Source organism: Nitrincola tibetensis (assembly GCF_003284585.1).
Classification (GTDB): Bacteria; Pseudomonadota; Gammaproteobacteria; order Pseudomonadales; family Balneatricaceae; genus Nitrincola; species Nitrincola tibetensis.
The window spans coordinates 173,015-403,700 of record NZ_QKRX01000002.1; the positions used below are offsets into that span (position 1 = coordinate 173,015).

204 protein-coding genes and 3 tRNA genes (2 of these 207 cut by a window edge) are annotated in these 230,686 nt (G+C 45.6%); 97 read left to right on the plus strand and 110 right to left on the minus strand.

Going from position 1 to position 230,686, the window contains the following annotated elements; translation table 11 throughout:
- A protein-coding gene (locus DN062_RS02955) for an alpha/beta fold hydrolase (protein ID WP_112157400.1) crosses the window boundary here: on the plus strand, nt 1-295 show its 3' end. 563 nt of this gene lie to the left of the window's left edge; only the last 295 of its 858 coding nucleotides appear in the window; the start codon falls outside the window, past its left edge; it ends in the stop codon at nt 293-295.
- 24 nt (nt 296-319) lie between these two features.
- Here DN062_RS02955 and DN062_RS02960 read toward each other — a convergent pair whose 3' ends face one another.
- Entirely contained in the window at nt 320-1,123 is an 804-nt protein-coding gene (locus DN062_RS02960) for a DNA-binding transcriptional regulator (RefSeq protein ID WP_112157402.1), read from the minus strand.
- 348 nt (nt 1,124-1,471) lie between these two features.
- On the opposite strand from DN062_RS02960, the gene DN062_RS02965 reads away from it, so the two are divergent.
- The 8 genes from DN062_RS02965 (at nt 1,472) to yddG (ending at nt 9,050) form a co-directional block, all read left to right on the plus strand.
- Nucleotides 1,472-3,139 carry a bifunctional 3-(3-hydroxy-phenyl)propionate/3-hydroxycinnamic acid hydroxylase gene (locus DN062_RS02965; RefSeq protein WP_112157403.1) on the plus strand — a complete coding sequence of 556 codons (1,668 nt, stop codon included), beginning with the start codon at nt 1,472-1,474 and terminating at the stop codon, nt 3,137-3,139.
- Complete coding sequence (locus DN062_RS02970; protein ID WP_112157405.1) at nt 3,140-4,090, plus strand: 3-carboxyethylcatechol 2,3-dioxygenase; 951 nt, start codon at nt 3,140-3,142, stop codon at nt 4,088-4,090. It abuts the gene before it with no gap.
- Entirely contained in the window at nt 4,087-4,866 is a 780-nt protein-coding gene (mhpD, locus tag DN062_RS02975) for a 2-keto-4-pentenoate hydratase (RefSeq protein ID WP_112157406.1), read from the plus strand. Before DN062_RS02970 ends, mhpD begins: the two co-directional genes overlap by 4 nt.
- A 42-nt stretch (nt 4,867-4,908) precedes the next feature.
- Nucleotides 4,909-5,844: an acetaldehyde dehydrogenase (acetylating) gene (locus DN062_RS02980; RefSeq protein ID WP_112157408.1), complete on the plus strand. Its 936-nt coding sequence runs from the start codon at nt 4,909-4,911 to the stop codon at nt 5,842-5,844.
- A 12-nt stretch (nt 5,845-5,856) separates the two neighbouring features.
- On the plus strand, nt 5,857-6,885 hold the full coding sequence (dmpG, locus tag DN062_RS02985; RefSeq protein WP_112157409.1) for a 4-hydroxy-2-oxovalerate aldolase: 1,029 nt from the start codon (nt 5,857-5,859) through the stop codon (nt 6,883-6,885).
- 142 nt (nt 6,886-7,027) lie between these two features.
- Complete coding sequence (ppiC, locus tag DN062_RS02990) at nt 7,028-7,309, plus strand: peptidylprolyl isomerase PpiC (protein ID WP_112157411.1); 282 nt, start codon at nt 7,028-7,030, stop codon at nt 7,307-7,309.
- A 62-nt stretch (nt 7,310-7,371) separates the two neighbouring features.
- Nucleotides 7,372-8,118 (plus strand): AraC family transcriptional regulator, encoded by a 747-nt coding sequence (locus DN062_RS02995; protein ID WP_112157413.1) that lies wholly within the window; start codon nt 7,372-7,374, stop codon nt 8,116-8,118.
- Between the two features lie 65 nt (nt 8,119-8,183).
- Nucleotides 8,184-9,050: an aromatic amino acid exporter YddG gene (gene yddG, locus DN062_RS03000; protein ID WP_112157415.1), complete on the plus strand. Its 867-nt coding sequence runs from the start codon at nt 8,184-8,186 to the stop codon at nt 9,048-9,050.
- Nucleotides 9,051-9,202: 152 nt separating this feature from the next.
- Here yddG and ovoA read toward each other — a convergent pair whose 3' ends face one another.
- Nucleotides 9,203-11,320 (minus strand): 5-histidylcysteine sulfoxide synthase, encoded by a 2,118-nt coding sequence (gene ovoA, locus DN062_RS03005; protein ID WP_112157417.1) that lies wholly within the window; start codon nt 11,318-11,320, stop codon nt 9,203-9,205.
- A gap of 205 nt (nt 11,321-11,525) precedes the next feature.
- On the opposite strand from ovoA, the gene DN062_RS03010 reads away from it, so the two are divergent.
- From DN062_RS03010 to DN062_RS03030, 5 genes are all read left to right on the plus strand, one after another.
- Nucleotides 11,526-12,098 carry a sigma-70 family RNA polymerase sigma factor gene (locus DN062_RS03010; protein ID WP_112157418.1) on the plus strand — a complete coding sequence of 191 codons (573 nt, stop codon included), beginning with the start codon at nt 11,526-11,528 and terminating at the stop codon, nt 12,096-12,098.
- Nucleotides 12,098-12,310 (plus strand): zf-HC2 domain-containing protein, encoded by a 213-nt coding sequence (locus tag DN062_RS19165; RefSeq protein WP_112157420.1) that lies wholly within the window; start codon nt 12,098-12,100, stop codon nt 12,308-12,310. The genes DN062_RS03010 and DN062_RS19165 overlap by 1 nt, the downstream gene beginning before the upstream one ends.
- Before the next feature lie 78 nt (nt 12,311-12,388).
- The gene (locus DN062_RS03020; protein ID WP_205126635.1) at nt 12,389-13,795 is read left to right on the plus strand and encodes a sodium:proline symporter; all 1,407 of its coding nucleotides are present in this window, start codon (nt 12,389-12,391) and stop codon (nt 13,793-13,795) included.
- A complete protein-coding gene (locus tag DN062_RS03025) occupies nt 13,779-14,711 on the plus strand; it encodes a metallophosphoesterase family protein (RefSeq protein WP_112157422.1) in 933 nt (310 codons plus the stop codon). Before DN062_RS03020 ends, DN062_RS03025 begins: the two co-directional genes overlap by 17 nt.
- A gap of 73 nt (nt 14,712-14,784) precedes the next feature.
- The gene (locus tag DN062_RS03030) at nt 14,785-16,944 is read left to right on the plus strand and encodes an FAD-dependent oxidoreductase (protein WP_112157423.1); all 2,160 of its coding nucleotides are present in this window, start codon (nt 14,785-14,787) and stop codon (nt 16,942-16,944) included.
- 96 nt (nt 16,945-17,040) lie between these two features.
- Here the strand turns inward: DN062_RS03030 and DN062_RS03035 are convergent, their stop codons facing one another.
- The 9 genes from DN062_RS03035 to DN062_RS03075 all read right to left on the minus strand — a co-directional run bounded on the left by DN062_RS03035 (nt 17,041) and on the right by DN062_RS03075 (nt 26,329).
- Nucleotides 17,041-17,736 carry a DUF3047 domain-containing protein gene (locus tag DN062_RS03035; RefSeq protein WP_112157425.1) on the minus strand — a complete coding sequence of 232 codons (696 nt, stop codon included), beginning with the start codon at nt 17,734-17,736 and terminating at the stop codon, nt 17,041-17,043.
- Nucleotides 17,737-17,933: 197 nt separating this feature from the next.
- A complete protein-coding gene (locus DN062_RS03040; RefSeq protein ID WP_112157426.1) occupies nt 17,934-19,529 on the minus strand; it encodes an isocitrate lyase in 1,596 nt (531 codons plus the stop codon).
- 530 nt (nt 19,530-20,059) lie between these two features.
- On the minus strand, nt 20,060-21,241 hold the full coding sequence (locus DN062_RS03045) for a ribosomal protein uL16 3-hydroxylase (protein ID WP_112157428.1): 1,182 nt from the start codon (nt 21,239-21,241) through the stop codon (nt 20,060-20,062).
- Between the two features lie 21 nt (nt 21,242-21,262).
- Nucleotides 21,263-22,027 carry an RNA methyltransferase gene (locus tag DN062_RS03050; protein ID WP_112157430.1) on the minus strand — a complete coding sequence of 255 codons (765 nt, stop codon included), beginning with the start codon at nt 22,025-22,027 and terminating at the stop codon, nt 21,263-21,265.
- 6 nt (nt 22,028-22,033) lie between these two features.
- Nucleotides 22,034-23,398, minus strand: coding sequence for an adenylosuccinate lyase (gene purB, locus DN062_RS03055; RefSeq protein ID WP_112157431.1), 1,365 nt, complete (start codon nt 23,396-23,398; stop codon nt 22,034-22,036).
- Nucleotides 23,399-23,464: 66 nt separating this feature from the next.
- Entirely contained in the window at nt 23,465-24,163 is a 699-nt protein-coding gene (gene hflD / locus DN062_RS03060) for a high frequency lysogenization protein HflD (RefSeq protein WP_112157433.1), read from the minus strand.
- Nucleotides 24,164-24,165: 2 nt separating this feature from the next.
- Nucleotides 24,166-25,281, minus strand: coding sequence for a tRNA 2-thiouridine(34) synthase MnmA (mnmA, locus tag DN062_RS03065; RefSeq protein ID WP_112157434.1), 1,116 nt, complete (start codon nt 25,279-25,281; stop codon nt 24,166-24,168).
- Nucleotides 25,282-25,325: 44 nt separating this feature from the next.
- Nucleotides 25,326-25,985 (minus strand): pseudouridine synthase, encoded by a 660-nt coding sequence (locus DN062_RS03070; protein ID WP_112157436.1) that lies wholly within the window; start codon nt 25,983-25,985, stop codon nt 25,326-25,328.
- A gap of 131 nt (nt 25,986-26,116) precedes the next feature.
- Nucleotides 26,117-26,329, minus strand: coding sequence for a cold-shock protein (locus DN062_RS03075; protein ID WP_112157438.1), 213 nt, complete (start codon nt 26,327-26,329; stop codon nt 26,117-26,119).
- A 258-nt stretch (nt 26,330-26,587) separates the two neighbouring features.
- Between DN062_RS03075 and clpS the strand changes: the two genes are divergently transcribed.
- Genes clpS through DN062_RS03090 form a run of 3 tightly spaced genes read left to right on the plus strand, consistent with a single transcriptional unit; the run spans nt 26,588 to nt 30,115 of the window.
- The gene (gene clpS / locus DN062_RS03080) at nt 26,588-26,923 is read left to right on the plus strand and encodes an ATP-dependent Clp protease adapter ClpS (RefSeq protein ID WP_476703531.1); all 336 of its coding nucleotides are present in this window, start codon (nt 26,588-26,590) and stop codon (nt 26,921-26,923) included.
- A gap of 13 nt (nt 26,924-26,936) precedes the next feature.
- Complete coding sequence (clpA, locus tag DN062_RS03085) at nt 26,937-29,198, plus strand: ATP-dependent Clp protease ATP-binding subunit ClpA (protein ID WP_112157439.1); 2,262 nt, start codon at nt 26,937-26,939, stop codon at nt 29,196-29,198.
- A gap of 41 nt (nt 29,199-29,239) precedes the next feature.
- The gene (locus DN062_RS03090) at nt 29,240-30,115 is read left to right on the plus strand and encodes a DMT family transporter (RefSeq protein ID WP_112157440.1); all 876 of its coding nucleotides are present in this window, start codon (nt 29,240-29,242) and stop codon (nt 30,113-30,115) included.
- Between the two features lie 59 nt (nt 30,116-30,174).
- Here DN062_RS03090 and DN062_RS03095 read toward each other — a convergent pair whose 3' ends face one another.
- Nucleotides 30,175-30,372: a hypothetical protein gene (locus DN062_RS03095; RefSeq protein ID WP_112157442.1), complete on the minus strand. Its 198-nt coding sequence runs from the start codon at nt 30,370-30,372 to the stop codon at nt 30,175-30,177.
- Between the two features lie 301 nt (nt 30,373-30,673).
- Here DN062_RS03095 and DN062_RS03100 point away from each other — a divergent pair, with 301 nt between their 5' ends.
- The 6 genes from DN062_RS03100 to DN062_RS03125 all read left to right on the plus strand — a co-directional run bounded on the left by DN062_RS03100 (nt 30,674) and on the right by DN062_RS03125 (nt 35,765).
- On the plus strand, nt 30,674-31,192 hold the full coding sequence (locus DN062_RS03100; protein WP_239995673.1) for a retropepsin-like aspartic protease family protein: 519 nt from the start codon (nt 30,674-30,676) through the stop codon (nt 31,190-31,192).
- Between the two features lie 70 nt (nt 31,193-31,262).
- A complete protein-coding gene (locus DN062_RS03105) occupies nt 31,263-31,436 on the plus strand; it encodes a DUF2970 domain-containing protein (RefSeq protein WP_112157444.1) in 174 nt (57 codons plus the stop codon).
- Nucleotides 31,437-31,536: 100 nt separating this feature from the next.
- Nucleotides 31,537-32,682 carry a cytochrome c oxidase subunit II gene (coxB, locus tag DN062_RS03110; protein ID WP_112157446.1) on the plus strand — a complete coding sequence of 382 codons (1,146 nt, stop codon included), beginning with the start codon at nt 31,537-31,539 and terminating at the stop codon, nt 32,680-32,682.
- Nucleotides 32,683-32,787: 105 nt separating this feature from the next.
- Nucleotides 32,788-34,338, plus strand: coding sequence for a cytochrome c oxidase subunit I (gene ctaD, locus DN062_RS03115; RefSeq protein ID WP_420811661.1), 1,551 nt, complete (start codon nt 32,788-32,790; stop codon nt 34,336-34,338).
- A 13-nt stretch (nt 34,339-34,351) separates the two neighbouring features.
- Nucleotides 34,352-34,915 (plus strand): cytochrome c oxidase assembly protein, encoded by a 564-nt coding sequence (locus DN062_RS03120; RefSeq protein ID WP_239995674.1) that lies wholly within the window; start codon nt 34,352-34,354, stop codon nt 34,913-34,915.
- Nucleotides 34,908-35,765, plus strand: a complete 858-nt coding sequence (locus tag DN062_RS03125; protein ID WP_112157450.1) for a cytochrome c oxidase subunit 3 — start codon at nt 34,908-34,910, stop codon at nt 35,763-35,765. The genes DN062_RS03120 and DN062_RS03125 overlap by 8 nt, the downstream gene beginning before the upstream one ends.
- Before the next feature lie 4 nt (nt 35,766-35,769).
- Here DN062_RS03125 and DN062_RS03130 read toward each other — a convergent pair whose 3' ends face one another.
- The gene (locus DN062_RS03130) at nt 35,770-35,958 is read right to left on the minus strand and encodes a DUF2909 family protein (RefSeq protein WP_112157452.1); all 189 of its coding nucleotides are present in this window, start codon (nt 35,956-35,958) and stop codon (nt 35,770-35,772) included.
- Here DN062_RS03130 and DN062_RS03135 point away from each other — a divergent pair.
- The 6 genes from DN062_RS03135 to DN062_RS03160 all read left to right on the plus strand — a co-directional run bounded on the left by DN062_RS03135 (nt 35,957) and on the right by DN062_RS03160 (nt 40,547).
- Complete coding sequence (locus tag DN062_RS03135) at nt 35,957-36,709, plus strand: SURF1 family protein (protein WP_162301240.1); 753 nt, start codon at nt 35,957-35,959, stop codon at nt 36,707-36,709. The genes DN062_RS03130 and DN062_RS03135 overlap by 2 nt on opposite strands.
- Entirely contained in the window at nt 36,706-37,206 is a 501-nt protein-coding gene (locus DN062_RS03140; RefSeq protein ID WP_112157455.1) for a hypothetical protein, read from the plus strand. The genes DN062_RS03135 and DN062_RS03140 overlap by 4 nt, the downstream gene beginning before the upstream one ends.
- An 83-nt stretch (nt 37,207-37,289) precedes the next feature.
- A complete protein-coding gene (locus DN062_RS03145) occupies nt 37,290-38,348 on the plus strand; it encodes a COX15/CtaA family protein (protein ID WP_112157456.1) in 1,059 nt (352 codons plus the stop codon).
- Nucleotides 38,341-39,261, plus strand: a complete 921-nt coding sequence (locus DN062_RS03150) for a heme o synthase (RefSeq protein WP_112157458.1) — start codon at nt 38,341-38,343, stop codon at nt 39,259-39,261. The genes DN062_RS03145 and DN062_RS03150 overlap by 8 nt, the downstream gene beginning before the upstream one ends.
- Before the next feature lie 130 nt (nt 39,262-39,391).
- The gene (locus DN062_RS03155; RefSeq protein WP_112157460.1) at nt 39,392-39,997 is read left to right on the plus strand and encodes a Yip1 family protein; all 606 of its coding nucleotides are present in this window, start codon (nt 39,392-39,394) and stop codon (nt 39,995-39,997) included.
- A 67-nt stretch (nt 39,998-40,064) separates the two neighbouring features.
- Nucleotides 40,065-40,547 (plus strand): TlpA family protein disulfide reductase, encoded by a 483-nt coding sequence (locus DN062_RS03160; protein ID WP_112157461.1) that lies wholly within the window; start codon nt 40,065-40,067, stop codon nt 40,545-40,547.
- On the opposite strand, the gene DN062_RS03165 is transcribed toward DN062_RS03160, so the two are convergent.
- On the minus strand, nt 40,544-40,963 hold the full coding sequence (locus DN062_RS03165) for a hypothetical protein (RefSeq protein ID WP_112157463.1): 420 nt from the start codon (nt 40,961-40,963) through the stop codon (nt 40,544-40,546). The two genes, DN062_RS03160 and DN062_RS03165, sit on opposite strands and share 4 nt — an antisense overlap.
- Before the next feature lie 240 nt (nt 40,964-41,203).
- Entirely contained in the window at nt 41,204-41,770 is a 567-nt protein-coding gene (gene efpL, locus DN062_RS03170; protein ID WP_112157466.1) for an elongation factor P-like protein EfpL, read from the minus strand.
- A 90-nt stretch (nt 41,771-41,860) separates the two neighbouring features.
- On the opposite strand from efpL, the gene DN062_RS03175 reads away from it, so the two are divergent.
- On the plus strand, nt 41,861-43,012 hold the full coding sequence (locus tag DN062_RS03175; RefSeq protein WP_112157468.1) for a pyridoxal phosphate-dependent aminotransferase: 1,152 nt from the start codon (nt 41,861-41,863) through the stop codon (nt 43,010-43,012).
- Nucleotides 43,013-43,021: 9 nt separating this feature from the next.
- Here the strand turns inward: DN062_RS03175 and DN062_RS03180 are convergent, their stop codons facing one another.
- Both DN062_RS03180 and alaC read right to left on the minus strand, forming a co-directional pair.
- The gene (locus DN062_RS03180) at nt 43,022-43,414 is read right to left on the minus strand and encodes a PaaI family thioesterase (protein WP_239995675.1); all 393 of its coding nucleotides are present in this window, start codon (nt 43,412-43,414) and stop codon (nt 43,022-43,024) included.
- A gap of 114 nt (nt 43,415-43,528) precedes the next feature.
- The gene (gene alaC, locus DN062_RS03185; protein ID WP_112157470.1) at nt 43,529-44,743 is read right to left on the minus strand and encodes an alanine transaminase; all 1,215 of its coding nucleotides are present in this window, start codon (nt 44,741-44,743) and stop codon (nt 43,529-43,531) included.
- Between the two features lie 383 nt (nt 44,744-45,126).
- Here alaC and folX point away from each other — a divergent pair, with 383 nt between their 5' ends.
- The 3 genes from folX to folM are packed head-to-tail and all read left to right on the plus strand — an operon-like array spanning nt 45,127 to nt 46,885.
- Entirely contained in the window at nt 45,127-45,492 is a 366-nt protein-coding gene (folX, locus tag DN062_RS03190; protein ID WP_193483868.1) for a dihydroneopterin triphosphate 2'-epimerase, read from the plus strand.
- A 29-nt stretch (nt 45,493-45,521) separates the two neighbouring features.
- Nucleotides 45,522-46,160 (plus strand): GTP cyclohydrolase I FolE, encoded by a 639-nt coding sequence (gene folE, locus DN062_RS03195; RefSeq protein ID WP_036508969.1) that lies wholly within the window; start codon nt 45,522-45,524, stop codon nt 46,158-46,160.
- A gap of 17 nt (nt 46,161-46,177) precedes the next feature.
- On the plus strand, nt 46,178-46,885 hold the full coding sequence (gene folM / locus DN062_RS03200; RefSeq protein ID WP_112157472.1) for a dihydromonapterin reductase: 708 nt from the start codon (nt 46,178-46,180) through the stop codon (nt 46,883-46,885).
- A gap of 3 nt (nt 46,886-46,888) precedes the next feature.
- On the opposite strand, the gene DN062_RS03205 is transcribed toward folM, so the two are convergent.
- From DN062_RS03205 to rimO, 4 genes are all read right to left on the minus strand, one after another.
- The gene (locus DN062_RS03205) at nt 46,889-47,728 is read right to left on the minus strand and encodes an NAD-dependent protein deacetylase (RefSeq protein ID WP_112157473.1); all 840 of its coding nucleotides are present in this window, start codon (nt 47,726-47,728) and stop codon (nt 46,889-46,891) included.
- Between the two features lie 30 nt (nt 47,729-47,758).
- Nucleotides 47,759-48,841 carry a methyl-accepting chemotaxis protein gene (locus DN062_RS03210; RefSeq protein ID WP_112157475.1) on the minus strand — a complete coding sequence of 361 codons (1,083 nt, stop codon included), beginning with the start codon at nt 48,839-48,841 and terminating at the stop codon, nt 47,759-47,761.
- 182 nt (nt 48,842-49,023) lie between these two features.
- On the minus strand, nt 49,024-49,668 hold the full coding sequence (locus DN062_RS03215; RefSeq protein ID WP_112157477.1) for an LON peptidase substrate-binding domain-containing protein: 645 nt from the start codon (nt 49,666-49,668) through the stop codon (nt 49,024-49,026).
- 68 nt (nt 49,669-49,736) lie between these two features.
- The gene (gene rimO, locus DN062_RS03220; protein ID WP_112157479.1) at nt 49,737-51,056 is read right to left on the minus strand and encodes a 30S ribosomal protein S12 methylthiotransferase RimO; all 1,320 of its coding nucleotides are present in this window, start codon (nt 51,054-51,056) and stop codon (nt 49,737-49,739) included.
- A 142-nt stretch (nt 51,057-51,198) separates the two neighbouring features.
- Between rimO and DN062_RS03225 the strand changes: the two genes are divergently transcribed.
- The 3 genes from DN062_RS03225 to DN062_RS03235 all read left to right on the plus strand — a co-directional run bounded on the left by DN062_RS03225 (nt 51,199) and on the right by DN062_RS03235 (nt 53,110).
- On the plus strand, nt 51,199-51,876 hold the full coding sequence (locus tag DN062_RS03225) for a DNA-binding protein (protein WP_112157480.1): 678 nt from the start codon (nt 51,199-51,201) through the stop codon (nt 51,874-51,876).
- Between the two features lie 44 nt (nt 51,877-51,920).
- A complete protein-coding gene (locus DN062_RS03230) occupies nt 51,921-52,364 on the plus strand; it encodes a response regulator (RefSeq protein ID WP_239995676.1) in 444 nt (147 codons plus the stop codon).
- A 71-nt stretch (nt 52,365-52,435) separates the two neighbouring features.
- Nucleotides 52,436-53,110 (plus strand): response regulator, encoded by a 675-nt coding sequence (locus DN062_RS03235; protein ID WP_112157482.1) that lies wholly within the window; start codon nt 52,436-52,438, stop codon nt 53,108-53,110.
- 13 nt (nt 53,111-53,123) lie between these two features.
- Here the strand turns inward: DN062_RS03235 and DN062_RS03240 are convergent, their stop codons facing one another.
- From DN062_RS03240 to DN062_RS03250, 3 genes are read right to left on the minus strand one after another with little or no spacing between them, the layout of a single operon-like run.
- A complete protein-coding gene (locus tag DN062_RS03240; protein WP_205126637.1) occupies nt 53,124-55,277 on the minus strand; it encodes a CHASE2 domain-containing protein in 2,154 nt (717 codons plus the stop codon).
- Between the two features lie 2 nt (nt 55,278-55,279).
- Entirely contained in the window at nt 55,280-56,647 is a 1,368-nt protein-coding gene (locus DN062_RS03245) for a tetratricopeptide repeat protein (RefSeq protein ID WP_112157484.1), read from the minus strand.
- 1 nt (nt 56,648) lies between these two features.
- The gene (locus DN062_RS03250; RefSeq protein ID WP_112157486.1) at nt 56,649-58,088 is read right to left on the minus strand and encodes a FecR family protein; all 1,440 of its coding nucleotides are present in this window, start codon (nt 58,086-58,088) and stop codon (nt 56,649-56,651) included.
- 234 nt (nt 58,089-58,322) lie between these two features.
- Here DN062_RS03250 and DN062_RS03255 point away from each other — a divergent pair, with 234 nt between their 5' ends.
- From DN062_RS03255 to DN062_RS19175, 6 genes are all read left to right on the plus strand, one after another.
- Complete coding sequence (locus DN062_RS03255) at nt 58,323-60,491, plus strand: methyl-accepting chemotaxis protein (protein WP_112157487.1); 2,169 nt, start codon at nt 58,323-58,325, stop codon at nt 60,489-60,491.
- 89 nt (nt 60,492-60,580) lie between these two features.
- Nucleotides 60,581-61,240: a saccharopine dehydrogenase family protein gene (locus DN062_RS03260; protein WP_239995677.1), complete on the plus strand. Its 660-nt coding sequence runs from the start codon at nt 60,581-60,583 to the stop codon at nt 61,238-61,240.
- Between the two features lie 191 nt (nt 61,241-61,431).
- Nucleotides 61,432-61,575: a DUF2269 family protein gene (locus DN062_RS18780; RefSeq protein WP_239995678.1), complete on the plus strand. Its 144-nt coding sequence runs from the start codon at nt 61,432-61,434 to the stop codon at nt 61,573-61,575.
- A complete protein-coding gene (locus DN062_RS19170) occupies nt 61,575-61,742 on the plus strand; it encodes a DUF2269 family protein (protein ID WP_420811662.1) in 168 nt (55 codons plus the stop codon). The genes DN062_RS18780 and DN062_RS19170 overlap by 1 nt, the downstream gene beginning before the upstream one ends.
- A 9-nt stretch (nt 61,743-61,751) precedes the next feature.
- Nucleotides 61,752-61,922, plus strand: coding sequence for a hypothetical protein (locus tag DN062_RS18785; RefSeq protein ID WP_239995679.1), 171 nt, complete (start codon nt 61,752-61,754; stop codon nt 61,920-61,922).
- Nucleotides 61,919-62,086: a DoxX-like family protein gene (locus tag DN062_RS19175; RefSeq protein WP_420811659.1), complete on the plus strand. Its 168-nt coding sequence runs from the start codon at nt 61,919-61,921 to the stop codon at nt 62,084-62,086. The genes DN062_RS18785 and DN062_RS19175 overlap by 4 nt, the downstream gene beginning before the upstream one ends.
- A gap of 449 nt (nt 62,087-62,535) precedes the next feature.
- Here DN062_RS19175 and DN062_RS03275 read toward each other — a convergent pair whose 3' ends face one another.
- The gene (locus DN062_RS03275) at nt 62,536-63,054 is read right to left on the minus strand and encodes a YqhA family protein (RefSeq protein ID WP_112157488.1); all 519 of its coding nucleotides are present in this window, start codon (nt 63,052-63,054) and stop codon (nt 62,536-62,538) included.
- Nucleotides 63,055-63,316: 262 nt separating this feature from the next.
- Between DN062_RS03275 and DN062_RS03280 the strand changes: the two genes are divergently transcribed.
- The gene (locus DN062_RS03280) at nt 63,317-64,096 is read left to right on the plus strand and encodes a carbon-nitrogen hydrolase family protein (protein ID WP_112157490.1); all 780 of its coding nucleotides are present in this window, start codon (nt 63,317-63,319) and stop codon (nt 64,094-64,096) included.
- A 16-nt stretch (nt 64,097-64,112) separates the two neighbouring features.
- Complete coding sequence (locus tag DN062_RS03285) at nt 64,113-65,768, plus strand: flavin monoamine oxidase family protein (RefSeq protein ID WP_112157491.1); 1,656 nt, start codon at nt 64,113-64,115, stop codon at nt 65,766-65,768.
- A gap of 7 nt (nt 65,769-65,775) precedes the next feature.
- Here the strand turns inward: DN062_RS03285 and ggt are convergent, their stop codons facing one another.
- Complete coding sequence (ggt, locus tag DN062_RS03290) at nt 65,776-67,593, minus strand: gamma-glutamyltransferase (protein ID WP_112157493.1); 1,818 nt, start codon at nt 67,591-67,593, stop codon at nt 65,776-65,778.
- A gap of 115 nt (nt 67,594-67,708) precedes the next feature.
- Between ggt and DN062_RS03295 the strand changes: the two genes are divergently transcribed.
- Nucleotides 67,709-67,924, plus strand: coding sequence for a TIGR02450 family Trp-rich protein (locus DN062_RS03295; protein WP_112157495.1), 216 nt, complete (start codon nt 67,709-67,711; stop codon nt 67,922-67,924).
- Between the two features lie 7 nt (nt 67,925-67,931).
- On the opposite strand, the gene DN062_RS03300 is transcribed toward DN062_RS03295, so the two are convergent.
- Entirely contained in the window at nt 67,932-69,908 is a 1,977-nt protein-coding gene (locus tag DN062_RS03300; RefSeq protein ID WP_162301241.1) for a methyl-accepting chemotaxis protein, read from the minus strand.
- Between the two features lie 127 nt (nt 69,909-70,035).
- The gene (locus DN062_RS03305) at nt 70,036-70,653 is read right to left on the minus strand and encodes a DUF1826 domain-containing protein (RefSeq protein ID WP_112157499.1); all 618 of its coding nucleotides are present in this window, start codon (nt 70,651-70,653) and stop codon (nt 70,036-70,038) included.
- Between the two features lie 150 nt (nt 70,654-70,803).
- Here DN062_RS03305 and DN062_RS03310 point away from each other — a divergent pair, with 150 nt between their 5' ends.
- The 3 genes from DN062_RS03310 to DN062_RS03320 all read left to right on the plus strand — a co-directional run bounded on the left by DN062_RS03310 (nt 70,804) and on the right by DN062_RS03320 (nt 73,747).
- On the plus strand, nt 70,804-71,310 hold the full coding sequence (locus DN062_RS03310) for a hypothetical protein (RefSeq protein WP_338039954.1): 507 nt from the start codon (nt 70,804-70,806) through the stop codon (nt 71,308-71,310).
- Between the two features lie 85 nt (nt 71,311-71,395).
- Entirely contained in the window at nt 71,396-72,712 is a 1,317-nt protein-coding gene (locus DN062_RS03315) for an MATE family efflux transporter (protein WP_112157501.1), read from the plus strand.
- Nucleotides 72,713-72,790: 78 nt separating this feature from the next.
- On the plus strand, nt 72,791-73,747 hold the full coding sequence (locus tag DN062_RS03320) for an alpha/beta fold hydrolase (RefSeq protein ID WP_112157502.1): 957 nt from the start codon (nt 72,791-72,793) through the stop codon (nt 73,745-73,747).
- A gap of 15 nt (nt 73,748-73,762) precedes the next feature.
- Here the strand turns inward: DN062_RS03320 and DN062_RS03325 are convergent, their stop codons facing one another.
- From DN062_RS03325 to DN062_RS03335, 3 genes are read right to left on the minus strand one after another with little or no spacing between them, the layout of a single operon-like run.
- Complete coding sequence (locus DN062_RS03325; protein ID WP_112157504.1) at nt 73,763-75,961, minus strand: two-component system response regulator; 2,199 nt, start codon at nt 75,959-75,961, stop codon at nt 73,763-73,765.
- The gene (locus tag DN062_RS03330) at nt 75,958-77,508 is read right to left on the minus strand and encodes a sensor histidine kinase (protein ID WP_112157506.1); all 1,551 of its coding nucleotides are present in this window, start codon (nt 77,506-77,508) and stop codon (nt 75,958-75,960) included. Before DN062_RS03330 ends, DN062_RS03325 begins: the two co-directional genes overlap by 4 nt.
- Nucleotides 77,509-77,529: 21 nt before the next feature.
- On the minus strand, nt 77,530-78,336 hold the full coding sequence (locus DN062_RS03335; protein WP_112157507.1) for a substrate-binding periplasmic protein: 807 nt from the start codon (nt 78,334-78,336) through the stop codon (nt 77,530-77,532).
- 172 nt (nt 78,337-78,508) lie between these two features.
- On the opposite strand from DN062_RS03335, the gene DN062_RS03340 reads away from it, so the two are divergent.
- Nucleotides 78,509-79,828, plus strand: a complete 1,320-nt coding sequence (locus DN062_RS03340) for a DEAD/DEAH box helicase (RefSeq protein ID WP_112157509.1) — start codon at nt 78,509-78,511, stop codon at nt 79,826-79,828.
- A gap of 87 nt (nt 79,829-79,915) precedes the next feature.
- On the plus strand, nt 79,916-81,502 hold the full coding sequence (locus tag DN062_RS03345; RefSeq protein WP_112157510.1) for an ABC-F family ATPase: 1,587 nt from the start codon (nt 79,916-79,918) through the stop codon (nt 81,500-81,502).
- 66 nt (nt 81,503-81,568) lie between these two features.
- Here the strand turns inward: DN062_RS03345 and DN062_RS03350 are convergent, their stop codons facing one another.
- Entirely contained in the window at nt 81,569-82,288 is a 720-nt protein-coding gene (locus DN062_RS03350) for a murein L,D-transpeptidase catalytic domain family protein (protein WP_239995680.1), read from the minus strand.
- A gap of 170 nt (nt 82,289-82,458) precedes the next feature.
- On the opposite strand from DN062_RS03350, the gene DN062_RS03355 reads away from it, so the two are divergent.
- From DN062_RS03355 to DN062_RS03370, 4 genes are all read left to right on the plus strand, one after another.
- On the plus strand, nt 82,459-84,036 hold the full coding sequence (locus DN062_RS03355; protein WP_112157512.1) for a L,D-transpeptidase family protein: 1,578 nt from the start codon (nt 82,459-82,461) through the stop codon (nt 84,034-84,036).
- Nucleotides 84,037-84,175: 139 nt separating this feature from the next.
- A complete protein-coding gene (locus tag DN062_RS03360; RefSeq protein ID WP_112157514.1) occupies nt 84,176-84,781 on the plus strand; it encodes a response regulator in 606 nt (201 codons plus the stop codon).
- A 125-nt stretch (nt 84,782-84,906) separates the two neighbouring features.
- Nucleotides 84,907-85,848 (plus strand): response regulator, encoded by a 942-nt coding sequence (locus DN062_RS03365; RefSeq protein WP_112157516.1) that lies wholly within the window; start codon nt 84,907-84,909, stop codon nt 85,846-85,848.
- Entirely contained in the window at nt 85,845-88,964 is a 3,120-nt protein-coding gene (locus DN062_RS03370; protein ID WP_112157518.1) for an ATP-binding protein, read from the plus strand. Before DN062_RS03365 ends, DN062_RS03370 begins: the two co-directional genes overlap by 4 nt.
- Here DN062_RS03370 and DN062_RS03375 read toward each other — a convergent pair.
- The 6 genes from DN062_RS03375 to DN062_RS03400 form a co-directional block, all read right to left on the minus strand.
- Entirely contained in the window at nt 88,948-90,177 is a 1,230-nt protein-coding gene (locus tag DN062_RS03375) for an EAL and HDOD domain-containing protein (RefSeq protein ID WP_112157520.1), read from the minus strand. The two genes, DN062_RS03370 and DN062_RS03375, sit on opposite strands and share 17 nt — an antisense overlap.
- 120 nt (nt 90,178-90,297) lie before the next feature.
- Entirely contained in the window at nt 90,298-91,197 is a 900-nt protein-coding gene (pbpG, locus tag DN062_RS03380) for a D-alanyl-D-alanine endopeptidase (RefSeq protein ID WP_112157522.1), read from the minus strand.
- 23 nt (nt 91,198-91,220) lie between these two features.
- Nucleotides 91,221-91,451, minus strand: a complete 231-nt coding sequence (locus DN062_RS03385) for a hypothetical protein (RefSeq protein WP_112157524.1) — start codon at nt 91,449-91,451, stop codon at nt 91,221-91,223.
- A 128-nt stretch (nt 91,452-91,579) separates the two neighbouring features.
- Complete coding sequence (locus DN062_RS03390) at nt 91,580-95,173, minus strand: translocation/assembly module TamB domain-containing protein (protein ID WP_112157526.1); 3,594 nt, start codon at nt 95,171-95,173, stop codon at nt 91,580-91,582.
- Nucleotides 95,170-96,825, minus strand: a complete 1,656-nt coding sequence (locus DN062_RS03395; RefSeq protein WP_239995681.1) for an autotransporter assembly complex protein TamA — start codon at nt 96,823-96,825, stop codon at nt 95,170-95,172. Before DN062_RS03395 ends, DN062_RS03390 begins: the two co-directional genes overlap by 4 nt.
- A gap of 237 nt (nt 96,826-97,062) precedes the next feature.
- Complete coding sequence (locus DN062_RS03400) at nt 97,063-98,958, minus strand: propionyl-CoA synthetase (protein WP_112157530.1); 1,896 nt, start codon at nt 98,956-98,958, stop codon at nt 97,063-97,065.
- Between the two features lie 389 nt (nt 98,959-99,347).
- Here DN062_RS03400 and metH point away from each other — a divergent pair, with 389 nt between their 5' ends.
- Nucleotides 99,348-103,055, plus strand: a complete 3,708-nt coding sequence (metH, locus tag DN062_RS03405) for a methionine synthase (protein WP_112157531.1) — start codon at nt 99,348-99,350, stop codon at nt 103,053-103,055.
- Nucleotides 103,056-103,303: 248 nt separating this feature from the next.
- Here the strand turns inward: metH and DN062_RS03410 are convergent, their stop codons facing one another.
- From DN062_RS03410 to DN062_RS03450, 8 genes are all read right to left on the minus strand, one after another.
- Nucleotides 103,304-104,068, minus strand: coding sequence for a phosphoribosyltransferase (locus DN062_RS03410; protein ID WP_112157533.1), 765 nt, complete (start codon nt 104,066-104,068; stop codon nt 103,304-103,306).
- A 131-nt stretch (nt 104,069-104,199) separates the two neighbouring features.
- Nucleotides 104,200-104,715 carry a P-loop NTPase family protein gene (locus DN062_RS03415; RefSeq protein WP_112157535.1) on the minus strand — a complete coding sequence of 172 codons (516 nt, stop codon included), beginning with the start codon at nt 104,713-104,715 and terminating at the stop codon, nt 104,200-104,202.
- Nucleotides 104,716-104,985: 270 nt separating this feature from the next.
- A complete protein-coding gene (locus tag DN062_RS03420; RefSeq protein WP_112157537.1) occupies nt 104,986-105,204 on the minus strand; it encodes a DUF6500 family protein in 219 nt (72 codons plus the stop codon).
- A gap of 130 nt (nt 105,205-105,334) precedes the next feature.
- Entirely contained in the window at nt 105,335-105,649 is a 315-nt protein-coding gene (locus DN062_RS03425) for a helix-turn-helix domain-containing protein (RefSeq protein ID WP_112157539.1), read from the minus strand.
- Entirely contained in the window at nt 105,636-105,797 is a 162-nt protein-coding gene (locus DN062_RS03430; protein ID WP_205126638.1) for a hypothetical protein, read from the minus strand. Before DN062_RS03430 ends, DN062_RS03425 begins: the two co-directional genes overlap by 14 nt.
- A gap of 231 nt (nt 105,798-106,028) precedes the next feature.
- Nucleotides 106,029-106,550, minus strand: coding sequence for a GNAT family N-acetyltransferase (locus tag DN062_RS03435; protein ID WP_112157541.1), 522 nt, complete (start codon nt 106,548-106,550; stop codon nt 106,029-106,031).
- A gap of 89 nt (nt 106,551-106,639) precedes the next feature.
- Nucleotides 106,640-106,789: a VOC family protein gene (locus DN062_RS03440; RefSeq protein WP_112157543.1), complete on the minus strand. Its 150-nt coding sequence runs from the start codon at nt 106,787-106,789 to the stop codon at nt 106,640-106,642.
- A gap of 452 nt (nt 106,790-107,241) precedes the next feature.
- A complete protein-coding gene (locus tag DN062_RS03450; protein ID WP_112157547.1) occupies nt 107,242-108,684 on the minus strand; it encodes an aspartate ammonia-lyase in 1,443 nt (480 codons plus the stop codon).
- A gap of 135 nt (nt 108,685-108,819) precedes the next feature.
- On the opposite strand from DN062_RS03450, the gene DN062_RS03455 reads away from it, so the two are divergent.
- Entirely contained in the window at nt 108,820-109,722 is a 903-nt protein-coding gene (locus tag DN062_RS03455; RefSeq protein ID WP_112157549.1) for a LysR substrate-binding domain-containing protein, read from the plus strand.
- A 66-nt stretch (nt 109,723-109,788) separates the two neighbouring features.
- The gene (locus tag DN062_RS03460; RefSeq protein ID WP_162301242.1) at nt 109,789-110,427 is read left to right on the plus strand and encodes a thiopurine S-methyltransferase; all 639 of its coding nucleotides are present in this window, start codon (nt 109,789-109,791) and stop codon (nt 110,425-110,427) included.
- An 18-nt stretch (nt 110,428-110,445) separates the two neighbouring features.
- On the opposite strand, the gene DN062_RS03465 is transcribed toward DN062_RS03460, so the two are convergent.
- Both DN062_RS03465 and DN062_RS03470 read right to left on the minus strand, forming a co-directional pair.
- Entirely contained in the window at nt 110,446-111,297 is an 852-nt protein-coding gene (locus DN062_RS03465) for a DMT family transporter (protein WP_239995682.1), read from the minus strand.
- A gap of 15 nt (nt 111,298-111,312) precedes the next feature.
- Nucleotides 111,313-114,222, minus strand: a complete 2,910-nt coding sequence (locus DN062_RS03470; protein ID WP_112157555.1) for an insulinase family protein — start codon at nt 114,220-114,222, stop codon at nt 111,313-111,315.
- Between the two features lie 306 nt (nt 114,223-114,528).
- On the opposite strand from DN062_RS03470, the gene DN062_RS03475 reads away from it, so the two are divergent.
- Complete coding sequence (locus DN062_RS03475) at nt 114,529-114,891, plus strand: phasin family protein (RefSeq protein WP_112157557.1); 363 nt, start codon at nt 114,529-114,531, stop codon at nt 114,889-114,891.
- A gap of 23 nt (nt 114,892-114,914) precedes the next feature.
- A complete protein-coding gene (locus tag DN062_RS03480) occupies nt 114,915-115,592 on the plus strand; it encodes a phasin family protein (RefSeq protein ID WP_112157559.1) in 678 nt (225 codons plus the stop codon).
- A 59-nt stretch (nt 115,593-115,651) separates the two neighbouring features.
- Here the strand turns inward: DN062_RS03480 and DN062_RS03485 are convergent, their stop codons facing one another.
- The 5 genes from DN062_RS03485 to DN062_RS03505 all read right to left on the minus strand — a co-directional run bounded on the left by DN062_RS03485 (nt 115,652) and on the right by DN062_RS03505 (nt 123,015).
- Nucleotides 115,652-116,869 (minus strand): UbiH/UbiF/VisC/COQ6 family ubiquinone biosynthesis hydroxylase, encoded by a 1,218-nt coding sequence (locus DN062_RS03485; RefSeq protein WP_112157560.1) that lies wholly within the window; start codon nt 116,867-116,869, stop codon nt 115,652-115,654.
- Between the two features lie 42 nt (nt 116,870-116,911).
- Nucleotides 116,912-118,186 carry a serine--tRNA ligase gene (serS, locus tag DN062_RS03490; protein WP_112157562.1) on the minus strand — a complete coding sequence of 425 codons (1,275 nt, stop codon included), beginning with the start codon at nt 118,184-118,186 and terminating at the stop codon, nt 116,912-116,914.
- 193 nt (nt 118,187-118,379) lie between these two features.
- Nucleotides 118,380-119,735 (minus strand): replication-associated recombination protein A, encoded by a 1,356-nt coding sequence (locus DN062_RS03495; protein WP_112157564.1) that lies wholly within the window; start codon nt 119,733-119,735, stop codon nt 118,380-118,382.
- The gene (gene lolA / locus DN062_RS03500) at nt 119,735-120,370 is read right to left on the minus strand and encodes an outer membrane lipoprotein periplasmic chaperone LolA (protein ID WP_162301243.1); all 636 of its coding nucleotides are present in this window, start codon (nt 120,368-120,370) and stop codon (nt 119,735-119,737) included. The genes DN062_RS03495 and lolA overlap by 1 nt, the downstream gene beginning before the upstream one ends.
- 20 nt (nt 120,371-120,390) lie before the next feature.
- A complete protein-coding gene (locus tag DN062_RS03505) occupies nt 120,391-123,015 on the minus strand; it encodes a DNA translocase FtsK (protein WP_112157568.1) in 2,625 nt (874 codons plus the stop codon).
- A gap of 195 nt (nt 123,016-123,210) precedes the next feature.
- Here DN062_RS03505 and trxB point away from each other — a divergent pair, with 195 nt between their 5' ends.
- The 8 genes from trxB to DN062_RS03545 all read left to right on the plus strand — a co-directional run bounded on the left by trxB (nt 123,211) and on the right by DN062_RS03545 (nt 130,152).
- Nucleotides 123,211-124,158, plus strand: a complete 948-nt coding sequence (gene trxB / locus DN062_RS03510; protein ID WP_112157570.1) for a thioredoxin-disulfide reductase — start codon at nt 123,211-123,213, stop codon at nt 124,156-124,158.
- Nucleotides 124,159-124,188: 30 nt separating this feature from the next.
- Nucleotides 124,189-124,899, plus strand: coding sequence for a leucyl/phenylalanyl-tRNA--protein transferase (gene aat / locus DN062_RS03515; RefSeq protein ID WP_112157572.1), 711 nt, complete (start codon nt 124,189-124,191; stop codon nt 124,897-124,899).
- A 4-nt stretch (nt 124,900-124,903) separates the two neighbouring features.
- Nucleotides 124,904-125,620, plus strand: coding sequence for an arginyltransferase (locus DN062_RS03520; RefSeq protein ID WP_112157574.1), 717 nt, complete (start codon nt 124,904-124,906; stop codon nt 125,618-125,620).
- Between the two features lie 85 nt (nt 125,621-125,705).
- Nucleotides 125,706-125,924: a translation initiation factor IF-1 gene (infA, locus tag DN062_RS03525; protein WP_036509108.1), complete on the plus strand. Its 219-nt coding sequence runs from the start codon at nt 125,706-125,708 to the stop codon at nt 125,922-125,924.
- A gap of 178 nt (nt 125,925-126,102) precedes the next feature.
- Nucleotides 126,103-127,278 (plus strand): MFS transporter, encoded by a 1,176-nt coding sequence (locus tag DN062_RS03530; protein ID WP_112157576.1) that lies wholly within the window; start codon nt 126,103-126,105, stop codon nt 127,276-127,278.
- Between the two features lie 211 nt (nt 127,279-127,489).
- On the plus strand, nt 127,490-128,671 hold the full coding sequence (locus DN062_RS03535; RefSeq protein WP_112157578.1) for an acetyl-CoA C-acyltransferase family protein: 1,182 nt from the start codon (nt 127,490-127,492) through the stop codon (nt 128,669-128,671).
- Between the two features lie 204 nt (nt 128,672-128,875).
- The gene (locus tag DN062_RS03540; protein WP_051514299.1) at nt 128,876-129,193 is read left to right on the plus strand and encodes a DUF7352 domain-containing protein; all 318 of its coding nucleotides are present in this window, start codon (nt 128,876-128,878) and stop codon (nt 129,191-129,193) included.
- 65 nt (nt 129,194-129,258) lie between these two features.
- Nucleotides 129,259-130,152, plus strand: coding sequence for a LysR substrate-binding domain-containing protein (locus DN062_RS03545; RefSeq protein WP_112157580.1), 894 nt, complete (start codon nt 129,259-129,261; stop codon nt 130,150-130,152).
- Between the two features lie 9 nt (nt 130,153-130,161).
- On the opposite strand, the gene DN062_RS03550 is transcribed toward DN062_RS03545, so the two are convergent.
- The 3 genes from DN062_RS03550 to DN062_RS03560 all read right to left on the minus strand — a co-directional run bounded on the left by DN062_RS03550 (nt 130,162) and on the right by DN062_RS03560 (nt 134,326).
- Entirely contained in the window at nt 130,162-130,521 is a 360-nt protein-coding gene (locus DN062_RS03550; protein ID WP_112157582.1) for a cupin domain-containing protein, read from the minus strand.
- Nucleotides 130,522-130,608: 87 nt separating this feature from the next.
- Nucleotides 130,609-131,511 (minus strand): sensor domain-containing diguanylate cyclase, encoded by a 903-nt coding sequence (locus DN062_RS03555; protein ID WP_112157584.1) that lies wholly within the window; start codon nt 131,509-131,511, stop codon nt 130,609-130,611.
- A gap of 214 nt (nt 131,512-131,725) precedes the next feature.
- On the minus strand, nt 131,726-134,326 hold the full coding sequence (locus DN062_RS03560) for a DEAD/DEAH box helicase family protein (RefSeq protein ID WP_112157585.1): 2,601 nt from the start codon (nt 134,324-134,326) through the stop codon (nt 131,726-131,728).
- Nucleotides 134,327-134,379: 53 nt separating this feature from the next.
- On the opposite strand from DN062_RS03560, the gene DN062_RS03565 reads away from it, so the two are divergent.
- Complete coding sequence (locus DN062_RS03565; RefSeq protein WP_205126639.1) at nt 134,380-134,961, plus strand: class I SAM-dependent methyltransferase; 582 nt, start codon at nt 134,380-134,382, stop codon at nt 134,959-134,961.
- Between the two features lie 145 nt (nt 134,962-135,106).
- On the opposite strand, the gene DN062_RS03570 is transcribed toward DN062_RS03565, so the two are convergent.
- From DN062_RS03570 to DN062_RS03670, 21 genes are all read right to left on the minus strand, one after another.
- Nucleotides 135,107-135,658, minus strand: coding sequence for a condensin complex protein MksE (locus tag DN062_RS03570; RefSeq protein ID WP_112157589.1), 552 nt, complete (start codon nt 135,656-135,658; stop codon nt 135,107-135,109).
- The gene (locus DN062_RS03575) at nt 135,648-137,036 is read right to left on the minus strand and encodes a hypothetical protein (RefSeq protein WP_112157591.1); all 1,389 of its coding nucleotides are present in this window, start codon (nt 137,034-137,036) and stop codon (nt 135,648-135,650) included. The genes DN062_RS03570 and DN062_RS03575 overlap by 11 nt, the downstream gene beginning before the upstream one ends.
- On the minus strand, nt 137,033-139,987 hold the full coding sequence (locus DN062_RS03580; protein WP_112157593.1) for a coiled-coil domain-containing protein: 2,955 nt from the start codon (nt 139,985-139,987) through the stop codon (nt 137,033-137,035). Before DN062_RS03580 ends, DN062_RS03575 begins: the two co-directional genes overlap by 4 nt.
- A gap of 11 nt (nt 139,988-139,998) precedes the next feature.
- Nucleotides 139,999-140,856: a hypothetical protein gene (locus DN062_RS03585; protein ID WP_133256739.1), complete on the minus strand. Its 858-nt coding sequence runs from the start codon at nt 140,854-140,856 to the stop codon at nt 139,999-140,001.
- A gap of 20 nt (nt 140,857-140,876) precedes the next feature.
- Nucleotides 140,877-147,116: a DEAD/DEAH box helicase gene (locus DN062_RS03590; protein WP_112157597.1), complete on the minus strand. Its 6,240-nt coding sequence runs from the start codon at nt 147,114-147,116 to the stop codon at nt 140,877-140,879.
- Nucleotides 147,113-150,427, minus strand: a complete 3,315-nt coding sequence (locus tag DN062_RS03595) for an STY4851/ECs_5259 family protein (RefSeq protein WP_112157599.1) — start codon at nt 150,425-150,427, stop codon at nt 147,113-147,115. The genes DN062_RS03590 and DN062_RS03595 overlap by 4 nt, the downstream gene beginning before the upstream one ends.
- Nucleotides 150,428-150,458: 31 nt before the next feature.
- Nucleotides 150,459-152,183, minus strand: a complete 1,725-nt coding sequence (locus DN062_RS03600; RefSeq protein ID WP_112157602.1) for an EH signature domain-containing protein — start codon at nt 152,181-152,183, stop codon at nt 150,459-150,461.
- Nucleotides 152,184-152,185: 2 nt separating this feature from the next.
- The gene (locus DN062_RS03605) at nt 152,186-152,839 is read right to left on the minus strand and encodes an OmpA family protein (RefSeq protein ID WP_112157603.1); all 654 of its coding nucleotides are present in this window, start codon (nt 152,837-152,839) and stop codon (nt 152,186-152,188) included.
- Nucleotides 152,839-155,106 carry a MotA/TolQ/ExbB proton channel family protein gene (locus DN062_RS03610; RefSeq protein WP_112157604.1) on the minus strand — a complete coding sequence of 756 codons (2,268 nt, stop codon included), beginning with the start codon at nt 155,104-155,106 and terminating at the stop codon, nt 152,839-152,841. The genes DN062_RS03605 and DN062_RS03610 overlap by 1 nt, the downstream gene beginning before the upstream one ends.
- The gene (locus tag DN062_RS03615; protein WP_112157606.1) at nt 155,106-155,447 is read right to left on the minus strand and encodes a hypothetical protein; all 342 of its coding nucleotides are present in this window, start codon (nt 155,445-155,447) and stop codon (nt 155,106-155,108) included. The genes DN062_RS03610 and DN062_RS03615 overlap by 1 nt, the downstream gene beginning before the upstream one ends.
- 292 nt (nt 155,448-155,739) lie before the next feature.
- Nucleotides 155,740-156,981 carry a coiled-coil domain-containing protein gene (locus DN062_RS03625; protein WP_112157608.1) on the minus strand — a complete coding sequence of 414 codons (1,242 nt, stop codon included), beginning with the start codon at nt 156,979-156,981 and terminating at the stop codon, nt 155,740-155,742.
- A 16-nt stretch (nt 156,982-156,997) separates the two neighbouring features.
- Complete coding sequence (locus DN062_RS03630) at nt 156,998-158,005, minus strand: helix-turn-helix transcriptional regulator (protein ID WP_112157610.1); 1,008 nt, start codon at nt 158,003-158,005, stop codon at nt 156,998-157,000.
- A 154-nt stretch (nt 158,006-158,159) separates the two neighbouring features.
- Nucleotides 158,160-160,232, minus strand: a complete 2,073-nt coding sequence (locus DN062_RS03635) for an AAA family ATPase (RefSeq protein ID WP_112157612.1) — start codon at nt 160,230-160,232, stop codon at nt 158,160-158,162.
- A 348-nt stretch (nt 160,233-160,580) separates the two neighbouring features.
- Nucleotides 160,581-160,667 (minus strand) — tRNA-Leu (locus DN062_RS03640).
- Nucleotides 160,668-160,694: 27 nt separating this feature from the next.
- Nucleotides 160,695-160,768 (minus strand) — tRNA-Cys (locus DN062_RS03645).
- Between the two features lie 60 nt (nt 160,769-160,828).
- Nucleotides 160,829-160,904: transfer RNA gene (locus DN062_RS03650), tRNA-Gly, on the minus strand.
- 239 nt (nt 160,905-161,143) lie between these two features.
- Nucleotides 161,144-161,692 (minus strand): CDP-diacylglycerol--glycerol-3-phosphate 3-phosphatidyltransferase, encoded by a 549-nt coding sequence (pgsA, locus tag DN062_RS03655; protein ID WP_112157892.1) that lies wholly within the window; start codon nt 161,690-161,692, stop codon nt 161,144-161,146.
- A gap of 21 nt (nt 161,693-161,713) precedes the next feature.
- Entirely contained in the window at nt 161,714-163,552 is a 1,839-nt protein-coding gene (gene uvrC, locus DN062_RS03660) for an excinuclease ABC subunit UvrC (protein WP_112157614.1), read from the minus strand.
- A gap of 3 nt (nt 163,553-163,555) precedes the next feature.
- Nucleotides 163,556-163,894 (minus strand): excinuclease ABC subunit C, encoded by a 339-nt coding sequence (locus DN062_RS03665; protein WP_239995683.1) that lies wholly within the window; start codon nt 163,892-163,894, stop codon nt 163,556-163,558.
- A gap of 118 nt (nt 163,895-164,012) precedes the next feature.
- Nucleotides 164,013-164,159 carry a hypothetical protein gene (locus DN062_RS18645; protein ID WP_164498069.1) on the minus strand — a complete coding sequence of 49 codons (147 nt, stop codon included), beginning with the start codon at nt 164,157-164,159 and terminating at the stop codon, nt 164,013-164,015.
- Nucleotides 164,160-164,253: 94 nt separating this feature from the next.
- Nucleotides 164,254-165,126, minus strand: a complete 873-nt coding sequence (locus DN062_RS03670; RefSeq protein ID WP_112157616.1) for an NAD(P)-dependent oxidoreductase — start codon at nt 165,124-165,126, stop codon at nt 164,254-164,256.
- A gap of 71 nt (nt 165,127-165,197) precedes the next feature.
- Between DN062_RS03670 and DN062_RS03675 the strand changes: the two genes are divergently transcribed.
- Entirely contained in the window at nt 165,198-165,722 is a 525-nt protein-coding gene (locus DN062_RS03675; RefSeq protein ID WP_112157618.1) for a TlpA family protein disulfide reductase, read from the plus strand.
- 23 nt (nt 165,723-165,745) lie between these two features.
- Here the strand turns inward: DN062_RS03675 and mtnN are convergent, their stop codons facing one another.
- Together mtnN and DN062_RS03685 are read right to left on the minus strand one after the other, a co-directional pair.
- Nucleotides 165,746-166,534, minus strand: coding sequence for a 5'-methylthioadenosine/S-adenosylhomocysteine nucleosidase (gene mtnN, locus DN062_RS03680; RefSeq protein WP_112157620.1), 789 nt, complete (start codon nt 166,532-166,534; stop codon nt 165,746-165,748).
- A gap of 94 nt (nt 166,535-166,628) precedes the next feature.
- Entirely contained in the window at nt 166,629-167,384 is a 756-nt protein-coding gene (locus DN062_RS03685; RefSeq protein WP_112157622.1) for a pseudouridine synthase, read from the minus strand.
- A gap of 129 nt (nt 167,385-167,513) precedes the next feature.
- Between DN062_RS03685 and DN062_RS03690 the strand changes: the two genes are divergently transcribed.
- The 6 genes from DN062_RS03690 to DN062_RS03715 all read left to right on the plus strand — a co-directional run bounded on the left by DN062_RS03690 (nt 167,514) and on the right by DN062_RS03715 (nt 170,349).
- The gene (locus tag DN062_RS03690; RefSeq protein WP_036510210.1) at nt 167,514-168,194 is read left to right on the plus strand and encodes a Bax inhibitor-1/YccA family protein; all 681 of its coding nucleotides are present in this window, start codon (nt 167,514-167,516) and stop codon (nt 168,192-168,194) included.
- Between the two features lie 80 nt (nt 168,195-168,274).
- Entirely contained in the window at nt 168,275-168,673 is a 399-nt protein-coding gene (tusD, locus tag DN062_RS03695) for a sulfurtransferase complex subunit TusD (protein ID WP_112157624.1), read from the plus strand.
- Nucleotides 168,670-169,035, plus strand: coding sequence for a sulfurtransferase complex subunit TusC (gene tusC / locus DN062_RS03700; protein ID WP_112157626.1), 366 nt, complete (start codon nt 168,670-168,672; stop codon nt 169,033-169,035). The genes tusD and tusC overlap by 4 nt, the downstream gene beginning before the upstream one ends.
- A gap of 21 nt (nt 169,036-169,056) precedes the next feature.
- Nucleotides 169,057-169,344 carry a sulfurtransferase complex subunit TusB gene (tusB, locus tag DN062_RS03705; protein WP_112157629.1) on the plus strand — a complete coding sequence of 96 codons (288 nt, stop codon included), beginning with the start codon at nt 169,057-169,059 and terminating at the stop codon, nt 169,342-169,344.
- A 2-nt stretch (nt 169,345-169,346) separates the two neighbouring features.
- Entirely contained in the window at nt 169,347-169,670 is a 324-nt protein-coding gene (locus tag DN062_RS03710) for a TusE/DsrC/DsvC family sulfur relay protein (protein ID WP_112157631.1), read from the plus strand.
- Between the two features lie 115 nt (nt 169,671-169,785).
- Entirely contained in the window at nt 169,786-170,349 is a 564-nt protein-coding gene (locus tag DN062_RS03715; protein ID WP_112157633.1) for a chemotaxis protein CheW, read from the plus strand.
- Between the two features lie 54 nt (nt 170,350-170,403).
- On the opposite strand, the gene DN062_RS03720 is transcribed toward DN062_RS03715, so the two are convergent.
- From DN062_RS03720 to DN062_RS03780, 13 genes are all read right to left on the minus strand, one after another.
- Nucleotides 170,404-171,183: a TatD family hydrolase gene (locus DN062_RS03720; protein WP_112157635.1), complete on the minus strand. Its 780-nt coding sequence runs from the start codon at nt 171,181-171,183 to the stop codon at nt 170,404-170,406.
- A 25-nt stretch (nt 171,184-171,208) separates the two neighbouring features.
- The gene (locus DN062_RS03725) at nt 171,209-171,559 is read right to left on the minus strand and encodes a PilZ domain-containing protein (protein ID WP_112157637.1); all 351 of its coding nucleotides are present in this window, start codon (nt 171,557-171,559) and stop codon (nt 171,209-171,211) included.
- 22 nt (nt 171,560-171,581) lie between these two features.
- The gene (locus tag DN062_RS03730; protein ID WP_112157639.1) at nt 171,582-172,577 is read right to left on the minus strand and encodes a DNA polymerase III subunit delta'; all 996 of its coding nucleotides are present in this window, start codon (nt 172,575-172,577) and stop codon (nt 171,582-171,584) included.
- A complete protein-coding gene (gene tmk, locus DN062_RS03735) occupies nt 172,574-173,206 on the minus strand; it encodes a dTMP kinase (RefSeq protein WP_112157641.1) in 633 nt (210 codons plus the stop codon). Before tmk ends, DN062_RS03730 begins: the two co-directional genes overlap by 4 nt.
- Before the next feature lie 5 nt (nt 173,207-173,211).
- Entirely contained in the window at nt 173,212-174,249 is a 1,038-nt protein-coding gene (mltG, locus tag DN062_RS03740; RefSeq protein WP_112157643.1) for an endolytic transglycosylase MltG, read from the minus strand.
- Complete coding sequence (gene pabC, locus DN062_RS03745) at nt 174,243-175,073, minus strand: aminodeoxychorismate lyase (RefSeq protein ID WP_112157645.1); 831 nt, start codon at nt 175,071-175,073, stop codon at nt 174,243-174,245. Before pabC ends, mltG begins: the two co-directional genes overlap by 7 nt.
- Nucleotides 175,074-175,164: 91 nt before the next feature.
- Complete coding sequence (gene fabF, locus DN062_RS03750) at nt 175,165-176,403, minus strand: beta-ketoacyl-ACP synthase II (protein ID WP_112157647.1); 1,239 nt, start codon at nt 176,401-176,403, stop codon at nt 175,165-175,167.
- Nucleotides 176,404-176,498: 95 nt separating this feature from the next.
- On the minus strand, nt 176,499-176,732 hold the full coding sequence (gene acpP, locus DN062_RS03755; RefSeq protein ID WP_010323864.1) for an acyl carrier protein: 234 nt from the start codon (nt 176,730-176,732) through the stop codon (nt 176,499-176,501).
- A gap of 168 nt (nt 176,733-176,900) precedes the next feature.
- Nucleotides 176,901-177,644, minus strand: coding sequence for a 3-oxoacyl-ACP reductase FabG (gene fabG / locus DN062_RS03760; protein ID WP_112157649.1), 744 nt, complete (start codon nt 177,642-177,644; stop codon nt 176,901-176,903).
- Nucleotides 177,645-177,662: 18 nt separating this feature from the next.
- A complete protein-coding gene (gene fabD / locus DN062_RS03765; RefSeq protein ID WP_112157650.1) occupies nt 177,663-178,598 on the minus strand; it encodes an ACP S-malonyltransferase in 936 nt (311 codons plus the stop codon).
- Nucleotides 178,599-178,673: 75 nt separating this feature from the next.
- Nucleotides 178,674-179,702 carry a phosphate acyltransferase PlsX gene (plsX, locus tag DN062_RS03770; RefSeq protein ID WP_239995684.1) on the minus strand — a complete coding sequence of 343 codons (1,029 nt, stop codon included), beginning with the start codon at nt 179,700-179,702 and terminating at the stop codon, nt 178,674-178,676.
- 2 nt (nt 179,703-179,704) lie between these two features.
- Entirely contained in the window at nt 179,705-179,887 is a 183-nt protein-coding gene (rpmF, locus tag DN062_RS03775; RefSeq protein WP_036510167.1) for a 50S ribosomal protein L32, read from the minus strand.
- Between the two features lie 18 nt (nt 179,888-179,905).
- Nucleotides 179,906-180,430, minus strand: coding sequence for a YceD family protein (locus DN062_RS03780; protein WP_112157651.1), 525 nt, complete (start codon nt 180,428-180,430; stop codon nt 179,906-179,908).
- Nucleotides 180,431-180,545: 115 nt separating this feature from the next.
- Between DN062_RS03780 and DN062_RS03785 the strand changes: the two genes are divergently transcribed.
- Nucleotides 180,546-181,127, plus strand: a complete 582-nt coding sequence (locus tag DN062_RS03785) for a Maf family protein (protein WP_112157653.1) — start codon at nt 180,546-180,548, stop codon at nt 181,125-181,127.
- A 49-nt stretch (nt 181,128-181,176) separates the two neighbouring features.
- Here the strand turns inward: DN062_RS03785 and sppA are convergent, their stop codons facing one another.
- From sppA to ydiJ, 7 genes are all read right to left on the minus strand, one after another.
- Complete coding sequence (gene sppA / locus DN062_RS03790; RefSeq protein WP_112157655.1) at nt 181,177-182,247, minus strand: signal peptide peptidase SppA; 1,071 nt, start codon at nt 182,245-182,247, stop codon at nt 181,177-181,179.
- A gap of 12 nt (nt 182,248-182,259) precedes the next feature.
- Nucleotides 182,260-182,931, minus strand: a complete 672-nt coding sequence (locus tag DN062_RS03795) for an HAD-IA family hydrolase (RefSeq protein ID WP_112157657.1) — start codon at nt 182,929-182,931, stop codon at nt 182,260-182,262.
- 22 nt (nt 182,932-182,953) lie between these two features.
- Nucleotides 182,954-183,340 (minus strand): nucleoside diphosphate kinase regulator, encoded by a 387-nt coding sequence (gene rnk / locus DN062_RS03800; RefSeq protein ID WP_112157659.1) that lies wholly within the window; start codon nt 183,338-183,340, stop codon nt 182,954-182,956.
- A 240-nt stretch (nt 183,341-183,580) separates the two neighbouring features.
- Entirely contained in the window at nt 183,581-183,970 is a 390-nt protein-coding gene (locus DN062_RS03805) for a hypothetical protein (protein WP_112157661.1), read from the minus strand.
- Nucleotides 183,971-184,050: 80 nt separating this feature from the next.
- Nucleotides 184,051-184,629, minus strand: a complete 579-nt coding sequence (locus tag DN062_RS03810) for a DNA-J related domain-containing protein (protein ID WP_112157662.1) — start codon at nt 184,627-184,629, stop codon at nt 184,051-184,053.
- Between the two features lie 57 nt (nt 184,630-184,686).
- A complete protein-coding gene (rraA, locus tag DN062_RS03815) occupies nt 184,687-185,172 on the minus strand; it encodes a ribonuclease E activity regulator RraA (protein ID WP_112157664.1) in 486 nt (161 codons plus the stop codon).
- A gap of 63 nt (nt 185,173-185,235) precedes the next feature.
- Entirely contained in the window at nt 185,236-188,286 is a 3,051-nt protein-coding gene (gene ydiJ, locus DN062_RS03820; protein ID WP_112157666.1) for a D-2-hydroxyglutarate dehydrogenase YdiJ, read from the minus strand.
- Between the two features lie 214 nt (nt 188,287-188,500).
- On the opposite strand from ydiJ, the gene DN062_RS03825 reads away from it, so the two are divergent.
- Complete coding sequence (locus DN062_RS03825; protein WP_112157668.1) at nt 188,501-189,622, plus strand: hypothetical protein; 1,122 nt, start codon at nt 188,501-188,503, stop codon at nt 189,620-189,622.
- Between the two features lie 51 nt (nt 189,623-189,673).
- Here DN062_RS03825 and pgm read toward each other — a convergent pair whose 3' ends face one another.
- The 5 genes from pgm to DN062_RS03850 form a co-directional block, all read right to left on the minus strand.
- Complete coding sequence (gene pgm / locus DN062_RS03830; RefSeq protein ID WP_275668099.1) at nt 189,674-191,296, minus strand: phosphoglucomutase (alpha-D-glucose-1,6-bisphosphate-dependent); 1,623 nt, start codon at nt 191,294-191,296, stop codon at nt 189,674-189,676.
- Nucleotides 191,297-191,364: 68 nt separating this feature from the next.
- Complete coding sequence (locus tag DN062_RS03835; RefSeq protein WP_112157672.1) at nt 191,365-193,278, minus strand: methyl-accepting chemotaxis protein; 1,914 nt, start codon at nt 193,276-193,278, stop codon at nt 191,365-191,367.
- A gap of 116 nt (nt 193,279-193,394) precedes the next feature.
- Nucleotides 193,395-196,127 carry an EAL domain-containing protein gene (locus DN062_RS03840; RefSeq protein WP_133256740.1) on the minus strand — a complete coding sequence of 911 codons (2,733 nt, stop codon included), beginning with the start codon at nt 196,125-196,127 and terminating at the stop codon, nt 193,395-193,397.
- 149 nt (nt 196,128-196,276) lie between these two features.
- Nucleotides 196,277-197,728 (minus strand): GntP family permease, encoded by a 1,452-nt coding sequence (locus tag DN062_RS03845; protein WP_112157682.1) that lies wholly within the window; start codon nt 197,726-197,728, stop codon nt 196,277-196,279.
- Nucleotides 197,729-197,731: 3 nt separating this feature from the next.
- Nucleotides 197,732-198,787 (minus strand): patatin-like phospholipase family protein, encoded by a 1,056-nt coding sequence (locus DN062_RS03850; RefSeq protein WP_112157684.1) that lies wholly within the window; start codon nt 198,785-198,787, stop codon nt 197,732-197,734.
- Nucleotides 198,788-198,966: 179 nt separating this feature from the next.
- Between DN062_RS03850 and yiaY the strand changes: the two genes are divergently transcribed.
- The gene (gene yiaY, locus DN062_RS03855) at nt 198,967-200,115 is read left to right on the plus strand and encodes an L-threonine dehydrogenase (protein WP_112157686.1); all 1,149 of its coding nucleotides are present in this window, start codon (nt 198,967-198,969) and stop codon (nt 200,113-200,115) included.
- Between the two features lie 100 nt (nt 200,116-200,215).
- Here the strand turns inward: yiaY and DN062_RS03860 are convergent, their stop codons facing one another.
- The 3 genes from DN062_RS03860 to DN062_RS03870 form a co-directional block, all read right to left on the minus strand.
- Nucleotides 200,216-202,978, minus strand: a complete 2,763-nt coding sequence (locus DN062_RS03860) for an EAL domain-containing protein (RefSeq protein ID WP_162301244.1) — start codon at nt 202,976-202,978, stop codon at nt 200,216-200,218.
- A complete protein-coding gene (locus DN062_RS03865) occupies nt 202,971-205,316 on the minus strand; it encodes a diguanylate cyclase (protein WP_112157689.1) in 2,346 nt (781 codons plus the stop codon). Before DN062_RS03865 ends, DN062_RS03860 begins: the two co-directional genes overlap by 8 nt.
- A gap of 195 nt (nt 205,317-205,511) precedes the next feature.
- Nucleotides 205,512-206,600, minus strand: coding sequence for an alpha/beta hydrolase family protein (locus tag DN062_RS03870; RefSeq protein WP_162301245.1), 1,089 nt, complete (start codon nt 206,598-206,600; stop codon nt 205,512-205,514).
- Between the two features lie 278 nt (nt 206,601-206,878).
- On the opposite strand from DN062_RS03870, the gene DN062_RS03875 reads away from it, so the two are divergent.
- The 16 genes from DN062_RS03875 (at nt 206,879) to DN062_RS03950 (ending at nt 225,950) form a co-directional block, all read left to right on the plus strand.
- Entirely contained in the window at nt 206,879-207,832 is a 954-nt protein-coding gene (locus DN062_RS03875; protein ID WP_205126640.1) for a helix-turn-helix domain-containing protein, read from the plus strand.
- Nucleotides 207,833-207,915: 83 nt separating this feature from the next.
- Nucleotides 207,916-209,277: a V-type ATP synthase subunit B gene (locus DN062_RS03880; protein WP_112157693.1), complete on the plus strand. Its 1,362-nt coding sequence runs from the start codon at nt 207,916-207,918 to the stop codon at nt 209,275-209,277.
- Nucleotides 209,278-209,279: 2 nt separating this feature from the next.
- A complete protein-coding gene (locus DN062_RS03885; RefSeq protein ID WP_112157695.1) occupies nt 209,280-209,882 on the plus strand; it encodes a V-type ATP synthase subunit D in 603 nt (200 codons plus the stop codon).
- Entirely contained in the window at nt 209,879-211,657 is a 1,779-nt protein-coding gene (locus DN062_RS03890) for a V-type ATP synthase subunit I (RefSeq protein ID WP_112157697.1), read from the plus strand. The genes DN062_RS03885 and DN062_RS03890 overlap by 4 nt, the downstream gene beginning before the upstream one ends.
- Nucleotides 211,645-212,091, plus strand: a complete 447-nt coding sequence (locus tag DN062_RS03895) for an ATP synthase subunit C (RefSeq protein WP_112157699.1) — start codon at nt 211,645-211,647, stop codon at nt 212,089-212,091. The genes DN062_RS03890 and DN062_RS03895 overlap by 13 nt, the downstream gene beginning before the upstream one ends.
- Nucleotides 212,092-212,100: 9 nt before the next feature.
- Nucleotides 212,101-212,781, plus strand: a complete 681-nt coding sequence (locus DN062_RS03900) for an ATPase (protein WP_112157702.1) — start codon at nt 212,101-212,103, stop codon at nt 212,779-212,781.
- Complete coding sequence (locus tag DN062_RS03905) at nt 212,781-213,479, plus strand: hypothetical protein (protein ID WP_112157704.1); 699 nt, start codon at nt 212,781-212,783, stop codon at nt 213,477-213,479. Before DN062_RS03900 ends, DN062_RS03905 begins: the two co-directional genes overlap by 1 nt.
- The gene (locus DN062_RS03910) at nt 213,476-215,293 is read left to right on the plus strand and encodes a V-type ATP synthase subunit A (RefSeq protein ID WP_112157705.1); all 1,818 of its coding nucleotides are present in this window, start codon (nt 213,476-213,478) and stop codon (nt 215,291-215,293) included. Before DN062_RS03905 ends, DN062_RS03910 begins: the two co-directional genes overlap by 4 nt.
- Before the next feature lie 141 nt (nt 215,294-215,434).
- On the plus strand, nt 215,435-217,087 hold the full coding sequence (locus DN062_RS03915) for a transporter substrate-binding domain-containing protein (RefSeq protein ID WP_239995685.1): 1,653 nt from the start codon (nt 215,435-215,437) through the stop codon (nt 217,085-217,087).
- Nucleotides 217,088-217,097: 10 nt separating this feature from the next.
- Nucleotides 217,098-218,516 (plus strand): sigma-54-dependent transcriptional regulator, encoded by a 1,419-nt coding sequence (locus tag DN062_RS03920; RefSeq protein WP_112157709.1) that lies wholly within the window; start codon nt 217,098-217,100, stop codon nt 218,514-218,516.
- A gap of 342 nt (nt 218,517-218,858) precedes the next feature.
- Nucleotides 218,859-220,133 carry a dicarboxylate/amino acid:cation symporter gene (locus DN062_RS03925; protein ID WP_112157711.1) on the plus strand — a complete coding sequence of 425 codons (1,275 nt, stop codon included), beginning with the start codon at nt 218,859-218,861 and terminating at the stop codon, nt 220,131-220,133.
- A gap of 114 nt (nt 220,134-220,247) precedes the next feature.
- Nucleotides 220,248-222,128 (plus strand): methyl-accepting chemotaxis protein, encoded by a 1,881-nt coding sequence (locus DN062_RS03930; protein ID WP_112157713.1) that lies wholly within the window; start codon nt 220,248-220,250, stop codon nt 222,126-222,128.
- Nucleotides 222,129-222,335: 207 nt separating this feature from the next.
- Nucleotides 222,336-223,436 carry an ABC transporter substrate-binding protein gene (locus DN062_RS03935; RefSeq protein ID WP_112157715.1) on the plus strand — a complete coding sequence of 367 codons (1,101 nt, stop codon included), beginning with the start codon at nt 222,336-222,338 and terminating at the stop codon, nt 223,434-223,436.
- Entirely contained in the window at nt 223,436-224,461 is a 1,026-nt protein-coding gene (locus DN062_RS03940; protein WP_112157718.1) for a FecCD family ABC transporter permease, read from the plus strand. The genes DN062_RS03935 and DN062_RS03940 overlap by 1 nt, the downstream gene beginning before the upstream one ends.
- A gap of 7 nt (nt 224,462-224,468) precedes the next feature.
- Nucleotides 224,469-225,221 carry an ABC transporter ATP-binding protein gene (locus tag DN062_RS03945; protein ID WP_112157720.1) on the plus strand — a complete coding sequence of 251 codons (753 nt, stop codon included), beginning with the start codon at nt 224,469-224,471 and terminating at the stop codon, nt 225,219-225,221.
- 135 nt (nt 225,222-225,356) lie between these two features.
- Nucleotides 225,357-225,950, plus strand: coding sequence for a LysE family translocator (locus DN062_RS03950; protein WP_112157722.1), 594 nt, complete (start codon nt 225,357-225,359; stop codon nt 225,948-225,950).
- Here DN062_RS03950 and DN062_RS03955 read toward each other — a convergent pair.
- Nucleotides 225,936-226,772: an AraC family transcriptional regulator gene (locus DN062_RS03955; RefSeq protein WP_112157725.1), complete on the minus strand. Its 837-nt coding sequence runs from the start codon at nt 226,770-226,772 to the stop codon at nt 225,936-225,938. The genes DN062_RS03950 and DN062_RS03955 overlap by 15 nt on opposite strands.
- Nucleotides 226,762-227,124, minus strand: a complete 363-nt coding sequence (locus DN062_RS03960; RefSeq protein ID WP_112157727.1) for a DUF1801 domain-containing protein — start codon at nt 227,122-227,124, stop codon at nt 226,762-226,764. The genes DN062_RS03955 and DN062_RS03960 overlap by 11 nt, the downstream gene beginning before the upstream one ends.
- A 437-nt stretch (nt 227,125-227,561) precedes the next feature.
- Here DN062_RS03960 and DN062_RS03970 point away from each other — a divergent pair, with 437 nt between their 5' ends.
- Nucleotides 227,562-227,834, plus strand: coding sequence for a type II toxin-antitoxin system TacA family antitoxin (locus tag DN062_RS03970; RefSeq protein ID WP_112157731.1), 273 nt, complete (start codon nt 227,562-227,564; stop codon nt 227,832-227,834).
- A complete protein-coding gene (locus tag DN062_RS03975; RefSeq protein ID WP_112157733.1) occupies nt 227,831-228,328 on the plus strand; it encodes a GNAT family N-acetyltransferase in 498 nt (165 codons plus the stop codon). Before DN062_RS03970 ends, DN062_RS03975 begins: the two co-directional genes overlap by 4 nt.
- A gap of 462 nt (nt 228,329-228,790) precedes the next feature.
- Here the strand turns inward: DN062_RS03975 and DN062_RS03980 are convergent, their stop codons facing one another.
- Nucleotides 228,791-229,276, minus strand: coding sequence for a hypothetical protein (locus DN062_RS03980; protein WP_112157898.1), 486 nt, complete (start codon nt 229,274-229,276; stop codon nt 228,791-228,793).
- 639 nt (nt 229,277-229,915) lie between these two features.
- Between DN062_RS03980 and fabI the strand changes: the two genes are divergently transcribed.
- Nucleotides 229,916-230,686 carry the 5' portion of an enoyl-ACP reductase FabI gene (gene fabI / locus DN062_RS03985; RefSeq protein ID WP_112157735.1) on the plus strand. Its footprint extends 18 nt past the window's final position, so only the first 771 of its 789 coding nucleotides appear in the window; the start codon lies at nt 229,916-229,918; its stop codon lies off the right edge, out of view.

The following is a 230,686-nucleotide window of genomic DNA, read 5'->3' on the forward strand; positions in this document are numbered from 1 at the left end:
GCTTCGTTTAAACAACATGCTGTCGAATAAGGTGCATTTAGAGAACTTTGTTAAGAGCCTGGAGTTGAACCCTAAGCAGTTTCCTGACTTTGGAGCGGAGTTGACTAAAATCACACAGAAAACGTTGATTTTGTGGGGGCGGAATGATCGGTTTGTGCCAATGGATACCGGGTTGAAATTGCTTGCGCATATTCCAAACTCAGAATTGCACTTGTTTAATCAGTGTGGACACTGGGCGCAATGGGAGCATGCCGAACGCTTTAATTTCTTGGTTCTGAATTTTTTAGAAAACTAAAAAGACAGATACAAACATATTATCTTAGTGTTCATCATCAAGGCTGAGCTCTATTTTATCGACGGTGGCCCGCATTTTGGCTAAATATTTACGGGCCGCTTCTTCGGGTAACATGGCTTTTGCAATGTAGACGAGATTTAAGACGCCAATAACCGTTTGGTTTTTAAAAATGGGCAAGGCGATAGCCGCTATTTTTTGCTCAGCTTCCCATTCAGAGTAATTGCTGCCGTACCCACGTTGGCGAGTTCGATAGATTAACTGAGCAATATATTCCTCGTCACGTGCTAACAGGCCTTGAGCGTCTTGACGGCTGCCTAATAGATCCAGCAAGGCTTGGCGTTCAGCTTCTGGGCAGAATGCAAGATAGGTACGACCTGCAGCCGTATACAAAATGGGCAAACGACGCCCAACCATCGAGCGATGAAAGGATAAACGGCTAAAACGATGTGTGGTCTCACGCACAACCATTGCATCACCGTCCAGGGTGCAAAGATCGGTTGGCCAAATGACCTGTGGCAAGAGATCCGCGAGCAATGGCGCTGCAATGGCGGATATCCATTGTTCATCACGAAACCCCTCACTCAATTCACGCACTTGTATTGTCAGTTGATAACCATCATCTGACAGGCTTCGGCGCACATAGCCTTCATCTTGTAGTGTTTCCAGTAAGCGTCGAACGGTGGTGCGGTGTATGCCGGTTAGTTTGGCGAGCTCTGAGATGCTTGCTCCACCATCAAGCCGATTAAGCGTGTTCAATAGGAGCAATCCTCGTGTGAGGCCACGAACGGTTTTGTATTCAGTTTCTTTAGAGACGGGTTCATGGCTCATGGGTATGTCCTTTTGTCGGTAAAGAGTGTGCACTCAGTGCACAAGAAAGGCCTTTTTGGTTGATGCAATTAAGCATAGCTTTTTATAATCGATGAATAAATGAGCAAGCTAAAAAATATAACATAATATTGAGTTCCTCTTTATTTAAATAAAGATCAATCGATAGGTTATATAAAGATCGATGTAAATTGATGGCTCAATAAAAATCATGAAGAAGCTCTGTTCTTCATATTATTTTGTCTTGAATGCAGTTTTTTGTTCTATTCAATATTCATATCGTTTGAATAGGAATAGAGCGACGTTGCTAAACCATAATAAAACAAACGGTACAACACAATGAGTACAGTTATGTCACAGACAGTATCAACTTCCCTTGATTATTCGGCAGATGTGGTCGTGTTGGGTGCAGGACCTGTGGGTCTGACGATTGCAAATTATTTAGGCCAAGTCGGAATACGTGTATTGGTCATCGAAAAGTTGGATGCGCTAATTGATTATCCGCGTGCAATTGGCATAGACGATGAGGCGCTGCGCACCTTGCAGTCTGTTGGCTTGATCGATAAGGTTTTGCCGCATACGACTCCCTACCACTGGATGCGATTTTTAACCCCCAAAGGGCATTGCTTTGCATCCATAGAACCCAAGACCGATGAGTTTGGTTGGTCTCGGCGTAATGCATTTATTCAACCACAGATTGATAAGGTTTTGTTGGAGGGATTGAAGCGCTTTGAGCAGGTTAACACATTATTCTCACGGGATATGTATCAGTTTGATCAGGATGCTGAAGGGGTCAATCTCTATATGCGCACCGCGGAGGGTACGGAAGAGCGTGTTCGTTGCCGCTATTTGATTGCAGCCGATGGTGGCAATAGCATGGTTCGGAGGACACTTAATATCGCGTTTGACGGTAAAACAGCCCCCAATCAGTGGATAGTGGTGGATATTAAGAATGATCCTCTGGGCACACCGAACATCTATATGTGTTGTGATCCCGTGCGTCCTTACGTGTCGGCTGCTTTACCACAGGGTGTTCGTCGTTTTGAGTTTATGGTGATGCCAGGTGAAACCGAAGAAAGCCTATCTCAGCCTGACAATATGCGTAAATTACTGGCCAAGGTGTTGCCGAACCCCGAAAAAGTTGAACTGATTCGTCAGCGTGTCTATACGCATAATGCACGACTTGCCGCTGAGTTTCGCCGTGGCAAGATTTTGTTGGCAGGTGATGCGGCGCATATTATGCCAGTGTGGCAGGGGCAGGGGTATAACAGTGGAATGCGCGATGCCAGCAATCTTGCCTGGAAAGTTGGAATGGTGGTTAAGGGATTGGCGGGTGAGGCATTGTTGGACACCTATCAGCAGGAGCGTCGTGATCACGCGCGGGCGATGATTGATCTGTCTGTGATGGCAGGGCATGTGTTAGCACCACCAAAGCCTTGGATGGGGAAACTCCGTGATGGTGTGGCTTGGTTATTGAATTATTTACCGCCTATTAAACGTTACTTCTTGGAAATGCGCTTTAAGCCCATGCCCCAGTATGACAAGGGTGTATTGGTGAAGCCTGATATGAAGCTTACCCATAATCCCGTGGGCCGTTTATTTATTCAGCCCAAGATTCGTACTGAGTCGGGTGATGTTTGCTTATTAGATGATGTCATTGGCGCTAAATTTGCCATCATTGCTTGGGGAACCGATCCTACTTGGGGATTAAGCCAACAACAGATCGAATTTTGGAAGCATTTAGGGACAGCGTTTATTCAGGTTGTACCATCTGTACAGATGTTAGCACCCACGACCTTGTCTGATGACGTTATTCGAGTTGGGGATGAACAAGGCCGACTAAAAGACTGGTTTGGTCAATACCCCGCTTCAGTGGTGATTGTTCGCCCAGATCGATTTGTCGCAGGACTCACTCTTCCGCTGACCCTCGAGCACACCTGCTCACGCCTATCCCAAGCCCTCGCGGCTAAGGCTGTGTCGCATCGCGCCAGCGTTGAACCTATAGGGAAGGTGGCGTGAATGAAGACAATGCTGCACTGCATGTCCCACTCGCCGCTGGTGGGGTTTGTTGACCCGTTACCTGAAATCTTGGATGAAGTGAATGGAGTTATTTCAAATGCGAGAAAGGCAGTAAAGGCCTTCGATCCAGATCTCGTTGTGCTCTTTGCGCCGGATCATTACAACGGCTTTTTTTACGATCTGATGCCGTCTTTCTGTATTGGAACAGACGCTTACGCGATTGGTGATTTTGGCACCTTAGCTGGCGATCTAAATGTACCTCAAGCCTTGGCTGAAAGCTTAGCTGCATCGGTTCTTGATTCAGGCGTTGATGTGGCGGTTTCCTACCGCATGCAGTTAGACCATGGTTTTGCTCAGCCACTTGATGAGCTGGTCGGAGGGTTGGATTGTAAACCTGTGATTCCCATTTTTATCAATTCGGTTGCAGTTCCCTTGCCAAGCTTTCAACGTGCCCGATTGTTGGGTGAAGCGGTGGGTCGCTATCTTAAAACACTGGATAAAAAAGTCCTGATCTTAGGCTCGGGTGGCTTGTCGCATCAACCTCCCGTACCAGAATTGGCGACAGCAAATGCGCATATGGTTGATCGTATGAAAGGGTCCGGTCGTCACTTGCCAGACGATGAACGTGAGGCACGCACTCAGCGGGTCATCACAGCGGCACGTCGATTTGTGGAGGACCAAAGCACACTTCACCCCTTGCATCCTGAGTGGGATCAGTCGTTTATGACGCTGTTATCGGAAGGGCGAATGGCCGACCTAGATGCCATGAAGAATGACGAACTATCGGCGCTGGCAGGAAAATCAACCCATGAGGTAAAAGCCTGGGTCAGCGCCTTTGCCGCTCTATCGGTGATGGGAAATTTCAATACAACGAATCGCTACTACCGTCCCATTCCAGAATGGATAGCCGGTTTTGGTTCGTTAACCGCATACACGGAAAAAACGCTATGAATACCTTGTTGGAAAAACTCGCATTAGATCTGCGCAATGCCGAACTGAGTGGGCAGCCTATTTCCCCTTTACGTGATCAATTAGGCGATGTCGATGCTGAGTCGGCCTATCGCATACAACAAATTAATGTCGAGCATGGGTGTCTTCAAGGGCGTCGTGTTGTGGGGCGTAAAGTCGGCTTGACCAATCCATTGGTGCAACAGCAGTTAGGTGTGAATCAACCAGATTTTGGAACTTTATTTGCTGACATGAGTTATGCCGATAACGCAATTATCCCCTTTGATCGCGTAATGCAACCTAAGATTGAAGCCGAGATTGCGCTGATTCTTGATCAGGATTTACCCGAATCTGATACCACTCTAGCGGATTTGATTCGAGCCATCGGTTGGGTGCTGCCAGCCTTGGAAATCGTAGGAAGCCGGATTGATGCCTGGAACATTCAGTTTGTTGATACCGTTGCTGACAATGCATCAAGTGGTTGTTTTGTGCTGGGTGGTCCCGCACGTCGTTTAGATGGATTGGACTTACTGAATGCCAAAATGAATATGACGCGTAATGGTGAGTTGGTGTCCAGCGGTAAAGGGTCTGAATGCTTAGGGCATCCGTTGAATGCCGCCGTCTGGTTGGCTCAAACGCTCAGTCGTTTGGGCACACCCTTGCGTGCAGGCGACATTATTTTAACCGGTGCATTAGGCCCGATGGTGAAGGTAGAGCCCAATGATCGATTTGCGGCGGATATCGAGGGCCTAGGCTCTGTGTCTGTGCGCTTTTCTTAAGCCTTTATATGTTCTGCCATAACCCTTTACTAGGATATCTCCATGAAAAAATTTAAAGCGGCCATTATAGGTTCAGGCAATATTGGCACTGATTTGATGATAAAAATTCTGCGCAATGGTAAGTATATTGAGATGGGAGCCATGGTTGGGATTGACCCTAACTCAGATGGCTTGGCACGTGCGTCGCGCATGGGCGTGGCAACCACACATGAGGGGGTTGAGGGACTCGCTCGCTTACCTGTTTTTTCAGAAATTGATTTTATCTTCGATGCAACCTCAGCCGGTGCGCACTTGAAAAATGAAGTGTTTTTAAGAGGCTTGAAGCCAAACCTGCGTATTATCGATCTGACACCTGCTGCAATTGGCCCCTATTGCATCCCGGTAGTGAACCTGGATCGTCACTTAGAGGATACCAATGTCAATATGGTGACCTGTGGCGGGCAAGCCACGATTCCAATGGTGGCGGCTGTATCTCGCGTTGCAAAGGTTCATTACGCCGAAATCATCGCTTCTATTTCAAGTAAGTCAGCCGGCCCTGGTACGCGCGCGAACATTGATGAGTTCACTGAAACCACTTCAAAAGCGATTGAAGTCGTCGGTGGTGCTGAGAAAGGGAAAGCCATCATCATTCTGAATCCCGCAGAGCCGCCTCTAATGATGCGAGACACCGTAATGGTCTTGTCTGAGGCGGCGGATTTGGCTGAGGTTGAAGCCTCCGTGTTAGACATGGAAAAGGCTGTCCAGAGCTATGTGCCAGGTTATCGGTTAAAGCAGCGTGTACAGTTCGATCGTATTCCTCCCGAGCATCCGGTCAATATTCCGGGTTTAGGCCGCTTTAGTGGTTTAAAAACATCGGTCTTTTTAGAGGTTGAAGGCGCCGCACACTATTTGCCAGCTTATGCGGGTAATCTCGACATCATGACCTCAGCCGCTCTATCGACGGCAGAGCGCATGGCTCAATCATCATTGACGGTTTAAGGAGATTTGACTATGAGCTTTAACCCAGGAAAAAAACTCTACATCTCCGACGTTACCTTACGTGACGGCAGTCATGCCGTGCGTCATCAATATACGATTCAACAGGTACAAACAATTGCGCGTGCGTTGGACAAAGCCCGTGTCGACAGTATTGAGGTGGCGCATGGTGATGGGCTTCAAGGTTCTAGTTTTAACTATGGCTTTGGCGCTCATACCGACCTAGAGTGGATTGAAGCTGTGTCTGAAGTGGTTGAGCATGCTCAGATCGCCACGCTGTTATTACCAGGCATAGGGACGGTTCATGATTTGGAGGCTGCCTACGCAGCGGGTGCTCGTATTGTCCGTGTAGCGACGCACTGCACGGAGGCCGATGTTTCGCGCCAGCATATAGAGCACGCACGTAAACTGGGTATGGATACCGTTGGCTTTTTAATGATGAGCCATATGACGACCCCGCAAGGCTTAGCCGAACAAGCCAAACTGATGGAAAGCTACGGCGCCACCTGTATTTATGTGGTGGATTCGGGTGGTGCGATGGCAATGGGCGATATTCGAGAGCGTTTTCGTGCGTTAAAAGATGTGCTGAACGCGAGTACCTTGACGGGGATTCACGCGCACCACAATCTTTCATTGGGCGTGGCGAACTCAATGGTGGCGGTCGAAGAAGGCTGTGATCGAATAGATGCAAGCCTTGCCGGCATGGGAGCAGGAGCCGGAAATGCACCACTTGAGGTGTTTATTGCGGCTGCAGAGCGTCAAGGATGGGATCATGGGACTGATCTGTACACGTTGATGGATGCAGCAGATGACATTGTACGTCCTCTTCAAGATCGCCCAGTACGTGTGGATCGTGAAACCTTGGCATTGGGCTATGCCGGTGTTTATTCCAGTTTTTTACGTCACTCTGAGATCGTGGCTGAGAAGTATGGTCTTAAAACCGTTGATATTCTGGTTGAACTGGGTAAGCGGCGTATGGTGGGTGGTCAAGAAGATATGATCGTGGATGTTGCATTGGATCTTCTCAAGGCCCAATCCGCTTAATGAGTTGAAATAACCGCTAGGTTTAAACGAAGCGACGCTCAGTCGCTTCGACATCACGTCAGTAAACAGCAAACCAGAATTTCAACGCTTTGATTAAAAAGTCTCAGCCTATAGAATGATCAAAAATTATATAGGTGCAATCATGGCAACAGCAAGTGCGGTCCATATTTTAGTCAAAACGGAAGAAGAGGCAGAGAAATTAAAGGAAAAACTGGCAAAAGGTGCCGATTTTGCCTTATTGGCCAAGAAACACTCTATCTGCCCATCTGGAAAACGCGGTGGCGATTTAGGTGAGTTTCGCAAAGGTCAGATGGTGAAAGCCTTCGATCAAGTGGTGTTTACCAAGCCTCTGTACAAAGTGCATGGGCCTGTAAAAACTCAGTTTGGTTTTCATCTAATCAAAATTCTGTACCGGAACAAGTAGGAAATGCGTCTGTACTCTATTTGCTGCAGATTGGTTGATTGCGTGTCTGAGGCGTTATTGGTGTGAGCATCGAGTTTTCGTCCTTCGACCTACGAACCTATTCAAATGAAGTGGCGAGCCATCAGCACGATTATCATCAATTGGTGTTGCCCGTTGAAGGGTGTTTGTCTTTAAGTATCGAGCAAGCCGAGGGCGATGTGATGGCTTCAAAGGCGGCGATTATTGCGGCAGGGGCCTCTCACGGATTTTTTGCATCAGATCGAAATATGTTTCTGGTGGCCGATGTACCATCATCTTTGGCTCCGCGTTTGGAGTCATTTCCAGCGTTTATCGATTTGGATGAAGCACTGACGCGCTATGTGCGTTTCTTGTCTGCTCAAGTTCAGGCTCAGGCTCAACAAGGTACACCAGATCTACAAAAGCAAATGCTAGGCCTGTTGATACAGTTGCTGCAGGAAAAGGCGGGTGTTCAAGTACAGGTTGATCAACGCGTGGCCGCTGTCAAAGCCTATATCGCGCAAAACTTGGATCAAGCTATAACCCTGCCTCAGCTGGCGGGGGTTGCCCATTTGAGTGTTCGTCAACTGAGCCATGTGTTTACTCAATCTGAAGGATGCTCTCCGCAGCACTACCTCATTGAACAACGAATGCAGCGTGCTCGGGACTTGCTGGAGTCAACGGATTTAAGTGTACAACGTATCTCCGAATCCGTGGGCTATTCAAATTTGGCTGCGTTTAGCGATCGTTTCCGACAATGCATGGGTCGGTCACCCCGTCATTTCCGCCGATTGAGCAAAGAGATACGCTGAATCACGAAAGCGTCGTCTAGGTCTTTTGGTTACAGTCATGTTTTTCAATCGACAGTAGGATCAAGATGGCTTCCTTGCATACAGCAACCTTAATAGGATCTGTTTCAATTCTTCTCTGGGGGACCTTGGCATTGCTCACCCGTATGACGGGCGGCGTGATTCCTGAGTTTCAGTTAATGTCCATGACTTTTGGTATTGCATTTTTATTGATGCTTGCGCGATGGCGCTGGCGTAAACAGTCGGGTGTCGTGTTTATCCGTCAGCCATTGGCAGCTTGGGGATTAGGGGTGGCGGGTTTATTTGGCTACCATTTTGTCTACTTCAAAGCCATGACATTAGCACCCGCCGTTGAAGTAAGCTTATTGGCCTATCTTTGGCCATTGCTGATTGTCTTGTTCAGCGCTTTGTTGCCCGGTGAAAAGATACGAAAAACTCATCTGCTAGGGGCTATATTGGCTTTATTAGGATGTTGGATTTTGGTGGGGCAGAATGCAAGTGGCTTTCAGTCGCAGTATGTGCAGGGATATCTATTGGCATTGTTGTGTGCGTTGATTTGGTCTAGTTACTCTGTGTTAAGCCGTCTGGTGAAGTCTGTTCCCACGGATGCAGTGGGTTGGTTTTGTGCGGTGACCTCAGTATTGGCATTGATTTGCCATCTAATATGGGAAGAGACAGTCTGGCCGCAAACGCTTGTACAGTGGGTTGGAGTGGTCGGTTTAGGGCTTGGCCCTGTTGGGATTGCCTTCTTTACATGGGATTACGGCGTTAAGCATGGCAATATCCAGCTTCTCGGCACGTTGGCGTATAGCGCACCCTTAATTTCGGTTGTCTTGCTGCTGATGGCCGGAGAGGCGGAACCAAGCTCGGCAATCCTGTATGCGAGTCTCGCCATTGTGGGTGGATCCTTCATCGCGGGAAGAAAATGGGCATAGGTCAAGATGTAAAAAAGGCCAGCGACCTCAGCAAATGTGCCTTTTGGTGACTGGCCTTTGACCTGTGCGACCACATTCCTAGAATGGGTGCTTGCGGTCTGAGATCGTACATATCTCTGCTTTAAGTATAGCGCATAATAGGAAAGTGCAAGTTATCGCGTCACTTTTTTCCAGACCGACATTTCGGCAACCGTATGCTGGTGCTTACGCGTTGTTTCACGAATCACAAACGGAATATCTTGAGTGCCAATCAATTCAAACTCTGGCGCTAAATGCTGTTTCAGACCTTCGAGCGTTGTGAGGTTCTCGCCAGCGTCTTTAAAGCCGCCTAACCATTGGTTTTTATCCGTAAATTCGGCTAGCCAAGTGTAGGGCGAGGTGAGTACAAGATAACCACCTGCAAGGATGCGGGGTTTTATGTCGTTTAAAAACTTCGCAGGCTCGTACAGTCGATCAATCAAATTTCCAGCAAATACCAGATCGTAGCCGGTATACATGGCTTTCAGATTGCAGGCATCTCCTTGGGAAAAGGTCACTTTGTAAGCCTGTTGCTCAAGTCCCAAGTGCGCAAGATGGATGTCTTTGAGTTCAGTTAATTCTCCCTCAGTGGGTATCTGATAGCGAATCTGACCCTTCTCTGCGAGCAACTGAGCATTGCGGATAAATCGTGCTGAAAAGTCTAAGGCATCGACTTTGTCTGAGATATTGGCCAGCTCGAAACTGCTGCGACCGGTTGCGCAGCCAATATCCAAAACATGTTTAAAGTGATTGCGTTGAGTGAGTTGCTGTACATGCTCAACACAGGCTTTGGGATAGTTTGGAACACCAAAATATTCTGCACCGTAGTGAAATTCTAGATACATTGAAATAAGCGCGTCTGTCTCGTAGGTGTTCATATGGTTATTCGGCATTAGGGCAGACTCCACATATCGAAAGCCAGCGTGTTGAAAAAAGTGACGTCGAAACGCATAGCGACTGTCACGGATCGATTCATTTCCGGTTGAAATCCAGCTGCCTCCTTTGATCAGGTTATGTTTACCATCAAAGGTCGGGACTGAAAAATCATCATAGCTTGAATGGACTTCAAAACCATTAAACGCATCAATGGGCGTCTCGGTCCATTGCCATACATTGCCGACAATATCGTAAAAATTGCCCTGTTGAAATTGATTCACCGGGCATGAAGATGCAAACGCTTCTAAATTGACATTGCCGGGTGCCTTTTCCCACTCGACATGATCCTGTTGAAGATTAAGGTCATAGAGTCGATACCATTCTGCTTCGGTGGGCAGCCGAAGGGGTTTTCCTTGCTTGGTGGACAGCCATTGGCAAAAGGCTTTGGCTTCTAAATGATTAACATCAACTGGCCAGCTCCATGGCATTTCAATTTCCTCTAGCATAGCCCGATATTTAAAGCTGCCATCGCTTTGAGGCACCCAGAAAATGGGGTGTTTAGGCCTTTTATAGCTCACCCACTGCCAGCCTTCATCTGTCCACCATTCTTGAACCTCATACCCTCCGTCACGAACAAACTGTAAGTATTCGGCATTGCTGACCAAGTACTGGCTGGCCTGAAAGGCTTGAACCTCTGTCTCTAAATGGCCAAATTCGTTATCCCAGCCGTAGGTGTTCGATTGGTTTTTATGGCGGCCTTGAATCACAAGGCCTTGGCTAACGGAAAGGAGATTGTTGCTGGGGGGCGTGCGGGCCTGTTCCGTACAAATGGGCCAGTGGTTAGAAGGTTTGACCTGATCAAGGGGAAGTTGTCGAATCAACACAGATGAGGTTTCAAGATGAATACGTTCGTGTTCGATGCCCATTAAAATAATCCAGAAGGGGTCTTCCCACTGAATCGGCAATGTTAAAGGTAGTTCATCAATAAGTTGGTTGACGAGTGCTTTAACTTGATCGCGATAGAGTTTCACTTCTTCAACACTAGGCCAATCATAATGGGCATCATTAAGATCATCCCAAGACATTTCATCGACACCGATGGCTAGCATGGACTCTAGCTTTGGGTTCAAGCGATTGCTGATGATTTGGCTTACGCGAAGCTTGTTTACGAAAAACGTAGCGGTGTGGCCAAAGTAAAAAATCAAAGGATGGCGCAAGGGTTCGGGACGTAGATAAAAGGTGTTGTCGGATGCTAGCACTGAAAACAAGGATTCATATAGCTCAAAGGTATCATTAAAGTAGGTTTTGATCTCTTGTCGCTTAAGAATTGGGTCACCAACGTCGATGACGGGTGTTTTATGAGGTCTGGTCAGCATGCGAGAAGTCCCTTGATTGAGAGTTTATGTTTCCATTACGTTGTTAAGGGTAAGATGGTTTCATCAATACTGTGCTTGATTCACAGACCTCCTTTGTTGACAAATCAACATCACCTGTGTCCTTTTTCTTAATAGATTTTAGCCCGTAATTGTTTAATCTAATGTGAAAGTGTATTTTGACATAAAAACCGATTGGAAAGTCTTAATGATACCTGATTATGAAAAGCGTCTAACGGCCCTGAGGCCACGATTATTAGCGTTTGCGCGTTTACAATTGCGTTGTCATGATGAGGCGGAAGATGTGGTGCAAGAAACATTGTTGGTTGCGACAACTAAACAGGACGAGTTTAAGGGGCTCAGTCAATATGAAACTTGGGTGTTCGGTATTCTTAAGTACAAAATACTGGATTTGTTTCGTGCCCAAAAGTTGCGTTCACGCTGGTTGGTTGATACGGATACCTCATGGCAAGATGAGCTGGATAAACAGTTTCGTGAAAATGAGCGCTGGCAAGATGAGCATCGACCACAAGACTGGGGTGATCCAGAAGCGGTTCTTGCCAGCAGTCACTTTTGGCGTGTCTTCGATGCCTGCATGATTCATTTGCCCGATGTGCCTGCCCGGGTTTTCTCGTTACGAGAGTTGATGGAAGTGGATATTGAAGAAATTTGCTCCATTCTCGGTATTACTGAAAACAACTGCTCGGTGATTCTGTACCGAGCCCGAATGAAGCTTCGCCAATGCCTTGAAAAGGGTTGGTTAGTCGGAGAAGGCACATAATGTTGACCTGTCATAAAGCCACACATCTTATGTCTGCTCGTTTAGACCGTCCTTTACCTTTAGGCAAGAAGATGAGTCTTACGTTTCATTTGATGATGTGTAAAAGCTGTCACCGTTGTGATAAACAGCTTGAACTCATTCATCAAGCAGGGCAGGGTTGGCATCAAAAAAGAATTGAAGAGGGTCTCATTGAGCCTGATTCAAATGCATAGAAAAATAAGGTGTAAAAACTGTAAGAAATCTGATGACTTAAACGACATATCCTTCAAATAGGATAAGAGGATATATCGATGTTAGTTTCGTCTATGCAGATTTATGTAATGGTGGCTGCATTACTAGTGGTCGCTGCTTTCACCTTGATAACTGCGCCAGCAGTCAAAACGGCAGAAGGCTTTTTTAGCGGTAAAGAACAGGGAAGTGTGCCGAGTCTTTGGACGCTTACCTTGTCACAAGTGACGACATGGATTTTTGCACGTTCTTTATTGAACGCGGCCATTCTCGGTTACCTATTCGGGATTGCTGGTACTTTGGCCTATGCTGTTTATTATGGCTCTTTTCTCACGGGTTGGTTAATTATCGATCGCCTTAGGTTTCATCATGGTGAAACGAGTATTCAAGACTTTTTTGCGAGGCAGTTTGGTCGCTTAGGATCCTACTGTTACAACCTACTAGTGTCGTTACGCTTGCTATCGGAAGTTTTTGCCAATTTACTTGTGGTCGGTATAGTGTTTGGTGCGGTGGGGTCTGGAGCTTGGCAGGTTTCGATCTTGTTGGTTGCTGGATTAACGCTTGTTTACTCAATGCGCGGCGGGCTGAGTGCGTCTTTGAAAACCGATGTTCAGCAGATGCTGATTTTATTGGTAATTTTGGCGGGCTTAATGGTGTTGCTTTTGACGCATCAGGCTTTTGAGTGGCCAGCGATCTTGAACAGCTCTCCAGAGTTAACGAATCCTGGTTGGATACTTCTCATTGTTGCACTTTTACAGGTAATCAGTTACCCGCTACATGATCCTGTCATGATGGATCGCGGATTACTGGCAGATCGCCAAACCACCCGTAAAAGCTTTATTCATGCCTTTTGGATATCCACCTTGTTTATCCTGCTGTTCGGTTTATTGGGTGTTTTCGCCGGTTTACATCGCATGGGTGAAGAGGAACTTATGGGTACCTTGCAGCGATTGTTTGGCACGCCAGTCATGCTGTTAGTTGGTATGGCGCTGATTATCTCTGCGGCATCAACCATGGATTCTACGTTATCCAGTGCCTCACGCTTAGCGGTTGTCGAAATGAAAATTGGACAAGCGACGCCTGCAACTGGGCGTTGGGCAATGCTATTGTTTACGCTGGGGGGGCTGTTTTTGGTCTACGTTGGAACCAATGATCTGTTTGCTGCTGTGGCTGTCAGTGGTACGGCATCCCTGTTTTTAACACCCGTCATCATCTTTAATATTTGGTTAAAACGAGACGTGGCGCGTTGGAGCTTTGCTGTTAATTTTATCTTTGCGGTATTAGGCTCTGTGCTCTATTTTTTGGAAACCTCTGGCCACACCAATCTCTTAGGTGACATCACGGGTTTGAGCCACAGCTATAGCAAGCTTTTGGTGATTACCTTCTTTATTTTGATCGTGGGTCTGTTCAGTTTTGCCTTAGGACTGGAACCTAAACGTAAGGGGAGTGTAAATGAGCGCAGAGCGTGAAGGGCGCAGCTGTCCGATTGATTACCGTTATTCTCCTAGCCTTATCGCTGCAACTGAACCTTGTCTCTCAACACAGGTTCTGTATGTCGCTGGCGGTCTGTATGGCAACCCTTATGCACTCGATTGTTTGGAAGCGATGGTGTCTGATGAACCTCATGCCAAGCTGATCTTTAACGGTGATTTCCATTGGTTTGATGCCAAAACTGAACTCTTCAGTAGTATCAATAATCGAGTGGCCAAGTATTCTGCTATAGCGGGTAATGTCGAAAAAGAACTGGCTAGGACTGAGTCAGCGAATGTTGGCTGCGGCTGTGCGTACCCTGAAGCAGTTGATCAAGCACTCGTCGACCGATCGAATCGGATTCATAAACGATTACAGTCAATTCTACCAAACGATAGTCATCTTTTAGGTTGGTTAAGAAATTTGCCTAATTATGCCGTTGTTGAGGTTGTCGGACGACGCGTGGCTGTCGTGCATGGAGACGCAACATCCCTCGCAGGATGGGGTTTTGATGCAGGCAGCATCGATCTGCCTGAACAACAAGCACTCATTCAGCGCTGGTTAGTCGAGGCTAATGTTGATGCGTTTGCGTCTTCTCATACTTGCCAAGCGGTCTGTCGTCAATTTCAGTCAGGTGTGGTGATTAATAACGGTGCAGCCGGAATGCCAAATTTTAATGATGGCTGCTATGGCATCATTACGCGAATAGCCCAGACGGCGGGACATCGTAAACCGCTATATTCGACGACCTATCAGGGATTGGTGTATGAGGCCATACCACTCTACTACGATCAGGATGCTTGGATAAACCTGTTTCTCTCGTTGTGGCCTGATGGCTCTGATGCCTGGATCTCCTATTGGGAAAGAATTGAACAGGGAAGTAAAAAAACCTTAGATGATTTGATCAGCGTTTAAGTCATAGAGAGTGTAAGAAACACTGTGATGGATACGACTGAGTTAAAACAGAATATTACTTAAGGTGTGATCAATGAATAAGAAAGTCGTATTACTGGCTGGGTTAGTCTTAGCCGTGTTAGTGGTTTGGCAGCTTGGTTGGCTAGATGCGTTAACCTTTGACAACCTCAAACAGCAGCAGGCTAACCTGATGGCGATGAGAGACGCTCAACCCCTAATGGTGAGTGTTGTTTACCTCTTGATTTACGTCGGTGTGACTGCCCTGTCCCTTCCAGGGGCTGCGATTATGACACTCGCTGGTGGTGCGATCTTCGGCTTAGGCTGGGGACTGTTATTGGTATCCTTTGCCTCGACGCTGGGCGCAACTCTGGCGATGCTGGTGTCGCGTTTTTTTCTACGCGATTGGGTCAAACAGAGATTTAGCCATAGCATGAAAAAGCTGGATGACGGTGTTGAACGGGAAGGTGCCTTTTATCTGTTTGCACTTCGCCTAGTGCCGGCATTTCCTTTCTTTGTGATCAATCTGGCGATGGGTTTGACACGGATGAAAATCTGGACCTTTTGGTGGGTGAGTCAGGTGGGAATGCTGGTCGGTACGGCGGTCTATGTCAATGCCGGCACTCAGCTTGCACAACTTCAGTCACCGAGTGATATTTTATCCATTCAACTCTTGGGCGCCTTCGTCCTGTTGGGTGTATTCCCGTTGCTGGCCCGCAAAGCACTGGAGATCTATAAAAGTCGCCAAGCGTTACGCCAGTGGAAAAAACCGGCGCACTTCGATACCAATTTAGTGGTGATCGGTGCTGGCAGTGGTGGTTTGGTCTCGGCTTACATTGCCGCGGCCGTGAAAGCCAAGGTGGTACTGGTTGAAAAGCACCAAATGGGTGGTGACTGTCTGAATACGGGCTGTGTGCCCTCAAAAGCCCTGATTCGTTCAGCGAAACTGGCGCATGAAATGCGTCACGCTGATCACTATGGTTTGAAAAGCCAACAACCGGAGGTCGATTTTGCTGCCGTGATGGATCGTATTCATGCGGTGATCGCTGAGATCGAACCTCATGATTCGGTAGAGCGTTTTACCGGATTAGGTGTCGATGTGCGCCAGGGTAGCGCGAAACTCATCTCGCCTTGGGAAGTAGAGATTACGTTGAATACTGGCGAAATGCAGCGTGTCACTACCCGCAGCATTATTCTGGCAACGGGAGCAGAGCCCTTTGTACCCGACCTTCCGGGGTTAGACAAAGTAGACTATCTCACGTCTGATAACCTGTGGCAGTTACGCGACCTGCCTAAACGCTTGTTAGTGCTGGGTGGCGGGCCTATCGGTTGTGAATTAACGCAAGCTTTTCAACGTTTGGGATCTCAGGTGACGCAAGTGGAACGCGGTGAACGCTTGATGGCACGTGAAGATGAAGACGCCAGTCAGTTGGTGATGCAGCATTTTCGTCAAGAAGGGGTGGATCTTCGTTTGCAGCATCAAGCGTTACGGTTTGAAGTCACTGGCGATAAAAAATACCTGATTGCCCAGAAAGTGGCTGGAGAAGAAGTCTCTATTGAATTTGATCGTGTTGTCATTGCCGTAGGCCGAAAACCAAGACTCAGGGGTTATGGTCTTGAAGAGTTGGGACTGTTACCTGAAGAGGCTAAAACGCTCGATACTCTCGATACTAACAACTATTTGCAGACGATTTACCCCAATATTTTTGCCTGTGGTGACTTAATAGGTCCCTTTCAGTTTACCCATGCTGCTTCGCATCAGGCCTGGCATGCCACAGTGAATGCGTTGTTCGGTGATTTTAAAAAGTTTGCAGTGGACTATCGCTTTCTTCCATGGGCGACATTCACCGATCCTGAAGTGGCCCGAGTCGGTTTAAATGAACAAGAGGCTAAAGAGCAGGGCATCGATTATGAAGTCACCACCTATGGTATCGATGATCTTGATCGTGCCATCGCCGATGGTCAGGCCTATGGCTTTGTGAAAGTCTTAACACAGCAAGGGAAAGATAAAATTTTAGGTGTGACGTTAGTGGGCCCTCACTCGGGTGATTTGATTGCCGAGTTTGTACTCGCCATGAAACATGGACTGGGGATGAATAAATTACTGGGTACGATTCATATTTATCCAACCATGACAGAAGCGAACAAATTTGCGGCAGGCAATTGGAAAAAAGCCCATGCACCCGAGACGGTGTTAGGTTGGCTGCAAAAATTTCATCAGTGGCGGCTTAAGTAAGAGAGGCGTTCGATAAAGTGATGGGGTGGGAAAAATAGTTTTAGTCTCGTTTGTGCTGGTGGAGCAACTGTCAGTCGATGGTTGCTCAGCTGGCTATTATTCTTCGCCTAAGTAATCTGGATCATCAGTTGGACAGCCTGAGTGATCCGCTGTGGCTGACAAGATAAGATCGGAATACCACGCCTTTGCTTCACCACCGGCGTTATCGCTGTCGCTCATCAAGGCTAAGGCGATAACCCGTGGATTCGGGTTGTCAAAGTAGCGTTGGAAATCCTGCGTTAGATGACGGCTTTCCGCCACCCACTGATTTAGCTTTGTATTGCCGGACTGGAGTGCCAGTAGATGAGCACGTGATGTAAATGCATTAGGCCAATCTGCCCCTTTAGGTTGTTCACTGGCCCACACATAATTAAGTGCTTGAACCTGCCAAGGTAGGCGACCTGTTCGTGCAACAGCGTAAACTCGTGCGGGATAGTCATCGCCCGCTTTTGATCTTTCATCAATGCTAGAGTAAGTATTGCTAACGCGCCAGCACCAGTGCAACCAAGGTGTTTCTGATAAATTGATCTCTCCCTCCCAGCCAAGACCTGATGCTGCATGTTGAGTGTGAGCGGCCAGTACTTTTTGGTCACCCGCTGTTACGATTTGATAGTGTGTTTGCCCACTGAATTTCTCTGTCTTCCAGCCATCTAACCCAGATGTGGAAAAGAACGGTGGCAGCTCAGCGGCTAGGGCAGCTGATGCAACCATATGGCTGATGAGGAAACCGATTGTAAAACAACTAAACTTCATAATAGCCTCCAAGGCTTAACCTTTCTCAGTTTAGTGTCATGAAGTAGCGATTTCTTACGTGATTAGAAAAAAGAATCACAAATAAAAAACCGCACCATCTTTTGAAGAGGGGTGCGGTTCTTAAGCGTTTAAGGACACTAGAGTGGCACGAAACGCATTTTGATAACCCCTTTTCAACAAGGGGTTATTGAGTCAGATTAGAACTGGTTCATCGTGTTGTCTTTACCAGACGCTTTCAGTGCAGCATCACCAGAGAAGTACTCTTTGTGATCGTCACCCATGTCAGATCCAGCCATGTTTTGGTGTCTAACACAAGCGATACCTTGACGGATCTCTTTGCGCTGAACGCCTTCTACGTAGCCCAACATACCAGCGGCACCGAAGTACTCTTTCGCTAGGTTGTCAGTTGACAACGCAGCTGTGTGGTAAGTTGGCAGTGTGATCAGGTGGTGGAAGATGCCTGCTTCGCGAGCTGCGTCTGCTTGGAACGTACGGATACGGTTGTCAGCTTCGATCGCCAATTCAGATTCATCGTACTCAACGCTCATTAGGTTGGCGCGGTCGTAACTAGAAACATCTTTACCTTCAGCTGCCATCGCATCAAACACTTGCTGACGGAAGTTCAGTGTCCAGTTGAAGGATGGGCTGTTGTTGTAAACCAGCTTCGCATTTGGCACTTCTTCACGGATACGATCAACCATTTCTTTGATCTGACCAACGTGAGGCTTCTCAGTTTCGATCCAAAGTAGATCTGCACCGTTTTGCAAAGAGGTCACACAGTCAAGAACCACACGATCAACACCTGAGCCAGGCTTGAACTGGAACAAACCAGACGCTAGACGCTTAGGCTTGAGCAGCTTGCCGTTGGCTTTAACAACCACATCACCATTGGCAATGTCTTCAGCGCTGTTGATGTAGTCACCATCTAAGAAGCTGTTGTACTTATCACCCAAGTCGCCAGGCTCGTTTGTTACTGCGATTTGCTTGGTTAAGCCAGCACCTAAGGAGTCAGTACGCGCAACGATGATACCATTGTCAATGCCAAGCTCTAAGAACGCGTAGCGAACAGCACGGATCTTAGCTAAGAAGTCAGCATGTGGAACGGTTACTTTACCGTCTTGGTGTCCGCATTGCTTCTCGTCTGATACTTGGTTCTCGATCTGAATCGCACAAGCACCTGCTTCGATCATTTTCTTAGCCAACAGGTAAGTGGCTTCTTCGTTACCGAAACCTGCATCGATGTCGGCGATGATTGGGACAACATGCGTTTGGAAGTTGTCGATTTTGTCTTGAATCGCTTTCTCTTCAGCTGCGTTACCTGCTGCACGAGCGGCATCTAGTTGACGGAATAAGCCACCCATTTCACGAGCATCCGCTTGACGAAGGAAAGTGTAAAGCTCTTCGATCAAAGCAGGTACTGAGGTTTTCTCGTGCATAGATTGGTCAGGTAATGGACCAAACTCAGAACGAAGAGCAGCAATCATCCAACCAGACAGGTAGAGGTAGCGCTTGTTCGTGGTGCCGAAATGCTTTTTGATTGCGATCAGTTTTTGTTGACCGATAAAACCATGCCAGCAGCCAAGAGACTGAGTGTACGCCGAGCTATCAGCATCGTACTCAGCCATGTCGCGGCGCATGATGTCTGCAGTATACTGAGCAATGTCTAGACCGGTTTTGAAGCGGTTTTGGGCACGCATGCGAGCTGCGTATTCTGGGTTGATACCTTCGTACGCAGGACCAAACTCTTTAGCCAAGGTAGCAATAGAATCTATATCTTTATTGATGCTAGACATGGATTTTCCTTCTCAAAATTATCGGTTGAGGAACATGGAATCTTTACATCTGCGCGAGAGAGTCGTTCCTCTCGGCTCCGTTGAAATCAATAATGCGTTGCTCGGCCTTGACTGTCAAAGCTAATTTTGTGCATAGCAGCATGGCTGTAGTATGACTACACGCTTCATCCTGTCGGAAATGTAAAAATACTACAATTTTACAGGGACAGTTTTGGTGTAAAAAGTGAGTAAATTCAGGGCTCAAGTCGAGGATAGTGGAAAGGAATCGATTGAATAAAGTTTTTAAATAAACAGCAATTTACAAGAATTTTAGTTATTAAAAAATATTTTAATATTTCAAAAAGATCTTAATGAAAGCGACTACAAAATAGAGTTAAATTAAGCAAAATACATGATTTTAAAGCTTTTTATACCAAAGTTGTGATCCTTTGGTCGTAGGTCAAAGGGGTAAGGGGGATTGTCCACTGTCGTCTTCAATGGCGACAACAGTGAACAAAAAAGATATGTATGAATAAATTTGTTAGGAATGTTTATTCTGATGCGTCGAGGTCATCTTGACTGTAAAGTGAATTCGCTAAAATCAAGTCAGACAAGAGCGTTACTGATTGTGCATCTGCAGCATTTACGTCATCGCCTAATAAAGGCTCAGGATGGCAAAGACGTTTGGCTAAACGTCGGCTATCTGGCGTGTCCAGTGCGTAGTGTTTACCATCCACAAATAAATGCGTAACAGTCTCTGATTCTATGAATGAATAGCGGCTTCCTTCGTTTTGCGCTAGGACGCCACCCTCTTCTAAAAATGCACGAATGTCATCCAGAGAGAAGGGATCGGCATCTGTTTCAGCATAAAGAGGATACTTAGGTTCAGTAATCCACTCACCGAACCATTTCGCGAGGAGGTCAGGTTGGTCTAGACATTCAAGTAGGGTTGCACGCACTTTATTGAGGGCATCATGGCTGATTTCACCCGGTTCGGTTTGCAAGGTAAGATCCGGATCGCTGTAGCGGGCATCATGACCAAGGCGTTCGCCAATATAATCCGTAAAGCTGCGTAATATTTCGTGATGAGCAGGCGCTCTGAAACCAACGGAGCAGGTCATGCAATCATCGCCTATCGCAATTCCATTGTGGCCCACTCTCGGCGGTAAGTAGAGAATATCGCCAGGCTCCAATACATAGCTTTCTTGTGCTTCCCATTCAGGAAGAATCATGACGGGTGCATCTTCGCGACGTGGTGAATGCTCATCAAATAACCCGCCGACTTCCCAGCGACGTTTTCCTTTCACTTGTATCAGAAATACATCGTAATTGTCGTAATGAGGTCCGACACCGCCACCGTCTGTGGCGTAGCTGATCATTAGATCGTCTACACGCCAGTTGGGTACAAAGGAGAAGCGACGCAGAAGGGCGTTCGCCTCAGGAGACCAATGATCAACGCCTTGCACGAGGAGTGTCCAACCCGAGGGGGGGAGTTGTGCAAAGTCTTCGTCACTGAAGGGGCCATGGCGCATAGACCATTGATCCAATGACGGATTAAAGCTGATCAGTCGAGACTCTACGTCCTCTTCGCATGCCAATCCCGCTAACTCGTCAGGCTCGATTGGAGGTGGCATCTCTGCTAAAGCATTGCGGATTACTAAGGGTTTCTTTTGCCAGTAATCGCGCAAAAATTCTTCTGCGCTCATGTTGCCGAGCGGGTAGTTGGGTGTCATATGAGTAGAGTCCAGACAGGGTTAAGAGGCTTGATCATCATTGGAGTGCGTTGAGTGCGAAGGGTGTTGGTTGCGCTCTAGGCTCTCTTCAACTGAATTCAAAATACCTCTGAGAATGCTGAGTTCAGTACGTTCAGGACGGGAGCGATTAAAATAGCGCTTTATCTTATCGAGAACGCGTCCCTCATGTTGAGGAATAATGAATTGTGTTTGTCGCAGCACCTTTTCTAGGTGTTCGTAGAACAACACCATTTCCGATTGACGTGCATAGGGGGCATCAGCAATTGGAGTTTGCTGAGGTGTTTTGTAGGTTCTAAAAAGCTCGTAACATACGAGTTGAACTGCCTGGGCTATATTTAAAACGGGATACTCGGGATTGGCATCTATATACAGGTGGCGATTACATGCCAGCATTTCTGCATTGTTTAAGCCCATCGTTTCTCGGCCAAACAGTATTGCGATCTGCCCTGAATGTGCTTCCTGGTGGATGAGTGATGCCGCCGCTTCTAAATCGAGCAAGGGGAGATTGAAGGTGCGTTCGCGAGCGCTGGTGCCCACAATCAATTGGCAGTCAGCGATGGCTTCGTCGAGACAGCTTACAACCTGAGCTGACTCCAGCAAATCTTTCGCACCGGCTGCTCGGGAGGTGGCCTCAGGGTCTGGAAAGACCCGAGGCTGGACCAAATACAGCTGGCTTAAGCCCATGTTTTTCATCGCACGGGCAACCGCACCTATGTTACCTGGATGAAAGGTTTCAACAAGAACGATACGGATGTTGTCCAGCATAGCCGCTTAGATTCCTTTTGCTTGCGATATCGCGTTGCCAATATATGTACTCGGTGTTAGTGCCAATAACTCAGTTTTGGCTGACTCTGGAATTTCAAGCGTCGCAATAAAGGCTTGAAGGGTGTCGCGTGTCATGGCTTGACCGCGTGTCAGGTCTTTGAGTTTTTCATAAGGCTCTTCAATTGCATAGCGACGCATTACGGTTTGGATGGGTTCAGCCAAGACCTCCCAAGCATTGTCTAAATCTTCATGCAAGCGTTGTGGGTTAGCTTCGAGTTTTGAAATGCCTTTTAAGCTGGCTTGATATGCAATTAAACTGTGACCAAAGCCCACACCTAAGTTGCGCAACACGGTCGAGTCGGTTAGGTCACGCTGCCATCTTGAAATAGGCAGTTTTTGTGCTAAATGCTGCATGATCGCGTTAGCGATGCCTAAATTACCTTCTGAGTTTTCAAAGTCGATTGGATTCACTTTATGTGGCATGGTGGATGAGCCCACTTCGCCAGCGACGGTTTTTTGCTTGAAGTAACCCAGTGAAATATAGCCCCAAACATCACGATCAAAATCAATTAAGATCGTGTTGAAACGGCATACGGCATCAAAGAGTTCTGCAATGTAATCGTGGGGTTCGATTTGAGTGGTAAAGGGGTTAAAGGATAAACCTAGGCCTTCGATAAAACTTTTTGCATTGGCAGCCCAATCGATGGTTGGGTAAGCGCTTAGATGAGCATTGTAGTTGCCGACCGCGCCATTGATTTTACCCAGAAACTCAACGGCTTCAATTTGTTTAATTTGGCGTTGTAAGCGGTAGGCCACATTCGCCATTTCTTTACCAACAGTGGTGGGCGATGCAGTTTGGCCGTGTGTACGTGACAGCATGGGGAGTTCGGCATGCTGGTGAGCCAACTTAACGATTGCTTCCGTAACCGCGCGCATTTGATCCAACAGCAATGCAGTGCCATTTTTAAGCATCAGTGCATGAGAGAGGTTGTTGATATCTTCAGAGGTGCAGGCAAAGTGCACAAACTCGGTGATGCTATTGAGTTCGGCATTGCTGCTGATTTTTTCTTTAATGAAGTATTCAACCGCTTTTACGTCATGGTTGGTGCGGCTTTCAATCGCTTTGATGCGAGCGGCGTCTGTTTCATTGAAGTCGCTGACAATCTGGTTTAATAGAGTGTTAGCTTCTTGGCTTAAGATTGGAACTTCATCGATTTGAGGATGCGCCGCGAGTTGCTGTAACCAACGGATTTCCACTTCGACACGAAAGCGGATCAGGCCATATTCGCTGAAAAATGAACGTAGGTCTGCGGTTTTGCTACCGTAGCGACCATCGACAGGGGATATAGCGGTTAGGGCAGAAAGCTCCATGAATACGATCTCACTTACTTAACAGTTATAAAGTCTTTGTGCGGGCAAGACTAATCAGCTACAGGATTAGTGCTTAGCCATAATTCTTTTTAAAGAAGGACGCACACGGGATTTAAAGAAAAACAAATGCCAGCGTTTTCCACCGACCTGACGCCACAGCATGGCTGCACGAACAGAGGCTAATAATAACGCACGAATTTTAGCGGCATTGTCAGGATTTTGCAGGTGTCTTGGATCACCACCAACCTGTACACGAAAACTAAAGGTGCTCAGTGTGTCTTGGTAAAGTGAGGCAAGGCCCGCAATCACATTACTATGTGTGTATTGGGATGGATTAAACGACGCACCTTGATCGATCTCTGTCTCAGAAGGCTCGGATAAATCAGGGTTAAAATACCGTGCTTTTGTTTGTAAACCCTCAAGGCGCTGACCAATTGTTTGCAGCATATCTGGGCGATCATTTAGTTTTCGCTCTAAATGTATCGCGCTCAGCGCATAACGCATCATGTCGGCATTTTGTTCTGATTTTTGCTTATCACACAGCTCTTGTAAGGAACGAAGGCCCACACTTAAGTTAAAGGGGATATCTCTGACGCCACCAAAGATATCTTCGGTAAGGTCAGGATTGGTGATAAATAAACTGGCGATACTGGTTTCAAAGCTATTTTGTGGCACCATCCCGCGGCGTGCAATCTGGCTGACGAGGTTGGCGGCTTGAAAAACACCGGCAAGCGCAATTACTTGTTCATCATGCTGTCGTGACATGCTTAGCTGACCCTACTTAAACTACGACTAGTGGTTTCAATAACAGCGCCGCCCAAGCAGGTATCATCCTGATAAAATACAACGGATTGACCCGGCGTAACAGCGCGTTGTGGTTCATCAAATGTGACTAAAAAAGAACCGTTTTCTTGTTTTTCAATCAGACAAGCCTGATCACTTTGGCGATAACGAACCTTTGCTTTGCAGCGTAAAGGCAGTTCCATTTCAGAACCATTAATCCAAAAAATGTCACTGCAGGTTAGCCATTCAGAGTAAAGTAACGAATGCTGCTGGCCCTGTACGGCTATTAGAACATTACGATCCAGGTCTTTATTACAGGTAAACCAAGGCTCCTCAGAGAAGTCTTTTAAGCCACCAATGCCAAGCCCTTGGCGTTGGCCGATGGTGTAATACATGAGGCCTGTGTGTTCGCCGATAACAATCCCTTCGGGTGTTTCAATTTTACCCGGTTGAGCGGGGAGGTACTGCTGAAGAAAGTCTTTGAAGCGACGTTCACCGATGAAACAGATGCCCGTGCTGTCTTTTTTATTGTGCGTGATGAGCCCGTGTTGTTCAGCTAATGCGCGCACGTCAGATTTTTCCAGTTCACCGACTGGAAAAAGACTGAGCCTGAGTTGCTCTTCACCCACTAAATGCAAGAAATAGCTTTGATCTTTATTGCCGTCGAGGCCTTTAAGGAGGTACGTGCGATCATTGACGTCCGCGCGACGGACATAATGGCCTGTGGCGATTAAGTCAGCACCTAAAAATTGAGCATATTCCAAAAAGGCTTTAAACTTGATTTCGCGGTTACATAAAATATCCGGATTGGGTGTGCGTCCGGCTTTATATTCAGCTAAAAAATGTTCAAAGACGTTATCCCAGTACTCTGCTGCGAAATTAGCCGTATGAAGTGGAATACCAAGTGTGTTGCAAACGGCCTGAGCATCAGCTAGATCGTCTTTGGCCGTGCAGTACTCGGTCCCGTCGTCTTCGTCCCAGTTTTTCATAAACAGGCCTTCAACCTGATAGCCTTGTTGCAACAGCAACAAAGCCGAAACTGAAGAGTCGACACCCCCAGACATACCCACAATCACTTTGGTTTGTGAAAGATCAGTCATTTCTCGCCGTAATCTTTGTCAAAATAAAGCGAATATTATACCAGTTATTTTCCGGGTGTGCTCTGCTTCTTAGCGCTTTTGCGGGAGCCTGGACCAGGCTTGTGGGATGAAAGACGTTTTGTGTGCGCTGTTGCTTCAGAACTTCTACCGTCTGATGAAGGTAAGTTGACGTGGGTGGTTAGCCATTGACCAGGTTGCAGACTTGTTAGCGACCATGGGCCTATTGCATAGCGAATGAGCCTAAGGGTTGGAAAACCAACCGCGGCGGTCATACGTCTGACTTGCCGATTTCGCCCTTCGTGAATAATCAGTTCAATCCAAGAGGTTGGCAGATGTTTGCGTTCACGAATCGGAGGGTTTCGTGGCCAAAGGTCGGGATCGGATAGGGGGCGAACCTCGGCGGGAAGTGTCATGCCATCTTTTAACATGACGCCTTTGCGCAGTTGCTCAAGTGCGGCGTCGTTGGGCACACCTTCAACCTGAACCCAATAGGTTTTTGGCAGTTTGAAACGAGGATGAGTTAGTTTCTGTTGCAGCGCGCCATCTTGAGTGAGTAACAGTAAACCTTCAGAATCATAGTCTAAGCGTCCGGCTGCATATACATTTGGAACGGGAATAAAATCGGATAGCGTGGATCGGCCCTCTGGATCCGTAAAGCAACTTAAAACCTGATAGGGCTTGTTGAATAAAAGAATTTTAGACATGGCAGCACAAACGAATCCGTTAAGACGATGTCTTAGGGTAAGCAATGCGGCAAACACATACAACTATCAAGTCCTATTAATATATAAATAGGACAAGATTTTGTGTTTGCTATCTCATAAAAGCTAACAGATTACTGAGGTTCTAAGAGACGAATATTGATGGCATGCAATCCTTTTGGGCCCTCCTTAGTTTCGAACTGGACGTCTTGTCCAGCTTTCAGACTTTTATAACCATCTGATAAAATTGCAGAAAAGTGTGCAAACAATTCTTCATCGCAGGATTCTGAAAGGATAAAACCATACCCTTTTGAATTGTTAAACCACTTGACCTTGCCTGTCTTCATAACTAGCTCCCCAATATCCCTTTTTTTCAGGCCTATGATTGACCTGAACTCAACATTTAACACGTAAGCAGTAACAGTTTTAAAAGAAACTGGATACGCGTCTTTACATCCATGCAGGGACTGCTGATACTAAATACCACTCCTGCGGGTTGAATTATATTACGTAAAAGATATCCAACAAAAGAACTAAGTCCAAAATTTATGTTTAATGATGACTTTGAGTGTGATATGCATAACGATAGTAAGATGGAAGATGTAATGGCACACCAAGATGATGGAGACACGTTCGACCAAGATTCTGATGGTCAATTGGCAACGGCGGAAACAAAGCCTAAACTGAAGAAGCCACCTATGTATAAGGTGGTGTTGTTAAATGATGACTACACGCCTATGGACTTTGTGGTTGAGGTGCTTATGGTATTTTTCAATCTTGATGAAGAAAAAGCCACTCAAATCATGTTGGCCGTTCATCAACAAGGTAAGGGTGTTTGTGGGGTGTACACACGTGATGTTGCCGAGACCAAGGCGGCACAAGTGACCCAATACGCTCAAGCCAACAAACATCCTTTATTATGTCAAGTAGAGCAGGTCTAGAGAGGTAGCCGTCATGTTAAATCGTGAACTGGAAGATTCATTGAGCGCTGCCTTTCGGGCAGCAAGAGATAAGCGTCATGAGTTTATGACGGTTGAGCATCTGCTATTGGCGTTGTTGGATAATCGTGAAGCGGCTGAGGTTTTGATGGCCTGCGGTGCTGATTTTCCGCGTCTGCGCAGTCAGTTGCAAAATTTTATTGATGAAACCACCCCTATTTTGTCAGATACATTTGCCTCCATGGAAACGCAACCCACTCTCGGTTTTCAAAGAGTGTTGCAGCGAGCTGTTTTCCATGTGCAGTCGTCTGGTAAGTCTGATGTCAACGGCGCGAATGTGTTGGTGGCCATCTTTAGTGAGCAAGAAAGTCATGCTGTGTATGTATTGCAACAGCAGGGTATTGAACGCTTGGATATTGTTAATTTTATTTCCCATGGCATTTCTAAGGTGGGCGGAAACGAGCAGTCTGAACAACGCAACAACGACGAGTCTGAAGGTAATGAAAGTGCCGAAAAAGGACAGAGTGCTCTATCACTCTATGCCGTTAATCTGAACCAGCAAGCAATTTTGGGACGTATTGATCCTCTGGTTGGTCGTGATCATGAAGTAGAAAGAGTCGTACAGATATTGTCACGCCGCCGTAAAAACAACCCTTTACTGGTGGGTGAAGCCGGTGTGGGTAAGACAGCCATTGCCGAAGGTTTGGCGAAACTTGTCGTTGAAAAACAAGTACCGGATATCATTGCTGATAGTGTTGTTTACTCACTGGATTTAGGGGCGTTGTTAGCTGGTACAAAATACCGTGGCGATTTTGAAAAGCGCCTGAAAAATTTGCTTAATGAGATTCGGCATCAACCCAAATCAGTCCTGTTTATTGACGAAATTCACACCATCATTGGTGCAGGAGCCGCCTCGGGTGGTTCAATGGATGCGTCCAATCTTCTCAAGCCTTTACTCAGTTCTGGTGAAATACGTTGCATTGGTTCAACGACCTTCCAAGAATTTAGAGGAATTTTTGAAAAAGATCGTGCCTTAGCACGACGTTTCCAGAAAGTTGATGTTCTTGAACCTAGCGTTGCGGATACTTATCAAATTCTCAAGGGCTTACGTTCACGTTTTGAAGAACATCATGAAGTTGAGTACACCGATGCTGCACTAAAATCGGCTGCGGAATTGGCAGATCGTTATATTAATGACAAGCATATGCCAGACAAGGCGATCGATGTTATTGATGAGAGTGGTGCCTATCAACGTTTGCAGAAACCTGAAAATCGCAAGAAAGTGATTGATGTTCCTGAAATCGAAGCGATTGTGGCAAAAATAGCGCGCATTCCGCCAAAAAGTGTCTCAGCTTCCGATAAAGATCAGCTTAAAAAGCTGGATAGCAACCTCAAAATGGTGGTGCTGGGTCAAGATGAGGCCATTGATACGCTGTCGGCTGCGATCAAGTTGTCTCGTGCCGGATTAAAAGAGCCCAATAAGCCTGTAGGCTCCTTCTTGCTTGCAGGTCCAACAGGTGTAGGTAAAACTGAAGTCACGTCCCAGTTGGCGCGTATTTTAGGGATTGAGTTGGTTCGATTTGATATGTCTGAGTACATGGAACGACATACCGTATCGCGCTTGATTGGTGCGCCGCCAGGGTATGTGGGCTTTGACCAAGGTGGTTTGCTGACCGAAGCCATTACCAAAACACCTCATTGTGTGTTGTTGTTAGATGAAATTGAAAAAGCACATCCTGAAGTCTTCAATATCCTGCTGCAAGTGATGGATAACGGCACCTTGACGGATAATAATGGTCGTAAAGCTGATTTCAGAAATGTGGTATTAGTCATGACTACCAATGCTGGAGCAGAGGCCATGGGGCGTCCTTCCATCGGGTTTAGTAAGCAAGACCATGCGACTGACGGTATGGAAGCAATTAAGCGTCTGTTTAGCCCTGAATTCCGCAATCGCTTGGATGCAGTCGTTCAATTTAAGCCTTTATCCTTGGATATTATTAAGGGTGTGGTAGATAAATTCTTAACGGAATTGCAAGCTCAATTAGATGATAAAGCTGTGGTGCTTGATGTATCCGAAGCGGCTCGCAGTTGGCTGGCAGAGCATGGCTACGATGACAAAATGGGGGCTAGGCCCATGCGTCGCTTGATCCAAGAAAAAATCAAAAAGCCTTTGGCTGAAATGATATTGTTTGGTGAGTTGTCAGAGGGCGGTGGTGAGGTTCGCATTGATGTCTGTGGTTCTGAAATTTGTTTAACCTGTGAAATGGCAGAAGCTTAATTCCAATGACAGACCTATAGGGAGTCGCCGTAAGGGCATACATGGTCACACAACAATCGATACGCTCTGACTTGCTGTTAGTGTTGGTAACATTGCTGGCAGCAATCAGTTGGGTATTCTCTCGTGAAGCGTTAAATGGCATGGAGCCATTGTTTTTTATCGGTGTTCGTTTTTTAGGTGCAGGTCTTTTGTTAGCGATTCCTGGATGGAGTCGCTTACGCACCTTCTCACCTCAAGCCTGGCGAAGAGCGCTCTTGACAGGTTGCGTCATGGGGATCGCCATGATGTTTTGGATTATGGGCTTGTTCTTTGCTGATAACATGGGAGTAGGGGCTTTTTTGACAAGTTTAGCGGTCGTATTTATACCGATTGTTGGACGCCTCCTGTTCGGCGAAAAGGCAGCTCGTAGCACCTGGGTGGCGATGGGTATTGCGCTGATTGGCTTGGTTTTTCTGCGCATTGAAGGCGGCTTTTCCCTGTCAACGTCGGATCTATTCTTTTTGGCTTCGGCACTGCTTTTCTCGTTACACTTTAACTTGAACAGTCGATTTGCTGCCAAACTCCCTGTTTGGCCATTGACCGCTATTCAGTTGTCGGTAACCGGGATTATTGGTTTGTTAGGATCTTTGGCGTTTGAATCGGCTCCCAGTTGGCCTAGTCAATCGTTATTGGGTTGGCTCGCGGCGAGTATCTTGATTGGTACTTGTATGAGATTTTTTATTCAGGTCAAAGCTCAGGGCATGGCGCCTGTCAGTCATGCGGCTGTGATTATGACATTGGAGCCGGTATGGGCCTCAATCTTAGGCGTTTATTGGTTTGCTGAATCGATGACGGGGATACAGTTACTCGGCTGTTGTTTAATTTTCAGTGCTTTGCTTGTGAGTCGTTGGCGATTGTTGCTGGGACGACCGGCTTAATAAGTGCTTTTCACTCTCATCATGAATTCTTGATGAGAGTGAAACCAAACACAAAATAACTAACTTTTATCAGTGTTTGCTTTTTCATCAAACGTATAAAAAAAGCTCCAATAGGCATAAGCACTGAGAGCGGATGCAATGACAGCCCAAAAATAAGCACCCGTTAACCATTCAACTGCTGTCCAAAATAAGCATAGAAGAATGGCTAAAATGCGTCTATGTTTTGGACGAAAAAAATCTATTTCTTTTTGATTCATACTTCTCTATGTCTCTTTTGTTGGAGATATTTGTTAGGTCGAACTATATGTTTTTTTATCTCAATAAATCAGGCAGTCGTCTTCGTTTTGGAATGCTATGTTGGTCTCGATCTGACATAGGTCTATCAGAGCAAAAAAATCGAACGAAATACTTAAAATGCATTCTAATCAACATAACCATAGTATCGCCCATCTAGATTGCTAACAGACAATCGTTTGGTGGATTTACACTTAGTTTGTTGCTTGATCTATTTCAATGCAATCCCTAGAGTTTAATTCATAGTTTTGACTAGGAGTTCAGGTGGCCGAATCCGCATCAACACAACATCGAATGACACGGTTTTTTCAAGCCGCATTTTGGATCATGTTGTTGGTTCTATTGTCTTTATACTTCTCGGGATATTTAGATCAGCGTAATAATCCTAATCGTAATTTGGCCGTTATCGATCTTGAAGTAGGCTCCGAAGTGGTATTGCAAAGCAATCGAAACGGCCATTATATCGCTCCTGGGTTTATCAATGGGCACCCCGTTACCTTTTTATTAGACACAGGAGCAACAACTGTTAGTGTGCCTGAGGGAGTCGCAAAGAAGGTTGGTCTTAAACCTGGACGAACAGTGAGAGTCAGTACTGCGAACGGAATTGTTTCGGTGTATCAGACACAGCTCAACACAGTCCAGCTCGGTGGAATTCAAATGCAGTTGGTCGAAGGCCATATCAATCCCCATATGTCGTCAGATATTGTTTTGTTAGGGATGAGCTTCATGCGTAATCTCGAGATTAATCAACGCGCAGGTGTATTGGTGCTTAAACTACCTTAGTCGACACTTTGCGCTTTACTATTCCGTGGGTAATACTCAAGTCTACTCTCAGACTGAGTGGTGACTTGCTATGTTAGACATCATTAAATCGGTGCTCGCTGCTTTTTTTGGCGTGCAATCGGATCAAAATCGGCGTAAAGATTTTCAACGCTCATCGCCTTGGCCCTATGTAGGGGTAGGCATTGTGATGACAATCATCTTTGTTCTCTTGGTCGCACTCGTTGCGCATCTGGCTGCAAAATAATCAATTATTTTTTTGCGCGTTCTAGATTCCTGTCTTAGACTCAATGCATTCAACATGTTTGGCTTCATTTCCTGATTGATAACAATAAAAGGAGGGAGTGATGATCCGGCTTACAATCGCGGCATTTCTCGGATTTGCGTTATTGCCATTAATTGGCAATGTTCATGCGTCTTCAATTAATACCTCATCGGGTTGGAATATGCCGATGGGCGTTACGGACATAAGTCAGGAAGTCTTTCATCTCCACATGACGATTCTTTGGATTTGCATCGCAATTGCGGTGATTGTCTTTGGTGTCATGTTTTGGTCTTTGTTTAAGTATCGCCGTACTCAAGGCGCTAAATCCGCACACTTCCATGAAAATACCTTTGTCGAAGTCATGTGGACAGCCATTCCGATGGTGATCTTGGTGGTGATGGCGATTCCGGCCACCGCTACTTTAAAAAAGATGTACGACACGAGCAATGCAGATATTGATATTTTGGTGACAGGGTATCAGTGGCGTTGGCGTTATGAGTATTTAGGTGAGGATGTCAGTTTTTTTAGCAATTTATCAACACCCAGAGAACAAATTTATGGCCAAGAAGAGCGAGGCGATTTTTACTTAGTGGAAGTCGATGAGCCGATGGTGGTTCCGGTGGGTCGAAAGATTCGATTGTTGTTAACGGCAAATGACGTTATTCATTCTTGGTGGGTGCCTGATTTAGCAGTTAAAAAGGATGCTATACCTGGGTTTATTAATGAGTCTTGGACGCGAATTGATGAACCTGGAGTCTATCGAGGCCAGTGCGCTGAGTTGTGCGGTCGTGACCATGGATTTATGCCGATTGAGGTTAAAGCCGTGTCGGAAGAAGAGTATGTGGCATGGTTGGCAAGCAAGCGTGAAGCTGCTATCACCGAAGCACAGGGTGCAGACAGGGAGTGGGCATTGGGTGAGTTGATGGAGCGGGGCGAAGGTACCTACAATACCTATTGCGCCGCTTGCCATCAACCGGATGGAAAAGGCCTCCCTCCTATATTCCCTGCGCTAGCTGGGACTGGAATTTCCATCGACCCCAGCGCTCGACAAGCACATATTGATATTGTGCTTTATGGCAAAACAGGTACACCAATGCCTGCATTTGGAACGACACTTTCTCCTGCTGAATTGGCCGCAGTCATTACCTACGAGCGAAACGCTTGGGGCAACAATACTGCCGATAGCGTTCAACCCGCTGAAATCCGTGATTTGTTGGGTTCACAATAATAAGAGGTGAGTGAGATGGCATCTGAATCAACGCACGCGGTTCTTCAGCCAAATGTTGGTACTGCTGAGCATGGACATCACCCTGCTCAGATGCCAACGGGCATTATGCGCTGGGTATTAACCACTAACCATAAGGAAATAGGCTCCCTATATTTGCTTTTTTCGCTGCTGATGCTGTTTGTTGGTGGATCCATGGCTTTGGTTATTCGGGCTGAGTTATTTCAACCCGGGTTGCAGTATGTGCAGCCTGAGTTCTTTAACCAGATGACGACGATGCATGGATTGATCATGGTTTTCGGCGCGATTATGCCGGCATTTGTTGGACTGGCCAACTGGATGATTCCCATGCAGATTGGTGCGCCGGATATGGCACTGCCCCGGCTCAATAATTTCAGTTTTTGGTTACTGCCCGTCGCATTTGGGATCCTATTATCAACCTTGTTAATGGAAGGAGGTGGGCCGAACTTTGGTTGGACCTTCTATGCGCCTTTATCAACGACCTATGCGCCGCCATCAACCAGCTTTTTCATCATGTCGATCCACTTGGCGGGGATAAGCTCTATTCTTGGTGCTATTAACATTATTGCGACGATTCTAAACTTGCGCACACCCGGTATGCGCTTGATGGACATGTCTTTATTTGTCTGGACTTGGCTCATCACGGCTTTCTTGTTAATTGCCGTAATGCCTGTGTTAGCCGGGGTCGTGACAATGATGTTATTGGACATAAATTTTGGCACCAGCTTTTTTGATGCAGCAGGGGGCGGAGACCCAGTTTTATTCCAGCATTTATTCTGGTTTTTTGGCCATCCTGAGGTGTACATCATGATATTACCCGCCTTCGGTATCGTATCATTAATTGTCCCTACCTTTGCGCGCAAACGTTTATTTGGCTATGCGTCAATGGTGTATGCAACTGCCTCCATTGCGCTGTTATCCTTTGTTGTTTGGGCCCATCATATGTTCACGGTGGGGCTTCCGTTGACCGCCGAATTGTTTTTCATGTATTCCACCATGTTAATCGCGGTTCCAACTGGGGTGAAAGTCTTTAACTGGATAGCGACTTTATTTAGAGGGTCGATCAGCTTCGAAGTCCCGATGCTCTTTGCACTTGGCTTTATTGTGATGTTCACGATTGGCGGTCTATCGGGCGTGATGCTTGCGATCGTGCCAGCCGATTTCCAATACCATGATACCTATTTTGTGGTGGCCCATTTTCACTATGTGTTAGTGCCGGGAGCACTCTTTGCTATTTTAGCAGGAGCCTATTACTGGATGCCGAAATGGACAGGCCATTATGCCGATGAAACCTTAGGGCGTTGGCATTTCTGGTTATCGGTGATTGGCGTCAACTTAACCTTTTTCCCTATGCATTTTTCAGGTCTCGCAGGCATGCCACGTCGTATTCCAGACTATGCCTTGCAGTTTGCTGATTTTAATATGATCTCATCCATAGGTGGTTTCTTGTTTGGCTTCTCGCAATTGATTTTTGTTTGGGTATTAGTAAAAGCAATTCGCGGCGGTGAAAAAGCACCCGCCAAAGCATGGGAAGGTGCCGAAGGTTTGGAGTGGACGGTACCCTGTCCTGCACCGATACATACTTTTGAAACGCCACCTAAATTTGTACCTGAAGTTGATTCTCCGAGTCGACATTAATGGGGAGGTCGCTGTGTCTAAGTCACAGAGTTCTGATGTGGGCGTTAAACGCACGGTACGAAAAACACTCTGGGCGTTGATGGGCATGGTGTTGTTTACGATTGCGCTTGTGCCCTTATATGACGTGTTTTGCGAAGTCACAGGGTTGAATGGCAAAACGGCGACCTCGGCTCAAGTGATGAGTGCTCAGGGGCGTGATGAAACTCGATGGGTTCGTGTGCAATTGGTCACACGAAGCGGAACTGGATTGCCTTGGCGTTTAGAGGCTCTAGATCAAGTCATTGCAGTTCATCCTGGTGAAATTGCACAAGCGCGTTTTCGTTTTACCAATACCAGTGATGTTCGCAGTTCGGGTCGAGCTGTACCGAGTGTGAGCCCTTCACAAGGGGCTCGGCATTTTAGAAAAATGGAGTGTTTTTGCTTCCAGGAGCAGTGGCTTGAAGGGGGCGAGTCCATTGAGTTGCCATTGGTTTTTCAAGTTGACCCTGCGTTACCAGCGGACATCCAAACATTAACGCTTGCCTATACCCTTTACCCCATGAGTGAGGTGGTTGCCCAAGGAGGTTACCGTGAGTAGTCAATATTATGTTCCACCCACCAGTAAATGGCCGATCATTGCTGTTGCTGTCTTAGGTTTAACCGCAGTGGGAGCGGGCTCTTTAATGAGCTATGGCTCTGGTTTACCCTTTTTGTTGGCAGGTGTTGTGGGCATTGCTTTGGTCATGTACGGCTGGTTCAGAGACGTCGTCAATGAGTCGATGGGCGGTTTGTATGATGCGCAAATGGATCGCTCATTTCGGCAGGGGATGGGCTGGTTTATTTTCTCGGAAGTGATGTTTTTTGCCGCTTTTTTTGGTGCCTTGTTTTATATTCGTGTCTTTGCACTCCCATGGCTAGATGGGCAAGGTGCGAAAGGAATCACGGCGCTGTTGTGGCCCGACTTTACCGCCAGTTGGCCATTAATGAATACCCCAGATCCCAGTATTGGCGGACCTAATGCGGTTATTAACCCTTGGACGCTACCCCTTATCAATACATTATTGTTGGTTTCGTCTAGCGTCACACTGACCATTGCGCACCATGCGTTAAAAGAGGATAACCGACCTAAGCTCACTCGGTGGTTAATCGTCACGTTGGTGTTGGGGTTTGTTTTTCTGGTGATTCAAGGGATTGAATACGTGGAAGCCTGGACGCAATTAGGCTTAACTCTCCAAGCGGGTATCTATGGTTCTACCTTCTTTCTATTAACGGGTTTTCATGGCGTGCATGTCACCATCGGTGCCATTGTGTTATTGGTGATGTTGCTTCGTGTGAGGCGAGGGCACTTTAGTGCAAATCAGCACTTTGCATTTGAAGCAGGGGCTTGGTATTGGCACTTTGTTGATGTTGTTTGGATCGGCTTGTTTCTATTTGTGTACGTCTTTTAACGGATCAACCCAAGTGGCCCGACATAAAACCGTAGACCAGTAACGAAAGCAGTAAGCAGGCTAAACTGACCCGTACCTTTAATGAAGTCAGTACTCGAGTGGATGAGCCAGGGTCTTTGAGTAAAAAGCCTGCGCTCAGGCTTAAGCTGATGAGCATTGCTAAAAACACAAGTGCAATAAGGACTTTTAGCATGAAAGACTCCAAGTGTTTATCGCCGATGGCGTTGAGTCCTGTAAGTCGAACAAATAAAACAGGTTGGGTCAAGCTTCATTTTAAATGGATTGTATGGTGGTCATTTTGGACGACGTTAATGCTGCTCGGGTTGGCGTTGGCTCAATGGCAGTGGGCACGAGCAGCTGAGAAGACGCAAATAGAACAGGCTTTGCTATCGGCCCCCGTGATTGTGCAGCCTCAAACAGCCCCCCCTTCTTGGAGCAAAGTCTCATTAACAGGTGAGTTTTTAGCCGCTGAAACACTTTGGCTAGACAACCGTATCTATCAAGGCCAGCTCGGTGTTGCAGTTCTAACCCCGCTTATGACAGACCAAAATCAATGGTGGTTAGTTCAGAGAGGGTTTATTCCTACGTCGGTTGATCGCCGTATCGACCCTGTGGTCGAGACTCCATCGGGTAAGGTCACTCTTGCCGGACGTTGGCAAACGGATTTAGGACGACAGTTAGTGCTTGGCGTCAACCGTGAGGGTGCGCGTTTGCAGTCGATTGATTTAATGGCTTGGCAACATCTGGGTGATCGAGTATTTGAAGGCGTGATCCATCAAACAGAAGGCGATGGTGTATTGCAGCCTTGGTGGACTCCAAACCAAATGCCACCTGAGCGTCATCAAGCCTATGCCGTTCAATGGCTCATGTTATCCGGATTATGTGTGTTTGTTGCGGTGCTTGGGTTTCGTGTGATGTCGAAAGAAGCGAGGAGAGAGTCGTGAAGAATCGTTTAAAGCTGCTAGGCCTGATACTGGTTCTTGGTGCCCCTATGCCGATGGCATGGGCGATGTTGCATTGGCAAATAGGAATACCCGAGCATCAGGTTGCCCATGGGAATTTAGGTCATGATCGTCCCGATCTAAGCCAATGGCCTATTGGTCAGCTTCCTGATCAATCCCAGTGGTGGCTTGTTTGGTCAACCCATCAGGTCTGTGATGAAACCTGCTTAGCAGAAGCCGATAAGTGGTGGCGAATGCATCGAGCATTAGGGCGTCAAGCTGAACGGGTTCTGCGCTTGCGTATTGGCTCTGATACTGACTTGTTACCGGGTGAAATCGCAACCTTGTGGGAAGGCGAAGCGCCCGACTGGCATGACGCCTATAGAGTTTGGCTCGTTGACCCACAGGGTCAGATCGTTACAGAGTACCCCGCGCAGGTCGATGCACGCAGTGTCCATAAGGACTTAGAGCGACTCTTAAAGCGCAACCCAGAAAAATAAGTTTTACATTTAGCTGGTGAACGTCCGTATTTGATCTAGTCTTAGTAGAGATCGCCAAAAACAATTATAAATCGGGGTGATACATGGATTCAAACTCATTTTCCTATGAGTCTTCATTAGCCAAGCTCAACATGGCAATGCGCCTGAGCAGCGTGGGTATCGTATTTACGTTTATTGTTATTTTAGTAGGTGTTTGGACGCGGTTAGTCGATGCAGGGCTGGGGTGTCCTGATTGGCCTGGATGCTACGGAGCCCTAGTTGTTCCCAATGCAGAGCGAGCCAGTGATTTTGCACCCCATATACCACTAGATCCTTTTAAGGCCTGGGTTGAGATGATTCATCGCTACTTGGCTTCATCGCTAGGGCTTTTGGCAATTGTTTTAGTCGTTCTAGCTTGGAAAAATCGTCATTTACGGGGCTATCCTGTTGCCGTCAGCGTATTGTTGCTATTAGTGATTTGTATTCAAGGCGCGTTTGGTGCATTGACCGTGACTCTCAAACTTTGGCCACAAGTGGTGACACTTCACCTACTGGGTGGCTTTACCGTTTTAGCCATCTTTTTTTGGCTTAGGTGCCGTTTAGGCGCTTGTCAGCATCAGCAGTTTAAGCGCTCGTCATTGCCAAGAGTTTGGTGGGCAGCCATTTTAATATTGACCTTGCAAGTGGCATTGGGAGGTTGGACATCCAGTAATTATGCGGGTATCGCCTGCACAGGATTTCCGACCTGCAACAACGAATGGTGGCCAAGTTATATGGACTTTAATGAAGGCTTTCATATTACCCAAGAAGTAGGACCGAATTACTTATATGGCCAACTTCATGCGGGGGCACGAACGGCCATTCATTACACGCATCGTATCGGTGCCTTAGGAGTTGGTATCGCATTACTGATGTTGTGGAATTTTGGCCGCACCAAGCAACCTTCCATTAAGGGTATTACTCAGTTAATGCTTGGGATTTACGCACTGCAAATCACACTTGGCATAGTGCTTGTTCTGTTTTCGCTCCCTCTCTCTGTTGCGCTGATGCATACAGCGGGTGCCGCCATATTGTTGTTGTGTTTATTGCGAACAGGGTGGCGTTTGGCGATCACTCAAGTTTCCTACAGTCCCGTTACTTACAGGAAGGTCTCTCATGCGTAATTCGGATTTGCTCATTGCTCATAAATGGGATTTTGCGTCGGGAAGAGCGCTCGCTCGTGATTACTTTGAACTAGGAAAACCGCGAGTGGTAGTTGTGATGCTCGTATGTGCTGCAGTGGGTATGGCGCTATCTGTTCCTGGAGTTCCGGACCCAGTGACGGCCTTATTGGGATTATTGGGGATCGGCATGGCCTCAATGGGTGCGGCTGCATTTAATCACTTATTGGATCAGCGTTTAGATAAACTCATGCTGCGCACTTCTAGGCGGCCTGTTGCAGAAGGGCGCGTTAAAAGCTGGCAGGCCGCTCTCTATGCCTTGGCGTTATCTATATCGGGTATTAGTTTGCTTTGGATTGAAGTCAACCCTCTCACCGCATTACTCACAGCGGGTGCTTTATTAGGCTATGCCGTGGTTTACACCGCTTTTTTGAAATGGGCAACGCCACAAAATATTACCATAGGAGGTTTGGCTGGTGCCGCACCGCCTTTGTTGGGTTGGACCGCAATGACGGGGCAGCTTCATGCCGATGCATTGTTATTGGTTTTGATCATTTTTGCTTGGACGCCGCCACATTTCTGGGCATTAGCGATCCATAAGAAAGAAGAATACGCCAAGGCGGGTGTGCCTATGTTGCCAGTCACTCATGGCAATGAGTTCACACGACTGCAAATTTGGCTGTATGGATGGTTGACTGTCGCGGCAACTCTTATGCCTGTTGCTTCAGGAATGAGCAGCTGGATATATCTAGGTGGAGCGCTGCTGCTAAACATTAAGTTCATGTATTACAACTGGAAAGTATGGAAAGGGGATGATCCAACGGCACCCTTGTCTGCTTTTTGGTTTTCTATTCGCTATCTTCTATACTTATTTTGCTGGTTATTATTTGATCATTATTTTTTCTTGGTTGTCTAAACTTAAGCGGAGTCTAAAACGTATAACATAATGTATCACTCGATATTAAGTAACACGAAAATAAAAACAAAATGAGCAGTCATGCGATCAACAGAAAAGGAGTGGTGACCACCCTCCAAGGAGCGAAACTATGTTACTGCAGCAAATCAGTGGTGTGATGTTTCATCAGCAAAATATCTGGAAAATGATCCGAGAAAGGCGCTATACCATTCAAGAGTGCTACACACATGTTTTGGTGTGGCTGTGCGCGATCCCACCTGTCAGTTTCTTTATTGGAACAACGCAAGTGGGTTGGAGTGTTGGAACAGGCAGTTATGTCAAGTTAACGACCGATAGTGCATTTATGATAGCGGTTGTCTTTTATATTGCGTTATTAATTGGCGTGGCATTTATTGCTAACGTCATTCATTGGATGGAAAAAACCTATGGAGCACAGTCTGATCTTGCTCACTGTATGGTACTGGCAACCTGTACAGCGACTCCCTTACTCTTAGCTGGCATCACAGGCTTATGGCCGATGCTCTGGTTTGTGGTGGGTGTTGGGCTTCTTGCTTTAGCCTATACGGTGTATATTCTGTACTCAGGTGTTCCTGAGTTGATGAATATACCAGCAGATCGTGGTTTTATGTTTTCAACCTCTATTTTAACCGTGGGTATGGTGGTATTGGTGAGTATGCTCGCATCGACTGTTGTTCTCTGGGATCTAGGTATTAGCCCAAGATTTATATCGGGTTAACGGGTATTTGTTGTAAGGAGAGTTTTGGTGGAGCCAAAACTCTCCCTCCCTTGGTGAAATCGCATCTATGAAGCTTTTAAAACCCCTTGGCATATCTGCACTAATACTCGCGGTAGGTGTGAGTATTTACGTGCAGTTCTTGTCGAAAGAGCCCTTACCAGAGCAGCTTGTCTTGGCCAGCCTTTCTGGACAGCCTGCTTCATTTTCAGATGTAAAGGGCGATCTGTTGATCGTCAATTTCTGGGCAACTTGGTGTCCACCCTGTGTTCGTGAGATGCCCTTGCTTCAGGACTATGCAATGAAAGAGGGGGTCTCAGTTGTTTTGATTAATCAAGGTGAAACCGTACCTGCCATCAATCAGTTTTTAAGCACCAACCAGCTTTACTTTCAACATCTCTGGCTAGACCCTCGTCAAGAGGCTTTGCATCATATGAATGTCAGAGGGCTGCCAACAACACTGTTTTATTCTCGTGAAGGGTACTTGTTGGCAAGTCATCTGGGCGAGTTATCAGAAAAGGATCTCCAATTACTACTGAGCAAGCATCTTTAAGCAAGAGACGCAGGGCTGGGTCGAGTTCTATCTTCCCATAAAGGGTATTGGTAATGCTGAGTGGTCTGTGCTTTTCTAAAGACCAATGACATGCAGTTACCAAGTTGGCTTGCACGTTGTAGTGCTTGCATTTCGTGCTGCTTTAGAGGTGTATTTACCCACAGCATGACTAGGCTGCTAAGGCCATTTTCTGCGGCTTGACAGGCCAGAGCACATAATTCTTTTTGATCATAATGAATCATTCGTACGCTATTAGGATGTACACCAGCATCTAAGAGCAGATGTACGTCGGGGTAGTCTTTTGGTGGTGAAATCAGGGTGATCCACTTTTCTTGATGTGCGACTTTTTCAAGCGCGGGGCGAACAAGTCGAGCATCGGCAGAAATGCATTCGATCGCAGTATAGGTTGAGTACATCGTTTATTCCCTCAATACTGATCATTTATACAGTTACTGTATTTATATACAGTCTTTTTGGTAAAATCAAGCAAAAGACACATTCAGTGAAAGAAAGACGATTAAAAAGAGAAGGAGGGATGTGCTTAGGCAAAGCCGCGTTTGGCTGTCCTCCGCCCTACAGTACCTTTAGGGCATAAATACCCTAAAGGGCATAAAGGCGGGCGGGGGTTACGTGGTTTCTACTAAGCACAGATAGGATTAAGCGCGTGACAGGAACTTGCCAGTTTCTGTGTTAACTTTAACTTTTTCACCGGGTTCTATATATTCTGGGACTTGAATTTCTAAGCCGGTAGCCAAAATAGCAGGCTTGGTGCGCCCTGTTGCGCTAGCTGATTTCATGCCGGGTACAGTTTCAACAATTTCCATCACCACTGTAACTGGCATATCCAGAGCAATCATATTGCCATCGACCAACAGGGCCATTAACCCTTCCATTCCGTCTGTTAAATAGTCAATCTGAGGTGCAATGATATCGCTGTTAATGGTGTATTGGCTGTAATCTTCTAGATCCATAAAGGTGTACAAGTCATCCTCTTTGTACAAAAAAGAGACTTTGCGACGCTCAAGTTGAACATCCTTGACAATATCATCACCGACATAGGTTTCCTCGTGCTTACGTCCGCTAGGGACTTGTGCAAAGCGGACTTTATACAGTGTGGCTGCTCCACGGGCAGATGGGCTTTTAACATCGACGTTTTGGACAATGTAAAGGTTAGAGTTAATTTCAATCACGTGTCCGCGTTTTAGTTCAACAGCTTTAGGCATAGTTTAGGTCTCAGATACAATCCAAACGAGCATTTTATCTGAGCGCAGGGTATCATTCGAGTTAAATGTGTTCCCGCAATGGAGTATTTCATGCGTTACCCTGCATCGCGTTTACCTCAGGTAGGTACAACAATTTTTACCCAAATGTCACAACTTGCATCAGACCATCAGGCCATTAATTTATCGCAAGGATTTCCTGATTTTGAGGGGCCACAGGTGCTTCTTGATCGTGTCGGGGAATACATTAAAAAAGGCATGAATCAATATGCGCCCATGACAGGGGTGGAGCCTTTACGTTTGGCCATTGCCGATAAGATTCAGCGTTGCTATGGACGCAAGGTGTGCCCTCAAGCTGAAGTGACAGTCACTTCAGGTGCAACAGAAGCCATCTTTGCAGCCATTGCAGCGACCGTTAGGCCGGGTGATGAGGTCATCGTGTTCGATCCCTCCTATGACAGTTATGAGCCTGCGATCCTGCTTAACGGCGGCGTAGCGAAACATATTCAACTGGACTCATATGATTTTTCAATCAATTGGGACAACGTGCGTGAAGCGATCACCGCGAGCACACGCATGATTATTCTTAACTCACCTCATAACCCAAGCGGATCGACGTTATCTGTCGAAGATATTGCGGCCTTGGAGGCTCTGGTTGAAAACACGGATATCTTGATATTGGCTGATGAGGTGTATGAGCATATCCTGTTTGATGGGCGTCATCACTTAAGTTTGCATCGTTATGAGGCATTGGCTGAGCGCAGTTTTATTGTGTCTTCGTTTGGCAAAACCTACCATATTACAGGTTGGAAAATTGGCTATTGCGTTGCACCGGCGGCTTTGTCGGTTGAGTTTCGTAAGGTCCATCAGTTTCTCACCTTTAGCACCAGTACGCCCATGCAATACGCCTTGGCAGATTACCTAAACCTGGACAAGGAGCATGATCAGATCTTAGGTGAGTTTTATCAAGCGAAACGGGATCGTTTTAATCTCGGCATGCAAGATAGCCGCTTCCAATTTACGCCATCACAAGGAACGTATTTTCAACTAATGAACTACTCAAGCATCCGTGATGTTGAAGATGTTGAGTTTGTGCATTGGTTGGTTAAAGAGGTGGGGGTCGCTGCGATCCCCTTGTCGGTGTTTTATCAAAAAGCGCCTCCAGAGTTACGATGGGTGCGCTTTTGTTTTGCGAAACGGAACGAGACACTTGATCAAGCACTGGAGCGGCTGATCAAGGCATAAGAAAGACGTTTATTTACGGGGAGGAATAGAGTAGGTGCTGACAACATGTGCCACCATGGACTCTTCCTCTCCCTCACTGTAAAGCTCCACCTCACCAATGACCAAGCGCTTGCCTAATTTTAGGATGGTGGCTTTTGCCATGAGCGCAGCGTTTGCGCTGGGTTTGTTTAAAAAGTGACAGGTGAAATCTGTGGTCACGGTTAGTGCTTCTGGCCCAATTCTAGATAGAATCACCACATAAAGTGCGACATCTGCCAATGCCATCATCGTGGGGCCTGAAACGGTGTTGCCAGGTCGTACATGCGTGTTATCGATCGGCAGGCGTAACAAGGCATAGTCTTCCGTGATGTCGGCAACTTCGCCATTAAATTGTGGATAGACATCCTGCAAAAAGGCAGTCATCTCTTCTTGATTCATTAAAAGTGTTTGTTGAGTCATGGTCTTATAGTGTATGAAGGGTTGACTGAATAGGTTCGAAAAGATCAACAGCGTGAGTCTTGTTCGAACCTGCGGCCTTTAGCTTGAAGATTTACTGGATGAAAGCAAACCATCAGCACGGAACATTGCTTTTATACCGCGTAGGGCTTGGCGAATACGGTCTTGATTTTCGATCAATGCAAAGCGCACGTGATCATCGCCATAATCACCAAAGCCAACCCCCGGCGATACACACACCTTCGCTTCTGCTAAGAGCTTTTTGGAGAACTCCAGTGAGCCTAAGTCTGCATAAGGTTGGGGAATCTTAGCCCAGATGTACATTGATGCTTTGGGTTTTTCAACCATCCAGCCGATTTCATGCAAGCCTTTAACCAATACATCTCGCCGTTTCTGATAACTGGTGGCGATGTCTTTTGCACATTGCTGATCGCCCTCAAGCGCAGCGATGGCTGCAACTTGTAGGGGGGTAAAGGTGCCGTAGTCGTGATAGCTCTTGATGCGGGCAAGCGCATTCACCAGTTCGGGGTTGCCAACCATAAAGCCAATACGCCAACCGGCCATATTGTAGCTTTTTGATAAGGTGAAAAACTCCACTGCGACATCTTTCGCCCCCGGAACTTGCATAATAGAGGGCGCTTTCCAGCCATCATAGACAATGTCGGCATAGGCGAGGTCATGAACGACTAAAATATCATGCTCTTTGGCCAGAGCAATCACACGTTCAAAAAAATCTAACTCAACGCATTGAGCCGTAGGGTTGGATGGAAACCCTAAAATCATCATCTTGGGTTTAGGAATACTTTCTTTGATGGCACGCTGTAATTCTTCAAAAAAGTCCATTCCAGGAATCAACGGCACTGAACGAACTTGAGCACCTGCAATCACTGCCCCATAGATATGAATAGGGTAGCTTGGGTTGGGTACAAGTACGCCATCACCGCGATCAAGAGTGGCTAACATCAGATGTGCCAGACCTTCCTTGGAGCCAATGGTGACAATCGCTTCGTGCTCAGGGTCAATATCCACCTGATAACGCTCTTGGTACCAGTGGCTAATGGCGCGACGTAAGCGCGGGATGCCACGTGAGGTCGAATAGCCATGGGTATCGGGACGTTGTGCCACTTCACAGAGTTTGTCTACGATGTGCGGTGGTGTGGCCCCATCAGGATTACCCATGCTCAAATCAATAATATCTTCGCCACGACGGCGCGCAGCCATCTTGAGTTCAGCTGTGATATTAAAAACGTAAGGAGGTAAGCGCTCGATGCGCTCGAAACGACGTGGTTTTGACATGTAAGTCTCTCTTTATACGTAAGCGCCCGGAACCGTCCGAGCGACGCTGGCCGATGTTTCAGCCGAGTGAGTTCCGTCGAACTCGGATTCAACGATAGACAAAACCCTTTCGATTGTCGAGTATCGAATACAAAATTTTACGAGTGCTCAGATGGGTGTGTCGCAGCAAAATACGCTTAAAAGCGTCATTTATGCGCGATAAAAGTATTTAATCTTCGTCATAAATAACATAAATACAGTCTTGGATGAAAAAGAGCGTATAATATTTGACCTTCATTTTTAGAAAAGAAATGAATTATGACTGGGATGTTAAAAAATATCCGAGTAAAATGGTCTACTTTCGTGGCAGACTGCGTACTAGTGAAAAAACACGGAGATTCATTATGTCTATCAGTAATGCGATCATCAAGATCACTAACTTGCGTCTGCGGACCTATATTGGATTCAATCCAGATGAGCGTGAAAAAAAACAGGATGTTGTGATCAACGCTGAGATTCACTATCCAACCAGTCAGGACTGTTTGTCGGATAATGTGTCCGCTGCACTGGATTACAAACAGATCACCAAAAAAGTTATTCAGCATGTTGAAGAGGGGCAATTCTTGTTATTGGAAAAATTAGTTGCAGATGTCTTACAGATTTGTGCAGAGCCTGCCTGTGTTACCCATGCACAGGTGACGGTTGATAAGCCTCATGCACTGAGATTTGCAGATTCCGTATCATTAACCCTTCAATACCACAAGTCCTGAACTGTTTGGCTCAGGTGAGAGGTCGAATCATGATTTCAAAAGAAGCCGCTTTAGTACAAAAAGCACTGTTCGATAGAGGGTTGGAAACCCCTATGCTGGATACAGGAATGTCGCCCGAGCAAAAGTATGAGCGCCTCAAGGGTTTAATGACCGAGGTTGTTGCAACATTAGGTTTAGATTTAAGCGATGATAGTTTGGCTGAAACGCCTCATCGCATTGCAAAAATGTATGTGCAAGAGATTTTTTCCGGACTGGATTATCAAAACTTTCCTAAGATAACCGTTATCGATAATAAGATGAAACTCGATGAAATGGTTCGAGTATCAGACATTAGTTTGACCAGTACTTGTGAGCATCATTTTATTACGATTGATGGCACTGCTACAGTGGCCTATTTGCCTGCAACCAAAATTATCGGTCTGTCAAAAATCAATCGAATCGTGCGGTTTTTTGCTCAACGCCCTCAGGTGCAAGAGCGCCTAACCCAGCAACTTCTTGTCGCACTTCAGGCTTTGCTCGAAACAGATAATGTCGCCGTTTCGATCAAGGCAACCCATTACTGCGTAAAATCTCGCGGGGTTCAGGATGTCAATTCCAGTACCTCAACCACTGCGTTGGGGGGGATATTCAAAACTAACCTACATACACGTGCTGAGTTTTTGCGCTAATTTTGGAGGAGAGTCAATTGAGTAAGGTTGTTCTCATTACAGGGGTTGGGCGTCGATTAGGACTTGTTTTGTCAACTCGGCTTCTTGAACAGGGATGGCAGGTAATAGGCACTTATCGTACAGAAACGCCTGTGATTGAAACATTACGTAATTTGGGCATGGAGGCCTATAAAGTTGACTTTAAGATCCAGCAAGAAGTTAATGATTTTATTGGAAAAATTAAAGATAGACATGCAAGGTTAGATGCGCTAATCCACAACGCGTCTGACTGGCTACCTGAATCCGATACAGGTCGTCACTTTGAAACCATTGAGTATATGATGCAGGTGCACGTCAATGCGCCCTATGTCATGAATCTTGAGCTTAGTGCGTTACTGCAAGCCAGTGACGGTATGGCTGACATTATTCATGTAACCGATTATGTTGCAGAAAAGGGCAGCCAAAAGCATATCGCCTATGCCGCAAGTAAGGCGGCTTTGGCGAACATGACCTTGTCGTTTGCTCAGTTACTGGCACCCAAGGTTAAAGTGAATGCAATTGCACCGGCGTTGATGCTCTTCAATGAAACAGATGATAACCAATACAAAGTAAAAGCACGTGCAAAATCTATCCTGCAAAGAGAAGGCGGTGCAGATGAGTTCATTCGCGCTGTGGAATATTTGTTGGCAAGTACTTATGTTACAGGCAGGACGTTGCCATTAGATGGAGGACGTCACATCAAGTGATCATCATTTAATGAGTGCTAGAGTGGCGATCAGGGTCTGATCAATTTTAGCACTCAATTTTAAATGAGTAATATCATCCGCTCGTGTTTTTCCTAAGGTCAGGCTCGCAATTGGCTTATTCCATTCTTGCGCTCGTTTGCAAAAGCGATAACCCGAATAGACCATCAATGATGAGCCGATCACCAGCATCGCATCGCTGGCTTCAAGAGCCGATAATGCAGTTTCAACATGCTGCTTAGGCACATTGTCACCAAAAAAGACAACATCCGGTTTTAAAATTCCTCCGCATTTTGGGCAGTCTGGAACATCAAAGTTAGAAAAGTCTGTATCCAGGTCTGCATCGCCATCGGGGGCAGCTGTTGCTGTGAAATGCAAAAAATCAGGGTTAAGAAGGGCTGAGCGATGATGTATCTCGTCACGCGGACATTGAAAGCCACAATTCATGCAAATCGCACGGTCTGAGCGTCCATGCAGATCAATCACCTTTTGGCTGCCAGCAGCCTGATGCAGCCGATCAACATTCTGTGTCACCAATAAATGCAAATGTGTTAACTGCTCAAGCTCAGTCAAGGCTTGATGACAAGTGTTGGGCTTAGCGTCTCGTATAATCGGCCATCCAATTAAGCTTCGCCCCCAATAACGCTGACGCGTCGCTGCGCTGGTCATGAAGTCTTGGTGTTGGACGGGTTGCTTTCGCTTCCAGTCTCCTTTTTCGTCCCGATAATCTGGTATTCCAGAATCAGTGCTAACCCCCGCACCAGTCAGGATAAAAAGAGAGGGGTGGTCGTTGATAAATTCAGCTAATGCCAGCGCTGCATCTTGGTGATTCGTGATTTTGCGCATATAACCCTTTCGAATGATTCAACGATCTACTTAATTTTGCACGTCTTGCATCAAGCGATCAATACAACCTACTACGCGCTGGCTGGCAGACTCCATTGTTTTCAAATGCCTGACCATTGAAGCTGTATCCTGATTTTTTCCTGCTTCTAGAGCTAAGCGGCCTGACTGATGAACCTGCTTATGAGGTTGGTCGAGCTCTTTAAAACTCTGAAGATGAGCGTACTTACGTGCCCCGTAGCCTTCGAAATACCATTTTCCAAGGCGGCACTCTGTGTGTGCATTAACGGGCTGAGTAAATGCCTCAGCTTCAACATGTTGATAAATCTGATTTTTCCAAACTGCGTGATCCAACTTAACTGTATTTAAGAAGGCTGCCGTTGTGGCGTTGCTGATGATTTTTTGCATATGCTCTGAACGTGCAAGCACTTCATCTACGACACCATCAATCTGGGTAGAGGATGCTGATACATCCGTTGCACTTAGTTGATTTTGTTCTACTAATTTTTTTATTTCATCTGCTTGCTGCAAAACAAGTCTAACAAGCGATTCAATCTGGCCGCTGGCATCGCCAGCTTTAACGGCAAGCTGGCGAACCTCATCTGCGACAACAGCAAAGCCCCGACCCGCTTCACCCGCTCTTGCTGCCTCAATGGCTGCGTTTAAAGCGAGAAGGTTAGTTTGGTCAGAAATCTCTTTTATGCTTGAGACAAAGTGATTAATGGAGTTTGCCGTCTTGTCTAAAACAATCGCAGCATCCATGCTTTTTGAGGCGTAAGTATTTATATTGTTTGCACGTTGGCTTAAGGTTGAAAGTGCGGTGCGAGTTTGATCAAAGACATTGTCTAAATGTTTTAAAGACTTGCGCTCTTCAACTAATTGCTCAGCAGTGCTAGCTAAGCCCTGACGAATGGTTTCTAACATGCTGCCACCTTGAAGTTGGCATGCAATTATTTGAGAAGTGTCATCTCCAATACTTCTTAAGGACTGCAAGGTAGCTTCTTTTTGATCGAGCAGCTCTTTCAGTTCATTAATTTCAAGCAAATGCATTTCTCGTTCAGCTACAAGTTGACTTTGGAGTTGCTCAATAACAGCATTATTTTTATTAAACCACATACAAATTTGCACCTTAATCACGGAAGAGGAGTGGCAAGATTCTTCATGCAGGCTCATGTTTTAAAGCACAAGAGTAGTGTTTTAAGCAATGCTGCAGATTTCGGTTTATTATATACGGTGCTAGAGCAGCGTCTATTGAGCCTCGGCAAAAAAATGTCATATAAACGTCACATTTTCATGAACTAATGTCGAGAGATCTCTTTGTTTTCAGATGGGGTCTCCATTGCAAGATAGGTTTCCAACCAATCAAAGCGATCGTCAGGTTGTTCTATCTCAAGCAGAATTTGTTTATCCCTAGCAGGGAAAGGCATCACAGTGATTAGGCCATTCAGCATTTCTAAGCCATTTAAATGGGCGAGTGATCGGCGATCCAAAAATAAGTTTTTCGCCGAGGCATAGTTTTCTAGGTACTCGAGGAACGCCTGCTCACGACTGGGATTCAGGTTGAGCACGGCATCATAGTCCTTGCTAAAGCGTTGCCAGTCTACCTGACCGAGAATAAAACCCTCCTCGGTCAGAGTGGAGCCGATTAAATCAAATCGACATAGACCCGTTAACACAATTTCAATACTGCCTTCAGAAGTTTCATTAAAGAACTGAACACGACCTACACCGCCGACTCGAGCTAACTCTCCCGTCTCTTCATCCGGCTGTACCATGCCGATTAACCTTGACGTTTTCATTGAGTATTCGAGCATGGCTAAGTAGCGCGGCTCAAACAGATTGAGAGGAAGGCGCGCTCCTGGCATCAAAACGACATTATTAAGCGGAAAGAGCGGGATTTGCTCTGGAAGCTCAGTGAAAGGCGTTTTAAATAAAGTATGCATACGTCAGTTCTCTTAAACTTAACTCATTTCAAACGATTTATGGGGGTTTGGGTGTCTATTTTCAAGACTTACTCAACTAGGTCGGCCCATAAGTCATATTCATCCGCATCGACCACCCTTGCTTTCACAATCATTCCTGGTTGCAAGTGCGTTGCGTGATCAATAAACACCTGTCCATCGATTTCAGGAGCATCCGCTTTACTGCGACCAACAGCGCCTTCTTCAACAACTTCATCGATGATGACATCAATTAGACTGCCAATCTTTGCTTGAAGTTTAGCGGCACTGATCTTAGCTTGAACGGCCATAAAACGATCCCATCGTTCTTGCTTAATGTCATCGGGAACGGGGTCTGCAATTTCGTTGGCCGTCGCACCAGCAACAGGCGAGTATTGGAAGCATCCAACACGATCAAGCTGAGCTTCTTCTAAAAAGTCGAGCAGAACCTGGAAGTCTTCTTCGGTCTCACCTGGGAAGCCAACAATAAACGTACTACGGATAACCAGCTCTGGGCAGATCTCTTTCCAAGCACGAATGCGCTCAAGCGTGTTCTCTGCATGGGCTGGGCGTTTCATTGCTTTCAAGACGCGTGGGCTGGCATGCTGAAACGGAATGTCTAAATAAGGCAGTATTTTGCCTTGTGCCATTAAGGGGATGACTTTGTCGACTGAAGGGTAGGGGTAGACATAATGCAGTCTCACCCAGACACCTAACTCGCCAAGTGCCTCGGCCAGTTCAAGCAGGCGTGTTTTTACAGGGCGGCCTTTCCAGAAACTTAATGGGTACTTAAGATCCACGCCATAGGCACTGGTGTCCTGTGACACGATTAGCAGCTCTTTAACACCCGCAGTGACTAGGCGCTCTGCTTCATTCATTACTTCATCTGCTTTGCGAGAAACTAAGTCTCCGCGAAGCGAGGGTATGATGCAAAATGTACAGCGATGATTGCAGCCTTCACTAATTTTAACGTAGGCATAGTGCCGGGGGGTCAGCTTAATGCCTTGAGGTGGAACCAAATTGATAAATGGGTCGTGCGTTGCCTGATAGGGAGCGTGCTCATGGACCGCACCGACAACTGCCTCATAGGCTTGAGGGCCAGTTACAGTTAATACTTGGGGATGCAGCTCGCGAATTTCATCCGCGTTGACGCCCAAGCAGCCCGTTACAATAACGCGCCCATTTTCTTTAATTGCTTCACCAATGGCATCGAGTGATTCTGCTTTAGCGGAATCGATAAAGCCACATGTGTTGACTACAACAACGTCTGCGTTGTCGTAGGAGGAGGAAATTTCATATCCCTCTGTGCGAAGCTGAGTCAGGATTCGTTCAGAATCAACCAAAGCTTTAGGGCAGCCAAGACTGACAAAACCGACCTTAGGTGCGTTCATTGCGTAAAAACCCTCAAAAGAATAAAAGTGAATTTTACCGAAATCGCGCGTAACAGGCGATAGAGCGTCTAGCAGAAGTCTTAAATCGTGGTATTATTTTATTTTGATACATATCATTTAATACGTATTGTGTATTTTTAATATGAAAAAGCAAAGTAGTACGCGCGAAAAAGTATTTCAAGCGGCAGATGAGCTCTTGGCGCAGGGGATTAGACCCACGCAACAAAATGTTCGAGACCTCATCGGCAGCGGCAGTCTGACGACAATTAACAGCGCGCTGAACGACTGGTGGCAAACGCTTAGCCAGCGAATCACTAGACAGCAGTCTCATCCGGATTTGCCTGAGCCTGTGGTGCGATTGGCGAGCCAGGCATGGGATCGAGCGCTAGCCTATGCTGAGCAGGCCTTCAAAGAGCGTCAATCTGTCTTATTGCAAAAGCAGGCCGATCTTGAATCGTCGTTGAATCAAACGGTTCAAGGCAGCAGTAAGGCGCTGTCCGATCTTCAGCAGCAGTATGGCCAATTGCTCGAACGCTTTGCTCGAATGACAGAGGAGAAGCAGTCAGCGGAAGAGCAGCGATTTAAGTTAGAAGAACGTGTGTTTCGATTAACGATGGACCTGGAAAATCAAGCGCAGCAACGCAAACATGAGCATCAATTTCATTTGGCAACTGAGAATCAAATTGATGAAGTCATCGATGCTAGGGTTAAGATTAGAATTCAGGAAGAGGAAATTGAACGCCTTAAAAGAATCAATGAAAAATTGACGAATGAAAACGCGAAGTTGCGCCAAGCAATCTCAAAGGGGTCGGAGTTATAGCTTGATCTTTTAAATTAAATTATAAATTTTAGTGATTGAAAAATATGGATAAATTTATAAGCGCTGATAGCTCGGTCATGAAAGTAAGGTCTCTTTTCAGAGACGCTTGCAAGGGGGATGTATTTGTCTGCGATGATGAATATATTTTTCAAACAGCCAAAACGGCACTCGTTGCTGAAAAGGTGACGGGGGTGACAGTACAGCTGCTAGACCCTTCGGGATATGTCATTAAGCAGGTATCCAGTAAGCTCCGGACAGAGCAAAAGCGAAATGAACAGTTTAATGACCGCCAACTCGCCGTCATTAGCGCGCTGGAAAAAGTACTGGCGCACTGTAAAAAGGAAGGTATTCAGTTAATTGGCTTCAGCGATGAATTAGTGGCACAGCCTGCTCACTTAGATCCAAGGCAGGGCGTCTCTCCCTTTGCGCTCGATCTTGACACGCAAGGGGTCTATTGTGGGGCTGAAAGCTTAGGTGAAATGAATTAGCCGTCTACACACTGAGGCTTAGGCATGATATATTTGCCAGATAAATAAAACATTTGATTGATATATTGTGTATGGAGAAATGTCTGAGCTCAACTATTAAGCTCCTTCTTGTTGATGATCACTCCATCATCCGAGCAGGCTACCAGCAAATACTTCAAAAAGACCCTTCTGTTAGAGTTATAGCGGAAGCAGAATCAAGTTTTTGTGCGGTTGCAATTTATGCAAGAGTTCAGCCTGACGTCGTTGTTATGGATTTATCTATACCGCAAAAAAAAGATACGGATGAAGTCTCATCAACCTGTGGTATCGAGACAATTCGCAAAATCATCCAGCATGATGAAAACGCAAAAATTCTTGTACTAACTGCCTTGAGTGGCGATCCATACCCTTCTCAAGCCTTATCAGCCGGAGCCTTGGGTTATCTAACCAAGCATTGCGCTCCGAGCGAATTAATTGAAGCAGTGCGTAGTGTTTATGCTGGTCAGCGCTATTTATCAGCAGCGATTAAAGCCGAATTGAATACAGGAGAAGAAAGCACTAACTCCTTAACACGCTTGAGCCAAAGAGAGCTTGAGGTTTTTAGTATGCTGGCAGAAAGCCATCCCATTGCTAAAATAGCGGACGTCATGTGTTTAAGCCCTAAAACGGTTCATGCGCATCGCGCGAATATTTTACGTAAATTAGAGCTGAAGAATAATGCTGATATAGTGCGTCTTGCAGTACGCCAGGGGCTAATCGAGACCTAGAGCATACGGTTGGTTACTTTTCGGTCATGGTTAGCGTGCCGTTAAAGTTGTTTGGTGGGTAATTAATCGCCTCTAGACAATGCTGAATATACAGTTGATATAAATGCTGGGAATACAGTTCATCCAGACGAGCAAAGTGTGTTAAGGCCTGCTGAAAGCAACCCGTTTGAAATGCTTCCAGAGCAATGTTTAAGCACCTGTCCTCCTCTTCTGAATAGCTTTGCCAAGGTTGAGATGTCAAACCCAAGCACTCGTAAAACTTCACTGGATGGCTTTTGCCTTTTACATTTAAAAGACCTAAGGGGCGGAATAGATAAAGATCTTTCTGCTGTAATTCTCCATAGGTTGACTCTGTAAGGATTAACTGGCTTTTAAAGTATTTACACAACCCCTCTGTTCTTGAAGCAAGGTTTACCTCATCGCCGATACAGGTGTAATCTGAACGATCCTGTGATCCCATTTCTCCAACAATAGCAATACCTGTATTCAAGCCAATTCCGATACTCAAGGCTGGCAATCCTTCGTTAACAAAGTCAGCGTTAAGTTGTTTAAGTGCTTGAATTTGTTCAATTGCAGAACTTAGGGCATGATCCGCATGCTGTGCATCGTCCATCGGTGCATTCCAGTAGGCCATAATGGCGTCGCCTATCAGCTTATCAATGGTTCCATTTTTGTGTGTAATCCTATCGATCATACAACTCATATAGCGATTGAGCAGGGTGACCAGCTCTCTGGCAGAGCCAATAGACTCAGACAGTTGTGTGAACCCGCGAATATCGCTAAAAAAAATAGTGATGTAGCGCTCCGAGCCCTCTAGCATTAAATTGGGATGGGTTAAAAGTTCATCTACAATCTCCTTAGAGACTTTGCGCTCAAAGCGTTGGCGAATAAAGTTTTTTTGTTTTTGATCTTGGTGATGATTCAGCAAAGTACCCAGTACAAAATGATTGATTAATAGCAAGGAAGGGGTGAGTGTTGTGAATATAAGCCCTTGTTGACTCAATAAGTAGTAGTGAAGAACAAGTAAAAGCATTAAGCCGATAAGCGCTAAGAAGGCAGAGACGAGAGTGCTTGATAAGCATAAAATGAAGGTTCCACCCGTTGCAATAATAAGCAAGGTGATGAAATCTACACCCAAGGACCAGCTAGGCTTGCTAATGAAATCCTGATTCAGAATATTGTCAATCACCGTGGCATGGACTTCTACGCCTGGATAGACTGAGTCTAGAGGGGTGCTTCTTAAATCCAGCAAGCCTGCGGCAGACGTTCCGACAAGTACGACGCTTCCTTCAAGTGAAAACGCTTCGGGTCGAGTTAAAATATCAACAGCAGAAATATATGGATATTGAAATGAAGGGCCTCGATAGTTGACGGCCAATCGCCCATAGATATCGGTCGGAATTTCGAGTGAATCTAGCAATAGGTTTTCAACGAATTGATGATGATATTTCAATTGTATGCGTTGCGCTCCCACTCCCAATCGGGCTATTTCCATCGCTAAAGAAGGGTAAATGCTCCCGTCATACTCCATAACCAGAGGCAGGTGTCGTATGGTTCCATCAATATCAGGAAGCGTGTTGATATATCCGCTAAATAACCCCTCAATATGTGTTTGAGGTAGGCTTAAAATAGGCCTATGAGGCTTTAATACTAAAGAGTGAGACGGCTTGTTACTTTCAAGGATGATTGCATGGGAGTCTGGGCTGTGGTCGCTGACCAGTTGATCATTTTCCATAACAAACACGTAACCAAGGACCGTAGGTGTTTCTACAATAGCCTCGTTGAGGATTTCGTCGTAGTCCGGTAATGCTTCAATGTCTAAGGGAAGATTAAGGTTTTGAAGAATGCGCCGTGGTGATGCGTTATCAGGTTCAGCAAAGACGATATCCAAGCCAATGATTGCAACCCCACTATCGCGTAAATTGAGTAGCAGTTCAGCGACGCGATTGCGAGGCCAAGGCCATTGTCCAATCTCTTGTAAGCTACGCTCGTCAATGTCGATAATGGCGATTCGGGGGTCGACAGGCTGTTGGCCACGAATAGTCAGCATTTGGTCGTTTAGTTTGAGTTCAAACGTGCTCAAAATCTGTGGCGGATACAGCTGCAATACACTGAACATGCAGAGCAGCATAAAGGATAAGGCAATGTGTAACTTTATCTGCCGCACATTTAAAACCTAAGGATGTAATTTATACTCACCAATGTTTTGTCGTAGCTGTTAGGTTTTTGGTTTGATCGGCGTCGATGCTCAGAGACAGCAAAACTGAGCGCACTGTTACTGTCTAAGGAGTAAAGTAAAGATGCGTCAAGCCGCTTAAGCGTATCGGAGCGGGTATTGGCAAATAATACATCACGTTGTTTGTAATCTGTTTCCTGATAGGTGAACCCGAGGCTGGCGCGTAAGGTTTGCGAAAGTGGGTGTGACAGCTCTGTTCGTAATGTCCACATTTCATAGGAGGCCGGATCGCTCGTGTGACGATGTGAGTTGCGTTGATCGCGATGTTCAAAATCCACTCCGATGACGCCCCGTGTTGATTTTGGCCCAAACAAGGCTTGCAGCTCAGCGCCTATTTGATTAGACCAAGCATCACGATTCTGCCTAGGGGAGGCGTATTTTAGAAGGCTAGCTCGATAATAACTGAGAAACTGAACCCGAGGATTAATAACTCTGTGGTATTGCAATCCGGTTCCAGAGACGTTTAAGTATTGATCATAGTCTAACATAATGTTTTCTGTGAAAAAGGGGATACCAAGTTTGTATTTATCAGTTGCGACAGTTGGTGTAATTGAACCTGAAATGTAAAATAAGTCGTTGTTGTGAACATTCTTGTGATTACGATTTAGCAGTACTAGCTGATTATCTAAGTACCACCCACCTCTGAGTCCAAAATCATAAGTGTGATCAAAGCGAAGGGCTTGCGTAAATCCAAAATCCTCCTGTTCGCCTTGGCCAGACAGGCTAATATTACCTAAGCCTGGTAGCTGAAAATTTGCAGAGCTGCCTATGTCATTGTTTGCATTGTCATCATACTGCACACCAAGCATTAAGGTGGTGGCAAGGTGATGGCGATTCTGACGTGTATTAACAAGTGCTAAGAAGTCTTCAGCTTGTGCCTTAATTGTTTCTGGAAGGGGTTGATTCAGGGCTTTTTCAACTTCGCCTGCAGCCAGTGCGTATTGCTTTAGCTCATAGTACAATCGCGCCATTTCAAGCAGGGCGGGAGCATTGTTAGGCTCTATAATCAATGCTCTATCTAATGAAGTTAATGCTTCGTCATACATGCCTTGTGCCATGGCCGCTCTTGCCATCATGACATTAACAGCTAGGCTATCCGGCATGAGGGGAAATATTTTTTCAAACAATTCATAGGCTTTTTGATGCTGCCCTTGCTCCAGGTTTTTGACTGCCTCGTAGTAGTGATTAAGGGTTTCTTGCGAATGCTCAGTGTTTGACTTCAATGGTAGGGCGTCTGAGTGAGCAAAGCCTGTGATGCAAGAGAGTAATAAGCAAGGCAAAATCAGCTGTGTTTTTTTCATGTTATTTTTCCGCCCTAATAACACCAAGTGCTTGTATTTGATTTGCAGTGTCTATCATATTGAAGAAGCCACCCAAGCTCTGAGCTTCGGGGCCAAAAAAACTACCGACAAGGTTTCCCTGAATTGCTTGTTCGATTTCATTAAGAATAAAGGTATAGGTGGCACTGTTTTTATTAACAGTGCCATTTTCTAGTGATACATCCCAATTAAAGCCATTACTGGTTTCGAAGCGCATAAAGCCTGTATGCTCGTTGGTGCCAAAGTTGAATGTTAGTTCAGTTTTGTTAAGCGTATTTTCCAGTATTGTGTGAGGAGGAACGTCGACAAAACCGTAGTAGACATGACCTTTAGCCTTGCCTTCAAACTGATAAATTTGATTTGTCAGAGAGTTCAGGTGATTAATAGCATTCAAGCGTTCAACACCAGCCACCCAAGCTCCACCATCCCACAGTCCCCACTTAGAGTAGTTGTCGGCGGCATCAGGAAGGTCGCCCACTGGAGGGGTAAAAGGCATGGCCAAAAAGTCCGCATTTATGGCTGAGTACCACCAATTTAAGGGATTCACATTAACGGGAGGAGGATTGGTAGGTGTCGTCGGTATGGTCGCCAGTGTATCATCGAAGCTGTCTTGACTCACTTGCGTACCTAAAACATCGCCCACGCTAGTAGGCTCTTGAATCGATGGGGTCGTTTGTAGGTCGCTCAACGTGTTCAGGCCCTCCAGTGAGGTTGTCGTCTGAAGGCTGCTATCGGTTGTCGGTACTTGATTGGCTAAAGAAGTGCTTTCTGACGATCTTTGTGTTTGTGTATCAGAAAGTAAATTGGCGGAAGGTGGTGGGCTCGTTGGATCGGTATTGAGCTCTTCGCCAATCTCTGGAATTAGATCAGATGCAGGTGTTGGTGTAATGCCTGCAAGCACTCGCGTATACTGGCCAGAAGGGACATCAACGCTTGCGCCAGTAATGCTTTCTATCACATAAATCTGTCCCCGCAAGGTTGCAAACAACTCAAAATCCGGCGTCACTTTTCCTGAAATGATTGTGCCTCGTATCCCAACGGTTGCTGTGCGCGTTCCTAGTCGAAAGCTTTCTGGATTTTGCCGGGCAATACGCCCTGTAATTGCTTTAAACGTCCCTTGGGCAATGTTCATTGACACTTTTGGAGTGCCAATCTCCGTAAACTCATCAATCTGTAATTCTGTGTTCCCACCAACAGAGATCACAGTGCCATCATTCAGTACTATTTGAGCTCGTGCGCTTTGTGCCGTCACAAAAATATCTTTTGTCTCAAGAAGGCTTCCTGTTTGTGCTTGGAGAGAAAGGTTGTCTCTTTGAATGACGGCGTCTCCACTCAGGAGGCTTACTGTGCCAACCGCCGCATAACAAGTGAGAAAACTCAGCATTGCATAAAAAACAGAAACCATAAATGCTAATTTAAACATATCGAATATACCTGATTGTTTGAGTGAGCACGATCAATGTGTAATTCCACTCTATAAAATATGTGTATTATTGTAAAAACGAAAGTAAAAAACGCTGTTTTTTACTATTAGAGAGAAAAAAGTTTTGCATATGCGTTTCAAACACAAGATAACAGAAATAAACTGTTAACGGCTAAGCGTTTTTGGGTCTTTCTGTTATATTAATCTAAACTATTGTCATAAGGTTATTGTGCTATGGCGCAGACGTTAAGTGTTCGGCTCATTATTAATCTTCTATTTGGATTGATGCTTGGAATCTTGCTGCTAACGGGTGGTTTTGCATATTTTAGTGCAAATAAGCTAAGCGGTGATTTGAACTACTTACAGTCCGAGACATCTAGCGTAGCGGCCAGTCTCTCGCAATCAGTTGAAGCATTAACGCAAATGGAACAGCAAGTTAAGCAATTAGCAGGAGCGCAGGCTTCCGTATCAGCCTTGCAAGGGTTGCAGACAAGACTTGATGCTACTGGGCAGGCAAGTGGTGAGATAGATGCGGGACTGAGTCAGCTAAGACAGGTTTCAGCCCAGCAAAACGAAAGCTTAATTCAAATTAGCGAAGTAACGGGCCATATTGCAACCAATCTTGAGTTGGTTTCTGGTCCGTTGCACACCATGATTACGGCTGCACAGCAAATTAATCAGCAGTCGCTACAGGCACTCATCGATTTTTATAAACTAGGACGAAATGAACCTAACGCATTAGCTTCGCTTGAAGAAAGTCTGCAGCAGGTATATCGCGGTACATCAACAATGACAGCAGCGATGTTTAATGTGGATCAAAGTGATGATACACGTAATGTCTTGGTTGATGTTCGACGTGAATTAAGACCTCTTCGTAGTCAAGTGCGTCGTTATGCAGGCCTCGAAGAATTCTTTGAAAGAGAGACATTGGCTACTGAAATTATTGCGGCGCTTGAGGAGTTGATACGATTATCTGTTCGTATTCAAACAGGCAGCTTAGAATTGGCCAATCGAACAGCCGCTGAAGCAAATGATTTGGCTAAGCAAACACAAGCCGCAACCAGCGCGCAACTTGAAGCTAGCGCTAACTCAACCAACGTGTTGGATCATGCGCTTAAGCTGATTAATCAATCCAATGACAGTTATCGTTTGGTTATCGGTGATTTGTCATCGTCTGTTCAGCAATTATCTGTTTCTTTGCAAAGCATTCCAGAAGTAGAACGTCAGATTGATGCGTCTCTGGCGGCCATGCAGCGTGCAATTGCATCTGACCAGGTTGAACGTATTGATCAAGCTGAAAACCGCGCTCTGCAAGCTCAACGCAATGCCGAAACGGTCCCTCTGATTTTGCTGGCGTTTATTTTTATTGCACTTATTGTTAGCGTAACCATTGGCTTGTTATTGCAGCGCTTATTGGTAAAACCCTTGGCTAGCTTTGTAAGTGGCGTTCGCCGTGTGACAGACAACGATTTAACGTCTCAGGTGAGTGATGCAGGTGCAATAGGTGAGTTAAAATCGGTTATTGCTTCAGTAAATGCGATGATTAAGAGTTTGCGCCAAAATGTTCTGGATATGAAGCAGTCAGGTCTGAGCATTAGCGAAAGTGCAAAAATGATGACCAATACGTCCAATAAAACTCGCGATGCGCTTGAGCAGCAGGCTCAAGGTGAGCAAGCGATTATCAACTCAACCGGTGCTTTGGCTGAAATGGTTCGTTCAGTTGCTAGCAGTGGTGAGTTAGCAGGGGAGCAGGCACACTCAGCAAACCAGCTCATTCAAGATAGCCAGAAAGACATCGAAAATGCCAAGCGTGAAATGGCCAGTCTTGCTGAAACGGTTAATCACTCTAATGAGGTTATTCAGTCGCTTAAACAGCAGAGTGACGATATTGGGAAAGTCATCAGCGTTATACAAAATGTTTCGGGGCAAACCAATTTGCTTGCATTGAATGCTGCAATTGAAGCCGCTCGAGCGGGAGAAAATGGACGTGGATTTGCAGTGGTGGCCGATGAAGTCAGGCAGTTGGCGCAACGGACAAGTGATGCAACGATTGAAATACGCGAACTGATTGAGCAAATTCAAGCACGTGCGGATCTTGGTGTACAATCCATGACCCAAGGCTTGGCGCAAGTTGCAAAAAATACACAAGCAACGGAGTCCGTTGCTCAGTCGCTTGAATCTGTGATAAAACAAGTGGCAACCATTAGTCGCTTGAATTTAGAAATTGGAAAGCACACTCGCTCTCAACTCCAGCAGCTAGGAACTATTGAGGCAGGGGTTGAAAGCGTTCGCCAACAATCAGAGCAAGCCAGCGAAGCCGTTTTGGATAATGTGAGAGCCAGTAAAAGTCTCAATGTCACAGCCGGTACGCTAGAGGACTTGGTTAAACGCTTTACAATTTAACCTCAGGGAGTGAGTCGTGTTTCAGTTTATTCAGGATGAAAGATAGTGAGTCAAGGGCTCTTGTTATGGATTCGACAGGGTCTTTTGCCATGAAAAAAATCGAGAAAAGAGTCGTAATTCTTGGCGGTTATGGGAACTTCGGTAAACGTATAGCTGAGAGTTTGTCCGTATTATCGGGCATCAAAATTATTATCGCGGGACGAAGCATCCACAAAGCGCAAGATATGTGTCAAAAGCTGTCTTTATTGGGAGTTGATGCATCGCTAGAGTCCGCATTCATTGATATTCACACACCAGAGTTTATTCAAACACTAAGAGCTTTATCGCCTGATCTTGTAATCCATACAGGCGGTCCTTTTCAAGGGCAAGATTACCGTGTTGCAAGCGCCTGCATAGGTTTAGGCAGTCATTACATAGATTTAGCGGATGACCGTCGTTTTGTCTGCGATATTACTTCACTTCATGATCAAGCCTGTGCACAGAATGTCTTGATTGTATCAGGAGCGAGTTCAGTGCCTGGCCTTTCTTCTGTGGTTGTCGATTGTTTTGCTCAGCAGTTTTCAACGCTTGAAGAAATCGATTTTGCTATAGCGCCAGGCAATCAAGCTGAGCGTGGTGAAGCCACTGTGAACGGCATTCTTTCGTATACTGGTCATCCATTTTTAGTGCTTAATAAAGGTAAGTGGATCAACGAATATGCAGATAAATCTGTTTGGTTTAGACCAAAATCGCCAGAAAATGCACATTAAATGGACGCTATGTGCTGAGAAGGGGATAGGGCCTTATATACCTACGCTTTCGGCAATCATTCTTGCAAAGAAATTGCTAGCTGAGACCATAGATCTAAGAGGTGCAACGCCTTGCTTGGGGTTGTACACCTTGGACGAGTTTGATACCGAAGCTACGTCATTAGGAATCTACCATCAAACAGAGGTGAACCTTGGATAGCTATCTCTTCTTAAAGCTGATTCATATTTTGAGTGCTGTGGTGGTTGCTGGAACGGGAACAGGTATTGCCTTTTTTATGTTTATGGCAAGCCGTTCTTCGAATTTATTGGTATCTGCTGGGTCTCAGTCATCTTAATTCAATACAAGCTCAAAAAGCTTGCAGATGCGTCTTTGATAACGGGCGCGCTCGATCCCAGTTTTAAGAAAATGATGCGATTATGGACTGCACTCGGTGTGCCAGCATTTGCATCTATACTGCTTATTTTTTGGCTGATGGTATTCAAGCCATTTCCAGTTGCTTAAGGGGGTTGAGTGTCCTCAAATATGTATCTTGCCGCAAGGCTGAGCCTAAGCTTTCTTTGGGTATTCACAGGCATCACGTCAGAGTTCTTTGCGAAGGAAATAGGATACGAAGTGTTAGCGAATGCTGGAATTATTGGTGCTTTAGCCGACATCAGTAGCTCTGCTACTGGTTGCAAATGATCGTGATCGCTACTTACACATTGTTATTAACGGTTATTGACCCAAGCTTTTGGATTCATCCTTTTGGTCCACTGACAAAAAACGTGCCGATACTTGTGATGATTTATGGTTTATATGCACATGAGTGCTCAAGGCTGAGGCAAGTAGAAAGAGTTAGGAGCTAAGATGTTTGCACATATTTTTGTGCGATCTGCTTATATCGTGAGGCTTCAGTTTTTACCGCCCAAATACGACGTAAAGTGAGTGATTTTTCACTTAGTTTCACCCCATATAAAGTTTCGTATAATATATATTATGTTAAATTGACTATCTTGGATTGGAGGTTCGTGCTGCTTCGCTTGTGTAATTTCCGGTTCAACTCTGAATTAATTCAGCCCTATCGGAAACTTTGGTGGTTGGGTTTGGGTTGATTATGCTGGATGAGTTGACGTGCCTTACATTTGAGATGTGATCGGTTCCAGTGTTAACACCATAAGCAACTAAATGTGTGATGAGTTTGCTTATGGTGTCTTTACCTTTTGATGTTTTCGATAGCATCACAGAGATTAATGAGCATTACTAATGATGACAGGCGCACCTTTCTATCTATCTATCTATCTATCTATCTATCTATCTATGCTTTTTTACTATGACTTAAATTCATCAGATAAACAGACGCCGCTAATGCGAAAACCGATAAAGCCAAGTATATTGCATCCAGTGGAGTAGTAAACCGAATGTCTACCACTGCTCTGAAAAATTCGATTATCACTGCAAGAATCACTACCCGGACGATCTTATCCTTTAACTCATCAAATGTCTGGATATTGAATGGATGAGCAACTCCACTTCCTTCCGACTCATCTATCGGCGAAATGAATAGCCTGTATGACCCTGCACCAAACATCAGCAAAACGACCGCTACCAGATAAATATCAACGGCTAAGATGATATCGGTAATGATAAAATCATGAATATCCTGGTCACTCGACCCAAGATAGTATTCAAATGTCATCCACGCCACTTTGAAAATATCCATCGTTCCAACGACGAAAAGCACCAATGATCCTAACAAGCTAGAAACAACTGCGATTAGAACCAGAAATCGTGAATTCCACAATATTTTTTCTAGAACAATTTCGACCTGCTTCATCGTCAAAAAACCTTTATGTTTACTCAGCTTTTATAAGCTGATTAAGTTTATTTAAAATAACCAGCTGATAATGGCTGAATAGTTAGAATCTTATAACATTTTTACTATACGTTATAGCCTCACAGGAACATCAGTTGTTCCAGCTATTTAGCCATAAAGTTAAAGCTTTGATTGATGATGTTTCGATAGCGAGGTAACAACCTAGATCTTCTACTATCCTATAACCATACTCAAACCCAACAATCCTGCTAAGGACATAACCATGAGAATCGCTGTAGCTCAGACCTCTCCTACGGCTCTGATGGATACCGAGCTTTATGGCCTAGAAGCCTTATGCGAAGAAGCCGCTCAACAAGGCGCGGATATACTCGTAACCCCTGAAATGGGATTAACTGGCTATGAGGTCCCTCTAGAAGCACTTTCGAGCCTAGCGCTCTTTGTTGACGATGCAATATTGCAAAAGGCCCGAACACTTGCAAAAACCTACCAGCTTGCCATCGTGCTTGGATATGCAGAGACGGATGAACTAGGGCACTTCTATAACTCGGCACAATTCATTTCGGCTGAAGGTGAATGCCTGCAAAATTATCGTAAAACACATCTGTATGGCGACTTAGATAAAAGCCGTTTTACTGCAGGGCTTCAATTATTGGCACCCGTCACATATAGAGATTTTAAAATAAGTTTAGCGATTTGCTACGATGTCGAATTTCCTGAGCTTGTCCGCTGGCATCGATGCCAAGGTGCGGATGTATTGCTTGTCCCAACGGCTAACATGCACCCCTTCACGACGGTCGCTACACACATGGTACCCAGCCGTTCAATGGAAAACGGCATGGTGATCGCCTACGCTAATTACACAGGTTTAGGGTGTTCGATCGATTATTGCGGGAGATCCTCCATCTGCGCTGCCGATGGTCAGTGTTTAGCAACACTTGAAGATAGCACGGGTATGTTAATCGCAGATGTCCATCAAAAAGACATCGAAACGGCTCGTCGGGAAATGCCTTACTTACTTGACCGGCGTTTAGACCTTTACTGATCTTGGAGATGAACACATGGATGCCCCTTTTTCAATGTACGGCCCTGACTTTCCGTTTGCCTATGACCACTGGTTGGAGCATCCCGAAGGTTTGGGCAAGATACCGGTTAATCGCCATGGTGCAAAGGTTGCAATCATTGGTGCGGGCATAGCGGGCTTGGTGTGCGGTTATGAATTGATGCGTATGGGCCTTCGTCCGGTTTTTTACGAATCGGGGCAACTAGGAGGGCGTCTTCGCTCGGCATCGTTTGAGGGTGCAGAGCACATGATTGCAGAATTAGGCGGAATGCGCTTTCCAACTTCTTCACGCAGTTTTTATCACTATTTAGACTTGATGAATTTGAAGACAGCGCCCTTCCCTAATCCCCTCACCCCCGCGGCTGGCTCAACCGTTATTGAGTTAGAGGGAGAGCGGTTTTATGCGAAAACGCTTTCGGATTTACCACCTATTTTTCAAGAAGTCGCGCAGGCCTATGATTCTGCCTTAGAAGAAGGTGCTCACTTTAGTTCGCTCCAGGCAGCGATACAACGCCGAGACCCAAATACCATCAAAGCCATCTGGAATCCGTTGGTAAAGGCATGGGATGAACGCACTTTTTATGATTTCATTACCACCTCCAAGGCATTTCGTCATTTGAGTTTTCGTCACCGTGAAATATTTGGCCAAGTTGGTTTTGGTACAGGGGGATGGGACTCAGACTTTTCAAACACCATGCTGGAAATTCTGCGTGTCAATGTGACGGCGTGCGATACAGATCAGCATTTAGTGATAGGGGGTGTTGAGCAATTGCCAAAACGCTTGTGGTCTCATGAGCCTGAAGATCTATCCTATTGGCCAAGTGGCACCTCCTTACAAAAGCTTAACCAAGGTGCACCAAGACCTGGAGCTGCAAAGCTCTTTCGCGCTCATGACGATCTGTATGTAACGGATCGACGCGGTCATACAGACCGCTTTGATGCCATCGTATGCACGTGCCAGAGTTGGCTGTTGACGACAGCTATTGATACTCAAGAAAGTTTATTTAGTCAGCCATTGTGGATGGCACTGGACCGAACCCGTTATATGCAGTCAGCAAAAACCTTTGTTATGGTTGATCGCCCTTTCTGGAAAGATACACACCCGGAAACGGGTGAAGATTTAATGTCGATGACGTTAACGGATCGCTTAACCCGAGGCACTTATTTATTTGATCACGGCCCTGATCAACCCGGTGTAATGTGTTTAAGCTATTCGTGGATGAGTGACGCGCTAAAGGTGTTACCGCTGGATGCCGAAAAACGGACGGTATTGGCACTGAGCGCGCTGTCTAAAATTTATCCCGATGTTGATATCAAGTCGCATATTCGCAGCAATCCAATAACCGTCAGCTGGGAAAATGATCCCAACTTTTTAGGCGCATTCAAAGGCGCGCTACCTGGGCATTATCGCTATAACCACAGAATGTATGGACACTTTATGCAACAAACGCTCTCGCCGGATCATAAGGGTGTGTTTCTAGCAGGTGATGATATTAGTTGGACACCCGCATGGGCTGAAGGCGCTGTACAGACAGCGCTCAATGCCGTTTGGGGTGTGATGAATCATTTTGGCGGGCAGTCGTCTTTGGCAAACCCTGGCCCCGGAGATGTATATCCCGTATGGGGCCCAATCGACTTAGACGAACTGCCTTAGCGGGGGATTACTCCCCCATCACCACGCCCTCTCTGCGTGGATCAGCCCCGCTGAAATAACCAGATTCATCTTTTTGAATGGCTTGTAACCCACTAGTTAAATCACGCTCTACAACCTCATGGCCTTTGGCTTCTAGTGCATGGCGTGTTGCGTCCGGGAAGCGCTCGGCTTCAAGCAAGGTGGGCCCATTGAAACTAAGCGCATGGGGAAGACTGATTGCATCTTGTGCATTCAGCCCCCAATCCAACATGGCAATCAAGGTACGCGCTGTATAATGAATAATCGCAGCGCCCCCTGGTGATCCTAAGCTTGCGACAAACTCACCCGTCTCGCGATCAAAGACAAGGGTTGGACTCATGCTGGAACGAGGACGTTTTCCTGGCTCGACGCGATTCGCGATTAGACGCCCATGCTCATCTGTGGGCTGAAATGAAAAGTCAGTGAGTTCATTGTTGAGCAAATAGCCACCAGCAAGCCCTGTTCCTCCATCCACAAGCATTCTTGAGCCAAAGGCAGCCTCTATGGTGGTGGTCATTGCTAATGCATGGCCCTGCTGATCGACAATACTAATATGGCTGGTGCCGTATTCGGGTTGGTCTGGCATGCTGACAAAGCTCACCTCCCAAGCACCGGGATTGCCAGCCTCAGCTCTTCCCATTGAAGACTCACCGATTAAGTTGGCACGCTGCGCCAAATAGTCGGGTGACACTAAGGACTCCCACTGATTGCCTGGTGCTGGCACGAAGTCTGGATCAGCGATATAGAGTGCTCGATCCGCAAAGCTTAAGCGTGATGCTTCCGTAAAGTTATGCAGCCATTCGACACTGATCAGATCATTCTCGTATGCGGGCGTCATCATCGGCCGCTGCTCTAAAATACCGAGTATTTGCATAAGTGTTAGATGACCTGATGAAGGCGGCGGAAAACCACAGACGCGATAGACTTTCCAATCGGTACAAATCGGGGCTCGCACAATGGGTTCATACGCAGCCAAATCATCTAGACTGATAGCACCAGCATAGGTCGGATGTTGCTGGACCTGCTCAACTAAATTAGAAGCAATCTCGCCTGAGTAAAAAGCATCACTGTCCTGTTCCGCTAGTGTTTTAAAAATAGCAGCCAGAGCTGGGTTTTTTAGATGATGCCCAATGGGCAAAGGATTTTGTTGCGTGTCGTAGTAAAAGGAGGCGGCTGCAGGATTGAGTTTCAGAGCGCTTTCATTGGCCAGCAGACCTTGTAGGCGTGGACTGATAGGAAAGCCTTGTTCAGCTAAGGTAATCGCAGGAATAAAAAGCTCAGCCCAAGGCAAATTACCGTGCTCTTTATGCGCTTGCTCAAGCATGCGCAACACACCCGGCACACCAACAGATAAGCCGCTGGCGGCTGCATCCATAAAGCTTAACGCATCTCCTGATTCCGTTAAAAACAGCTCGGGAGTAACCTCTGCAGGTGCTGTTTCCCGCCCATCATATGCCAGCACTTGCTCGCCATCATAATACATTAAAAATGCACCGCCCCCGATACCGCTGGATTGAGGCTCAACTAGGGTTAACACCATTTGAACCGCAATTGCTGCATCTAAAGCCGATCCACCCGCCTTAATGATTTGATAGCCAGCATCGGTTGCCAAGGGGTTTGCCGCTGCGACAGCGAAGGTCTCAGTTTTCCAGCCAGGCTTTTCCTGATAACCAGTGGCCGCTTCCGGCTGTATCGGAATTTGGTAACGAAGACCTGTATCAGCAACAAGGCCTGATGCACTGAGCAAGAGACTGGTCAGTGCAAGTGTCTTTAATGGAAATCGTGCAGAAAATGAAGTAATTGGCATGCGTCTATCCTTTGATTGCAGAGGATCTTTATTTAAAAAATACAGAGATCCTGATGTATTGTCTTTGCGTAATCTAACAGATACTAGCAAATCATGACGGAATCGCCAGAAGACAATGAATAAACTAAACCCCGAGAAGCTGCTCAACAGCAAATGGACGGCTGTATCACCTCAAAATAAAGAAAAACACTTTATAGTCATCGAATTAATCCGAGATGAAAATGAACGTGTACACGCCTGCGTGCTAGAAGCCGTGATGACTAAAAACACCTACCCTATGCCTTGGCAAAACTTGAAGAACCATGACATATGGCAACTTGGCTGGAAATAGATCTAGCCTACACCCTAAAGCGCGCCATTAACTGACGTAAATGCGATGAAAGCTCGGTCATCTGCTGACTGGCTGCAACAACTTGATTTGCACTTTTTGAGGTTGACTCCCCAAACTGATTAATGAAAACCAGGTTTTGATCAATGGTTGAAGCCACCTTAGCCTGCTCTGTTGCCGCGCTCGATATTTGTTCATTCATTTCAACAATGGTATGAACTGAGTTGGCAATGCTCTGGAGTGCGCCTCCAACTTGTGAAGACTCTTGAACGGTGTTGCGTGCTAACTCCTGGCTTTTGATCATTGCCTTTACCGATTGATCAACACTGCTCATCAAACTACTCACCATCAGCTCGATATCTTCAACAGATTGATGTGTTCGATGTGCGAGTGTCCGAACCTCATCCGCAACAACAGCAAAACCCCGCCCATGATCGCCCGCGCGTGCAGCCTCAATCGCCGCATTTAATGCCAGTAGATTGGTTTGTTCAGCAACGCTTTTGATGACTTCTAACACTTGAGTAATTTTATAACTGTCTGCTGCAAACTGGTTAATGACCTGTACGGACACTTCAATCTCATGCGCTAGGGTTTTGACTTCGTTCAGGACTTGAGCAACTTGTTGGTAGCCCTGCTGAGTATGCGTGTCGGCTTCGAGTGTTGAGGCCAATGCTTTTTGCCCATAGGTAGACACCTCCTCAACTGAATGTGCCATCTCATTCATGGCAACAGCAACTAACTCAGTCTGTTTTTGTTGCTCTTGCATGGCGACATGGCTGTCAATTGAGATTTCAGCCACTTTGGATGCTTGATGATCCACTTCATCAGCTGTTTTCTGAACGGCTTGGATCAGCTGGTGCACATGATCAATCATTCGATTGAACTCATCTGTAATCTCACTCATTTCATCACGTGTTTGACTGCAGATACGAATGGTCATATCTCCCTCTGCCATTCGGTGAGTGGCCTGCCAAATATGACGTATTGACTCTTTAACTGAGCGATAGAAGCCTGCATAAAGATAAAGGATTAATAGCAATAATAGACTCAAGCTGAAAAGCACGGTACGTAATTGGCTGTTTAAGCTCTTGGATCGTTGCTCAAGAATACGATCAACTTGTGGAAGTAATACTTCATAAGATGAACTTAACTCATTTATTTCTTTCGATATTAAATCGAGGTACTCCTGCCAGTCCATTGATAGAGACATGGCTGAAATAATGTTCTCATCCATATGCTCTCTTGCTGTCAAAGACGCTGAACGTAGCGAATCCGATAGCGTAACATCGGGTAAATTAACCAAAAGTGCGGATCGCTCAAAGTTGTTTTGAGCTTCAGAAAGATCATCATAGATCAGATTGAGGCGATCACTAAGACTGGATTCTAAAAAGTCACCCTGAAGCGCATAAATGCCAAAGCTACGCACCTGCCCTAATAAATTTAGCAATGTTGGCAAATCACGCATTAACAATTCGAGCACATGCGCAATATTCTCATCGTGCTCTTTATTCAAACCACTTCGCTGAACAATGTTGCGTTGCGCTCTGAATAGTTCATTAACTAAATTTTGATGGGCCGAAAACTGTGCCTCTATTGCCCCCTGGTGGCTCACTTTATTGGACAAACTTTGCCAAATAGCTTCACTGTTAGGTTCAAGTTTTATACGATGCTGTTGAATTAATTGCGTTAACTTTGCCTCTTCTTGATTGGCGAGTGCATGAAGTGCTGCATCATCACGAAAGTAGGTAACAGATTTTATATCGCGGTGTAACATTGCAGTTTGGAGTATCTCGTTCAGAATAATGAGATCGCTAACACCTTGGCGTTGATGGCTTGCTTGTTGTATTTCAGCCATGTCACTTTTAATCCATACATAGGTAGTGATGGAAAGTGGCAGCAGGAAAAGAATGCTCATCAACCAAAACTTACTAACATAGTTAAGTTGATTCATCAGGACAACAGCGGGAGTTAAAATACCTCTGATCATTCGCTTAAGCCTATTCATTTTTATTATTCAATAAATTAAGCTTAACGAACCCTACTTTTATAAAACATAACGTAAATGTTCAATTTTTATGCTCACCCGATGCTAATTGTTACTTGTGAGCATTGGGTTAGTTCGCAAAGTCCATTGACAGAAACAGACGCCAGTCATCAGGTGTAACTGATGGGGAGCGGTGTACGAGCCCCTGCCCTTCATTTCCAAACCAACCTTCTCCCTTTAGAAGAGCAATCTCACCAGGCTCGAGTGATTCCCAAGTAGGTTCTTGTGCTTTATCCTGCTGCCAAGCAAGCGTTTGGGACTGATTTAACCATTCAGTTCCCTTGCCTTTGAGCGTTGCTACCAATCGGCATGGCACCTTATCGGTGTGAAATTTTGGACACATCGCACGCTCCAACACTCCCATTCGAAAGCCAATTCGCTCTAATTCGAAAAGATAAGCGAACATTTCGGCCAGGGTTTGGATTTCATTAACAAACACAGACCTTGTCGCAGAATCAGGCAACGTGGATAGCAAATACTCGCCAAGCTCTGAGGGGGCTAAGACCTGTCTAAGCGATAGGTTGCCTGCTCCTTGCTTTAAGATCAGTGCGTAGTCTTGAACGCCTTGACTGAACTGAGGATTCCAAATACATATCTGTGTGTCGGGATTGTATATCTCGGTTAAAACAGATGCGTCGGTACTTGAAACAGCATAGCGAGAAAAGGTAAGTTTTGGCTCTAAAAGCATTTTTATTGTCTCTGTCAACCTTGATATTGTTATAGTATAACATATTAGAATCGAAACCAAACCTAGCCTTCTTAATGGTGCAAAGTTTGTGTTTTGGTATCCTTGCAAAGTAATATAATTAGATGTTTTCTCAAAATGATGCCCTCAAGCATGATGAGCCCAAGTCAATCTGAAAAAATTAAATTAGAACATGAGGCTGCCCGCTTATTTATGCGTCTTTATGAGGCTGCGTTTCAGCAGCCCATGCGCCATATATGGCACAATGAGCCGCGAAAGCCTGATGTTTCTTGTTATCTTGGCAACCAAAAGCTTGATTTGGAGATTGCACACCTGTATGGCAGCGAAGCTGAAGCCATGCTTATTCTAGGGAGAGAAATAAACGAGCAGACCTTATCTGCCCTGCATCATCTGTTGCTGAGCCCAGTTGAAAATCGGTTATTAGAGGCACTCAATACGCTCTTGTTGAGTAAGGCCCAAAAAACCTACCATAGTGAGCGAGTTTGGTTAGTCATACGTAATGCAAATCCTCTCTGGAATAAGGAAGAGTTAATACGAAATATACACCTAGTATATTTACCTGACAGCCATCCGTTTGAACAAATTTGGGTTATTGGGGATATGCAAGGAAGCTCAGGCATCATTAAACTCTACCCATAAATACATAATACATATTTAGTATTTTTAATACAAAATGAGATTTTTTGATCTCTCGCCCCTGAATCCGCAATAGGCAAACATACAAATGGATTTAAAGACAACCCCCTTACGCAAGGCTTTTTGGCACTACACTCTTCCATCCATTGCGGCCTTGTTAGTGAGTGGAACCTATCAGATCATTGATGGAATTTTTGTAGGGCACTTTATTGGCCCATCAGGCCTTGCCGGCATCAATCTAGCATGGCCCTGGATAGGTATTTTACTTGCAGTAGGCATGATGATAGGCATAGGCACTGGCGCGCAAGTGTCTATTGCAGCTGGTGCAGATAATCAAACTCTCGCCAAATCCTTCTTAGTCAATGGGCTCGCCCTGCTTTGTATAGTGGGGCTTCCGCTCGCCCTTATCCTTCACCACAACAGTGAGTGGTTTTTATATATTCAAGGTGCAACAGAGGATGCTGCCGTACAAGGGAATGCCTATCTTGGCATTATTGCCCCATCCGCTCCTATTATTCTGGCAAGTATTGCCTTACCCTTTCTTGTTCGCAATCTGGGTGCTCCCCACATAGCTACGATTGCCATGCTAACAGGCGCCATTAGCAACATTCTGTTAGATGCCTTATTTATTGTCTGGCTGGGCTGGGGACTAGAAGGTGCTGCACTGGCGACTGTGCTAGGTGAAAGCCTATCTATACTGATCTGCCTGTTCTTTTTGATAGGATCACGAAACCCTCTTAAGCTATATCTTAAGGATATCAAAGTCTCTATTGGCTTAATCATTCGCATTGTGAGCACTGGCGTTTCGAGCATGCTGATGTATTTGTACATCAGCTTTTCGGTCATATTGCATAACGTTCTCTTATTAAAATATGGCAGCGCCATTGAGGTTGCCGCTTACAGTATTTCAGGTTATCTCATGGCATTTTATTACCTTACAGCCGAGGGGATATCCGGCGGTATGCAGCCATTGGTCAGTTATTACTATGGTGCTCGCCAATTCGAGCGCGTTAAAGATACCTTTAAATTGGCAGCCAAATATGGGGTTGGCTTTGGTATTTTCTTTGTCGCCATGATTTTATGGGTGCCTGATTTTTTTGTAGGATTTTTCAGTCGCGGAAATCTTGAACTCGAAGCAGTGGCGCGCTGGGCGATCCGTTTACAGTTGTGCGGGTTATTCTTAGATGGATTTTTGGTCTTGGCTGCAAGTTGGTTTCAATCCTTGGGTTTGGCCAGAAAAGCTACTTTAATAACACTCTTCAACATGATGATTCAAATACCTTTTTTACTAACACTTCCTTGGCTTTTAGGGCTGAATGGTGTTTGGATTGCGGTACCGATTTCCAATTTATGCCTGTCAATTTTTGTAGCAGCGTTGCTGTGGAGAGAGTTTAAGCGGTTTTAAACCTTAATTTTCAAGGGCACAAAACGGATGAACCAGTGTCATAAAAGGACAGAGTCTTCTGCCAAATTTGAGGGATGCATGCTCAAGATACACCTATTTAAAAAATTCAAATATCGTCTGTTGCTATGGAGCTTAGTGCTACTTGCTCCATTTTTCACTTGGATTTTCTGGTCTGAAACACATCCATCGGCCGAACGCGAGGTACGCCTGCATATGCACGAATGGCTAGAGGTACAATTTCCAGAGCAAATGTCGCTAGATGACGGCTGGCATGGCATGCACGCCAAGCACACAGCCGAAACAATCCAGCCCATTGGCGTCGTTTTAATTCACGGTTTGGATGAGCCGGGAAACATCTGGCAAGATTTGCTGCCTCAGTTAGAGGAGTTAGACCTGAATGTTTGGGAATTCCATTATCCAAACGATCATGCCGTCGACGTTAGTGCCAACTACTTAGCAGAGCAATGGTCTAGCCTTCCAAAAGATATTGATCTTGTTTTGATTGGACACAGCATGGGAGGGCTTGTTGCGAGAGAATTTGTTTCAAAGTATCGACATCCAGTATCTGAACCTGAAATTGTAGATGGCGCAAGTGTTAAGTCCATTATCTTGGTCGGAACACCCAATAAAGGCTCAGAATGGGCGCGAATGCGCGGCTTCCTTGAGTTACGGGATCATTTAACACTGAATAATGAACGCAACTTAGATGTTTTCTCAGGTCTCAGGGATGGAACAGGAGCAGCCAAGTTGGACTTAAGGCCTGAAAGTGAGTTTTTAGAGGCCTTGAATCAGCGCCCATGGCCTTCTCAGGTTGAATTAAATATCATCGCGGGGAAATTGCTAGATCTTGATGATATGATCGGCGATGGGGTTGTGCCGCTAGACTCTGCCTTACTGTCTGAGCTAGCCGCTTCTTCAGTTGTTTTAGATGCTTCACACCGCGGGCTACTGATAAGATTGCTGCCTTCGCAAGAAACAGCGCCAGCCATCCCTATTATACTTGAGCACTTGAAACGCTTAATACAAACTGCCTAAAGGAATCGCCGTGGGCTAACCCGTTAGCATTTGAGTAATGATATTTGCAGGTTGAGGACGTGAGTAAAAATAGCCTTGGGCTTCATCGCAGCCTAATGTGCTAAGCAGCTCTCCTTCTGACTCCTCTTCAACCCCTTCAGCAATGAGTGTTAAGTCGACCAAATGCCCCATTTCAATCATTAACTTTACCAGCTGCTGGTCTTTAACTGATGCAGACATGCTAGACACAAAGGTACGGTCAATTTTTAATCGATTAACTGGTAGCTCTTGAAGATACTTTAATGATGAATAACCCGTACCAAAATCATCAATAGCAATGGTAACTCCTCGATCTTGGATCGCCTGAAGTATCAAAATCATTTGAGACTGATCGTTCATCATCATGGATTCTGTAATCTCAAGCTCCAATTGAACCGGATCTATGCCTGTGCGGGACAAAATAGAGTCAAGCGTGTTCAGAAATCCTGGGTCAACAAGCTGCCGTACAGATACGTTTACAGCTACGCGCAAGCTTCGACCGGTTTCTTGAAACCAGCTCACCTGTTGTCGACACGCTTGCTCCAATATCCAAGCACCTATCGTAATAATTAATCCTGATTTCTCGGCGATTGGGATAAATACAACAGGGGAAATTAGCTGACCTTGATGATGCCAGCGAACCAGCGCCTCAACCCCGCTCATTTCCTTTGTTTTAAGGCAAAATTGGGGTTGATACTCTATACGCAGCTCGTTTAGTTCGATGCAGTGACGTAACTCGATCGTTGTTTTTAATCTTTGCTGTAACTCTTGCTCAAAGCCTTCACCAAAAACAACATAGGACCCACGTTTTTCAGCCTTAGCCTTCTTGAGAGCAATGCCTGCATTTTGCAAAAGCGAAAAGGCATTTAATCCATGGCTTGGATAAACGGCAATACCAAATGTCAGTGAAACAGGGACTTCATACTCTTTAATACTAAAGCCCTGTCCTAGTGACTCTGAGACAGAGTTCATGAGAGCCGGCAATGAGTCATATATATCTATGGGTAAGATGATCGCGAAGTTGTCCGATGAAATACGCCCTATAGGGCATTTTGCGCCCAGCACCCTTTGCAGATGCTCACGCATACGTATCAGCGTTAAATCACCAATACGATGTCCCAAGCCATCATTGATCGCTTGAAAATTGTCGATGTCAGCCAGCAAGACCATGCAGGGATCTTGATGGCAAATTTGCTCTTCTAGATTCTTTATGAAACCGTTTCGATTCAATCCACATGTCAAATAGTCATTAAAGGCAAGGTTTTCAATACGCTCAAAAAGCGTTACGTTATCGAGCCCAACTGAAACATAAACTGAAAACAAACGAATGAGACGGATATCCCCCTCCGTCAAACGTCGACTGGTATGCAAACAAATGACCATTTCATCATCAGATGGCGATTTAAGGTACAAGATCGCAATATTTTCAGTGACCGAGTTTTGACGGGTTTGTAGGACATGCTCGATCTGATTGGTCAACTCTTTGTTAGCAATGTTGTCGATATAGTGCCCTACCATTGATGCGTAAGGCCCAAAGCCTGCGATAACTTGCACTCGATGTGCATTGTCTTGACGAAGACACAGCATTGCATGATGATCGACTTCAAGTAAACTGCATAATTGAACTAAAACACCTTCCGAAAATGTCTCAATTGCATGCTCAGAGAAGATTTGAGCAGCTCCTTGAATAATCAACTCAAGCCCTTCACGATGCCGATTAATCATTTCAAGCTGCTGGAAAAATCGGCAGGCAGCACTTAATGTCACAATGAGCTGTGTAGTCGTTAACTCTGTCTTTTGCTTGTAATCGTTAATATCATAGTCATGAATAACCTGAAGCTCTGGAGCATACCCAGGCTGCCCCGTACGAATGACAATTCGAGTTGAGGATTCATTCAAATCACAACGAATGAAGTTGATTAAATCAAGACCTGCATGCTCTGTTTCCATGACCACATCTAATAAGACACAAGCAAAACGTTTGTGTTTTCGAAGAATGGCTTTAGCTTCAACTGCAGAGTACGCACTCGTAAAGATCAACGGGCGATCTAATACCAAACAACCCTCTAACGCAAAACGGGTTGTTTCATGAACTTGTTGCTCATCATCGACAAGCAAAATGTGCCAAGGCTCTCCTGATGGGGCGTTTTCAAACGCGTCGTCTTCAGGTGCAAATTCAAATGTATCGTTCGTCACTGTATCTCACTTGATGCTATAACTGTCTCAACAGAGCTTACATGAAAAGGCATCCTAATTTCCATTTCCAAACCCGGATTATTACGAATAATAATCGATCCTTTCAAAATTTTTGTCACAAGACTGTAGACAATGTATAAACCCAAGCCTGAACCGCCTTTACCAAATTTTGTGGTATAGAAGGGATCAAATAGTTTATCAATTGATTCCAGTGGAACACCACAACCATTGTCACCAATGATCAGTGCCAGTGTTTGTGCATCATACGCATAGGCTTTTAAGTAAATGACGCCCTGCGATTGATGTTCAAAACCATGTGTCAAACTATTATTGACAGCATTCAAAATAATTTGTCCTATAGAACCAGGATAGCTAAATAGCGTGAAATTGTCTGGAATGTCAACATCTAGCTGAATATTCGAATGTTTCAGACGAGGCTGAAGCGTGCTTAGAATTTCACCAATGACAGTTTTAAGATTAAACTCACGACTGAGCATGCTGGTTTGATCAACGGCGACCTGCTTAAAACTATTGACCTGATTTACTGCCATTTGCAGACTTGATGACATAATACGTAAACCATTTTTGAATTCAGATATAAATTCATCTAGGCTCGATTTTTTCAATTCCCCTGTTTTCACAAGCTTCTCAAATTGTTGTAACTTGATGTCTAAGGACGTACTGATGGTTTTGGCATTTCCTAGCGGAGTGTTAACTTCATGGGCGATACCGGCCACCATTCTACCTAGCGAAGCTAACTTCTCAGTCTGCACTAGCTGATTTTGTAAGTTTTTTAAGTTTTCTAATGCGATATGGGCTTCATCTCTTGCTTGCGCTAAGTCTTCCTCGGTATTAATCTGCAGAGACAGAGTCTTATTGTAGTCCGAAATAAGTAGCCCTAACTCGTCGTTAGAAGACCAATCCACTGGGCGCCGAACGCCAGTTGATTGATAAGACTTCAATGAATTGGACACTTGCTCCAAGGGTCTAAATATTATCCAGCGGAACAAAGCCGTTGTAATCATAACCAATGTGAGAACACCAGCGATTAAAATCAAAAACAGGCCTTTAATGCTTTGCATCAAATGAGTGATAAAGTTTCCTGTTTGGGGAATATAGTGAAGGTATAAATCCCCAACACGTCGAGGTGCACCAAGTCCTTCGTAATAAACGGCACTATGAAACTCTATGAGATTAATATTTGTAGAACTGCAATCACCAATCTTGAGGGGCTGCACGTTCTGCACTATCGCCGACACATGCTCTAAAATAACACAGATCGCTCCATCGTCATTTAATGAGGCTGCTAATATGTTGGCGGCCACATTGTCTGCCAACTGCCACACAGGTTCAGCTAACTGCCTCGCTAAAGTATCAACTCGCTGCTGAACATATTGGACTTCTAAGCGCTGTGCTTGTTTATTTTCATAGACGACTAGCAGGCTGGTTGCAACAAGCATTACAGCTAGCAACAAAGGAATTACACCCAATAAAAACTTTTTTGTGAGTGAAATGTTGAACGCTCTATGCTTGTTGTAGTTAAGCATGACCTAGCCTGTACCTCTTACTTAATTTTGAGTGAAAGAGTCACTCGCTTTAGCAAGATAATAGGACTGCCGATCCTCTTCTTGAATAATGCGCAGTGCATCACTAATTCGGCGCCTAAGCGACTCAGTATTGCATTTAGATAATTTAGAAAAGGTCAAAAAGAGATTTTGTTGAGTAATTGCACGAGGTAGCGTTTTGATATTCGAGATACCCAATTGTTGAGCAAAAATTAGACCTGGCTGATCTTCATAAATGAGATAATCCGCTCGTTGACTGGCTACCATTAATAACCCTTGCTCCAAACTACCCACTTCTGTGATGCTTAGATGCGTTTTAGCGAACTGATCAAATGTTTGGCCAAAGCTATTGTAAATCACAGTGACACCCTGATAAGGAATCAAATCACGCCACTCTGAGTAGTTTATTTCTTTCTCATTGGAGGTCCAAACAGCGGTTTGCGTAAGCATTAGACTGGGCTCGACATAATCCATCCACTCTTTTCGAGCCTCCGTAAAAAAAGCTCCAGCAATGAGATCAATACGGCCTGCTGCGACTTCCTCTTGTGTTCGCCCCCAAGGTCCGCTGTCAATCAACTTGATAGGAAGCCCCACCATGTCAGAAAGGTCATCCATCAAATAGCGTATGGCGCCAGTTAACTCACCCGGTCGACTGAGATCACGCCATAAATAAGGGGGATATTCGGCATTCCCGCTCGCTGTTAGCTCCTCACACTGACCCTCTGTGGCATGGGCTGACGTGATGCCCAGTACAGAGAAGACTGCGAAGAATATAGATGACTTGAAAATCTGCAGCCTATTAACTCTCATGCGCAGCGCTTCCTAGATAAGTTAACCCTGTAAACACCGTCAGTTTAGATGAAAGCCATTGAGAACACAAAAGCTTATATCACCTTGAATCAAAGGATTTTTTTGGATGCAGAAATTACATGATTATCCTGATAAACTATTGTCTATGAATTAACCTCTCCTGAGTGTCTTTATGTCTGGATTTGATTTACTGAATTTGTCACCTGAGCTCCAATTCACCTTGTCAGAGCTAGGGCACCAGCAACCAACACCCATTCAAAAGCTTGCTATTCCATTAATTCTTCAAGGCGTTGATGTGATGGCGCAAGCCCAAACGGGAACAGGGAAAACCGCTGCGTTTGCACTGCCCATGATCGAAATGCTGAGTAAAAAAGCGCCCGATCCGGACTATCATGCTATTCGTGGGCTTATTTTAACACCCACTCGCGAATTGGCCATTCAAGTTGGTGACAGTACTCTCGCCTATGGTCGTCATCTCGGCATGCGAGTGGCATCGATCTATGGCGGTGTGCGTTTCGACAATCAAATTCGGAAAATGAAACGTGGAGCCGACATTCTGGTTGCAACACCAGGACGTTTGTTGGATATGCTGGCACAAAACAAGCTCTCAATTAACAAGTTGGAAATTTTGGTTTTTGATGAAGCAGATCGCATGCTAGACCTTGGTTTCATCGAAGATATTCGCAAGCTCATGCGCTATATGCCCGCCAAGCGTCAAACCCTGCTATTTTCTGCTACCTTTTCTCCTGAAATCGATGTGCTGGCCGAACACCTGCTCAATTCGCCGCATCGCGTTAATGCTTCCCCACCCAACTCTGTCGTCAAACTGATCAAACAGCGCGCCTTTGCGGTTGACCAAAAGGATAAGTCCGACATCCTGAGCTACTTCATAAAGGGGCTACAATGGACTCAAGTATTGGTGTTTACACGGACACGTCAGAGAGCCGATAGTGTTGCTGAGTATTTACAATCTGAGAACATAAAGGCAACCGCTTTGCACGGCGATAAAGTACAACGCGAACGCAATTTGGCATTACAGCAATTCTCAGAAGGTGAAATAAACGTCCTCGTTGCCACCGACGTTGCCGCGCGTGGCCTAGATATAGACTCCTTATCTCAAGTGGTCAACTATGACTTACCCAACCAAGCTGAGGCCTATGTGCATCGTATTGGTCGAACAGGTCGAGCTGGAAAATCAGGCGTTGCCTTCTCGTTTGTAGCGCCAGATGAACGCAATTATTTATCAAGTATTTGTGAACTCATTCAAAAAAACATTCCCCTGGAGCCCGTGCCGATTATTGAAAGTGGAAAAATGCATGGCAGTCGCAGCGACGCTAAGGTTATTTCTAAAAAAACAAAAGGCCGATCCACACAATCAAAACAAAAGCATCCCGCTTCGAAGACAACGACTCCAGCGATATCGAATCAAAATGATGTGAAAAGTAGCAGCCGCGATAAGGCTCGACGCAGTTCATTGTTTGATAAACCTTAAACAGCCTTCATTGCGAAGGCTGTTTTCGCTATAATTGAATATTTATACGCTCGTCGTCTCACTTACTCATTCTGAAAGGCAATCTTCTTGATCTCAACCGCTAATCTCACGATGCAGTTTGGCCCTAAGCCACTGTTTGAAAATGTATCCGTTAAATTTGGCAATGGCCATCGTTATGGTCTTATCGGCGCCAATGGTTGCGGAAAGTCAACCTTCATGAAAATCCTAGGTGGGGATCTCGAGCCCTCCTCTGGCCAAGTGATGCTGGCACCCAACACCCGCTTAGGTAAATTGCGTCAGGACCAGTTTGCCTATGAGGATTATACGGTTATCGATACCGTCATTATGGGCAATGCAGAGCTAGCCCGAGTGAAAGCCGAACGTGATCGCATCTACTCTTTACCTGACATGAGTGAAGACGATGGCATGGCCGTTGCCGAGCTAGAAGTGCTGTTTGCTGAAATGGATGGTTATACAGCTGAATCGAGAGCGGGTGAACTGCTCCTTGGACTTGATATTCCATTATCACAGCATAATGGCCCAATGAGCGCCCTAGCGCCAGGCTGGAAGATACGCGTTCTTCTTGCGCAGGCACTGTTTTCGGACCCTGATGTACTGCTGTTAGATGAGCCTACCAACCATCTTGACATCAACACCATTCGCTGGCTTGAAAATATCTTAGTTTCAAGAAACAGCACCATGATTATCATTTCGCATGATCGTCACTTTTTAAATCAGGTTTGTACCCACATGGCCGATTTAGACTATGGTGAGTTAAGACTCTTTTCTGGCAACTATGACGAGTACATGATTGCGGCGACACAGGCCAGGGAAAGACTCCTGACTGACAACGCCAAGAAAAAAGCACAAATTGCGGAGCTTCAAACCTTCGTGAGTCGTTTCTCTGCCAATGCGTCCAAAGCAAAACAGGCGACTTCGCGTGCTAAGCAAATTGATAAGATCCAACTAGAAGACGTTAAGCCATCCAGCAGGGTCAGTCCATATATCCGCTTCGAGCAGCAAAAAAAGCTGCATCGCCAAGCGGTTACAATCAAAGAGCTTTGTAAGCAATTTGATGATACACCACTGTTGAATAACGTTAACTTGCAAATAGAGGCCGGTGAGCGTGTTGCGATCATTGGGCCCAACGGTATCGGTAAAACCACACTCCTCCAGTGTTTGGCTGGCAACCTTCGTCTTGATAGTGGTGAGGTGAAATGGACAGATAGCGCAGAAGTCGGCTATTTTGCCCAAGATCATACAGATGACTTTTCAAATGACATGACCTTAATTGACTGGATGTCGCAATGGACACAAGGTGGTGAGCAAGTTATTCGTGGTGCGCTCGGGAGAATGTTGTTTTCAGGCGACGACATTCACAAATCTGTCAAAGTGATTTCGGGCGGTGAACAAGGACGAATGCTGTTTGGTAAACTTACACTGACAAAGCCAAACATTATGATGATGGACGAACCAACCAATCACTTGGATATGGAATCTATCGAGGCCTTAAACCTGGCGCTCGAAAATTATCCTGGCACCTTGATTTTTGTCAGCCACGACCGCGAGTTTGTGTCTTCATTAGCAACACGGATCGTCGAGATCAGCGCTACTGGGATTACTGATTTCAGCGGTTCTTATGACGACTACTTGCGCAGCCAAGGCATCCTATAGCAGATATTCCTTAGGAGGGTGAAGATACATCCTCCTAAGGAATTCAACGAACTGTAACTAAAAAGATTAGCTATCAGCCCCTTTTAAAGGCGCGATATAGCTTGCAACGCGTTCCGGTTGACAGTTTAGATAGGCAGAGTTTTCAAGCCACTGCTGATCTGGAAAGTATGAGAACATAAATTGCCCTCCTTTTAACTGATCAACCACTTCTTGGGCAATTTCTGGCCGCACAGCTGGACAGCCTTGGCTTCTTCCGATACGTCCCTGACGCGATACCCATTCTGGGTCCACATAATCAGCCGCATGGATGACAATGGCGCGTTCTCTAGCCTTATCATTAACACCTGGCTCAAGGCCATCTAAACGAAGAGAATAGCCATGACGGCCAAAGTAGCTTTCTTGTGTCCGGAACAAACCTATACTGGATTGATGACTGCCAACAACATTAGAAAACTCAGTGGCAAAATTATCACCAGAGTTTTGCCCATGTGCCACAAGCTCTTCCATCAACAAACGTTTTTTTGATAGATCAAAAATCCAGAGACGCGGCTCAGATGAGGGCTTAGAAAAATCAATAATAGCTAATCGATCAGAAGGCTTTAGACCATTACTTGTTGCACACTGCATAGCGGCAATCGCTTTATCCAGTACAACCTTGCTTAAAGCAGGCGCTTGTAAGGATAAAGAATAATTTAAAGACTGATCAAAAGGAGAAGCCACGACTGACGATGACATGATGACTAGACTGGAAACTGTCAGCATCCACTGACGACAGCGCTGAAACATGATATGGTAATCCTCCTAAAATTATGTGTTAACCAGCCGATAACCTACAAGTAACGCTTACGCATGACCTTCCAGCCTGCGATTGCTAATGTACCAATTAAATCGACTATACTATCTAACGGAACTGTGCTGAGAAGCATTCTATCAGGACCTGACAGGGAGCAAAACCATTGATCAAAAAAAGTACAGCAAATGTCGTTGCTTTTTTGCTGATTTCGACCGCTTCAGCATTCTCGCATGCAGAAAACACCACTGAAGCTATTGAAGATTTGGACTCATCGCTGTCAATGATGACCCTCACGCACACACTGACCCTGCCCTTCGATCACCCCCTCTACTCTATTTACTCTGAAGTAGGGTTTGAATATTTATGGGCGTCGAAAGACAAGTTGCTACAGTTAGTTCATCAGCTAGAAGCCTTACAATTTGATGGACTTGATCCTCGTCACTATGATATCGAAGAGCTTTATTGGCGTATTAATAACACTGAGAACTTTCAACATATTGATACAGAACTTGAAGTACTCGCGACGACAAGCATGCTAAATGCCCTATCACATCTTATGTATGGAAAACTAAAAGCTGACGAAATAGAACCCATGTGGCGCTATGAACGTCAACGTCCTCTCGACCAACGTCACGAGGCACTTTTAATCAAACATCAATCGAATATCTCAACCGCGTTTGATCAAGCTCGCCCAGATTTCCCTCCGTATCAACAGCTGCGCTCTGCCTATCAAACACTCTTAGCTGAGCTTAAATTGCATGAATGGCCGTTTATTTCAGAAGATCGTCCATCAATTCGCCAGGGCGATCGGGATCCACGCGTAGTGTTGATTCGAGAACGATTGCTTCCCTCAATTGATCATCCTGATCCAGATTTCTATGATGAAGCGCTGGCCGAAGCCGTTATTGAGTTTCAAAAATCATTTTTGCTGACTACCGATGGAATTGTTGGACCGGCAACCCTTAGAGCCATGAATATGTCACCGGCTGACAAGCTCAATCAAATTCAAGTCAATCTTGAGAGAATGCGCTGGTTAGCCAATGAGATGGAAGAGGAAATGGTGCTGGTTGATATCGCGGGCGCAAAGCTGGTGTACTACGAAAATGCACAGCCAGTATGGGAAACACGCACTCAAGTGGGTCGCCCTGCACGCCCTACTCCCTTAATGAAATCAAGAATTACGCACTTTACGTTTAATCCTACTTGGACGATTCCACCCACTATTTTGCGCCAAGATAAACTTCCGGAAATTCGAAGGGATATAAGCTATCTACAGCGAAATAACATACGAGTGTTGGACTATTCAGGTGCCGAATTACAAGCTGACGAGATAGACTGGAGTAACCCAGGCGGCATCATGCTTCGACAAGACTCAGGCCCTGCCAATGCCCTCGGACAAGTTGTGATTCGCTTCCCAAACTCAGAGGCTATCTATTTACACGACACGCCCAGTAAGCGGCTTTTTGAAAGAGACCAGCGCGCATTTAGCTCCGGTTGCATTCGTGTCGAGAATGCTTTGGATCTTGTTTCAATATTAATGGAAGCGACTCAAACACCCGAAGCACAACAGATAGACAGCTTATTGAACAGTCGTCAAACCCGAAATGTAAGCCTTCGCTCATCGATCCCCGTTCTCCTGGCCTACTGGACAGCCGAAGCAGATGATAAAGGGCATATCATCTTTCGCCCTGATATCTACAATCACGATAAACGTGTACTCACCGCATTAAACGCTCATTAGTTATCCTAATCAGAAACAGGGGAGTGCGTAAGCTCTCCTCTATCTTTGTTGCAGGTCGCGATTAAATCATTTATAGCTATTACTTATTTCACTTTAGATATTTGATTGGTAAAATATTAATTTTGAGGATACTACAAACGTGAAAGACCAAATCTGCACTAGCCGTAAAGCAGCTGAGTTACTCGGCGTAACACCACGAACAGTTCAGCTTTGGGCGGATGCAGGTATACTCGATGGCTGGAAAACACCTGGTGGTCACCGTCGTTTTAGCACCGCTTCCGTAATGAAACTTGCTGATGACATAGTAAACGGAAACCATGGCACAGACGATACCTCTATATCATCTGCCCGCCCTCGGGGCACCGAACCTGTTAGAATCCTCGTTGTTGAAGATGACAAAACCCTGACACGCCTCTATGACTTAACACTCAATAGCTGGGGGTTGCCTGTCGAGGTCATTTTAGCGAATGATGGCTATCAAGGCCTAATTGAGGTTGGCCGTTTTAATCCCGAACTCCTCATTTTAGACATGCAAATGCCAAATATTGATGGTTTCTCGGTGATTGAAGCGCTCAAAAAGCAGAAACTTCTAAAAGACATGCACCTAATGATCATAACGGCGCTTACTGAACGAGAAGTAAAAGAGAAAGTTTCGTTAGGCCCGGATGTGACATTCATCCAAAAACCCATTCCTTTCTTAAAGGTTCGTGCAAAAGTTGAAAGCATACTTTTAAAACGGTCTTAGGATAATAAGCTGCCCAGCATAGACAACTTGCTACAGCTGATCATGCTTTTTTCGCCTGATATTGCTTCCGGATTTTCTGATTTGTGCTATGGTTAAGCTATAACAAAAAAATCTGGGGGTGACGTATGCTATCGGTATCAGGCACGACTCTTTTAACGGTTGATGACTCCCCTCTCATTAATGAATACGCGCGCGGCATACTAGAGCGCTTAGGGGCAAAGCGTGTCTTTACTGCATTCAGTGGAGATGATGCATGCGTTCTACTTCGACGCAATAAAGATATACAGCTTGTCATCACCGACATACAGATGGAGCATGGCAATGGATTGGCCTTACTTAAATCCATTCGCATGGGTGAAGATAATATACGCAGAGACATTCCCGTTATTGTTGTTACAGATTTTAGTTATAAATCTAATGTTATCAAGGCATTGCAGTTAAATTGCAATGGCTTTGTTAGCAAGCCAGTTAATGGTGAAATTTTAGCACGCAAGATTTCAGAAGCCCTGAATACCCACTTTGATCTCAAAACAGTTGATGAATATGCACAAGTCGATACCTCACTAACTGACGCTCAGTCTGAAACCCCAGAAAATGAGAATCTACATCAAAAGAAAACATTGATTGATCGTGTGAGAGCATCTGGTGGAGTGCTCAGTGAAATGCCGCCTGGTTGGAGCCCTGAATATAAATCAGGAATAGAAGACAGAGATAAGCTCTTAATCAAAATTTTCCATCTACAAGAATTAATTTTGAAGCATGTCATACACAAAAAAAATTCGAGTTCTCAACGACACTGTGATGATCTGATTGATTGCACTAATGAATATGTTCAACAAGAAATTGAAGACCATCAAAGTCGCCCTTATTTCGATGCTGATTTGCATCAAAAAGAACATGATAAAATTGTAAAAATGACTGAGGTTATTTGCAAGGCCATTACTGTTTCTCATGACACTAATAAAATTGTAAGCTATCTGAAGAAACTGCGTGAAACTTGGCATAGTCATATCATTCACTGGGATAAAGAGTTTCAAAACCTTGTGAATCATGAGGAGCAACAATGAACCAATCAATAGCTCCTAACAAAAAAAATAAAATTTGCATCATAGCCATAACCACTTTAATACTTTCTTTTTTAATAATTTTTATAGGTATAAATCTTTATTTTTCAACAAAAAGTAAAATCACACGAGATGTAGTAGAATCCTTTTCGAATGTGCTCGAAAAAGCCTACGCAGCCATAGACGAAATACACCAAAAAAGACTATCAAGCATCGCTGAAGTATCACAAGATCCTTTACTTCAGAATAGTATTATCGATATTACATCCAAAGATTTTGACCCACTTGCAACACAGCAAGCTAGAAGCATTATCAACCAAACTTTAAATAATAAAGACATAGAGATATACGCTTTATTTGATGAAAACTTTATACTTCGAAGTCAAAACTCAACAATTATAAACTTGGAATTTGTTGAAAATATACGAGAAAAATTGCGATCTACAAACTTTGATGGTCATAATGTACATTATTTGAGCACATACAGAACGCCGGTAACATCATCTGAACATGGCAATACACCCTATTTCGTATACGCATCAAAAATTCACTTATTAAATGAAGATAAGACAATCTACTTAATTGTGGCAATGGAAACAGAGACGACATTTAGCAACTGGGTTCCTGAACTTGTCAGCCAGTATCATGGTGAGCTTTTATTTTTTGACAATGACTACTCATTGATAAGCAAGTCATATCACTACAATGAAATAAATAAACTGGATATTTTAAATAAAAAAAGACCTTCAGTCGAAAACATAAATCTAATCTCTAGCAATGAAGAAAATTTTTATTCTAAAAACTTATCCAGTTTAAATACTTATGACTCTAGCACCCATCGATTTTTTATAACACCTTATACAAGCTATCATGGGATGGAGGTTCTAGGGGCAAGCAGTATGTACGCTCCTTTAAACGTAGGCATACTGACTGAAATCCATGCCAAAATCCCATATCAACAACTGGAGCTATTTAAAGAGAGTTTGATTTATTACAGTGTTATCACAATTTTATTGATCTTAGTATTTTCTTTGTTTTATAGAAGACTGGTAGATGAGCTTGCCCATCGATTGCAAGATTCAACCGCAATATTTGAATCGACTAACGAGGGTATGATCATTTTTAATGCCCTAGGTGGTTGTATAATTAAGAAAAATAAAGCTGCTATTAAAAGTTTAGAGTTAGAGTCCGAAAATAATATTACCGAAATATTTGGAGAAGTGCTTGTCGATGGTATTCTTGACAGGGCTGCATCTGATTGTAGTAATACTTTTCAAGCAGCATTCACGGCATTTCATAGCATAAATAATCAAAAGGATATTGTTCTAGAAATTTTTGTATCCCCTCTTCCACAAAAATCATCAAAAATAAAACCTGCACTAATTACCTTTAGAGATATTTCAGTTCAGTTCAATTATGATCTTGAAATGCAAGAACAGAAAGAAAAAGCTGAAATTGCAAGTCAGGCCAAGAGCAACTTCATGGCTACAATTAGTCATGAGCTAAGAACCCCCTTGCATACAATTATTGGCATGTTGGAAGCATTAATATCCACTTCTTTAACGGAAAGCCAAAGATACTATGCAAAAATTTCACAAGACTCAGCTGATAGTTTACTTGAAATTATCGACAACATTCTTGACTTTATTAAAATAGAAGACAATAACTATGAATTAAGTGAAGCTTCGGTTAGTTTAAGAGGTATAGTTGACCGAATTGAAAAAAGATTAACCGACAAACTTAACAAAAATAACAATCGAATATCCATCCTCCTAGATCCAAATTACTCTGATCATATCAAAACTGACCCTGAACGACTGAGTCAGTGCATGTTTATATTAATAGACAATGCGAATAAATTCACTAAAAATGGTGAGGTAGTAGTCTCAACTGAAATTCTTAAAGATGACGATAGCTGTACATGTTTAATTCGTGTATCCGATACAGGCATTGGTATACCTGAAGACAAGCTCACTGCCATCTTTGAGTCATTCCAACAAGTTGATACAACAATCATGCGCCACTATGGTGGCATTGGTCTAGGATTGTCATTGCTTAAAGGGCTTATAAATCAATTAGGGGGTGATGTACAAGTCGAAAGTATTTTGGGCCATGGCACAAGATTCTGCATTAGCATCCCTTGTAAGCTTCCTAACCAAAAGGAAATTGACACATATGATGCTAAATTTACTAGATCTACAACCAATTTGTCTCCAGAAGAGCAAGATACAGTAGATTCGAAAAAACTCAAAGGAATACATGTATTAGCAGCCGAAGATAATGAAATAAACCAGGAAATGCTATCCATTCTTTTGTCGAAAATGCAGATAAAGTTTAATATATTTAACAATGGATTAGATCTCTTAACATATTTAGAAGCATCTAACTCTAGATGTGATTTAATTCTAATGGATTGCCATATGCCCATTATGGATGGCTTTACCACGACGGCAAAAATACGACAGCTTCCTTCTCCCCTTTGTGATATTCCAATCATTGCCATTACAGCCGACGCTCTCATAGGTGATAGAGAAAGATGTTTAAAATCAGGTATGACTGATTATATTTCAAAGCCTGTGAAGCGAAATGATTTGCGTGCGATTCTGATTAAAAACCTAATTGGGCATGATGGTGTTGAGACAAATGAGCAGCAAGTAGATTGGATGACGAATGGCTTTAGCCCTGAGGAAGCGGACGAATTATTTGGCTTGAATGATGATTTTAGAGAGGAAACTGACGTTGCCCAAGACTTTACTTCAGCTCACTTCGACCCCGAAGTGTTGATCAACGAAATTGGTGATATGGATATATCACTTAGCCTCTTTCAGCGCTTTATCGACACGCTTGAAGCCGACGTATCAGATTTATCATCCCTTGTTGTTTTAAATCAACTCAGTGAGGCCAAAAAATCGGCGCATAAGATTAAAGGTGGAGCACGCATGATTGGGTGTTCTCTTTTTGCTGACCTCTTACAAAATCTAGAACATGCGTGTCGAGATGAAAGTTCACAGCGCGCCCTGAATTTAATTGCTGATATAGAAACACTAAGTCGTAATGTTAAAGATGACATCATCCTTTTTATCAATGCACACAGTAAAGATATTACTTTTGAAGGGTAACCAATACGCTTTCAGCCCAAGCAACACTATTTAGATATTCTCTATTCAAAAACTGAAGGGTTTTAAGCGATTTACCTGCAATAGCCGCCTCTTCAAACTTTTCTATTAATATTAATAGCTTACCCATAACCCCTGACCTCTGGAGTAACGCATCGGAAATTACCTCGGTAAAGCCGACTGAGTTTACAATCTCTTCCATGTCGGTATGCATGACTTTATCCAATAATGAAAATAACCCCGTCGTAAATGCAATATCAGGATCAATATTCTTTAAACGCTCCGCGACTAGCTGGCACATATGAGCTCTAATCAGTAATTTTGGTAGTAACAATTGATGAATAGGGCCGTTTTTTGCTAAAAGTATAATCGTAGTCATCACCCGCAATCTATCTAAGCCCAATAGCATCAGTGCCTTCCCTAGGCTATCGATACGCTGTCCTCGGTTAAATAGTGGAGAGTTTGCATGGTGTAGAATCATGATGCACAAAGAAGGATCTTGGGCAACCAAGGCTTCTATGTACTCCATATTAGGCTCTGCTGTGTATAGTTCCCCTAGTATTCTTAACTGAGCGACACGATTGGCAGCACGGTTTTTTATACCTGGAGAGCCAATCGACTCTGATTCTGCAAAGAAAAAACCTTGATAAAAATCAAAGCTTAGCTTTTGGCACTCACGAAAGATGGTTTCAGTTTCAATATAGCTTGCAACTGTTTTTACCGTTGTTAAATCTTCCATAAAACGACTCATTTCACTACGTGTTACAGCACAGCGCATATCCGCTTTAATAATGTCGGCAAAAGACAACAATGGATTTTTAAAGTCTTTGGATCTGACGCCATGTATTGCAAGTTCATAGCCTCTTGATTTCAAATCATGGAGATTTGAGCTAACAGCGTCGGTTAGCTCTGTTGAAATATCAAGCGTTATTACTATTCTGTTAGGGGGTAATGGCAGCATCTCTAAATTACGCAGCCAATGCTCTGACACGTTAAAAAACAAACGCCGCTCGCCAATCAGATGATCTAAACCAATTTCATAAAAGGCTGTTGATGAGGCGCGCGCTGTTGCTGTTATAGGATCTGGAAATTCGGCCGTTTTCGCCCAAGCTGACGACCGATACAAAAGTTCATCGGCAACATGCCTAAGCTGGTCATCCCAGATAGGATGCAGTGCTATGCAATAATTTTCTTCAACCCTTGATGGATCTTTCAAGTTATTTTTCTCCTAGCAACCCTTGCGAGAGGTACGATTAGCTCATTAATCAATCATGCGTTTAAGTATGAAATATAATGTGCAAGGGTGCAAACAGAAAAATCGGAAAGTGCGAAATTATTACAATCGTGCTAAACGTTGACGCTGATACACCAGAGCTGAGTCAGGAACAGTCCCACTCTCTCCTGTTTCAAGCCAGCGTCTGACGCGACCTGCATCACCAATAGGTGTTCTAAGACCATGAGAATCTAAAAACACAAGAGTGGTTAGCTTTCCTTTAATATTTGCGACCATCAATAAACAACGACCAGCCTCTTCAATATAGCCTGTTTTGCTCAAATGTACCTGCCAATTGGCATTTCTGACCAAAGGATTCGTATTCGTGTAAGACAAAGCATGCGAAGGGTTAACAAAGTGCATATCGGCCTGCCCGATGGTGGACAAACGTCTAATTTCAGAATATTGATAGGTTGCAGAAGCAAGCTTTACTAAATCATTGGCTGAAGAGACATTCGATGGAGAAAGTCCACTTGGATCAACAAAGCGTGTTTTTAACATTCCTAGAGATCGAGCGGTGGCATTCATTCGACTAATAAAGGCATCAACACCTCCAGGATAGTAATGGGCTAACACGTAAGTCGCCATGTTCTCAGATGACATCAATGCCATATGCAGCAAGTTGCGACGTGAAATTTGCGCCCCACTCCTTAAACGGCTATAGGTGTTTTTACCTGAGTTATCTCGATAAGGCACTAGGGTTAAACGCTCATCCAAGGATTGACCACTTTGCATGACAACCAGAGCTGTCATTAGCTTGGTCAAGCTCGCAATGGGCATTTGAATATCTGCGTGTTTTGAATAGATGGGCTGGTCGGACCCTAATGGGGCAATAACGGCACTGACCGATGCCAGTGATAAACCAGCTGGATTTGCCGCGAGTATGTGAACAGGGTATGCGATGGAAATGCAAGCGACTACAGCAGCGCTCAGAAAGCGCCTTCTGCTAAGCAATGTTTTCATTTTAATGCCTTAAATACGATAGTTCAGCGTGACCAAGCTTTGACTTCTTTCATTAATTGGCTGATATCTAGCCCTAAGGAGTTGGCCAATTGTTCAGTGCTGTTATAGCCAGGAGAGGCTGGTATTTTAAACTCACTTTTCTTTTCAATTTTTTCGCGCTTTCGCTTCTCAATAAGGGTATTAACCTGCAATTCCACTGCACATAGTTGCTCCATAGAGAGACCGCTGAGATACTCAAGTACAGGGTCAGACATAGATGTTCTTACCTCGTTATATAGGGTATGTTTTATCTGGCATGTTTTACGAGCTATTGGAAAGTCCACCAAGGGAACTCGCCAAAGTAATCAAATCAAGCATCCTAGATGAATGCTTAATTTGAAGTTTACCGCTCGCGGGTATAAAAAATATCGGCGCCACTGCCTAAGTTACTACTTTGTGTTTCAACACGCCACAATGAAGATAAGCGATAACTTAAGGTTAGCATTTCCATGGACTCTAACAAACTAATTCCATAGCGGATATATAGCCTTGGCGTTAAATATTTACCAATGAAAAATGCTGAATCACCGGCGTCATCACTGGCAAACCCAAACTCATCTAAATTAAGGCCTTGCTGGAGTTGGCCAGTGATCGAGTTGCCCCCTTGGAGCGTGAGAGCCATAGCAGCCTGCATCATCATTGATTGCTCAGAAGCGGACGACTCACCTGGACCACGCCCTAATACAAGATACGACATAATACTGCTATCTGACATAGCAGGCACGGAAAATAATGTCATTTCAGGTGCTCGAATAGTGCCTGTAATTCTAGCACCGGCCTCTACTGTACCAACAAAGCGACTGACACGTAAATCTAATCCTGGATTATCTATTGGACCTCCAGTGTACACAAGGCTTCCACGACTAATATTTAAATCTTGCCCGAAGAGTTTATAATCACCACTTTCAACTTGAATCGATCCTGACGCTCGCGTTGTAGTTTGTGCGTCATCTGTGATTCTTAAGCGACCTAGCAAGCGCCCTTTAAATCCAAAGGCATCCACCTCAACTGAATCACCGAGTATCACCGACAAGTCAGTTAACAAGGGTAGATTACGTTGAGTTAAGCCTTCATCTTGATCTACTGTGAAAACCACATCGTCAGAGGCACGAACAACACTTTGCATCTGTTGTTTTGGTGGGCTGATTCGCGCGTAAGGAATAGTGACACTGCCACCTAAACGAATGGCATCTTCATCGACTATCACATTCAAGTCAGGTGAAATCCTAACACTAATTTCAGTATCCATTGCTTGAAAACTATCACCTTTAAGCGTCAAGTTGCCAATCTGATGCTGTAAATCATACTGACCGTCGATATTAATGAGTCCGTTCCCTGACCCTACTAATCCAATAAGACTCAACCGCTCGGATTGGTCACCTTCTGACACCAACTTTAAGCTCAGTGGACTTAAGCGTACACCTAAGGCAGGTAACTCAGCCGATCCATTCAAATATTCAAATTGACCATTAACCGCAGGCTCACTCAAGGTTCCGGCTAGCGCAAAGTTTGCCACAACCTGCCCTAGTATGCTTTGCACGTCTGGAACAAACACAGAGACGATACTCAAATCACTCATATTAATATTCAGGCTGCCCTCTAGACTTTGCCGTGATGACAGTTGCCCAACCGTTATATCAGCAAGAATACGGCCATCCATTGCTGAGAAATCGGTTTCCAAACGAGCAGTCAACCGATCATTCATTAATTGTGCTGTCAAAACAATCGGATCAAGCGCAAGATCTGGTTGTTCACCTTGCGTATCCACTCGACCTGCAGTGGTGTTCAATGTTAGGTTTGCTTGCGGGGCTTGACTGCCTTGCTGACGGTAATCAGCTGAGAGATTTAAAGATGACTCAATCGACGCACCTGCTAGCCAAGGATCCAGAAGTGACAAGGATAGATCGGACAAAGCCAGGCTTGCACGGGTCAATCCATTTGCTTGCTGCGCCTCAAGACATAAACGTGCGTCTCCATCCTGCTGAATTAAACAGGCATTGCCTAGGTTAAAACCTGACGCGCTCGCCTGAATAGGTGCTGAGCTGCTCAATCTCCAGCGCCCAATCTCTTCACGCCGTAAAGACAATGCACTGACTTGGCCATTCCAACGCTCATCTTGCCAAGCACCTGATACTGCCAATGACAAATCCAGAGGCTCGCCCACTAAGCTTATCTCGGCATTATGATTGTTAGGATATCCGGACGCGACAAGCTCGATACTCTTGAATGTTTCTCCTGCTGCGGTGATATCAGAGAGCAGCAGTTTGATGTTAGACGCTTGAGTTCCAGCCAGATCGGTATAGACATCCCCTGAAATTGAACGAACACGGTTGTCTTGGAACGCTAAACTATTGCCATTAATACGCGCATTAATCGCAGGGGTCATTAATGGGCCTTTCACATCTCCTGCCAAACTTAACAGCCCGGCCGCATCCGGTAAAACGGCCCTAAGATCAGGAACATTTAAACGAAAGGTTAAGGCGAGCAGTTCATCCACTGTCCCTTCAAGCTGGATAGAAGCAGCGCCTAAGCGCACAGCCAGATTATCAATTTGTGTTCTTTGCCCTTGTAGCGAAAAAGAACCGCTCCCCGAAAGAGACTGTTCTCTTATCTCGCCGCTCAAAGACTCAAGACGCGCCACTAAAGAAGGCTGTGACCCCTCATTTAATTGTCCTTGGGTAGTCAAGTTAAGAGACAGCTTCCCTGGCCAATCAGGTGCGAATACTGCTGGATCCAACTCTTGTGCTTGTATGGTTAAATCCCAGATAGGAAAAGGCATCCAGCCAGCACTACCGGACACAGTGACTTGGCCGCCCAGTGTATTCGCGACAAGATTAAATGCCTCTAACGCTTCGGTGTGGCCTCTGGCATTTAACTGCAACTCAGTATCAGGAATATCGGCACCTGAAATACGGGTGGACAATTCAATGACCATCTCACTTAGGTTTCCAGAAAGTGTCAAAAGTCCAGAAGGTGAAGCAATCAATGCAGGCTCTACGCGATTTACAAGCGGGTAAACGATGCCACTCCAGTTTGCACTGATTTCAAACTGAGGGTCACTAAAGTGAGTCACTGACCCGGTCACCAACAACTCTGAAGGCGTATCACCAACGCTCGTTAAAAGACGTGTGATATTGATAACTTGTTCAAATGGCTGAATTTTAGACTCTAATTGAATGTTGGCAGGTCCTGTCTCGGGGTGAGAGGTTGCGACCGAAAGCCCAACAAAAAAGTCATCAGCATCACCATCAAGGCTGATCTGGCTAACCAGTGAACCTAGTTGTAGCTCAGATAAATCCAGTCCTAATAAAGCCTCTAGATCTTCAGGTTTAAAATTAATATCTATAAAAATATCGTGAGAAAAGCGCGCTGCAAGATCAACCCAGCCTTCGATATTTACGTAGCTTTCGTGATGCCCAATGCTCAGCGTTTCCAAAGCAACTTTATTTTGATCCGTGTTTAAGGTCAAATTTGCCTGATCAAGCTGATAGATCTGATCGCCTAGCTGAACCTGAAGGCGCTCTATTTGAATTTCATTTAGTGACACATTCAGCGGTAAGTTAATTTCTGGTAATTCGAATGCAGTATCTTCTGATGCCGCGCTTTCACCTGAAAGGGGTAAGACAAGATTAATATCACTGACTCGAAGCGTATCTAAACAAAAACGTTGATGTGCAAAACACATCGGCGTCCAATCCAAAGCGATTTGTCCAACCGAAATCAATGTATCATTGTCTTTAAAATCTAAACCATTAATCTGCAAAGGTCCTGCAAACGCCCCCTCAATAGACTCAATTTCGAGGTCTAAGGGTAAATAAGGCTTCGCAATTTTATAAGCTAAAGCTGGCGCTCCAGGTAAGAAAAACAGTCCCAAAAGACTAAAACATACGAGTAAAACCAGCAGTAAGGGTGATATTAATAAAAGCTTTAACTTCACAAATCAGGTCCCAACGTAAAATGAATTCGAACACCCGAATCTTGAATGGGCGTTGCCAAGTCTAGTCTGACCGGGCCGACAGGTGACTGCCATCGCACACCAAAACCAGCCGATGTTTTTATCTTCTCGTTCAAATCATCAAATGCATTACCCGCATCGACAAATCCTGCAAGACGCCAGTTCGGAATAAATTCATAATCAACCTCAAGACTTCCGGTAATCAAATGCTGGCCACCTATAACCTGCCCTGAACGGCTTTTAGGGCCCAGAGTCTGATAATCATAACCTCGAATGCTATTATCACCACCCGCATAGAAACGTAGGGTGGCGGGAACACGATCAAAATCACTTGTATAGGTTGTACCTACCTCCACACTTGATAAAAGCCGCCAGCGCTCACCTAAGGAATCGACTCGCTTACCACTGGCGCTTAACTGCAGCAGACTTACATCCGATAACAATGCCTCCGAAGCCGCTGCAACACCGAACGAAATTCGATAGCCTTTCTGAGTATTGAATCGGTTATCTGAAACGGTTTTTGTCATTTGCAGTCGTGGGATCAGCAGTCTGGTTTGGGTGGTGTCTTGATCAAAACTAAAGCGCTCTTGCTCCAAGTCTAAGGATAAAATGCCTTCCCATTCATCAATTTGCTTTTGCCAAAAGCCACCAAAACTTAATCGACTGGAATCAATTGTTTTAGAGTTTTCATCATAAAAACCCGTGCGCAGGCCAAACTGGTCAAAGCGGGGATTGTGTCCTGGAATTATGTAACCAGCAGTAATGTCGTTTCGAATCTCAGACAAACGCATACGAGCATCGATCTTGTGCCCGGATGAATTAACATAACGCCGATTTAAGCCGAGCTGCATGCGTGCACCTGTGTCGGTACCAAACCCAAACCCAGCCTGATACAAAGAGCGAGGACGTGGGGTTAGGTTAACTTCGACTGGAACTGAGCCTTCAGTAAACTCCTCCATGACGGGACGCACTTCAACATCTGCAAAGTAATCGCTATCAATTAAAGCGCCTTGCAAATCAATCAGCTTAACCACTTCAAGAAAGTCGCCTTCTTCAAAACGCGGGTAACGTCTTAGCAAGCTGTCTTTAATGGGGTTCTCGGAAAAACGCAACTCACTGATACGTGTGCGCTGTCCGGTATTAAACGTTAGTGAAATCTCAGCGCGGTTACGCTCACGATCGACACGGATGCGTTGTTCTGTGAAGCGTCCGAGATAATAGCCCCTCTCAGCTGCGAGTGATTGGATTTGACTTTTAAAGCTCTCATACGTGGGATGATATAAGGCTTCCCCAGTTTTGAGGGGATTGGATGACAAAAGTGCCATAAATGCAGGATCTTGCTCTCCTTCACCTTGAATTTGAACATCCACACGGGTGATTTGTGTTTGGGGGCCCAGTGTAATTCGATAAACGGCTCGCCAACCACCGTCCTGACTTTGTAAGGCTAAATCTAGCTCAGGATTGTAATAACCAAAGGGCTCTAATGCTTGACGTATCTCATCCTCAGCGCGTCTGTGAAGATACATTAAACGACTAACGCTGGAGATTTGTTGGTTTTCAAGCGATTGGATACTCAAAAAACCACGGACATTATCAGCAATATTATTGGGAACACCTTCAACTCTTAACGTCAATTCTGACGCCGATACACACATTGAGCTGGAAATGAGAGCGGCGATGGCAATGGGCTGCAGCTTTCGAAGCCTATTAAGAATTAGAATAGTGAACCTCCCTGCTACAGAAAATGAAAAATTGTCTTAGCTTAGATATATACCGATACTATAGCATCGCATAGTTTAGCTAAAATTTTCCATAACTCCATAGCAATAAAGGCAGTAAAACTGCCTTTATTTTGAAAGATAAGCTGATGATTATGCTTTATTAAGCATGCCATGCTCCATCATGATGCCTTCTATTTCAGCCAAGCTCGTTGGATCATCGATCGTTGAAGGGATGGAGTACTCTTTTCCATCGGCAATATTGCGTAGTAATTTACGCAGTATTTTACCCGAGCGAGTTTTAGGCAAGCGCTGAACAACGAGCGCGCGATTAAAGCAAGCAATCGGCCCGATCTCTTTTCGTACCATCGCTATCAGCTCTTTCTCTAATGTCGCTTCATCCACTTCGATACCGTCTTTCAATAGCACAAGCCCTATTGGCGCCTGTCCTTTAAGAGGATCATTAATGCCGATGACGGCGCATTCGGCAACCGCAGGATGTGCCGCAACAATCTCTTCCATTTCACCCGTGGACAAACGATGACCTGCAACATTGATCACATCATCTGTACGCCCCATGATAAAGACATAGCCTTCTTCATCCATGTAGCCACCATCACCCGTTGTATAATACCCAGGCGCTTCGGCAAGATACCCCGTTCTGAAGCGTTCAAAATCACCCCAAACCGTTGCCAGACAGCTCGGTGGCAATGGCAGTTTGATGGCGATTGAACCCTGCTGCCCTCTTGGCAACTCATTTCCCTCGGTATCTAGAATCTGGATGTTATAGCCAGGAATCGGTAAGGTCGAAGAACCTGGCTTAGTGGGCTTGGGTTCAATGCCCATCAGGTTGCCGCAAATGGCCCAACCTGTTTCGGTTTGCCACCAGTGATCGACAACTGGCTTGCCTGTCTTTTCCACTGTCCAATCATAGGTAGGCGGATCTAAACGTTCGCCTGCCATGAAAATGGTTTTCAATGAGGACGTATCATACGACTTGAAGAGTAAGGCTTCAGGGTCTTCTTTTTTGATGGCACGAAATGCGGTCGGCGCCGCAAACAGTGCTTTTACCTTATAGTCTGCGCAAACACGCCAAAAGGCACCGGCATCCGGTGTGCGAACAGGCTTGCCCTCGTACACCAACGTTGTACAACCCGCCAATAAAGGCGCATATACAATATACGAGTGACCAACAACCCAACCTACATCTGACGCCGCCCAGAACACCTCACCTGGACTCATATCGTACACCGCTTTCATCGAATATTTCAGCGCGACGGCATGGCCGCCATTGTCTCTTTGCACACCTTTTGGCTTACCCGTTGTGCCCGAGGTGTACAGCACATACAAAGGATCCGTTCCTTTAACGGGCACGCAATCAGCAGGCTCAGCGTTTGCCATTGCGTCTTGCCAATCTAAATCTTGCTCAGGCAACAACTCTGCCAGCGCTTGCGGACGCTGCAAAACAATACAGCAAGCAGGCTTGTGTGCAGAAAGGCGCAAGGCTTCATCAAGCATAGGCTTATACTCAATGACTTTTTTAACCTCAACACCGCACGAAGCGGACACCACCACTTTAGGCTCTGCATCTTCAATACGAACAGCTAGTTCGTGAGGTGCAAACCCGCCGAATACGACAGAATGAACAGCGCCCAAACGGGCAACAGCCAGCATCGCCACTAAGGCTTCTGGAATCATCGGCATATAAATGACGACACGATCGCCTTTAGATACACCTTGCGCTTTGAGCACACCTGCAAACAGGGCAACCTGATCACGCATTTGCGTATAGGTGAACATTTGCTTGGTATCGGTCACTGGGGAGTCAAAAATGACAGCGGTTTGATCGCCCCGTCCTTGTTCAACATGATAATCCAACGCCATGTAAGCCGTGTTCATTTCGCCATCCGCGAACCAACGAAGCATTCCGTTCTCATCTTTAGAGAGAATCTGCTCAGGCTGCTTGTACCAAGGCAAATCAGCAGCTTTTTCTGCCCAAAACGTTTCCGGTTGTTCAACAGATTTTGTGTATTCAGCATGATAGGACATAAAGCGGGCCCTTTTTATTGGTTTGTATAACTCGTAATTAGGGCTTTTTTATAATTGTAGACAGTTAGCCCTGCTAGAAGCGCTACTTTAACCAAATTAATCCATACTTTAACTAAGACAAAAGGCTAGTAAATCATAACAAAGTCAACAAACTTAAAATATTTCATACACTTAATAAAAAAGGCAATACTAATTTAATTTCAGCCTGAATTTACCAAGGTGTCGACAATCATTATATTAAAGACCTCTATATCCCGGCACTCATCAATCACTCCTCCTTGTTAAGATCAGTTTTTTTCAAGACAACATGAATCAGGTTCAAGAAATCCCCTCACTGTCTGAGGTATAATGCAATCAAGTAAAGGTTAATCTTCAAAGGCATAGCAAACGTGAGCAAATCAGCAGTATTTACCTCTCTAGAACAGACCCTGAATCAGCGCATCATGATTCTTGATGGCGGCATGGGTACGATGATCCAGAATGAAAAGCTGCAAGAAGATGACTATCGGGGAGAGCGCTTTAAAGACTGGCATGTCGATGTCAAAGGCAACAATGACCTACTGGTTCTGTCTCAGCCGGATTTAATTCGCCGCATTCATACCGACTACCTGCTGGCGGGCGCGGACATTATCGAAACCAATACGTTTAATGCCACTGTGATTGCCATGGCTGACTACGAGATGGAATCGCTCAGTCGTGAAATTAATTTTGCGGCTGCGCGCTTGGCTCGTGAGGCATGTGATGCCATCACACAACAAACACCTGACAGACCCCGATACGTTGCCGGAGTCCTTGGCCCTACGAATCGTACCGCCTCCATTTCGCCAGACGTGAACGACCCTGGCTATCGCAACGTATCCTTTGATGAATTGGTCAATGCCTATACCGAATCCATCGATGCGCTTATCGAAGGAGGTTCCGACATCCTTCTGATTGAAACAATTTTCGATACGCTTAACGCCAAAGCGGCCATTTATGCCGTTGAAGATTACTTCGATACACATAACCTTCGTTTGCCCGTTATGATTTCAGGCACCATTACCGATGCATCTGGGCGTACCCTTTCAGGGCAAACCACAGAAGCCTTCTGGAATTCGGTTCGCCACGCTCGCCCCATCAGTGTCGGTCTTAACTGCGCACTCGGCCCGAAGGAGTTGCGTCAATATGTTGAAGAGCTGTCTCGCATTTCTGAAACCTATGTCTCGGTTCACCCGAACGCGGGCCTTCCAAATGCCTTTGGTGAGTATGATGAAACTCCAGAGCAAATGGCCGTCGAAATCAAAGAATGGGCTGAGTCGGGGTTTGTGAATATTGTGGGTGGGTGCTGCGGTACAACCCCCGATCATATTCGTGTGATCCGTGAGGCAATCGAAGCCCACTCGCCTCGCCAACTGCCGGATTTAAAAGTTGAATGCCGTCTTGCCGGGCTTGAACCTTTAAACCTTGGCGCTGAAACCCTTTTCGTCAACGTAGGTGAACGTACCAACGTCACGGGGTCCGCTCGCTTTCGCCGCTTAGTAAAAGAAGGCGATTATGAAACCGCTCTAGAAGTTGCTCGGCAGCAAGTTGAGGCAGGCGCTCAAATTATCGACATCAACATGGACGAAGGGATGCTGGATGCGGAAGCGGCGATGATCCGCTTCTTGAATCTGATTGCGTCAGAGCCGGATATTTCCCGCGTTCCGATCATGCTGGACTCCTCCAAATGGGAAATCCTAGAGCAAGGACTCAAACGTATTCAGGGTAAAGGCATCGTTAACTCAATCAGCCTTAAAGAAGGCGAAGAAAACTTTATTGAGCAAGCGAAAAAAATTCGACGTTACGGTGCTGCCGTCGTCGTTATGGCCTTTGATGAAACAGGGCAAGCGGATACCTACACGCGTAAAATTGAGATCTGTGAGCGCTCCTACAAGGTGTTGACCGAAAAGGTCGGCTTCCCACCGGAAGACATCATTTTTGACCCTAATATTTTTGCGATCGCCACCGGCATAGATGAGCATAACAATTATGCCGTTGACTTCATCGAAGCCACGAGCTGGATCAAAAAGAATCTACCCTACGCACGCATTTCGGGAGGGGTTTCTAACGTTTCCTTCTCCTTCCGTGGCAATGATAAAGTGCGTGAAGCCATCCACTGTGTCTTTCTCTACCATGCAATCAAGCAAGGCATGGACATGGGGATCGTCAATGCCGGACAACTCGCGATCTACGACGACCTTCCAAGCGAATTAAGAGACCATGTGGAAGACATTGTTCTTAATCGACGTGATGATGCAACGGAGCGCATGCTTGAGCTCGCTGAAAAGTATCGCGGTGATGGTACAGTGGCGGCCGTCCAAGATGCTGAGTGGCGCAGCAACTCCGTTGAAAAACGCCTTGAACATGCCTTGGTCAAAGGAGTTACTGACTTTATTGACGAAGACGTTGAAGAGTGTCGTCAATTGTTTGAGCGCCCCATTCAGGTGATTGAAGGACCCTTGATGGATGGTATGAGCGTCGTCGGTGACCTTTTCGGGGCTGGCAAAATGTTTTTACCTCAGGTTGTCAAATCCGCTCGCGTCATGAAGAAAGCCGTGGCGTATCTCATGCCTTATATCGAAGCTGCAAAAGCTGAAAACGCCAGCACCTCGGCGGGCAAAGTGATTATGGCCACCGTTAAAGGCGACGTTCACGATATTGGTAAGAACATTGTGGGTGTTGTCTTGCAATGCAACAACTTTGAGGTCATCGATCTGGGCGTGATGGTCTCATGTGAAAAGATTTTGAAAACAGCCAAAGAGCACAATGCCGACATTATTGGCTTATCCGGCTTAATCACGCCTTCGCTAGATGAGATGGTGCACGTTGCGAAAGAAATGCAGCGACAAGGCTTCACCATCCCCTTAATGATCGGCGGTGCGACAACCTCGAAAGCACACACAGCGGTTAAAATTGAGCCAGGGTATAAGAACAATCAAGTTGTGCATGTCACCAATGCCTCACGCTCGGTTGGCGTTGCCTCTTCTCTGTTATCAATAGATAAAAAAGATCAGTTTATCAAAGATATACGTGATGAATATCAAGCAGTGCGTGAACGTCATGCTGAGCGTCAAAAAGACTCTCGCCGAGTAACACTTGAAGCCGCGCGTGCAAACCAGCACAAAATAGACTGGGACAATTACACTCCTCCTAAACCGATACAGCCGGGCATTCAAGTCTTTGAAGATTACGATCTCAACACGCTTCGTGACTATATCGACTGGACACCCTTCTTCCAGTCGTGGGAACTCGCTGGGCGTTATCCGCGCATACTAGATGATGAAATTGTAGGTGTCGAAGCGCGCAAACTCTTTGAAGAAGCGCAAGTCATGCTAAACGACATCATCGACAACAAACGCCTGCAGGCGCGTGCCGTGCTTGGTCTATTTCCTGCCAACAGCGTGAATTATGACGACATAGAACTCTATACTGATGAAAGTCGCGAACATTGCCACATGCGTCTTCACCATCTGCGCCAACAAACGCAAAAAATTGAAGGCAAAGCCAACATGTGTCTTGCCGACTTTGTCGCGCCTAAAAAGACAGGCAAGGAGGATTGGATCGGTGCCTTTGCCGTCTCGACAGGATTTGGCGTTGACGAATTAGTTGAAGAGTATGAATCACGGCAAGACATTTACAACAGCATCATGGTGAAAGCCTTGGCTGATCGCCTAGCCGAAGCCTTCGCTGAGCATCTTCATGCACGCGTGCGCAAAGAGTTCTGGGGCTATGCCACTGACGAAGCACTCGACAACGAAGCGCTTATCAAAGAAAAGTATCAAGGCATCCGCCCTGCTCCAGGCTACCCCGCCTGCCCAGAGCACACAGAGAAAGGCCTGCTTTGGCAGCTGCTGGATGTAGAGTCGAAAATTGGTATCAGCCTGACAGATAGCTTTGCCATGCTGCCCACGGCGGCCGTTAGTGGTTGGTACTTCAGCCACCCTGAATCGCAATACTTTGGTGTCGCAAAGATCAGTGAAGACCAGGTTGAAAACTACGCCAAACGCAAAGATTGGACAATGGACGAAGCTGAGCGCTGGTTATCGCCCAACTTGGGGTATGAACCAGAACAGAAGTGATAAGCAAGGCTCCTTGGGTCCGTTTGTTTATGGATTCTGGGAGCCGATTCTGTCAATATGCAATACCTAAACTCCTTACCACGTTACATAAAAGAGCTTTGTGACAATTATAAGTATTTAATAGAAGAATAAATATTATGTATCGTTTCAAGCCCATAAAAAAGCCCACGTGAAAACGTGGGGTCGTGAGTATGTAACATAATTAAGCTTTTGCTAACTCAGAGTCAAGTCGAGCGAACTCTGAAAAGCTATTCTTCAGATCTATGCGCAAGGATTCTACTTCGGATTTCGTCAATGCTTGGGGCTTTCCTGAGGTGCCCTGCTTCACCTTGTGTGAGTTTGTCCACACCAAAGCCAACTTCGCTTTTCCACCATTCATCAAGTTCGTCTCCGTGCTTGTTCTGTATAGCTTTGAGCATTGCTTCCTTTATGTTAAGTGAAGCAGCTCCATCGTGTCCCGTCAAGGCAACAGCCAATATAACGTGACCGCCTTTATTCTCAATGTAACCTCTGAGTGAAGCTAAAGTACCACCCATCGATAATGTGTCATCTAAGATAACATAGTTACGTCCTTGCTGCACATTCCCATCGAAGAAAGGATATTGAGACAAGCGGTAATACGCACCTTTATCCGTTCTTTGGGGCTTATTAGCTTGAACTATATCATCACATAACTCCAGTCGGAGTTTTACCGCCAAATAATACGCCAGAGCAGCTGGTATTTTATTGGTGCCAAATTCCTCTATGGCATGAACAGGAAGAATTAGAGCCTCGCTACCTTGAACGATTGCACGCAACTCTTCGATCTTCTCTTGAGGTACAATATCTTTTACAAGTTGCAATGCAGCGCCATTGTTACCATTTTTCTTAGCATCATCGTACCTCTCATGCTTCTTAGCAGAGCCGAGAGGGCAAAAAATAAAAACTGAGGGGAAATCAACCCAAGCAACTCGAGTTTCTTCTTTTTTTAAACGCTCTCGATACTCTGCGAGAGACACGACTTTACTAGGCATTCACACTACTACAAAATCCAATTTTTTTTGCATTCTACTAAAAAGGATATTTGTTGCATACACTGAATTGTCCGACAATAACCGCTGCTTATACACCATGCACCTGTTACGCACATGGTATGTTATAGACTCTATTTGATCGTTCGCTGCACAAAGTTATTTAACTCAGAAACTGACCTGACTATATATAATGATTTTGTAGCGGACATAGCCTCTAATCGACCAATAAAATCATCATTCCAAAATTTCGGGCATAGCCTTAAAGCCTTGTAGCTTTCCAAAGTACCTTTCATTACCGAGCTACCATCAGGCCAACCCTCAGGTTTGACGTAAAGCCCTTTTAACAATCTTTTGGTAACAAACCAATAGCTCGTTATGTATGGCAGATCAACGTAGACCAAGGTGTCAGCTGCTTCCAATCGCTGATTAAATGAACCCATCGGGCCAAACCCGTCAATTATCCAGCTTTCAGACGATAGGATATCTTGATGCGTTTTATCAAATGCGCTTGCATCAACCAACTCACCATTTTGTTTGTACACGATCGAATCTAATTGGTGTAGAGGTATGCCAGTCGCCGATGCTAAGGCTTTGCTTAGGGTTGATTTTCCGCTTCCTGGCTTACCAAAAACGGCTATTTTATTCATACTGCCTCCTTGAAATAGACTATTCCCATGAGGCAGAAACAGAAAACCCACCTCTCTAGGGTGGGTTTGATAAACTAAAAACGCATCACAACGCCCACCATTCCTATTGAATGATGATAATTCGAGCTGTTGGTTGCGTAAGATTTAAATTCATATTTTCAGCCTGCTAGATAAAAATATTAATGTCAACGCTCAATTGAATAAAAGTGTTTGCGAAAACATGCAGCATCGCCACATTTCTGAGTCTGGTTGTGTGCTTGATATCTATAATCAGAGCCCGCGCTCTACCATCCCTTTAATTTTATGCGCTTTTTCAAAGTGATCGAGCTCGTGCGTCTGAATCCACCAAGTCGCAGCCTCCATTAAAAGCTCCGGATCATCATTCTTATTGGCAAAGAATGCATAGAAAGAGACACCTACTGAATCGCCTTTATACGCTATCTTTTTGTTGCAGATTTCGACAATTTTGGACCTGAGCGCGCTTCTCATTTAGTTGTTTGTTCCTTATGTAAGCTTGTTTTCTGTAGGCCATTCGCAGCAAGCAGAATCACTGGCTCAGTAGCCGCTGACGCGGCCAATAAAAAACAAATGCTTATGGCTAGGTTTGGGTTCAAAGGTGTTATAGCTCAGCAATATGTGACAAAGTTTCTGGATGACGTTGTACCAATTTTAAAAGGGTCACTGCTTGTCCATTTGGCACACTACGACCTTGTTCCCAATTCTCTAGCGTTCGCGAAGAAGTATGAAGTAATCGGGCAAAAACTCCACGGGACATATTGAACTGCTCTCGAATGCTCAAGATTTCATCTGGTGATATATTCAAATCACCTACGTCATACACGTAATGTGTTTTCAGCGTCAATTTACCTTCCGAATGCTGTTTAGCCTCAACAAGAGCTGAGCTTAACTCCGCAAATAAATCACGATTGCTCATTACGCCACGCCTCCAATGTACCTTGAATCACCTCACCCTGTTTAGGGTTTAGCATTAACTCAGCTTGAAAGAGTCTATACACTTCATCACTAAGATATACATCACGGTACTTTTCAAAAATTTTTGACTCGACAAAAATACTTTCCATAAATAAAGCGTACGTCCCTAACGTATAGATGGCAAGATATAGTTTGGATGAGAGCACGTAGGCTTTGACTTAAGATCCTTACGGCGCTAAACCACTCTTAGATGCGTCAGGAGGCTCTTTATGGCGAAGTAGTAGCCTAACGGTCACATTCGAACAAGCTTGTCCGAACGGTCCACACCTAGGCAATCTAGTGAAAAAGGCGCCCGATATAACATCACCTGAAGCAACGTGCTATAGGATTTTCAAATTATGCTTATTGAGCCGATACACACGAACATCCCATCCGCCATATTGCGTTTCATAAAATGATTGAAATCCGATCTTCTCAAGCACTCTGATAGATGCAACGTGACGAAGTGAGACGATTCCCACGATTGACTCGATATTACATTTTGCGAAGCCGTACTCAAGAACCTTTCTCGCAGCTTCCGAAGCCAAGCCCTTTCCCCATTGAACCTGAGCGAGGCGGTATGCGACTTCCACTACTTCGACTCCATCCACAGTTGCATTACTTAAACCACAGAATCCAATAAGAGCCCCCGACTGCTTCTCGATTAAGGCCCACTGGCCATAACCCTGCTCTTTATATGAACTTCTACACCCTTCGATGAACTTTGCAGTATCCACTTCTGTCAGTGCGCCCTTGCTTGAGAACTCCATCACTGATGGATCACCAAGTATCTTGCTGAGCGCTGGCGTATCACTGCTTTCAAGCTCTCTAATCAGCACTCTTTCTGTTTCTGTAACCATCATCGATCATTATCCTTATGTAAACTTCGGCCGCGAGGGCTTGTAAACATCTCATGTTCGTCATCTTGACGACGATTTAACGGCACCTATATTTATAGGTCATGTAGGTTCGGGTAGGCTGAGACTTCAATAAGATTTCCATCGGGATCTCTGAAATAAAATGACGTGATTGAACCTTCCGCACCGGTTCGCTTTACAGGCCCCTCCGTGATCGTCACACCTTGATTCCTTACATGCTCCATTATCAAGATAGGACGTGCCGCTTACGGCGAGTCCTTCTTGGCCGCAATATTAGAGCGCATTAGGTGACCACGAGCTAGCCAAGCTCCTGCAACCAATAAAACTGCGTAAGCGAAAACTGTGTAAGCAGATATGATAAGAGCAATAGGGTGCCGATCAAATGCAATTAATTCAGGTAGATGAATGCTAACGGGTGGCAAAATAAAATCGAAACCAGCACCACCGCGACAAACCCCTGCGCTAAGATGCGCCGAAAATAAGCGACCTGCCCTGTGGGGTAGCTATCGCTACAGCAAAGAATTCAAGGCTATAACCATAAGCAATAAAAGCAACTCAAACAAGAACGGTAATCATAAAGAAGGGGGGGTTATCTATACGATGCGCAGTCGAAACCACAAAAAATAAGAGGAAAGCACTTTCGCACTTTCCTCAGATGAATGCATAAAAAGCAGATTTAGCGCATTATACGTCGCGGATTAACCATATTCTCAGGCTTAAGAATCTCTTCCAGAAGCGCATCGTCAATCAAGCCCTCCTCTCTTACCAGCTCCAGCACGCCCTTTCCAGTTTCAAGCGCTGTACGCGCAATGCGAGTGGCGTTGTCATAACCGATGTAAGGGTTTAGCGCGGTAATCAAGCCAATGGACTGGTTAACCAGCTCAAGGCAACGCTCACGATTAGCGGTAATGCCAACAACACAACGCTCGCGCAGCATATCCATCGCGCGTCGCAGCAAGCGCATAGATTCCAGAATCTTATAGGCGATCAATGGCTCCATTACGTTCAACTGCAATTGACCATTTTCAGCGGCCATCGTGATGGCCATATCATTCCCGACCACCTGGTACGCAACTTGGTTAACAGCTTCAGGTATCACAGGGTTTACCTTGCCTGGCATGATCGAAGAGCCTGGCTGTTGTGCTGGCAGGTTGATTTCATTGAAGCCAGTTCTTGGTCCGCTGGACAACAAACGAAGGTCGTTACAGATTTTTGATAGCTTGATCGCCAAGCGCTTCGTCATTCCCGAGAACAAAACAAATGCCCCCATGTCAGATGTCGCTTCAATTAAATCTGCAGCCAAGCGCATAGGGTGTCCACACACATTGGACAAGTGTGCGACGGCTAAGTTGGCGTATTGAGGGTCAGCGTTGATGCCCGTACCAATCGCTGTACCACCTAGATTCACTTCGCGCAGCAAATCATACATGCCAGCGATGCGTTCAATATCTTCACCTAAGGTGGTTGCATAGGCGCCAAACTCTTGTCCCAAGGTCATAGGCACAGCGTCTTGCAACTGGGTACGGCCCATTTTAATGACGTCATGAAACTCGTCACGCTTGCTCGCAAATGCACCTTGCAGCAGCGCTAGGCTGTCGACCAACTCTGCGTGCGATAACTGCAAACCCACGCGGATGGCCGTTGGATAGGCATCATTGGTTGACTGAGACATGTTGACGTGATTGTTTGGGTGCAGGTGTTCATATGCACCTTTTGCATAGCCAAGGTATTCCAGACCGATATTGGCAATGACTTCGTTCGCGTTCATGTTGGTTGATGTGCCCGCACCACCCTGAATCATATCAACAACGAACTGGTCGTGATATTGACCATTGATCAGGCAGTCGCACGCATAATGAATCGCTTCTAAATGCTTAGCTTCCAAATGGCCTGTATCGAAGTTAGCTGATGCAGCGGCCTTCTTCACCATGGCCAGACCCAAAATCAATTTTGGAAAATGCGCTAAGGGTACGCCAGTAAGCACAAAGTTTTCTAACGCGCGCTGTGTTTGAACCCCGTAGTAAGCCTCTTCTGGAACAGCCAGGTAACCCAACAAATCTTTTTCAATACGGTGTGGCTTTTGAAGAATTTCGTCCTGACGTGGAATATCTGTAATCATGATGGCTCTCAAAATGGATGGTATAAATCAGTGCAACGACTGACTGCATGCGCATTTTCGTACAATCTTAGCTCTACAATCCAATGCTATTATCAGATATATTATGCAAGAAATGCATAACGTGAGATTAAACCAATGGACTTTGAAACTCGCTGGCTTGAAGACTTTCTGGCTTTAGCATCAACACAAAGCTTTTCTAAAGCGGCGGAGAAGCGCCATGTGACGCAGCCTGCGTTTAGTCGCCGAATCAAATCGCTTGAAGAAGCGGTTGGCGTACTACTTGTTGATCGCACCCGAACGCCCATTAATTTGACGGCTGAGGGGCAGTTATTTTTAATCAGCGCGCGCAGCATCGTCAGTCAATTGCACGAAACAATCACCCGTCTACGCGGTCTCTCCCCGCATCAGCAGGATATTTTAGAGGTCGCCGCAGCCCATTCGCTTGCCTTCACTTTTTTCCCAGACTGGTTGAATTCATTAGGCAAGCTGACGGATGAAATCTCTATTCGCCTGGTCGCAATGAACGTTGAAGACGCTGTTCATGCACTCAGGGATGGCCAGTGCGATATGATGCAGGTCTACTATGATTCCTATGCGACCTTACAATTAGATCCCGTTATTTTTCCATCGATACATCTGCTCGATACGTCAATGATCCCCGTGTGTAAACCCGATCTCGACGGACAGCCCCTGTATAGTTTAAACAGCCCTTCTGATGAGCCGATTCCCTTTCTGTCGTATACATCAGGTGCATTTTTAGGCAGAACGGTGCGGCTGCTACTCAAGCATCACCCCATACGTTTACGCTTAAAGACAGTGTACGAAACAGCGATGGCCGAAGGCTTGAAAGGCATGGCTCTGCAAGGTCATGGAATTGCTTGGATGCCGAAACTCTGCATTGAACGAGAGCTGGCAGAAGGACGCTTGGTTGCGTGCGAGGGTGATGAGTGGCAAACACCGCTTGAAGTGCGCCTCTATCGTTGCACTTTAGTAAACAAGCCCATCGTGAATGCCCTATGGAAGAAGCTGAAGACCTGAATCTCATCAAAAACTAGGCTATGATAGCTGCTATATTAACAATCGATAATAAAAAGGAGTCTGCAGTTGGAGCATCAGTTTTGGAAAGACCGCTGGGAGCTAAACCAAATCGGCTTTCATCAAACCGAAATTAATACATACTTAAGCCAACACTGGAGCGAACTCGGCCTAATGGACAATGCGCCCGTCTTTGTTCCCCTGTGTGGAAAAAGCTTAGACATGTTGTGGTTGCGCGAACAGGGGCACGATGTTTTAGGGATTGAGTTATTCGAGGTCGCCTTAGACGCATTTTTTTCTGAAAATGACATTATTCCTACAAAAGAACGCACAGAGCGTTTTGTGGAGTTTAAAGCGGATCGCTTAAGGCTTTTAGCGGGTGATTTTTTCCATCTACAAGCAGAGGATCTTGATGGAATCAATGCAGTGTATGACCGTGCGGCCCTCATTGCCTTCCCTCCGGAGATGAGGGCTCAGTATGCAAATCACATGAGCCAACTGCTCAAGCCGGGTGCGCATATTATGTTAATCGCAATGGAGTACAAGGACGGGGTTTTAAAAGGTCCGCCCTTCTCCGTCAATGAGGCTGAAGTCCATCAACTCTACGCCGAGCACTTTGATATTCAGCTGAAAGGCGCCTTTGATCGCGCATGGGTGAAAGACAGATACGTGACCGAGAAAGTCTATTCACTGACTCGTCGTCCATAAAATAACGGCGTACCCTCTTTATGAGGTGTGACGCCGTTTTCGCAATGTCATAAATCCAGCAATACATACCAGGCTGATGCCCGCAAAGGTGTAGATATTGAGTTGCTCATCCCATAGCAACCACCCCATCAGTGCAGCAAAAATCACAGACGAATAGGTAAAGGGCCCTAGCTGACCTGCCGGAGCCATGCCATAGGCCCTGCTGAGCAAGAGTTGTGCAAGGGTAGAACTTGCCGCTAGACCAACTAACCACATCCACTGAACCGGTGTTGGCGTCATCCAGTTCAATGCGGCAGGCACCGCGGCCAACAGGCTTCCGAAAAAGGCAAAGTAAAACACTATTTTCTGCGGCGATTCGCTGCTGCGCATGGTTCTAACCGACACCTTGGCCGTCGCACCGAGCACCGCAGCAAGTAGCCCCACCAAAACGGCATGGTTAATCACACCCTCATCAGGTTGAAGAATAAATCCAACGCCTGCAAATCCGACGATAATCGCCCATTTTAGCGCTGGATCAATCGACTCTTTAAGCCACCATAAAGCAATAATAGGCACAAAAAAGGGTGCCATCTGCTTCAGCATAGCGGCTTGTGCTAAGGGTAAATGCGTCCAAGCGTAGAAGAGGCATGTCATCGCGCTGACACCAATCAGCGAGCGCATAAAATGCAAATGCAACCGCGAGGTTGGCAGCTCTTCCCGTCCTCTTCGCAAAATCCAGGGCATGAGCCAAACCAAGCCCAGCAAATTACGCATCAAGACAATGACTTCCAGCGGCAAACCATCGCCTAATTGACGAACAAAAATACCGCTGGTGACCAAAAAGATCTCGGATGCAACAATCAATGCTGCACCCATGGCAAGAGGACTCAATTCACACTTCCAATGCTAGATTTCGATGCGATCAAAGGTCTCAGAGAGTGATTCTGAATTTTTGAGGTTGGTGACAACGGCAATGCTCGCTTGATCGAGAGTCAGCCATTCGCCTGCGACCCGCTTAAGATCCTCGAGCGTTACCGATAGTATCCGTTTACGGAACTCTCTACGAAGCTCAGGTGTACGCCCAAACAAGCTGGCATGGTAAGCCTGCTTCGCCTCGCCAGCCGGTGAGCCTGGCTTATCGATTGAACTAATAACACCCAGAATCGCTTCTTCTAACTTTTTAGGGTCATGCTCGGCTGTCAATAACCAATCACGCGCATTAATAAAGTCATCCAGCGTTCCCTCAATGCGTGGGTCACGGTATGAAAAGAAACGGAAAACAGCATCACCATTGTCCTGCCCAGCACCGGCACCATAAGCACCGCCTTTTTCACGAATCGCTCTGTGCAGGTAGCCATTGCGTAAGAAGTCACCCAAGACCGTTAACGCGGCTGCATCGGCATGCTGACCAGTTACTGTTGGAAACGCCATGGCGCAGAAGTTTACCTGCGTGCTGGTTAACCACAACTGTTTAACGGAAGAGCGCGTTGCAGGCAAAGCAAAGGGGGTAAAGTCTTGCGAACTCGGAACATTTGCCCAAATAGCATCTAAGCTGCTTTGAACAGTTGCTAAATGCTCTTCTTCCGCCACCAATAAGAAACGTCTTGGCGACAGGGTGATTTTACCGTGCAGCTTTTGCAGAGATGCGCCAAGAGCGCTCAATGCACTGTCATCATCAAGTCGCTTATCCAAGGATTTCACGGATTTAATGCTGGCAAGACCGCTGTTCAAATGCGCCAAACGTGCCGCTGGGCTCATTCCGGCACAGGCTGCCATCATCGCGTAACTGTGACCTCTTCCTGTGATTGACTGTTCACGACGTGTCCGTTGCTGTGCAACAATTTCACGAATTCTGGGCAGTTCATCAAAGCGTGCATTGACTAGCGTGTCTTGCATTAAGCTTAGCAACTCTTGCTGTTTGACTTGCAGCGCTTTACCCGACATCACCATAAAGGCTTTAACGTCTTGTTCATTGTCGGGCAAGCCACGAATACTGACGTGTGCAGAAAAGCTTCCTGCCACCTCACTCTGAAGCGCTTGATTTGCGCGATAATCTAATTCCCCACGCCCAAGCTCAGTTAAGCAGTGAGAGTACAGGGGCAGTAGTTCTAATTCATCATCCGTTAGAGCCGGTAAATCGATAATGACTTGCTGATAAATTAGGCCATTGGTGCCCGCACTGTACCAAGTGGCATCCAACTGAGGTAAGGGCAAAGACTGGGATTCAGGCAGTTTTAAATCCAGCGGGACATCGTCCAGAGTAACGCACGGCAAAACGGAGTCATCATCGACTTGCTGCTGACGCGCTTCTAAGGCATGCGCCTGATCAATCACTGCTTGAATTTCTTCTGGCGTTAATTGTGATTTCTTTAGCGCAAGCGTTTCCTTTTCGGCGGCATCTTTTAAGCTACTGATTTTATCATCGGGACGCAGCGTAACACGCACGCGATGAGGGTTGTCTAACAACCAGCGCTTAATCAGCGAAGGAATATACTGGGGATCTTGAATTTTTTCTCTTAAGGTTTCGAGAATGGGGTCAATATTAATGGCGGCGAGCGGATCGCCACGGTGAATGGCGGATGATAAGCCTGCTAAAATCAGCTGCAAACCAAACGGATAACCATCACCTGTAATTTCACGCTGGCTTAACTCAAGTTGATGCAACTGCGCTTCGACCATACGCAAGTCGACCCCTTCATCCACGACACGTTGGAGCGTATCGAAAACGAGGGCTTCAAATTCAGATGCTTTCTCAACCTCACTGCCTTCAATTCCGCACATGAAACTCATTTCACGATTGGAATCCTCAAGCCCACAGAGTGGCGAAGGACCCGATCCCAATCCGCTCGATTCCAGCGCGGCACGTAAAGGCGAGCTTGAGTTATCTAACAAGACGCGCGATAACAGATGGCCTTCCATCAGCGCTTCTGTATCAATGGATTTAGGCAGCAGCCATCCTAGAACATGATGGGTGTGCTCTGACAAATCCGCTTCATCACAGGCATAGGCTTCTTCGATCCTGACAGGAGAGAAGTATCGCTTTTCATCGGGGACACTTAGGGTGATTGGACTGGCTTCGAATCGACTCAGAGCCTGCTCGTGCATTTTCTCTTGCAAAACTTCAACCGGAATATCGCCGAACGTCATAAACACCGCATTCGTCGGATGGTAATGGCTCTTATAAAAGTCCAGCAATTGCTCATAGGTCAGATCGGGGATACACGCAGGCTCCCCCCCTGAGTTATGGTGATACGTCGTCTCAGGGAACAGGTAACGCGTCAGAGTCTGCCACAAAACAGATGAAGGCGAGCTCATCGCACCCTTCATTTCATTAAACACAACGCCCTTGTAGACCAAAGGGGTGCTGGGATCATCTGCTTTTTCAAACTCGACTCGGTGCCCTTCTTGCGCAAAATCCAAAGGGTCTAAACGTGAAAAGAAGGTCGCATCAAGATAGACATCTAGAAGATTGAAAAAGTCTTTTCGATTTTGACTCGCAAAAGGATACGCCGTCCAATCGCTGCTGGTAAAGGCATTCATAAAGGTATTGAGTGAACGGCGCGTCATCATAAAGAAGGGGTCGCGAACTGGAAAACGCTCACTGCCGCACAAGGCTGTGTGTTCCAGTATGTGTGCGACTCCTGATGAATCTTCAGGAACCGTTCTGAACGCGACCAAGAAAACGTTTTCATCACGATTCGCTGCAATATGGTAGTGCAAAGCCCCTGTTTTACGATGTTTATACTCAAACACTTCAATATCTAACGACTGAATAACCTGAGAGCGAAGAAAATCAAAACTGGCATGTGCGTTCATAAATGAAGAAATTCCTGCCTTAATACTTAGAGGATCAAAATGAAATATAGATCAGATAGCGAAAGGATGAACCCTGCAAATACGAAGCAAGCAGGTGTTTCTTACGCCCTTTCAGTTTATATAATGTTGATTGTATAGATTCAGATCATGAATTTCAGTGGTTATCAGGATTTTTTCACAATTATGTGTTAGAAGTTAACCTAATGTTGCTCTTGCATTCATATGCAAAATACACGTAAAAAAGTAAACTCAATCATTGATATTTGCTGCAATGCAGCATGACCAACCAACAAGAGGGTGTTGACTATGTATGAAGAACTGAAAAACTCTATGCAACCAGTGATGGAAATGGCTGAAATCAACAAAAAGACCGCAGAAAAACTCATCGCATTGCAGTCAAAATACGTGAATGAATTTGTAAGCTCAAGCATGGCACAAATGAAGGCACTGACCGATATCAAAGATCCTAAAGAAGCAATGGAAGCACAACTCAAATACCTAAAAGAAATTGAGGCCAAAATTGCAGATGTTGCGCAGCAGGAAGTGTCTGCTTTAAGTGAAGCCAAAGCTCAACTGACTGTTTTAATGGAAAAGACTCTTAAGGAAGCGGCAGACAAATCGTATTTCTCAGAAATGGAAAATATGGTCAAGAACTTTACCAAGAAATAGTTTTTGTGCGGTGCAATAATTTTATGCTTGACAGCCTGAAACATTTAAGGTTACATAGCGTCAATGTTGCAACGCACAATTTAGAATTAAACGAGGGAAATCTCATGACTGATCCACTTAAAGACCTTCAAGATGTATTCAAGCCAGTGACAGAACTGTCCGAAAGCCTACTGAAGAATGTTGAAGAACAGTTAGAGCCTGTTAAGGAAAAACTCAAGCCCGCATTGGAAATGGCTGAAGTGAACAAGTCAACAGCAGAGAAACTGATTGCTCTCCAATCAGACTATGTATCTGACTTTGTGAATACTAGCCTTGCTCAATTTAAAGCACTCGTTGAAGCCAAAGATCCTCAAGAAGCTCTGCATCTTCAGGTTGAATACTTCAAAACCCTTGATGCTAAATTTACACATGTTGCTGAAAAAGAATTAGCAGCATTAACTGAAGCCAAAGACAAAATCACTGAAATTGTTGAAAAGTCTTTTGCAGATATAGGCGATGTACCTTTTTTAATGCCTGATCTGAAAAGCATGGATTTCAGCAAGTTTGATATTAGCAGCTTGATTCCAACCGCAAAAAAGGTTGAAGAAGCCGCTGAAGAAGTTAAAGAAGTAGTTGAAGCAACTGTAGAAAAAGCAGCGCCAGCGAAAACAACGCCAGCTCGCAAAATTTCACCTCCTGGAAAAGCAACTCCAGCAAGTTAATTTTACGCTGCCACATTGCAACCTATTTTTTGGCCATGATGAAAATCATGGCCTTTTTTTTAACCGAATCGTCGAGAAAGCTCAGGCAACTGCCCTTCTATTCCCATTGCCAGACGCATAACATGCTCCTTCGCAAAAGGCAGCCGGCCCGCAACACCCAATCCTATATTTCGCAAAAGCTTAATCGGCAGAATACGATTACTAAAGGCTCTATAGAAAAAATCCATTGATTGCATCATCAGCAAATTAGGATGACGGCGCTCCTTCTCATAGCGCGCAAGCCAAGCCATGCTGTAAAAGTCCTGCTGATCTTGAGCATCTAATAAACAAGCGGATATTGCTGCAGCATCTAAAAAGCCAATATTAACACCCTGCCCAGCCAAGGGATGGATCATGTGCGCAGCATCGCCTACCAATGCCACCCCATCATCAACGTAGCGATGCGCATGCTGACGACGCAAGGGGAAAAAGCCTCTCTCCAGTATTGCATCTATCTTGCCTAAGCAACTTGGAAACTGCTCGTGCAGAGCTCGATTAAAGGCATCATCATCCAACGCCAGCAATCGCTTCACATCATTGGGCGTGTTATACCATACCAAAGACGCATGCGATCCAGACAAGGGCAAAAACGCCAAAGGTCCAGTCGGAGTAAACTGCTGCCATGTAATGTCCTGCTGCGGATAGGCTGTTTTCACGGAGGCAATGAGCGCATGCTGAGCATAATCCCATTGAGTAACGCCTATTCCCGCGGCTTGGCGAACATTCGAACTACCACCATCTGCGCCTATTAAAAGGCGACCTATCAGCTCTTGTCCATCCTCTAGCGTGACAATGCTCGACCCAGGAGAATAATCAATGGATTGAGTTTTAACCGGGCATAACAAATCAACGTTATCAAACTCAGACAGCCTTTCAAGCAAAGCAAGCTGGACAATTCGATTCTCAACGATGTTGCCTAGGTAAGGCTCGTTAATATCGGTTGAATTAAACTCAGTGGCGGCTTTGTCTGCATCGGATTCCCAAACTTTCATCCGACGATAGGGGCACAACCGTCTTGAGGTAATGCCTTCCCACGCCCCGACATTTCGCAAGAGGGTTTCCGATGCCACGCTAATGGCCGACACACGCAAATCGTGAGGTTGCTCGAAACTAAAAGGCGCAGGGTACTGGTTTTCCAGAACAGCGACCGAGTAGCGTGAACCGCCCAATGCACACGCAATGGCCGAGCCCACCATGCCGCCGCCCACGATAATAATGTCATATTGACCTTTTTTCATCGCACACTCCTCACGCCTTTCACTCAAAAAACAAAGAGGGCATTAAATTTCTTCAACGCCACCCATGTAGGGTTGTAGAACTGTTGGAACTTTAATTGATCCATTGGCTTGCTGATAATTTTCAAGGACCGCTACTAATGTACGTCCAACAGCTAAACCAGAGCCGTTTAGCGTGTGCAGCAACTCAGGCTTACCTGTCTCAGGATTACGCCATCTCGCCATCATACGGCGTGCCTGGAAGTCACCCATGAGTGAGCAAGATGAGATTTCACGATACTTTTGCTGACCCGGTAACCAAACCTCGATATCGTAGGTTTTCACCGCACCAAAGCCCATATCGCCACCACAGAGGCACACAACACGGTAAGGCAAATCGAGCAACTGCAGAATTCGTTCGGCGTGCCCAGTGAGTTCTTCTAACGCCTGCATCGACTGCTCTGGAGCAACCAAATGCACCAACTCAACTTTTTCAAACTGATGTTGGCGAATCATACCGCGAGTATCACGCCCTGAAGCGCCCGCCTCTGAGCGGAAACACGGAGTATGCGCAACATACTTAAGTGGAAGTTGGTTGGCTTCTATGATTTGGTCACGCACGAGGTTGGTGACAGGCACTTCGGCCGTCGGAATCAAGTAATAGTTACGATCGCCAAATGGCACTTTAAAGAGGTCTTCTTCAAACTTGGGTAACTGCCCTGTTCCCTGTAAAGAATCAGCATTCACCATGAATGGCACGTTGACTTCTTCGTAGCCATGCTCAAGCGTATGGGTATCGAGCATGAACTGAGCCAAGGCACGATGTAAACGCGCCATCGGACCACGCATAACGGCAAAACGTGATCCGGTCAGCTTTGCGGCTGTTTCGAAGTCCAGCGCTGCGTTACGCTCACCCACAGCAACATGATCCAGTACATCGAAATCAAAATCGGCAGGCGCTCCCCAACGTCTTACTTCAACATTGTCATTTTCATCGGCACCTTCGGGCACAGACGCATCTGGAATATTGGGTATCCCTAAGAGCAAGTCGTCTAATTGAGATTGCACCTGCTGAAGCGCGGCTTTGGCTTGATCAAGCTTTTCGCCTAACGCACTGACTTCAGCCAAAAGAGGGGCAATATCTTGTCCCGAGGCCTTTGCCTGCCCAATGCTTTTCGAGCGAGTATTGCGCTCGTTTTGTAAACTTTCAGTTTCGACTTGTAAGGTGCGGCGCTGCTCTTCTAACGTATTGAAGGCCGCAACAGGGAACTCAAAGCCCTTTTTTCTCAACAAGCGAGCAACATCTTCTGGATTGGCACGAACTAATTTTGGATCAAGCATTCAAGACTCTTCCTGGGCTCAAAATATCCAGTCATCATCGACCGGAAAGGTCAGAGGGTTAGTAACTAACGACAGTACGCGATGAACCACATAATTGAATGGGGGACATCATATAAAAATCAGACGCATGAGAACATGGTCACTGAAGAAATGTTAACATATTCCAGCACAAATATTGCTGCAAATCAGTTTTTTAACGCTCCGAATAGCGCTTCTTAGCACTTTGAGCATTTAAGCGTTGTAGATACTCAAGCTTTTCACCTATGCGTATCTCTAGCCCACGAGACGCAGGCTCATAATAGCGACGCTGATGAATGGCTTCGGGCAAATATTCCTCACCTGCGGCAAAGGCGTCTGGCTCATCGTGAGCATAACGATACTCAGCGCCATAGCCCTGTTCTTTCATTAATTTTGTGGGGGCATTGCGCAGATGATTTGGCACTTCATAGCTCGGATCCGTTTTCACATCCGCTAAGCATTGATTAAACGCACGATACAGGGCATTGCTTTTCGGCGCACAGGCACAGTAGACAGCCGCTTGAGCTATTGCTCGCTCACCCTCAGCAGGTCCCACCCGCTCGAATGCATCCCAAGCTGCAATACAAACCTGCATGGCTCTGGGATCTGCATTGCCGATGTCTTCAGACGCAATGGCTACTAAACGTCGTGCAATATAAAGAGGATAGCAGCCACCGTCTAACATGCGACAATACCAATACAGCGCACCGTCCGCTGAAGAACCGCGCACCGATTTATGGAAGGCAGAAATCATATCGTAAAACTGATCGCCACCTTTATCAAAACGCCGCCCTCCGGCTTTTAGAACTTCATCCAGGGTGTCTAAGCTAATCCGCGTTTCGCCTGTCTTGGGATCAAGCATGGCTAAGTCAGACGCAATTTCCAATAAGTTGAGTGCTCGGCGCGCATCGCCATCTGCCGCCTGAATGAGCTGCTCCCTTACCCCTTCATCAAAGTGCCAGATACTTTTTCCTAAACCTTCCGAGGAAGTTAAGGCTCGTTCCAGTAGCTGGGCAATATCGTCAGAGGTTAGGGATCTAAGCAAATACACCCTCGCCCGTGACAACAATGCATTGTTAAGTTCAAAGGATGGATTCTCGGTTGTGGCACCTATAAATACTACCGTTCCATCTTCAACATAAGGCAAAAATGCATCTTGTTGCGATTTATTAAAGCGATGCACCTCGTCAACAAACAGGAGTGTTTTCCGACCTTTGTTGGCCCGAACTTGCTGCGCTTCTTCAATCGCGGCTCGGATATCTTTCACACCTGATAAAACAGCAGACAAGGTAATAAAATGCGCATCGACATGTGTCGCGACCAGTCGAGCCAAGGTCGTTTTACCAACACCTGGAGGCCCCCATAAAATCATGGAGTGCACAAAGCCTTGCTCCAGCGCTCGGCGCAAGGGTTTACCTTCACCCAAAAGATGTCCTTGGCCTACGTACTCACTTAGCTGTTTTGGCCGCATTCTGGCGGCCAGTGGTTGGTAGGCCTGCTCTTGCATTTCATCTGTAAACAGATCTTGCATTAACGATCGCTCTCGTAGAGAACATCGACATCATCAGGCGGCGTAAAGGAAAAGATCGACTCATCCAGCTCTGGATTCAGTTGCACCTCTGACAGCATGATGGTTGAGCGCTGTCCTAGTGTGTCGTCTAACAAAAACTCGGATAAAACTGCATCTTTGAACAATAAGCGAATTCTAGAAAACATCGCTTCTTGTGGAAGTTTTGGAATCAGCTCAAACACCTCCATATCGACCGATCTTTGTAAGAGGGTGACTTCGTACATACGATCCAGCTCATGGATACGGCCATTTAAAATCAAGGCTGGAGCACTCTCTGTGTTTTGATCGGCAGACTTGCGCGTTGCTTGTTCAAGATCTGTGTCGTAGATCCAGATGTACTCGCCATCCGACACAATTTCCTGAGGGAAAGGTGTTTCGGTGTTCCAAACAAATTTATCAGGACGTGACACCGCCAAATACCCTGAAGTCACCTCACCACGCGTTCCTTGTTCGCCGGAAGAGAACTGCTCAAATCGAGCACTAAAACGCTCATAACCCGTTAATAAGGACGCAAGCTGATCAAGCGCATTCGCGTGAACAGGCAATGCCGCCATAAACGCAAGCCCTACAGCCAGCCGTCGTAAACCTTTAAACATAGAATTCATATCCTCAATTTTTAATCTCTAGGTGGCGGGGGAGCAATCACTTCACGTTGGCCGTTTGATCCGGCAGATGTTACAACACCAGCCGCTTCCATGGTTTCAATCATTCTTGCTGCTCGGTTATAGCCAATCTTAAGCCGACGCTGAACCGCCGAGATGGATGCTTTACGACTTTCCGTCACAAAGGCAACCGCTTCATCATACAGCGCATCTTGTTCATCATCGAACATTCCACCTGAACCGGCGCTAAACGAGCCTTCTTCAGACCCCTCTGACACAATTTCGTCAAGATAGTTCGGAGGTCCCAATCGCTTCCATGCCTCAACGGTGCGATGAACTTCGTCATCACTGACAAACGCGCCATGCACACGATTCGGAATACTCGTACCTGCAGGGAGGTAGAGCATATCGCCATGACCTAGAAGATTTTCGGCTCCAGATTGATCGAGGATGGTTCGAGAGTCAATTTTAGACGACACTTGGAAGGCAATACGTGTCGGAACGTTCGCTTTAATCAAGCCAGTAATAACATCAACGGATGGACGCTGCGTTGCTAAAATCAAGTGAATACCTGCAGCCCTCGCTTTCTGGGCTATACGAGCGATGAGCTCCTCAACTTTTTTACCAACCATCATCATCATGTCAGCAAATTCGTCAATGACCACGACAATATAAGGCAGGGTTTCTAAGCAAGGTGCTGGCTCGTCTGCAGGCAAACCGTAATCACTGGCATTCCATAAAGGATCTCTTAGAGGAACACCCTCCTCTTCCGCTTGCAAAACTTTGTCGTTAAAGCCTGCTAAATTCCTAACGCCCATTTTTGCCATGAGCTTGTAGCGACGCTCCATTTCGCCAACACACCAGCGCAATCCGCCTGCGGCCTCTTTCATATCGGTAATAACCGGCGTTAACAAATGCGGAATGCCTTCATAGATAGACAACTCCAACATTTTAGGATCCACGAGAATCAGGCGCACCTCTTTAGGTGTCGCTTTGAACAGCAAACTCAGCAGCATGGCATTAACCCCGACCGACTTACCCGATCCAGTCGTACCTGCAACCAACAAGTGAGGCATCTTTGCTAAATTCGTAACGACCGGATTGCCTGCGATATCGTTGCCCAACGCTAAGGTTAACTTGGATTTCGCTTCACTAAACAATGAAGAACTCAACACCTCACTCAGGTGAACAATCTGGCGACTTTCGTTGGGTATCTCAATCCCTACAACTGACTTACCCGGAATGACTTCAACAACGCGAACACTGGAAACCGCCATGGAACGCGCCAAATCTCGGGCAAGGTTACTGATCTTACTCGCCTTCACCCCCGGTGCCGGCTGAATTTCAAACCGTGTAATCACAGGACCAGGATTTACTTCAACAACTTCGGCTATCACACTGAAATCTTTAAGCTTTTCTTCAAGCAAACGTGACATATGCTCCAGTTGTTCTTCTGTGTACCCTTGCTCACTTTTCTTTTCTGGCGGGTCCAGGAGTGCTTCCACTGATGGCAGCGTCATGCTGGTTTCACGGGCGGCTTGTGAGATTTTACCTGCCTCTTCTAAATCAAGATCTGTATTGGCGATCGGGGTGTGCGTCTCTGATAGCGGCACGATTTTCAGGTGTTTTTTTGCTGCTGTAAGGGTATCTTCGACCATTCGGCGAGCCGTAAAGGGCACCACCTTCGCCTCAGATGCTTCAGGCGCAGGCGAAGGTACTATTTCCTCCGCGACCAGTGGACGACTCTCTGCCCACTTGACGGGCTCCGTGACAGCGACTGGCTCCTCTTCCAGCGTAATGTGGAAATCGCGATTACCAGCATTTGATGTCATTGTTGTGCCATCCTCTTCCAAGGTAATATTGATATCACTCTTGGAAAAAGATGTCAGATCCAAATCAGGCACTTGATCCAACGCTGGCTCTTCGCGCTTACGAGCGGACATACTTTCAGTTGCGGTTTTGAAAGTTTTAGCTGTGGGGTCTTTTACAGGCGTTGGCTGCACTTTAGGCTTAGGCACGCTCAGTTTTGGCACAGGAATACGGATTTGTGCCAAGCCAACGAGAACGCCGACTGCTTTAAAGGGAATTGAGCCGATTCGTTCAAGCAATTTCTGCCATGAAGTCTCCATAAACAGAGTGAGCCCAAAAAACATAACCGTCAAAGCAACAACGGTTGCACCCGGCACGCTCACCAAGGACACAGCGAGGTCTGAAAGCGCAAGACCAACCAAACCTCCGGCGGTAAAGGGATAACCCAACTCTTGGTTAGAAACATGGATAGATGAAAGAACACTGATAGGCAAAAGAAGGAAAATAGCGCCAGTGGTTCTCAACATAAAAAATGGAACAGCATCGACAATGCCAACATATCGCCGCCACATAAAACGGATAGCAGGCCAAAGGATTAAAATGGGTACAATATACGCCGCCGCGCCAACAAAGGAAAAAAGGATATCCGATATCCAAGCCCCCGTTGCGCCCGCCCAATTTGAAACATGCGGTTGATAACCAGCATGAGACCACCCAGGATCCTGTGGGTTATAGCTCCATATTGCAATGCACATAAATACACAGCAACCGATAACAACAATCAGACTTGCTTCCTTCAAGACTCTGGCTAAATGGTCCGTAAGTGACATTGGCCTGGACAAATGCTTCGCGCTCAAGCTCTTTTCCTTATTGCAATTAAATATTCAAGATGACAAAACACTATTGTGCCACAAAATCCCCTGCACTCTGCAGAGATCTGATGTTACTATTGTTGAAATTTTTGCGCTCACCCCAACCTAATATGAAAATAGTCTTGTTTTCAGCATTAAGGATGCCGTTTAACTATGAGTAACACTCAACACCACCGCTTACTGATTCTTGGATCTGGTCCTGCAGGGTATACCGCTGCAGTCTATGCTGCACGTGCAAACCTGAATCCTGTTGTGATAACAGGCATGCAAGCAGGCGGACAGCTTACGACAACAACTGAAGTCGACAACTGGCCTGGCGATGTAGAAGGCGTCCAAGGACCTGAACTCATGCAGCGTATGCAAGCGCACGCCGAGCGATTCAATACACAAGTTCTCTTTGACCACATTCATACAGCTGAATTACAGCAGCGCCCTTTTCGACTCAAAGGCGACATGGGTGAGTATACCTGTGATGCCCTAATCATAGCGACAGGCGCCTCTGCCCAATACCTCGGCCTAGAGTCTGAAGAAGCCTTTAAAGGTAAGGGCGTCAGCGCCTGTGCGACCTGCGACGGTTTTTTCTACAGGGGACAAAAAGTGGCTGTTATTGGCGGTGGCAACACTGCTGTGGAAGAAGCGCTTTATTTATCAAACATCGCAGCTGAAGTTACGCTGATACATCGTCGCGATAGCTTGAGAAGTGAAAAAATTCTTCAGGACAAACTCTTCGAGAAAGCGAAGAACGGCAATATTCGCATTCTTTGGAATCACCAACTGGACGAGGTTCTGGGTGACGCGTCAGGCGTCACTGGCATCCGCATTAAAGATGTCCAAAATGGCGAAGAGCAATCACTTGATCTACAAGGTGTATTCATTGCCATAGGGCACAAGCCAAACACTGATTTATTTGAAGGTCAGCTTGAAATGAAAGACGGCTACCTAAAAATTCAATCAGGTTTAGAGGGCAATGCGACGCAAACAAGCATAGAAGGTGTCTTTGCAGCCGGTGATGTCTGTGATCATATCTACCGACAAGCCATTACCTCAGCTGGTTTCGGCTGCATGGCTGCGCTGGATGCTGAACGTTTTCTGGATAACTAACTAGGCCTTATAAGATAAGGATCGTCGACTGTGATTTCGTGGCTGCACCCAGAAGCATACACCTTTCCTCCCGTGAGCATGGCCCTTCGTGATCCCGAAGGGTTGCTCGCAGCGGGCGGCGATCTTACGCCTGCCCGCATCATTAGTGCCTATAAACGTGGAATTTTTCCTTGGTACAACCCTGGTGAGCCAATCTTATGGTGGAGCCCCGACCCACGCTGTGTGATTTACCCAAATCAAGTCCACATTTCAAAAAGTTTTAAAAAAACCTTACGAAAAAATGATTTTCGGGTGACCTTTGACCTAAACTTTGAAGACGTTATCCGTTCCTGTTCAGGGCCTAGGCAAAAAGCCAGTGGCACTTGGATCAGCGAAGAGATAGTGGATGCTTACACTCGCTTACACCGTATGGGAATAGCTCACTCGGTTGAAGTTTGGCGAGAAAAACAACTTATCGGCGGATTGTATGGCATGGCCTTAGGTCGCGTTTTTTTTGGTGAATCGATGTTTAGCAAAGAAACAGACGCCTCCAAAATTGCATTCAGCTTTTTATGCCATCAGCTGAACAAATGGGGATTTGCCTTAATTGACTGTCAGGTCCACAATCCGCATTTAGAAAGTATGGGGGCAATTGAAATACCCCGTGGTACGTTTATTGACATACTTGCCGAGCATACTGAGGCAGCGCCTCATCAAGGGTGGATGTTCGAGATTGATACACAGTATATTTTAGGCAGTTGATACCATGAGCGATATGCAAACATTGCGTTTCTACGTGACCCCAGATCATGATTGCAGCTATCTACCGGGCATGAAAGCCAAAACCTTATTTGTCGATCCTCAGGCAGTGATTACACCGACCACTTACACTCAGCTGTCGGCACTGGGTTTTCGTCGCAGCGGTGGTCATATTTACCGACCTCATTGTGATCAGTGTCATGCCTGCCAATCTGTTCGAATCCCAATCGATTCATTTACACCCAGCAAAACTCAAAAACGCATTCTTAAACGCAACGCGGATCTCTCCGTGCAGCGGGTTATTCCCACATTAAACGATGAAACCTATCGACTTTATCAACGCTACATCAATAAACGTCATCGAGATGGCGACATGCACCCCCCCAGCACAGATCAATTTTATAACTTTTTAGTCGAAGGCGGACAAGACACTGGATTTTATGAGTTTCGTGACGCCACCGGAAAGCTGATGTGCGTTGCGGTTACAGACCATCTTGTCAATTCGCTATCTGCACTTTACACCTTCTATGAGCCTGATGAAGAACAACGAAGCCTTGGAGCAAACGCTATTTTATGGCAAATAATGGAAGGTAATCGACGCCAAGACCAGTATTTATATTTAGGCTATTGGGTAAAAGCCTGCCGCAAAATGAGTTACAAAACGGCTTATAAACCCCTTGAAGTATTAATAGATGGTCATTGGACGCGTTTAATGCAGGAATAATTTTGAATCGAGCAAGTTTTCAGGTAGAATCTTGGCCTTTCTAATTGGACCAGGTTGAAGAACCAGTCTTAGAGGTAACGATTGAATGGCAAAAGAAGAAGCGTTTGAAATGGAAGGGACTGTTATAGACACCCTACCTAACACAATGTTCCGTGTAGAACTTGAAAATGGTCACGTGGTGACAGCCCATATTTCTGGAAAAATGCGCAAGCACTACATTCGCATATTGACTGGTGACAAGGTCAAAGTCGAACTGACTCCCTACGACCTAAGCAAGGGCCGCATCACTTACAGAGCTCGTTAATCACAAGCTCTGTTGCGAAGGAGGCGCATAACGCGAAGCGTGCTTGTGCCCCTGAATTATTCACTTGCCAAATCCACAATAGCTTCGTAAGCTATTGATGCCTTATAAATTTTAGCTTACTCATTTCTGTTACAACAAAATCACCCACCTCTGCCTACTGCCTTTCTTGAGGTAATTTATGAACAGCCCTGTGCAGGCCTCCCTGGACACACCGAAACACTGGCGCCTGACAATCACCTACTGGGTTATTTTCATATGCATCGGCATGATGGGCGGAATTCTAGGCCCAGCGCTCCCCTTCCTAGCAGAGCAAAGCCATTCCAGCATGAGCCAGATCGCTCTTTTATTTACCGCACGCGCCATGGGCAACATTATTGGCTCACTTGTCTCAGGTCAGCTTTTTGATCGTTACGATGGCCATAAAATACTTATTCTCATGGGGATCGCCGCCATACTTGGCATGGTCATTACACCCAGCCTGATGTCTTTGGGTTTACTGTGCATTTTTGTTTTCATTTTAGGTTTTTCTGAAGTCTCCCTAAATGCCGGGTGCAATCTAATGATGATTTGGGCGCATAAAGAGCGTGCGCCACCTTTTATCAGCGCCTTGCATTTTTGCTATGGGTTGGGTGCTATGATCATTCCACTCATACTCATTATGATGCTAGCCCTGTTTGATATAATTCACGCAGCCTTTTGGCTGGTTGCGGTTGCATTAAGCGTCATAATGCTTTTCATCTTAAAACAACCCACTCCTGACAACCCGGATCGCCAGCAGCGTGACACCTCTTCAGCCCCGTATGACAAGGCCGTCTTTGGTGGCTTATTGCTATTATTCAGCCTCTACGTCGGCATGGAAATGACATTTGCAGGATGGATTGCAACCTACGCCACTTTGCGTGGAACAGACGCCGCAGACGCGGCGATATTGGTCTCGATTTTCTGGCTCAGCTTGTCTGCTGGGCGATTAATTGCGATACCATTACTACGTCCACATTTATTTACTTATCTGTTATGCGGATGCTTCGCGCTTGCCGTATCCATGATGCTGCTCATGTACTTCAATCGCGCATCTTTACACTTGATTACCTTGCTGTTCGGCTTATCTATGTCGGCTATTTTCCCTACGCTCTTTTCGCTCGGAAGCCACATTATTAAACTCAACGGAAAACGCACAGGGCTCATCTTTATGGCGGTAGGCACCGGAGCGATGATAGTTCCTTACGCAGCAGGTGTGTTGCTCGAACACATGGGTGAGACATCACTGCCGTTGCTGATTCTAGTTGTATTAGGCCTCATGATTGCTAATCTAAGCTTTCTACTCATCCGCCAAAAGCGCACTCGCCAACTATGATTAATACGGCTGAGCCACTCAGGTTTGACTCAGCTCTGCACGCCCCCAGAAAGGCAAAAACGAATCAACCATCCTGCCCATCTCAGACTAATCGACCAAACAATCTGCTTAACAATTGTCACAACAGACGGGTATGATCAGGTGTAGATGAAATTTAATGCTCAAATGCCTGTATGACTATGGCACTACTTGATAAGAAGGAAAATACACCATGGGACGCGATGTTGTTGTTTTAAGTGCAGTTCGCTCTGCTATTGGCTCATTTGGTGGCGGTCTGAGCTCTATTGAGCCTCATGAACTGGCTGGACAAGTCATGAAAGAAGCGGTCAACCGCTCAGAAGTAGACCCAAATTTAATTAACTATGTCACTGTCGGGAACTGCATCCCAACGGACTCTCGTTTTGCGTATGTAGCTCGTGTCGCTTCGATCCAAGCAGGTCTCCCAATGGAGTCAGTCGCCATGGCGGTCAACCGCCTCTGCAGCTCAGGCCTGCAGGCCATTGTCACCACAGCACAAAACATCATGCTAGGTGACTGTGATTACGGTGTAGGTGGCGGCGTTGAAGTCATGTCCCGTGGTGGCTATCTCTCTCCGGCAATGCGCTCAGGCGCTCGCATGGGCGACACCAGCATGGTTGACATGATGGTAGCGACCTTAAATGATCCCTTCGGCGTGGGCCACATGGGAATCACCGCTGAAAACCTTGCCGCTAAATGGGAAATCAGCCGCGAAGAGCAAGATGCGTTTGCGGTTGAGTCGCATGCTCGCGCAACACGCGCGATTGAAGAAGGCCGCTTCAAATCACAAATCGTCCCTATTGAAATCCAAACACGCAAAGGGGTGGTGGTTGTCGATAGTGATGAACACGTCAAACCCGGAACCTCCATGGAAAGCCTAGGCAAAATGCGTCCTGCTTTCAAAAAGGATGGAACAGTCACTGCTGGCAATGCATCTGGAATCAATGATGGCGCCGCATTTATGGTACTTGCCGATGCTGAGGTTGCCAAAAAAGCAGGTCAAAAACCCATCGCGCGCATTGTCTCCTATGCCGTTGCAGGTGTTCCGAATGACGTCATGGGTGAAGGCCCGATTCCAGCCTCACGCTTAGCGCTGCAAAAGGCAGGACTGACACTCGACGATATGGATGTTATTGAATCCAACGAAGCATTTGCAGCTCAAGCCCTGGCCGTAGCGAAAGGACTTGGATTGGACATGCAAAAAACTAATCCGAACGGCGGAGCCATTGCCTTAGGTCATCCTGTGGGATGCTCTGGCGCCTTTATCGCCACCAAAGCCATTTATGAGCTTCACCGTACCGAGGGCCGCTACGCGCTGGTGACCATGTGTATCGGTGGTGGCCAAGGCATCGCAACCATCTTCGAACGCCTGTAACCTCACGTCATCCTTTCATGCATCGGCAATTGATGCATGAAAGGATTGATATGCCTTCGAACGATGACTCCTCGAACACCACTTCATCACCGCCTAACACACTCAAATCATCGAAAAAAACGATCTATATATCTCAATAATACTGTTTTATCGATTCAAATCCAGTGCTATAACTTAATTGTCACTTAGAACTGGAGATAAGCCATGAAAACAATTAGACAAGTATCGCTGGATTCACACAAACCCGTGAACGAGTTGATTCTAAAAGAGGGCTACCGAATCGTCAAAACTGAGTTCAGCTTGAATCATTCAATTGTTGCCTGGATAGAAGAACCCTTACGTGCTGACCTACCGACTGAGCACTGTTTTTTAAAAGTGATTGAGAACGGTCAGCCGGTACCACTGGTGTATGAATACGTGAGTTCGGCTTTCAGTCCATTTGAATCAAAAGCGGCCCATGTGTTCAAAGTGCCTGAAAGCTTTGTTAGAGAGGAACCGACTCGACTTTCAGCGGTTGCGTGATTATGCTTATGAGCAGATGCTGAGCACACAATAATTGGTGTCAAAAGCCACACTAGGAGCCGCTTTTGGACAACAAAATTAACTATAAACATCTCCATTATTTCCGAACAATTGCCAAGGAAGGCTCCATTGCTGCCGCCAGTGAAATACTGAAGCTAGCGCCCCAGACCCTGAGCGGACAACTGTCGCAACTGGAATCTGACTTCGGACGCTTGCTGTTTAAACGTGAAGGCCGAAAGTTAAAGTTAACACCTTTCGGACAGCAGGTGTTTGATTATACCGATGCCATGTTCTCTATTGCGGATGAACTCTCGTATTTCCTTAATACCGACCAATTGGTTGAACGCAATATTTTCCGGGTCGGCGTATCCTCTTCCATTCACAAATTGATCGTCTTCAACCTTCTACAGCCTGCATACAACAAAACACCCAATTTGCATTTAATTTGTAAAACAGGTGAAACCGAACGTCAACTCAACGAACTGCGCAGCCACAAGCTAGATCTCATCATTACGGATCGCCTTAAAGTGATCGACGATATCACCACATTTCAGCTCAAAGAAGTATTAAGTTCAGGTATCAGCCTGTTTGCTGCACCTAGTATCGCTACAAAATTACGCAATAAAGGCTTGCCAGACAGTTTACAGGATGCCGTTTTACTCGCGAATGCTCGAAATGCGGTTTACTTTGAGCGCTTAATCGCGTGGTTGGCTAAACGCAATATTCATATGCGCATTGGTGCCGAAATTGATGACAGTGCATTAATTAAGATTTTCGGCGCACATGGGATGGGCGTTTTTGCCGCGCCAACCATGATCGCCGATGAAGTCTGCCGCCAATATCAAGTCGAACAATTACTCGAAATAGACTCAGTACAAGACAAAATCTATGCACTCTACAAGGATATCTCGAATGCTTCCCCTTGGATTGATGAGATATGTTTATCTGGCACAACGTAAGCGCAGGGTTCACTCATTCATTTCGTAAATTACAAAACGCTTAGTTGTGGTTTCCACCACTTCCCATGTCCCTTGAAAGCCACTTGGAATAACAAATTCATCACCCTGCTCAAGTCGCACGGCAACGCCCTGTTCGTCCGTCACAATACTGACGCCCTCCGTAATACGGCAGTACTCTTCCTCAGTATAGCGAACCTTCCATTTACCCACTTCACTGCGCCATACGCCGACAAAATACTGCTTAGTCGAGTCTGTATACTCCATCCAAAGCGTCTGTTTTGGATTTCCTTCGAGACGCTTTTCTGCATCCAAATAATACTCTTCAGGCTCTAGATTCTGTTTATTTAATATCTTTAAGTTAGCTGACATATTTCACCTTAATTATTAGCTGTCATGCACCTAGTATCTCGACATAGAAAAAGTGCAGCAACCACTTTTAAAGACACCTACTGCTCACTAGGCAGACACTATCCTATTTTTACCCTGACGCTTAGCCTGATAGAGTGCCGTGTCGGCTCGGTGCAATAGATCAAGATAGGTCACATCCGCAGCAGATATCGAGACAACTCCCATACTCACTGTAGCCTTAGTATCTGCCGCTGAGAAATGAGATAAGTCATTAATGAAGCGCTGATGTAATCGCTTTGCCAATTGAAGCGCTTGTTCTTGATCCAGTGCGGGCATGGCAATTACAAATTCATCACCACCAAATCGACAGGCAATATCGTTTGTCCTTAGTTCTGCTATGCATGTTTTAGCCAATGTGCTGATTAACTTGTCGCCTGCCAAGTGGCCTAGAGAGTCGTTGATCACTTTCAAGTTATCGAGATCAAACATCAACATTGATGTTGGAATGCCGTAGCGTGTAAACGCTTCAAAGTGAAGTATGAGATCTCGCTCTAACTTTCTGCGGTTGTATAAACCCGTTAGCTGGTCGGTATCACTCATTTCACGTAGCTGGACTTCCAAACAATGACGCTCCGAAATGTTACTGGCAACCCAAAGAACGACATCGTCACCATCCACTTTAAAGTCCAACGCTTGAACGCGACCTTCGAACCAAATGGGTTCTTCAGGGCCCTCATCTGGAAGACCTTTAACATCCTTGTTGCTCAGCTCATATTCGACAATCAAAAGACTCTGGGTCGAGAGCGCTTTCTCAATTTGCTCTAAAAACCACTGAGCTTTGATAGGCTTAATCAAATCCGTAATCCGATGCCCCACAAGCCCCTTGCCATCATGATAATAGCGCGCATCTTTACCACCGAAGACCCCTACGTATCGCCCCTCTCGCGTGAGGATAAAAACAGGATCTGGCAAAGTGTCCAGAACACTATACATCTGCTCAGCGTTAATCATAATGATTTTTACTCCCGAGTGGCGAGAAGTAATCTTAATCCATTAAATCGAAACTGTGTAGCACTGCTGATCGCTCATTCTAAGTGACCGTCAGAACAGGCATGCATACAGAGATTAACCGTTGCTTAAAAAACAGTTCGGTTTTAAAGACTTAATGTATCCATCAGGAAAACGCCGTCTTTAAATAGGCTGATATATAGAAAACGACCGCCCCCTAAACCTGCTCATAATACCGCTCCAACTCTCCCTGATAATGCGCTTTCAACGCCTGAATCTCATCGTGATGACCTATCCGACTCCACAACACTGAAGAGAAAGCAATATGGTTGAGATCTTTGCAATGGTACATAAAGCGCTTACGTTCGAATTTTTCGAAGGGGTTCTGCAGCAAACTGGTTTTCATCAGCGCGGGAGTGGCAAGAAAGTCTTGCTCTTGAAAAGGGCACTTACTTCGATCAACCGCTAAGCCTTTATCCAGTCGGTTTTGGTAAAACGCAGTGTAATGGCTGAGTAGCTCATCAAGATTACATTCACCATTGTGGTCCATCACCTCGAAGAAAGAGAGCATCATCACTATTTTGTATGAGAAGGTGTAATTCCCTTCCTTCACAAACGCCCAAAAGTCTTCATATAGGGTTGTGTCATCATGCTTTTTGAGGCCCAATTCTTGGCGAATTTGTTCAATTTGCTCCGGAGCATAATAATTGACCGCTCGGCGTCCAAGCGGAACGCTGACAGCGGGTGTAATTTTGCCCTTCTTCACCCAACTGGTCACTGTTCCAGTCGAGACGAATAATTCACGCGCCAGCTGCTCATCACTGATATGGTCAGGGTATTCGCTCTGAAAGGTAAAGATATTGATCTTTTCAAGTAAACGCTCCTGCTCATAAAGACCGGACAGAATCAGCTCTTCCGAAGAGGCTAAGGGTTGCTGAGTCTCTAACACAGCACTCCAAGGCCGATAATTAGGGATGCCTAAGAGTGCATGAATCGACCAGGGCATTTTATTGATACCCGCCGAGGCGCCATAGTTGTCCACGACATCAATCACATACAAGGCTTCTTTACCGGGAAACCTACGCGTACCTCGCCCAAGCTGCTGGGTGTAAAGGACTCTGGACATGGTCGGTCGTGCCATGACGATCACTGAGGTATGGGGCGAGTCCCAGCCTTCGTTGAGTAACGAGCAAGTCGTCAAGAACTGAATCTTGCCGTCTTGATAGTCCTGAATATAGGCGGCGGACTTATTGTCCTTACCGCTAACCGCCATGGCTGAAATGCTATGTTGCTTCATTAGCTTGGCCAGACTCTCAGCATGCTTGACTGAGACACAGAAAATAATCCCCTGCTTCCGATCCAGTTCGGTATCGACAAAGTATTTCAACAGCGTATCGACAACCAACTGATCTCGCGAAGGGACGATGACATACTTCTGCAAGTCAGTGGAAAGGTAGTCCTTACCATTAAAACGTATCTCACTGAAGTCTAAATTACTGTGCAGTCGGAAAGCCTTAATCGGCGACAAGAGACCTTGCTTAATTGCCTCAACTAAACTCAAATCTGTTTCATAACTGCCAAAAATATCCTCTAACTTTTGCGCATCCAAACGCTTATCGGTGGCGGTTAAACCAATCAAGGTTTGTGGACGAAAGTGCTGTATCACTTTCTTAACAGTTGGCGCGGTAGCGTGATGCGCTTCATCAACGGCTAAGTAGTCGAACAGATCCGAGGGCAATCGTGTAAAAAGACGACTCATCATCGAATAGGTTTGCACGACGATGTCATTCTCCAAACCCTCACCCACTTGAAGGTGATGAATGCCATGATCGGCCAAACGCTGAGCGAACTTCTGAATATGGTCCAGCTTTAACTGCTTAGACGGCACCATGACCAAAGACTTGTTGGCAGATCCAGCGTGATACTGCTCAGCCAAATCCGCGATCAACACCTCGGTTTTACCCGTGCCCGTTGGTAAAACCACCAGAAAGGCATTCTTCCCTTCAACTCTTGCCTGTCGCATTGCATCCAGTTGATTGATTTGATGACTTAGCAACGCAAACTCACGCGAAACACAGACCTTTTGGGCTAACTCGAAATGCTCCGCAGGCCCCAAAAAACATTTTAACTCCTCATGGAAATTTTCAAGAAACCGCATACCTTCCAGTGACCAACGAAACACCTTGACGCCGTATGCAACCAAGGAATTTTGTTTGACTAACTGGCGTTGATACTGAGTCTTACCGGTAATGATGGGGTGATGATACGTCTCACCGTTTTTCTCGATGGCAATATCACTACCTTCTGAACGCTGCAGATAATAATCCACCCAACGCGTCTGACCCTTAATATCAATAATGGGTAACTCACGAGAGACACGATCTAGCGCTTCACGACCATAACACTCAATAAATGCTTGTTCAAAATAGGCCTCTGGTAGCGTTGGGTCGACCTCCGATAGTGCTCGATTCCCACCGGCACGTATCTCATCCTCACTAAAATTCCGATTCAAATACCCTTGAAGCAATGACCACTCATGTTCCAGCTCGTCCTCATCATCGACAATGATCCTAAACAGACTGGCATGCTGATGCATCAGGCTATTTTGCTCTTTGGTGTACTCGGTATAGGAATACGGATAGTGGCGATCACAAACGCGATGATCCACCATAATCGCAGTATCGGACTCAGGGCAATGAAACAGCACACCTCTTAACAAGTGTGCTGTTAAGAAAAATCCCAAAGGCTCAAGACGTTGTGTTAAGGTTTCCAATAACGGAGGCTGAAAAGCTGGGATGTTCTCAATAGGTTGTTTCAACGGGGCTCATCCTTGTTTAGTCACATCAAATCATTCTTCAATCTAAGAACATCATGATGACTCTAGAATTTTATAATCAAAACGCCGAATCTTTTTTTAACGATACCATTCAAGTGGATATGAGTGAACTCTATCGACCCTTTATTCAGCGCGTTATACCGAACGGACGCATCTTGGATGCAGGTTGTGGATCGGGACGTGATGCTAAAGCATTTCTAGAGAAAGGGTTTCAAGTCGATGCCATGGATGCTTCTGTCGAAATGGTTAAACTGGCCACCCAACACACAGGGCTACCTGTGAAGCTGCAAACACTGGAGTCAGTCACCGACATTGAAGCCTACGATGGGATTTGGGCCTGCGCTTCCCTACTCCATTTATCTGAAGCGGTTCTTCCTGTGGTCTTCACACAGTTTGAAGCCGCACTGAAACCCAAGGGCGTTTGGTATATGTCATTTAAATATGGCAACGGTGAGCGGGAAAAAAATGGTCGGGTGTTTACGGATTTGAATGAGGAGCGGCTGCAAGAGCTGTTAAGTCATTGTCCGAGTTTGACGCTGGCTGAGCAATGGGTGACGGTTGATCAGCGGCCTGATAGGGATGAGCGGTGGTTGAATGTGGTTGTCACGAAAGGATAGCTATTGGAAAATTTGATTTCTCGATCTAGAAAAAAGGTGCTTCAAGTCTGAAGCACAATACTATTGTGCCTAAAGCTTTAGTTTAAAGGTCAACTTACCTTAAGCGAGTACATATAACACGCACTCGCTCAAGATATTTAAAAAACTAGCTCTCGCCCTCAACCCTACCCTCAAAAAGTTCATCAAAAAATGCCTTCCCCGCATTGCTTAGCACCCAGTTTCCTTTGACATTTTGAAAAGCTATATTTCGTTTACCTAGTACTCTTTCAATATCGGTAAGCAGCCCGCCTTTAAGGTCACAAGCAGCCAGCACCTCTTGTTTATCTTCTTTTTGTTCAATTTGTTCGATAATTTCGTTGCTTACACCCACTTCAGGATCGGTCAAGAGTTCAAACTGGAAACCCAGTTCAGTGACACCTCTTCCCAGAACTAGCAGCAGTCCCTGTACCTTTCTGACAATGTCGTTCTGAGCGTCATCGGCCTCAATTGAGCGAATAAAAGCAAAGCCTTTTTTAAGTACCAACTCAAAGCCAATATTGAGATATAGCTCTCGATAATAACGATCAAAATTTGATACAAGCTCTTCAAATAATGGGTTTACCACCATGCCACTATCTTGAAAAACAAGCTCGTTGATGACTTGACCATTGATAAAACATTCATACAACTTACGGCTGGCATGTTGATCAACTTGCATGTATGGGCTCCATTACATTTACGAAGTAGGTTAACTCAAAACGCTTATGTTTAATGACTCTCTGGCAGAAAGCGGGTTTGAGTTGTAGTTTTTTCTCAGCAACACACCATTTCATGGCTTCCAATAGATCGCTCAACTCATAATCGGACAGACGGACAAGAAGATACTCGTGCATCATTCTGTGGAAATCATCACACACATTGGGAGTCTGCCATTCACTGACGAGAAGACGAATCTTCTCTTTCCGAATTTGCTGCTGCCAATCAAAACCTTCCGTTTCAGCCTCTAGATCAACGGTGCCAGTCTCACTCTTGTTACGACTCAGCTGATCTAATTTAACTCGTAAAAACTCATCAAACAGGAGACGCTGATCTTTTCCATGCCATTCTAATCTAGTGCTATAACGAATGACTCTCAAACCAGAAAACAACTGCCCAATACTGAATACGGGGTCATCGTAACGCAACAGGTTGTTTTTAAGACTTCCATCCTGCAAGCAACGTACTGAGTGAAGCAAATCATTAAAGGCTGCTTCTATTGCATTATATTGCATGCGCTGTTTGGTATTTTGCCGAACATATCGCTCTAACGACCGCCTAATCTTCTCGACATCCGACGCATAGGAACGCAGCGATGCACTCGCATATTTCATTTGTTGACTCAATTCTGGTAACTGAGCGGTATCAAGCAAGTTAGCGATATACCTAAGTGAGGTAAGGGCTGGCTGCCCCTCTTTGAACGTTTCCCGCTCATTTAGAAATTGCAAAGTGGGTAATACATGGTACTGATATATTTGATCAATCTGCTCTAGCGCTTTACTGACTTGAATAGATTGCTCCAGATTATCCAACTCATTTTGCTCTATTATTTCTGACAAGCGTTCAGCTTGACCTAGTAGGCTACTGACATTGTCGCGCATTTTGACATGAGTGGTACGAATCCTTTCTCTGAGAAGCTCTAGTTGATCATCAAATACTCGATCACCTAGCACTAATGGTGACTTGCTAAGCTGATCTAGACTTTCCTGTAAACGACGTCTCAGGTCTTCAAGTTGTGCACTGGAAAGCTCTCTTAATCGTCTACGATCAAAATGTCGAAACATCTCAACCACAAAGGATGCCAAAACAAACACACCACGATTGCTATCTATTTCAATGACCAAGTCAGCACGATGAAGATTTTCCAAATTTAAAATTGCACGCAGCCGCCGTTGCTCAACATCTGACTGCTTCTCTAACAGCCCTCTTAACAGCTGGTTATAGATTTGTAAGGGAATTTCGTCGGAACTATTTTGGCGATCAATGATATCAATAAGCTTAAAGAACAGATCTTTATGTTCTATCATGGTAATCAAGGATTTGTCGGTGGCGACGATCATGCCTCAGCCTCAGTAAGCTTTTCGACTTTACTATTAGACTGAACTAACCTAAGAGACTCACATGCACCGTGATATACCACACGGCGCTTCGGGTTATAGGATTTTTCAGTGGCCTTGAACATACCAAGGTTAATGTAGTGATTGACCGCATTTACGATTTCAGCAGACATGTCTGGATTAGCACCAAACAGTACAAAACCGTGTTGTTCAGCAATGGAGACCGCGGTAAGCAAATTTTGTTGGTCTATGGAGCCCATCTCATCCATTACCAAGGGTAAGCAGATTCTGGCATCCTTTGCTAATAAACGCTTCAGCAGTATGGAGAGCAATAAACTATTCACCATGCTTGTTGTTCCGTTTGACTGAGCATTTTCGGTAAATTGATCTTGACCTGCCAAGCGAAAACGATAACGAACTCTCTCAATTAGCTGATGTAATTGCAGCACCCTGCCTTGACGCTCACCTTCTTTGAAGAATTCATTGCAGAAATCATTTAGACGTTGATACAAACGGGCATCATGTAATGCTTCATGATAGAAATTAATCTTACCCAAATCATTCAATAATAATTGAAAACGTGGATGAAGATCACAGATCAACTGAACCTCTTCTAAATTAGAGACTTTGTAATGTTTGAACTCATGGTTTATTTCACTAATAAAACCACGAACTTGTTGCCCCGCATCTCGCAACACATCCATTTGTATCGAGGTATGCTTATTGTGCGTCCTGACGCGATTGTCATAGTCCACTTGAACAGCATCCAAAGAGCTAAAAAGACGTTCGAACTCTTGTCTCAGTGCCCTAACCTTGGATAAGTCAAAACTCATCAAGTATGCTTCACTACCATCGGTATCTAATAACTTTTGGCTCAACAAAATTCTCAAAGCATTCATCAGTTTTTCTTGCACTTTTGCAATTTTCTGACATTGGTGCTCTAAACCGTCTAGTGCAGTATCCGCAATTGTTCTTGGTAAGGGTGAGAGTTTTGATTCCCAACCTTTCAGAACAGCATGACCATTGGCAATTGAATTTAGCCTGGTCAATTTTACTGTCAACGTTTGCTTTTTTTGCTTTAGCTCATGTAAGGCTTTACGAATTTTCGCCGCATTTCCTTCATATTTATCTAAGTCCTGTTTATAGCTACTTACCTTGTGACGGGCATCATCCAGCACTACTTTAAGGTCATCGAAGGCTGCTGTTGCTTCTTTAAACTGGCGAATGTGGGTTTCTCTGGCCTTGATCATTTCAAGATCAAGCTCTAGCACCCTTAGCTCGCCTTCTTCATGCTTCAGCTTGTTTCGCTGTTCAACTTGACTCAAGCGCGAAGTCGACATCAGTTCACTTAACTCCTTGTCCTGTGACTTGATTGACTGCTGTAATTTATCTAGCTTAATAAGCTGACTTTGCCTAATTTGCTCGGGGTTAAAAGGTGCAAACTCAATATTGGGAAGGGCCTCGTTTAATAAGCATAATTCATTTTCTCGGACTTCAAATAGTTGAGCAAAGTCTCGTAGAATCTTAGAAGTTGATGGATCCAAGGCAGGTGATATATCCGCTAGATCGGGAATAAGGTTATAGAGTAACGAGGCACTTTGCGAATCTAACTGCTCCAATACTGAAGGCTTATGCTCCGAGAGTTGAGTCGATAATTTGTCGCGTTGCCTCTTATCGTGAATTAATTGGCTATTAAGTTGCTCCATGCGTCGCAGACGCTGCGCTTCATTTTTAAGCTCTTCAACAAACGAAGATTTTTGCTTAACTTGTTGCTGTAACTGAGCCAGCACTTCGTCTGGATTTAAGTCTGGGAAACCTCGTTCGATAGCAGTAATACGAGTGACAGCGCCTTCACATCGCTTGATTTGATTAGTAATTTCCTCCATTTTGCCTTCATAAAGTTTTATTTGATCGCAAGTATCAGTGAACAATTTTCTGGAGGCATGCACAGCATTTTGGGCTTCATTATCTTCTTCAACCGCCTTTTCGATTAAGGGATCTATGTGGCCTTGCTCCCTTTCAAGAACGGACTTTAAGTCAACATAGAATTGCCCTACTTCACGAGATTGAGTTTCATAATCACGATACAGCGCATCAAACTCAATCCAATCATCTTTTGCATTAGTGATTCGCTGGAGTTCATCACGCTCGTGGCGCAATGCGTCGTAATCTTGCAATATTTGATTTAGGTCGACACTCAATTCATCCGCTTTTCGCTGTTTTTCTCCCTCAATAATTGTCGCCAAGGCATCGGGTAAGGTGCGGGTATTATTTGCGCCAATATCAAATGCCAGATGGATAAGTTGTTTCCAAGCGGCTAACTCTCGTTCAGTGCCGCCCTGCTTAAGCGGCAGTAAACAATAACGTCCTTCATCACGATTCAGTGGACGATGCGAAAATAGGCGGTCACGAACTGTTTTACTATCATGCAAAGACTCACTATTAAACAATTTCAGTGCTTGTTGTATAGACTCTAGTGACAATCCTTGAATAGGAGCCCCCAGACCGTCATTACAATCAGCCGTAAAATCCCAAAAGAGGTGTCGAATCTTTTCGTAAGAGCAAGGAATCACAATACGTGCATAGCTAAATTCTTTTCTACCTTGATGCAGCAAAACACAGAAAGGTCCATATAGATTTTCTGCTTCAAGTAAGATGAAAGAATGCTGCTCCGGAAAGTAATAATTAAAGCTTTCCTGTGTACTATAGGACTCGCCTGTACTGCTTCTAAAACCAAACTTTTGGTCACACCGCTTGAAGTTTTCTTCGGGAAGTAAAAATAGTTTCAAGGCATTCAACATGGACGTTTTGCCCAAATTATTCCTGCCAAATAGCGCAGTGTGCTGATCTACCCGTATTTCCGTATAGGCGAATGACGAGCTATTCACAAAAACAAGCTGCTGAATTGCATATAAATCGGGACAAGTATCTATTTGTTGAAACAATGAATCCATGCTCAATATCCTTATGAAAGATAGGTTTCCTGTTCGAGTGAACGTTTTGTTTTGCGAAGCATTTGAATCAAACTATCCACCTCATCACTCAAGCCAACATACTCGACTAACCCCTCACGATCTTCGGATTTCAGTGAACGATTGGATGCAATCAAACGTTCTTCTATATCCATAGGATAAAGGAATCGAATTGAATGCTTCGGCATACGTTGATGTAAGGTTCTAAACATCCGTATGCCACCTAGATCAGGATCGAACAGACAGTTTATTTCAGAGTAACGACTTAAAAAGGGCTGCAATATGGCATGGGTAATCTGGTTACCAGCCGCATATAACACGTCCACTGGTTGATTTGGTTTCAAACCACATTCCGGAAGCAGTTGCAAAGTCTTCTCAAATGCCAAAAAATTTTCCAAGTTTTCAACCAGCAGTGCAGAGGTCGAAAGCACTACTTTAGAGTGCCATTCGGTTCCCTCAAACAACACAACCTGTGGGTGCGGTTCTATTTGATTTCTTAACAACAAACAAGCACCACTTACGCTGACTCTATGGCTGTCGCCAGCAAGTGCTGCGAAATGGCGATTTGAGTAATTATGATCGCCATGTCTAAGTTGTAGTTCTTGAAAGCCCTTTTTATCCAGAATATGCACTCTATAACTTTTTGGAGCAACCAACTCTACACGAAATAAAGAGCGCCTTTTATGCTCTGAATAACCTAACTCCGCTAACAGCTTATCAAACACGGAATAGTTGATAGGCTTGGATTGATCTATTTTTTCAAGGTAGGTGCTTATTCGAGTATTTTTTGCCGCCATAATCATGACAAAGTTCCAGTAGATGGTGCTCAAAGTATTATTAAAAGTACTCAATCAAAATCTATCTTATTGCTTCATGGATTAACCTCATACAGCGCAATATCTGTAGGCCAGTCACCGCCATTTGACAACCTGACACCACTCCAACTATCCAGCATCTGTTTCACTTGACCCATAATTGGCTGACCAAAATCAAACCGCTTCAAGCTGAAAGCATCCGAGGTACATTGCCAATATCCCATCCCTTGGTCAAAGGCCAACTTCAGCTGCTTGCCAGATTCAAGCTCAAGTGTGAGTACACGACGATGGCTGACTTCTGTCAGAGGTTTTTGGGTAGAGATAACTGGACGGGTAGTCATAAGTGCGGCCACCCATTCCTCGAGCACCGCTTCCATATCTTGAAGGTTATTCCAGTTATCCCATAAACGCTCACCCGCATGCCCAGCAGGTGCTGCCACAGTTTCGATAATGACCGAGCCGATCCCATCATTTGGGATCACCTGCATAAAGCCAGCAAGTAGCATAACAGTCCATGGAGAACGTAGGTAACGATCTTCATACTGAACCGCAATTACTTTATCACTCTGTAATTTTGTCAAAAAGCTAGGAGCTTTTTCGGCCAATAGATCCCTGAAGCGCTTTGAAAGTCCAGCAATTGGGCCATTCAGCTCTTTAGTAACCTCAAGCACAGTGGCAGTAGCATAAGTACCCAACCAATCGACAGTATTAACCGGGTCAAATACCCATGTCGGTACACTCTCAGATATAATCCAGGTACTGGCATCTCGTGCTTGCAGCCAATCAGCTCCGGGAATGATGGATAGCTCTGAATCCGAGAGCAAAGTAATGACACTATCTTCTTTATCTACAATCTGAACTGGAGCAAGAATGTCACTGAAAGACTGGTCTGTTGTAAGTTGGACAATCTGGATGCCTACTCGTGCCAATAGCGCAAGCTCTTCCTTAAGGATCGTCGAAAGATTTTGGGTTTCCAGAACAACACTGACATCACGACCATCAATTACTTTCCATGCAATAAGCTGCTTGCGAAACCCAGGTGCCCCCAAATTCCATACGTTGCTGTCACCTCCGAGACGAACACGAATCTCCTTGGCTGACTTGTTGATCCAATGACGAACAAAACGGATGGGTTCATAGGGCCAATATGTGGCACCAGTAACCGTATTAAAAGGCTCAGGTAACTGCAGATGCTCTGCAAATCGGCTTTCCTTAAGCCATATCAACGCCAACTGACGGTTCAGCTGTTCAAACTCTACGCGACTATCCTTACTCGCCAGACATGAAGAACAAGCTGTATCACAGTTGGCAGGGCACTCCAGTTTCTTGAGAGCTGAGCCCAACAGCTTTGTCATTTCCTGCAAGGCTGTCAGTACAAAGCCTGCGCCACCAGCTACGTTATCGTAAACCTGCACTATGTATCGCTTCTCTCCTGACTCGAGGTCACGATCAGGACGAACACCAAAGCCCATCTCACTGCTTGCGATACCCAGCTGTTCAGAAACGGCATCACGCAGGGCTACCGCGAGTGTTGTCGCAATTGCGCGGCCTGTTTCATCCTCCGGAATCCATGCGCCTGTCAGTGGGTTGCGGAAAGTCCATTCGACAACATGAGTTCTTGCCTGATAACCGAGATAGATATTCGGCATAACCCTCTCGCCCGAGCACTCTGGCTTGCTCTTACTACCTGTAGCACCACCGATGGGACGATGGCTCTCGCTGGCCCCCATACCCTTCGGTAAATCTCCACTGGCAGTCATTGAGTCTGCTCGACCGCAGCTCATGCACACTGCAAATCCTTGACCATTTTCGCCGCCGGAACGAACAACAATCTGCCCACTTTCACCAAAGCGGACAAAACCACATGCAGGATCTGGAAGCGCTACAACAGCACCTTTAACATGAACTAGTGGTCGCTCTACGGGCATATATTTTTGTGTCGAAACATCGTTTGTTGTGGACTCATAGAAGTCTGTTACAAACCCCATTGGCCGAAGCAACTTCTTGACCTCAGAATCATGAATTTTTGCATTGCACTCAACGCAGCGTAAGTCACCCGCATGTGAATAAGCATTTTCTTGATAGCCTGGTGTACCACAGTGTGAGCATTGCCAAGACCAAGCAAAGGCCTGCGGCTTACCGGATGGGCCATCCTGGTAAGACTGCATTTTGACACCTGCCGAACGGTACACTCGCCCATCAATGACAACCTGTGCACCGGGTGCATATTCCCTGACCGCAATATCCAACCCCCGGGACGGCTGTTCTTTGTAAGTGAAGATGTTGTCCTCTCGCCCGGATTTCTGCAAGGCAGCAGTGTCTTTCTTATTTTTAAAGTCCTCAATATTGTAGGTATTAAGCGCAACAACATTAGTAGGAAAACCATAGCCAGGCAGAAATGCTCTTGCAGCTAATTCTTTGAGTAGGTATTCCCCTTCATGACGGGCTTTTTCCAGCTCCAGTGCTTTTTTATAGTGCGGGTCGGCTGCTGCATTGAGGCGCTGGTTGATCAGCTTGTACTCGTTTTGCCAGCCATCAGCTAACTTACGAATAACATCGGAGCAATTGGTCGCCAACGTGTCAATGCCAGCAAGCTCAAGAGCTGTTCGTTTGACTATTCTCTTCACACCACCTTCAAAGGCCTTTGCTTCACTGCCCAGCCAATCGATGAAGTGATCCACAACCCCCTCATGGGCATGGAAAAACCACTGCACCGTCAGTCGAGTACGATCCCCTTCAGATGCGGTCTGTGCTTTCAAGAATTGCGACAGTAGGTAAGAGTTAACATGCCTTTGCACCAGGGGTTCCGCATTTAGAGTAATGACTGGTGCCGAAATAGCCGTACTGAATGCCCATTTAGGATTGTTGAACACGCGTGTGTTGTGTGGATCGGATTTGCACAATGTGTAAGCAATAGCTCGAGCCTCATTCCGACGGCCCGCTCGGCCTGCACGCTGTAGATAGTTGGCAGGATGCGGTGGAACATTATTCATCACCACGGCTGAAATACCACCAATATCCACCCCCATTTCCATGGTTGTGGAGCAGTTCAGGACGTTGATTTTTCCTTTTTTGAAATCATCTTCATAACGCTCCAGGCGATTAGATGACTGTTGTGCCGAGTGCTCAGCTGTCCGATAGTAGAAGCCCCCCTCTACAGTACGATCTGAAATATCACTCCAGAGGCTAACCTGCCGCAGCTGCTGAACAATGTCATTTTTTGCCACTTTGCTTCGTATAGCCAATAAAGCGCCTTCGTCCTCACCTTGTGGAGCTAGTGCTGCAAAGTCTGGCACTGCAACCAGCTGGCATTGGAGTTGAGTACGATCTGCTTTTCTAGGGATGTATGGCGTCAGTCCCCTGAACGTTGTATCAAGAAGCCGATAACTGACCGGGCAAACCCAGGCTCTCTGGGGTAAGGCGAAGGTGATAGCTTGGCGTGAAAGTATGTAGCCACTACCACTTGGACTTTGCAGGATCTGCAAGCGTGTCAGCTCCTGCCAGGCTGCTTTTAACCACTCGTTGATCTTATCCCGATCAATGGCTGAATCAGGATTCAGCCCAGCTCCATAGACGAGTAGTTTAACCAGTCGGGATTGCTGCTGTCTGTTCGGTTTAAATAAAGGCCAGGATTTAACACGTGTACTTTTGGGGTAGTCTACTTTAGGTGCCACCAGCTCTTTGGGTGCAAACTTGGCCCCCAACCAATGACGTTCATTCTCATTCATAACGAAAAAAGTGTTCTCACGCACGTGGAAATCCAGGGCCACCTTCAGAAAGTCTTTCCAATCTTGTAGGCTCAAAGCCTCTCTCTTCTGATCATCACTCACTTTTGGGACAAGCGTTTCTGCCCAAAAACGAGGGACTGACTGAACATTCTCCAGCCCCTGATAACTTACCTGAACCAGAGCCAATGTCTCGGTACTATTCTGGTTTTTTGGGCGGCGAGCAAATTCACGCAGTAACAGCAGGCTTGCCAAGGTCAGACTATTATCATGACCACCGAAGAACTCTGGGTTCGCATAGCGGTTATAATCAAGAATTGAGTATTTGATATCGTTAGAAGCGGCAAGATCTGAAACCAACTCTTGCCAGCCAAGCTTCACCTGCTTCACCCCTGACGCAGGATCTTGCTTCAATTTTGCCTCACTACGCCGCTGCTCAGCTAAGTCGGTCATTCCCAGCTGTGCAAGCTGATCAGCTTCTTTCAATAGATCTTCTACCGATTTGCCTGGTAATGCTGGAGCCTTAAAATTCTCAAGTGCCTGGCGATTCCGCAAAACCTGGAAGACAAGCCCCCTCAGCCGAGATCGCTCAGCTTCTTGCTGCATGCGCACGGCCATACGTGCCGTACCCTGCCGGCTATCCGTAAAAGTGATAAGCTTGCGGCCACGCCCTGGAAGACTCTCCGGATTTACATCTTTACCTTCAGGTTCGGGGCAGAACTCCAGTACCGTCGGCACAGCATTGCTGACATAGAAAGGAGCCCCCAGGTAACATTTACGCAGGAAACCAGCCGGTTTGCGTCCAGACTCCCCACACTGAATACATTCTGAATCTTTGTCCGTCGCCAGATGAACGTTGATCACTGCGGGTGAACTCAGTGCACCCAGTTCAGCTGTTTCCTTGTTGAAAGGAATATCCTGGTAACCCTCCCCCTTGGTCGATGCCAAAACCACAGTCTGCTTGCCTGAGTATTTACTGTCTTTGGCTTCTGGTACTGACTCTTCATTAACGTCATCCAAAAGCGAGAATTCATCACCAGAATAGGGGCTGGTCTGCCGCAGCGTGCCATTTGCATCCTCTGCAACCAAGTGGGGCGTTTTACAGTCACCACAGAATGCCAGTTCATAGACTGGAGCGCTACATTTACACCGGGCGCGTTGGGTAACATAGACGTTTCCGAATGGCCATTTTTTGAGGTGCTCTGATTTAACACTGCAATTTGAATCAATACAGCTCCAGAGCCCATGTAGCATACGCTGATGGAGATGACCACGCAGTTTCAGAAAAGGAGGTTCGTTCTTTGATGGTTGGGTGTCACTCATTAAATCGATCCACTGCAGCAACTCCTGCTGCTGCGTTTCCCTATGCTTACTTACAAGCAACGGAGAAACTGCCTCGATAAGCTCATTGAGATCAAGAGGCTTTTCACTGCCAACCACCATCTGCCGTACTCGATACGTAAGAGGATGATTGCACAAGGCGGTATAGCGGCCTTTCGAAACGGTGCTACCTGAGTCAATCGTACGAAGCTCATCCAGTGTACGCATGGGATCCGGGTCATGTTCAACTGAAGGGACCTGCCGTGAACCACTGATCACAACCACCTGGTCATCCTGAACACCCGCCAATGATGCCAAATAGGACTGCAGCTTTAGTGATGCCCCTTCTTCAGCAATGGTTGCCGATGTAGCTACGAAGCGAATTTCATGGGCCTGCTTACCAAAGGCTTCTACCACACGGCGAAGCAGCAATGACAACTCAGCGGCCTGAGAACCTACATAGGTATGCGCTTCATCAAGAACAATCCAGCGCAAAGACTGTTGTTCGCGGGAAATCCGTAGAATAGGATCGTCCACTTGGCGGACCAGCATATATTCCAGCATGGTCGCGTTTGTCATCAGGATAGGTGCAGGCTCCTTCCGCAGTCGCTCACGCGATAGTATCTCGTTTGGCCGCTCACGCTGTGCCTTGCGAACGGTGCTTTCATTCTCTTCGGTATTACCGTTATACAAGCAGAAACGGATGTTGTCGTTGAATGGCGAAGTCCATGCATCCAGACGCTCGCGCTGAGAGTTGATCAGGGCGTTCAGGGGGTACAAAAAGAGCGCACGCACTCCTACCAGGGCGCTACTGCTTTTTTCATGCTCTTTGACCAGATCCTGCAGGATTGGAATCATGAAGCACTCGGTCTTACCCGAGCCTGTGCCTGTGGTAATGACCGCAGACTTGGGTTTATCAGCCAGCAATATGCTCCAGCTTTCCAATTGATGCTTATAGGGCCTGATATCGGCGTCAAAACCATAGTGACCAGTAGCTGTAAGCGCATTGACAACAGATTCAGACAACAGATTGCCCCGAAGATCAGCAAAGGTGGGATCACCAGATTGCCAGCCAAAGGTATGCTCAAAAACAGGCGGTGCCATAAAGCAACCTTCATCCCCCATACGGTTGTGCATCTGCGCGGCAAGATGTGCTCTAAGTCCGGCATCATTGACACCCAGGATCGACAACGTCGCTTCACGCGTACGACTCAATGACTGATTGATCAAATCCTTAAAATAACCGCTCATAAATGACTCTCTTTAGCGTGAAGTAAACCGGACAAAGTGGCTGAGTAAACCGGCTCATACCAACCATTCCGGTCAAAATCAGACAACACACGAAAACCAAAACGTAAAACAGCATCATCTGCTTCCAACTCAGACAAGCTCGCTACACCAGCCGTCAGGCAAGCTGTAAACACAGGCATATAAACAACTGATTTCATGTAACCCGGCATTTCAAGCCCCAGCATCCAAGCATAATCCTCATGCTGCCGAATCCAGTTGCTCAACGCTTCATTCAGAATGACTGGCCATTGCGCATCCTCCTGGCGGCCTCGCATCTCACCAAACCAAATCGGCAGCACCAACTGGAGAGGCACGCTATTGGATATTTTTATGTCTCCATCAAACAATTCATCAGAGAGGTCCTTAAACAACGGAACCTGAACAGACAGCAAGCCCATGCGTGACTTCGCACTGCACTTGACCATATCCTCAGGAATACCAAATTGCTGAGAGATACCCTGAACGTATACTCGAAGAGCTGCTTTCCATTGTTCAATTGTTATTGCCTCCCAGATGACCGCCAGCTCCTGTGTCAATCGCTCAGCAAAGCATGCATCCATTTCGAGCCGGAATACCGCTAAAGCCATTACCTGTGGGTGACGACTCAGGTGTTTCCAGCATTCAAAAACCGAGAGGGGAACATGTTTATAACGCTGTTTCAACTCAGCAAGATAAAGCCAGCTGCTGTGAAAAAAATGTAGTGCCATGTCGTCTAGGACAGGATTGAAGATTTCCGGGCGAAGCTTAGGATGGTAGTAACGCGCCGCAGAGTTAAGGGTTTTTATTTCCTGTTCCTCATCAGGGGTACATATAGCCACATTCGGCACATGAATGGCCGGACGGAAGAAGGTCGCTGAGCCTTCGGTGGGATACAGCAACCAAGGTCCATCCTTTTGGAGTCGTGTCGGTAGCTCGAAGACACCCGAAGTCAGTTCATGTACCGACTGTGAATGCAGCTCAACAGGCGTTGCTTCCGGCGTCTGAAGCTGCATAGCCATAACTGATATCCCCTTAGCTCTGTGCATCAAAGACTGAAGGTTATGATCAGTCAGTTCAAAAGAGTGGCCAAATCCTTCAATAAACTTGATTTTTGCAGCATAGCGGCGGATATCGAACTGTCTGAGCGGACGCGAGGTTTCTATCCTGCAACGAACAACTGCGTCCTGCTCAGCACTACAGCTAAACAGGGACAATATATCGTCATAAAGCGAGAACAAACTCACCTGTGTCGAGCTGTTCTTTACTTCGTAGGTATAACGCTTTTCCAACCCCACCATTCGCCCCATCAGCTCAAGAGTAAGGTGAAAGGTTTGTGTTTTACCTGGTGGAGGCGTCATGACCAGAGACATTCCTAAAATTCGGTCTACAGTGAGCTCTCGTCCTCGGACAAGGCTGGCGTTAGCTTCAACCAGCTGGACACCCTCTTCGGGATAAGGTAGTCGAATCACGATACCATCACTGTGGCTACGTTGATCTGAGACCTCCAATAATACCCGGTCAGGCTGCTGGCCAACAGGAACTAGGTCAACGGTGGTAGTGCTATCCGCCCTATGTACCTCTGTACTCAGGTTATCGTTCAGCACTCGAACTTTAAGTCCCTGTACTGTATTAATTGAAATACGGGCTGGCACTTGCGAAGAAGCTGGAAGCGAAGTTATCGAAAAATCCCGGGGCAACACACCCAGTTTTCGACGCGACAATACGTGTTGATATTGGCCCAGTACTTCGACCTTAAAACTGCCAATCGATGGCAATGAATCAGTGCGCTGGAATACCTGATCATTCACTCTGAATGAATCTGGCCTTCGCTCCTCTCCCGAGGTGGAGGCAAGCAAACAGCGGGGCCACCCCAGCCAGGTAGTAATGGGCAGCGTATCGTACGGTGAAATAACTCCCCGGAATTCAATTCGTTCAGCAGCAGACGAGCTTCCTGGTTCAATCAAATAACAGGAGCCAGTATCAGATATGATAGTGGGCTCACTCACGCGATACCATAGTCCCATCTCTGCGTCAGTAGTAACAGGAATCATGCTCTGAATTTTCATGCTGACAGGTACACGCAAAAGTATTTCTGGTACCTGAGCTTTAACCGATGCAGTGCCTAACAAGTGAACTTCGTCACCCTCCTCGACAAATACGGTCGGCAATTGATTCCAATCAATCTCACTGGACTGAATGGTCTGTGTAGCCAGCCGTTCTCCGGCACAGGAACATACTAAGAACAAAGGATTATCTGGAGACTTACGAAGACACTTTACGACCTCAGTCGGAATTTTGACAGCTAGCACATCACCTTCAAGCCGCCCATAGGCCGCCCCCAGCTTCAGTACCATCTGTTCACCTTCATACAACGTAAGCTCAGCTCGGGTCGTGCTAAGTTTACGACCATCCAGCTTCACCTCAAGGGATGGTGCCAGCCTAACCTTTGCCAACAAACGCGCAAGCTCCGGGGGACCATCAAGTCGATGTTCACAAGTGAAATAGTGTGCTTTTTCTTCAGCTAGCTTGCGCTCCTTAATCCTAATACTTGCATCCCTCAACCATTCGTTGACCAGTGCATCGCCGTTTTCCTCTTCCAAAGGCAATGGAAACTCATCACGCCATTGGGGGGATTTGGTTGTTAAGTAAGCAGCAGGGTTATCTTGCTCATTAAGTCCGTGTTGTTCTGCCAAAAGCATGAGTGTTTCGGCAATTCTAGCTAGCAGCTGATATTTTTCATCATTCTGGAATGACTGCGGGAAATACTGTCCGTATTGACGAACAATCTGGACAAGATCGAGACCATCGCGCTTGTGTTGATGATAATGTTTGAGCACAGCCTTGATTGCCTTTCCGAATCCATGCCCTTCGCTCTGCAATAGCTTCCAAGGCAACCCCCCTTCTGCAAAAAGGGAACCCAAATAGTCGGCACCGTGAGATCTATAGCGGATAGGCCTACCCCAAAAGCCCAGACCTTTAACCACAAGCTCTTTATGGTCAGTTGGCAATAAGCTGATATCAAGGGCCTTCTCGAAGGCCTTCCAGGACCAGTTTGCATCATAACCACGACGAAATTGCTCTGCTATATATAGGCAAATACCGGCATACCAATAATGTTTGAATGCTGGATTAAAACGCTCTCCTTGGTAATTAATGAGAACAGCTCTAAGAGTTTTGAACTCTTCATCTGTAGTGCAATATCTAAATAACGGTATACCTTTTGGTGAAACTAAACCTCTAACCAAAAGAAATTCGTTGATCCATGCTTTACAATGACTAATAATCAAACCCACCGTTTTCCCTCAATCCATTTTAAAATACAATTCATACAGTAAGCCCAAGCAATGCATTTGCTCTCAAGTCACCAAGTTCTGCAGCTTTACGCAGCCAAACATCTCCACGCATACGCAGTTCAGCTCTTGATTTTGCTTTAACTAAATAGTACTCAGCTAAGTTCATCATTGCAGCTCTATTACCGAGCTTAGCAGAACTTTCCCAATGCTCTACCATCTGTTTAAAGTCACCCATCTGATTAAACTGCTGCCCTAAGAGTAATAATTCGTGTGCTTTTGCTTCACTTCCATCTGAAGTGTATTTACCAAGCAGCATTTCTCTTCTGAAAAACGCATCTGACCACCTTGCGACTTCTTCAGCCCTCAATGACAACATATTTTTATCAGGTGTTGGTAAACCCTTCCTAGGGTCATAATCTGAGAAACTTGGAGGTAATCCATTAAATTTTTTAGTCTTATCATCAGGAATAATGTTATAGCTTTTTCTTAACCAAGATTCACAAGCCCATTGCCAACATATAACATGATCATGCACTGCATCTTGATGCGCCTTCCTAAAGTCATTTAATGATGGATTAACACTCTTTAGAAGAATGTTTTTATTCCTAGAGTTTTTCTCAAAAACTCTAATTTCACTTGCTTCCCCCCTAAGAACCTCTAAAACTATTACAGAGTCAAATTCAAGAATTATGACCTCACTACCTTCTTTATCTGAAAGAAGTTCAAGCCAACTACAACTTTTCAAAAGACCAATAACTTTATCATAGGTATATTCAGGCACTAAAATCCGCACAGATAATATGCGGCTTTCGTAGTGACACCAAAACTGACTACGCCGTTTTATTTGTTTTGTAGAATTTTCATCAACTGATAGCTCTTTTGATCTAAAAATTAATTCAACTAGTTTTTTGAAGTAGTACAAATCAGAAATTGAAACTATATTCTTTAGAGAAAGCTGGGCAGGTTCAGAAAGATCGTACCAGTAGCCATCTTCGTTTTGAGGGTGACATATTTCAATAAATTTACTAATTAGATATTTATTATTTTTTATATCATTAAAGCGCTTAGCCAAAAGTACATTTAGGATTTCAACACTTATCACATGTTCACTTTCTTTAACCATATATATACACCAACCTGCATACGATACTAAGTCAATTGTTTCACATGTATATGGTATTGAAGCAGTAACTGCATGTTTTAGACGGGTACATCTTGGTAATCTATATTTACTAAAAAATTCATTAACAGAAATATCTTGCATAGCTACAGATAGAGCTATATCTTTATAGTTCCCGTCTCTCGACTTAATGACAATATCCAGTATTTCTTTTTTCCAACCAGAAAGCTTATCATCTAAAAAGTGAATTTGATCTAATAGTAAAGATGGGAAAAGATTTCCCACCCCATCAATAGTTAACGCAGCTCTAAACAGAGAAAGATTTAACAGCGGATCATTTTCTGACATTGCATTAAGTATTTTGAAACAGGTGTGCGAAGTACGTAGTTCAGTATTATTTTCACTCCATATATTACTACTCTCAAATAAATGGATCCATTCCAATATAGTGATATCTGATGCTTTACCCTCATTCAGCAACAATAAGATCTGATCTATTGACTTAGGTGGGAATGCATTAACGCTGTCTAGAGTATTCCAGTCGTGAACCTCCATTCCTTTAACAAGAGCTTGCATTTTTTTTGGTTTTTTCTCAGCGGGAGTCTTAAAACCAATCCCCATACTAGACATGTTCATGATTAGAGTCCCCGCTGCTCCATAAACCAGTGCAAAAACCGATCGCTCTTAAACTGAAAACGGAAGATCACTTTTCGATCACTAGGTTTATCTTCAAATTGATCAGCATCTAGCTTTCCTCTACCAGCTACCAGCATTCGAGTCTGAAATTGTTCTTTGCCATTGAAAGTAAGGTTAGATATAGTCTCAGACACACTAAGTGCCCGATCCAAACTCAACTTCATATTATAATCCCAGCCACCAGTGGAGCTTGTATGCCCCTCAATAATCACATGTTGTATTTGATCAGCAACCTGGTCGCTAGAAAATATTGCATTGCTGTAAACAGGTATAAATAACGACAGAAACTCTCGTCCTTCTGGCTTCAATTCAGCGCTATTCGAGTCAAAAAGTACTGAGTCAAGAATACTAATGTCTCCGGTTTGAGGGTCGACTTCTGCATTTATTCCCTTTTCAGCTAACGTTTTTTGTAGTGACTGAATAATTACGATTCGACTACTTTTTGCTTTTTCAGCAGCCTCGGTTAACTGCAAAAGTGCCAAAATCAAAAGCAAAGCAAAGATCATAAGCAAGCCAGACATCAAATCACCGATGGATAACCAAGCACCGGACTCATCTATATCGGTTTCTGGATAACTCCACTCGCTCCTAGCCATTAGTTCACCTTCTCTTCAACTAACTGCATTTCAATCTGTTGCATTGCAGTGACAAGCAGGTTAGCAGCATCCGCAAGCTTTCCATGTACTTTCGCAGCCGCTTCATCAAAGTTATCAAAGAAACGTACATGACTTGTATTTGCACGTTCAAAATAGTCAGTCATGGCTTCTGGCATCTGCTCTGTGATTTTATTAAATCGAACTGCAGCCTCTTCATAAGACTGACGTAACTTACCAACTTGAGCGCTTATAGCCATAGAAGCATCTTCAAGCTGACTAAAGGCACCTGCTTTATTCATACCTACAGCTTCGACTAGCTCCTCAACCAGTGCAACACCATCTTTTAGCTGAGTGTATTGTTGATCAATCGCAAGGTACTGCTGCTTACGCAATTCATTTTCTTCTTTGAAAGCAACACGGAAGTCCTCAACCACATCAGCTAAGCCTTCACGCTGCTGACCCAAAGTTGACTCAAGAAGGTTTGCCTGCATACTGAAGAACTCTTGCAGGTTTTTCTGATATTCAAGCCGGAAACGCTCAAGCTCCTGCTGGGTAACCAAAGACATCGACTTAACTTTATCATCGATATTGCTAAGACCTTCTAGCAAGTTATCCTTGGCTTCTTGCATCAAAACACTAGATTCACGCCCTATCCCTTTAAGACTCTCATTTTGTTCGGCAAATGCAGCCGCTGCATTTTGAGCACTCTGCTGAAACGCACTACGTTGAGACTCCATACCCCTTACAGAATTATCCAAAGCGCTTTGTATTTCAACAGCAATCTGTTTCAAAGTACCTTCTGTATCATTTTTAAATTGAGAAAGAATTGAGCGTAATGAATCCGCAAATTTTTCCAATCTTGTCAAAGTATCCAACTGGAACTGATTCAACGACTTCGCTGTTTGGTCAAGACCAGACATCAATCCATGCATTTCATGCACTAGGCTTTCAACCGAAGCAGAATATCTTTCACTAACTAAGGTCAGTTGATCAGCTTTTTCTATAGTTCTTGTGACATGTAGTGCAAACGGTTCAATAACTTCCTCACGAAGTGATTGCACTATCAGATCTACAACATCCTTAGCACTCTGCTCCTTGATCTCGCGCAGCTCTTTGATACTTTCACCAATTTTTGCCAAATATGGAGAGATTGAGTGCTCGACAGTTTGAGATACAGCATTGGACACGGAGTTGGCAATAATGTCAGAGTCGAATTTGTCGAACACATGCCCCAATTCACTCACAACATATGCCAACTGTTGATTCGATCTGTTTGTGGCATCGACGGCATCTATCTGTTTTTCTGCTAATTTTTTTTGAGTTTGTACTGAACTTTCCAGTAGGGCAATTACATCCTTATATCGCTGCAAACTCTCCGTTCGACCCTCTTTCAAGCAGTCTGATACAAACTTTAAATAAGGAGTAATAGTAGTCTCAATACTATCTGAGACCGCACCAGTAACAGACTTTGAGATCGTTTCCGAATCAAAATTTTTAAGGACGCTTTGCACTCCTTTCATTACACTGAGTAGTTCTTTATTCGTTTCTGCAACAGTCTCCGTTGCTTTTAGTTGCTGAATGATCAGATCCTCATGATTAGAAGAATTCATATTGTACAAAAGCGATGTAGGAGATACAGACACACACAGTTCTTGCAGCTCTGTAGTTAGAGACCGATAGCGTCTTTCACGCAATTTGCTGCAGACTGCATGCCACGCCATAAACACAATTGATGCAGATAATCCGGCAAGAGACGTGTAAAAAGCTGTTTTCATACCCGACAGTAGCTTTGTAGCCGAACTCATCAATTGTGCAGAATTACCACCTTCTGTTTGAAAATCTGCCAAGCCCAGAGAGATACCAAGAAAAGTGCCTAACACCCCTATAGTTGCCAACAAAGCTGGAACAAACCTATAGGGCGAGGATGGTTGATGAGGTACAAGCCCCCCTACAGGCACTGTTACTAAGTAACTAGTATTTGACCTTGCAAGCAATACCTTATTCTTTCCTTCTTCAGCAGAAGTTGAGGTGGAGCCAACTAAAAAATACTGATGAATTAAATTAATCAACTTAGCTGATTTATCTTGTAAATGAATTTCTTCATGTCCATGACTCAATAAACTTTTAATCTCTTTCCATGCTGCCAGTGATTTACCGTAACGAAATGAAAGCCTCGTCTCAGCCAACATAAAAAAAAGCAGACTAACTGCGATGACGACAAAAAAAACAAACGTTATATCTATTGAACCAACACCTGCCGTAATCATTAGACACCTCTGTCTACAAGTCGTTTTAATTCATCAGCTGAAAACAGCTCTGCTGCCATACGAACAGGCATATGCTCGACATCCGAGCGCACAACATTGTTAGGTAACCTAACTGGCTCACTTAACCTAATACTGAACAGTGGCTCACCTTCTATATTTTCAGTATCTAACTTAAGAGAGACATATGAAGGAAAACTTCTGATAAGCCTTACCTGAAGTGATGACTTTCTCTCTCGCAACATGACTGCAATAGAGGAGTTATCCCCCCATTGCTCACGAGCATGCTTCCATGCCCTGTTAATAGAAGTAATCTGATAAATCAAAACTGGATTCAGTTTCATTTATGACATCCATATTCATCATGACAAAAAAATTACAGCTAACGCTCAAACGCTAGATCTAACGGCTAAGCACAAACATAGGCGGCTCGGCACTTACTCGCACATACACATCTCTTAAGCAATCGTCAGCAATGCTCCAGATAAAAGATATAAGTTTGTTGTGTGCACTGTGGTCCATGGGTAATCCTACAAGTTAATTCAAGCTAATTTATTGTAATATATATCAATTTATATAAGGGTTCATAGCAGACAAGTGGGGCCACCAGTCTTAAAGCAGCCCCGCCGAATGCATCTATGATTTTGAGCCTTTAATTTCTGACCTTAGCTCCTCAACACCAGACGTGATCACATCACGCATGTTGATTCCCCAGATCATTTTAAAGCCCTTCAAAAAAACGAAGAGGAAAAGCAAAGGCAAAATCATTGCCTTAAAGAAAAACAGTGCCATGAGGTTGATGAATGATGGAATAGCCTGTTGTATATTTTCGATGTACTGAGAAACTTTTTCTCTGAAGTTGGACAACCCAGAAGTCATTGAGGTAAAACCTCCACTGATTGAGCTAAATAGGCCAGTAGATTTGCCCTGTAATGCATTTTCAATATCAATAATGGTTTTGTTTGCATTATTTAGCTCCCTCACCAGATCCCGACGCTCTCTTTCCAGTAACCTTTTTTGATTTTTGGCTGACCCAATTTCTTGATTAAGAACTATCACCCTCTCGTCACGATTCCAGGGACGCAAAGTATCAATCATGCCTTTCTCATCTTTTACTCTTTGTAAATCAGCTTCAAGCAATAAGATTGACATGTCTAACTGAACAACTTTATTGTCAATCTGCAGCACTTGCTCTTCTTTGAGTATCACATCCTTCTGAAGATTTTCCAAGTCGAGCGTTAAAGCTGCCCTTAACTCTTCAGATACGCTTGAGTCATCTGTAAAGCTCTCTAAATCCAAAGGATAGGTCTCTAGAAACGCCATTTCTTGTTCCGTTTTACTCTCTACGAAAGCTTTGTCTACGGCAGCATAGAAAAGCACAGTAAGGGCCACTAGAAACCGAAGCATCGCCAAGAAAACAAAGCTTTTAAAGAACACGTTAATCAACCGAAGCTTGTCAAAGTAGACAACAAGGACCAGCATGACACCTGACAAAGTGAAAATAACTTTGAAGAAGTTGTTCGCAACAATTTCAAGCAGGATTTTTTGTATGATCAAGGATCCTAAAGCCATTTTCATCAAGGACGAAAACTGCTCAACTAGATCGTTGACTGGGTCCAACAACTGCCCTATGGCTAGCTCTAATCCTATGAGAGGCACAGTGACAGACACCTCTTTGAAAACTGAAATGATCCCATTGAAAGCGCGTGCTATACCGAAGGCAATAGCCGCTTGACTCAATGATGCATCAACATACTTAGCAGAATGATGATCGATGATTTCCAGCCAAGATATGCCGATAAGTAAAATGACAACTGCAATAAAAAAGTATTTTACATTGCGATTGTTGAGCTCTAACGCTTTCGTAATATTTTCCATACACTGACTTCTTCAGTTATTTGCTATAAAGGTTTTGCATATTGTTGATCAAGCTGACTAATCGGCTTCTGAAATGGATCGGTTCAAGCACATGAATCTCAGCACCAAACCCCATCACCCACCACTGAGTCTGTAAATCATCCGGCACGATTGCCGTCAGCGTAACCCACCCATCTTCGTCGGGTTCAGACAAAGATTGTTGCTCGCTAATGGGGGTTTCTGACAATAACCAGGCAATCTTGGGTCGAATCTTTGCCACCAGTTCAATATCGCCTTCTCCTATTGGATAGCCAAACGCGCCCTGCTTTAAGTATTCATCAATCGTAAAGTCTTGTCTTTTTCTGCAAACAGCATGACTGTGTTTGCACTTTTTAATTCGATGCAGTGCAAAATGCCGAATATCCTCATAGTCTCCAACCGTTGCCAGCAGGTAGGTAACACTGTGCCTTGCAACTAAACCAAGTGGATGCAGGGTAAACTGCTTTTCTTCTGCTTTGGTTCTACTCAAATAGGTCACATCCAATGCGATGCCTTTAAGCAAGGCATCGGTTACCTCTGCCCAGATAAGGGAATCAATAGGGGCTGGTATTAACGCTTTGCCATTTGGAATCGCTTTAACATGCTGGGTCCAATCACTAAAACCACTCTCTTTCAGTTGTTCTAGGTATTTTCGAGCGGCGGTAAACTGGTTATTAAGCTGCACGATGGCCGCTTGCGGTAACAACCCTTTTAAATACTCTTCGGCAAGCACAAGTGTGAGGGCCGTAGGTGTATCCAACGCAGGCAAGTTACTTTTAAAAGCGGCATCAAATGACCAACGATAGGGTTTTTGAGTTTTATCGCAGAGCAATGGAAAATAGCTCGACATTTTTTCGAGGTCGCGCTGAACACTTCGCAAATCCACCTGAAACCCTCGCTCTTCTAGCAGCGCTTGCAGCGTGGTTGTCGCCCTGTATCCGGGCAGTCGAGGGATCAGTTGCAGTAAGGTTAAGTACCTAAATAATGTGTTGTGCTGACTACTCATCCTGATACAGATCCTTGTTTCCTTTACACTCATCATAGCCAATGAAAGTTAAGATTAAAACAGACTTAAGTCAAAGAAACTTACTTAATTACTTCTTACACATCACTTTTTGACCGCTCTTCTTAAACGCTGAATAGACATTTCATACACTCGCCTACACAAAACCAATCGTTCGGCTTTGGCCAGATGTTTTAATGTCATGCTCTCTTTGCAAACCTGCCAAGAGCGATGCGGGTGTGAGCGTTTCGCCCATTACACGGTGATGGCGCTCAACCGTGGCAAAATCACCTGGCGTCAACTGTTGGAGCTTATCCAATTGAGGCTTGCACTGATTTACATCAGCAAGGCTAAAATGATTCAGCTTGGAACGACCGAGATGATTATTAAATATCATCCAAACCTGCTCAGACGTTAAGTAATTGAAACGAATTTTGAAATCAAATCGGCGAAGTGCCGCTGAATCCAGATGCTCCATGTAGTTGGTGGACATCAGCAAAATCCCTTCGTATTGTTCCATCTGGACAAGCAGCTCATTCACTTGAGACACTTCCCAACTATGCTTGGCTTGTGTTCTTGGGGTCAGAAAGCTATCGGCCTCATCGATCAATAAAATACCTGAATGCTGCTGAGCGTCTTGAAAGGCTTGAGCTAAGGCTTTTTCGGTACCGCCTAGATATTTATCGAGCAAATCTGAGGCTTTTTTGGTAATCAGCGGCATGTCCAACTCTTGCGCAAGATAGGTTGCATAACCCGACTTGCCGGTTCCAGGTGGGCCAAACAGGCAGATGCGCCCCAACCGGCTGCGCTTGAGTCCATGAGTGAGCCTATCCAATGAGAAGTCAGTGTTTGAAAACACGGGGTTATAATAAGGAGTCCTCACGTTTTCACGCTTATTGTGTTCGCGATAACCTAAGGCTTGATAGAGTGAGGCAAGAATGGCATCTATCTCGTGCTCAATGCGCTCGGACTTACGATAGCCAGAGTTCTTCACCACACGGGCAGCTTGTGATAGGTGTGCAGCATGAACACCTTTTTGTTTAGACAATGACACCAGCCATTCCTCCCTAACCTGAATACCCTTGAGAATCCTTTTTGCAATTTTTAATCTTGCCTTCTCGCATAGCTCTGGCATCTCAAACACTAAATCAAAGCGACGTATGTAGGCGGGGTCCATAGTGTGATGGCTATTGGTTAACCAGAAGCTAGGCCGTTGGTTTGACTCTAATACACGATTCACACAGGCTTTATAGTGATTGCTGATTCGATCATTAAAAACATCCTCAACTTCATCAAACAGCATCACACTTTTCTTGTCTGAGGCCAACATATGCTGCGCCATTCTGAAGGCCGCCAAACGCCGATCGCCAGGTAAAGGGCGACCATCAGGCCCAGAGGACTTAACTTCATAGAGCGATAACCCCATGACTTCGGATAACACCCGAACCCATTCGGTTTTCCCTGTCCCGGGTTCGCCGTAAATCAGAATATTGACCCCTGTAAGCCCCTTGGCCGCCGCTCGACGCACATAGTTATAGATACGATCATACATCGGTTGGATATGCTCAAAATCAGACGGCACCAGCTCCGAAGGCTCCAACTTCAAGGTGTTTTGTCGAAAGAGCGCGTCGGGTCCATTTTCTTCGAAGTACAAAAGATCATCGAGACCATCGAGCAATTCAATACCGTTATGGAGGCCTTCAGGTGAAACCAACCCGCATTGACGCAAGGGCGCGCTGGCATTGAGCGCCTGGCTAATCAAGGTACGTGGGTACCTCAAGGCTATCGAGAGCATTGTGACCAATCGCTGAACACCTGCCCAACGACCTTGATGGAAGAGTTGAACAACATTGGCTAGACGAGAGTCTTGCTCTTTAATGACTAGGAATCCTAAAATCTCTTGCTCAAGCGTGGACATAGACAAGGAGTCTCCCAGGAGCTTAAGGTTACTGCCCAAAAATGCGGTTGGAAGATTCGGTACTGGCGACTGTTTCTTTGCCTCTGATCGTAAAATTCGCATTAGACGTCGGGGTGTCATATCGGCCGTGTCGTCGACTTCGATTCCTAAGCCAACCAACAGATCATCATCAAAATAGTTGCGATTATTGAACATTAAACGATAACCCTGCGCATCGATCAGCAAACGTAAAGCCCACTGACGAACCAGCTCTTCGTTCTGCTCACCGATTAACACTGTTTGGCTTTTGGAGGCATGTAACATCGGATGCATCGCTTACTCCTACTTCAATTGGATAGGTGGGAGTATACGAAATGGATGCGTTAGATTTTGTCGCTGTTAGGCGAAGATTTAGGGTTTAGCAGGGTCTGTCTACAAACATCCTGACTCAGAACTTTTATTTACACCTGCAACTCTGGAATCAGAGTGTACCGTTTTTGGCGCTCTCGAATAGTAGATTGAACACGTTGAGATACGCGGATTTAGCACAAGAGCAGCTAGAAAATACTATAAAAATGCAGGGGATTAAAATTTATCGACAGTAACAAGAGGAATTCAAGGAGGTTTTACGAGATAATTTTTTGAACGCACCATATCTTTTTGATTTAAAAATAAAAGATATGGTGCCCGAGACCGGACTCGAACCGGTACACTGTTTCCAGCGAGGGATTTTAAGTCCCTTGTGTCTACCTATTTCACCACTCGGGCGGTGTTTGATGTCTGCTTACTAAAGTGTGGAGGCTGGAGTCGGAATCGAACCGGCGTACACGGAGTTGCAGTCCGCTGCATGACCACTCTGCCATCCAGCCCTACCCTCTAGCAAACAATCAAGTCATGGACTTGAAACATTTAAAACTTACACTTCACTTTGGAGCGGGAAACGAGACTCGAACTCGCGACCCCGACCTTGGCAAGGTCGTGCTCTACCAACTGAGCTATTCCCGCTTCGCTGCTGAAGTGCTTGCCTTCAATGGGTGCGTATTCTACCGAATCCTCACCCCACGTCAACACTTTTTTTCAAGTTTTTGTTTTTTTTGATCTTTTGGCTAATTTTTAGCCAAACATCATTCGCCAATAACGAGGAATTCTCTCGGAAACGACATGTGTTGTTAAACCGAACGTTATGCACCCTTCTCACGATTCCACCCTAAAGCCCCTAAAAGTAAAGATCTACGCGGCTTTAGCTAAATATCATCTCGCATCAAGGGCCAAGCCGCCTTTAAATAGACAAACATAGACCAGAGTGTCAGAAGTGCCGCACCGTAAAGCGTGACGATACCCACCCAAGCCAACCCGCTGTAAACAGGCAAGGCAATTAACACCAAAATTGCAATCATTTGCAAAGTGGTTTTAATTTTACCCAACATCGAAACAGCGACTTTTGCTCGTTCACCAATTTCTGCCATCCACTCCCGCAATGCCGAAATCACGATCTCACGTCCAATGATGATAGCGGCTGGGACAGTCAGCAAAGGCGAGGCATACGCCTCAACCAAAAGTATCAGTGCCACCGCCACCATTAGCTTATCCGCGACAGGGTCTAAAAAGGCACCAAAATGCGAATTCTGATTCAAACGCCGTGCAAGATAACCATCCAGCCAATCGGTTAAGGCCGCCAAGCCAAAGACAGCGGCAGCCACCCATGAAGCACTTTGATAAGGTGCATAAAAAATAATTGCAAAGACTGGAATTAGCAGTATCCGCAACACCGTGAGTAAATTAGGTAACTTCATTGAAAACAGCATATATCAATCCTATTGGCTGTCTGGGTGTAAGGTTGCGTAGATTTCCTGCGCAAGGTTACGACTTATGGTAGAGACTTTTGCAATTTCTTCAACACTTGCGTTCTCTATCTCCTTGATACTACCAAAATATTTCAACAATTCACGGCGACGCTTGGCACCAACACCTGGAATGTCTTCCAATAACGAACGATTGCGCGTTTTTGCCCTTCTCGCTCGGTGTCCCGTAATCGCAAAACGATGCGCTTCGTCACGAATATGCTGTAACAAATGTAAAGCGGGCGAATCCGCCTTTAAAACCGTTTCCTCACCCGTTTGACCATGCACCAACACCTCAAATCCAGCTTTACGAGTCGGTCCTTTTGCCACTCCCACGACAACAACTTCGCTAATTTGTAGCTTCTCCAACACCTGCATAGCTTGTGAAACCTGCCCCTTACCACCATCAATAATTAAGATATCGGGCAATTTCCCTTCGCCTTTTTTCAGGCGGGTGTAGCGACGCTCCAACGCCTGCTGCATTGCGGCGTAATCATCGCCCCCATTGATATCTTCAATATTAAAGGTGCGGTAGTCTGATTTAAGCGGGCCGTTCTCATCAAAGACGACACAGGATGCAACGGTCGCCTCTCCAGAGCTGTGACTGATATCAAAACATTCCATGCGTGTAATGGGCATATCAAGCTCGAGCAGCTCTTGCAGTCCTAGATAGCGCTGGTAAATATTTTCTTTACTGGTGAGGTGGCTTGTTAGCTGCTGCAAGGCATTGGTTTGTGCCAATCGCTGCCAACCAGCCCGATCACTTCGCACCTTGTGCAAAATAGTGACTTTACGCCCAGACTTGTCAGTTAACGCCTGTTCAATGCATTCCGCGTCGTCTAACGCAAAAGGAAGAATAATCGCGCTTGGAATATCACGAACTGAAGACAAATAGTATTGCGCTATAAAAGAGGACAGTATCTCAGAGTCTGTCGACTCTAGGCTGACTTTAGGGTGATAAACCTTACTGCCAATAATTCGTCCACCCCGGACATACAAAGCGTGTAAAGAGACTATACCTTTGCCTGTAGCAAAACCAAAAACATCAGCCTCTCCATCACCATCCGCCGAAACGAACTGTTGCTCTTGAACTTGTCGTAAAGCAGACACCTGATCCCTTAACTCAGCCGCACGTTCAAAGTCCAATTGCTGAGCCGCCTGCTCCATTTGACTGGCAACCTCCTCAATCACTGAATGATTCTTACCCTCTAAGAACATGCGTGCATGACGAATATCGCGTTGATAAGACGCCTCATCAATGAGGTTTACGCAGGGCGCCGTACAACGCTTAATTTGATATTGAAGACAGGGACGCGAGCGGTTTTTAAAAAAACTATCTTCGCATTGTCGAATTTTAAATAATTTTTGCAGTAAGTTCAGGCTCTCGCGAACGGCTCCACCGCTTGGAAAAGGGCCAAAGTAACGCCCTTTTGCACGCTTGGCACCACGATGAAAACGCACAGCTGGAAACGCGTCGACATCGGAGATGAATATATAAGGATAGGACTTGTCGTCTCTGAGTAGGATATTGTAGGGTGGCTTTTGAGACTTGATGAGATTTTGTTCAAGTAGGAGAGCCTCAGTTTCGCTGTGTGTTACCGTCACTTCAATATGTTGAATGCGCGAAACAAGCGCTAGAGTCTTCCCTCCTAACCCTTGGCTTCGAAAATAGCTAGAAAGTCGATTCTTTAAATTTCTAGCTTTGCCTACATATAAAATCTCTCCTTGGGCATTATACATCTGGTAAACACCAGGACGAGTGCTGATCGTGCTTAAGAAAGCCTTACTATCAAAGGGTTGCTCAGAAGTCATGCTTTATGCAACAGCCTTTCGCAGTGCTAATCGCTTGTTTGCATTCATATGAATATGAGTTGCTTCTTTATGTATAGTCTGTAACTGCTCACGCGCCGCATCCGAAATACCGGCTCCTCTTGATAAGGAGACCTCAAGATACACACCTATTTCGGCATAATAATAAATGCGTGCGTTAAATGAACGCGCTCGCTTTAACTTGCTCAGGGAAATTTGCGCGCCATTAACCAAAATATTGTTAATATCACTATCGGATAACAAAGGATGGCGGTGTGTATGCTTTAAGTTTGCTTGCTCAGCCGCTAAGCGCTCACTCTGTTGAAGACTTCCTCGTGTTGGCATTTTCAAACCTCTATCAATGGTAAGGTATTACTTTAGATACTTTTAATCCAAAGTGAAAGCCTAGCTCAAAAACAATAAAAGCTGCCGAGGCAGCTTTATGTGCAAAAAACAGCAAGATTTAACCCTTGCGTGCTGCAGCCTCTGCATCTTTTGCCATTTCTTTTTTCAGGAAACGAAGCCCGAAGAAAGTAATCACAATCACACCCGCTATAACTGCAACACTTGGTGCAAAGGAAATCAAACTGTACTTATCAATAAACGTCATAGAACTCTCTCTTGATTATAAATGTATGAGCGGTGGATACCGCCCATTGGAATCCTTTAGGGTCTAACGCCCTTTCGAAGGGAATTATAGAGAATTACGACGGACGCTCAAGCCTTTTTAGCAAGCTTGACGTATCCCATCGACCTCCTCCCATGTTCTGCACATCGGCGTAAAACTGATCAACTAAAGCCGTGATGGGTAACTGCGAACCATTACGACGCGCCTCAGTTAACGCTATATCTAAATCCTTACGCATCCAGTCCACTGCAAAACCGAAATCAAACTCATTATTTAACATGGTCTTATGGCGATTCACCATCTGCCATGAGCCCGCCGCTCCGTGCTGAATCACATCAAACACTTTTTCGGCGTCTAAACCTGACTGCTTGGCAAAATGAACCGCTTCAGCAAGCCCTTGCACTAAGCCTGCAATGCAAATCTGATTAACCATTTTCGCAAGCTGGCCTGATCCGGCATCACCCATTAATTTTTGAGAGCGAGCATAGGCATCAATTACTGCAGAGACTTGATCATAATCGCTTTGGTCTCCACCCACCATAATACTGAGAACACCCTGTTCTGCGCCCGCTTGGCCGCCTGACACAGGAGCATCAAGACAACCAAGTGACCTACTTTTTGCAACAGCATACAACTCCTTGGCCACTTCCGCAGATGCAGTGGTATGATCCACTAAAATTGCACCCGCATGCATACTCGACATCACACCCTGCTCACCTAGTGTAACAGAGCGCAAATCATCGTCATTGCCAACGCACGTCATAACAAAATCTGCGCCTTCTGCTGCCAGTGCTGGGGTTGTGGCATACCTCCCCGAGTACTCGCTCGCCCAAGCCTGAGCCTTGGACTCTGTACGGTTATACACACAAACGTCGTGCCCAGCCTTAGCTAGATGTCCGGCCATAGGATACCCCATAGTGCCGAGTCCGATAAATGCTACTTTTGCCATGCTACTCTCTCATTTTTGTCGTACAAAAGATCCAATCTCTCTTTGGCAAACTACAATACAAGAATTAAGATATGAATCCAAACCCACAAGAGGCCCTAGTTTTGAAATCATCTGTTTTTTACTTAAGGTTGCCAATCGCACTTGCCATTATTCTCAGCAGCTTCTCCACCACGCTATCGGCAAACGGCATCACGCATAGCTTTACTCAGCTTGAGGGCAATGAGGTGTCTCTAAACGATTACAAAGGCAAGGTATTGATGGTTAACTTTTGGGCAACTTGGTGCCCACCTTGCATTCATGAAATGCCTGCATTTAACCGCCTTCAACAGACGTTTTCAGACGAGCCTTTTCAGATCATCGCCATTAATGCTGGTGAAACTGAAGAAACCGTTGTCGAGTTTCTAGAGGCATTCGAGACAGAGTTAATCTTCCCAATTTGGCTGGATCCAGAATGGAAAGGCTTTGGAGAGTTTGGCCTTCGCGGTTTACCTACGACATTAATATTTGGTAAGGATGGAAATTTAGTCGAGCGGGTTGTAGGAGAGAAGGAATGGGATCAACCTGAGGTATATGAACCCATTCGTTCATTATTTTAAATCGGATAAAACCTTTCGCTAACCTAGCCGATGCGATTTGTTTGTTCGTGATGACGTGCCACAACCTCAGCGACAATGGCATCAACCATTTTTGCCGAATTAGTGGCTGCTGTTTCTAAAAATTCTTTAAAGGATACGTTAGATTCCTTTCCAGCAATGTCAGATAATGCCCGAATCACAATAAAGGGCACCTCAAAGCGATGGCAGGTTTGCGCAATTGCGGCGGCTTCCATTTCAACGGCTTTAATGTCTGGAAACAAAGTGCGTGTTGCTTCAACTTTTTCCGGCTTGTTCATAAAGCTGTCGCCCGTCGCTATCAAACCATGAACGGTTGCAACCCCTTCAATTTGATTAATACAGAACTCTGCAATATCGGACAATAAGGGATCAGGTATGAAAGCAGGTGGCATGCCGGGCAATTGCCCAGGACGATATCCAAAAATAGTTAGATCCGCATCGTGATGCAGAACCTCTTTGGATATCACGACATCACCAACCGTTAATGAAGGATCAAAGCCCCCTGCAGACCCAGTATTGATGACGCAGTCCGGTTTGAAATCGTGCAACAGTACAGCCGTTCCTATCGCTGCATTCACCTTGCCAATGCCAGACTTTAGAAGAATCACATCCACACCGTGCATATGTCCTTGATGAAACTCGTACCCTGCAACTGAAAAAGACTGACAGTCCGCTAGGGTGTTTTTCAGAAGTTCGATCTCCTGATCCATGGCACCGATCAATGCAATGCGCAAAGGGGCGTTATTTGAAAATCGCTGTAATAGAGGGCTAAAATCTGTCGGCTGATTGGTCATGTAAGAGTTATTTTGAATTAATTAAAAGTATTGATAATGCTACCATGAGGGGCAGAATTCGCAATCAATAACGCTCCATATCGCAAAAAAACCCTTAAATTTCGAACAACTGAACGTTTCCCCAGCCTAGCCTGTCAAATAACGATAGCATTTGACTATCCAAGGGTGCTTTTAAGTGAAGCGACTCTTTAGTCACAGGGTGCTGACAATACAACTCTGTTGCCATTAACAATAAGCGATGGCAATCAAAATGCTCTCTAAATAAACGATTGTGACGGCCTTCCCCATGATTCGTATCACCAACCAATGGATGCAGTATATGTTTCATGTGACGACGAATTTGATGCTTACGACCTGTTTCTGGTTGAACTTTTAGCAAGGAGTAACGCGCCACCGGATAACGCCCAACGGCAATAGGTAGTTCAACACGCGCCAGCGTCTTGTAATGAGTGATTGCTGGCTTTGGTGCTTTATCAGGATCAGCGAGCGGATCGGCAAACTTGTCATAAATAGGCTTGAGCGCATAGTCTATTCTTCCCTCATCCTCAGTCCAACCCCGTGCAACACAAAGATAGGTTTTTTTGACCGCCCCTTCGGCAAACTGAGTATTTAAAGATTTCACTACCTCTTTATCACGCGCAAACACAATCACACCGGATGTTGCTCGATCTAAACGATGCACAGTATGCACCACTTGATCTGGGTACCGCTCCTTCAATAGGCCAACCAATGTTGGCTCATCAGGGTGTGAAATCCAACTTGGATGCACAAGCAAACCTGATGGCTTATTGACAACGGTTATCCATTGATCCTCATAAAGAATATCAAGCGTATAGGTGGGTGTTAGCATGAAAAAAAACGGCTCCCGACAGGAAATTTTGTGAATTTATTGCATTATAGTCGGTCAAAGACTTGAACTTACGGGAAGATACCCTGATTATTGAACGTTGGACAGACCTGAACAAAAATGAGGACTACTATGGATAAAGTACAAAATGTAGGTTACCGCTCGGAAGAGTCGGTACTACGCACCAATAAAGTGATACGCCAAACATACATGCTGTTGGCCATGACCATGGTTTTCAGTGCAGTAACGGCGCTAATATCAACCATTATCAATCCACCTTTCTTATTCTACATCGGCAGTGTATTGGTAAGCTTTGGCCTACTCTTTGTTCTGAATCGTAAGCAAAACTCTGCTGCAGCTCTGCCTTTGGTATTTGCATTTACAGGACTCCTAGGCTTTGGCTTAGGACCTTTGCTTAACCATTACCTAGCCATGCAAGGCGGCGGACAAATCGTCGTAACCGCATTAGGCATGACTGGCCTGACATTTGTCGGTTTATCCGCCTATGTTATGACCAGCAAGCGCGACTTTAGCTTCATGGGTGGTTTTTTAGCCACTGGTGCTATCGTTATGCTGATCGCAATGGTTGCTTTGCTTGTTCTGCCATTATTTGGCATTCACATGCCTGCATTGCACTTAGCTTTTTCAGCCTTAGTTGTATTGCTGATGGCTGGTTTCATTCTGTATGACACTAGCAATATCATCAACGGACACTATCAAAACTATATTATGGCAACTGTCAGTCTGTACCTAAGCATTTACAACCTATTTGTGCACTTATTGCACCTCGTAGGTGTACTTAGCAACGACTAAGATCCATGCTATCAAAGCCCCGTTATCCTTAACTGATAACGGGGCTTTTTTGTTGAATTTAATTAATCAGAGAAAACAACGTGATCTTTACTGTCGTCGTGCATGCATCGCCCTGCCAAAATGCAGCTCCGGAAAGCGCACTCCGATACTGCAAAGCTTTATTAAGCGCTGGCCACACTCTACACCGAGTATTCTTCTATCGAGATGGTGTCTTTAATGGCAATCAATTGATTAGTTCTCCACCAGATGAGCTCAACATCATGCGCGCTTGGCAAGAATTAGCAGAAGAGCACTCCATTGACCTAGTTATTTGTATTGCGGCTGCAATACGGCGCGGCGTGTTAGATGCCACGGAAGCCACACGCTATGAACGCGATCAAACAAATTTAGCCGAAAAATTTAACTTATCTGGACTCGGTCAGTTGGTCGAAGCCTGCATCCTATCGGATCGTGTGATTACGTTTGGAGGACAAGGATGAACTCACCAAAAAATATTCTATTGATGAGCCGACGTGCGCCTTATGGCTCTTCTGCCGCCCGTGATCTCTTAGACATTGCTCTCACTTGCTCTGTATTTGAACAGAACGTGGCATTATTACTGCTAGACGATGGCGTTCTTCAGCTCTTAGCGAACCAAGACCCGCAGGTGATACAACAGAAAAACTTAAACAGCCTGCAATCTTCTCTTTCTTTATATGATATTGAGAAAATTTACATTGATGCAGATGCTCTAGAGCATCATGGCCTTAGCCATTCAGAACTGCACATTCCAGTAACATTGCTTACGAAAATTGAGATCTCTCAACTGATTGCGAATAGCGATATCGTATTAACCGTTTGAATTAAGTTGGACGCCTTATTTATGACCACACTACATACACTTAATCAAGCACCCTCAAATGTCAATCTCATGCAGAGCTGTGTGGGCAGCCTTCAGCCTGATGACACCCTGCTGCTCATTGAGGATGGCGTCTATTGGTTACTCAATACGCACAGAGCTAAACTCCCTGCAGCACTAAAAATCAAAGCGCTGCGTCTTGACGCTCAAGCCCGTGGACTGACGCCCTTAGTATCTGAAGTAGATTTAATCGAAATGGATGAGTTCATCAACTTAAGTGTCCTTCATAACAAAATTGTGAGCTGGTTTTAAAGATGGCTTCCTCTATATCGGAATTACTCGACGACGAAGGTTACTTACGCAACCTTTCAGACTGGTCGGAAGAAATTGCACAACACCTTGCGCAGGAGAAGCAAATTCAATTAACGCCTGAGCATTGGGAAATTATTTACCTCTTGCGTAAATTTTACCAACACTACGAGCACTCGCCTGCAATGCGGCCTTTATGTAAAGCAATTGCATTGGATTTGGGCCCCGAAAAAGGCAAAAGTTTACACTTGCTTAAACTTTTTCCTGGTAGCCCCGCTAAAGTTGCAGCCTGCTTAGCGGGCTTACCCAAGCCAGATAATTGTCTTTAATCATCCATAGGCTTTTCAAGTAGATGACAGCTGTGGGATACTGCATCTATACTGTAATGACCTCAGGTTCACCAGGTTTTCCACTTACATGTGGGCCACTGACAGGAATAACAACATGAGTCTAGAAGCTGCTGCTGAGCAACTAAAAATGCTCCAAAACAACAATACGCATCAAAAAAAGCAAGAGGAAGCGGCTCGTCGCGCCAATGAAGACGATGTGGTCTATCACCAATGGGCTACATTTCGTGTGAATAAAGAGCTCTTTGGCATCGATGTAATGCAGGTTAAAGAAGTGTTACGCTTTGTCGATATCACGCCAGTACCAGGTGCCGATTACTCTGTACTTGGCATTATTAACGTACGAGGCAATGTTGTTACCGTCATTGATACGCGCCGCTTATTTAATCTACCCGACTCCACTCTGGACGATAACACGCGTATCATTATTGTTGAGCTTAATGACAAAGAAGTGATTGGTTTAGTTGTAGACAGCGTTGACGAGGTTATTAACCTACCCGCCAATCGTGTTGATCGAGCACCTAATCTCAGTGGCGATGAATCAACCCGCCGCTTTGTTCAGGGCGTTTGCTACCATAACAATATTTTGATAATCCTATTGGATTTAACAAAAATGTTACTTAGCATCACACCGACCACCGAAAGTGAGCACATGTTTTAACTGACACCAAACCAACCTTGCTGCTGCTATAAAGCAAGCAGCAAGGCGATGATACTAGGCAGGAACCTTGTTAAATAAACGGTAAAAGTTCTCTTGAGTCCTAGACGCCACTTCTTCGATTGTGACCCCTTTAATGTCTGCAACACAACGAGCCACTTCGACGACATAGGCAGGCTGATTCTGTTTCCCTCTGAAGGGAACAGGCGCCAAGTATGGTGAGTCTGTTTCGATAAGAATATGATCTAGAGGCACTGCTTTAACAACTTCTCTCAACTCTTCAGCGTTACGAAACGTGATGATTCCAGAAAAAGAAATCATATAGTTTAAATCAACCGCCGACATGGCCATGTCTAATGACTCAGTAAAACAATGCAAAACACCCGCTGATTTAGTACTTCCATGTGATGAAATCAAATCCAGTGTGTCTTCACGCGCATCTCGGGTATGAACAATAATAGGCAAGCCAAGCTCAGCCGCCATTCGCAAGTGCCCAGAGAAACTCACTTTTTGAGCATCAATATGGTCACGACTGTAATAGTAGTCCAACCCTGACTCACCTACCGCGACAACCCGAGGAGTTGCCAACGCAGAGCGTAGAGCGACTTCATCAAAAGGCTGCTCATCAACATGCAAGGGATGCACACCTGCTGATGCCCATACATTATCAAAAGGGGCTATCGCGTCCATCATGGTTTTAAACTGGATTAAATCAATAGAAACGCATAGCATTTTATTGACCTGCTTAGCCGTGGCCGCTGAAATCAGATCAGACAAGGAGGTTCCGAGTTTTTCAAGGTTAATACGATCAAGATGACAGTGAGAGTCAATGAACATTAAAAGAGGCCGTCCTAAAAATCTATCAAAGCGTGTAGGTGCGGCGATTACTGTTTAACGCACCCGCGAGAATATTTTCGATTTTGCGAACCAGCGCCATATCTTCCCCTGACAATTGAATACCTATCCCTGGCACTCGTCCACCTTGCGCAGCTTTTGGCGTGATCCATATGACTTTACCAGTGACTGGAATTTTATCAGGCTCATCCAACAGAGTGACCAACACAAACACTTCATCACCGAGGCGATACGGACGGGAAGTGGGAATAAAAAGACCACTGTTCACAACAAAAGGCATAAAAGATTTATATAAATCTTCTTTTGTCTCTATTGTCAGTGACAAGATCCCGTGGCTTATTCTCGGCACAATTGACATCTTTACAAAAACCCTCGAAGTGTTATCTGACCAACCTATTCCAGCGCATGAACAGGGTTTCGAGCAGAAGCTGGCGATTTGGGTTATGTCTTTCCATAAGACCAACCCGCTCGGCTTGCAACTGATCAATAAGTACAAACAATGCGGCTACATCGGCTTTTTTGGCGACGGCTGACAGCATCTTTTCCATGTCTGTATTGGTTATTTTAGCAGCTTCAGATGCAGTCTGCAGCCTTACAATGTCAACTAAAACACTATAAACCCAACCTGTAATCAATAAAAGGTCTTGTTTTTGCAACTTATCTGCCAATTCCAGAGGGGTTGCGCGTGCTTTCAAAATATCGACCAGTCCTTTCATTAAATCAGCACGAAGACTGGTTAAGCCCTCTTCTTGATATTTAACGGCCAGCAAAGGGGCATCTTGAGCAATGGATAGCAACTGGGCTGCTTTTTCAGGGGGTAAGCCTAAACGTCCAACCAACCAATCCACTGCATGTTCATGCTTGGGTGCTGGAAAATCAATTCGCTGGCATCGACTTCTTATCGTCGGCATTAACTGACCCGGTTGATGCGAGATAAGCATAATCAATGTACGCTGCCCAGGCTCTTCTAAGGACTTAAGCAAGGCATTGGCAGCATTCACATTCATGCTTTCGGCTGGATCAACAATGACCACACGATAGCCCCCTTGCTGGGCAGTACTGTGAAGAAATTGGGTGAGGTCACGCACCTGATCAACTTTGATTGCCTTGCCTGACTCTTCAGGACACAAATGCACTAAATCAGGATGAGTGGAGGAAGAGAGTAGCTCACAGCTTTTACAGTGACCACAGCCCAAACCACCTTCAGGATGTAAACACAGTAAAACTTGGGCTAAGGAGCGAGCAAAGGCATGCTTACCCATCCCTTGATGCCCACACAGCAACAATGCATGCGGCAAACGCCCCTGATCCTGCTGCTCGGCTAAACGCTGCCACAAGCCACTTGCCCAAGGGACGATCTCAACATGGTTTGTCATTTGGAAGCTCTGGTTAGTAAGGCTTGTCGGATTTGCGCTTGCACCTCTTCTAAAGGCGGCTGAGCATCGATAATTACAAAACGATCAGGCTCGCACTTTGCGCGCTTTAAGTACCCCTCTCTGACACGCTCAAAGAAGGCACTTTGCTCAGATTCAAAGCGATCCATCTGACCTCTTGCTTGCGCTCGCGCCAACCCTACTTCCACAGGCAAGTCGAGTAAAAAGGTTAAATCCGGCCGCACCTCACCTTGCACCAACTGCTCAAGAGAGGCAATCACATCTACGCACATCCCACGACCACTTCCTTGATACGCATAGGTTGCATCGGTAAAACGATCACACAACACCCACACACCCTGATGCAGGCTTGGCAAGATACGCTCATGCAAGTGCTGAGCTCTCGCTGCAAACATCAACATCAACTCAGTTAATTCATTGACATGCTCACCCCTTGGCTGCAACAACACACCTCGCAACTCCTCTGCAAGAGGGGTTCCACCTGGCTCGCGTGTCACCATTACCGGCACTTGCAACTCGTCTGAGAGCAGCTTATGGATGTACTGCAGATTGGTCGACTTACCAACGCCCTCAACCCCCTCAAGGGTAATAAACAATCCTTTTTTTGACATCGAAACTATCCTCCTGGCGAAGAGCGATAATCACTGCGACGATTGCGCTGATAGCGATTAACGGCATTGTTATGTTCACGCAATGTTCGTGAAAAATGATGGGTGCCATCGCCTTTCGCGACAAAATATAGCTCATCACCTTCTTCTGGATTCAAAGCCGCCGTAATCGCTTCTCGACCCACCATTGAGATAGGTGTCGGCGGCAGAGCCGGAATTGTATAGGTGTTCCAAGGTGTAGGTCTTTGCAAATCGGCACGCGTGATTCGTCCCTTATAGGCATCTCCCATGCCATAAATGACCGTAGGGTCGGTTTGCAAACGCATCCCTAAATTCAAACGTCGCACAAACACCCCTGCAATTCGAGGGCGCTCACTCGGCACACCTGTTTCTTTTTCAATAATAGAGGCCATAATCAATGCTTCATAGGCAGAACGGTAAGGTAAACCTTCTGCGGCAAGTTCCCACTGCTGATCTAAAAAGCCATGAAGCGCTTGATAGGCGCGCCTTAGTAAATCAATATCACGACTGCCACGATTAAATTGATACGTCTCGGCTAGAAACTGCCCCTCAGCTGCCACCCCTTCAGGAGCGCCCAACAATGCCATCAGCTCAGCCTCTGACAGGCCCTCAAGGGTCGAAACGAAGCGACCATCAGCGGCTATTGCAGCAAGCAGCTGTTTAAACGTATGCCCCTCGACCAACGTAAAGTAATGCGCCACCACCTCGCCTCTGTTCATTTTTTCAAGCACGTCTTGCAACGACTGTCCTGGCTGTATTTCATACTCACCCGCACGAATAGCCGTGATTTCAGGATTCAGACGAACATACACACGCATAAGGTCCAAGTGTTCAATCCAGCCTCGCTCATGCAACTGCTGCATCAACTGCATGAAACTGGTACCACTTGGCACATTGAAGTACTCGCTTTCCGTCAGGGGTAAAGGCTGCAAAACTTGCTTTTTAGATGCATCAAGCACCCAGAGCACGACTCCTGCAGCCAAAAGCACTCCTAAAATAACAACTAAAAAAAATTTTTTTAACATACGCGGTAACTTGCCTCTAACAATGCCTGTAATTTACGTGTGACAGGTCCAATGACAAACGAATGGGGCGACAGTTCCACCAGCGGCCAAATACCAATGAGACTGTTACAAAAAAAGATCTCATCTGAAGCAAGCAGATCTTCCAGATGATATCGCCCCTCATGTAAAACAAATCCTTCGCGCTCAGCTAGGTGGATTAAATGCTGACGCATCACTCCCCAAACACCACAACGGTCCAAACTCGGCGTATGGAGCTCCCCTGCCTTCACCATGAACAGATTGCTCATGGTGCCTTCAATAATGTAATCATCGATATCACAGACGATTCCTTCTTGAAGGTCTGCTGTCTGCCACTCTGAGCGCGCCAGAACCTGCTCTAATCGATTTAAGTGTTTCATCCCTGCCAAGCCAGGCGATATACCTAAACGCTGCTGGCAAAGCATTGCTTTGATGCCCATGCGCTCAGGCTGGTTGGGGTAAACTGAAGGAGGTAAATATTGAAGAATTCGTGTGGGAACAATTCTATCAGGCATTCGGTAGCCTCTTAAGCCCTCCCCACAGGTTATCGTAATGCGCAACACACCCGTCTGATCCGGCAAGAATCCACGAATATCTTGCTCAATTGCATCAATCACTGATTGAAAAGGAATACCAAGACGCTCGCAACTCATCATCAGTCGCTGTCGGTGCAATGACCACAACAAAGCCGTGCCTTGCACTATAGGCAAAGTTTCAAAAATCCCGTGACCGTAACTCAAACCACGATCTGTTACGCTAATGTGTTCAGCAGGAACGCCATTTACCCAACAAGATGATTGCATCATTTAGAATCGACTTAAAATGACGGCAGAACTGAGTACTCAGTTCTGCCGCTCAAATATAATGGGAGCACGCCACTAGGATAGCGACGTGAACCTAGAGTTTTTTAAAGATTAAAGTGCCGTTGGTTCCACCGAAACCAAACGAGTTGGACATTGCTGCCTCAATTTTGCAAGGCTGCGCATGGTGAGCAACATAGTTTAGATCGCAACCTTTGGATGGATTGTCCAGGTTTATTGTCGGCGGTGCGACTTGATCACGGAGCGCCAAAACTGAAAATGCCGCTTCCACAGCTCCTGCTGCACCCAATAAATGGCCAATCATCGACTTTGTTGAACTCATACGGACTTGATCTGCGAACGAACCTAAGACACGCTTAGCTGCATTCGATTCAGCAATATCACCCGCAGGAGTCGAGGTGCCATGAGCATTGATATAATGAATAGCGTCCGCATTTAAGCCTGCATCGCGAATAGCATTGTTCATCGACAAGGCTGCACCCGAACCATCTTCAGGAGGAGCAGTCATGTGGAAGGCATCATCACTCATTCCGAAACCGGCTATCTCACAGTAAATGTGAGCGCGGCGCGCCTTAGCATGCTCGTACTCTTCAAGAACCAAAATACCCGCACCTTCTCCCAATACAAATCCATCACGGTCTCTGTCCCATGGACGACTCGCCGCTTCCGGATTGTCATTACGAGTGGACAAGGCACGCGCAGCTGAAAAGCCCGCAACACCTAAAGGCGTTGTTGCCATCTCTGCACCACCCGCAAACATGACATCAGCATCTCCATACTGGATCATACGCATAGCATGACCAATATTATGCGTTCCTGATGTACAAGCTGTTGTAATGGCGATATTAGGACCTTTAAGGCCAAACTTGATTGCCAAATTACCAGCAATCATATTAATAATGCTACCAGGAACAAAAAAAGGTGACACGCGTCGTGGACCAGATGCGTTCAAGACATTATGTGTCTCTTCAATCATCGGCAAACCACCGATGCCCGACCCTATAGCACAACCTATGCGTCCAGCATTTTCATCAGTTACTTCTAGACCTGAATCTTCAAAGGCTTGAATGGCCGCAACCATGCCATATTGAATAAACAAATCCATTTTACGTGCTTCCTTCACGTTCATGTAAGGCGATAAGTCAAAATTCTTAACAGATGCGGAAAAGCGGGTATTAAAGGCTGAGGCATCAAAATGACTGATGTGCTGCGCACCACTTTTCCCGGCTAGAATATTGTCCCACGTATCCTTAACAGTGTTACCGACGGGGGTCAACAGACCTAGCCCGGTGACAACCACTCTTTTGCGAGACATGAGATCCTCCAGAAATTCCGGCTATTAATAGAAAAGCCGCACTATACAGCAAATATAGATGCGGCTTTTCGGCTAAACCTTGCGGGATAGATTACTTACTGATGCGCGTTGATGTAATCGATCGCTAGCTGAACAGTGGTAATTTTTTCTGCTTCCTCATCAGGAATCTCAGTTTCAAATTCCTCTTCCAGTGCCATCACTAGCTCAACAGTATCGAGCGAGTCAGCGCCCAGGTCTTCGACAAAAGAAGCACTGTTCACGACTTCTTCTTCTTTTACACCCAGCTGCTCTGCGATGATTTTCTTAACGCGCTCTTCAATATTACTCATATCTCTTCCTATTTAACTTTATGACACCATCACATCCCAAGATGCGAGACGCAATTTTATTAGAACCGATAACACTCTAGCAAGCGTGTCGACGGATTTAGTTATTGCTGATCGACAATTATCAACATCTGTACACAAAAAACAATTCTTTAACGCGAATAATGTACATCAAGACATGTACATGCCACCATTGACATGAATCGTCTCACCTGTTACGTAACTCCCACCCTCGCCCGCTAAGAAGCCAACAACCGATGCGATTTCATTGGGTTGACCCAGTCGCGCCATAGGGATCTGTGCCTGAAGAGTGGCTTTGTGCTCTTCGGCCAATCCCGATGTCATATCTGTATCTATAAAGCCAGGCGCTACACAGTTAACCGTAATATTACGAGAACCTATTTCTCTGGCCAACGCTCGAGAAAAGCCCTCTAGACCTGCTTTAGCAGCCGCGTAATTCGCCTGACCTGCATTCCCCATTGAACCAACGACAGAGCTGATGCTGATTATACGTCCCCAGCGCGCTTTAGTCATGCCACGCAAGCAACCTTTTACTAAGCGATAACTAGAACTTAAGTTGGTATTGATGACCGAATCCCACTCGTCGCTCTTCATGCGAAGCATGATATTATCACGAGTAATACCCGCATTATTCACTAAAATCTCAATAACACCAAACTCATCGGCAATGCTCTTCAGGACGGCATCGACTGAGTCAGCAGACGCCACATCCAATACAAGCCCACGCCCGTTATTCCCTGATGCAGAAAGATAGGCACTAATTGCATCGGCACCTTGCTCACTGGTAGCCGTTCCGACTACGATCGCACCTTGAGCTGCTAAATTTTCAGCAATCGCTTTACCTATACCACGGGTTGCGCCAGTAACCAGCGCGACTTTACCTTCAATACTCATAAGACTTCCTGACAATCTTTATAAACTGAGTGCTTTTTCAAGACCCGCCACATCACAGATTGAAACCACCTCAAGTGACCGATCAATTTTCTTATTAAGTCCACACAGCACTTTACCAGGGCCACATTCAATTAATGCGGTTACTCCCATCTCGGACATTCGCTGAACTGAAGCCGTCCACAATACAGGATTATACAGTTGCGACAAGACATTCTTCTGCAAAACCACTAGATCTTCAGCTATATTTGCATCAACATTTTGTACGATCGGTAAGTTCGGCGTTAAGAAATTTAAACGCTCGAAGGAGGCAGCCAATTCAACAGCCGCTGGCTTCATCAACTCACAATGAGAGGGGACACTGACAGGCAGCGCAATTGCTCGCTTTGCACCTGACTCTTTACAAGCAAGAATCCCACGCTCAACAGCTGACTTCTCACCCGCAATCACAACTTGACCCGGACAATTGAAGTTAACTGGCGCGACGACACCACCCTCCTTAGCGGCCTCTAAGCATGCCAATCTCACCGCTTCATCATCAAGCCCCAAAATTGCGGCCATGGCACCTGCACCCGGTGCAACAGCTTGCTGCATGAGCTCACCACGACGACGAACCAACAATACACCCTCTTCCAAGGTTAAAGCACCTGCGCACACCAGAGCGGAATACTCACCTAGACTGTGCCCAGCGAACACAACAGGCTTTACTTCGCTTAACTGGGTCCATAGGCGCCACAAAGCCACGCTGGCGGTCAATAACGCTGGCTGTGTATTTTCAGTCGCATTTAGTACTGACTCTTCACCGCTTTGCACCATAGCCCACAGATCAAACCCAAGCGCTTCCGATGACTGAGCAAAGGTTTCTTGAATAATAGGATAAAGAGCGGCCAACTCTGACAACATTCCAAGCTGTTGAGACCCCTGCCCTGGAAAAACAAAACCCAGCGTATTAGACATATATTCCTCTTATCACCCACCACTGCCGACATAAGATCGACACGATTAACCGACTATTCTACACCTTACGACAGGCTATTCTCTAGATAACTGACCCAATTGCGAGGCAATTGTATCACGGATACGTCCCGGCACATCAGTATGAATATCCTGGACGGCCTGAGAAATTGCACAAACAAAGTGATCTTGGTTTGCACCACCATGACTTTTAATAACAATACCTTGCAAGCCCAAAAAAGCAGCCCCATTACGACGGCCCGGATCAATCTGCTGCTGCAACTCTTTTAGGACGGGGCGCGCCAACCAACCTAGCATACGCCGATATATATTCTGAGAGAAATTGATTCGGAGTTTAGCCGCAATAAAACGTGCCAAACCTTCAGAGCTTTTTAAGGCAATATTACCCGTAAAACCATCACACACAATGACATCTGCACAATGATCAAATACTGAGTCTGCCTCAATAAAGCCGATGTAATTCAATTGAGGCTGCACCTTAAGTCGCTCTGCCGCCAAGCGCACCTGCTCATTACCCTTATAGGTTTCGGTGCCTATATTTAACAAGGCAACGCGGGGGCGCTCAATGCCTTCTACTGCCTTCACCATCCCGGAACCCATTAAAGCAAATTGCAATAAATGCTCAGCACTGCAATCCACATTCGCGCCCAAATCCAAGAGATAACAACACCCCTCAGACGTTGGAACAGCACTAATAATGGCCGGACGATCAACCCCCGGCAACATTCCCAATGTTTTTCGGGAAAGCGCCATTAAGGCACCGGTATTTCCAGCACTCACGCAGGCAGAGACCGCCCCCTCATTCACCATCTGCAGGGCTTTTGCCATTGAGGAATTCTGACGATGTCGGAGTGCATAAGATGGCTTATCATCCATCGAAACAAAATCTTGACAATCAATGACTGTGAGACGTTTTAACGAAACATTAGAATTAGCCAGCAAAGGATCTATTAAAGACGACTGACCAATTAAGTAGATATGCAGCTCAGGATGGAGTGCGAGGGCTTCAAGACAGGCAGGGACAGTGATGCGGGGACCGAAGTCCCCGCCCATTGTATCAACAGCGATACTCAGTTTTAGAACCAAGCTTACTCGTCGTCTTGCTTGGTAATAACCTGACGACCACGGTAGAAGCCATCAGCACTTACGTGGTGACGACGGTGTGTTTCGCCGGTAGTTGCATCAACTGCCAAAGTAGGACCCGTCAACGCATCGTGCGAGCGACGCATGTCGCGTCTTGAACGGGATTTTTTGTTCTGCTGTACTGCCATGGTAATAAAACTCCTGGTTTAACTCTTGTCAGCCTTGTTTTTTAACTGGGCTAACACACTAAAAGGGTTAGGTTTTTGTTGCTCTGGACTAACGGTCTCGGCCTCACCAAATGACATCTGCACACTGCAATCATGATGCAAAGGCACAGAAGGCAGCCCCAGAATTAATTCATCTTCAACCAAAGCAATTAGATCTGCATCTTCATCTAGCATAAGAAGCGGATCATAATAACCCGGTAAGTTTCTGGCCTGCTCCTCATTGAGGACCACAGCAAGGCAGATCTCTTCATCAAGATCCAGTGCAACCGGTTCGAGGCAGCGCTGACAGGTCATAAATACTTTGGCCTGAACACTTCCTTTCACTGTTCGCAAATACTGTTCATCCGTTGAGAAATTCAACTCAGCCTGAGCCGTACCTGCTTCTTGACATAAAAAAGAAACAAGACGGGGCATCGCTGAAAAATCAACGCTGCCAGTAATTTGCGCTTCCCGCTCAGCAAGCTTACGCGGGTCTGCTTTTTTGGGTAATTGACCGTTCGACATAAGCGCGCAATTCTAGGCACTGAACGCCTTCGTGTCAAAGGGATTCAGGGCTTTCATTCAATTAAATTGTGTTTATCATATTAATGTTGGTTATTTTATCAAAAAAAGGCTCTTTATGAATAGAAACATCGTGCTTGCCTCTAGTTCACCTTACCGAAAAGCGTTACTTGATAAGCTAGGATTCGCTTATCGTTGCAGAAAGCCCGATGTAGACGAAACACCCTTCGCAAACGAATCGGCTGAAATGCTGGTCGCAAGGCTGTCGGCGTCCAAAGCAGAAGTACTCGCCTCTTTGTATCCAGACACCTTAATTATCGGCTCTGATCAAGTCGCGACGATCGATGGTGACATCTTGGGAAAACCTGGATCGAAAAACAATGCCGCTGAACAGCTAAAGCGCTTATCAGGCCGCTGCGTGCAGTTCTTAACTGGCCTATCCTTACACAATACGACGACAGGCATCACACAAACGGAAGTCGTGCCTTTTAATGTGCACTTTAGACAGCTCACACCCTCCATGATCGACCGATACCTTGAACGAGAACAGCCATTTGATTGCGCAGGTAGCTTTAAATCTGAAGGATTGGGAATTGTTTTATTTGATAGACTCGAAGGCGATGACCCCAATACGCTCATTGGGCTCCCTCTTATTCGCTTGGCACGAATGCTTGAAAACGAAGGCGTCGAGATTCTTTGAGATGTCTCGCCCATATGGGCGAGACTCTACAACAACGAACCTAAGGCCATTAGTTCAATTGAGGTACCAATTGAACACTCAACTGCTGACTCAAGTGCTTGGCAATCGAAAGCCCAAGGCGATCAAACACTCGATCAAATGGCGATGGCTGATGCGTATAATTAACCATATGCGGAACATTTACGACCTCTCGAGCAACGTAACTACTGCTACCAAGACCGTCTATCAATCCCAACTCTAAGGCTTGCTCACCACTCCAGATAAAACCGGTATACAATTGAGACGTATCGACCAATCGATCTCCGCGCCCCTCTTCAACCACAGCAATAAACTGTCGATGGGTTGTATCCAAAACCGTTTGCCAGAAGGCTTTATCGTCTTCTTTCAGGGGACTAAACGGATCTAAAAAGGCCTTATTTTCACCCGCCGTCAAAGTTCTCCGCTCGATTCCCATACGCTCAATCAGATCAGTAAAACCGAAGCCTGAGGATGTCACCCCAATAGAACCCACTAAGCTTGCCTTATCCGCATAAATTTCATCTGCCGCAACCGCAATATAGTAGCCACCCGATGCGCCCAAATCGGTGATCACAGCATAGACTTTTTTATCCGGATGCAACGCACGCAAGCGTTTAATTTCGTCATTGATATACCCTGCTTGAACTGGGCTACCTCCAGGACTGTTTATACGCAGAATAACCGCCCGACTTTGGCTGGCTGAAAACGCATTGCGCAGGGCCGTTACCACATTGTCTGCGCTGGCATCGGCACCGTCAGCAATCACTCCAGACACCTCAATGAGCGCTACATGCTCTTTTCGTTCTACACTATCTTTAGCGCCTGAAAAGTCTTTGCTGATAAAAAAGATAGCCAAGAGTGCCAACAAATAGCTAAACGTTAAAAGTTTAAAGAAAATTCCCCAACGCCTTGAACGACGCTGCTCAACATTCAGAGATGACACGATTTTTTCAATCAAACGCCACTCTTTACTATTCGTATCCACGGCTGCTTTTTCTAAGGTTTTTTCCAGCTTTACATCTGGCTTAGCCTCTGCGAATGCTTTGTCCAAAGTCTCTGCTCTAGACTGCTGATCTGGATCATCCCAATGATTATTGCTCACGTAAATCTCCTTTTAACTTTTAACCGACACGGCTGGCGCCAATCCATCCAGCCACTTCTCTAAATCAGGGAAATGATGAATTTCCTTTACCGGGCCTAAAACCGTCAAGCGATCAATATGATGGGCGCCATAGCTTACCGCGACCGTATCAATGCCAGCATTATTCCCCATCAGCAGATCGTATTCCGTATCACCGATCATTAAGGCTTTTTTACGATCGACACCGGTCAACCAGATGATCTCATCAAGCATATGAGGATCGGGTTTTGATGTCGTTTCATCAGCACACTTCGACACTTCAAAAAGCGCACCTAATCCGGTTTCAGCAAAGACACGATCCAAACCTCTGCGACTTTTGCCTGTTGCAACGGCTAGGCGATACCCCTTCGCCTGCAAACGCTCAAGCGTCTCGCGGACACCAGGGAACAAATGCGTCTTAGTTGGATCCGCCTGCATAAAACGTTGAGCATAGGCTATACGCATTTTCTCGACAAACACATGATCCGCATCCGGAAATATGCGCATAATTGCCTCAGGAAGCCCAAGCCCAATAATATTCCTGACGGTCTCATCGTGGGGTGGTTCAACCCCTACTTCTTGAGCGGCAGCTTGCATGCAGGAAATGATTAACGCTTCCGAATCTATGATTGTTCCGTCCCAGTCAAAAATAAGCAATTCGTACACTGCAAACTCCAAACTATTTCAATTAAGAATTTTCAACCTGAATAATTTTAACATGACGATGGTGTGCATCAGGCAAGGTCCAGTCTATTTTTTGTCCGACAGACAAACCTAACAGCGCACTTCCAATAGGCGCGAAAATAGACAAAGTTTCTGTGCGCCCATTAATTTCATGAGGGTAACACAGGGTCAAATGGAATTGCTTACCGCTCTCTTCAACCTCAAACGTGACTGTTGAATTCATTCGAACGACGTCAGCAGGCATCGCATCTGCAGGCAACACTTCAGCTCGAGCTAGCTCAGAACGTAAGCCATCAAAGCTTTTATCATCACGATACGGCTTTTTATCTAACAATCCCTCAAGTCTATCAACATCTAACTCAGACACTTTAATCGGGGGCAACTCAGACATGTCTTAAAACTCCAAAAAATAAAAACTCGACTTCCAAGACGAAAAGTCGAGCTCACTCATCAATACAAAATTAAACCGGCACTTCGCCAATACTGAAGATATCGCTGAAAGGATATGCGTAGGCTGATTGCAGTGTAGTTGTTATAAACCCAAACACATTAAGATTGTGCCAGAGAAGCACCACTTAATGAAGTGCAATTACCGAATTTAACCATCGATATGTTTTTAAGACACGAAACTCTAGCGTAAACGCTCTATTTCTTGCTTGAGCGATACAATCGATTCAGGTACCAACGTAATACGGACGGGCTCGCCCTGCGCATCTAGCAATACCATTGCCCCATCAAAAACATCATGAAGTGCTGCAAAGGATTTTCCGTCTGGCGTGCCTAAGTCGGCGACTCTAAATTTGATATCACTTTCAAATACAGCCCGAACTTGATTCAAACGTTCCATGGCCTCCATTCCTGCGGGCATATAGCTTTCATGCACCAAAACAACAACAGGCTTACCTTCACCAATCACGGACAGGTCTGTTGAAAAGGGCTTAACCACCAAATAGGTCAGGACAAGCCAGCCCAAGAAAACCACACTTACCAAAAAAACCAGCACTTTAATGGACTTGGCCATATTCACTCCTCATTACTCTTTATTGACTGCATATGAACACACAACGACTTGGAGGTTCCCAAATATGATGAAATTTGAAATTAAAGACATTTTGTGAGGTAGTTTTTTGCCCAAGAAAGATTTTTAAACTGCTCAGCATCACCCCCGCGATCAGGATGAAGAGCCATCGCTTGTTGTCGCCAGGCTTTTCGAATCATGGATTCGCTTGCATCTTGCTCTAAACCTAAAATCGATAACGCCTTTTGCCGCTCACCTGCCTGAGCGGGTTGACCTAAACCGCGCCAAAAACTATGCAGCAATCGCTCGACATCCTCAGCTTCTGTTTTCGCAAGCTCATCGAGATCCAAATAATACGCACGCAAGGGGTCATTGAATGCAAGTGCAGCATCACCTTGCACATAGGGACGCAATTGAATCGATAAGGTATGAATCGACAGACAGCCCTTGCCCTCGTCATGCCACTCATCTCGCAATCGATAAAGATGATGAAATAACAAAAAATGGGTTTGAAAAAGCTTCAAACTATCGGTAAAAGTATCGGGCTCTAAATAAATGAGATTTTCAGACTGAAGCGATTTCAATAAGGCAAACTCACTCATCCCCTGCGGATTGGCTTCTAAGATACGAACAATGGCGCTTATACGCTCGGAATGAGACAAACTCTGCCTCCAGAAAGATAGCAGAGCCTGCTTAGACCTGGCTCTGCTGAGTGAATATCATGCAGGGGTCAAGGATTTTGGCGACACCAACACACCATTATTATCGGCATAAACATACTGACCCGGCACAAAGGTCACACCACCGAAAGTGACAGGAATATTCAATTCACCGACCCCTTTTTTATCTGTTTTCATAGGATGGGAGCCCAATGCTTGCACGCCGACATCTAACTGACTGATGGCATTAACATCACGAATGCATCCATAAATGATCAGACCCTCCCAACCATTTTTTTCAGCTTTTTCGGCCAACATATCGCCAAGCATGGCTTTTCGCATTGATCCACCACCATCAACGACCAGCACCTTACCCGCTCCAGGTAACGCAACCTGCTCACGCACTAATGAATTATCTTCGAAGGCTTTAATCGTAACGATTTCGCCACCAAAAATTTCTCGTCCACCAAAGCTTGCGAACATAGGCTCCACCACTTGTACCAAATCTGGGTACTGGTCACACAATTCAGGCAATAAATCGATCATGCATATCTCCTATTTAAAAAACCAAAACTACAAATAGTGTCGCGCATTTATGCTGCGAATGCATTACAACTTTTGCAGAACAGCCAATAGCGCTTGAGCCGGATGCAGCAAGGATTGGTGATCTAGACGCTTAACCTGCGAACGGCAGGAATAACCTGTTGCTAACAAAGTAGACTCAGCGTCCGGCTTATTGACAACTTCACTCCAACTCAAACTGTAAATTTGTCTAGATAAACGATAGTTCTCCGTCTCGTGGCCAAAGGTTCCAGCCATCCCGCAACAGCCAACGGAAACGACATCCAAGGTTTGCCCGAGCGCTTGAAAAATAGTCTGCCACTGACGAATTGAAGGCGCAGCTGACGTTTTTTCCGTACAGTGTGGCATCAGTTTAAAATGCTTTTGCGGTAAATCAGCTTTGAAGGACACAGAGCCCAGCGCATCGGCAAGCCACTCCTGTATCAACTGAACCTTGGGCAGCGTATCGCTCACATCTTTATACTCAGATCGATAGGTGAGCGTCATAGAAGGATCGATACCTACTAAAGGAACACCTGTCGCTTCTAACTGCTGCAAAACCTCTAGATTTCGCTCTGCAATTTTGGCAAAAGCACCCATAAAGCCATGCACATGCAAAGGCTTACCATTCGGCATGAAGGGAGCAACCAGCACATTAAAACCAAGCCGGCCAAGCAAATCAATCACATCCAACACCAAGGCTGTTTCGAAATAACTCGTAAACGCATCCTGAACAATAATAACTGAACGCTGACGCTGATAATCGCTTAAGCTTTCAATTATTGAAGGTGTCGCCCACTCAATTCCTCGTTCTTCTACACCCTTTCGAAGCGTGTGCGTACACAACAAAGGACTGTCCACCATGCCTATTTTTTTGATCACGGCACGGCCTAAGCCATTTTTCATCAGCCAATTATAAGGCTGAGGAAAACGAGACAGCGTTGGTACCATAAACTCAAGACTTGCGACCATATAGTCTTTTAGGGGCCTTAAATAGCGACCGTAGTAGACCTCAAGAAAACGGGCACGAAAATCCGGCACATTCACTTTGATTGGGCACTGACCAACGCAAGACTTACAGGCCAGGCAGCCCATCATCGCCTCATGGACTTCATGAGAGAAATCATACTCGCCTTTACGCTTTTTCAAGGTGTTTTTGATTCTCGTTGGCAAGGCTTTAATAAAGCTTGCCTTTCTCACTGCCTGGGCAGCTTCATTCACATCCACGCCCTTCACTGACATCACCCGCAGCCACTCTCTTACCAAAGAGGCACGCCCTTTGGGTGAGTGAATTCTCTGACGTGTTCCTTTCCAAGACGGACACATGGCATCATTCGGATCATAGTTATAGCAAGCCCCATTACCATTGCAATTCATGGCTGAGTCGTAGGTTTCACGAACGGCCAACGGAATGTGGCGATCGTGCTGCCCACGCGTAGGGACTTCATCAATTTTAAGCAGCTCAGCTCCTAATAAGAGCGGAGTGGCAATTTTGCCAGGATTAAGTTGGTTTCGAGGGTCAAACGCTGCCTTTACCCGCTGTACTTCTGGGTAAAGCTCACCAAAAAACTCAGGGGCGTATTCCGAACGAACGCCCTTGCCATGTTCGCCCCAGAGCAGGCCTTTATACTGCTGAGTCAGACGCACAACTTCATCGGTAACCTTTCTGATTAAACCTTCTTGCGCTTCATCTTTCATATCGATTGCGGGGCGCACGTGCAACACACCCGCATCAACGTGACCAAACATACCATAGGCTAAGCCGTGATCATCCAAAACTTTACGAAAATCCATGATAAAGTCAGCCAGGTTTTCAGGCGGTACAGCCGTGTCTTCAACAAATGGAATTGGTCGTTTTTGCCCTTTCGCATTGCCTAGCAAGCCAACGGCTTTTTTACGCATGGCCCAAACTTTATTAATTTCCGTCGAACCATACACAACCGAAAAACCAAAACTTTTTGTTGGCTGACCGCTCACTTCACGCAAATGCGTTGTTAACTTTTCAACCTTTTGACGCAAAAGCGCTTCGTCATCGCCTGTGTATTCAATCAGATTAATTCCCTGAATTGTTGGCTCATGCTCTTCTTGAGGAAAGTAGGCCCGAACCGTGTCCCAAACAATATCACCCATGGCAAGGTTCAATACTTTTGAGTCGATGGTCTCAATGGAGGTTGGCCCCCACTCCATTAGCGCCTTGGCATCGCGCAAAGACGCCTCAAAACTGTCGTATTTTACGTTTACCAAAGCGGAGTACTTAGGAATAGGCAAAACATTGAGCTTTGCTTCAGAAATAAAAGCTAAGGACCCTTCAGCGCCACACAGGATAGAATTCAAATTAAAACGACCGGACTCGTCACGAATATGAGCCAAATCATAGCCCGTCAGACAGCGGTTAAGTTTTGGAAACTTTTCATTAATTAGATCTTTATGCTCTGCGTACAAATCATCCAACATGCGATGCACATCGGCAACACGCCCAGGCTGCTGCTTGATACTTTCCAATTCATCGTCTGACAAAGCCTTAGACAACCAACGCTCACCACCCAACCATACGCTTTCAAGCTCAAGGACGTGATCTCGGGTTTTGCCATAGAGCACAGAGCCTTGGCCGCTGGCATCGGTATTGATCATCCCACCAATGGTCGCTCGATTACTGGTTGACAACTCAGGAGCAAAGAACAATCCATACGGTTTCAAGGCTGCATTTAATTGGTCTTTGACTACACCCGCTTGCACACGAACCCAACGCTGATCAGGATTGATCTGGATGATACGATTCATATACTTAGAGCAGTCAACCACCAAACCATCGGTTAAAGACTGCCCATTAGTGCCAGTACCGCCGCCACGAGCACTTAATACAATGCTTTGAAAATGGGGTTCCGCCGCAAGTCTTGCCAGATAAATCAGGTCTTGTGCATTACGTGGATAAATGACCCCTTGTGGCAACACTTGATAAATACTGTTGTCCGTCGCTAACACAACTCGGTGCGCATACTCAGGATTTAGGTCACCTTGAAAGCCACGCGTTTTTAGTGTCTCGATAAACTCAAGATATAGACGTTGTGTAGGATTAATATCGGCAACTCTTGGAATCATTAGACAGCCCTGATAGAACCTAGAAAAAATAAGTTTAATGATCCCGCATTCAACGATTGGGATCAAATGCAAATTATTGATGCAGACATCAGAAATAACTATGTCAGCCTCTGTTAAGCTTCACTTCGGCACACTAGATCCCTGTTCGAAGCACGTTTGTATCTGTACACTGCCCTTTGCTTTTTGAGCGAATTATTTTGAGGCCAACTGCATTATGCGAAACACTTTTTTAAAATCTTTAGGTTACATCACCTTCTCGACAAGCCTTGTCTTTGCGGGTCTGGCACACTCAGCACCCAGCTTTCAATCCGCCCAACCCTTGTCGGCTGGCGCTTGGCCTAATCATAGCCAGGATCTGTGCGCCGTTGCCAATGAAACGTTAAAATATTTAAAGCAAGGCCCAAGCTACGACCCACAAGCCATTCATGGCGGAACAGTGGATGGTATAAAAGTGCCCGTGCATCGCATCCAAGATACCTTGGCATTTATTTGCCAGGTCTATCAAGAAGACTTAGCAACAGGTGCATCACGACTCACAGATCCTGATTTTATCAACTCAGCATTTGAACGGGTCCAATGGCTACCGGATCAAGCCAAGGCAAAAAGTCTAAGCCAAGACAAGCCTTTATTGCAGCGCCTACCTTCCGACCAATTGTTGCTAACAAAGTATTATGTGCGCATGGCGGACGGCTTTCCAGCCAAAACGGCTCAGTCTCCTCATGCCTTATACGGCCTTCCGTTTGATGAGGCTCACTTAAGCCTTGAAGAAGCCGACGCACGCAAGGATCAGATCACACGATATCGATTTGGCAAACAAGCCGTTCTTAAAGGTGCTCTGGAAACACAACCTGCTCTGGCTCCCCCACTTATTTGGCTGAGCCGTGCTGATCTTGAAGGTGCATTGCTGCAAGGAACCGCTGTTTTAGAAGCCGAAAATCAGCGCCGATATTTTAACGTGCACCGCAACAATGGCATTGCATACGACCGCACACAAAAACCTGAAGATCAAGAACGCTATTGGTACTTTAAAGAAGTCCCTGGTGTGCTTGGATATGGAAAGGATGCGGACTATAAAATTCCAGTCAAACCGAAAGTAACCGTCGCCGGCGACATTTTTCAACTGGGATTGGGGCGCGTGGTATTATTGCAAACCACTGAGCATGGCCAACCCACCTTCAGGCTGACTGTTTTGGCAGACACAGGTGGAGCTTTTCACGACAACCTTTACCAGCTTGATTGGTTAAGTGGCTACTTCCGCGACTGGGACCACTACTACGAAAACAACCGACATATTGCAGACTACGCCAAAACCTGGCTACTTTTGAAAAAAGAGTAAACCAATGTAAGGCTCAGCACTCTGTGCTGAGCCTTACAGTACAGCCTTTGTTTATACGCCTTGCGATGCAAACACCTCTGAAACCAAAGCTTGCGCCTCAACTAACAAGGTATATAAATGCGCTTGGCTTTTGAAACTTTCAGCGTAAATTTTATACAACGCCTCTGTGCCACTAGGACGAGCCGCAAACCAACCCGCCTCCGTAACAACCTTCAACCCACCGATAGATGCACCATTCCCGGGAGCATTGACATAGCGTGCAATAATTTCATCTCCAGCTAACTTGGATTGAGTCACACTATTGGGATTCAACGCCGCCAGAATGGATTTCTGTTCAGTCGATGCCGGAGCATCGATACGACGGTAATAAGGCCGACCATACGCCTGTGTCAGCTCCTCATAATATTGATGAGGTGTTTTGCCTGTCACCGCAAGAATTTCAGCCGCCAACAGAGAAGGAATAATGCCGTCTTTATCGGTACACCACACCTGACCACTGCGAGTCAAAAAGTTTGCCCCAGCGCTTTCTTCACCGCCAAAGCCTAGGCGCCCATTGAATAAGCCTTCAACAAACCATTTGAAACCAACGGGTACTTCATAGAGTGTACGCCCACGACCCGCCACAACCTTATCAATGATTGACGAGGAAACGAGCGTCTTACCTATTGCTATGTCATTGGACCACTCTGGTCGATGGGTCAATAAGTAATCAATACAAACAGCCAAGAAATGGTTAGGGTTCATTAAGCCATCGGGACCCACAATCCCATGACGATCAGCATCTGGATCATTCGCAAAGGCTAGCTGGAAACGATCCTTGATGTTTAGCAAGTTGGCCATAGCCGCCGTGCTTGAACAATCCATGCGGATTTTGCCATCGTGATCAGGCGGCATGAATGCAAAATCAGGTGATTGATCTTCATTCACAATGGAAAGATTTAGCTCAAAGGTTTTAGCAATTTCCTGCCAAACTTCAAGTGCCGAACCACCCATAGGGTCGACACCCAAGGTCAAATTAGCCGACTTGATTGATTCAATATCAATGACTTGCGAAAGGTCTTTAATGTATGAATTAACGTAATCAAAGGCTTCAGCTTTTGCCGTTGCTTCGGCTTGATCAACGCGCAAGACCCCCAATAGATTCTCTTCAAGGTACTGATTGGCACGTTGTTCAATCCAACGGGTTACTTCTGCCGCGGCAGGTCCACCGTCGGCGGCGTTATACTTTATACCGCCATCTTCTGGCGGGTTATGAGAAGGTGTAATGATTAAGCCATCCGACAGCGCATCGGGGTACTGTTGATTATGAACAATGATGGCTCTAGACACCAAGGGCGTGGGTACAAATGCATTTTGAGGGTGAACACGCACTTTGATGCCATTTGCCACCAGCACCTGTAGCGCTGATGCATGAGCTGGCCCTGACAAGGCATGCGTATCCATACCTAAATACAAAGGACCTGAAAAGCCCTGCTCCATTCGATAATCCGCAACGGCTTGGCATATTGCTAAAATATGATGCTCGTTGAAGGATGCCTTCAATGCAGAACCACGATGACCAGAGGTTCCAAACGCCACTCGTTGATCGGCAAGATTTGGATTGGGAATAACGTCGACATATGCGTTGAGTAACGCCTGAATATCCATGCTTGACACGCTTTTCTTCCTTTGGATTGAGCTTGAGTAGAAATATTAAGAATATCCTATCACGTCAGCCAATCTGCGCCAAAGCGAAACCGTTATTATACTTTGAAACGACCTACCCTAGCTTGTAAATCATTCGCAAGCAGTGCAAGCCCATCACTGGCCGACGCTATATGACTTGAGCCATTCGACAATTGTTCCACGCTATTACTAATACGCACCAATGTCCGACTCACATCATCTGCAACCGCCGACTGCTCTTCAGTCGCCGTCGCAATTTGAGTGTTCATATCATTGATGGTCAAAATAACGCCCGTAATATCCTGAAGCTTGTGTGATGCATGTTCAGCACACTCAACTGCCACATTTGCCTTCGAATAACTGTTATGCATAACATCAACCGCACGCCGTGATGCATTTTGCAGTTGTTCAATAATTTCACGGATCTCCTCTGTCGAGGTTTGCGTACGAGTTGCAAGCGTTCTCACTTCATCCGCAACAACAGCAAACCCCCGCCCGTACTCACCAGCACGCGCCGCTTCTATAGCCGCATTCAACGCAAGAAGATTTGTCTGTTCAGCGATGCCTCGAATTACTTCAAGCACTTTTCCAATGGACTCAGTATCGTCTTGCAGACGCATAATGACATCCACTGCTTTTTGAACTTCTTGGGCCAGCAACCCAACCTCACTGGCATTTTTCTTCACTACAACCTCTCCGTCTTTAACGGACTGGTTGCAGGTTTCGGCCGCATGCGCAGCTTGAGCTGCATTACCTGCTACTTCGGTAACCGTGGCCGCCATTTGTGTCATAGATGTCGCTGCAAGCGTCACTTCATGGCTTTGTTGCTGTACTTGCTGGTTTGTCACCTGACTTGATGCAGCCAACTCCTCTGCCGCAGCGCCAAGCTGTATCGCGGCATCACTCACTTGCTTAATGATTAATTGCACGCCACTGACAAAACGGTTAAAACTTCGCGCTAAATCACCTAATTCATCCTGACGATCTTCGTTCAGACGCTGTGTTAAGTCGCCATCACCGGCAGCGATCTGATCAAGCGCGTAGCGCGTTGCATTAACAGGCTTCACGATCATCCGAGAAACAAACACTATAATTACGATCAAAACAAGCAAGGTAATGGAGAAGGCCGTAATCAACGACACACGAAGATTCAATGCCGCTGCCATTACCTGCTCATAGGGTAAAGCAACCGCCAAAGACCAATTTTGATTACCCGCGATTGGATAGTATGCAGCGATCACTCTTTGCTGGTTATCAAGCACCAGATCGGATATTCCCGTTTGGCCATCCACCATTTTCCTTGAAAAGGATGCATATTCAGGTAGCGGAGACTCCAATGCGTTTTCTTTCATTCTCCTGCTCGCATCGGGATGCACAACATACACCCCACGAGAGTCTATAAGCCACGCACTGGCATTATCATCGGACACTTCATCAATGAGTGCCGTTAATGTATCAAGAGTAACCGTGGCGGCCAACAGCCCAATGAGCCTACCTGACGCATCGAAAACAGACTGAGCCAAGACAACGATGGCATTACCCGTTGTTCCTGAGTAGAGAGGATCGCTCACAACCGTTGTGCGACTTTTTTGTACGATGAGCTGTTGAAAATAATTCCGATCTGATCGACTCGCTATATTACCATTATGATGATAGGCATTACCCTCAAGATCAACAAAAAACATCACTTCAAAGTCATCGCCCATCCGCTGACCGTAATTTTGAACAAATTCAAAAATTTCGTCGATATTACCTTCTGTAAATGCTGACGTTCGAGCAAGGGTTTGAATCACCGTTAGACGTGCATTAACCCAAGCACTGACATTATCCGCACTGGCTAAAGCAACCATACTGACGGCATTTTCACCTTGGCCCGCAACCGTTCGACTGGTATGTTGGATAACAACATAGGCCGCTAGAGACAGACAAAAGGCTAGAGGTAAGCTGATGATTAGAATCAACCTAGGCGTCATTTTCAAACGGCTCAGCATATTATTATCCTTATTTTGAAACTAGGACGGATATTATCCTACCCTATAACTGTAATCTACTTTTTTGAAGACGCCAGTCTTTTGTACGACTCATATTACATGCATCTGATATGCTTCTAATCTGCTGATAATTGATCAATCCAACTAAACAGCTGCTGATCTGACATAGGCTTACTAAAGTAGAAGCCTTGATAAAAATAACATCCAAGTTCTTTGAGCTTTTGCAACTGCTGCTCAGTTTCGACCCCTTCTGCGATGACATTCATATCAAAGGCTTTGCCCATGGCCAGCACACTGCGGATAATCGCTTCATCACTGTGATTATTAATCAAGTCGTGTATAAAGGCTTTATCCACTTTGATTTGGTCAAAAGGAAGCTTTTTAAGATACGACAGAGAGGAGAATCCGGTTCCAAAGTCATCTAACGAAAAATGCACGCCTACTTTTTTAAGCTGACTCATTTTTGCAACGGCCTCATCCGTATAGTCAATCAGAAGGCTCTCCGTTAACTCTAGTTTAAGTCGATTCGCTGGTGCTTGAGCATCTGAGAGATGTTGCATGACACGTTCAACAAAATCCTTACACTGGAATTGACGAGCGCTAATATTAATTGCCAAGGTCCAATTGGCGGTAAATGCCTCAGCTTGCCAGGCAGCAAGCTTCTGACATGCCGTTGAAATAACAAAGTCCCCAATCAGTAGGATAAGATCAGAGGACTCAGCAAGCGGGATGAACTCAGCTGGTGAAATTAGCCCTTTCGTTGGGTGCACCCAGCGTATCAAGGCTTCGCATCCTGTAATGCTACGATTCTGGTCATATTGCGGCTGGAAATAGAGCTGCAGTTGCTTTTGATCAAGGGCATGACGAAGATCATTTTCAAGCTCTACAACTTTATTCACTTGCTCCTGCATAATAGGATCAAAAAAACTTACACTGCTTTGTGCATTAAACTTTGACTGATTCTTCGCAAGATCAGCACGTTTGAGTAACTCATCGGCAGTACTGTTTTCATTAGCACAATACACAATTCCAAGATTCGCCTGACTGTAAATGAGTTTGCCCTGAATAGAAAATGGAGTGATAAATGTATTTTGAACATCAATAATCAGATGCTCTATATCAAACAATGCCTGCTCTGCTGACTGCTCCCTAAACTCACAAATTATGACAAACTCATCAGCGGCTAAGCGCGCCAAACTGGAGTAAACAGGCAAGGTTTCTGTCAAGCGCTCTGCCACCCTGCACAAGAGCTGATCACCCGCACGACGCCCTATGCTTTCATTGACCAATTTAAAGTTTTTTAAATCGATCAGGATTAATGCAAAGCTGCTGTCATGTAACTGCGTTCGCGTAATCGCTGAACTGATCCGATCCCGCAAAAGATCGATGTTAGCTAACCCCGTGAGCTGATCATATAAATGCAAGTGCTCTATCTGCTCTTTAGACTCTTTGACCTGGGTAATATCTGAAAAAGAAGCAACAAAATAAAACTGCTGAGGATGCGCCCCGGCAACTTTAGTAATATTGAGATATTCAGGGAAAATTTCACCATTTTTACGTCGATTCCAAATTTCCCCCTCCCAGTGACCTTGCGTATTAAGTGCACTCCACATGTTTTTGTAAAAGTCGGGTGGATGGTAGCCGGAGCTAAACATTGAGGGGTTGCGGCCCACAACCTCAGCTTCGTTGTAGCCAGTAATTTGCGTAAAGGCACTATTCACACGCAAAATTTCGTTTTTTTCATTCGTTATGGTGATTGCTTCGTTCGTACTGAATGCCGCCGCTGCTATCCGCAAATTAGCAGCGTATTTTTTTCGCCGTCGGATATCGCAAACCACCCAAACCATGACTAAGACAATCACTAAGCACAAAGCTAGAATAATTTCTAACAAGTACTTTTCTACAAAATCACGCATATCAAAATGAGAAATCCTGTCTGGATGTACCCGTAATTCAAGCAATATACTTTCTAAGGTGGCATAGTCCACAGGTGGAGCAAAGCCAAAATAGCCACCACTGCGGGCGGCTATAGAGTCCGGCTGAATTGAAAAAAGCACCTGAGTAATATCACGAACGATGAGCGGGTCTACCTTTGGCATTGCAGCAAAAGCCCACTCCGGAATAAGCGGGGTGGAATGGATCAGCGGTAAATCTGAATGCTCTTGGGGATTAATGATGTGCAGTTGATCCAGGGTTAACTGACCCGACTGAATCATGGACTCAATGACGCCCGAACGAACAAATGCAATATCAACTTGTCTATCCAGTAACAAACCTATGGCTTTATCCTGCGGTTGCCCCGTGAACGTCACTGCTTGCACATCATTCGGAATACGAATACCTGCCTGATTGAGAGTCCAATGCTGGATACGATACGCGCCTAAGGAGTTGGCATGCGCAGATGCAATGCGCTGCCCACGAACTGAACTCAAGCTATTCAAATCGGGACGATCCGCGAGGGCAACAATCACCCCAGCAAAGCGGGCTAAAGGTTGATTTTCATGAATGTTCAACAGCGTTGCAGCTACTGACATTCGTGAGAAGGAGCGCATCAAAATATAGTGTTCTGGCTGAGTTAATACAAAATCCAATTCGCTTCTATAGACAGCATCCGTCATGTCATCCATAAATAAAATCTGAAACTCTAGCTCATACTGAGGCAAGCTCTGTTTAAGAAAATGAAGGGTTTCCTGCCATTGCTGCTGGGTTGACTCGATACTTCTAAAAGCGAGTATACCTATGTGTAATTTCTCCGCCTCCTTGGCAACAATAGAGGATGGTAGACTGACCGCTAAAAATACGAAAAGTAGGCGCAAATAACGCCTAAACGCGAGCATTGTGATACACAACAGCAGCCACTCCTATATGCCCGATAATCTAGGCTTTGCAATCAACAGACAAATTGTCCGAGAGTATAGTGTAACCGCTGTTGAAGTTACTTGTTCCTGATCAATGAATAGTGAACAAGTTATATTACTCCGTTTTAAAAGACCCCCTTTTAAAACGCACCAAAGAGGCTACCCAATACCACCAGCAACACAAGTGAGAGTATCGGGAACACCACTGCAACCATAAAAATATCCTTATAGGCTTCACGATGCGTGAGTCCGCAGATAGCCAGCAGCGTTACAACGGCACCATTATGCGGCAAGCTGTCTAGACCACCTGTTGCCACTGTTGTCACTCGATGCAAGAGATCAGGAGATATGCCCAGTTGGTTGGCCAAAGCCAGATATTCAGCACCAAGTGTTTGCAGAGCAATGCTCATACCACCTGATGCTGAACCTGTAACCCCCGCCAACACATTGACAGATAAGGCTAGGGATACCAAGGGGTTACCTCCACCTAGATCGTCAACAAACCCTTTAATAATGTCAAATGCGGGTAACGCCGCGATAACCGCACCAAAGCCAACTAAACTGGCCGTATTAAAGATCGGCAGTACCGAAGCATTCGCTCCATCATCTAAGGTGCGACGTAGCTCACCCAAACGACGCCAATTCATCCCGATAAGCAACAACGAGGCAAAGGTTAAAGAAGCAATAATTGCCCAAATCCCTCTGACCGCATCCAAAGACGTACTGCCATAGATTGGCTCAGCTAGATACTGTGTATCCAAACGAGGTATCAGGTGAGTACTAAGAAAATAGTTTAAAACAATGACCAGCACCACAGGGGCAATTGCCAAGGCAAATGGAGGCAAGCCACTTGCTTTGATGTCTGGCTCAATCAGCGTGACATCAAACCCCTCACCCGCGCTCAACTCCCGCTGAGTTTTATCAAAACTAACAGGCTGATCTTCGTGGGCGCCATAGCCTTCACCTACCCCCTTCGCAAGCTTGGCTTGTCTCGACAGCCACCATTGCCCCAATCCAAACATCACCAATGCCGTGATGATGCCTAAAAATGGAGCCGCGAAGGGCGTTGTCCCGAAATGAGGCATAGGAATTGCGTTTTGTATAGCAGGCGTGCCAGGTAAGGCAGTCATGGTGAACGTGAACGCACCAAGAGCAATGGTTGCAGGTACCAGTCGCTTGGGAATGTCTGCTTGTCGAAACAGCGCTGCTGCGATCGGATAGACGGCAAACGCCACAACAAACAACGAGACCCCGCCATAGGTCAATACGGCACAAGCAAGCACAACAGCCAGAATGGCTCGCTCTGATCCCAAGTGGCCGACGATTGTTTGACTGATTGCTTCGGCAGAACCACTATCATCCATCAACTTCCCAAATATGGCTCCCAGTAAGAAGAGAGGGAAATATTGAATGATAAACTGTCCAGCCGAGCCCATGAAGAGCTGAGTATAGCTTGCCATTAAAGGCGTCCCAGCCGCAAAAAGTGTTGCCAAAAGCGCCATTAGCGGGCCTAACAGCAATACACTGATGCCTCGATACGCCAGCCAAATCAATAGCACCAGCGCAAATACAACCCCTAATAAACCGATCATCAGTTACACTCCTTTGTTACGCTGAACAGGTCTAACCGCATCCTCAAGTAACCAATCAGGGTCAAAGCTTGAGTGCTCACCCAATGCGTGCTTATTCTGCTCCAACCATGCATCTGTACGCTGCCGTCCAAGGTCCCGTAAATGACACAGATACTCCCACTCGGCATTGAGCTTACTGGAGGCTTCTAATGGCCAAAGGTCATCCTCGCCATGAATGCAATGCAAACGCATATCACGATAGCGCTCGTGCTCCAGCCCTTCAGTTTGGATCAAGTCTCGTAGCAGCATGATACTACGCAACTCTTTAACCAGACTGGTGTTAAACGTAATCTCATTGAGTCGATTAATAATATCACGCGCACTGCGTGGCAATTCCTTACGATAAAATGGGTTAATCTGCACCAAAACCAAATCGCGTGCATCGCATTCATCGACTAGAGGATAGAGCGCGGGATTACCTAAATATCCACCATCCCAGTAGGCTTCCCCTTCTATTTCCACGGCTTGAAACATAAAGGGTAAAGCTGCCGACGCCATCAGTGAATCGACCGTTAAATCCGGCTGGCGAAATATTTTAGGACGCCCACTGCGAACATTGGTTGCGGTGACAAATAACTTAATGGCGGTGCAACGATTCACTCGATCAAAATCAACTAAATCCGCCACTAGGTCTCGCAGAGGATTAAGGTTCATAGGGTTCAGTTCGTAAGGCGAAAACACCCTCGATAAATGATCAAAGAACAAATACGAAGGCGAGCTATCAAGGCTCCAAGTACCATTGATTCGTGACCAAATATCACGTTGAAAAGGGCTGTTTTTAGCGCCATCACTGACGGCCCGCCAAAAACGCTCCAATGCAGCACGTGCGCCATCTCGTCCGCCCTCTTCCAAGCCATCCGTCAGCACCACTGCATTCATAGCACCAGCGCTGGTTCCACTGACGCCCTCAATATGTAGATCTGTTTCTTCCAACAGTCGATCTAAGACACCCCAGGTAAGCGCTCCATGAGAACCACCACCTTGCAACGCCAACTCGATCGTTTTGCGTTTTGCAATCATGTGTATTACCCCTTCATAATCCATTAATATCTAATCATACCGCAATGCAGCATAACAGGTTTTGCAACATGACTGAAACGTAGGTTTGATTCAGTAAAAATGAACCTCTTGACCTTAATCAAGGTAAAAGGCTCAAATCTTGCTAGACTTAGGTATAACTATTCATAAGGAGTAACGACATGGCTTTTACTGAGTTTCATATTCCAGCGCTCAACTTAATGGGCGAAGGCGCACTTCAGAAAGCAATTGACACCCTCCAAAAACGTGATTTCTCTCGCGCTTTGATTGTTACGGATACCGGTCTAGTCAATACGGGTTTAGTCGATCAAGTTGTGGCTTCTCTCAAGCAAGTTGGCATTGACAGTCGAGTTTTTTCAGAGGTTCGGCCTAATCCAACGACGGCGAATGTTGAGTCAGGCCTTGCGCTTTTGCAAACCAGTGATTGTGACTTTGTGATTTCTTTGGGCGGCGGCTCACCTCATGACTGCGCAAAAGGTATTGCATTAGTCGCCACTAATGGTGGCAGCATTAAAGATTATGAGGGCGTCGATCAATCTCTACTTCCTCAACTACCTTTAGTCTCTATTAATACTACAGCTGGCACTGCTAGCGAAATGACTCGCTTCTGTATCATTACGGATGAAGCCCGTCACATCAAAATGGCCATTGTTGACAAGCATACCACACCGATTCTGTCAGTTAATGATCCGCTTACCATGCTAGGTATGCCAAAGGGGTTGACTGCAGCCACTGGAATGGATGCACTGACTCACGCAATTGAAGCGTATGTATCCACCGCAGCCACTCCAATTACAGATGCCTGCGCACTTAAAGCTGTCGAAATCATCACTGAGTTTTTGCCTAGAGCCGTAGAGGATGGCCAGGATATTGAAGCTCGCGAGCAAATGGCCTATGCCCAATTTCTTGCAGGTATGGCATTTAATAATGCATCGTTAGGATACGTGCATGCCATGGCTCACCAGCTGGGTGGCTTTTATGATCTACCGCACGGTGTTTGTAATGCCGTATTACTTCCACACGTTGAAGCGTTTAACAGCAAAGCCGTCGCTAAGCGTCTTGCAAAAGTAGGACAGTCCATGGGCGTCATTCCAACGGGTGATGCAGATGCTGATGCAAACACGTGTATTGAGGCCATCAAAGCACTCAAGGAGAAAGTTGGCATTCCGCGTGGACTGGCAGATTTAGGTGCCAAACAAGAAGATATTCCAGTATTAGCCACTAATGCACTCAAAGACGCTTGCGGATTCACCAATCCGATTCAAGCGTCCCAAGAAGAAATTGAAGCGATTTTCAAAGCCGCTTGGTAGCGCTCTACCACAAAACTGCATAAGCTGCTTAACGTAAGCACTTATGCAGCTCTCGCGTTTTTCACACTTTCCAGACAATATAAATATACGTTACACACACTTAGTTGAGCTGATCCATCAGCACTTCAGCTGGCTGAGGATAGCCATACAAATATCCTTGAGAAATAATCTGAGTCGAATGACTAAGTAAAAAATCGGCTTGCGCTTCTGTTTCAACTCCTTCCGCAACAACATCCATCTGCATACGACTGGCGACGACGAGAATGGTTTCCACCAACGCCGCCGCACGTTCATCCTCAGGAGCGCGACGCACGAATGACTGGTCTATTTTTAACTCATGAACAGGTAAGTTAGCTAAGTAAGCTAGAGATGAATACCCTGTGCCAAAATCATCAATGGAAAACCAAATGCCCAGTTCAGTCAGCACATTCATTTTAGCAATCACATCTTCCAGGTTATCAATGAATAACCCTTCTGTGATTTCCAAGGTTAATCCCGAAGGGTCGATTCCTGTTTCCTGAATCAGTGCTTTCATCCAATCCACAAAATTTCGTTTGCGGAAGTGGCGTACGCTCAGATTGACCGATAGGCGCAATTGCTGTTGACGATCTTGCAACTGGCGCAATAGCTTGCAGGACTCACCTAACACCCACTCTCCCAACTCCACAATCAAATCCGACTCTTCGGCTACCGGAATAAATTGCCCCGGCAGGATTAAGCCTCGCTGTGGGTGTTGCCAGCGCACCAGTACTTCCGCACCGCGAATTTGTCGATTTTGGCTCACTTGCGGCTGAATGTAGAGTCGTAACTGTTCCTGACTGATCGCCTGTCGCAACTCACTTTCTACGCGAAAATTACTTGCCGCGACAGATCCCATATCTGTTTCAAAAAACAACGTTTGATTGCCACCTGCCGCTTTCGCTTGATGCAATGCCATATTTGCACGGCGCAATACGTCTTCAACAGACTCACTCTCCGCTTCAGGAAACAGGGTGACTCCCATACTGACTTCCAAAGTGTAAGACTCGCCCTGAATCAAAACTAGCTCTTTGAGCGAGTAATGAATTCGTTCTGATATACGCAAAGCTTGACGACTGGCTTGCTCATCCTGCCCCTTAAGGTCTGGTAATAGAATCGCAAACTCATCGGCACTCATACGCGCTAAGGTGTCGCTATCACGCATCAGCTTACCGACCCTTAAAGCAAATGCTCGTAGCAGCGCATCCCCGGCGGCAGTTCCACGTGCATCGTTAATCGTTTTGAAACGATCAAAATTCAACAATAGCAAGGCATGAGCTCGTCGATTCCGATCCGATGCCACAATCATCTGACGCAAGCGATCGGTGAGTAAACTGCGGTTAGGCAACCCAGTTAACGCATCGTAATACGCCAAATGATGCAAACGCGCTTCTGCTTGGCGGAGCTCAGTTACATCCTGTTCTAGCGCAAGATAACGAGTGATTTTGCCATCATCTTCCCTCACTGGTGCGACTATCGCCTGAGTGGTGTAATGGCTGCCATCGCGACGACGATTGACAAACTCACCGCGCCAAACTTCGCCTTTCGACAACTGAGACCAGAGTGATGCATAGGTGGCAGCGGCTGTTTTTTCTGATTTAAGCAGGGATGTTCTTTTACCCTCTACATCATCAATGGAATAACCCGTATTCTCAGTGAAAGATCGGTTCACATACTCAATGCGTCCATTCAGATCTGTAATAATGATATTTTCCGGACTCTGCTCAACCGCCATGTTCAATTTATTCAACTCACGAGCAGAGTACTGCAGCTGGCTCTGTATACTGACTAATTCGCGGTTACGGATGACCAACCAAAAAATCAGGACCAAGAGGGCAGCACCAGCACCCGCTATCGCCAAAAAGATCATCTGTTTCCATTGCTGAAACACGTCATGAAGTGTTAACGGGCGAATCTCGTCAAAAGGGGGTAATGCTAGGGTTTGAAGCAGTTGATCAACCACACGATAATCCTGCGGAAAACTAAAACCGGCAATACTCATTGCTTGAGCCATTTCGCCATGATGCGGCATGCTCAACAAAGCTGAAGCGACTTGACGCATCAATAATGCATCCACATGTGGCATCGCCACCAACGGCCATTCAGGATAAAGTGCTGTACTGATTAACAAAGGAAAGTCCGGCTGTATTCGCGCATCCAGCAATCGCAGTTGGGTCGATGTTAAATCACCCTGCTGAACCAGCCTTTCCAACACGCCCGTTCGAACAAAGCCTGCATCTGCATCACCACTCAACACGGCTTCTACCACTCGTTTCTGTGGCTGTCCCGTAATTAAGAGCTTAAGCTCATCGGCTTTAATTCCCTGCTGCACCAACTCGGCTAGCTGAACTTGATAGCCGCCCAGCGAACTGGTACTCGATACCGCGACAACATGCCCCTTTAAATCAGATAACTGTTGAATCCTCGGATGATTCATGCGAGTAAAAATCACCCCGCCAAAAAGATCGGCATCACGCCCAGACTCATTGTTTACCAAGCTCACCAAGGGGTAAGACAAATTACGGTGGTACGACAGATACACGTAATGTGAAGGCTGAGTGAAAATAAAATCACTCTCTCCAGACTCCACTATTTCTTCTAAAGCATCGTAATGCGCAGCTTCAACGCGAAAACGCTCAGTAGGCAATTGCGCATGAAGGTAGTCCGCTAAAGGTGCCCATCGGCTTTTTGTTTCAAGCAGTTCGTTAAATGCAAGCACCGTAATGACGTGTTCTCGCTGTGGCTTGTTTAGATTACTGGACAACTCAGCGGTCACAGCATTCGTATGCAAGCAAACACTTACGCAGGTTAGCCGCAGAAACGAGCCTAGCCTCAATCTACGCATCCGCCACCACCCGATTACGTCCAGCAGCCTTAGCTTCATAAAGAGCGCGATCTGCCCGCGCAAGCGCTATGTCGGGACGTTCATCTTTTGGTAGCATCAAAGTGCAGCCAATGCTAACAGTCACATCAATCGTGTACTGCTCAAAAGTGAAGGCAAAGACTGCAATCTGCTCACGTAAACGATTTGCTAGTGCACAGGCATCTTCAAGGCCTGTATCTGGCAACAGCATCGCAAACTCTTCTCCTCCAACTCTAGCGGAAAGGTCACTGCTGCGCTGAGCCTTTTTCAACAAACGTGCAAAGCCCTGCAGCACACGGTCACCTGCTGCATGACCAAATCGGTCATTAATCTGCTTGAAATGATCCAGGTCAATCATTAACAGCGCTGTGTCCGCAAAAGAGCGTTGAAAGCGAGTAAACTCTTGACGCAATTGTGTTTGAAAGTAACGACGATTGTAAAGCCCAGTGAGATCATCAGTTGTTGTCAATGTAATCAACTGTGCCTGCATCTCTTTTTGCTGGCTAACATCCTGAAATACAACCACTACACCAACCTGAACCTCTCCCTCTAACATGGGGGTAACCGTCATAGACACAGGGAAGGTTGTGCCACTACTGTGCACAAAATGGTCTTCACATTGCTTTGACTTTCCCGATATCAAAACCTCATGCACAGGGCACTCTTCATGCGGGTAGACTGAACCATTTAAACGGCGATAATGAAAAATCATATGCTGATCAAGGCCGATAACATCTTCGTAGGCCAACCCCAGCATCTCCAATGCAGCGGGGTTGATAAACGTACAACGCCCTTGCATATCGCAACCATAGATACCATCACCAACAGATTCAAGTAGTAAGCGATTATATTGTGTCAACCGCTTATTTTCTTCTTCGGCCTGATTTCTTAGTGTCACATCGTTAAAGGCGACCACGGCACCACTAATCTCGTTACGTGTGAATAAGGGTGTGACCATAAGGTCTACAGGAAAGCCTGTGCCATCATGGCGGATAAACCAGTCGCGCAACTGCCGTTTCCGTCCATCAGACAGGGTTTTTGTGATAGGGCAATTCTCAATGGAATAAGTGCGCCCATCTTGATAATGATGATGGAAAAGTCGATGCTGATCACGACCCAACACCTGAGAAAGCGATGTCTGCAACATTCTAATTGCAGCGTCATTGATAAAAGTACACGTGCCTTTGCGATCCACTCCATAGACCCCCTCGCCCAAACCTTGTAACAAGGTTGCGAAACGATTACGTTCCAGTTGCACTTTGCCCCAGTGCCAAACCAGCAACAAACTTAAGAGTAGTATGAAAAGCAAACCAACCGCAGCGGGTAAAATCAATGCCTGCCAACGCAGCCATACATCACTGAACGTAAAATCCGGGAGATGATCGTATGGTGGTAGACGTAACACTCGCGTCAACTGCTCCACCTCTCCGTAGTCAGCTGGCACTGTAAAGCCATGAATCCCCATATAATTGGCTTTAGCTTGTTCCGGCTCAAGTGAAAACAAGGCCGCTGCTACTCGCCGTATGGCGTTGTCATCCAAATGACGCAATGCAAAAACGGGCCACTCGGGGTAAAGGCGTGTCGACACATGATGGGGGAAATCAGCAGAAAGCTGAGCATTTAGCAATTTTAATGTGCCTGTAGGCACAGTCCCTTCATTCTGCATTTGCTCTAAAATACCATCTCGCACAAAAGCCACATCTGCACGCCCCTGTATCACGGCAGTAATGGCCGACTCGTGCGTACCCGTTTCAATAAGCTCAGATAACGCATGAGGCACACGCACTCCCGCTAAGTAAAGCTCATAGGCTTGTGCCCGATATCCGCCAAGATTATAACGGGAACGTGCTGCAACCACTTGTCCGCGAAGGTCTTGCAAACGATTAATGTCCTGTCGACTGGATAAGGTCAGTATCGCCCCACCTAGCCGATAGATCGGCTTGTCTTCATGCAACCTGACTTGCGTAGCGATGACGCCCGTCAACGGATAATGCGCCCGTGCCTCTAGATAGTGTGTAGGGTTCGTAATAACCAGATCAATCGATCTCTGATTCATGCGATGATTTAGTTCTGCTTGAGTCAAAACGTGCAGCTGTATCTGTTCATACGTGAGCACCCTATTTAAATACTCCACTAAAGGTGCGTATTCTTCTTCGGTACGAGCGGCCCCCAAATAATCGAATACGCCCAGATGGATAACGGCAGGTGCGGCAGGTTTAACTGGCAAATCGACACTTGCCAACAGCGTCGATGACAAGATCACTATACTACTCACCAGTAACAGTAACACTCGCCGAACTATCGAGGGCGTCTTGCACATTTGACTTCAACCATACGAGTAATATTATTTTTAGTAACCGTCTGAGAGTTAAAATTGTAACACTGCCCCTCTAGCCGTTTAAAACTAAGTTTTCAAATAGCTAGAGGGGATATAACTCTTGTCTGAGTATAATCACTCAGAGTTATAAAACACCTTAATATACTCAAAAATTGACGAAAATCATGAAGATGGTTTTTAAAGTCGCTTGATAGCACTTTCATCAAAAAACTGCATGAGCTGTTTAACTAAGTGCTTATGCATCTCTCGTCTTTCTTCACGACCTTCAAAACAAACAAAGCTATCATCTGGCTCTTCAGCGCTCAAAACCACAAGTCCATGCTCGGTACAAACACCTAAAAAATCAAAATGTCCCAATTGTTCAGGTTCCTGATACACCAGGACTTCAGGCGCAAGATGCTTGATTAAGTAACGTGACTCTATATTGAGATCAAGCCCCATGGTGTCTTTAGGCGCACCGAATACTAGCATGGGAGCATTAATTGCCCTAAGACTAACTGGATCAAAACTTTGACTACCGCCTAAATCAAAAATAGCAAACGCCTTGATGCGCGCATCTGACCAATCCAATTCCATTTGTTGCTGGTCCTTTTCTGTCTTAGCGACCTGCCATTCATTGAACAAACCGCAAACTAATTCGCCAATATGGTCAAAGCAAAAGTCATCAAAATGTCGAACGCTATAACGTGCACCAGCCAGTAGCATGGCCGTATGCCCGCCTAGAGAGTGTCCTGCCATGTAAATTTCATCCCGTCGAATCTGTGTAGATAAGACAAAGTCAGTGGTTAAGTAATCAATCACTCTTGAAATGTCGCGCGCGCGTTGCCACAACTCACGCCGTTGATCAGTATCTCGAAAAAAATGAGACGTGCCGGGATGATTGATGGCAACCACTATATACCCCTGTGCAACTAAGGCTTGAGCCAGCCAAGCTTGATTATTGGCGGTACCAAACAGCCCATGTGATAACAACAGCACAGGAAACGTATCTACAATAGGTTCAGCATCGGGGATAATGGCAATAGGCTCCCACACACGCTCCCAATTCCCGTGCTCCCAGATAGCGTTAGCCATATCATGGGTAGGATACCAAATATAACCTTCGAGCTTTCGCCCAGATATCGGATCATCAAGGTTTAAAATCATCCGCCCAGTCAAGTTATGCTGAGCGTTTAGGTCTTGCGCATAAAGATTCGAAATACCTAACCAGCAGGTTATGATCAGAATACTTTGTACTAAGGCGCTAATAGGTTTGAGGGATTTCATGGATCGTCTCCTTAGCCATTCATTTGAGAAATACCTCTGCATTTTCGCCAGCGTCCAGACGTTTCGCGCCTTAATTGATGATCGAGGACGTCCTAAATCAGGTTCTAGGACGCCTATGTATGGCATTGTGCATTTTATTTGTCACTTGATTCTATTAGGCTGTTGTTAAACTAAGCACTTGCCCTAAGATTCAGAAACGTAAACTCTAGGATAATGAATGATTGCGATTCCCCTGCCCTTTATTGTGTCTATGCTGCTTTTTTTACTGGCGTTTTTTTTTGTGGGTAAATACCTCCCAAAAAGCGAAATCCTCAAGTATTTTTGCCTTCATTTGTGCGTTAACCACAAGTATTGTTGGCTTACGCTGGAGTTTTGATTGGACACTGTTACGTGCACTACAACCTGTTTTAGCGTCCTTAGTACCTGTGTGTGCCTGGCTTTGCTTTAACCAGGCTCATGGCGCGAAGATTAATAAATGGCATGCGTTGGGGCCAGGAATCATCGCATTGGGGGCTCTCAGTTACCCTCTTTTCCAACCACCCTTAGATGCTTTCCTCACACTGATGTATGTCGGTTACGGCATTGCTTTATTGCGCTTGGCTCCTACTCCTGCAGGGGAAGTTAGATTATCTGACGCCGAAGGATTCTCTCACGCCGAACGTATCGCAGGCGCTCTATTGTTATTTTCAGCCGTCATAGATGGTGCGCTCGCCATCAGCTTTACGCTCTATGAAGGACGCCATGCAATCTATATTCTCACATTCAGCTATGCTTTGTTGCTGCCCGCGTTGGTGTTGATTATGGCCTGGGTCGGTCTACATGCCCAAACAATGGACCCAAAGGATGACGCAGCACTCCCGGAGCCTCCCTTCGCTCAAAAGAAGCAGCAACCCATGAGCGAAGAAGATACTCGAATCATCGTTAATCAATTCGAACAGCTGATGCGTGATCAGCAAGTTTTTCGTGATCCGGACTTAACCTTAAACCGACTGGCACGCAAGTTGGTGATTCCCTCACGCCAGATTTCTTCTGCGATTAACCAGGTCTATGGCCGTAATGTGTCGCAGGTCATTAATGAGTTCCGAATCACGTATGCCAAAGCGCGCTTGGTTGAAAGTGATGACAGCATCACGCAAATCTACATGAATGCAGGCTTTCACAGCAAATCCAATTTCAATCGCGAGTTCAGTCGTATCACAGGGAAAACGCCGAGCGAATATAGGCGTTCTTGAACGCATTTGTCATCAACTACCTATTGTAAAAGCTTTATTAGCATGGCTTAATCTTACTAACTGATTTAAACAGGAAGTGAGCCGTGTCCCAGTTGCTTTTATCCTATTCCAAAATACTGGAAATTGTTGGTGACCTCGTTAAGGTGTATGTACCAGAGCCAGACAGCAACACGACCGGCAGCATTGGTTTTGGTGACCTTGCCATTATCGAAAACCCCCTCGACCCTTCTCAGTTACCCGCCTTAGCGCAGGTGATAGAAATGGATCGTGACAAGATTTCGCTGCAAGTCTTTTCGGGAACAAAAGGACTGTCAACTCAAGCCAGTATCCGTTTCTTGGGCCACTCGATGCAGGTGGCCTTCTCTACGAATATTTTGGGTCGAGCGTTTTCGGGCGTCGGCGTCCCAATCGATGCAGGACCCGATCTAAAAGAAGAGCCTCACATCGAGATCGACGGCCCTACCGTTAACCCAGCTCGACGTGTGTTGGCCTCTCGTATGATTCGTACCGATGTGCCGATGATAGATATCTTTAACACTCTGGTCGAAAGTCAAAAGATTCCGATTTTTTCGGTCGCAGGTGAGCCTTACAATCAACTACTTGCTCAGATTGGCGCTCATGCCGACGCCGATATTATCGTGTTTGGCGGTATCGGTTTGATATTTGATGACTACTACTTCTTTAAAAAAGCGTTTGAAGATGCAGGTGTCCTTGCGAAAACCGTTATGTATGTTCACTTAGGTTCTGACCCGACTGTTGAAGCCCTCCTTGTGCCCGACATGGCATTGGCCGTGGCCGAGCGCTTTGCCGTGGATGAGGGCAAACGGGTCTTAGTATTATTGACGGATATGACCGCCTATGCCGATGCATTAAAAGAAGTCGGCGTGGCCATGGAGCACGTGCCCTCGAACCGTGGCTATATCGGCGATCTGTATTCGCAATTAGCACGTCGTTATGAAAAAGCCTGTGATTATAAAGGTGCCGGATCTGTCACGATTTTATCCGTGACAACCATGCCAGGCGACGATGTGACCCACCCTGTACCTGACAATACCGGCTATATCACCGAAGGTCAGTTTTATTTACACGATGGCGTGTTAGACCCCTTTGGCTCATTGTCTCGCTTAAAACAACATGTCATCGGTAAAGTAACACGTGAAGACCATGGTCAGATTATGAACACCATGGTTCGATTTTATGCCTCCGCACAGGATGCACAGCAAAAACAAGCCATGTCGTTTGAGCTGACGGAGTATGACCATCGTTTATTGCGTTTCGGTGATCTTTTTCGAAGACGTTTTATGGACATTAATGTAACGATCCCCCTAGAGAAAGCCCTAGACCTTTGCTGGAAGACACTGGCCGAATGTTTTGAAGCTGAAGAGTTGCTGATGAAACAAGACTTGGTGGATAAGTATTTTCCTGTTGCCTCACAGCGGAGTTAATCATGGCTCGATTAGCGCTAAACAAAAGCACATTAAATAAAGAAGGTCGTAAAGTACGTGCCTATCAAAAGTTTGTGCCAGCGCTAGACCTAAAACGCAAACAGCTTCTTGCAGCTCGTGCTACTGCCGAACAAGTTTTACAGCAACAACAGCATGCACTTTTACAGGTCGAGCAGCAGGTGCGTGCCGAGCTTTCCATGCTGCCAAACTTTCAAGGAAGGGTTGATCAGCTCGTCAGCATTCAATCAATTGAAATAGAACAAGTGAATTTAGTGGGCATTCGTTTACCTGAATTAAAATCGCTCGAGGTGGTGCTTGAACCCTACTCCTGTTTGGGAACAGACCATTGGCTGGATCACTTGGCTAAACTTCTCCAGTCTCAGGTGACACTGCAAGTTCAGCAACAATTGATTCATAAGCGACTCGAATGCTTGAATCAAGGTTTGCAAAAAACCACACAACGGTTGAATTTATTCGACAAGGTGTTGATTCCGCAAGCGCGTCAAAATATACGTAAGATCCAGATTGCCCTAGCCGATGCTGAACGTGCTGGGGTGGTTCGAGCCAAAATTGCTAAACGCAAGCGTATAGGGGTTTCACTATGAGTATCTTACGACTCAATAAGGTCTCTCTGGTTGGCTTAACAGAACAAAAACCTCGTCTATTAGATGCCTTGCAAGAACTGGGGGTCATGCATGTCATCCCCTTGCAAGATGCTGAACCGCGCCCAACATCAGACGAAAGCGTTAATCCTGAGCGCCTAAAAAGAGCACTGCAATACCTGATAAGCAGTCGTGAAAAGCGCCGACAAGTGGTGCGTTTAAGGCAGTTTAACCTGTCTGAAATGCTGGATCGAATCGATCACAATCGTACTCAGCGTTTAGATTTGATGGCGCGTCGTGACTTTCTAGAAAAGCGCATTACTGACTTAACCCCTTGGGGCGATTTTATTTTGCCTGAGCTAGCGGATTTAGCGGGGCAAAAACTCTGGTTCTACCTAGTCCCGAATTATAAGCTTCCTGCCGTTGAGCGCTCCGGTTTAACTTGGAGCTGCGTCCATCGTGACAATCGGCATGCCTATGTGGTGGTCTTATCCGAGCATGAGCCTGATGCGAACCGCATGCCCGTTACACGAACCTTCACGGGCAACATACCGCTTAGTCAGTTAGAGCAAAACCTAGAGGATCTAGAGATTGAACTAGAGGCCGTTGAAGCCGAGCGCGAAGCCTTAACACGTTGGATCTATCAATTGCAGCGCTGTATCGCCGATACAGAAGACCGTGCATTCCTAGCTGACGTATCGGATCAGACGTTGGACTATGAAGAAATTTTTGCAATTCAAGGCTGGGTCGCCGAAAAGCACTTGGCAGAGGTTGAACGCTTTGCCAACACACACCAATTGGCTCTGCTGATTGAACAGCCCAAAGCAGATGAACTCCCACCCACCCTACTGGACAACCCAGAAAAACTTCGAGGTGGTCAAGAGCTGGTTAGCTTTTTTCAAATGCCAGGCTATCGCAGCTGGGATCCTTCACGGGTGGTTTTTTTCTCTTTTGCCGCCTTCTTCGCCATTATTATGTCCGATGCCGGATACGCTGCGTTAATGGGCTTGGTGCTCGCCTATTATTGGAAAAACATGGCCAGCAGCGAAACCTCAAGACGCTTGCGCTCTTTAGCCGTGACGCTGACCGCAACAAGTTTAGTTTGGGGGGTATTGGTCGGCAGCTACTTTGGCGCCAACGCACCTTTCTCTTGGCTAGCATCACTCAAGGTACTGGACTTACAAGACTTTGACGCCATGATGCGCTTTTCGATTACCTTTGGTGCACTGCATTTAGTGCTCGCCAATTTAATGATGGCCTGGGTTAGGCGTACCCGACTTGAAGCCTGGGCATCCGTTGGCTGGGCACTAGCGGTACTATCCTGCTTACTCGGATGGTTGCAAGGCTTCCATTTTATACACTGGTTCGTATTTGTCGTTGCCGTGTTGACCGTCTTGCTAATGTCAAATCAGCAACAAAAATGGCAGCTACGTCAGGTCATGTGGGGCGCGTTAGCACTCACCAATATCACTAAGCTCTTTGGCGATGTGTTGAGTTATTTGCGCTTGTTTGCGCTTGGTCTCGCCAGTGCCTCTTTGGCGATCACCTTTAATCAATTGTCTGTCGATGTGGCCAGCGCACTGCCCGGCATCGGTGTTTTTTTACAACTCCTGATTTTACTGGCGGGGCACTTATTGAATTTCGTGCTAACCGTTGTCAGTGGAGTCATTCACGGTTTGCGTCTTAACTTAATTGAATTTTACAACTGGAGCTTGGCGGATGAAGGCTATGCCTTCCGCTCTTTCTCAAAGCAGGAGGTTACACCTTGGACAACCTGATTATGGCATTAGGCTGGGCAGGTCTTTACGGCCCTATGGCACTTGGCGCGATTGGTAGCATGATCGGCTGTTCATTGGCGGGTCAAGCGGCTGCAGGTGCATTGCTCGAAACTGAAACCGGACATGGGCGATATATCGGTATATCCGCTATGCCGTCTTCGCAATCTATTTATGGGATCGTGGTGATGTTTGCGCTAAACCGCGATATAACCCCAGAGAATGCTCCGGGCTTAGCTGGCATAGGTTTACTCTGTGGCTTGGCATTAATGTTCAGCGCGATCTATCAAGGTCGTAGTTGTGCATCTGCCATCAATGTCTCCAAGATTCGCCCTGAGATTTTTGGTATGTCTCTGGCACCTGCAGCCATCGTAGAAGGCTTCGCCGTGTTTGCGTTCATTTTTGCCTTGGTGATTAGTGCTGGTATACCAGCGTAGGAGCCGATGATGAATCATACTGAAAAACATCATCCTTCTTCGGGCGTGGAAGCCTTAATTGAGCAACTGCGTGACCAGGGCGTGCAAAAAGGTCGCGAAGAAGCCGATCAGCTATTGAAGGATGCACGGCAAAAAGCCAATCAAATTCTGGACGAGGCGCGTCATGACGCCGATATTCTTCGTCAACAGGCCAAAAAAGAAGCCGAACAAACGCGTAAAGCGGGTGAAGATGCACTGAAAATGGCCGCCCGAGACCTATTGTTAACCTTAAAAGAAACCATGGCCCTGAGTTTTGCCGATCAAGTTGAACGTTTAGTCGAACAGCAAATGGATAACGAAGAGTTCATGCGTCGACTGATTCTTGAATTGGCTGGAAAAGTTCGTGATCAATCGCAATTAACCCAACATCAGATTGAAATTCTGTTGCCCGATGAGTTTATTGGTTTAGATGAGTTGCGCAGGAATGCCCATGAATATCGTCAAGGTCATTTGAGCCAATTTGTACAGTCCTTATCCGCCGATCTTTTACGTGAAGGCGTTAGTGTCAGCTCTCACTCGGGCCGTGGATTACGCATACGCTTGGTTGGCAAAGAGGTTGAAATAGATCTGACCGACGCTTCCATTGCTGAAGTGCTGCTCAAACACTTGCAGCCTCGTTTTCGTGCTTTGTTAGAGGGAGTTATTCGTTAGTGGCAGATTACTACACGCTCGTCACGTGTCTGCCTTGGTTGCCTGAGCAGATGGAAAAGTGCACTCAGCTACCTTTGTCACGGATTGCACTGAACCGGCGGCTTTCAATGTTGAATGTGGAGGATCAGCGACGTCTCGCAATAGCTGAGGCGCTCTACCACCCTACGCAGACAGACACACAGCCTGACCGTGAAAGAGTGCAACTCTGGCAAAAGCAGATTGCTGAACTCCCCTCTATAGTGCTGCAGGACGTGATTACACAGCGTTTAGAAATACAAACACTGTTGGCTGCCCTGCGTTATCGAAGACGACCTAACACGTCTGCAGAACATTTTTATGGGTATGGTCGCTGGACCGAATGGATACGACACCACTGGAAAGAGCCTTTATTTGCCTTAGAAACACAGATAGACCCCTTAGAGCATTGGGGCGAGTTATTTAATAACGGGCATACTGGTGACTTACAGTTTCAGATGGATCGTTATTTTTGGCAGCAACTGCTTGCGGTGGAGCGAAGCCATCATTTTTCCGTCGAAACTGTGGTGAGTTTTGTACTGCGCTGGGGCATAGCTGAGCGTCGTCTTAAAAGTGATGCGGACGCGGCATTGGCTGATTTTCAAACCCTGAGCGATACACTGCTGCACAGCAGCGGTATCCAACAGCAACTGAATAGCTTGTTTGAGGACATGAATAGATGAATGGAATACCCATTACAGCACGTGTTGCCGGGGTCCGGGATGATATAGTGACCCTTCATTTGATGAAGGATGAACATGGCGAATACTATCCCATCATCAAGAATGAAGTGGTCTATATCTGCCCAGAGCGTCGTCCATCAGACCAACGCCAAGAACGCCTGCAAGCGGAAGTATTGCGGGTTCGTCATGGTGAAGCCGATGTCCAAGTCTTCGAGAATACCCGAGGTGTGTCGATCGGTGACCGTGTTGAGCAAACCGAACGCTTACTTTCAGTTGCGTTAGGACCGGGTTTGTTGGGTCAAATCTATGATGGCCTACAAAACCCGCTTGAACTGATTGCGGCACAGCATGGTTTCTTCTTACCCAGAGGATTGGATGTTGAGGGGATTGATAATCAGCATTTGTGGGCGTTTCAGCCAACCGTTAAAATTGGTGCACGCGTACGCGCAGGTGATCCGCTGGGCAAGGTGCAAGAAAGACGCTTTACACACAAAATCATGACACCCTTCAAGTTGCGGGGTGAACTTGAGGTGACCTGGATTCAGGAAGGTAGCTTTACCGTCACGACGCCGATTGTCAGACTTAAAGATATGCATGGCGAAGAACATGAGATCACCATGCGTCAGTTCTGGCCAGTACGCGTACCCGTTAACCGTGATTTATTGCGCACAGGGTCAAGTGAACGCTTGTACCCCGATCAACCCATGCTGACCACTATTCGTCTCATTGACACGTTTTTCCCTGTGGCCAAAGGTGGAACGGCTTGTATTCCAGGTCCCTTTGGGGCGGGCAAAACGGTACTGCAAAGCTTAATTTCTCGCTATTCCGATGTGGACATCGTGGTCATTGTGGCCTGCGGTGAACGTGCTGGCGAAGTGGTGGAAACCATTACTGAGTTTCCGAAAACGCCCGATCCGAAAGGCGGGACCTTAATGGATCGCACCGTCATTATTTGCAACACCTCCTCCATGCCTGTCGCGGCGCGAGAAGCCTCTATTTATACTGGCATCACCATCAGTGAATACTATCGTCAAATGGGTTACAACGTATTGCTGATTGCCGACTCAACCTCACGCTGGGCGCAAGCGATGCGCGAAACATCGGGCCGATTAGAGGAAATTCCTGGCGAAGAGGCATTTCCGGCGTATCTTGATTCAGCCGTAAGGGCTCTTTATGAGCGCGCTGGACTTGTGCGAACCAATGATGGCTCTATAGGGAGCTTAACGCTGATTGGAACGGTATCGCCTGCAGGAGGGAACTTCGAAGAGCCTGTTACGCAATCAACGCTTAGAACGGTGAAAACCTTCTTAGGTTTGAGTGCTGATAGAGCGTACAAACGCGCCTATCCGGCCGTTGATCCATTGATTTCTTGGTCACGTTATCTGTCTCAACTTGAAAATTGGTTTAACACACACTTAGATGTTGAATGGGTCCCCCAAGTACGTGACATGCTCAATTTGCTCAGACAGGGTGAAGAGGTTCAGCAAATGATGCAGGTGACAGGCGAAGAAGGCGTAACCTTATCCGACTATATTTTATGGCAGAAATCCCAGTGCCTAGATCAGGTCTATTTACAGCAAGATGCGTTTGATCCCGTGGACATCTCAACCCCCATTCAACGCCAACGAGATCTGTTCCGCTTATTGGTCAGAAGTTTACAAGGCATACCCACTCTAGAAACAAAAGAAGCCGTTCGTAAACACTTTGTACACTTAACAGGCTTGCTTAGAAACCTAAACTATACTCGGCAAGACAGCCCTGAGTACCCGCGTTTATGGCAAGAAATTGAAGCACTTTCGGCACCTCATGATTGAGGGTGCCGATTTTGCAACTTGGTTCTGCCCTCTTATCCTTTGCTGTATCTTAGTTCGAGCACTCAATACTTATCGTACTAACATGATATGATGGCTCTACTTTAAGAATCACATCCTACCGTCATGTCTAGCAGAACCAAAATGACACCTTATTTTTTGCGCTTTGCTGTGCTCTTTGTCAGTCTATTCGTTGCAAGTTTTGCTCAGGCCGATAGACCTATTCTGGTAGGTGGCGACTTGAACTATCCCCCTTATGAATTTCTCAATGAGTATGGCGAACCGGATGGCTACAATACCGAACTAACCCTTGCAATCGCCGAAGTCATGGGCATTGAGGTCGACATTCAATTAGGTAACTGGGATGAGATCCGCAGTCTTCTTGAACAGGGTAAAGTGGACGTTCTACAAGGCATGGCCTACTCCACTGGTCGCACCGACAAATACGATTTTTCACCCGCTCATGCCTTGGTTCATCAGTCCATTTTTGCCCGTAAAGGGACTGCAAAAGTGAACGACTTAAATGAACTAGCGGGTAAAGAGCTCATCGTCCAGCAAGGTGGAGTAATGCACGACTTTTTCATTAACAGTGGCATTAATGCCAAATTAATTTTAGTCGACACCCACGCAGCGGCTCTGCGCTTACTCGCGTCTGGTCAATACGATTACGCACTGGTTGCCAACCTGCCCGGCTTGTACCTAGGGAAAGAACTAGAACTTTCCAATATCGCTCCTGTCGGTCGACCTTTTGGTGCCAACCAATATGGCTATGCGGTAATGAAAGGCAACACCGACCTACTCGCCCAATTTAGTGAAGGCTTGGCCATTTTGAAAAACACGGGGCGTCATCAAAAAATTTATGACAAATGGCTTGGCCCACTCGAACAAGATGGCTTTCCCTGGAAAGAAGTTGGGCTGATAACAGGGAGTATTTCTGGGATATTACTGGTGATATTAGGCGCGATTGTCATATGGAACCGCATGCTAACCCGTGAGGTGAGTCGCCGAACCAACGAACTAAAGCAGCAACAAAAACAACTGATGCAAGCAGACAAGATGACCTCCTTGGGCATTTTGGTATCAGGCGTTGCGCATGAAATTAATAATCCCAGCAGCCTACTCTTACTTAACCTCCCGGTCATACAAGAATTTTACTCAGACGCAGAAGAGATTCTAGAAGCACACTTTCAAGCGCATGGCGATTTTTACATTGCAGGCCTCGAATACAGCCGAATGCGAGATGAAATCCCATCTATGTTGCAAGACATGCTGACAGGCACTCAAAAAATCCGCCGTATCGTCAACGATCTCAAAGACTTTGCCCGTGAAACGCCGGACGGTCTAAAAGAGCAAGTGGATATCAATGAGATTTTAGAAGTCGCCATTCGGCTAGTCGACAACACCCTTCGTCAAAGCTGTGACCAATTCATTGTTGAATATACTCGCCCGCTGCCACCTTTTTATGGCAACGCTCAAGAAATTGAGCAAGTCATCATTAATCTCATCGTCAACGCTTGTCAGGCGCTGGAAACATCCAATCAATCCATTAATGTACGCACTTTTCTTAAAGATGAATATCACCTTTGTTTAGAGGTTTGGGATCAAGGCAAAGGCATAGAGCCTCAACATATGGCCCGTTTATGCGACCCTTTTTTTACCACTCGCCGTGAAGATGGTGGCACTGGTCTTGGTCTCTTTATATCCAGTAAAATAGTCCAAGAGCATGGCGGAAGCTTAGTGTACGAATCTACCCCCAAACATGGCACCAAAGCTGTTTTGACCTTTTCAGTCACTTAGGAAGACCCAAATGCAAAAAAATCTTTACCCTCAATTTGGTATTTTGCTGATTGATGATGAAGAAGCCTTTTTACGCAGCATGAGCATTGCATTAGAGCGTAAAGCCGGGTTTAGCCACCTTTATCGCTGCCCAGACAGCCGTGACGCCATGGCTATGATTGCCGAACACCCTATTGGCATAGTTCTTTTAGACATGACCATGCCTCATATTTCCGGTGACAAACTGTTACAGCAAATTGTCACCGAGTTTCCAGATATTTGTGTCATCGTCCTCAGTGGACTGAATCAGATAGAAACGGCCCTAGACTGCATGCGCCTTGGTGCTTTTGATTATTATGTCAAAACCACTGAAGAGCAAAAGCTCATTGAAGGCATCAAACGTGCTGTTCGTATGCAGGAAATGCACGTCGAAAACCAAGCCTTGCGGCGTCATGTGTTAACCAACACATTGGAACAACCCGATGTGTTCGCAAACATCATCACGCAAGACAAAAGCATGCGTGCCGTCTTTCAATACCTTGAATCAATTTCCTCTAGCCTACAGCCTGTACTCATCACTGGCGAAAGCGGTGTCGGTAAAGAACAAATAGCTCAGGTTATTCATGACCTAAGCAACAAAACAGGGCCATTGGTGAGCGTCAACGTAGCAGGGCTGGACGACAACATTTTTTCTGACACTCTGTTTGGCCATCACCGAGGTGCATTCACAGGCGCTGATAGCACACGTTCAGGTATGATTGAACAAGCAAACGGAGGCACCTTATTTTTGGACGAAATTGGCGACTTAAGTCCGACCGCTCAAGTCAAACTCTTGCGCTTGTTACAAGAAGGCGAATACTACCCCTTAGGCAGCGACCGACCTAAGCGACTGCGTGCGAGAATAGTTGCCGCAACCCATCAAAATTTAACCGAAAAACAGGCTTCCGGTAGCTTTCGTAAAGACTTGTATTACCGTTTAAAAATCCATCATGTCGAGATTCCAGCACTGCGCCAACGCGTTGAAGATCTACCCCTGCTATTAGACCATTTTCTCACACAAGCGGCAGAGGAAATGGGCAAAACCAAACCTACGATTCCTAAAGAACTACCCGTTTTATTAGCAAACTATCAATGGCCTGGGAATATCAGAGAATTGAAGGCGCTCATTTACGACGCAGTAAGTCGCCACCGCACCAAAGTGCTATCGATGGAGACCTTCCGCTCAGTCTTGACGAAAAATGGCCACTCTGCTTTCCACGGCAATTCAGAGAACACCAAAGCTCCTGTATTTTTCCCGATAGATCAGCCATTGCCTACCTTACAGGAAATCAACGATCTTCTCGTTGAAGAAGCAATGAAGCGAGCACAAGGCAATCAGTCGCTGGCATCACGTCTCATTGGCCTGTCTCAGCCTGCCCTGAGCAAACGTTTAAATAAAAAAACCTCTTAAATTCTTCGCTCCAAACCCCCCATAACCTTGGTTATACCTATAACTAAGGTTATTTAGCATCCAACTCACTGATAAAAATGTATTTTTAGCGAGTTTCCGCATTGTAACTATTCCATCAGGAATACCCTTTTAAAACATCTCAGATACATTGATATCGATTTTATAACTATAAAATCAGACAGTTAAATCAATACTTCCGATTGGCATAATGCTTGCTTTTATGAAATGAGTAATTGCATGCAGATAGGACATACCTTGTGTGCTCTAGGCATGATTTCATCCTCAAGATTGAGGAATCCAACGTTAATTACTCTGACAAATAACAACTAAAAAGGCAGTACTATGAAAGATACTCAACTATCCAAACAACCCGGTTTTTGGAGCAAAATGCCGCTGTGGCAAAAAATTCTGATTGGCATGGTATTAGGTGCTATCACGGGTTCCATTATGGGTCCAAACGCAGAAGTACTTAAACCGCTTGGAACACTGTTTCTCAACGCCATACGAATGCTGATTGTTCCACTCGTGTTTTGCTCGCTCGTCGTTGGCATCACCTCCATGCAAGACACACGAAAAATGGGGCGCATAGGGGTAAAATCCATTGTGCTATATTTAGGGACAACGGCTGTCGCTATCACCATTGGTTTAGGATTGGGCTTTATTTTCACTCCCGGTGCTGGTTTGGACATGACGGCCCCTGTTGTAGCCGAAGCCGCAAAAGAAGCTCCGACACTGGTCGAAACCCTTCTAAATATGATTCCAACCAATCCGATCAATTCACTTGCAGCTGGCAACATTTTACAAATCATTGTCTTTGCATTGGGTTTGGGCATTGCATTGACGCTGTCTGGTGAAATTGCAAAACCTGCCATCGCTGTGTTTGAAAGCCTTGCAGAAGCTATGTACACCCTGACTGGTCTCGTAATGAAACTGGCGCCTTACGGTGTTTTTGGTTTGATGGCTTGGGTTGCGGGTACATATGGTCTAGAAATATTGCTGCCTCTAATCAAGGTTATCACGGTGGTCTATATTGGCTGCATCATACATGTGGTGGTCTTCTATAGCGGTCTGATTAGCGTTGTTGGCCGTCTTAATCCCCTCAACTACTTGAAAGGCATCGTGAGCCCAGCAGCTGTAGCCTTCACTACCACCAGTAGTGCTGGCACCCTGCCCGTCAGCATCAAAGCCGCTCAGGAAGAACTGGGGGTGTCTAAAGGTATTTCCAGCTTTGTACTGCCCATGGGTGCAACGATCAATATGGATGGCACCGCACTTTACCAGGGTGTTTGTGCACTATTTATTGCACAAGCGTTTGGGATTGAACTTGAAATGTCAGACTATATCGTCATTATCGCGACGGCTACACTGGCCTCGATTGGTACCGCTGGGGTTCCTGGCACAGGCATCATTATGCTATCGTTGGTATTAACCACGGTAGGTTTGCCGATTGAAGGCTTAGCGATTATTGCAGGTATCGACCGAATTTTAGACATGGCCCGTACAACAGTAAACGTATGCGGTGATTTGATGGTATCGACATTGGTTGCCAAAAGCGAAAATGAACTCGACCAAGAGATTTATTCCGCGCTTCCAACAGCAAACCAAATCAATACTTAATAGACTCCCGTCTTAGCCTTCCAATAGCGCCAGATAGACACCGTCTATCTGGCCTTAGATCGCTGATCACCACTTGGTAATCACTCTAAAAAGCGTTCTATACTAGGTGCCTAAATGAAAGTATCCCAAAAAGTCGCCCTCTATGCATCTGCAATTGTGATATTGGCTTTCTCTCTCTACTCGTGGATTCAGTACAGTAGTTTGAAAAATGCCTTATTCACCAAAACCACAACAAGCACCCAAGAAAGCAGTCGTGCCCTGGCTGTACAGGTGAATAACTGGTTGAATGGAAAACTCGCTTTAATTGATGTTGCATCACAAGCGATTGACAGTGACTTCTCCAATGACACCATTCAAAAAACCTTTGATCTTCCGATCTACAAACAAGAGTTCTTGCTAATGTTTGGGGGACTGGACGCAGAGGCAGTACGCTTCAGCAATGATCCAAATTGGAACCCGCCGGGTTGGGATGCTCGTAAACGTCCTTGGTATCCTGTTGCCAACGCCCATAAACGTGCCGTATTTACAGAGCCTTACCTATCAACTGAAGGTGATGTGCTTATCTCTGCCGTCGCCAACTTCTATGATAAAGGTCAGTTTAAAGGCGCATTCGGCGGGGATCTAAGTCTCAGAACCGTATCCGACGCTGTCAACACCCTTAACTTCAATGACACAGGCTACGCTTACCTTGTCAATGAAGCCGGCAAAATCATCAGTCACCCCAACACCGAACTGAATGGAAAAACCATCAGTGAATTCATCGCGGATAGCCTGCAACAACTGAATACCGAGCTAACACGCGTCAGTCTAAAAGATGGTGGCCATGCCTACGTCACGTTTACCCCTCTACCTAACCTGTATGGAGCTAAATGGTATATCGGCGTTGTACTTGACGAAAACAAAGTGTTGCAAGATGTTCGTGAGTTTGGCTGGATTGCATTGATCAGCACCCTGATTGCTGCTGTTATTGCGTCCATCACCCTGTACTTAGTCGTGGGTGGTCTGCTGAAACCCTTACAAGCCTTGCGTCAATCCTTGCAAGAAATTAACAGTGGTGATGGCGACCTAACGAAACGCCTAAATGTTGTGAGCAAAGATGAGTTTGGTCAAGTGTCAGCCGACTTCAACCATTTCATTGACTACCTACAAGCGCTTATCCAAGAGGTCAAACATTTATCTGGTGATGTCCGACTCAATACCGATAGAACCGCTGATTCTTCGGTGCGCTCAGCCAAACAGCTACAGGAACAATTGAGCGAGCTGGATCAGCTAGCCACCGCTATGCATGAGATGTCAGCGACCGCGCATGATGTAGCGGACAATGCTCAAACAGCAGCTAACCGTGCAAATCAAGCCGATATCGCCGCCAAAGATGGTGAAGTTATCGTAATGCGTACAACCCAAACCATTGCTCAGTTGACCGAGCAAATGAGTGGGGTTGTCAACACCATCAATGATCTGGTTGGATACAGCAACAATATCGAATCCATCCTCACGGTCATCACAGATATAGCCGATCAAACTAACTTGCTCGCCCTAAACGCTGCCATTGAAGCTGCACGTGCTGGTGAACAAGGTAGAGGCTTTGCCGTCGTTGCAGATGAAGTTCGCTCTCTTGCACTAAAAACACAAGAATCAACCAAACAAATCAAACAAATGATTCATCAGCTGCAGGTTGGAGTTAAAAGTGCCGAGAGTGTCATACTCAAAAGCCGTGAAAACGCCAATCAGACGCAAGAGGTCGCCAATCAAGCGCGTGACTCCTTGCAAGCAATTCGTTCGAGCATCATAGAAATCAATAATATGAACGTACAAATTGCCACTGCAGCAGAGCAGCAAAGTGCGACGACCAGTGAAATCAACCGCAATACAACCAATATCCGTGATATCAGCCAAGCCGTTGCCGAAGCGGCTCAGCATCAAGAAAGCCTCTGCAACACCATGGTGGATCTGACCAACCAACAAGCCAACGCGCTAGACAAGTTCAAAGTTTAACTTATCAGATCATTCTACCTTTGACCCTAAGCCGATATGCGAAAGGTCAAAGGTAGAAACCACCTTAGAAAGACTAAACTGTTTTTAGTTTTTCACTGATATGTCCTCTGAAAAAACTGCCTGCGACATTATGTCACAATACTTTTTAAATCAGTTGGTTATACAATCTGGCCTTTAAAATAGCTAAATGAAGTAAAGGCATAGATTATGAAACGACTAATCAGCGCGTTGAGCATTACATTTTTACTGCATTCAGGTACCTCTTTTGCTGAGATCGTAATCAATGACATTCAAGGCAGAAGCGTCACATTGAATGCACACCCTGAAAAAGTTGCCCTTGGCTTCTACTACGAAGACTACTTAGCTGTTGCAGGTACTGAAGGCTTCAACAAACTCGTTTCGTTATCTAAAGCCCCATGGGAAAGCTGGAGACCCGGCCAATGGAATGCTTACACAGATGCCTTCCCTCCCTTAGCCACTCTGCCTGATTTTGGCAACGCCGAAGATGGAACCTTATCGACCGAAGCATTAATCGCAACCTCACCCGACGTCTTAATTTTGGCGAGTTGGCAATTTGATTCTATTGGCACAGGCATACAACAAATTGAAGCCGCTGGCATTCCTATCGTAACCCTTGACTACAATGCACAAACGCTCGAAAAGCACATCGCATCAACTCGAATTCTAGGTCAATTGTTAAATCGCGAAGATCGTGCTGAAGCGTTAGTGAGTTTATACGAAGATAAACATCAGGATACGCTACAACGTGTTAAGACTGCACATACCAATGGAGCCATTTCAAAGAAAATCTATGTAGAACTTGCACAAAATGGCCCTGATGCACAAGGGAACAGCTATAGCAAAGGCATGTGGGGCGGCGTTATTGACCTACTTCAAGGTCAGAACATCGCGGCTGGGCAAATCGAAAACTGGGGGCCTCTCTCACCAGAATACATCATCGCATCTCAGCCGGACGTTATTCTTTTAGCTGGCTCTGAATGGCTTAATCGACCGTCCTCCGTTCAACTCGGTTTTGGAGCCGACGAAACCTTGACGCATCAACGCATGGAAGCGTATCTGAGTCGTGTAGGCTGGTCATCCCTCCCGGCTGTTCAGAACAGAGAAGTGTATGGCGTGTATCATGGGGGCAATCGCACCTTGTCTGATTTTGTGTACATGCGTGCGATTGGCCAAGCGTTATACCCTGACTTTTTCACAGACGTCAATCCTGCTCAAGAACTCCAGGACTTCTACGCTGAGTGGATGCCTATTCCTGCCATGGGCCTCTTCGTCACACGTATACACTAATGTTTTTATCTCTGCTTTCAATGATGCGCAACTCTGCCCTATACAGAATTGCGCTCTGTTTTTTATGCCTGCTGATATTAAGCGTTTTTGATCTTCTTACGGGCCCATCGGGAATGACCCTTGATCAGGTGGTTCTTACACTATTGGAAGGCCCCAATGGAGACAACAAAGCGTTCTCGACCATCATTTGGCTAATTCGTTTGCCTCAAACCCTCACGGCAATTGCCGTCGGGTTTTGTTTAGGTTATGCAGGCTTAATGATGCAAACGATTCTAGCCAACCCTTTAGCAAGCCCCTATACACTCGGTTTTTCAGCCGCTGCTGGCTTTGGTGCCGCCTTGAGCATTCTGTTTGGTGCATCCTTACCCATCGCTGCGTGGATACTTGTTCCTGGATCCGCCTTTGCCTTCACACTTTTAGCCTGCGCAATTATTTATGCGATTGCTAACATAAAAGGTAGCTCTTCTGAAATTCTGGTATTAGCGGGTATTGCTGTATTGTTCTTTTTCCAGTCGCTACAGTCGCTATTGCAATATTTAGCGGCACCAGAGGTATTGCAGCAAATTGTTTTTTGGTTATTTGGTAGTTTATTCAAAGCCAACTGGACATCTGTATTGGTCATTAGTGCAATCCTTGCCGCTACCCTGCCCTTTAGCTTAAAAGAGGTGTGGAATTTAACGACTCTTCGACTGGGCGATGACAATGCTGCAAGTCTTGGGTTGAATGTTAATGCATTACGCAAACGCATTTTTATACATGTTGCACTACTAACTTCGGCAGCCGTTAGTTTTACTGGAACAATTGGATTTATTGGTTTGATATCACCTCATGTGAGTCGAGCGATCGTCGGTGAAGATCATCGATACTCACTTGTACTCTCGGGTATGATTGGAGCCATTCTGCTGGTTTCTGCTTCAATTTTGAGCAAAATTATTTCAGCAGGAGCTGTTATCCCTGTTGGAATTATTACTGCAATTATTGGTGTACCGATGCTACTCATCGTCATCCTGAAAAAACAAGGCTAATTGGTTCATGCTTTTACTTAACGACTTTCAGGTTAAAATTGATCACAAGATTCGATTAAACATCCATAAAGCTCAGCTGAGCAATACTGGAGTTATTGGGGTGATTGGCCCTAATGGCTCAGGCAAATCAACTCTTTTGAAAAGTTTAGCGGGCTTTTTAAATCACTCAGGCAAAAAACTACTCGATAATCAATGGCCATCCTCTAATCAAATTAGCTACATGCCCCAAGCCTACTTGGTTAAATCAAAGCTTAAAGTAGAAGATTGCGTGTTGTTAGGGCAACGCGAACAGCTTAGTTGGAGAGTAACCGAGGATCAGCGCTCAAAAGTGATGGAAATACTCGATGAGTTACAACTGGCTCATTTAGCTAAACGATCCATGGACTCTCTGTCAGGGGGGCAGCAACAAATGGTACTTCTCGCTCAACGTCTTTCGCGCAATCCCACCCTGCTGCTTCTGGATGAACCCACAAGTGCACTTGATATGTATCACCAACTAGAAGTGTTATCAATTCTTCAGTCCTTTATTCAAACTCATAATACAACGGTCATCATCGCATTGCATGAACTCACGCTGGCCAGTCGATTTACTAATCAATTAATCATATTAAAAGAAGGTAAGCTAGTGAGTCATGGAGACACCCATGAATTAATAACAGAGGAGCTGATCAATCAGGTGTATCAAATCGATTGTCAAATTCTGACAACGCATGAGCACAAAGCCATCGTTGTGCCGATAAGAGCTCAAAGAAGCGTTTAGCTTTTACTGGATTGCATATCGGTTCAAACTGAAATTAATCTGACCAAACCGTCCAGAGACTCCTAGGTCAATTTTGTTCAATACCTCACCCACGCCCTTCTCTATCCTTCATTGCTCAACTCAATGGAGGAAACCATGACCCTTTCAATGCTGTTCACAATGTCTGCTTTTGCTTTAGCAGCATCCATCTCACCAGGACCTGTCAATCTTGTCTGTTTAAGCTGCGGAACGCGCTTTCCGATTCGCACAGGTCTTGTGTTTGTCACCGGAGCAACGCTTGGCTTTATTGCTCTGTTTTATGCTGTGGGATTTGGGCTTTACTCCCTGCTCACCGTGTTTCCATTTATTGACGTTCTGCTGCGTTGGTTGGGCGTGGCATTTTTACTTTTTATGAGTTTCAAACTGGCAAGTGACAAGGGCGTCGTGACCGAGAAATCAACCCACCCCATCCCCGGATTTATGACAGGCGCCCTTATGCAATGGCTAAATCCGAAAGCTTGGTTAGCCTCTGCCGCAGGCATAGGTGCGTATACAACCGCCAATGATCCAATACAGGTTGTCATCTTCGGTTTGCTCTACCTACCCATTTGTTGGCTGTCCTTAAGCGCTTGGGTGTATGCAGGTGTGTTCTTACGCAAACACGTAGAAAACCCTCGCCTGCTTATGTTGATTAACCGTACACTCGCATTACTCCTTGCGCTCAGCTGCATTTATCTACTGATTGATTAAGGTCCGTCTATATTGATTCGGCGTGGCAGCCATGTGGCGTTTAAAGACACGCTGAAAATGCGGCTGATCCGCAAAGCCAACATTTTGAGCCACGTCGGCAATGGCCTTCCCCGTTTTCAGTTGCGTTCTACCTAACTGAATGCGGCGATTGAGCAAATATGCATGGGGGGTCATACCAAAGTGCTGACTAAAGGCACGAATAAGGTAGCCCGAGCTATAACCGAAACGTTTGCATAAGGTATCTAGCGAAATGTCTTCTGTGACCTGCTCATCTAAGTAACGCGCAATTGCCTCTAAGTGTTCGGGTATTGTGGTAATCGGGCCTTCGGATTGACAGGACAAAACAGGCATCAAGTCATTCAAAAATGTGACAAACTGACTCTGCTTTTCAAGCAAGGGATATTCCGTATTTAAAAGCACTTGGGCAACATGGCAATAACGCTGATACCAATCCTCATCCGAGAGGGTCGCTTGGGTAAAATTTTGCCACTCCAAACGCTCGATTAACCCTAACTCAAAACGCAGCTCAGTTAACCAGTCCGTATCAATATACATCATCACATAGGCCCAAGGATGATTATCGATTGGATTACACGTATGCACCCACTCGGGATTCATTAACACTAAATCACCTTTTCGAACGGTGTAGAGATCCTCACGATATCGATAGGTGCTTTTACCGGCTGTAATGGCGCCAAGCGACCACTGTGTATGACTGTGCAGCGCATAATTGACCTGACGACCGTCCTCCACCTTGCGCAGTTCAACGTACGGCATGCGCGGATCACGCCAAAAAATGGGAAGCGAGGTCTTAGATGTCATGTTTTGCAGCGTCCAACGCTAGTTGAAGGTAGTGTGCGAGCTGTTTATCTTGAATATCCTGCAACACATACAGCTTGATGTGTCTGCGTCCTTTTCCCGTGCCTTCTAGATACCCAAGTGAGTCATGAATTTTTGCCCCCGACACAAATTCAACCGATACATGCTTTTTGTAGGCAAAGACACCGCAAAATTGAACATCCGACGAGAATAAAATACCGCCGTACTTCACCTCCTCGGAGATGGGTGAAAAAAGCTCACTGACAAGCGCACGCACCTGTTCAACAAGCGCGTATTGTTCAACACCTAGAACATGAATATCCTCTAATAACGCATCCACTGTTTTACTTTTCATGACCGACTCCTTCATTCACTTTGTAACAGCAAATCAGACGCTAAATAACTCTAAGCGCCAGCCTTTGTTAACTCCGCTTCAAACACCCAAGCCAACTTGAATATAAAAACCTTGATAGAACCATCATAACGCCATCTGAACGTCATATTCATGATTATGGCGCTTAACGAGCCTGCGGATTAGACATCTTGAAATCAAAATCCCCAGCATCAACAGCCCGCCCTTTACTATAAGGTTTATTTACCCTGAAACAAGCGAATAACACAACCTTCAGCAGAATTGTCGGATCATAGGCTGGTGCGCCGTTGTCGTCATTGCGTTGAGGGTCTGCTTGAATTGTTTGCTCGCTTGCGTGCCAAAGTGACACAATGATTGCTTTTTGTATATTTAAGCACCACAATGAAGATGTGACAGTTTGACACAAAGGAGAACACATTATGGCTACCACTTTACCTCGTATCACTGCGAGAGTTGATGTCGATACACAAAACTTATTAACCAAAGCTGCTGCTCTCACCGGCATGTCTAGTATTAACTCATTTGTACTGAATGCCGCAATCGAAAAAGCAACACAAGTGATTGAACGTGAGCAAACACTAAAATTAAGCCAAGCAGATGCCATATTACTTATGGAAGCTCTCGATAAACCAACAACATTAAATGAAAAGCTTAAAACTGCCGCCGAACGCTATGAGACCAAAACCCAATGATGAAAACGGTATTACTCGACAAAGATAAACACGATAGAAACCGATTCAACTGCGGAATTGATGCGCTTAATAACTATTTGAAAGTCATGGCGAGTCAGCAAGCTAAAAAAGATAATACTCGAACATTTGTTTTAGAGGATGAAAAAAACACCTCACTTATCATCGGTTTTTATACTTTAACAATGACACCCATTGACCTAAAAGCATTGCCCGATAAGTTACAGAAAAAGCATCAGTCATCAACTTCTGGCGGACTCATTGCTCGCTTAGCTATCGATGAACGCTATAAAGGTAAAGGATTGGGCGAATGGTTACTTATCGATGCTCTACGAAAGCTACTAGCAGCTAGTGATAGTGTGGCATTTCCAGTCGTTATTGTTGACGCAAAAGATGGCGCTAAACACTTCTATGAGCGCTATGGTTTTAAAGCGTTTCAAGATGCAGAAAATAAGCTATTTATCACCATTTCAGATATTAGGGCAAGTTTAAGCTAGTTTATTGCTAGCCTTTAGCAAGCTAACGAGCCTGTCGGATTAGACATTTTGAAATCAAAATCTCCAGCATCAACAGCCCGTCATTTATTCTAATATTTATTTACCCTGAAACAAGCAAATAACACGACCTTCAGTAGAATGGCCGAATCATAGGCTGGTGCGCCGTTGCCGTCATTTTGATAGCGAGATTCAAACACGCTGAGATCTAAATCATTATCCACGACATGATTCAAATAGTATTCGAACGTACTAAGTTGGATCTAATCCGAAAACCGCAGAGGTATCATTTTGGTTTGGTTGTAATCTTAGTGTTTATACCGCGCCATCCCTTGCCACCTCTGAGGTAACGTTTAGTTAACGGATTCTAGCCTTCATCTGTCACATAAGCCAAGGGCTCTGTGACTAATCCAACAGTCTCAAAGCCGAAGAGGAGACAACAGCCCATTGTTATACGTTTTCTGGCTAATCATCTTTATTGGCGTACCCCTCCAGATCGTAAACCACTTGAATAAATAGATCTGCCAGACCAACTCCGAACTTCTCTTGCACCTCAAGCAGGCTATCCGAATCTGTTAAAGCGCCATGAAGTTGCTCAAATCCATCAGTCATGTCATTAAAGCTAGCCTTACATTTTGATATTAGATTCAGCAATTCACCTTTGTTCGGTTCATAACCTAGCTGATGCGCAAACTTGTTTCTCATCTTGTTAATACTGTGAAGGCAGCTGGCCACATCATCGGGCACCAAGCCCAAGGAGTTTATCAAAGTAATTTTTCTGCCATGAGCCAATGATAGAAAATGCTCTTTGAGTTTGCTGTCGTAATTTAGAATTATCTCTTCAAGAAGGTGTTCAATCACTAAGTGTCCAATAACAAAGCCTGTCAGCAAATCTGAATCATCAATCCTGTGAAATAAAAACTCTTCATACTTATTGCTGTAGGCAGACATTGCTACTTGACTCCCGCTTGAAACGCCCAACAAATAAGCGGTCATACGGCGGCGCAGCCGCAGCTATAACCACCTGTTGAACGCCGCTCAGCACTTAATCTAGAGAATTTGCTTTTTGTGATCGGTGGGGGTTCCGTGGCGTTAGCACCTTTCACTCGAACCAGCACTGTCGTGTAACTCAATCCCTTAAAGCTTATTTACTTTATGGTTTTAATGAACTTTATAGCCACATTTCTGCTGTTTAGCAACACACTCACCTAAACAGGTCACAGGCTCATGACCACATAATTGACAGTGCGCAGGGTATGAACTAACGACTTGAACTGCCTGATCACTCTCAACCTTTACCTCCTGTCCTAGCTGCCGTCGAATCAGTAACAAACATCGTCGCTTAATTGCTTTCGATAAGAATCCATAGTGTCGACGTAGTGCCCCAAGTCAACTCGCAAGGAGCTACTCAACTTGGCAGTGGTTAACAACCAGGCTAAGTAAGCCTCAGTAGGCGACCGAAGGAAGTACCGCTGGCACTACTGGATGAAACCTTGATAAAACCGTCATAACGCCATCTGAACGTCATATTCATCAGATAATGTATACATATTGACGAATTTTTATATGACCCTACTTTTAGGAATAAATATGAACAGCTATGTAACGCCTCCCTTTCTTTCACTAGCAGGCAAAAAAGGACTGATTACGGGCATTGCGAATGATAAGTCCATCGCCTATGCCGTTGCCAAGGCGATTGTCGAATTAGGTGGTGAAATTATTATCACGTATCAAAATGAAAAAACAGCGCAGTACACTAGACCCCTTGCTGCAGCATTGGGTGCCACTGACTTTCTAAAACTGGATGTGACCGAGCCGGAGAGTTTAGAAACAGTAGTGGCTAAATGTCGTGACACTTTTGGCGAGATTGATTTTGCCATACATTCCATGGCCTTTTGCAAAGCCGATGATTTACACGGTCGGGTGATTGATTCCTCCGAGGATGGCTTTAACTTAGCCATGAACATTTCGTGTCACAGTTTTCTGCGAATGGGCAAAGCCCTTGAGCCACTGATGGCACACGGCGGCGCATTGATTACGATGTCCTATTTAGGAGCAGAGCGAGTGGTACATGATTATGGCGTGATGGGAATTGTGAAGGCGGCGCTCGAATCTTCAGTGCGTTATATGGCATACGATCTTGGGCCTAAGGGAATTCGTGTTTTCGCGGTTTCACCGGGCCCGATAATGACTCGAGCTGCTTCCGGTATCAGCAACTTTAGTCATCTACTTGAGGCAGACGCGCACAAAGCACCACTGGGTCGGACGGTGACGATTGATGAAGTCGGTGCCTTAACGGCTTTTCTCTGCGCCAAAGGCTCATCTGGGATGACAGGCCAAACGATTTATGTGGATGCAGGC

Excerpts from the sequence above, each read along its gene's own strand:
- DN062_RS02960 (WP_112157402.1), bottom strand. The coding sequence starts at position 1,123 with ATGAGCCATGAACCCGTCTCTAAAGAAACTGAATACAAAACCGTTCGT.
- DN062_RS02965 (WP_112157403.1), top strand. The coding sequence starts at position 1,472 with ATGTCACAGACAGTATCAACTTCCCTTGATTATTCGGCAGATGTGGTC.
- DN062_RS02970 (WP_112157405.1), top strand. The coding sequence starts at position 3,140 with ATGAAGACAATGCTGCACTGCATGTCCCACTCGCCGCTGGTGGGGTTT.
- mhpD (WP_112157406.1), top strand. The coding sequence starts at position 4,087 with ATGAATACCTTGTTGGAAAAACTCGCATTAGATCTGCGCAATGCCGAA.
- DN062_RS02980 (WP_112157408.1), top strand. The coding sequence starts at position 4,909 with ATGAAAAAATTTAAAGCGGCCATTATAGGTTCAGGCAATATTGGCACT.
- dmpG (WP_112157409.1), top strand. The coding sequence starts at position 5,857 with ATGAGCTTTAACCCAGGAAAAAAACTCTACATCTCCGACGTTACCTTA.
- ppiC (WP_112157411.1), top strand. The coding sequence starts at position 7,028 with ATGGCAACAGCAAGTGCGGTCCATATTTTAGTCAAAACGGAAGAAGAG.
- yddG (WP_112157415.1), top strand. The coding sequence starts at position 8,184 with ATGGCTTCCTTGCATACAGCAACCTTAATAGGATCTGTTTCAATTCTT.
- ovoA (WP_112157417.1), bottom strand. The coding sequence starts at position 11,320 with ATGCTGACCAGACCTCATAAAACACCCGTCATCGACGTTGGTGACCCA.
- DN062_RS03010 (WP_112157418.1), top strand. The coding sequence starts at position 11,526 with ATGATACCTGATTATGAAAAGCGTCTAACGGCCCTGAGGCCACGATTA.
- DN062_RS19165 (WP_112157420.1), top strand. The coding sequence starts at position 12,098 with ATGTTGACCTGTCATAAAGCCACACATCTTATGTCTGCTCGTTTAGAC.
- DN062_RS03020 (WP_205126635.1), top strand. The coding sequence starts at position 12,389 with ATGTTAGTTTCGTCTATGCAGATTTATGTAATGGTGGCTGCATTACTA.
- DN062_RS03025 (WP_112157422.1), top strand. The coding sequence starts at position 13,779 with ATGAGCGCAGAGCGTGAAGGGCGCAGCTGTCCGATTGATTACCGTTAT.
- DN062_RS03030 (WP_112157423.1), top strand. The coding sequence starts at position 14,785 with ATGAATAAGAAAGTCGTATTACTGGCTGGGTTAGTCTTAGCCGTGTTA.
- DN062_RS03035 (WP_112157425.1), bottom strand. The coding sequence starts at position 17,736 with ATGAAGTTTAGTTGTTTTACAATCGGTTTCCTCATCAGCCATATGGTT.
- DN062_RS03040 (WP_112157426.1), bottom strand. The coding sequence starts at position 19,529 with ATGTCTAGCATCAATAAAGATATAGATTCTATTGCTACCTTGGCTAAA.
- DN062_RS03045 (WP_112157428.1), bottom strand. The coding sequence starts at position 21,241 with ATGACACCCAACTACCCGCTCGGCAACATGAGCGCAGAAGAATTTTTG.
- DN062_RS03050 (WP_112157430.1), bottom strand. The coding sequence starts at position 22,027 with ATGCTGGACAACATCCGTATCGTTCTTGTTGAAACCTTTCATCCAGGT.
- purB (WP_112157431.1), bottom strand. The coding sequence starts at position 23,398 with ATGGAGCTTTCTGCCCTAACCGCTATATCCCCTGTCGATGGTCGCTAC.
- hflD (WP_112157433.1), bottom strand. The coding sequence starts at position 24,163 with ATGTCACGACAGCATGATGAACAAGTAATTGCGCTTGCCGGTGTTTTT.
- mnmA (WP_112157434.1), bottom strand. The coding sequence starts at position 25,281 with ATGACTGATCTTTCACAAACCAAAGTGATTGTGGGTATGTCTGGGGGT.
- DN062_RS03070 (WP_112157436.1), bottom strand. The coding sequence starts at position 25,985 with ATGTCTAAAATTCTTTTATTCAACAAGCCCTATCAGGTTTTAAGTTGC.
- DN062_RS03075 (WP_112157438.1), bottom strand. The coding sequence starts at position 26,329 with ATGAAGACAGGCAAGGTCAAGTGGTTTAACAATTCAAAAGGGTATGGT.
- clpS (WP_476703531.1), top strand. The coding sequence starts at position 26,588 with ATGGCACACCAAGATGATGGAGACACGTTCGACCAAGATTCTGATGGT.
- clpA (WP_112157439.1), top strand. The coding sequence starts at position 26,937 with ATGTTAAATCGTGAACTGGAAGATTCATTGAGCGCTGCCTTTCGGGCA.
- DN062_RS03090 (WP_112157440.1), top strand. The coding sequence starts at position 29,240 with ATGGTCACACAACAATCGATACGCTCTGACTTGCTGTTAGTGTTGGTA.
- DN062_RS03095 (WP_112157442.1), bottom strand. The coding sequence starts at position 30,372 with ATGAATCAAAAAGAAATAGATTTTTTTCGTCCAAAACATAGACGCATT.
- DN062_RS03105 (WP_112157444.1), top strand. The coding sequence starts at position 31,263 with ATGTTAGACATCATTAAATCGGTGCTCGCTGCTTTTTTTGGCGTGCAA.
- coxB (WP_112157446.1), top strand. The coding sequence starts at position 31,537 with ATGATCCGGCTTACAATCGCGGCATTTCTCGGATTTGCGTTATTGCCA.
- ctaD (WP_420811661.1), top strand. The coding sequence starts at position 32,788 with ATGCGCTGGGTATTAACCACTAACCATAAGGAAATAGGCTCCCTATAT.
- DN062_RS03135 (WP_162301240.1), top strand. The coding sequence starts at position 35,957 with ATGAAAGACTCCAAGTGTTTATCGCCGATGGCGTTGAGTCCTGTAAGT.
- DN062_RS03130 (WP_112157452.1), bottom strand. The coding sequence starts at position 35,958 with ATGCTAAAAGTCCTTATTGCACTTGTGTTTTTAGCAATGCTCATCAGC.
- DN062_RS03145 (WP_112157456.1), top strand. The coding sequence starts at position 37,290 with ATGGATTCAAACTCATTTTCCTATGAGTCTTCATTAGCCAAGCTCAAC.
- DN062_RS03150 (WP_112157458.1), top strand. The coding sequence starts at position 38,341 with ATGCGTAATTCGGATTTGCTCATTGCTCATAAATGGGATTTTGCGTCG.
- DN062_RS03155 (WP_112157460.1), top strand. The coding sequence starts at position 39,392 with ATGTTACTGCAGCAAATCAGTGGTGTGATGTTTCATCAGCAAAATATC.
- DN062_RS03160 (WP_112157461.1), top strand. The coding sequence starts at position 40,065 with ATGAAGCTTTTAAAACCCCTTGGCATATCTGCACTAATACTCGCGGTA.
- DN062_RS03165 (WP_112157463.1), bottom strand. The coding sequence starts at position 40,963 with ATGTACTCAACCTATACTGCGATCGAATGCATTTCTGCCGATGCTCGA.
- efpL (WP_112157466.1), bottom strand. The coding sequence starts at position 41,770 with ATGCCTAAAGCTGTTGAACTAAAACGCGGACACGTGATTGAAATTAAC.
- DN062_RS03175 (WP_112157468.1), top strand. The coding sequence starts at position 41,861 with ATGCGTTACCCTGCATCGCGTTTACCTCAGGTAGGTACAACAATTTTT.
- DN062_RS03180 (WP_239995675.1), bottom strand. The coding sequence starts at position 43,414 with ATGACTGCCTTTTTGCAGGATGTCTATCCACAATTTAATGGCGAAGTT.
- alaC (WP_112157470.1), bottom strand. The coding sequence starts at position 44,743 with ATGTCAAAACCACGTCGTTTCGAGCGCATCGAGCGCTTACCTCCTTAC.
- folX (WP_193483868.1), top strand. The coding sequence starts at position 45,127 with ATGTCTATCAGTAATGCGATCATCAAGATCACTAACTTGCGTCTGCGG.
- folE (WP_036508969.1), top strand. The coding sequence starts at position 45,522 with ATGATTTCAAAAGAAGCCGCTTTAGTACAAAAAGCACTGTTCGATAGA.
- DN062_RS03205 (WP_112157473.1), bottom strand. The coding sequence starts at position 47,728 with ATGCGCAAAATCACGAATCACCAAGATGCAGCGCTGGCATTAGCTGAA.
- DN062_RS03210 (WP_112157475.1), bottom strand. The coding sequence starts at position 48,841 with ATGTGGTTTAATAAAAATAATGCTGTTATTGAGCAACTCCAAAGTCAA.
- DN062_RS03215 (WP_112157477.1), bottom strand. The coding sequence starts at position 49,668 with ATGCATACTTTATTTAAAACGCCTTTCACTGAGCTTCCAGAGCAAATC.
- rimO (WP_112157479.1), bottom strand. The coding sequence starts at position 51,056 with ATGAACGCACCTAAGGTCGGTTTTGTCAGTCTTGGCTGCCCTAAAGCT.
- DN062_RS03225 (WP_112157480.1), top strand. The coding sequence starts at position 51,199 with ATGAAAAAGCAAAGTAGTACGCGCGAAAAAGTATTTCAAGCGGCAGAT.
- DN062_RS03230 (WP_239995676.1), top strand. The coding sequence starts at position 51,921 with ATGGATAAATTTATAAGCGCTGATAGCTCGGTCATGAAAGTAAGGTCT.
- DN062_RS03235 (WP_112157482.1), top strand. The coding sequence starts at position 52,436 with ATGGAGAAATGTCTGAGCTCAACTATTAAGCTCCTTCTTGTTGATGAT.
- DN062_RS03245 (WP_112157484.1), bottom strand. The coding sequence starts at position 56,647 with ATGAAAAAAACACAGCTGATTTTGCCTTGCTTATTACTCTCTTGCATC.
- DN062_RS03250 (WP_112157486.1), bottom strand. The coding sequence starts at position 58,088 with ATGTTTAAATTAGCATTTATGGTTTCTGTTTTTTATGCAATGCTGAGT.
- DN062_RS03255 (WP_112157487.1), top strand. The coding sequence starts at position 58,323 with ATGGCGCAGACGTTAAGTGTTCGGCTCATTATTAATCTTCTATTTGGA.
- DN062_RS03260 (WP_239995677.1), top strand. The coding sequence starts at position 60,581 with ATGAAAAAAATCGAGAAAAGAGTCGTAATTCTTGGCGGTTATGGGAAC.
- DN062_RS19175 (WP_420811659.1), top strand. The coding sequence starts at position 61,919 with ATGATCGTGATCGCTACTTACACATTGTTATTAACGGTTATTGACCCA.
- DN062_RS03275 (WP_112157488.1), bottom strand. The coding sequence starts at position 63,054 with ATGAAGCAGGTCGAAATTGTTCTAGAAAAAATATTGTGGAATTCACGA.
- DN062_RS03280 (WP_112157490.1), top strand. The coding sequence starts at position 63,317 with ATGAGAATCGCTGTAGCTCAGACCTCTCCTACGGCTCTGATGGATACC.
- DN062_RS03285 (WP_112157491.1), top strand. The coding sequence starts at position 64,113 with ATGGATGCCCCTTTTTCAATGTACGGCCCTGACTTTCCGTTTGCCTAT.
- ggt (WP_112157493.1), bottom strand. The coding sequence starts at position 67,593 with ATGCCAATTACTTCATTTTCTGCACGATTTCCATTAAAGACACTTGCA.
- DN062_RS03295 (WP_112157495.1), top strand. The coding sequence starts at position 67,709 with ATGAATAAACTAAACCCCGAGAAGCTGCTCAACAGCAAATGGACGGCT.
- DN062_RS03300 (WP_162301241.1), bottom strand. The coding sequence starts at position 69,908 with ATGATCAGAGGTATTTTAACTCCCGCTGTTGTCCTGATGAATCAACTT.
- DN062_RS03305 (WP_112157499.1), bottom strand. The coding sequence starts at position 70,653 with ATGCTTTTAGAGCCAAAACTTACCTTTTCTCGCTATGCTGTTTCAAGT.
- DN062_RS03310 (WP_338039954.1), top strand. The coding sequence starts at position 70,804 with ATGATGAGCCCAAGTCAATCTGAAAAAATTAAATTAGAACATGAGGCT.
- DN062_RS03315 (WP_112157501.1), top strand. The coding sequence starts at position 71,396 with ATGGATTTAAAGACAACCCCCTTACGCAAGGCTTTTTGGCACTACACT.
- DN062_RS03320 (WP_112157502.1), top strand. The coding sequence starts at position 72,791 with ATGCTCAAGATACACCTATTTAAAAAATTCAAATATCGTCTGTTGCTA.
- DN062_RS03330 (WP_112157506.1), bottom strand. The coding sequence starts at position 77,508 with ATGCTTAACTACAACAAGCATAGAGCGTTCAACATTTCACTCACAAAA.
- DN062_RS03335 (WP_112157507.1), bottom strand. The coding sequence starts at position 78,336 with ATGAGAGTTAATAGGCTGCAGATTTTCAAGTCATCTATATTCTTCGCA.
- DN062_RS03340 (WP_112157509.1), top strand. The coding sequence starts at position 78,509 with ATGTCTGGATTTGATTTACTGAATTTGTCACCTGAGCTCCAATTCACC.
- DN062_RS03350 (WP_239995680.1), bottom strand. The coding sequence starts at position 82,288 with ATGTTTCAGCGCTGTCGTCAGTGGATGCTGACAGTTTCCAGTCTAGTC.
- DN062_RS03365 (WP_112157516.1), top strand. The coding sequence starts at position 84,907 with ATGCTATCGGTATCAGGCACGACTCTTTTAACGGTTGATGACTCCCCT.
- DN062_RS03370 (WP_112157518.1), top strand. The coding sequence starts at position 85,845 with ATGAACCAATCAATAGCTCCTAACAAAAAAAATAAAATTTGCATCATA.
- pbpG (WP_112157522.1), bottom strand. The coding sequence starts at position 91,197 with ATGAAAACATTGCTTAGCAGAAGGCGCTTTCTGAGCGCTGCTGTAGTC.
- DN062_RS03385 (WP_112157524.1), bottom strand. The coding sequence starts at position 91,451 with ATGTCTGACCCTGTACTTGAGTATCTCAGCGGTCTCTCTATGGAGCAA.
- DN062_RS03400 (WP_112157530.1), bottom strand. The coding sequence starts at position 98,958 with ATGTCCTATCATGCTGAATACACAAAATCTGTTGAACAACCGGAAACG.
- DN062_RS03410 (WP_112157533.1), bottom strand. The coding sequence starts at position 104,068 with ATGCCTAGTAAAGTCGTGTCTCTCGCAGAGTATCGAGAGCGTTTAAAA.
- DN062_RS03415 (WP_112157535.1), bottom strand. The coding sequence starts at position 104,715 with ATGAATAAAATAGCCGTTTTTGGTAAGCCAGGAAGCGGAAAATCAACC.
- DN062_RS03420 (WP_112157537.1), bottom strand. The coding sequence starts at position 105,204 with ATGAGAAGCGCGCTCAGGTCCAAAATTGTCGAAATCTGCAACAAAAAG.
- DN062_RS03425 (WP_112157539.1), bottom strand. The coding sequence starts at position 105,649 with ATGAGCAATCGTGATTTATTTGCGGAGTTAAGCTCAGCTCTTGTTGAG.
- DN062_RS03430 (WP_205126638.1), bottom strand. The coding sequence starts at position 105,797 with ATGGAAAGTATTTTTGTCGAGTCAAAAATTTTTGAAAAGTACCGTGAT.
- DN062_RS03435 (WP_112157541.1), bottom strand. The coding sequence starts at position 106,550 with ATGATGGTTACAGAAACAGAAAGAGTGCTGATTAGAGAGCTTGAAAGC.
- DN062_RS03440 (WP_112157543.1), bottom strand. The coding sequence starts at position 106,789 with ATGGAGCATGTAAGGAATCAAGGTGTGACGATCACGGAGGGGCCTGTA.
- DN062_RS03450 (WP_112157547.1), bottom strand. The coding sequence starts at position 108,684 with ATGATTACAGATATTCCACGTCAGGACGAAATTCTTCAAAAGCCACAC.
- DN062_RS03455 (WP_112157549.1), top strand. The coding sequence starts at position 108,820 with ATGGACTTTGAAACTCGCTGGCTTGAAGACTTTCTGGCTTTAGCATCA.
- DN062_RS03470 (WP_112157555.1), bottom strand. The coding sequence starts at position 114,222 with ATGAACGCACATGCCAGTTTTGATTTTCTTCGCTCTCAGGTTATTCAG.
- DN062_RS03475 (WP_112157557.1), top strand. The coding sequence starts at position 114,529 with ATGTATGAAGAACTGAAAAACTCTATGCAACCAGTGATGGAAATGGCT.
- DN062_RS03480 (WP_112157559.1), top strand. The coding sequence starts at position 114,915 with ATGCTTGACAGCCTGAAACATTTAAGGTTACATAGCGTCAATGTTGCA.
- DN062_RS03485 (WP_112157560.1), bottom strand. The coding sequence starts at position 116,869 with ATGAAAAAAGGTCAATATGACATTATTATCGTGGGCGGCGGCATGGTG.
- serS (WP_112157562.1), bottom strand. The coding sequence starts at position 118,186 with ATGCTTGATCCAAAATTAGTTCGTGCCAATCCAGAAGATGTTGCTCGC.
- DN062_RS03495 (WP_112157564.1), bottom strand. The coding sequence starts at position 119,735 with ATGCAAGATCTGTTTACAGATGAAATGCAAGAGCAGGCCTACCAACCA.
- lolA (WP_162301243.1), bottom strand. The coding sequence starts at position 120,370 with ATGTTTAAAGGTTTACGACGGCTGGCTGTAGGGCTTGCGTTTATGGCG.
- DN062_RS03505 (WP_112157568.1), bottom strand. The coding sequence starts at position 123,015 with ATGTCACTTACGGACCATTTAGCCAGAGTCTTGAAGGAAGCAAGTCTG.
- trxB (WP_112157570.1), top strand. The coding sequence starts at position 123,211 with ATGAGTAACACTCAACACCACCGCTTACTGATTCTTGGATCTGGTCCT.
- DN062_RS03520 (WP_112157574.1), top strand. The coding sequence starts at position 124,904 with ATGAGCGATATGCAAACATTGCGTTTCTACGTGACCCCAGATCATGAT.
- infA (WP_036509108.1), top strand. The coding sequence starts at position 125,706 with ATGGCAAAAGAAGAAGCGTTTGAAATGGAAGGGACTGTTATAGACACC.
- DN062_RS03530 (WP_112157576.1), top strand. The coding sequence starts at position 126,103 with ATGAACAGCCCTGTGCAGGCCTCCCTGGACACACCGAAACACTGGCGC.
- DN062_RS03535 (WP_112157578.1), top strand. The coding sequence starts at position 127,490 with ATGGGACGCGATGTTGTTGTTTTAAGTGCAGTTCGCTCTGCTATTGGC.
- DN062_RS03540 (WP_051514299.1), top strand. The coding sequence starts at position 128,876 with ATGAAAACAATTAGACAAGTATCGCTGGATTCACACAAACCCGTGAAC.
- DN062_RS03550 (WP_112157582.1), bottom strand. The coding sequence starts at position 130,521 with ATGTCAGCTAACTTAAAGATATTAAATAAACAGAATCTAGAGCCTGAA.
- DN062_RS03555 (WP_112157584.1), bottom strand. The coding sequence starts at position 131,511 with ATGATTAACGCTGAGCAGATGTATAGTGTTCTGGACACTTTGCCAGAT.
- DN062_RS03565 (WP_205126639.1), top strand. The coding sequence starts at position 134,380 with ATGATGACTCTAGAATTTTATAATCAAAACGCCGAATCTTTTTTTAAC.
- DN062_RS03570 (WP_112157589.1), bottom strand. The coding sequence starts at position 135,658 with ATGCAAGTTGATCAACATGCCAGCCGTAAGTTGTATGAATGTTTTATC.
- DN062_RS03575 (WP_112157591.1), bottom strand. The coding sequence starts at position 137,036 with ATGATCGTCGCCACCGACAAATCCTTGATTACCATGATAGAACATAAA.
- DN062_RS03580 (WP_112157593.1), bottom strand. The coding sequence starts at position 139,987 with ATGGATTCATTGTTTCAACAAATAGATACTTGTCCCGATTTATATGCA.
- DN062_RS03590 (WP_112157597.1), bottom strand. The coding sequence starts at position 147,116 with ATGAGCGGTTATTTTAAGGATTTGATCAATCAGTCATTGAGTCGTACG.
- DN062_RS03600 (WP_112157602.1), bottom strand. The coding sequence starts at position 152,183 with ATGAACATGTCTAGTATGGGGATTGGTTTTAAGACTCCCGCTGAGAAA.
- DN062_RS03605 (WP_112157603.1), bottom strand. The coding sequence starts at position 152,839 with ATGGCTAGGAGCGAGTGGAGTTATCCAGAAACCGATATAGATGAGTCC.
- DN062_RS03610 (WP_112157604.1), bottom strand. The coding sequence starts at position 155,106 with ATGATTACGGCAGGTGTTGGTTCAATAGATATAACGTTTGTTTTTTTT.
- DN062_RS03615 (WP_112157606.1), bottom strand. The coding sequence starts at position 155,447 with ATGAAACTGAATCCAGTTTTGATTTATCAGATTACTTCTATTAACAGG.
- DN062_RS03625 (WP_112157608.1), bottom strand. The coding sequence starts at position 156,981 with ATGGAAAATATTACGAAAGCGTTAGAGCTCAACAATCGCAATGTAAAA.
- DN062_RS03630 (WP_112157610.1), bottom strand. The coding sequence starts at position 158,005 with ATGAGTAGTCAGCACAACACATTATTTAGGTACTTAACCTTACTGCAA.
- DN062_RS03635 (WP_112157612.1), bottom strand. The coding sequence starts at position 160,232 with ATGCATCCGATGTTACATGCCTCCAAAAGCCAAACAGTGTTAATCGGT.
- pgsA (WP_112157892.1), bottom strand. The coding sequence starts at position 161,692 with ATGAAGTTACCTAATTTACTCACGGTGTTGCGGATACTGCTAATTCCA.
- uvrC (WP_112157614.1), bottom strand. The coding sequence starts at position 163,552 with ATGACTTCTGAGCAACCCTTTGATAGTAAGGCTTTCTTAAGCACGATC.
- DN062_RS03665 (WP_239995683.1), bottom strand. The coding sequence starts at position 163,894 with ATGCCAACACGAGGAAGTCTTCAACAGAGTGAGCGCTTAGCGGCTGAG.
- DN062_RS18645 (WP_164498069.1), bottom strand. The coding sequence starts at position 164,159 with ATGACGTTTATTGATAAGTACAGTTTGATTTCCTTTGCACCAAGTGTT.
- DN062_RS03670 (WP_112157616.1), bottom strand. The coding sequence starts at position 165,126 with ATGGCAAAAGTAGCATTTATCGGACTCGGCACTATGGGGTATCCTATG.
- DN062_RS03675 (WP_112157618.1), top strand. The coding sequence starts at position 165,198 with ATGAATCCAAACCCACAAGAGGCCCTAGTTTTGAAATCATCTGTTTTT.
- mtnN (WP_112157620.1), bottom strand. The coding sequence starts at position 166,534 with ATGACCAATCAGCCGACAGATTTTAGCCCTCTATTACAGCGATTTTCA.
- DN062_RS03685 (WP_112157622.1), bottom strand. The coding sequence starts at position 167,384 with ATGCTAACACCCACCTATACGCTTGATATTCTTTATGAGGATCAATGG.
- DN062_RS03690 (WP_036510210.1), top strand. The coding sequence starts at position 167,514 with ATGGATAAAGTACAAAATGTAGGTTACCGCTCGGAAGAGTCGGTACTA.
- tusC (WP_112157626.1), top strand. The coding sequence starts at position 168,670 with ATGAACTCACCAAAAAATATTCTATTGATGAGCCGACGTGCGCCTTAT.
- tusB (WP_112157629.1), top strand. The coding sequence starts at position 169,057 with ATGACCACACTACATACACTTAATCAAGCACCCTCAAATGTCAATCTC.
- DN062_RS03710 (WP_112157631.1), top strand. The coding sequence starts at position 169,347 with ATGGCTTCCTCTATATCGGAATTACTCGACGACGAAGGTTACTTACGC.
- DN062_RS03715 (WP_112157633.1), top strand. The coding sequence starts at position 169,786 with ATGAGTCTAGAAGCTGCTGCTGAGCAACTAAAAATGCTCCAAAACAAC.
- DN062_RS03720 (WP_112157635.1), bottom strand. The coding sequence starts at position 171,183 with ATGTTCATTGACTCTCACTGTCATCTTGATCGTATTAACCTTGAAAAA.
- DN062_RS03725 (WP_112157637.1), bottom strand. The coding sequence starts at position 171,559 with ATGTCAATTGTGCCGAGAATAAGCCACGGGATCTTGTCACTGACAATA.
- DN062_RS03730 (WP_112157639.1), bottom strand. The coding sequence starts at position 172,577 with ATGACAAACCATGTTGAGATCGTCCCTTGGGCAAGTGGCTTGTGGCAG.
- tmk (WP_112157641.1), bottom strand. The coding sequence starts at position 173,206 with ATGTCAAAAAAAGGATTGTTTATTACCCTTGAGGGGGTTGAGGGCGTT.
- mltG (WP_112157643.1), bottom strand. The coding sequence starts at position 174,249 with ATGTTAAAAAAATTTTTTTTAGTTGTTATTTTAGGAGTGCTTTTGGCT.
- pabC (WP_112157645.1), bottom strand. The coding sequence starts at position 175,073 with ATGATGCAATCATCTTGTTGGGTAAATGGCGTTCCTGCTGAACACATT.
- fabF (WP_112157647.1), bottom strand. The coding sequence starts at position 176,403 with ATGTCTCGCAAAAGAGTGGTTGTCACCGGGCTAGGTCTGTTGACCCCC.
- acpP (WP_010323864.1), bottom strand. The coding sequence starts at position 176,732 with ATGAGTAATATTGAAGAGCGCGTTAAGAAAATCATCGCAGAGCAGCTG.
- fabG (WP_112157649.1), bottom strand. The coding sequence starts at position 177,644 with ATGAGTATTGAAGGTAAAGTCGCGCTGGTTACTGGCGCAACCCGTGGT.
- fabD (WP_112157650.1), bottom strand. The coding sequence starts at position 178,598 with ATGTCTAATACGCTGGGTTTTGTTTTTCCAGGGCAGGGGTCTCAACAG.
- rpmF (WP_036510167.1), bottom strand. The coding sequence starts at position 179,887 with ATGGCAGTACAGCAGAACAAAAAATCCCGTTCAAGACGCGACATGCGT.
- DN062_RS03780 (WP_112157651.1), bottom strand. The coding sequence starts at position 180,430 with ATGTCGAACGGTCAATTACCCAAAAAAGCAGACCCGCGTAAGCTTGCT.
- DN062_RS03785 (WP_112157653.1), top strand. The coding sequence starts at position 180,546 with ATGAATAGAAACATCGTGCTTGCCTCTAGTTCACCTTACCGAAAAGCG.
- rnk (WP_112157659.1), bottom strand. The coding sequence starts at position 183,340 with ATGTCTGAGTTGCCCCCGATTAAAGTGTCTGAGTTAGATGTTGATAGA.
- DN062_RS03805 (WP_112157661.1), bottom strand. The coding sequence starts at position 183,970 with ATGGCCAAGTCCATTAAAGTGCTGGTTTTTTTGGTAAGTGTGGTTTTC.
- rraA (WP_112157664.1), bottom strand. The coding sequence starts at position 185,172 with ATGATCGATTTATTGCCTGAATTGTGTGACCAGTACCCAGATTTGGTA.
- ydiJ (WP_112157666.1), bottom strand. The coding sequence starts at position 188,286 with ATGATTCCAAGAGTTGCCGATATTAATCCTACACAACGTCTATATCTT.
- DN062_RS03825 (WP_112157668.1), top strand. The coding sequence starts at position 188,501 with ATGCGAAACACTTTTTTAAAATCTTTAGGTTACATCACCTTCTCGACA.
- DN062_RS03835 (WP_112157672.1), bottom strand. The coding sequence starts at position 193,278 with ATGCTGAGCCGTTTGAAAATGACGCCTAGGTTGATTCTAATCATCAGC.
- DN062_RS03845 (WP_112157682.1), bottom strand. The coding sequence starts at position 197,728 with ATGATCGGTTTATTAGGGGTTGTATTTGCGCTGGTGCTATTGATTTGG.
- DN062_RS03850 (WP_112157684.1), bottom strand. The coding sequence starts at position 198,787 with ATGATTGCAAAACGCAAAACGATCGAGTTGGCGTTGCAAGGTGGTGGT.
- yiaY (WP_112157686.1), top strand. The coding sequence starts at position 198,967 with ATGGCTTTTACTGAGTTTCATATTCCAGCGCTCAACTTAATGGGCGAA.
- DN062_RS03860 (WP_162301244.1), bottom strand. The coding sequence starts at position 202,978 with ATGCGTAGATTGAGGCTAGGCTCGTTTCTGCGGCTAACCTGCGTAAGT.
- DN062_RS03865 (WP_112157689.1), bottom strand. The coding sequence starts at position 205,316 with ATGTGCAAGACGCCCTCGATAGTTCGGCGAGTGTTACTGTTACTGGTG.
- DN062_RS03870 (WP_162301245.1), bottom strand. The coding sequence starts at position 206,600 with ATGAAATCCCTCAAACCTATTAGCGCCTTAGTACAAAGTATTCTGATC.
- DN062_RS03885 (WP_112157695.1), top strand. The coding sequence starts at position 209,280 with ATGGCTCGATTAGCGCTAAACAAAAGCACATTAAATAAAGAAGGTCGT.
- DN062_RS03890 (WP_112157697.1), top strand. The coding sequence starts at position 209,879 with ATGAGTATCTTACGACTCAATAAGGTCTCTCTGGTTGGCTTAACAGAA.
- DN062_RS03900 (WP_112157702.1), top strand. The coding sequence starts at position 212,101 with ATGAATCATACTGAAAAACATCATCCTTCTTCGGGCGTGGAAGCCTTA.
- DN062_RS03910 (WP_112157705.1), top strand. The coding sequence starts at position 213,476 with ATGAATGGAATACCCATTACAGCACGTGTTGCCGGGGTCCGGGATGAT.
- DN062_RS03915 (WP_239995685.1), top strand. The coding sequence starts at position 215,435 with ATGACACCTTATTTTTTGCGCTTTGCTGTGCTCTTTGTCAGTCTATTC.
- DN062_RS03920 (WP_112157709.1), top strand. The coding sequence starts at position 217,098 with ATGCAAAAAAATCTTTACCCTCAATTTGGTATTTTGCTGATTGATGAT.
- DN062_RS03925 (WP_112157711.1), top strand. The coding sequence starts at position 218,859 with ATGAAAGATACTCAACTATCCAAACAACCCGGTTTTTGGAGCAAAATG.
- DN062_RS03930 (WP_112157713.1), top strand. The coding sequence starts at position 220,248 with ATGAAAGTATCCCAAAAAGTCGCCCTCTATGCATCTGCAATTGTGATA.
- DN062_RS03935 (WP_112157715.1), top strand. The coding sequence starts at position 222,336 with ATGAAACGACTAATCAGCGCGTTGAGCATTACATTTTTACTGCATTCA.
- DN062_RS03940 (WP_112157718.1), top strand. The coding sequence starts at position 223,436 with ATGTTTTTATCTCTGCTTTCAATGATGCGCAACTCTGCCCTATACAGA.
- DN062_RS03945 (WP_112157720.1), top strand. The coding sequence starts at position 224,469 with ATGCTTTTACTTAACGACTTTCAGGTTAAAATTGATCACAAGATTCGA.
- DN062_RS03950 (WP_112157722.1), top strand. The coding sequence starts at position 225,357 with ATGACCCTTTCAATGCTGTTCACAATGTCTGCTTTTGCTTTAGCAGCA.
- DN062_RS03955 (WP_112157725.1), bottom strand. The coding sequence starts at position 226,772 with ATGACATCTAAGACCTCGCTTCCCATTTTTTGGCGTGATCCGCGCATG.
- DN062_RS03960 (WP_112157727.1), bottom strand. The coding sequence starts at position 227,124 with ATGAAAAGTAAAACAGTGGATGCGTTATTAGAGGATATTCATGTTCTA.
- DN062_RS03970 (WP_112157731.1), top strand. The coding sequence starts at position 227,562 with ATGGCTACCACTTTACCTCGTATCACTGCGAGAGTTGATGTCGATACA.
- DN062_RS03975 (WP_112157733.1), top strand. The coding sequence starts at position 227,831 with ATGATGAAAACGGTATTACTCGACAAAGATAAACACGATAGAAACCGA.
- DN062_RS03980 (WP_112157898.1), bottom strand. The coding sequence starts at position 229,276 with ATGTCTGCCTACAGCAATAAGTATGAAGAGTTTTTATTTCACAGGATT.